Here is a 194,390-nt window from a genome sequence, read left to right as displayed (position 1 = left end):
GCGGAGCTGCTCTTGGAGAAGCAGCTCGCTCCGGACAACCAGCGCGGGTAACGGACGATATTCATTTCGCGGGAGGCAATATTACGCTCGGATATATGTACAACCTGAAGAGGACCGGAGGCAACGCCTCCGGTTTTTCTTAATCAAGGCAGTTAAAATAGATGAACGATTCTAAAGGCCATCCTTTTGCAGGATGGTCTTTAAAACTTGCCGTTGCAAACAGCGGGAAAGCGTATCATAAAGACGGCTGTTCTTTTTTCTTTCCCGAAATGCCGCCTGGTTCGAGATCGTGGTACATTAGATCCGTAAAAAGAATTAAACGTTTAAACAAAAACGAAAGGAGGGGACCTCCGTGGATCAAGAACTGGCGGCTGCTATCGCCATCGAATTTAAGAACAATCAGAAGGTGTTGAACGCGATCGGAGACGAAACCCGACAAGCCATTCTCATGACCTCTTGAGGTCAGTCGGATTGTCGAGAATTTGCCGGTTCTCCTTCTTATCCGGCCGCAATCGGAAAAATGAGGAGGGTTCCTAGCAGCCTGAGCCGCTACACAAGCGGCTTTTTTTGAGTGATTGGAGAGGGCGATGATTTTGTTCGGTACCAGGCAAGGGACTCCCTTATGATATTGAGGAGTGCAAACAACACGATGGCGTTTATGAGCCATTCTTTCACCCTGGGCCAGGTCGACACTAGGGTTTTGAAGTTATTTCCTTCGGCGGGCATAAGGTTCGAGGCGGTCAAATCCTGGACGAAATGGGGATTCCATAGAGTTTGATCCGAAAGCATGATGCACACAAGCATCGTTGTAATAATCGTCATCACGATATGGAAAGCCAGCAGCTTGCTCGATCTATAACGCACAATAATTCGGGCGATTTGCTTCGTAATGGAAAAGGCGGCGACGATCCACAGAAGCGGCCAATAGCGTCGGAATACATCGTTGTCCAGAAAAGGAACGCTCACGAGCACGCCATCGTGGTACCTCCAGATCCCGAGCAGATCGGTCAAATAGAGACAAATCACCATGACCGCAATGGTAAAAAAGATGCTTAAGATTGGCCTGATTCTTTTGATTTTCAACTTTGCGTCCGGAATCAGCGGTAAATCGGAGGGCCTCCACGCTTTATTCCTGCTGCCGTTACCGGCGATATTTATTCGCTGCCTATACTCCATCCAAGCGAATACAACGGTAACCCAAGCGAATCCTTGTGCAGCACCCGTAACTAGGGAGCCCAGGTAGCTTGTAACCGGGTCTAGCTTCCCCGAATGTGAAAGGAATGTGTCGATGATGAAAACAGCGGTTAGTCCTATGACAATCGAGGCCAACACAATCTTTAGCGTAGTCAAGTAAGCGTCGATCAGCATCGGACCGATCAGGTAACGCTCGTACCCGCGATACTTCGCGGCCAGCTCATTCGGAGGGCCCAGCTCAAGCAGCACGCTTTCGACATCCTCTTTAGATGCTTGGCCAGTTGGTATGCGCTCCTCCAGCATATCTTCAATGAGGCTTTGCAATTCCCGTTTAATATCCTCTCTTTGCTGCTCAGGCAGACGCTGCGTCGCCGCATAAATATAACGGTCAATTACTTCCATGCTGCTCTCCTCCTCCAAGATCAGTCAAAATGCCTTCCATGCTGGCGACTAGCTTGCGCCACTCCTGGCACAGACCCGCATATACTTTCTTCCCGAACGGGCTGAGCAGATAGTATTTACGGGGGCGCGATTCATTCGTATCCCATCTGCTCTCCAACAGCTCTTGCTTCTCCAGTCTGCGAAGCAGGGGGTACAAGGTGCCGGGATCGACAGCGATTCCTTTTTCCTCCAATAAGGGTACGAGAGAATAGCCATACCGCGGTTCGGATAATTGACTGAGCACGCCAATGACAATCGTGCCCCGTCGCAGCTCACTTAATAACCCCATTATCGTTTCATTTACATCCGCCATATGATCAGCTCCTGGAAAATATTATACTGTATGACACACACTATTGTAAATGGAACAATATTATTATTTTTTGGGTGTTGATTTTGCTAGCCGTGGGCGTGAGTGAATGGAGGAACATGGTTTGGGGGAGTAACTCTTTTTTATTAGCCCCGTGCCGTGCAGAACAACCCTCCAAAGATGTTTATTTTTCACGTTTGACTTGCATCTCCTTTGATTTTTTGATATTTTTGTTACTAACAGATTATTATTATCAAAATGATACTAAGAATATGCGAGCGATTATTGGACCGATCAAATATCTGAACGGCAATGAAATAACATAGAGCAAAGAAGGAGGCGAGTACATTGGGTTTGTTGGATCGCGATGGCCTTACGGAACGCGAGTTTTTGGAACAGTATCGGGTGGAGGATTTCGAGCGGCCCTCGGTGGCTGCAGATATGGTCATCTTCACCGTCACGAACACGGAGGCGGCCAGCTACCGCAAGCTTCCGGAGAAGGAGCTGCGCGTCTTGCTTATCCGACGGGGAGGGCATCCGTACATAGGCAAATGGGCGCTTCCGGGCGGCTTCGTCCGGTTAGGCGAGACGACGGAGCAGGCAGCAACGAGGGAACTGCGCGAAGAGACCGGCGTGGATGATGTCTATCTGGAGCAGTTGTACACATTCAGCGATATTGGGCGTGATCCCCGAACTTGGGTGATGAGCTGCAGCTATATGGCTCTGATCGACAGCGATCAGGTACAGTTGAAGGCAGGGGATGACGCTGCCGAGGCTACCTGGTTCAAGGTAACCTACCGGCTGCTGCGGGAACGGAAAGAACTGCTCGAGAACGGGTATGTAAAGACGTATGAATATGAGCTCAAGCTTAGCAGTGAAGAGGAGGAGCTTACGGCCGTTGTGGATCGGACAGTGACGGTAAAGCCTACCTCGGCGTCTACCGTATACTCCATCGTATCGAATAATGGACTGGCTTTCGATCATGCGAAAATTATTGCCTGTGCCTTCGAGCGACTAAGGGGAAAAGTGAATTATACGGATATTGCCCTGCATTTGATGCCGTCCTTGTTTACGCTGACGGAGCTGCAGCAGGTCTACGAGGTTATTTTAGACAAAGAGCTGTTGAAAGCTGCCTTTCGGCGTAAAGTGGCCGATCTTGTGGTAGAGACCGACCACTACACTGAAAATGCGGGACATCGCCCTTCCCGCTTATATCGAAGAAGATTGGAGGATTAGAGATGATATACACGATCGAAGAGTTAAGGAAGGCTTATAACGAGGGAAACAAATTCAAATTTGTGTTCTTCTGGGGCCATACACCGTCAAAGGACGGCAGCGTCGACAAAAGTTGTTTTAGCCAATGGTGGAAGAGCCCGTTTGTGGTAGAGGGGACTGCGTATTCCTGCACGGAGCAGTTTATGATGGCTGAGAAAGCAAGGCTGTTCGGTGATGACGAAATGCTGGATGCGATCCTCAAGGCCCATCATCCCAAGGAGATGAAAGCTTATGGGCGCGCGGTTAGAAACTTCGACAAGGACGTATGGGACCAAGAATGCTATGGCATCGTTAGAAGAGGCAGTCTGGCCAAGTTTACGCAAAATCCGGATCTTGGCGGATACCTCAAGTCGACGAAAAACCGTATTCTCGTCGAGGCGAGCCCGCGGGACCGCATCTGGGGAATTGGCATGGGCCAGTCCAACCCGGACGCGGAGAACCCCATCAAATGGAGAGGCAGGAATCTGCTTGGATTCGTGCTAACCGATGTGCGGGACGAATTATTGCGCGATTAACTTCAGGCGGAATCGGTACGGATGCAAGAAGGGGCAAAAATGAACCGAAAAGAAATTGCAGAATGTCATGAACCTCTTCGACGGCGAAAAATCATTGATTTGCTTTTTTGTTTTTCTCTAACTCGGCATTTAATTTAGCATTCTCTCTCAATAAACTTGCATTCTCTTCCAATAAATTTTGTACGTCTGAGGCATCCTTGCCGGAAATCCAGCCATACAAATCGTCTCTTGCTGCATACTCCCGCAATTGATCACGAAGTACCATTTTAATGTGCCGTACATCTTCAACATAAAATGTAGGTACTGTTTCGAATACGGATTGCCTAAATTCTTGGAACTTCTGATAGTATTCAATTGCTGCGAAGTCGTATGGCTTTTGTCTTAATGCTTCATCTGTGACAACAAAAGCAAATCTAGGTTTGCCCGCTTCTCCGGCATACTCATATTCCCAATGTGTATAGCTCTTAGATTCATCAGGAAGAGTTAAACCATAGAATCCTCCGAGAATCAGGATATATACATCGGACTCGTCGATCCATCTCTTCCTAATTTTCATTGGACTTTCCTTGAAAAATTGCTCGATTCCAGCAGGGATATGACCGGCTTGAAGTACGGCTTCAACAGCGGTATGTCTTTCCTCAATAAGATCGTTGAAAGTAGACGATATGTAGACTTGTAATTTTTTTCTCATAGGCCACCTATATTAAGTGAAATTATTATAAATTGTACCATCGCCTTGCTTTATTTATCAATATTTGCCGAAGTAGCCGAGGTAATGCGTGATCCGTATTACAGGCGACAAAGCCGACTTTTCGAAGTGCCTTGGCACCGAATCGTCAATCTGTCGTGCAGATCATGAAAATAAAAATCCATAAGAACATCAACGAAGGAGCGTGCCGCGGCAGCTCCTTTCACATTTTTCGCGGGCGGACACCGAGCAACATGTTTACATTGTAACGGAAGCGGGCGGCAATGGAATCCGCATAAAAAATTCATAGTACGGTCCGGTTCGCCGCAGCCAGATATCTCCTTCATGCAGCTGCATGATGCTCTGTGCAATCGAAAGGCCAAGACCCGACCCGTGCGGCATCCGGTGGTCGTTCCTCGATTCGTCGGCTTTATAGAATCGGTCGAACAGCCTTTTTTCCTGCTCAGGCGTAATGGCCAAACCCGTGTTGGCGATAGACAGTACGACCCATGGGTGCTCTGCATTCATTACGATATCGATGCTGCCCGGTTTTACGCTGAATTTGAGCGCATTGGTTAACAAGTTATCGATGGCCCGGACGATTTTGTCTGCGTCGATACATACATCCACTTTCCGATCGGGCAGCGTACTGTTCACTCTGATCTGATGCTGCTCAGCGAGCGGAAGGAATTCCATGATGATCTGATTCAGCATTCCGACCAGATCGACCCGGCTTTTGTCCAGAGCCACCTGATTGTTTGTCAGCCGTGTGTACTCGAATAAATCGTCAATTAATTTTTTGAGCTGGTTGGATTTGTTCAGCGCATTATTAACGTAATTCTTCAGCACGCCGCTTGTCTCCGGATGTTCGATCAGGACGGTTAAATAGCCGATAATACTCGTCAGAGGAGTTCTCAAATCATGAGATATGTTCGTTATAAGCTCACTCTTGGCTTGCTCGGCCAACCGCTCTTTGGCGATCATCTCCTCTAGCTGTCCCGCCATCTCGTTGATGCTTGCGGTGAGGGTTCCGAGTTCATCCTTGCTTTTGACCGGCAGTCGTATGGATAGCTTGCCCTCGGCAATTTGCTGGACTCCTCTGCTCATGGTCCGGATTTCTTTCATTTTGCTGTAGGTGAGCAAATAAAACAGCAGCAGGAATAACAGCAGAAACACAAGCGAGCTGTACAGGGGAGGATTCTCATATACATAACCTCGTTCTGCAAAGAGCGGACCCGATACGACAAGAAACAGCTTCTGACCCTGATATTGGATGGGTGTAATCGCCGTATACATAGTGCCGGACTCGGGCTGATTCTCCGTCTCCCTCTGCTCATAGATAATTTGGTATAAATCGATCTTATCCTCTGTAACCGATGGGGAATGATAGACGATAGTCCCTTGCATATCGGAAAGCAGAATGCGCAGCCGGCTTGCTTCGCTCTCGCGCTTTAGCAGCGGATCGATCCCCTCCGGACCGGAGAGCACGGGTATCTGCCGCTCCATGTCGCTCAAGTGCTGTTTGACGTTCTGTTTGCTTGTTTCAAAACTGGTGAAGTAGACCTTACGCGATTCCCGCGTCACATAGTCGAAGAGCAGGCTCAAAATCGTCGTGAGCACGAGGGTCGCTCCGAAAGCCAGCATTAGCTTTACCCGCAGACTCTTGATCCAATCCGGTCTTTTGAGTCTAATCAATTTTATAGCCCACTCCCCAGACGGTTTTGATATATTTGGGCTCCCGGGGATTGTCCTTGAGTTTTTCGCGAAGATTCCGGATATGCACCATTACCGTTTTGTCGGATTGCAACGCGGGGTCCTTCCAGATCGTTTCGTAAATTCTGTCCACGCTGAATACATGCCCCCGGTGAGTGGCGAGCAGCTCCAGAATATCGAACTCCAGCGGAGTAAGAGAGATATCCTTGCCTTTGACCGTTACCTGGTGGCGGGGGATATTCAAGACCAAATCTCCAATGCTAAGCTCTAGTGGCTGCCGCTTATCCTGCGTCTCGCTCATCCGGACCCGCCGCAGCTGCGATTTGACCCGGGCGACAAGCTCCAGAGGATTAAACGGCTTGGATAAATAATCGTCCGCACCGCTCGTTAAGCCTAATATTTTGTCCATGTCTTCGTTCTTGGCGGAGAGCATAATAATGGGGGTATTCCGGGTTTGCCGAATTTGAATGCAGGCCTTGATCCCGTCGAGCCTCGGCATCATCACGTCCAAAATGACCAGATCGAACTCCTTCTTCCGAAGCAGCTCCAAACCCGCGGCCCCATCTTCGGCTTCCATGACCTCGTACCCTTCATTTTTGAGAAAAATCTGGACAATGTCGCGGATTTCCGGCTCATCGTCAATGATTAGTACGGAGGCCCCTTTCTCGTTCTTCATTCGGAACACACCTTCTTCTTTTTACGAATGGCTTTGATAACGGCGGCACTGATTATGAAAATAACGGCTGCAGCCAGGCCATAATACCCGTATTTATACACATTATTTCCTATCCGCTCGATGTTGCCTCCAAAATAATAACCGATAATAAAATAAATCGTCGTCCACAGCAGTCCGGTCGAGTAGGAAATCATCGCGTATTTAGGGAACGGCATTTTATTGACTCCCACCAAGTAAGGCAGAACATGACGAACTACCGGAAAACAGTAGCTGATCACCAGCGCGAACGACCCGTATTTCTCGAGCAACCGATCGGATTTTTGAATGTAGGGCGCGATTTTTTTCTTCTCGCGCAAACGCTCGACGACGTGCGGTCCCATCACCCTGCCTAAAATATAACCTAATGATAACCCGGACACTACTCCCAGGTAGGTCATAACATAAGCCGGAACCGTCTGCAGCAAGCGCAGCGAACCGACCATTCCCCCCGTCATGACAACCACTTCGTCCGGTATCGGCATCCCGACTATACCCAGCCATAGCGAGAAAAAGAGCGCGAAATAACCGAAGTGATGAATGCCATCGAGTATGGAATCAATGCTCATGATGTCTCCTCCAATTCTAATTTAATAATGAACAAAAGGAAAATCAGGAAATTTTTAGGCTAATGGCATTTATTTGCATGTATAGACGAAGGCCGGAGGGAGGTTCCACGGAACAAGTGAGATGCTTACCTCGTCGAAGACAGCCTGCAGCATGGTTTTCATCTGCAGCGAATATTGGAATGTAATGAACAATCCGTCTTCCCTTAACGTCTCGCGAACTTGCCGGATGATCTTCTCCCGATCCGCTTGCGAAAAGTTGGCGAAAGGCAGCCCCGAGACGATACAGTCCACTCGGCCCGCCCCGATGCTGCTCAAGCTGTCTTTAAGCTCCAGCGCATTGGGGAACATATGGAATCCGACGAACTCTCGCTTGAGTAAATCCCTCATCTCCTCTTCCTTCTCAAAGACGGCGACTTGGCAATCCGGACGAACTAGGTCATAAATCATTTGGGTGAATACCCCTGTTCCCGCTCCCAATTCGACTAACGTGTGCACATGATTCCAGGGCACAGGCTCCAACATTTTTTGCGTCAATCTGTTCGAGCTTGGGGCAATACTCCCGACGTCGTGGGGATTTTGAATAAATTTTTTGAGGAAGCGCCATCTATCGGTGATCTTGGTTTTTATAAAGGTGTTAGCCAGCATATGTTCATTTCAACTCCTTAATGTACTTTATCGATTACTGGCCTTATCTTATCGAAAATTTATTAGCATTTACGTCAGTAAACAATAAAGATTTTCTTAAGATCTATTGAAAAAAAGACATGCCCTTACTTCAAGGACATGTCCTCGCCATGCGAATTTGCCGCCACATACAATACAAAAAAGGAGCCTTAAAAGGCTCCCATGCGGGGCAGTCGCATCATTATGAGGGGATCGAGTGTGGAGAGACTCACTCCATGACAAGCCCGCCGGTAACGGGCGTGTATGTTCCCGTCAGGAATCGCGCGCCGTCTCCGGCGAGAAAAGAGATAACCCCCGCCACATCTTCCGGCTCGGCAATCCGGCCCAGTGGTGTGAAGCTGCCTATCACGCGAGCCTCTTCCTCAGAGATCATAAGAGTCTCATCGGCTCTAACGAAGCCGGGAGCTACGACATTTGCCGAGATCCCGCAGGGGCCGAATTCTTGTGCAATATATCGCGCAAACGTATCGAGCCCGCCCTTCGCCGTACCGAATGCGATATATTGAGGGGTAGGATCTTTGCCCTCCGTGCTGGACAGATAGATGATCCGGCCGAATTGCTGTGCCGTCATCGTCGGGATAACTGCCTTCGTCGGCTCGAATGCCGCCTTCAATTCATCGGTCAGCTGCCGTTCGAATGACTCCCAAGAGAGCTCGGCAAAGGTCGCGGCTGTAGCGCCGTTACTGGCATTGCATACGAGAACATCAATACGCCCGAATGCGTGCTTCACGGCTTTCACGAGCTGTTCCATTTGTCCCGCACTGCGGGCATCCGCCGGAATCGACACGGCCTCGCCGCCATCCGCAACAATCTCGGACACGACGGATTCGGCGGTCAACTCATTTCCGAAGTCGTTGACAACAATCTTCGCTCCCTGTTTAGCCAACTGAATGCACGTCGCTCGCCCGACCCCCCGAGCGCCCCCGGTAACAATCGCTACTTTTCCATCTAAGGACATCATGAGCCAACCTCCCTCTCTGAACTTATTTCGTATCCGACACGCCATACTGTCCCGCAATATCCAGAGCAGTCTGCCTCACTTTTGCGGCAATAGAAGCGGGTTCAAGCACAATAACATCCGTCATATAATGGAACACAGTACGGATCAGCCAATGTTCACTCGAGTAGGTCATGCGCACAATAAGCTGTCCATCCGACAACCGTTCAATATCCTTTTCATCAAAATGGTCCATCACGGACACGGCAGCCGATGCTTTAAATTGAAGGACAACTGCAATCGCCTCATTTGCCTCGTTTATCTCAGGTTTCTTCCACCTGTCATTCAACTGCGCAAGCGACTCCGCTCGACGAATGAAGGTGCCGGCTTGTATGCCCAATTCCCGAATACGCGTCAGCTTGAAGATGCGATAATCGCCGCGCAAGCGACAATAGCCGTGAAGGTACCACGCGTAGTTCTTGAGCACGAGCGCCATCGGTTCTACCTCGCGCTTTTGTTCATCGCCCGTTCTGCTCGTGTATCTGAATCGGATGAGCTTCCGATCATTCACGGCTTGGCGAAGCGAATTATACCGACTTTGGTCCTCTTCGCTATTTTTCCAAGGGGTAAAATCTATATGAATACGGTCTCCTTCTCCTGCCCGGCCCTGCTCGGCTTGCGCCACCATTGCGCCGACTTTGCTGAGGAGGAGATCCATATTCGAGCGATCGTAGGCCTTCGTAGACTCAAGACCGCGAAGCGCAGTGGAGAGAGCGGTCAGCTCATCGAAGGACAGCAACTGCCGATCCAGGCGGAAGCTGTCCATAATCTCATAACCGCCTTCCATGCCGGTATAGGAGACGATGGGAATGCCGGCTTGACCGAGCGAATCGAGATCGCGATAAATGGTGCGCAGAGACACTTCAAGCTGGTCCGCCAATTCCTGCGCTTGTACCCGCTTTCGATTGAGCAGCAAAATCGTAATGGTCATTAACCGTTCAAGCTTCATTGTCATCTCTCCTAAGTCGGCCTGCTGCAGCTCGCCGATAGATGAATTAGTGTGCGGTGGCGAATTCTTCGCCTTCGGCAGCGGGATCCATTTTATCCTTCGTCATCAGGAATGCCGCAATCAGCGCCAAAACAGCGGGAATGAGGCTCCAGGCAAAGGTTGCTCCGATGGAGCCCGACAGCCCGGCGGTAATGGTATCAAGAAGCTGAGGATCGACGGATTGCCGGAGCGCCGGATTCAGCAGCGAATGGGGATCGCTTAAGTTCAAGTCAACCGGGACCGCTATGTCGCCCTTGCCAAGCGATTCGGTGAGCTTCGAGAGCAAGCTGTGGCTTTGTACCATCCCAAAAATGGTAATGCCAAGCGCCATGCCGAGCGAACGATTGAAATTCAAAGTCGCGTTTGCCGCCCCGCGTTGCGCCGCAGGGAACGAATGAAGCACAGAAGTGCTTAATACCGAGAAGGAAGCGCCAATCCCGAGACCGATCAGAATCATAATCCCTGTAATGGCAAGTCGAGAAGATTCTACCGTAATTTGTGAGAGGAGGGCAAGGCCTGTCAGCAGCATCGCCAGCGTCCCTATCATGATTGTCCGGTATTGCAGTTTCGTCATCAGAAATCCGCCAAGCGTTGCGGTGACAACCGAACCCAGCATCATCGGCAATAAGGTCAACCCCGAATTGGAGGCGGAACCGCCAAGCACGCCTTGCACGTAGATCGGAATAAAAATCGCCGCGGTCATGTATGCTGCGCCGCTGAGCATGGCGACCAGATTGCTCGTCGTGTACAGTCTGCTGCGGAACAAGCCGAACGAGATGATCGGTTCTGCGGCTTTTTTCTCGACTATGACAAGCATGAAAGCAAGAACCGCGAATCCAGTGAACAACCCGATAATTTGCGGGGAATCCCAGGCATATGTTTTGCCGCCCAGCTCAAGCCCGAAAATAAAGCAGACGACAGTCCCTATGAGAAGAATAGAACCCGCCCAATCGATTTTTTGCTGCGAATGCTCTGCCGATTCTTTGTAGAACAAGGCAATCATCAGCAAGGCAATGAAGCCCAGCGGCAGATTGATGTAGAAAATCCACGACCAATTGATGTGATCCGTGATGTACCCGCCGAGCAGCGGACCAACCACACTGGACAAACCGAATACCGCTCCGAATGCTCCCATCATCTTCCCGCGATCCTTGGGTGACACGACATCGAACAAAATCGTGAACGCAATGGATACCATCGCCCCGGCTCCGACCCCTTGCACAGCCCGATAGATACTTAACTCTACGATAGATTGCGCTATTCCGCACAACGCGGAACCGATCATAAACACGATGATCCCAAAGATGAAAAAACGTTTGCGCCCATACATATCGGACAGCTTGCCGAAGATCGGCATGCAGGCCATCTCTGTAACCATATATGCTGTGGTGACCCATACGAACTTGTCGAGTCCTCCCATCTCTCCGACGATCGTGCCGATCGCCGTGGATACAATCGTATTGTCCATGGACGCCATCAGAATTGCAAGCAGCAGTCCTCCAACGATTGCGGACAGTTTGTTTCTCATATACTCCCATTCCTTTCATGTACCTGAATTGATTGCTGAACAATCATCTGAGATCATCATAAGCTACCCTTGTTGACATCTGTATGTCAGGGAAGAAATGCTCCATTGGCGTTTTTCGAAATAAGGTTCCAAGAGGGCTAAGGCTGGGCCCGTAGCGGCAGACCACCGGGTGTGCGGGACTAGTTCAATCCGACGGCTTATGTAAAGCACCATATGGAAGGGGCGAAGTTGCAGAAGCCGGTATTTGTGGAAAGCGCGGTACGGATGCTCTATGCGGTTAGCCGAGGGATTCCCGGGGGTGTCCTTTTGGTTAAAGCTTTGAGATTTCCAGAAAATTGTAATATGATAGACTTGTTTCCATTATTTTCGTAGAAGGCGTTGCTCTTACGCGATTTAGAGAACCGTAACCTAAGGAGTGATAGAAATGGCACGGGTTTTATTTATTAATGCCGGCTCGGAGGGACATATCAATCCGACGATCGGCGTTGTGCAGGAGCTTATTTCGCGTGGAGAAGAGGTGGTGTACTTCTGTATAGGGGCTTATCGGGACCGCATAGAGAAGACGGGGGCTTCGGTACGAATTATTGACGATCAACAATTTATAGAAGCCTTTACTTCCGGTGGAAAAGACTATGTACTCGAAAGAGCCATCGGTCTTTTGCTTACGGCGGATGTAGTCATCCCGGCCGTCCTCGAGCAGATTCGGGGAGAACATTTTGATTACATGATCCATGATTCCATGTTCGGATGCGGGCGTATGCTCGCTCAGATTCTTAAGCTTCCCGCCATCAGTTCTTGTACTTCTTTTGCGCATATCGAAGAAACGTTCGATGCCCTCCTGGAACCGCCTCCCGTAAAAACCCCCGAAGAAATCGTTGAACGGTTTCATAGCCTGACGAAAAAGGTGGGCGAAAAATACGGTGTAGAGGTCCGTACTCCTTATGAGGTGTTTTGTAATCCGGCTCCGTTTACCATCGTATATACAACAAGGGACTTTCAAACGAATGAGGAGAAATTCGACCAAACGTATAAATTTGTCGGTCCGTCCCTCTCGTCGCGGCCAGCTCAAAAAAATTTCGATTTGACCGCAATCAAGGGGAAAAATCCGATCTACATTTCGCTGGGGACGGTTTTTAACCAGGCGATTGAATTCTACAAGCTCTGTTTCGAGGCGTTCGGGAACACGGAGCATACGATTGTCATGTCTGTAGGGAATAACACCCTAATTTCCGATTTGGGGGAGATACCTGATAATTTCATCGTCAAAAATTACGTTCCGCAAACGGAAGTTTTGCAACACACGAAGTTATTTATCACACACGGCGGAATGAACAGTACCCATGAAGGTCTTTATAACGGGGTCCCACTCGTTGTCATCCCTCAAAACGCCGATCAACCGATGGTTGCGGGGCAAGTCGCCAAAATCGGAGCAGGCCTTGCCCTACAAATGCAAGGGTTGACTGCACATCAACTGCGTGAAGCCGCCGATCAAGTGTTAAGCCTCCCATCTTTCAAAGAAGCTGTTGCAAATATCGGCGAATCTTTTCGGAAATCAGGCGGGTATCGTCAAGCCGTTGATGAGATTTTCGAGTTTAAAAATCGATCTTATATTTACCAGTGAATTTGATCCGATGGCAGGTCATAGAGATAAGCTCCCCCGATTAATTTCGGCGGGAGCTTATTTTTTTGCGACAGCATAATTAACTAACGGTGAGTCTATCTCATTGTTTAGTCGTTGAGGCGGCATACGAACTGAACTTCGCTATGTCAGGTACAACCGGGTTAATTTATGTTAGTGATGTGCAGGTCTATGGGGACAGCGCGGTGAACCTTATCATAACGGCAAATTTTTTCGAAATAATGAAATAAAAGGAGAGATTCAAATGTCGTATATCGTTGATTTTAAAGATGTGTCTACGGTTGGTTTAGAGTCTTCACCTGTAGCAGAAGCGCTTGCTGGATTACGTGCTAATGAAGCCCGTTATTTTATGAACAAATACAAGCATGAATTTACGGTTGTACCCGCTAGCGAAAGTCAGGAGACCCTTGATTAGTTAGATTGGAGGAATTACTATGCTGCTGAAAGATACAGATCAAATGGACGATCTTAAGGAGTTTCTAATCGATTGGTATGGAAAGCATGAAAGCTCCTACGGTGTGCCGGTGGGCGAGCTTCCAGCCTATCTTCCAAAGGCGCTGCATGAATTGTATGCGTTTGCGGGTCGCTGGAAAGATGGTTCGGACGATCACCTGGAGAACTCTCCAGAGATATTTCAACAGCAGGATTGTCTCTATTCGGTGGAGCGAGTGAAGAGGGAGGGGGATAAGATTACGTTTCTTGAGGAAAATCAAGCAAACTGGACTTGCCAGGTAGAGGCAGGCAACAACAATTCTCCTGTCTATTGCGACGAACGTTTGCTTTGGGATGACCATGCAGAGGGACATATCATCGTAAATGACTCTCTATATCATTTTCTGAAAAGTTTTTGTTTACAGGAGGTTGTTTTCGGCTGCAAACACCTTTATATAGTAGAAGGAAAATTAGATCCTATACAGATGTTGTTTGATAAGCCGATTGAAGATGTGTGGCTTAATGGGTACTATATTAGCCCCAAAGAAGAGAAATCTACGCATTCCTTTTACCGATGTGGGGACGTGCTGGTTATGGAGCGCTATGGTGACTTTTGGTTAGGATCTAACCGTGATTTGCCTGCAGCCTTGAATGATGAAGCCCTGTCTTCAATTAAACTGAGAAAGATTAAACCTGATTGAGTCGGTTGCAAAAGTCGTAAGTCCATTGGGGTTATAGGTGTCTCTTACGAAAGCATCCGGAATAGCAATTTTACCTGGGAGGGATTTTGTTGCAGCAGCTCTTTAACGATCTGATTAAGCAGGATGTAAAGCCGTTCCTTTCTAAGCACGGCTTCGCAAAGAAGAGTTTGAATTTCAGTAAAACAACAGATGGCCTCATCTACCTATTCAATTTTCAAAAATCCTCCGGTAATTCGGCGGACAATGTCATGTTTTATGTGAACTGCGGCATTTATTCGGCGGAGCTAGCGCAGATCCAATCGAAAGAGATATTGACGGCGCCTCAGGAAGTGGAATGTCACTTCAGAGCAAGAATCAAGGAAATTGCCCGGGCTGTTCCGGATCGATTCGCAATCACTCCCGATACGAATAGGGATGATTTGAGAAAAACGCTGCTAAGCGGATTGGAAGAAGTTATTCATTTCTATGAGACGATGACCAGTGCCAGATCCATTGTGGATTATTACATTTCGGGTCCATTTTTGCATCTGGGCGAAGAGAGCTTTCATTTGTTGTTGCAGTCCAACGATGCAGCAGCGGCTAAACGTTATTTGAAGGCTTTGCACGAAAAATACGGAGCAGAAAATCGATGGACCCTATTCGAAAATAAGTACAAGGCCATCTTCGATAAATATGGAGTCGAATTTGATACGATTCGTTCATGAGATGTGACAGTTCCGCTCAACGGTATTGAAAGAATTCGCATGCTGAACTACTGATAAAAGAAACGGAACTTTAATTCTTGTAGACATTTTTAAAAAAGAAAGCAGCCTGCATAGTTCACTGCAGGAGCTGCTTTCTTTGGCATATCGGCAATTATTTTTTCAACATATGGAATACTTGTTCGACGTCCTTATCTCCGCGTCCGGACAAATTAATGATAATAATTTGATCCTTGCTCATCGTTGGCGCGAGATTCTTAGCGTAGGCTACCGCATGTGCGCTTTCGAGCGCAGGGATAATACCTTCCGTACGGGACAACTCTTGGAATGCCGCTAACACTTCCTCATTGCTAATTGTCACGTATTCAGCACGCCCAGTTACCTTCAGATGGCTGTGCTCCGGTCCGATTCCAGGGTAATCAAGGCCTGCGGCAATCGAATAGGTCGGCTTGGGATTCCCTTGCTCGTCAAGCAGCACTAAACATTTGAAGCCGTGGATCAGGCTTGGAACACCTTGAGTTAACGTTGCCGCTTGATCCGGTTCTACGCCGATTAACCGCACTGAAGGCTCGTCCAAATAGTGCGCGAAAGCGCCGATCGCATTGCTTCCTCCGCCGACGCAGGCAAGTACCGCATCGGGAAGACGCCCCTCTTTCTCTAGGATTTGTCGTTTCGATTCCTCGCTGACGATGGATTGAAAGTGTTTGACCATTGTCGGGAAAGGATGCGGACCCACAGCTGAACCGAGTAAATAGAACGTGTTTTGATAGTTTTGGACCAAATCGCTCAGTGCCTCGTCTACCGCGTCTTTTAATCGGCCTTGTCCTTTATTAACTGGTACGACAGTAGCCCCGAGCAGCTCCATCCGGAATACGTTTAAAGCTTGACGGCGCGTATCTTCCGCTCCCATGTAGATCACGCAGTCCATGTTAAACATGGCGCATGCCGTCGCAGTTGCAACACCATGCTGTCCTGCTCCGGTTTCGGCAATCACTCGTTTGGCGCCCATCCGTTTGGCAAGCAGAATTTGTCCGATCACGTTATTGATTTTGTGTGCACCGGTATGATTAAGATCTTCGCGTTTTAAGTAAATTTTAGCTCCGCCCCACGCATCCGTTAATTGTTTGACGTAGGTTAGCGGATTTTCACGACCCACATATTCTCTTAAATAGTATCGGAACTCTTCATTAAATTCGGGATCATCCTTGTACTTGTTGAATTGAGTGCTCAAATAATCCAGCACTTCCTGCAATTCTGGCGGTACAAAGCTGCCTCCGAACTCACCAAAGTATCCTTCATTCAAGTGCTCTTGAATCATTGTGAAACCGCCTCCATTTAGCTGGATAATGAACAATTCGTTTCTATGCTATCATAGAAAGCGGCAAAAATCTTGTCAACAGTAAATCCTTTGAATTAACGGCGCGGCTTCAACCGCTCGATGGCTCAAAGCGGCAGCACAGGCCCTGTCATTCAGACGGTCGTGCCGTCGCCGGAAAGTATGTTTTTGCGATAGGGAAGAGGTGAGGCTGTCCCGAAGAGGGCGGCCTTTTTGCTTTTTTCCGTTGAGGCCTTGAATGCCGGTGTCCTTCACTCCAAGTGGAGTTCGCCAAGTGTCAAATTCACAATTCGTCACCGCGTGATGTGGTGGTTGTTTGGGGAGGTAGTTCTTTCCTTGATAGCTCTTGTATATACTTTTCTCCCCAATCGCACATAAAGGTTAGTAGCGGTTTAAGTGACCACCCCAACTCACTAAGTTCATAAACCACCTTCGGAGGCACTTGATTGTACACGGTCCTGATTACTATCCCATTTTCTTCTAATTCTCTAAGCTGTTGAGTTAACATTTTATGAGTAATAGCGGGCATATTCTTGCTAAGTTCGTTCGTTCTTTTAGGTCCATAAGTCAGGTGACAGATAATCAGTGTCTTCCATTTTCCTCCGATTACGTCCAGTGTGGCTTCGACGGGAATGTTATAAGTCCGATTTGCAATATCTTTCATAGCATTTTTCCTCTCTTGATAAATATCCGTCTACAGTTATACGTACTTTTTAGTGCGTATCATACTTTTTGGTATCAATACAACAAAAAAGTGTGTACTTCTATATTTTTATTCTATCCTCCATAATAACGTTATTACAGTATACAACAAAAACCGGAGGGGTTTTCATATGAGCTCAGATAAAATAGGAGTCGGTATTATAGGTGCAAGCGGTTGGGGGAAGATGGCACATATCCCTGCTCTTCAAGCATTGTCAGAATTCGAAATTATTGCAGTATGTACCACACGACAAAAAAGCGCCGAAGAGATTGCTCAAAGTTTTGGAATAAACCACTTTTATACAAACCCGTATGACTTGGTGGCAAATCCTGATGTCGATTTGGTGGTTATTACCGTCAAAGTACCAGACCATAATGAGTTGGTACGTGCAGCTTTAGATGCCGGGAAACATGTATATTGCGAGTGGCCGCTGGCACTGAATACAGCAGAAGCATCCGATATTTTCCGATTGGCCACAGCAAAAGGTGTTCGTCATATCACAGGTCTACAGGCTCGTGCCAATCCGGCTATTAATTATGTGAAGGATCTTCTTAGTGAGGATTACCTAGGGAAGGTTTTATCCATAAATGTAAGCTACTCCATGCCAGGATTCCCTACTAAAGGGAGCACGATTGATCAAGCCCATGCTTATCTTCTCGATAAAAAAAATGGAGCTGACCAGTTGACCATTACCACTGGACATCTTTTAGATGGAATCACTTACTCGATGGGTAGCCCCTTTACTAAGATATCAGCCTCATTAGAGACACAATACAAAGAAATAAGTGTTATGGAAACAGGTGAAGTTATTCAAGCTAATGCACCTGATTATGTTGCAATTAATGGGGTGTTAAAAAGCGGCGCACTCCTGTCCGGGCAAATTCGTAATTCAAAGATAGCAGGATTATCTATAGAAATAATCGGTGCCAAAGGTGAAATCTCTATGAAATCAAAAGACGGGTTAATGTTTCAATGGGATGCGTTCAACTTACAGGCTGTTCTTGGAGAAAATCAAGCTTTTCAATCTTTAATTGTTCCGTCACATTATTATTACATCAACCCGCAGGAAGTTAATCCCATATCTTATAATATCGCTCAGCTTTATACCCAGTTTGCTAACGACTTGCGAAAAAACACTTACACCACTCCTGATTTCCAAACAGGGTGTAGGCTTCATTATTTATTGGATCAAATAATCAAATCCGCCGAAACAGGTACAGTTCAGTATTTGACGGTCGAGGAATAAGGATAGTCCGAAATGTTGTTGAGACCCAATTGCGCATCTCCGGCAAAGGATGGTCCTTAACAAACTTGTCGTTACATAAAGCTCCATGAACCGTACCATAATAGCGATAAAACAGAAAATTGAAGTTCTAATCGGATCTAGTATAATTAGGGGGATGAATTCCTAGTTAAGAGAATAGCTATCAAGTTCTCTCTTCAGAGGGAGACCGCTGCGAAAGCAGCGAGGTAGGAAGGTTTCAAAGTTACGCGCTGGGAGGCGATCCAAGGCTATGCAGGAAACAGAGAAAACCTACAACACTGCGGTGGAAGCCACTCTCGAAGTGATCGGAGGCAAGTGGAAGCCGGTCATTTTGTTTCACCTCACGTTCGGTAAAAAGCGCAATGGCGAGCTGATGCACCTGATGCCTGCGGTAACGCAAAAAGTGCTGACCCAGCAGTTAAAGGAACTGGTGGAGGACGGGATAGTGTCCCGTATTTCTTATAACCAAATGCCGCCGAGAGTCGAGTATGAGTTGACGGACTATGGCTGGGGCCTGAAGGGTATCCTTCATCTCATGTGCAGATGGGGCGATATGCATATTGAAAAGGTGTACGGGGATAGGGGAAGGGTGTTATTCGAACCGCCGCAATCTGACGAGTGAGGTAGATTAGGTAGAAAAAAACCGGTTCCTGGACATGAGGAACCGGTTTCGTGCGTTTATCCCTATATTACGGGATTACCTTACGCTTACGGAAGTCTTCAAAGATGTCCATAAACATCTGTTCCGTATCGATGAAGTCATGGAAGCCGAAACGACGCGCTTTGGTCCCGTCGGCAAAAAAGTCATAATCCCAGGAGAATACAAAGTCCCCGAACCGCCAGGAGGAAACGTCTTGGAAGCTGTTTTTCGCCAAATCATATTTCTCCACCATGGTGTTCCACAACGTCTCCTTGTCAGCCATGACCACATCCAAAGACATCGGTAATGGGGGGGCTGTCTCAAGCTCGAAAAATGCCGCAATCTTCGGCCAAAGCTCATTCCAGCGGAACAGGTCTCCGTTCGTGATGTTAAAGGCCTGATTCGCGCAGCGTTCATCTGTTGCCGCCCACACAGTCGCCCGAGCCAGCAAGCCTGCATCGGTCATTTCCAGCAGGCTGTGGTAGGCGCCCGGCTTCCCTGGAAAACGGAGCGGCAGACCGAGTTCTTTAGACATGGAAGCATAAATCGCGATAACCATGGCCAGGTTCATCGGATTGCCCAATGCAAACCCGCAAACGACCGATGGACGAAGGGCCGACCAAGTCCACTTGCTGCCAGGCTGTCGTTGTTCGAGGAATTGCTGTTGGTCAACGTTGAACTCCGGCGGCATATGATGGGCATCCGTTTCCTTCGCAGGTGTCTTAAAGGGACCGAGATGCGCACCGTACACCTTATAACCTTGCATCAGACTGATATGCTGCAGTTTAGGGGCGATCGGTTCGATCGCATTGACCGTGTTCACGAGCATGGCCAAGTTGGGTGGAACCAGTTCGGCCCAAGTAGGGCGATCTTGATAAGCTGCGTAGAAGATATGAGTGACTTCGGTTAGATTGCCGAGCTTATCTCGGGTATCCTCCTCGTTTAGCAGATCAACCGCCACATACCGTACCTGGGGAGTGTCCTCTCCGCCGCGTCGAGAAACTCCAATAATATCCCACTCGGGAAGCGTCATCAAATGCTGGATGAGATTCCCTCCGATTACTCCGTTAGCTCCAATGACAAGAGCGGTTTTACGTGATACGGTTTCTTCTGGTTTCATAGGGCTCTCCTCCTTCTTATAGGGTCTATTATGAGAGGGAAGAAGGAACTTGAGAAGTACGCACTTTGGACTCACCTAAGCACTTGAAAGTAACATAAGGGCCCGGAAGCCAATGAAAGCACTTAGGTCACGACTGGGCAGGGCGAAAATCTGTGCCGTACAGAATGAACCGTATCATGATCATAAGCAACGGCAAGTTTTACTACGACTAAACATAAAAACAGCTCCTCCATCTTGCTTGGAAGAGCTGTTGATTGCACTTATAAATGCGACCCGCCGGTGGCATCGACCATCTGTCCGGTAACCCAACGGGCGTCCGATGAAGAGAGGAAAGCCACGATGTCCGCAATATCCGAAGGCTCGCCGACTCTGCCGAGGGCAGACATTTCGGCCGCATGTTGCTGTCCTTCCGGTGTATGCAGCCATTCTGCGTTCACGTCCGTATCGACGATGCCGGGGAGCACGGCATTAACGGTAATCCCACGAGGCCCTAATAGCTTCGCAAGATGCAGGGTAAACGTGTTGATGGCACCTTTCGTCAAGTTGTACGCCATAATATGAGGATATGCAATTCGCGTAACGCCTGAAGAGGTATTGATAATTCGCCCTCCGTCACGCAGAAGCTGCAAGGACTGCTGGACGAGGAAAAACGGCGCTTTTACATTCACGGCAAATATCGCGTCGAAATCCTCCTCTGTGGTTTCCTCCAATGTTTTGGAAGTTCCTATGCCGGCGTTATTAACGAGGATATCGATCCGGTTCTGACCTGTTAGGCGAAGGAGCGTTTGCTCCATGGTTTGAACCAAATCCGTTACCCCGGCAAAGGTTTCGAGATTTGCTCCTAGGGCCAAAGCCCTTCCGCCTTGGGCTTCAATGGCCCGGACAACTTCCTCTCCCGCAGCACGGCGGCTGCCATAGTGAACGATAACCAGAGCACCCTCTTGCGCCAGTCGCAGCGAAATTGCTTTTCCGATACCGCGGCTTCCGCCTGTGACTAATGCAATTTTTCCTTCCAATCGTTTCATAGCTCTCACTCCTTTATGATGTGTAGTGCTACTGTACACCTTCCCGTAAAGGGGAGAGTCAAGACGAGTTTATCCAAGCTCAAGGGGAATGAGCAATTCAGCCAATCTCATTTTTCCGTAAATATCTTTGTCCGAAGTTAAATAAGTTTCACGGATCGGCTCTTTAGAGGATCGGACATAGCCTTGAGATGAGATCCACGAAACTAGCTGATCGGCGGCAAGGCAAAAGTTGTCGTAAGGATTGCAGAGGTGCACAAGGGAAGCGGCCGCTTTTAACTCGGGCATAAGGCGGACGTTCACTCTTCCGTTGCTTGGAATAGCCTTTGTTAACGGTACGGCAACCTCAAGATCGGCTTGTTCCGTATCTGAGTTGTTAGGATCGTGCCATAAAATCGTCAAATCTCGTCCTTCGTCCTCCCCATAGGAATTGACGTACCGGGTGAGCTCGTCAAGCAGAAGGCATAGGTGCGTACGTGGAACAATATCACGAATAGAAGCCATAAGTTGAGGTTGTACGTTACGAACGGTTATCGGCGTTTCCTGCCGGCGGTTATCCGCTTCTTCAACACGGGTAATCCTGTTATTGATTTCGTTCAACTGCTGCTGTGCTTCCAGGATGGAACGCTCAAGTTCTTTCTTTTTATCGACTAACTTTAGTTTTACGTCGGGTATTGCGTCCTCATCCAGGAAGTGTTTGATTTGATCCAGCGTAAATCCATGTTCTTTAAAGGCGGTAATGCGCTTAACGGTTAGAAGCTGCTTTTGAGCATAGTACCGATAGCCGTTAGCAGGGTCTATGGCAGCCGGCTCAAGCAGTTTTAAACGATTGTAAAATCTTAGTGCTTTGACAGAAACACCGCTCAACTTGGAGAAATCACTGATCTTTAGCATTCTATAATGGCCTCCTTTCTTATCCTCAAATGTTCTATAGGGTATTCGGATTATCGTGCAGATCAGTAAGGCTAAGCCAGTCTCTCCCCGTTGACTTTGACGCCATCCAGTATCGTATTTCCCCAAACTGGAAGCAAGTCGGTCTCTCCCGTAAAACGGCTTCCGGCTAACGAGCCGTTATGAAAAACAGCCCCTTCAAAGCTGCATTCCTCAAACCGGCAATACATAAACATAGCGCCGCGAAAATTAACATCGGAAAAACGGCATCGTATGAACGATACGTCGTTTGCTATGGCTTTGCTTAAATTACTTCCCGTAAAGTCGCAATCCTCAAATCGTTCGCTGATCCTGGCATTATTAAGCTTGGCTCCCCGAAACGAGCAGCGGCTGAATTCACGTGTCACATACCGGCTGTCCAGTTTTATCATGTTAAAGCCGCAATTCGTAAATGTTGAGGTGTTTAAACTTGCAGCTTCCGCGAAACGGGCATAAGACAGATCGACTCCCTGTACGGTCAGGTACTGAATCGTCTCTGTCAATTCGACTCCCCGAAAATCCTCTAACCCGGCAGCTGTCTGCCCGAAAGGGGAGGAAGGGAAAAGGCGTTCCTTTTTATGCAGGTTTGATTTGCCTGTAACAGCGGCCAATGCCCGGTTCGCTTCAGCGATTTGAGCGTCGTTCCATCTTGCAATGAATTGCTTTTTGCTCAAATTGACAACCTCCTCGTTTCACCGGTGAAGTGCGGCTTCGTAAGAATCTCTTTTTTATAAGTTCAGTTAATAGTAACATAAGGAGAAGCCTTGAGAACATGTGGGGAAAATAAAGGGTTCTGATCACTAGTATTGCATAGGGCGGCCGTTCTAACAGAAGAGCAATGTGTATAAAAAAGGGACTTATTGAAGTAAGTTATAGGTAGAGATCATTAAATGACTTTCAGAGAGCAGGATCGATTAAATGACAAAGAATAAACAACGTTACCGCTTCAGTGAAGCGCCTATATGGAATATCCAGCGAAAATATTATGAAGAAGCGGGAACGAAGGCTTGGAACAACGACCAAGTCCCTCAATATATAACGAGCAATCCGATGATCGCCGCTGCCTATGCGGAAATGATTTTCGGGTTTCTTCAAGACCGGGCGAATAAGGAATCTGGTTCCGAGCCTGTTTTGATTGTGGAGCTTGGAGCTGGAGCGGGACGTTTTGCTTACCATGTGCTGCATGAGTTGTGTCAGTTGAGAGACTACGCGGGGATATCGCTTCCTCCGTTCCGCTATATCATGACGGATTTGGCGATGAACAACGTTATGGCTTGGAAGGAACATCCGGCTCTACAATCTTTTATTACCGAGGGATTGCTGGATTTTGCGCAATTTGATGCTGTCCATGACACGGTACTGAACCTCGTTGTATCAGGTACAACCATTAGCGAAGGAGCTTTAAAACAACCGGTAATCATTGTGGCCAATTACTTTTTCGATGGCATTCCACAAGAGTTGATTTATGTGAGTGAGGGGCAAATTTATGAAGCGGATGTTGACGTCGAATATCCCGAAAATCAGGATTCCCTTAAACCATCGGAGTGGTTAGATCAAATCACTTTACACTATGAGCATCGACGGGCGCCTGAGTACGAACAGGATACCTATCCTTACCGTGATGTCATTTCCATTTATCAGGAACAGCTGGAAGACTCGCATATTTTATTTCCTGCCGCGGGAATAACTTGTTTACAGCGTTTGAATTCGTTATCTCAGAAGGGGTTCCTGCTCATAACAGCAGACAAAGGAGATCACTTACTGGAAAATTGGAAATTCGCGGAACCGCCGGAGTTGGTCTTACATGGAAGTTTTTCTTTAACGGCCAACTACCATGCGCTTCTACATTTCTTCGAACAAAGAGGAGCCGAGGCGTTATTTCCCCCCCACCATTATAAAAATATAAATGTCGGCTGTATCCTCCATTTGGACAAACCAATAGACTATCCCAATATGAGATTGGCTTATCGTCGATGCATCGAACGCTTTGGTCCGGATGAATTTTTTAGTATGAAGGGGTGGGTAGATCGCAATCTGGACAGAATGCGGCTGGAGCAGATCTTAAGCTTTTGGCGATTGGGCGGATATGATGCGGAATTTTTCATTCAGAGCACGAAACAGATCTCCAGTCTGTTACAGGATGCAAGCGATGAAGAAAAGCAGGATTTGTTGAGAGGCATAGAGCTGATGTGGTCCTCCTACTACGTCATGGAGCAGCGTTACGATCTGGCGCTCGATGCCGGATTGATCCTGTTTGAGATGGACATGTACGAGCACTCCAAACGATATTTGGAAATTTCGGTAGAAGAAGAGCAAGACGAGGTCGTATCAACCGTGTTTTATTGTCTGGCCATATGCTGTTTCGAGCTGGAGTTAGTTGAAGATGCCTTGGGGTACATGCGAAAATTATTAGAACTTGAGCCTGACCATGAAGAGGCATTGGCGTTGATCAGCCATTTTGATAAACCCTAATCAAGCAGCAGTAGTTGAAAAAAGTTCTGCACACGATTTGTGCTATAGCTGACTTGGGGAAAACAAAGTTGGCTATAGCAGAAAGGGGCTGTCTCCCGGTCATCTGAGATGACGGGTGGGGACAGCCCCTTTCTATATATACATAAGAGTCAATTTTGCATATGTTAGATTATGAAAATATTGGTTCCATTGATATAGGAATCGTCGATTTATCAAGAAATTTTGATGAAAAATGCTTTATTTACACATTTTTAATACGTATGTCATTGAATATGTCAGTGACATTAAGTAAGCTCATTTTAGATCACCTAAAGCGGTGACATTTACAGTAAGCAGCAAGGAACAAGGAAGACAAGTAAAGTGACGCCCAATAACCCAGGAAGGGGAAAGTCCGACACCTATGGATAAATATGCCGACAGATATACCATCAATCACGAGAGATCACTGGCCCGGGAAAACCTTAGATGAAAAATGTACAGGCGTCAAAGAAACCGAATCTGCTGTATCTGCAAATTGCCGATAAGGTCATAGAGATTATCCGGAGCCGCAGGCTTCAGCCGCATGACCCCGTTCCTTCAGAAGGAGAGCTTGCGAAGCTGTTCGGCGTAAGCCGGATGACGAGTAAGCTGGCGCTGGAACAATTGGCTGAGCAGGGTCTGGTGTACCGTTTGCCGAGAAGAGGGACCTTCCTTTCCGGAAACCAGGACGGAGTGCTTGAAAGCGGACTGCTCTCGGCAGATAAGAAAGCGCTTCCAATCGCAACAAAAGAGAAGCAGTGTAATCAGATAGCTCTCATCGTGCCCCATCTATCTGATTACACTTCAAGAATTATTGCGGCGGCCGAGATCGAAGCGCGTAAGCACGATTGCGATCTTATTCTGAAGATCAGCCAGAATAAAGAGGATGAGGATCGCTGCCTGCAGAGGCTTGTCGATGGGGGAATAAGCGGCATCATTTTATTTCCCCAGGGACGCAAGACATGCAGTGACCAAGTGCTGAGGTTGAAATTGCAGCAGTTTCCAATTGTTATTATTGACCGAATTTTTCGTGAGGTTCAGATTGATTGCGTGTATCACGATCATTACCTGGGCTCTTACCAGATGACCCGGTATTTGATCGAGAAGGGACACAGGGAAATCGGATACACGTCGAACTCGATCGATAATATCACTAGCAGGGAGGAGCGGTATCAAGGTTATATCCAGGCGCTGCTTGATCATGCGATTCCTGTCAAAAACCAATCTATTCTTTTTAAAAGCGTGCCTTGCAATCCAAGTCATATTAACGAGGGCGACCCGGAACAGGAACGGTTTATTCATGAAAATCCGCAGATGACAGCTCTTATGTGCGGGGATGATCATGTTGCCATTTCAACCTTATATACAGCTTTGCGTATGGGGATTCCTGTCCCTGACAAGCTTTCTATTGTCGGGTTCTCTGACATCCAATTATCCGCGTTAGCTCCGATTCCTCTTACAACGGTCAGACAGGATACGGAGCAGCTTGCCCAATCGGCATTTAATCTTCTTATGAAGAGGGTTAAACATTCTCTTGAGAAACAGATTACCATCAAAATTCAAACGACGATCGTAGAGAGGAAATCCGTTCTTTAGGATTGACCGAAGGAGTTTATATGAAAATTCATTTTCTGGGAACCGCGGCTGCAGAGGGCTTTCCGAATGCATTTTGCCGCTGTGAGTACTGCCTCAAAGCACGAGAGCTTGGGGGAAAAAATATTCGTACGCGAAGCTCGGCCATCATTGACGATGTAATCAAGTTCGACTACGGTCCCGATTCTTATATGCAGGCGCTTCGGGACAACATTGATTTGGGCGCAATCCAGCACCTGCTCGTCACCCATACGCACTCGGATCATTATAACGCTTATGATTTGGAATGCCGAAGAGCGGGAATTGCTCATGACCTTCCGTATCCGCTGCATATTTACGGAAACGATGCCGTGATGCATCATACGCGCGCTGCCATCGGCCGATTTGAGGGAGAGCGGTTTGCATTTCATCTCCTTCGCCCATTTGAGACGATAACGGTAGGCGATGCAAGGGTTACACCCCTGCTGGCGGACCATGACAGGATGGAAACATGCTTGTTGTACGTGATCGAAAAGGAGGGCAAAAGCCTGCTGTACGGACATGATTCGGGCTGGTTTCCGGAAGCGACGTGGGCATGGTTAAAGGGAAGAAATTTGGATGGTGCCATACTCGACTGCACGCACGGGTACACCGGGAAATCTCGTGATCGCAATCATATGTGCATCGAGACGGTGCTGGAGGCTCAGCGTGAGTTTCGGAATGAACATATTTTAAAAGAGGAAGGGCACATCATCGTCACGCACTTTAGTCATAATTCCAAACTGCTTCACGATGAATTTGAAGACATATTCAAACCCGCGGGGATCGTGGTGGCCCATGACGGAATGATCTTTCACATCTAGCCATACAGAGGCGGAACAAAGGATTCCTTCGAGTCATGCTCCGTTGCGAATTACCATGGTTTATAAAAAATCCACCTACATGAATAGGGAGTGTGACAAAGAATGTTTAAAAAAATGGTAAGCGCATCTTTACTAACGATCCTATGTCTGGCGGTAACGGCTTGCGGTGGCACCAATAACAACGGGAATGCGGATGGGACTACCCCTTCGACCAATGCGCCGTCTGCATCTGCACCGGTTAAGAATGAGAAGCTGATTGTTTATACAAATGCGAATTCGGATGGCCGCGGCGAATGGTTAGTCGAGAAAGCGAAAAGCTCCGGCTTCGAGATTGAGCTTGTCGGCGCAGGCGGTGCCAACTTAACCAACCGGTTGATTGCCGAGAAGAACAATCCGATTGCAGACGTTGTGTTCGGCTTGAACAACATGCTTTATGAAAATTTGAAGAAAGAAAATGTCCTGTCCAAGTATGTTCCGAAATGGGCCGGAGATGTAGAGCCGGGCTTAAACGACCCGGACGGCTTTTATCACGGTCTAGTGAAGCAGGCTATTCTGCTTAGCTACAATCCGAGTAAATTTACAGCCGAAACCGCACCGAAGGATTGGACGGAGCTCTACAAAAATCCAGCGTTTAAGGGCAAATATGAAGCCCCTACCCTGCTTGGACAAATTACGCCGCAGCTCGTAGTCGCGGGAATTCTGACCCGGTATCAGGATCCGAACGGTGAACTCGGCATTTCCAAGGAAGGCTGGAATGAAGTTAAGCAATTGTTTGACAACGGGGTAAGAGCGGTAGAAGGGGAAGACTTCTACGCCAATTTGGCAAGCGGAAAAACGCCCCTTGGAGCGGTGGTTTCCGGCACACTGAGCAAGAAGGAAGAACAGTATAAAGTGAAAGCAAGCATCGTAAGTCCGCAAATCGGCGTGCCTATGATTGTGGAGCATGCGGCTATTATTAACGGTACGAAGAAGAAAGCAACGGCAGAACGGTTCGTCGAGTGGATAGGGACCGCTGAAGTCCAAGGGGAATTTGCCTCTAAATTTAATTCTATGCCTGCGAATACCCAAGCTGCCGCAAAGGCTAATGAGTCCGTAAAGGCCTTATATGCCAATTTAAAAGCACAGCCTATGGACTGGGGCTTTGTTGCCGGCAACATTGGAAAATGGGTAGAGAAAATTGAATTACAGATCATGAAATAAACAAAGCGAGATGAACGACAGACTGCATATTGGGGGGCCAATATGCAGTTATTCTTTAAGAACATAAGGATAGGGGTAACTATGATAACATTTAATGAAATTCAAATTAAATTCGGTCATTTCCACGCCATCAAAAACCTCAATCTGCAAATAAAAGAAGGGGAGTTTTTTACCTTTCTCGGTCCGTCGGGGTGTGGAAAAACAACGATTCTTCGCAGCCTGGTCGGATTTATTAAACCTACGAGCGGACAAATTATGCTGAACGGCAGAGATATTACCCATGTGCCTATTGAAAAAAGAGAGATCAGCATGGTGTTCCAGAGTTATGCCCTGTTTCCGACGATGAATGTTTATGACAATCTCGCTTTTGGCATGCGTGTCAAAAAGGCTTCGAAGGCCGATATAGACCGGGAAGTGAGGGACATTGCACAGAAGGTGGATCTGAAGGAGGACCAGCTTTTTAAGAAAGTGTCGGAATTGTCCGGTGGTCAGCAGCAGCGCGTAGCTATTGCCAGAGCGCTGGTCCTAAAGCCGAGTATTCTGGCGCTGGATGAGCCTTTATCCAATTTGGACGCCAAGCTAAGGGTGCAATTGCGGAATGAGTTGAAAAATCTTCAGAAGAAGTTCGGGATCACAACGATCTATGTCACTCACGATCAAGAAGAAGCGTTAACATTGTCTGATCGCATTGCGGTCTTCAATAATGGAATCGTCGAGCAAGTCGGCAGTCCTCAAGAAGTCTACAATCAGTCCAAAACGGAATTTGTGTGTAATTTTATAGGCGATATCAATAGGATCGACCCGTTGATTATCCAAAATAGCCGGTTGAAGGATTGCATCGACGCTAACAAAATAGCCTATATCCGCAACGAAAAAGTGAGCTTACTGCCCCTGCCGAGTACAGATGCCGTACAAATAAAAGGCAAAATTGTAGATCAGGAGTTTTATGGGCTGTACAGCAAATATTTAATAGAGATTGCCGGAGGGGGACTCATAAAGACCATCGAGAAAGAAAGCGGGTTTGCTCCCAATAAAGTCGGTGACGATATTGATATTTATATCCGTATCAGCGATATTCTGCAGTACTAAGGGAAGGAGGAAGTGTGTTGAACGCAGACAAAATTAAAAAAAGGCTGGCATCCATCAATCCGACCGCATTCGTTTTTTACGCTCTGATAGCCTGGTTTGTCACAGCCTTTCTGATTTATCCTAACCTGAATACCTATTATGAGATCTTTTTTAAAGGCGGCAAATTTTCGTTCGAGGCGGCGGAGAAGCTTATGTCATCCGAACGTGCGATGAGAAGCTTGTATAACAGTTTTATTCTGGCCGTATCCCTTGTTTTTACGGTAAACATTGTTGGCGTTACTCTGGTTCTGATCTCGGAGTATTTTGATATCAAGGGTGCGAAAATTCTAAGGCTTGGCTATTTTACAACTCTGATCTATAGCGGCGTCGTATTAGTGTCCGGTTATAAATTCGTATACGGTGAAACGGGTTTCATGACCAAGCTGCTGGTCAATCTGTTTCCTTCCTTTGATACGACATGGTTTCACGGCTACTGGGCCGTTCTATTCGTAATGACGTTCGCCTGCACTTCCAACCACGTCCTATTTCTAAGCAATGCTGTTCGTAAAATTGATTTTCAAACCGTAGAAGCGGCAAGAAATATGGGGGCATCCACCTTTTATATCCTGTGGAGGGTTGTCCTTCCGGTCTTGAAGCCTACGATGTTTGCGCTGACCATTCTGATCTTTCTGACGGGTCTCGCTGCAACATCCGCTCCTCTGATCTTAGGCGGAGTAGAGTTTCAAACGATCACACCGATGATTTTAACCTTCTCGAACAGCTCGTCCTCCAAAGATCTAGCTGCGCTGCTGGCGCTCATTCTCGGTCTGGCTACTTTAATTCTGCTGACCCTTATGATCAGATTTGAACGAAAAGGCAACTTCATGTCCGTTTCCAAAGTGAAGTCGGAGCTGGTTAAGCAAAAGATCAACAATAAGTTCGGAAATATTGCCGCCCATATTCTGGCGTACTTCCTGTTTCTCCTTTATATCATTCCGGTCGTTCTTATTATTGTCTTTTCGTTTACGGATGCACACAGCATATCTACGGCAACGCTGAGTTCTCACAGCTTCTCCTTAAGCAATTATATGAACGTGTTCTCCAACATGTCCGCGTTCAAGCCTTACCTTGTAAGCATTGTGTATGCCGCTGCAGCATCGGTAACCGTTGTGGCCCTGGCTTTGGCGGCATCGCGGATTTTGCATAAGTTCAAGAACAAGTGGACGATGGCCCTGGAGTATGCGCTTCTGATCCCGTGGATGCTGCCGTCGACATTAATCGCAATCGGGCTCATCGTAACTTTTAACACGCCGAGATTGATTATCGGGAATTCGATATTAGTGGGATCGGTCTGGATGCTATTTATTGCCTATGTTATCGTGCACATACCATTCACTCTCCGGATGGTAAAAGCGTCCTTCTTCAGCCTGGACAGTAACCTTGAGGATGCGGCGAAAAACTTGGGCGCCAAGTCTTTTTATACATTCACTAAAGTGTTGTTACCCATTATACTCCCGTCAACGCTAGCCATTCTTGCTTTGAATTTCAATGGTATTTTGGCGGATTACGATCTTACCGTATTCCTCTATCATCCTTTGTATCAGCCTCTTGGTATCGTCATTAAGAACAGTACGGATGCACAAGCTTTGGCTGACACGAAAGCGTTAACCTTGGTATATTCCGTCATATTGATGATCATGTCCGCTATTACGTTATACTTTGTTTATGGAAGGAAAAGTAAGGCGTGAAAGGCCGCTTGATAAAGAAGATCTAGAATATGGGAACCCCCTGCCTTAGCAAGGGGTTCTAGTTAATATCATGCCGCTACAGACAGAGGGGGAATCGTACCATACATAACGGCGAAAATAATGTTCCGGGGAAAACAGGAAGACATGGGGAGTTGTGGAATAGGTAGTATCAGACTATTAGATGTGAGGATTGCCAAACAGATAGCGTATCACAAGTCTACATTTGGCGGTGAGATAAATGGATCGATTGAAGCACAGCGGATTTTATAAACTTAAATTCTTTGTAACACCTGAGGAATTTAAGGGTGTCTGGGAACTCTTTGAGCCCAAACATGCACAATTCCATCTTACTAATCATGCCCGGACAAAACATGATCAACATCAGGTGGTCGAGGCTTATACAACGTTTTATCAGTATTTTACAGCACAAGAAAAGCCGAATTACTATCCTTTCTTCGTATACTCTATTTCTTTTGCCGCGGGCAATGAAAGCTCCGGATTCTTTGTAAGAAATGAAGGGATCAGCTTTCCCTATCACGGACAGTGGGCAGAAGATGAATTACCGTATGTCATGCTATCCCTTCCCAAAGGCTTTCAAATTAATTTAGAGGATGAAAAAGGAAAATATTATATATACGAGGATATCCGGGAACATCAGCCATTAACTTATGCATTTTTTGATGAAATAGCGAACGACATGAAAAAAATCACAAAGCCGCTTCGTTTCTCGGCCTACGCGGCAGATGCTTTGCAAGAGCAGAAACCGCCTGTTCGTATAAGCGCAAATGCGGCGAATGATATGATGAACTCTTGGATGTTCAAGAAATATAAGCTCGTTATGAAGGGCAAGCAGTAGACATCTTCCATGAAAGCCTTTCTAAAAAAAGCCGCGCTACGCGGCTTTGAATAGGATGCCGTCGGCCGTTTTAAGCGTCGGCATCCGGCGTTTATTTTCCGGCATTTACAGCCGCTCCGACAAAATCCGGATCACATTTTCCATATGTTTAGTCCAGTCCGAATCTCCATCCCTCAGTTCATACAGTTCGCGATCTCCGCCTTTATTATCGAGCACCTGCCGAACCAATTGCTTCAACTCGCTCAGATCCTCTGTCTCCCAGACAATTTCCGCCAGTCTTCTCAGCTTTAGGCTTATGACGTTGTCATTGGCAAGGTCCGAACGATTTCTGCATGGCAGACATCTCGCTTCCTTCCCTGATATAGGCAGCTCCTTTTTACTGTACTTTTACCTTCTCTTTGGTATTCTAAAGTTAAGATTCTGTGCTCGGCGGTGAAACGGGATGAATATTCTGCTTGCTGAAGATGATAAAAAACTGGGGAAATTGGTCAAGTATGTGCTGGAGAAGAAAGGCGGCTATCATGTCGATTGGGTAGAAAACGGCGAAGATGCGCTCGATTATGCCAGAGCGTCCTTCTATGATGTGCTGATTCTGGATTGGATGATGCCACGTACGGATGGTATCGAAGTTTGCAAGGGCTTACGCGCTGCGAATTACGGCCAGGCCATCGTCCTGTTAACGGCCAAAGACGCCTTACAGGATAAAATACTGGGATTAGACGCCGGGGCCGATGATTATCTGACAAAGCCGTTTGAGATGGACGAGCTGTTGGCCCGTCTTCGTACGCTCACTCGGAGAAATTTTGCCCCGATTCAAGCAAATATTGTAGCGTTCGGGGTGTTTACGTTAAACCGGACGTCCCGCCGATTATTCAAAAGCGGGGATGAGATATTCCTCAGCCAAAGGGAATACCAGCTGCTCGATTTGTTCCTTCAGAATATCGGCCATGTGCTTACGAGGGAAGTCATTCTGGATCGCGTATGGGGAATAGGCAGTGAAGTATCTTACAAAAATGTGGACGTCACGGTTAAAATGCTCCGGGACAAATTAGAGGCTGCGCAAGAAGAGCCGATGATCCACAGCGTCAGAGGGGTAGGCTACCGGTTTGAAAGATAAACGCATGAAAAAGGCAGACTTGTTTGTTCAAACGCAAAAGAAGCTGACCTTCACCTATACTTGGCTGATCCTTCTTTTCTTGGTGCTGTTTTCTTTCATTGTTGCTGTGTTCTTTCTGGGTATGGCGTACCGGGAGCAGCGCCAAACTCTTCTGTCATCCATGTACGCGACGGAGAATGGAAGGGTGGCGGTTCCCGACTTGTCCGACTCGCGCGGTGAAGATCTGTATTTTTTCTACGTCTTGGATGGACGCGGGAAGGTGCTGGCGGGCAGCGAAGCTTTCCCGCAGAACGGAAGCGCCAATCTGGAGAAGATCGGCCGCTGGCAGCCGCATCGGGACGAATTCCGTTTGGAGTGGATCCCGGCGTCCGATGACCGCCATGATGCTCGGAAATCCAGGGAAAGGGACCGGCTGCTTTTTGTAGGCGCGCGTCCGCTGATGGCGGATGACGGAAGATCAGGCGCCATCTATGCGGCGAAAGATGTGACCTTTTACTTCGAGGTGTCTAAAAACCTTCTCCTGGTGTTTCTGATCATCCTCGTCCTTTTTATTATCGTTGCCATGCGGTTAAGCTATTCCATGTCCAAGAAAGCGATGATTCCGATTCAGCAGGCATATAGGCAGCAGCAGCAGTTTTTGGCCGATGCCTCGCATGAGCTCAGGACTCCCCTGAGTATTATGAATACGTCTTTGGATGTCATCGAGCTGGAGAACGGGGAAGACTTTACTTCCTATACCCAAGAAGTCGTGTCGGATATGAAGGAAGAAGTCGGACGGATGAGCCGAATGGTCCAGCATCTGCTGTTGTTGGCACGCTCCGACTCCGGCTCGGTTGAATTTGAGATGGTTTCTTCCGACTTGGTGCCGAAAGTCCGCCAATGGATGCTTGCTTTTGAAGCCGTCGCACATCAGAAACAGATCGAGCTTAAGGCCGAGCTGCCTGAACGGTTGACGGTTACCGGAGATGTCGAGCGCGTCAAGCAGCTGGTGTACATCCTCCTGGACAACGCCATCAAGTACACGCCGGAGAACGGAACGGTTGACGTTGCCATGGGAAGCCATTCTAAACACTGGTATCTATCCGTTCGGGATACGGGTGTCGGAATTCCGGAAGAAGAACACCAGCGGATTTTCGACCGGTTTTATCGGGCGGAAAAGCATCGTTCGCGGGAGGAAGGAAGCGCCGGGCTTGGTTTATCGATTGCGAAGTGGATAGCCGAATCGCACCGCGGATCAATCGAAGTGGAGAGCACGGCCGGTGGAGGAAGTACCTTTGTTGTGAAGTTTCCCCTTGTATAAAATGCGATGTCCTCTTTTCAAGTAGAAAAGGGGGCATTTTTTTGTGTGCATTTACCGTACTTTTACTTTTCGGGACTATATTGATCTATGTAGAGAAGATACTCGTAACGAAAGGACGGATAAGCATGAAACCCGGTAAACCATGGATTAAGAAACTATTACTCACAGCCGGCATAATCGCCATTATTGGAGTCGGAGTGAGTTGGGCGGCAGGAATGAACAAGTCCAATTATAAGCAGGCATTTGAACATGGGAAGCAAATTGCCGAACCGTATTTTTACAAAGGCGGCGGCAAGGATTTGGCCGGACCGGCCGATCGTCACGAAAGAGGGATGCGCGGAGGGCAGCATCACCGTGGAGGAGATGCCGCGGCAGCCGTAGGCGGAACGATCCTTGCAGGCGGGCTGCTGTACTGGGTCATCCAAAGAAGGAAGAAAACAGGCGCAATGTCGGCCGCTCAGACGGCTCCCGTGATCCCGGCCACTTCCGACTTCTTGGATCAATGGGAAAAAAATCAGACCAACAAAAAGGAGACGAATTAACATGGGAATCTTGAAACGGGTAAAGGATGTATTTTTAGCGGAAACGAATGGGCTCTTGGATAAGTATGAACAACCCCTGAACATGGTCAATCAATACATTCGGGAGTTCGAACAAGAGCTTGCGAAAGGACAGAAGGCTCTAGCCAATCAATTGTTTATTGAAAAAAGGCAAGCCGCTCTGATCGCCGAGACCGAAGCAGCCATAGAAAAAAGAGAACGCCAGGCTAAGCTTGCCGTGAAGCAGGATGAGGACCATATCGCAAAGCTGGCGCTGCAGGAAAAATTGCTGCAAGAGAAAAAACTGGCCGCCTACCGTACGCAGTACGCCACGATTCAGGAGCAAACCAAAGTGTTGGAAGAAAGAATCGGCCAACTGCTTGTACAGTCGGAAGAATTCAATCACCGCCGGCTTCTGCTCGCCTCCCGGGCAAACGTCGCCAGTTCCCTCAAAGAGATCAACGGGAGTGTGGTTTCCTTCCAAACGGAGAATGTAACCAAAGGGTTTGCGCGTGTGGAAGAAAAAGTGCTGATGATGGAAGCGGAGGTGGAGGCGACGGCTCATTTCACCTCACCGGCCAAGCGTTCCGCGCCTCAATATTTGGATCCGAGTCTGACTGTTGATATCGAGAAAGCCTTGGAGGAATTGAAGCGGCAAGACCAGAAGTAGACGATGCTTAAATATTCATCTCCTGCTAGCTTTATAAAGTAGACATGCAGACATTTTGTTGAGATTCCGGGGCGCCCTTTACGGGGGCCCTGTTTCCCTGCTAGAACCGTTACCCTAATTCCTGCCCTAAACTACAGCGGAAACTAGAAGAACTCACAAAAAACAGCAACCAAACTCCTTAATTCTGCATAAACTGAGTTAAGGACTTGGTTTTTTTTGTTTTTATGGCTTTTGGAAGTACTTAATGGTAGATATTTTAGTGTAAAAATAATTATAATAGAGTAGATAGGGTTATAGTGGAGACAGAATCGGTTTGTTCCTAGGTGAGGCCTTGCTTTTTTTTACTATTTAAGCAGGCGTGCCTGCTCTTTTTTTATAAATATAGAGGATAAGGAAGGTTATCATGAAAACAGACGTTATCTTAATCGGTGCCGGGGTCATGAGCGCGACTTTGGGATCGTTACTGAAAGAGCTAGTGCCGGAATGGGAAATCAAAGTGTTCGAAAAACTCGCAAAGGCAGGAGAAGAAAGCTCTAACGAATGGAACAATGCGGGTACGGGGCATTCTGCCTTGTGCGAGCTTAACTATACTTCCGAAAAACCGGACGGGTCTGTAGATATCAGCAAAGCGATACAAATTAACGAACAGTTTCAGCTTTCCAGACAGTTCTGGTCTTATCTTGTAAACAGCCAGCTGATTAGCAATCCGCAGGACTTTATTATGCCGATCCCTCATATGAGTATGGTGCAGGGGCAAGAAAATGTAACGTTTTTGAAAAAACGGTTTGAAGCGATGTCTAATAACCCCTTGTTCCAAGGGATGGAATTTTCCGATGATCCGGAGAAATTGAAGGAATGGATTCCGCTCATCATGGAAGGCCGTACCTCGAGTGAACCGATCGCGGCTACAAAAATCGACTCTGGGACGGACGTCAACTTTGGCGCTTTAACGCGCATGCTTTTTGACTACCTGCAGACCCAGAATGTGGAGATGCATTACAAACATAGCGTGGACAATATTAAACGTGCCGCCGACGGATCGTGGGAATTGAAGGTGCGCAACCTCGATAACGGCAGCGTCGAGCTCCATACGGCGAAATTCGTCTTTATCGGCGGCGGCGGCGGAAGCCTGCATTTGCTGCAAAAGTCCGGTATTCCCGAAGGAAAGCATATTGGCGGATTCCCGGTAAGCGGGCTCTTTATGGTATGCAACAATCCGGAAGTGATCGAACAGCACCATGCCAAAGTATACGGCAAAGCCAAAGTCGGAGCTCCGCCTATGTCGGTTCCGCATCTGGATACACGCTATATCGACAACAAAAAATCGCTGCTGTTCGGGCCTTTTGCCGGCTTCTCGCCTAAGTTCTTAAAAACGGGTTCCATGTTTGACTTAATCACGTCGGTGAAACCGGATAATGTCTTGACGATGTTAGCGGCCGGCGTCAAAGAGATGTCCTTGACCAAATACCTGATCCAGCAGGTCCTGTTATCGAATGAAAAGCGCGTGGAAGAATTGCGCGAGTTTATCCCGAACGCCAAAGGCGAAGACTGGGATATCGTCGTAGCGGGCCAGCGTGTGCAGGTGATCAAGGATACGGAAGCCGGCGGCAAAGGCACCCTTCAATTCGGTACGGAAGTTATTACGGCCGCTGACGGCTCGATTGCCGCGCTGCTCGGCGCTTCTCCGGGGGCTTCTACTGCCGTTCACGTGATGCTGGAGATCTTGGCAAGATGCTTCCCGCAGCATATGAAAGAGTGGGAACCGAAAATCAAAGAAATGATTCCTTCTTATGGCTTGTCACTCTTGAACAATCCCGAGCTTTTCCAAGAAATTCTCACGTCAACGGCTCAGACGCTTGGTCTGGTCGAAAAAGAACTGGTTTATAGCTGATTGCTTATAAGGAACCTTTGATCCGTTCATGGATCGAAGGTTTTTTTGCATTTGCGGCAGGAGAAATAGGAATCGGACGGACGGGCCTTTTCAAGTCGTATACGTAAGGGGGATGATAGAATCGTTCCCAAATATAGTATAATGGAGCCAGACTGCATGGAATCTAAATTGAAAAGTTGTGACACAGGGGGGAAGATGCATGTATCTGGTATCTCGGCCAAAGCCGCTGTCTGACGACAACAACCAAGCGCTTGCGAAAGCAGAGGCCGTTTCTTTTCCACCGGGCTATCTCCGGTTTTTGCGGTCCTTCGGCGAAGGGACCTATAGTGGATGGATGAATGTGCAGCTTCCGGACCCGGAGGTGCTTAAGCCTTTTGCCGAGTACGGGTTATGGGAGCATGACGCGGACAGCCCGATTACCGAGCGGCAGATCGGAGAGTGTGTCGCTATAGGCACGACGGTGGACGGCGATTTTCTGGCGATGCATCCCCGGACGGCTCAGCTGCTCTGGCTGCCTCGTCACGCGGTACAAGTGACGGCGATTCCCCTTCAGGCGCGGGAGCGGGAAGATGAAGCGACGTACGCTTCGGTGCTGGACGAAATCTATCGTCAGGTGTACGGATGCGGCCGGGAGGGAGCCGTTTATTACGAACCGTGGACGGGGTCCCGGGGCCATCTCTTTTTGCGGCTGCCGCCGGGTCAGGATCAGCTTTCGCTGCCGGATCTGGCCGGAATGTGCCGAACGGCTTTTTCGCCGGATCTGTCCATTGAAACCGACTATTCTTGTTACCTCTTCTATCAGACACTGGGCGGTTATGTGAGATTTAATTACGCCAATAAGCAAGAGGTGGCTGTCATGTATGAACAGGAGGAAATACAGGCGTTCGCCGCTATAAAGCAGTGGCTCGTATCGAAAGGATGCGAACCGTATCCGGAAAATAAATGAAATTTGCAAACCGCAGCAAAGGAGCTAGGAATGGAACTATCTTTTTATTTAGATACACATGGAACGTGTGTGAGTCAATTGAGAGATGAACTGTTGCCGTTAGAAGAAGCGGCGAAAACATGGGAATTTCCGTATGCCATCGTTGTTGTATTTCGTGTTTTACCCGAAAGTTATGAACGAAGGACATTCAGACGTTTTGATAGCGGAGACAACTTTCTGGGGTTAGACATCAGCCTAATTTATGAGCAGTATCTGCGAATGTCTAAAAACGAGCAGCGTGAGGCTTTGGGTATTTATTTCTATAACTATCTGTCGGAGTCTGTTGCTAAATATAAGAAGCATGCGGATAAGGACACTCAGAATCGCTTCTTGGCCCATGTGAAGAGTTGGATGCTGGAGAACAACTGGCTCCATGGAAAAATAAATAAAGCGCGGGAGCTTCTTGCACAGGACAGGGGACTTTATGAAGTCAGCCAAGAATTGAAAATGCCCTTAGAAGAAATCGAGTATATCTTGCTGCGTATGAATGAAAATAGGGGGATTTAAAAAGGTATGGTTGAGAAAAAAGTCACCTGGTTGGAGCTTTTTTATGATCTTCTTTTTGTCGCGGCAGTCTCAAAAGCCACTCATGTCTTATTGCATGCAGATCACGGAGTCATTCCCATTGAGTATTTAGTTAAATTTGTACTGATTTTTATCCCGATCTGGTGGGGATGGGTAGGACAAACCCTCTTTGTAAACAGATTCGGTCAAGATATCTTTATACATAGAATATTAAGCATCCTCCAGCTCTTTTTTATTTTAATTATGACAGCGAGCTTATCTCCTGATTTTGATCAATACTATATTCCCTTCTTTATAGGATATATAGGTTCGAGAGCGCTGACTGCCATTCAATATCTGTTGGTGCATAAGTCCAAAGCCGCTCATCAACAATCGACCGCTTCTTATTTGGGGACCCACTTTGTGATCGGAATATTGATATCCGCTTGTTCACTCTTCTTTGACTCGTGGATCCGGTATGCCGTTCTGTATATGGGAATTGCCGTCGATATTGTACTTCCCCTAATCGGGCGAAAACACCTGGTAAAAACACCTATACATACCCCTCACTTATTTGAACGGTTTGCCTTATTTACGCTCATTCTATTAGGCGAATCCGTGGTCAGTATTCTGGCCGTGCTGCAGTTCAGCAGCTGGGATCTGTCATCCGTTTTGTTTGTCGCGTTTACAAGCGCGTTAGTGATCGCCATATGGTGGCAGTACTTTGATAATGTTGAAACCAAAGTGAGTAAGGAAATACAAACGGCCGGCCAAACGATTATTTATGGACACTTATTCATTTATTTGTCCATGAGCATGATCGCCGCTGCCATCCAGTTATTATATCAAGAGAAGCTAAATTATTCTTTCATGTTGGTATTTGTATTCGGGTCCGTTCTTCTTTATTTTTTCTCCACCTCTTTGGTGTTCCACCTGTACAGACCCAAACATCTGCGTTTGAGGCCCAATCATTTGGCCGTATTATTGGGAATATTGGGCTGCTGTATGGCATTTGACTTGATTTATCAAGTACCTAATTATGCGATCGTCGGGGAGATTATGGTCTTCTTTATCGCTTATGCGAAACTGACAACTTGATTTATGGAACTATCAGGAATCCCCAAAAAGGTAAACCATCCCGGAATAGTTAAATTCGCGGGATGGTTTTGTTTTTACAGCAGAGATCAACTTTCTTGCGCGTGTAGTGCACCCAGGCTCTCCCGACTGCATTTAATGAAGGCTGCTCATAGAACCTGTTTCTTTTCCGTGGCAAAATAAAGCAGGGCAACGATCGGGAAAGCTATTCCGATCCATAACGCGGCACTCCAGCCCCCCGTGGCGTATAACCACCCCCCGATTGCGGATCCGATGGCACCGCCAAAAAAGAAAATAGCCATAAAAAGCATTTGAAGGAATCCGTTCTACCTGAGTCGTATTATCGCGGAATTTCGCCCGGCACGCTCGTCGATCCATAGACCGGCATGCGGCTATCCCTTTGGACCGAATATAAGAGCAACATTTCAAAATTTATCCTGTGCTATATTCTTCTTGAATTCGGACAAGGAGATGAGAGCATGAGGAAACTAGAAGGTAAAGTCGCTTTGGTAACCGGAGCAAGCAGGGGAATCGGCCGCGGCATCGCACTGCGTCTGGCCCAAGAGGGCGCGTTCGTCGCCGTGCACTATGGACAAAGACGGAACGAAGCGGAGGCGGTGGTTCAGCAGATCGGCCAAAGCGGAGGGAATGCGTGCGCAATCGGTGCCGACCTGAGCACTCTCGGGGGCATCGAGCACTTATTTGTGGCGCTGGATGAGGCGATCCGGGAACATACGGGCGGCAACGGGTTCGATATTCTGGTCAATAATGCCGGGATCGGTCAAATTCTCGGCCTGGAAGAGACGACGGAAGAGTCTTTTGACGAAGTGATGAAGATTAACGTCAAAGCTCCGCTTTTTGTTACCCAGCATGCTTTGCCGCGTATGAAAGACAACGGGCGCATTATTAACGTTTCTTCCTTCGTAACGCGCGTAGCCTCTCCAAGTGTGTTTACCTACAGCATGTCGAAGGGGGCTATCGACACCTTTACCCTTCTTCTGGCCAAACAGTTGGGGAGCCGTAAGATTACGGTAAACGCCATTCAGCCGGGCATCATTAACACGGAGATGAATGCCGGAACGCTGCAGGATCCGAACGGGCAAAAAAATGCGGCCGGCCTTTCCGTCTTCGACAGATGGGGAGAACCCGACGACATAGCGGATGTGGCCGCTTTTCTCGCTTCGCCGGACAGCCGCTGGGTTACCGGCCAGTTGATCGACGCAAGCGGCGGATCGCACCTGTAGTAAAGTATCCCGGTTAAGCTCGCCTTTCGGCTGCTCCCGGACAAAGGGGATAGCGGGTCCGCCGATCCCGAGCAACTGCTCGTACGCTTTGTAGTCGGTTTTCCGGAAGCTATAAAGGCTGCCCTCGCCGCTGAAGGCGTACGCAGCAGGCGATTCCAACGGATAAGCCTCTTCCTTCCCGGACTAATGGCCGCAACCGTGCCCCTGGCAGAGTCCCTGTTGTTTTTTGCCAAGTGCTTTTCTATATTTAACATAAGACTTTGGGTAGGAGGGTAACGGATGATCCAACTGAAAGATATCGGGAAATTCGAGAAGCTGCCGGAAATCGCGCTGCACATTTACCAAGGAAATATCCCGGCTTTGCGGGAGGCCATTGCGGCAGGCTGGGATATCGAAGAGGGCATCGAACTGAGCAAGTATACCACGCTGAGTCCGCTCGACTTGGCGCTTATATCGGAGAGACTGGACGTTGTAAAGCTGCTGGTTGAGAACGGCGTCAACCTGAATGTCCCTCATAATCCGGCCTTTCTGCGGGCTGTCCGCTATTGCAAGGAAGACATCGTCCGCTACATTGCAGGGCAAGGCGCTAAGCCGGACAAGCTAAATCATATCAAGTCAGGTGCATATTCACAGGCCTATTATGGAAATAAAAACAATATTCCGCTCCTCCATGAGCTGGGATTGGATCTAAAGAAGCACGGCAGCGCCGTATTGCGCCAGGCCGTGTCGGACCATGATCATAAGACACTCGCGTATTTACTCGATCATGGGGCGGACATTAATTACAATAAGCCGGACCAAGTTTATCCTTATCAAGCGACTCCTTTAACCGTTGCGACGAGAATGGGCAATGCGGCGATGGTCAAGTATTTGATTGAACGCGGCGCGGACGTTACGATAACGGAAAAGGACGGCGACCGGGCGTATACGATTGCGGTCGGAAATAAGAATGCCGCTTTGGCCGACTATTTGAAATCCCTGGAGCCGGCAGAGCTTCATGATAGAGAGAACAAGAAATATGAGCTGACAAAGTATAAGCTGACCGATGAACTGGTCACCTTTCTAACCGGGGATAAGCTGCGTCTGGAGTTGGCGCCAAATGATTATAAAATCGGGTATATCGACTTTTTCACCTTAACCGATACGATTGAGATGAAAGCCGGCCGGCAAAAGCTGCTTCGTCTGTCGGCCGACATCGACAACTACTCGGATCTGCAGCTTGTGTGGAATCCGAAGAAAAAAGGCCTGATAGGCTGTTATGACGTGGAGCATCAGGAGTATGCGGATTTATGCGGCTTTACAGAATTCCTCGCGCAGCCTGAAACCTACCTCATCAAATTTCTTGAGGGAGAGCTGCAATAATGGACCGCTATTTGTCACACATGCAGGGGAGCATGTGTATGTAGGGAGCTATTTTTGTGCCATGCTCGCGGACATTATCCGCCGGAAAACCTCACCAATCAAGCGACTGACGCGCCCTGCGGACGTCGCTTTTTTTATATCCGAATAGCGCTCGCGTTGTTTATCTTTTCCAAAGTCGTAATACTTTCGCCCTGTTGGCATGCCGGGAAGTATGGGAAGATGGATTCAACAAAGGTTTGGAGTCACGGACTGTGAACCTTGAACTTCAGGCTATTGCGATCCTTCCTTCTACTTCATTGGGCGAATTAGGGTCGCAGCTTTCCTGAAGGATTTCTATACGCGAGAGGAGGCGTCCAGGCTATCATATTCCTTCCTTCTAAGGATTCTTCCAAGACAGTAGGGATATGGCTTTCCTGGACTCTTTTTTATGAACATAAACACGATTTATTTACGCAGAGCGGGCAAAGTGATTGTGGAGCAGGGAGAAGGCGAGGACCGTCTTTCTAAGGCTTATCTGGCTGCTGCCTTGAAAAATATCGAAGCTCTTGGATTTACGTTCTCCCATCGCTTGATACGTGCCGTGTGTACCTTATCCAAGGAGCAATTTGAAGCGTTCTATCGTGAGCTGATCGGCGATCTGAAACGGCTGGTCGGCGCCCATGTGGAGTATAAGCCGATGTATCCCGGCTTTCCGGCGCAGGTGATGGAAGGGCATGATGCGGAGCTTTATTTGAATGCCGTTTATCATTATCTAACGCTGGATTTGCCTGAGTATGAGACGGCGCAAAGACTTCCGCTGCGGGATGCGGCAGACCTGAAAGTAATTGATCTTGGCAGCAAAGCGGAGTTTCATGTCAGGATAAGCCGGCTGATTCAAGCCAAGACATCCATCTCCGAGACGGACAAGGAAGATATTGACGCGGCTGTTGAGTACGCGGACCCGGATGAACTGGACGCGATTCTTCCGTCCGAGATCCCTTTCAAGGAGAATGCGGCCTTCGTGGCGGCTTCCTTATTAAAGCATGATAAAGCCGGCTTGGAGCGGGTCGGGCGATACTTTAAAACCGCAACGGATATCCTTCGTCTGGCCGCAGCCTGGTCGGATGGCGATGTCAGTCTCGCCGAGCCCGCGCGTTTCCGCAAATTTAAGCGCAGCGAGAGACGGCTGCTGCTAGGATTGCTGGAACGCTGTCACTCCATTACGGAGGATATGCTGAGATACAAGGATCGCTGGATCCGGCTGGGAGAAATCCTGCATCCCTCCGAGTACAAGAACCGTTTTACACGTTGTCAGGAGGCTTTCGGAATATTACGCAACAATAAGCCCTTTACGACCTTCGGCGGAAGCGTGGAACTTGCATTCCAGTTTCAGCAAGTCTGGACTTTGATCGATCTGTTGATGCAGCGCCCGGGTGAATTTGCAAGAAGGCTGGATCAACTGCTGCGGTCCACCGAACACACGGAGTATGTCGTGCTGGCATTCGGCGAAGTGGCGGATCAGGTATCGACGCCTGTGCTGCTGCAGGTGAAGAATCATTTTGCCCGCCGCCATGAGCGTCCCGAGCTGCGCGTCTTCTTCCCGAAAGGCAATGCGGCCAAAGCGTTTGCGATTCCCCATACGCTCCCGGAAATCAACGAAACGGCATGCCGAGACATCGTGGAGGTATGCGAGAAGACGTTGGTTCAGCGATTTTCCGATCTGCCTCCCTTGGGGAAGACCCATGTCGATAAACGTTTGAAGGACTATCATGTCCCGTTTTCCCAACGATCCGCAAGCAAAGCGCTGCGTACGCTTGTACGGGGAAGCCGTGTGCCGATGACGAAGGGGGACACGATCCGTTTCTTCAGTTGGTGGAAAGAAGGAACCGTTGACGGTAAGCCTACGGGCCGGGTGGATATTGACTTGTCGGCAGTCATGTATGACCGCGACTGGCAGTACGTGGAGCATATTTCTTACACGAATCTGCGATCCTCCAAGTACCAAGCCGTCCACAGCGGAGATATCGTGTCGGCTCCTCAAGGAGCCTGCGAGTTCATTGATCTGCACATTCCTTCTATCGTTGATTACGGCGGGCGTTATATTGTGGCTTCCCTTCATTCCTTTACGGAACAGCCGTATTGCGATCTGCCGGAGTGCTTCGCAGGCTGGATGATGCGCAAGAAACCCGGGTCCGGGGAAATATTCGAGCCTTCGACGGTGGTCAACAAAATCGATGTCACCGCCGATACGCGGATTGCCATTCCCGTCATCCTGGATTTGGTGGAACGTGCGGTCATCTGGACGGATCTGTCCCTAACGAGAGATCCTCAATACTTTAACAATGTGGAGGGAAATCAGAAGGGAATGGTGTTGATAGGCAAAGCCATGACAACTTTGCGGAAGCCGGATCTGTACGATTTATTCACCCTCCATGCGAAAGCAAGAGGGGAAGCAGTGGATACTGCGGACCAGGCAGAGGCACTATTTTCGGTGGATAGCGGGGTCACTCCATACGATATCGAGCAGATAATGGCGGAATATATGGGTTGAGCCGGAGCGCTAACGCCGGGAAGCCACATGATGGATTAGAAAAAGGATAGACTTAACTTATTAGCCTTATAATCAGGGATGTAAAAGGGGAGCAAGCGCTCCTCTTTTTGCGTTATCTTGAATTTTTAATGAACTTTTCCATTGTTCTCCGTTGCAGGCGGGAAAATATTTTGTTACTATTTAGACATATAATATTTCGATATCTAAATATTATATCGCGCGCATATCATGATTGTTCCTCCAGGAAAGGAGCCTGGCGAGCATCGGGAGAATGAACGGCATGATAGGCTTCGCCATTTGTGAGAATGGCATAAGGCAACATCATCTTATGTTGGAACGGATATTAGAAACGGGGAGCGAAGAAACTTTATGAGCCAAAACAAGAGGAAAATTCACTATGCTTGGTGGATTTTGCTGGGGCTTTGTATGATGGTCGGCTTGGGCAAAGGCAGTTTAAATAACTCCGCGGGTCTATTCTTAAAGCAAGTTTCCAATGATCTCGGAGTCGGAATGGGGAGCTTGTCTTTATATTTCAGCGTCTCCGCTATTATTACCATGTTCTTTTTGCCGATTGGCGGGAAATTAATGGCGAAGTACGATACCCGGCTCATTTTGAGTGCCGCAATCATTTTGCAGGCCGGAGCATTTGCCATGTTCGGTTTAATGAATTCGGTATGGGGCTGGTACATCCTTGCTGTTCCGCTCGCGGTTGGCGGAGTCTTTATTACCGTTATAGCAGGCCCGGTATTAATTAACCAATGGTTTAAAAAGAGTAAGGGACTGGCGCTCGGAATCATGGGAGCCGCGGGTGGAGCAATCGGCGCCATTTCCCAGCCGATTGTCGGCAATCTGATCGCTAACCAGGGCTGGAGGACCTCCTATATCATCGTCGGGATTGCGGTCATCGTTCTCGTTGTTCCCATTGTGCTCTTACTGATAAGGAAGTCACCTCTCGAAAAGAAAACGCTTCCTTATGGAGCGGAAGCCGCGGGTAACACGAGCGCCGGTGCAGGCGCAGGGGCGGAAAACAAAGGAGTGACGCTGGCTGCCGCCAAAAAATCGTCGGCCTTTTATGCACTGCTTACGTTTTTCTTCCTGATCACGTCGGTGGCAAGCTTCTCGGTACACATTCCATCGTATCTGATGAACAAAGGATTCGATGTATCCTTCGCGGGTAATGTGATGGCGACCAACATGATCGGCGTGCTGATCGGCTCCCTGGTCATCGGATTTGCCAGCGATAAAATCGGCACCAGGAATACCGCGATGCTGGCCATGATTCTGGGCGTGCTGGCCATCGGGCTGTTGTTATTCGCGGCTTCCAGCACGCTTGTCATCTCGCTGGCTGTGGGACTCTTCGGTCTTGTCTCCGCCTCTATCGGAACATTGGGGCCTGCTCTTACATCAAGCTTGTTCGGGAACAAGGAGTACAGCCAGATCTATTCTAATGCCTCCCTGGGCCTCGCGATCTCTTCGATCATCGCTCTGCCTGCTTACGGGTTTGTGTTCGATTTTACGGGAAGCTACACTCCTGTTTTGTATGCCATCGGCATCATGCTGATCCTTAACATCGTTTGCATAAGCATTGCTTTTGGCGGGAAGAAGAAACTGGAGCAGGCGGGCTTGTGGAATTAATCAGCCAGTGAATTCATCATCCGGAGAAATGAGGGACCTACACATGAAATTACAAGGCAAAGTCGCCATCATCACAGGCAGCGCTTCGGGAATCGGCCGCGGTATTGCGCTTGCGATGGCTAAAGAAGGCGCACATGTCGCCATTGTCGACGTGAACGAGCAGAAGGGGCAAGAAACCCTTGCGGAAGTCAATCAATACACGGAAGGATGCCTGTTTATCAAGGATATTTCCGTCAAAGAAAACGCCAATGCAATTGTGGAAGAAGTGGTCACAAAATTCGGCAAGCTGGACATTCTCGTGAATAATGCGCATGCTTCCAGACAGGCTTCTTTCGTAGAGACGACGCAGGAGCTATTGGATCTATCTTTCGGAACCGGCTTCTACCCGACGTTTCATTTCATGCAGGCCGCTTACCCTGAGTTGAAAAAAACGAAGGGCAAGGTCATCAACTTCGCTTCGGGCGCGGGTCTTGACGGACAAGTGACGCAAACCTCGTACGCGGCCGCCAAGGAAGCGATTCGCGCCATTTCCCGCGTTGCCGCGAACGAATGGGGTCCGGACGGCATCAACGTCAACCTGATCTCGCCGATCGCACTGACGCCGGGCGTGGAGCAATGGCGTGAGAGCGCCCCGCACCTGTACGAGGCGATGATCGAGCGTATTCCGCTTCGCCGTCTCGGCGATCCGGAGCAGGATATCGGCCGTGTCGCCCTATTCCTGGCAAGCGACGACTCGAATTATATTACCGGCCAAACCATTATGGTGGACGGCGGTTCAATCAAACTACGTTAGGAGCATGTAAAATGGGACAATTGGATAACAAAGTAGCGATCATTACCGGCGGAGCTTCCGGTATCGGCGAACGTATGGTAGATCTTTTCGCACAGGAAGGCGCCATCGTTATCGCAGCGGATATCAATGAGGAGGCGCTTGAGAGAGCCAGCCGGAAGCAGAATGTACACGGGATGAAATTGAACGTGGCTTCCGATGAAGATTGGGCGGCGCTTGCGAAGGAAGTAAACGACCGCTTCGGCAAAATCGACATCCTCGTGAACAACGCGGGCATCTCTTCGGAAAAACCTTTCCAAGAAATCGACGCGCAGGATTGGCAGAAAATGCTTTCCATTAACGGCTTCGGTCCGTTTGCCGGTATAAAGCAAGTTACTCCGTATATGGCTGAACAGAAGCAAGGCGCCATCGTAAACATTTCTTCTTATACGGCTCTGATCGGACAAGGCTTCAACCACTACTCCGCATCCAAGGGTGCGGTACGCGCTCTATCCAAAGCGGCTGCCGCGGCATTCGGCCGTCAAGGCATCCGCGTGAACGCTCTGTTCCCGGGGATCATCGAAACTCCGATGACTCAAGCTCTGAGCACTTCCAAGGATTTGTTGGGCCGCTTGATTCAAATGACGCCTCTGCAGCGCCTGGGACAACCGGACGATATTGCCAAAGCGGCCCTGTTCCTGGCTTCCGACGCTTCTTCGTATATTACAGGTTCCGAGTTAGTGATTGATGGTGGATACTCTGCGCAATAGCGTGTAAGATTATGACAGTCCTTAATTTTCATTAAGGGCTGTCGTTTCTTTTATCAAGGAGGATTTTATGGAAGAGCAAACGGTTTTCGAACTTATACATAACATGGACAAATTCACCAACGGTCTGATTATCCAGTGGAACAAAACATTCAATGAGGATCTCGGGGTTTCTCATGTTCTTGTGCTCGGTCATCTCAAGCAAAACGGGAAAAGCCGGCCTTCGGACATTGCGAAAATATTGGGCCTTACTCCGCCCACGCTCAGTTATTTATCGGAAAAGCTCGTCGCGAAGAAATTAGCCGTCCGAATGGTGGATGAGTCCGATCGCCGCATTATTTATTTGGGCATTACCGACCAAGGCGCCGAAGTCCTTAGACGGGCCACTTTGGAGGGAGAAAGACTGCGCAGAAATTTATTCGAAAAATTAACCGACGAGGAGAGGGCGGAACTGGCGAATCTATTTAAAAAGCTGAACAGCTAAGATTACATCGCGGTGAGCCTTAGCATAAGCAGGGTAAGAAGCGCGGGGAAATTGTCCGCTGCGTGGCCCGGAAGCATAAGTTCGCTAGGCAATGGAGCTCTATGACTAGTCTTGGATGGTGACAGAACAGCAGCTATGAAACAACTATTGCTCAAGTATTTAACCCGATATACGTCGCTTAACGAAGCAGAAAAACAGGCTGTCCTTGATGAGATCCTTATTAAGGAATATAAAAAAGGAACCGTGCTCCTTAGACAAGGAGATGTTCCCACGGCCTGTTATTTCTTGTTGAAGGGATGCGTAAGGCAGTAGCATTACCCCGGAATCCTTAAGCAGAATTAAGAGGCGGGTTCATCAAGATAAGATTTAAGAAGAGCCCGCACCTCACACAGAGCTTTGTCCTCCTCTTGCCAGAAGCCATACTCCAAAGCCCAATTCCCCTGCAATCATAGGGATCCTAAAACCAACATTAAGCAGCATCGTAAGCGTCTCGTTGTCCGGAAGTAACAGGTTACACAGATGAATGGCCATATAGCCTAGGGAAGCAATCAACAATAAGATGCCAATGACTTTAGGTATCCGGTCAGATTTTAAAGCCAGAACGCCTATAATCAGCAGATGCACGCCGAAAATAATCAAACCCATAGACCAGATCAGCTCGAACGCTTCCAAGTACATCATCACATAGGCTTGAAGCTGCTGGGTATTAACGAAGGATAAATAGCCGGCACGGCCGGAAAGAAGCAGCACAACGATTAAATTCAGCAGGGCGGTCCCCAAAACAGCCGTTTTCCGCTTTGAAAAGGTTTCTCGATGATGTGACGGCTTGAAAGGTGAGGCTAGCATCGCCTTGCACCAGAAGACTTTCATGGACAAAGCCATAGGAAAAAATGCGGCAAGCGTCATAACGATCAGTGCGATGCCGGCAGTCAGAGCGGCTGTTCGCTGCTGCTTTAGCTCTATTCTTGAAAGAACCATCCCCTAACCTCCTTTAGTTTACATGGATTTCATTGTAATAGGCCGGATGGGAAGGTTCATTGACTTAAATCAAGGATTCTGCTCCTTTCGCCCAAAAAATCTTGCGGTTGAACGATTATTTCGCTTGCAGCTTACGTTACGTAAGCTTTTATAATACAGTTACCGGTATATAGCTAGCGCTAATGAAGCGGAGATGATGCATGAAGAGGCATTGGAAAGTAGGAGACCTCGCCAAGTTGACGGGTCTTACCGTACGTACGCTGCGTTATTACGATCAAATCGGTTTATTCTCTCCATCCGCCCAGACGGAATCCGGCCACAGGCTGTACAGCGAATCGGACTTGTCGCGCCTGCACCAGATCTTATCGCTTAAGGAGATGGGCTTATCTCTGGAGGAGATTAAGTCGGTCCTAACCGGCGGGCAAATCGGCCCGCTTGAGATCGTCCATCTGCAGATGGACCGAATCAAAGAGCAGATCAGGCGGCAGCAGAAGCTATTGGAGCAGCTCGGGCATGTATCCAAGCTTATGCAGGGAAAGGCGCAAGTAACGGTAGAGGATTTCACAGACCTTCTGCAAGCGATGCAAATGGGATTTGAAAAGCCTGTCATTGAGCGGCAAACGAGCTGGGAACGACATTTGGACCGGTTGGGAGACTTCCTTGCCGGGGAGAGCGGAATGCCGAAACTTGAGGAGGACAAACAATGAACGAACAATTCGTTAAACATGCGACCTTCGTCGTCGAGAGAGTTTATGCCGCTTCGCCGAAGCGGGTTTATCACGCCTGGTCCGACCCGGACGCCAAAGCGAAATGGTTTTCGAAGCCGGACGTCTTCGATTTTCGGATCGGCGGACGCGAGTACAGCAGCGGCGGACCGCCGGAAGGCCCGGTCTTCACCTTCGATGCGAACTACCAGGAGCTTGTTCCGGACCGGCGCATTGTCTATACGTACACCCTGGATTCGGGGGACACGCGCATCTCCGTCTCGATCACAACGATCGAGCTGATCGCGGTGGAGGACGGCACCAAGCTTATTTTCACGGAGCAGGCCGCGTTCTTTGACGGACACGATACGCCGGAGGTGCGGGAACACGGTACAAATGCGATGCTGGACGCACTGGGCAAGGTACTGGAAGGGGAGGAATGAGCATGGCGATCGGCGAAAATGAACTTGTTACCACGCGCGAGTTTGATGTTCCGCGGGAGCTTGTTTTCCGGGCATGGACAACCCCCGAACTGTTAGCCCGGTGGTGGGGACCGAAGGGCTTCACGAATACGTTTCACGAGTGCGACATCAGGCCGGGCGGCACGTGGACCCTCATCATGCACGGACCGGATGGCACGGATTACCCCAACCACAGCGTCTTTGTTGAGGTTGTAGCGCCGGAGCGGGTCGTGCTGGATCATTTATCCGGCCACGAATTCCGGTTAACGGGAACCTTCGAGGATCTGGACGGACGCACCAAGGTTACCTTCCGCCAGCGTTTCAAGCTAAAAGAGGACTTCGAACAGGCCAAGCCTTATTGTGTGGAAGCCAATGAACAGAACCTCGACAGAATGGGCGAGGTTCTGGCGGAATTGGCCGGAAGCTGAGTAAGCTTGCAGCGGGCATTGCCCGGTAACGGTAACCTTTAATCCGAAAAGTAATCCGAAAAGCCGGTGAAAGAAAGGAAGCTTCGCGCTATGCGAAGCTTCCTTTTGTATGTTCCGCGCGCAATAGCGCAAAATCATGGACAAGGACTGGTTAACCAACGTCCTGTGACGCCAAGCACCGCGCGCTGGGAGCTTCGCGCCGATGCGGCATCGCTTTAGGCAAAGCACGGATTAAGCTTAACTCGCGGGGCTTTCGGAGCTTTCCGTTTGCCGGTCTATCCGTTTGGTTTATATAAAAGAGAGAATGCGCAAAATTAGGGAACCGGCAGATGGTTCCATCTTTATACCGACAAACTCGTGAAGGAGATGTTACAATGAGCGCGTATGAAAAAAATCAGGAAGCTATCGAGAAGGTCCGGGATTTAATCAAAGGCATCGACGTCGCCATGCTCACGACCATAAGCAGCGAAGGATTGGTATCCCGGCCGATGAGCACTCAGGAAGTGGAATTCGACGGGGACCTGTGGTTTATGACCATGAAGGATAAGAGCGTTTATCGGGAGCTTCTTGAGAATAAGAGCGTCAATCTGGCTTACGTGGACAAATCGTATGTATCGGTTCGCGGTGAAGCTGAACTGATTGAAGACAGGGCCAAATTGAAAGAGCTTTGGAGTCCTATGTACGAGAAGTTTTTCGGGGTTTCGAGCGATGATCCGGGTCTCGTCTTGATTAAAGTCAAAGCGGAAACCGCCGAGTACTGGGAAGCCGGCAACAGAATGAAGCTGGTGAAGAATATGTTCAAGAAACTGACGGGAAAAGAGAATGACGAATCCGATCTAAATAAAACCGTCGAATTGGATTAGGGTTATACAGAACGGGCTCCTCACAATACGGATAGCATCCCTTTTAAGTAAAAAGTGCTTAACTAGCACTTTACCGTTTACTTAGAGGGGATTTTTTTATGGGGAAATTAAGAGGACCTATTACAGAAACAACGGTTGAATCTCCAGTTACAGGAGGATTTATACTTTGAGCTGCAAGCAGCCAAAACTGTAAATGGAGGGTTTTCTCTTATGAGGTCTTTTGAAATGCTGGTTACCGTCTTTAATATCTTATTGCTCGGTTGGTCAATAATGGCCAAGAACAAGCCGCGGCGCGTGCTGCTTATTGGTTCCGGAATTTCCGCCCTATTGGCGCTGACGCAGGGGCTTACCGAGGGCATGCGTTGGCAAATGATCCCGGTCTATGCGATGACCTTAATCCCAGTCGCGATTTTTGCGGTAAGGTACAGGATCAAACCAAAGGAAGAGGAAAAGAAGGCAGCCCGAACCCGGAGGATCATCCTGATCACGGCGCTTGCCGCGCTTTATTCTGCCGCAGCCGTGGCACTGCCCGTCCTGCTCCCGGTATTCACGTTCGAGAAACCGTCCGGCCCGTACCAAATCGGAACCGTCTCCTATCATTGGAAGGACGATCGGCGAGAGGAGACTCATACTCCCGATTCCGGCGATAAGAGAGAATTGATGGTACAGATTTGGTATCCGGCGAACATGAACGCAAAGGGAAAAACGGCTTCTTATGTGTCTCATGCGGATATTTTTGCAGATGGATACGGCAAAGCGCTTCATCTGCCTAAGCTGTTATTTACGAGCATCGGATTGGTTAAAACTCATGCGATTGAAAAAGCGGAACTATCCGATAAGGAACCGGCCTATCCCGTGCTCGTGTTTTCGCATTCCTTAAACGGAACCAAAAATCAAAACACGTTCGAGGTCGAACAATTGGCCAGTCAGGGTTATATCGTGGTAGGCATTGATCATACTTACCGTAGTACAACATCGGTCTTCCCCGATGGCCGCGTTGTAAATTTTGTCCCTCAAGAAGGGAATACGGTCGCCTATTTAGATAAAATAAACGGGGAATGGGTGGAGGACGCAAAGTTTGTGGTCGATCAAATCGAGCGGCTTGCCAAGAACGATCCGGACAATCGTTTTACAAACCGAATGGATCTGGAGAACATGGGCATGTTCGGTCATTCCTTCGGCGGAGCGACAGCCGTCCAAATGCTGATGGCGGATTCCCGGATTAAAGCGGCGATCAATATGGACGGCGGATTATACGGCGAGCTGCGGATTCCGGCGGAAGGACTGAGAAAGCCGTTTCTGATGTTTAGCGCAGACGACACGCTTTCCGGTACGAAGAATATGAGCGATGAGAATATCACTTCTCAGGGCACGACAAGAGAGGAACTGACTAAGTTTTTTGACGAAACATTAGCGCGATATAAATATATAACCACTGGCGGAAATTACTGGATCAAAATGAATGCCATGAAACATATGGGCTTCTCCGATATGTATCTGATTTCACCCGTGTTTGAAAAGATGGAAGGGGTGGAGGTACGAAAGGCGCACCGGCTGATCAACGAATACTCGCTTGATTTCTTTAACCATTATTTAAAGCAAAAGCCGTTTAATCTATTGGAACAGACTATCGGCGAACATCCGGGGTTCACGCTGGAGAAAGGCTGATCCTGAATTTCCGCCGTAGTTAGCGAACGGATGAGGGCGAATAACCCTCGTCTTCTCGTTAAAGGGCTACATCTGTTCAAGCCTCCACTTTATACCTTGAAGCAATAAGAGATTTCCTTGAGAAAACAAGCGGAATTTAGGGCTCAAGAGGGAGCACAGCGTATTGAAGCGTTCGATGCGCTCCGATCGGGTTCTCTGTGAATATTCGGCAAAGTAGCGAAAAAACTCTTCTTGATCAACCGATTGCTCCGAGTTCGCATACAGCATGGCCGTATCCTCTACAATGGCCTGTACAAAAGGACTTTCGGCACATAATTTGCGCTTCAAAGCCGTATTTAACCGGGTGTGTATTCCCTCAAGGCTCTTGATCCATGCGTCCGCACCCAATCGAGGTTGATGGACCATATTAAAAAACAGAAACTCATCTTGTCTAAGGTCCGAAATAAACTCAGGATCGTTAATAAGCTCCTGTAACTCGTTCCAAGCAACGGTTTGTTTGGCTGATGTTTTCGTCTGATTTACAATGTACTTGTTAAAGTTATAAAGAAGCGAACTTCTCCATTCCGCAGGAATGCCCTCTAAAAATTTGGATTCTTCCACTCTTTTTGCGATGAAACGGCTTCGCTTCTCGTTATTGATGGCCCGTTCATGGACCAGATCATAGACATACTGTAGGGAATCCCCTTCATTCTCCTTCGCCAAGCGCAAAATCGAAATCATATTCGACAGCGTGCTTACCTGTAACTCCAAGGACTCGATCTGCCAGTCCAGCGCTTTATCAACGGGTGTTTCCCGGGAGATGATTTGCCTTATTTCATCAATTCCAAAATCCAAGTAACGCAGAGTTATCGTCAGCTCTAAACGCCATATATCTTGCGTCGTGTATAACCGGTGCCCTCCTTCTGTGTAGGTAGCGGGCTTTACTAATCCGACCTCATCGTAGTAACGCACGGTTTTGATTGTGGATCCGATTATTTTGGCCACGTCCCCGATCGAATAAGTCCGCTCTTGGTCTGTAGAATCAGAAGCTTGTTGCTTCTGCGAATCCGTGCCGCTTTTGGAATGCAAACCACTCACCTCCGAAAAGTTAGTTTACTATCTCCTGTAACTGGAGATTCAATGGGAGTATACGGGTCTTGTTAAAATAAACCGTTCCTTAAGATTATAACCGAACAGAAGGTTGTTGCTCTGCTGAGGGGAATGCAGCTCCTCGCCATTAGGTCCCTTATTGGGACGCGCGCTGTTTTGTGGTTTAATGGAGGTGACGCCAAGGCGTTTGCACAATAGGGAGGGATTTTCCCGGATGAACAAAATTATGATCGTCGAAGACGATCCCAAAATAGCGGAATTGTTGAAGTCGCACATTGAAAAATACGGGGACGAAGCGATCGTGGTGGATGATTTCCAGCGCGTGATGGAATCGTTCGAGGAGCAGCTCCCGCAGGTCGTACTGCTGGACGTCAACCTGCCGAGCTACGACGGTTACTATTGGTGCCGCCAAATCCGGACAGTGTCCACGTGTCCGATTATTTTCATTTCCGCCCGGAACGGGGAAATGGATCAGGTGATGGCGCTGGAGAGCGGGGCGGACGATTATATCACGAAGCCGTTCCATTACGAAATCGTGATGGCCAAGATCCGCAGCCAGATCAGGCGCGTCTACGGCGATTATGCGACGAAGGAACGCATTGTGGAACGGGACGGGCTGATGTTGTATCCCGAGCGGATGGAGCTGCGGCTGAAGGAGCAGTCCACGCTTTTGACGCGCAAGGAATCGCTGCTAATGGAGACGCTGATGCATCATTGTCCCCGGATTGCCAGCCGGGAGACTATTCTCGACAAGCTGTGGGACGATTACAGCTATGTCGACGATAACGCGCTCAGCGTCAACATCACGCGGCTGCGCAAGAAGCTGGCGGAACTCGGCATGGACGATGCCATCGAAACGCTGCGCGGCGTCGGGTACCGGCTGCACCTCACATGGAAGGGCGAAACGAAGCGATGAGGTTGTTTGTACGGGACCATGTGCCGCTTATCGGGTTCAGTCTGGTGCAGATGCTGGTCATTCTGCTTATTTGCTGGCTGGACGGGTACAACCATCTAGGGACCGCTTTGTACGCGCTGTTTCTCGGCCTTTGCGTGCTGCTTGTTTATCTGATGTACCGCTACGTCCGGCTTCGGGCGTTTTACCGGTACATCTCCGACCCGAGCGACGTCCTGCCGCGGGAGCTCAAGGTAAGCCGTGCGCCGCTTGCAGCGTCTTTAACGAAGATTCTGGACGCCCAGTACCGCGCGAATAAACAGCGGGAGCACGTGTGGGAGGAAAAACAGCGGCAGCACCTGACGTTCATGAATCAATGGGTTCACCAAATGAAGACCCCGCTATCGGTCATCCAGCTCATCACGCAGAACGGCGACGACGAGCGGTTTGCCAGTATCGCGGAGGAGTCCGACCGGCTGCGTCACGGGCTCGAAATGGTGCTTTATATGGCACGGAGGGAGACGTTCGCTCAGGACTTCCATATTTACCGAGTGCAGCTGAGAGAGCTTGTGAACGAGGTCATTCAGGATAACCGGCGGTCGTTCATTCGGCATTATGTGCATCCGGAGCTTCTGATTGACGAGAGCGTCACGGTCGAGAGCGACGCCAAATGGCTCCGGTTCATCGTCCAGCAGCTGATCTCGAACGCCATTACTTATTCGGCCGGCAGCAGGACGAAGGTTGCCTTCAAGGCGCATGCGCAGGATAAAGCCGTCATTCTAAGCGTCACGGACCGCGGCGTCGGCATACCCCCATCCGATTTGAAGCGGGTGTTCGATCCGTTTTTTACAGGCGAAAACGGGCGGAAGTTTAAAGAATCGACAGGCATGGGCCTGTATCTGGTGAAGGAAGTGGCGGACCGCTTGCATCACCGGGTGGAGATCGAGTCCGAGCCCGGCAAAGGGACGACCGTCCGCATCATTTTTCCGTATGCGACCGAACAGGGCGAATAGTGAGCGATCACTCTTCGCCTTTTTGTGTACAGACCGGTGTGTATACTTCGCGGAGACTTACATCCCTGTAAGATTGGCGCAAGATAGCGATATAGGAGCGGCGGATCGCTTGGGGTATGCTAGAAGCAAGAAGGGACGTGTTTTGCTTGGCTATTTTGAAGGTCACGAACTTATGCAAAATTTACAATGAAAAGATGCCGTTTGAGGCGCTGTCCGATATTAACCTGACGATTGAGAAGGGGGAGTTCATCGGCATCATGGGACCTTCCGGAAGCGGCAAAACGACGCTGCTCAATCTGGTGTCGACCATCGACGAACCGACGTCCGGGGAGGTTTGCGTGGACGGCAACTATCCGCACCGGATGAACGCGGACGAGCTGGCGCTGTTTCGCAGACGCAAGCTGGGCTTTATTTTTCAATCGTTCAATTTGCTGCCTACACTGACCGTGAAGGAAAATATTTTACTGCCGCTTACGCTTGAAGGAGTCGCGCTGGATCAAATGAAAAGCCTGCTGGAGCCGATCGCGGAGCAGCTTGGCATTACGTCGGTCCTGGACAAGCGGACCTATGAGATTTCCGGCGGACAGGCCCAGCGGACGGCCATCGCGCGCGCGTTGATTCATTCGCCGAAGCTGGTGCTTGCCGACGAACCGACAGGCAATCTGGACTCCAAATCGGCCCGCGATGTCATGGAACTGCTGACGACGATGAACAAGCGGCAGGAAGCGACGATGATGCTGGTCACGCACGATGCGATGGCGGCAAGCTACTGCGACCGCGTGGTATTTATCAAGGACGGCAGGTTTCATAATGAGATCACGCAGGGAGGAAACCGTGAAGTCTTTTACCAGAAGATCATCAACGCCCTTTCGCTGCTAGGAGGTTACAGACATGACTTTCCGACAGTTCGCGTTTAATAACGTCATCCGCAACAAACGGGTCTATCTGGCGCACTTCTTAAGCAGCTCGTTTTCCGTCCTTGTTTTTTTCGTCTATGCCCTGCTGCTGTTTCACCCCGATTTGCAGGGAGAGCTGAAATCGACGAGCAGAACGATCAGTGCACTCGCGACCAACGGCATGCGCCTCTCGCAAGTGATCATCTTCATTTTTTCGTTTTTCTTCTGCCTGTATTCGGCCGGCACTTTTCTGCAAACCCGCAAGCGGGAATTCGGCATTCTGATGATGCACGGCATGTCCCCGCGGCAGCTGCGCCGGCTCGTTTTCATCGAGAACTTGTTTATCGGCGGAGCCTCGATTGTAACGGGTATTGCCGTGGGGCTTATTTTCACAAAGATGATCCTGCTCGCCATTGCCAAGCTGCTCGTCATCAAGGTGGGCTTGACCTTCTACATGCCGGTGCTGGCCATTGTTACGACCGCTGCCGCATTCGTTCTGCTGTTTGGCGTTGTCGCGCTGGTCACCTCCCGGATCGTGAAAGCCGGCCGGCTCGCGGATTTGTTCCAGTCGGATGAAAAGCCGAAGCCCGAGCCTGCGCCTTCACGGCTGCTGTCGGTCTTGGCGATTGTCCTGATCCTGGCCGGATACGGCGTTGTGATGTTTTACGTCTACAGATACTTTCACTCGTTCTGGCTGCTCTTTGCCGGCGTCGGCTTGGTGGTCGCAGGCACGTACTTCCTGTTTACGCAGCTCAGCGTGTACGCGCTCAAGAGCTTGAAGCGGAGGGACCGCGTGTTCTTCAAACGGACGAACCTGCTGGTTTTATCGCAGCTGGCGTATCGCATGAAGGATAACGCGACGATGTTTTTCATGATCACGATCGTTTCGGCGATTGCCTTTACCGGAATCGGCACAGTGCTCGCGATGAATCATCCGGGACTGAAAGAGATGGAGAATCCCTATGCCTTCACGTACAAAACGGACCTAAGCGTTCAAAAGGAAAAAGAAGTTGTTTCACGGATCAAAAAACAACTGGATGACCACGGCTTCGCTTACGACTTAAACGTTGTCCATGCAAAGCGGCTGTGGGGACGTCTTGTCCTCGTCAAGCAGAGCGAATTCAACGCTCTGGCCAAAACCTTGGGATTGCACGATACGGAAGAACTGGCGGACGGGGAAAGCCTGCTGCTGCCCGGCAGCCTCTTTCTGGCTACTCAAATTAAAGAGAAGAAGGAAATCGTGCCTGACTCCATTGACCTCGGAATAAGTGAAACCTGGCAAAAGAACGTAACGGTAAAGCAGTATGTGCCGACCGTCATCCTGCCGGACGGCCACTATACCGTTGTCGTTTCCGATCGAATGTTTGAAACCGTGCCGGAGATTGAAGACACGCAGCTGCATTTTAACTTTTTCTACGTGGCCGATTGGCAGAATACCCGGGATGTCGCGAGTGTGCTGACAGAAGAAATCGGCAGGGATGAATTCGGCCGATTCGATGCGTTAGTGCTGGACTGGCTGTCCGATAAGCAGACCAATGGACTGCTGTTCATTATCAGCACGATGGTAGGCGTCGTATTTTTCACCTTTGCCGCCAGTTTCCTGTACTTCCGGCTGTACGCTGATATGGAGCGGGACCGGGAGCAATACCGGATGATCGCGAAAATGGGCTTGCTGAACAAGGAGCTGCGGCGGATTGTGACGAGGCAGCTGCTGCTCATGTTTTTCCTGCCGATCGTCATGGCGCTTGTACACAGCGGGGTAGCGTTTATCGCTCTGCAGCATCTGGTGGATTTCTCCGTCTGGACGAATTCGGTGCTCATTTTCTTGTCCTTCATCGGGATTCAGGTTGTTTATTTCTTGCTTATCCGCTGGCGTTATTTGCAGCATATGTATCCGAAAAACGGATGAAAATCAGGCAGCTCCGCATCATGCGGGGCTGTTTTTTGTAGGAAAGATCTCTTTGCCGGAGATGGAAGGGGAAGGGCGATCCGGTTAAAGCAGAAAATAAGCTGGAAAAAGGAAGCCTTGGACAGCGCCAAATTTTTTGCCATCGTAACGGTACTCTTATGCGGCCAGCCTGATCGAAGCGAACTTGACGCCGGTCATGATGAACTGGGCACGCTGATTCTCCAAGACAGCTAAATAGACTAAACAGGGCTTATTGCCGGATTTGCTAGAGTCAATAAGCTCTTCTCGTTTAAAAAAGATTTGAAATTTTGTCCCGGATGAGAGAATAATGAAGTAAGCCTCTCCCAGCTTGAGGCGGAAACAGAGACAAGCACAACGTTCACACCCGCAAGGTACACGTGGTTACATAAAGACAGCTCGCTTCATCCCATAGGCGGCAGGGAGTGATTCGGGTATAGAAAGGGTAATATACGTTTATAAAAGGACAGGACTTTACGAGGAGACGCAGCTGTGTAGAGGCGCACTCCTATCTGCAAACCCGTTAAGCGATCCAACTAAATGATCGAGAACAGAAGGAGATAAGATGACGGATAAAAAAGCAGGACCGGAAACCGGTTGGAATTTTGACAATAGTTATGCCCGTCTGCCGGAAATATTTTTTACCAAGACGAATCCGACTCCCGCAGCTTCGCCGGATTTAGTTATTTTTAACGATGCCCTGGCGGCATCTCTGGGGTTGAACGGTCAAGCGCTTAAAAGTAACGAGGGGACCGAAGTGTTTGCCGGCAACCGGATTCCCGAAGGCGCGGAACCGCTGGCCCAAGCTTACGCAGGACATCAATTCGGTCACTTTACGATGCTGGGCGACGGCCGTGCCGTGCTGCTCGGAGAGCAGATCACTCCCGACGGCGAGAGGGTGGACATCCAGCTCAAGGGGCCGGGCCGGACGCCGTATTCCCGCCGGGGCGACGGCCGGGCCGCTCTCGGGCCGATGCTGCGCGAGTACATCATCAGCGAGGCCATGCACGGGCTCGGCATTCCCACTACGCGCAGCTTGGCTGTGGCGACCACCGGCGAGCCGGTCTACCGCGAAACGGAGCTGCCCGGTGCGGTTCTGACCCGCGTGGCCGCGAGTCATCTGCGCGTCGGGACCTTCCAGTTCGCCGCAAAATGGGGCTCTGCCGAAGATCTGCGGGCGCTGGCCGATTACACCCTGCAGAGACACTACCCGGAAGCCGCCGCCGCAGGCAGCGGGAACCGCTGCCTGTCGCTGCTTCAAGCCGTCATCCAGCGCCAAGCGGCGCTGATTGCCAAGTGGCAGCTTGTCGGCTTTATCCACGGAGTGATGAACACCGACAACATGGCCCTCAGCGGGGAGACCATTGATTACGGTCCCTGCGCCTTCATGGACGCCTATGACCCCGAGACGGTGTTCAGCTCCATCGACACCTACGGGCGCTACGCTTACGGCAATCAGCCGCACATAGCGGCCTGGAACCTTGCCCGTTTCGCCGAAACGCTTCTGCCGCTGATTCATGCCGATCAGGAGCAGGCCATCAAGCTGGCCGAGGAGGCAATCGCGCAGTTTGGCGTGCTGCATAACCGGAGCTACCTGGCCGGCATGAGGGCGAAGCTCGGCCTCTTTAACGAGGAGGAGGGAGATGAGTCCCTCATAGAGGATCTCCTCGGTTTGATGAGGAAGCAGGGGGCCGACTACACCAACACGTTCCTTGCCTTAACGTTCGGCAAGCTTGAAGACACGGCTTTGTCCGGGGATGAAGAGTTCACCCGTTGGCACGAGTCGTGGCAGGCGAGACGGGGCAGGCAGCCGGAATCGGCAGCCGCCTCGCATGAGCTGATGCGCAGCAGCAACCCTGCCGTAATCCCCCGCAACCACCGGGTGGAAGAGGCGCTGGAAGCCGCGGTGGAACAGGGGGATTACAGCGTAATGGAGCGGCTGCTGGGCGTTCTGGCGAACCCCTTCGCGCATTCGCCCGAACAGGCCGCATACTCCACGCTGCCGGAGGCTTGCGACAGCCCTTACCGGACGTTTTGCGGCACGTGACCGCAGACGGGGTAAGGCTTGTGCGGCCCGTTGTTTAAACAATCGGGCCATAAAAGGCCGCAAAAAGCACCGTTCGAAAGAACGGTGCTTTTTTTGTATGCCGCCTTGCGGATGGAGGCGCCACCGGGAAACTCTCGGCTGCCGTCTTCCTATCGCCGTAAGCTTAAGTATCCAAACTCCGGCGGCTTACGAATTCCCGCGCGTTCTTCGCTCTCACCAGCTTGGCATTCCTCTCCAAAAGCTGCCGGTCGCTTACGATCCACGTGTGATCTTTGGAATTTTTTCTGCGGATCGCCAGAAAGTTATAGGGGCTGCCTGAATAAATGGTAAAACCTTTTGCCGCGCTGTCGGAACAAAATTTCACGCATTCGCTCCGGTTCTGATCGGGGAATCCGACTTTGTCGAACACGTGCCGCTTCACGAGAAGGGTCGCCCCTTGCACCAGGGAGACATATTGATTTTCCCGGGCGGGATAACGAAGAAGGAGGGTCTTTGTCCCGTTCAGATACATATAATGGGCCCGCTTCCCTACGATGTCGGCGCCGGTTTTCGCCATAATCCGCATACTGTCCGTCAAATAGTCGGGAGCATAGTAATCGTCGTCGTCAAATTTGGCGATCCGGTTGTATTTCGATAAACGGACGCCGAAATTGAGGCAGGTTCCGAGAGACATATGCTCCGGCAAGCTGTATATCCGGACATGTTTATAGGCTTTTGCGGCTTGCATATACTCGTTCACCTTGAGGTCGTCCTGATTGAGGATTACGATCAGCTCTTTGTTTCTGAAATTTTGCCTGCTGTAGTTTTGGAAAAGAGCCTCCAGGCAGTCCCGCCGTTTGGTGCAAGTGATAACGGAAACGGCATGTTCCGGCCGAACGGCATCCGGGTTCGCCATTAGAGAACGCCACCCTTAGGTTTTCTTTGCACAAACTTCTTGTAATTGCTCACGTTGGGGATTTTCTTGTGATGGGTGATTAGCTCCTTATCGCTGATGATCCAGGTGTGGTTGCTGGAGTTTTTTCGGCGTATGGCGACGAAGTTGTCTTTTCCCGCGGAGTAGACTTTGAACCCCTTTTTCTTGCTTCTTAGGCAAAAAAGATCGTCTTCCCCCACGTTCCGGTCCGGAAACGGCACCTTCTTCAAAACGTCGCGTCTAATGACGAGAGTAGCCCCGGGCAATCGGGTGACGGGGCGGTTTTCATCCTGCGAAAAACGAAGGATAAGCGTCTTCGATCCGCGGAGATACATGTAGTGGGCCCGTTTTCCTATAACATCGGCTTTTGTTTGCCGGAAGGTCTGCAAGCTTTCGGTGAGATAATAGGGGGCGTAATAATCGTCGTCATCGAACTTGGCAATGTAGCCGTGTTTGGCTTTCTTGACTGCGTAATTCAAGCAAGCGCCGAGAGAGGTTTGTTCCGAAACGCGGAAAATGCGGATATTCCGAAGTTTTTTGGCTGATTCCCGGTAGGGGGCAAGCGGTATCTTATCGTTGTTCACAATGATGATAAGCTCTTTAGTCGGGTGGTCTTGTCTCTTGTAATTATCCAACAGATTTTTTAAATAACTGCGGCGATTGGTGCATGTGACAACGGAAACTCCCAGCTTTTTTACAGATTCTATTGAGCCGTCTTTCATTTTTCGTTCCTCCTATCCGTAGACTTCCAAACGATCTCAATTTACGATATGTAAAATGCTAGTAATAGGAACGGCACAGCAGGAAAATAGAGCAAAAGCACAACCTTGCCGGTATCTGTTAAGAGAAAATCAACGTGCCGCGAAAAACGGTAGGGATGCACATATAAAAGAAGACGCCGGGCAGCCGGCGTCTTCTTCCTGATTTATCTTCTCGAAATTATCATCAGCCGGACTCAATGCGCTTTCTCGGAAGCCTGCTTGGCCTTGCTCTGGTCGATCGTGAACTGCGCTTTCCAGCTGCCTTTGGTGGCGCCGATACGGTCGATATTCACGTTCAGGCGGATAGATTCAGGCAGCTTGGCTCCGCTCGTGACGAAAGCAAGCACGCCTTCCGGCTGGTCTTTCTCGGCGATGCCCGTGTGGATCACGTTTCCGGCCGCGTCCGTCAAGGTGAACGGAAGCCGGTCCTTTTTACCTGTGCCGATAAAGCTGAGGACCGAAAAACCGTCCAATCCGTTCTCCTGGTAGGTCGGATTCTCGACCTGCTTGCCGTTCTTCTTGCCGTCATAGAGGACATTCAGGCCGCGGGTATCGAATTCGTAAGGAACGAGCTTCCCGTCTTCTCCGGTGATCTTATAGTGCACGAGCACTTTGCTATCCTCTACGTATACTTCGGAGAACTGGACGGTTAGGCCGTGATCGGTAATTTTCTCGTTCAGCGGAACGGATAAGCCTTCGGAAAGGGCACGCTTGGTGCCTTCGTTGACCAGCCCGTTGATGTTGGCGGATTCTTTGAAGAAGTAAGATGATCCGCCCAAGGAGGCGAATACACTCGTAGGAATAAGGATAGCGGCGGCGATACTGAAAGCGATAAGTCTTTTTTTCATGGGTTTGGACTCCTTTTTCTTATGAAATTCGAGGAAAGACTGGCGGACGCGCCGATCCACTTCTTGCGGAACCTCGGCGTTTTCGATCTGATCTTTCAGCGCTTCTTTAATGTTTTCTGGAATAGACATTCGGATAAGCCTCCCCGTCCAATTGAGTGTCGAATTTGGCGCGCAGTCGCTTTAAGGCCAGATGAACTCTGGATTTTACCGTGCCAGGCGGAATCGCCAGCAGTTCGGCAATCTCATCGTACGTATACTCGTAGAAGTAGCGGTATATAATGACCACCCTGAGTTTATAAGGCAGCCTGTTAATGGCATCCCGCACATCCTGCCGGAGTTCGTTACCGGCCAGAGCTTCATCCGGTGTTTCCACATGCGGCTCTTCGCTCAGACGGGAAGTTTTGTCGGTCAGACGGAATCGTCTCCAGAGCTGACGGCGCCAAGCTGCTGACCTGCCGGATGACAATTCCGTTCAGCCAGAAATGAAAAGGACGGCTGCGGTCATAGCCGGGCAATGCGCGCCACAGCTGGCAGTAAATTTCACTGACGATATCGTTAACGTCTTCTTTATTGGAAACGAGCACGGCGACGGTTCCATAAACTTTGCGCCGGGTCATGCGATAGATCTCTTCCATCGCTTCCTGATCCCCGCCCGCCAGCCGGTCGAGCCAATGTTCGAGCTGTTCGTCATTCATTCGAGGGCCCCCTGAACTTGTATACATGAGAGATTGGCTCTCTGGACTGAAAAGGTTCACTAGTTTCCCAAAAATTTTGCGAAAGGGTGAAAAGGTGAGCCGGATGCGCCCTGCGGCGGATTTGCTTCCACGGATAGTAGGACGAATAGGGGCGGAAAAGGTTAGGGGAAAGCCAGGGGAGGAAAGATATGCCGGATATTAAGTACCGAGTCCGCATAAGCATGCAGAAAATACCCCGAGCGATTTGTCGGCCCTTCCGGGAGGAACGCCTTCATACGCAGAGGGTACAGTCATCCGGGTTCTATAAAAAGCGTGAAGAAACTATTGTCGGGTTTCGGAGTAAATTCTAAAGGTAGCTCCGTACTCATCCGTCACCATTGCGTAAGCGGGGCTGAAAGGAGTTTTTTGCAGCGGCGTATTCACTTGACCGCCCTGCTGCAAAGCTTCATACAAAAGGTATTATACCGATCAGAGGAGGATGAACGATGAAACAATGGCTTTTCGCGGCCCTTCTGCTAGGTTCACTTGCCGCATGTTCCGAAAAGACGATAGAGGACAAAGTTACGAAGGAGTCCATTGCAGAAGTATCCGCCGGAAATCATACAGTCGTTAATCCGCTAAGTGACGCAATGGATCGCGGCCAGCATGAACTAGAGAAGAATGTGGCGGTAGATACCTCTTATTACAAATCCCGGGACATGGCAAGAGGGGACATCGTGTACTATGGGGATCATGACGTGTCCAGGATCGTCGCGCTTCCGAATGAAACAATAAACATAACGAACGGACAGGTTTATATTAACGGGGCCAAACTTACCGCATTCTACGGGGCTGCCCATATTCGGGGATATGATTACAAAGCGTTCCAAACGAGTGACATGGAGGAGCTGGCTAAACAAAATCTGATCGAAGAAATCTATAAGAAACAGGTACGAGAAATCACTTTGAGCGGTAATGAAGTCTTCGTCATCGGTGATGATTGGTCCAGGAGCAATACCTCGACATTCCGCAGCTTGTCGTTACAAGAATTAAAGGGCAAGGTTATGGGAGTTTGCAAGAAATGCAGCAACCCGTAGCGAGTATTCGGTCTGGAACACCTCCGCTATGAATTCGTGGAACCAATAGCCGTTTATCTCCGTTTGTATTTTCTTTCCCTGAGCATACTACTCCTTAGAATTTTTGTTCCGAATGGGAGGAAGTATGAGAATAAAAAGGTTTATATGGATGACTTTGTGGCTCCTCATGGTATCCGCGCAAATCGGGGCGGCAGAAGGAACAACGAGAACGAATCCGGTTAACTCGTCGTTACTGGATTCACTTCGTCAGGGAGGATACATTCTGTTCGTCAGGCACGGAGAAGCAACGATCGGAGAGGATCAGCCGAATCTCATCTTCCGCGATTGCTCCACGCAAAGAAATTTGTCCGAGGCCGGCAGAGCTCAGGCCTTGCTTTTTGGGAAGACGCTCAGGAGTTTGCAAATTCCCGTTCAATCTCCGGTTGCCGCCAGTCCCTTTTGCCGGACACGGGAATCCGCAGAGGTAGCTTTCGGTAAGGAACAGGTTGAATTAGATCCGTTCTGGGTCCGTATTTACAAGCTGAGCAGTCCGGTATCCGCGACCGAGAAGGAGAATACACTAGCTGCCCTGACTTCCGTTTTGGAAAAAGTGCCGCTTCCCGGAACCAACAGGGTTATCCTTGCTCACAGTTTCCCTAAAGGGATCGGTTTGGGAGAGATTCCTTACATGGGAACCGTTGTTGTGAAACCGAAAGGAGAAGGCAATGGATATGAAATTGTAGGTAAGTTTTCTTTAAACGAGCTTGAAAATTCACTGCGGGAACAGTAACTGGTACAGACCGGCCGGTGAAGAAATTCTTGGAAAATCCGGCCTTATCCGGTTCGTCCCTAGCAAGAGACTGATGGAAAAGCAGAACCTGCCTCCGACATAGTCAATCAAGCCAGGGCCATCCGCACAGGATGGCCTTATTTTGTCTTTAAGCCGTGCGGTATTCCTACATTTGAGTGAGGAAGCTCCGTGAGGCAGGCCGCTTCTTCCATCCTGGAGAAAACTGCTTTCCTGCCCTGACCCATCCCGCACTACCCATGACGCCTGCGGAAAGTTATAATTGCTTTATTGGGGAAAGGCAGGGTGGAAAGGCATGAACATTAAAGGGAAGGTGTGGTTGGGAACCGCCGTTTCGATCCTGGTTATAGGCGGCTTAACCGCGATGGCTTGCATATTTTTAGACGGAGTGTTTTTGGCTCTTTCTTTGATTTTAGGGTTGATCGGTCTTGCTACGGGCGTTTATCTTATTACCGGTATTCACCGGGGGATTAATAAAGGCATGCACAGAGTCTCGCAGATCGTCGGAGACATAGCGCAGGGCACGGTAAATCCTTCCGACCGTTCCGCCGAGGCGGGAGACGAATTCGGACAACTGGCGCAGTCCTTCCGCTCTCTCGCGGTGGATTTGTATACCAAAACCGAAGAAGAGCGCATTCTGCGCTTGGAAGCGGAGGAGCAGGCGTGGATTAACGTCCATGTCACGGAGATGGCGATTCTGCTGCAGGGGTCCGTTCAGATCGCGACGGCCTCGCGGATCTTCATCGGCAAGCTGGCTTCATGCGTACAAGCGGCCTACGGGGCTCTTTATGTACAAAAAGACGGCCTGCTGCAATTCGCGGCCGGCTACGCTTACGATGATACGGCGGCGGAACGGCGGCAGCCGATCGCTTTGGGCAGCGGGCTTGTAGGCCAGAGCGCCCTGGATAAGAAGACGATCCTGCTGCATGATCTTCCGGACGGTTATGTGAAAGTTCATTCGGCGCTGGGCGATACGAAGCCCGCGGCGTTAATAATCGTCCCCGTTTGCTATGAGGATGAAGTCGTCGCTGTTATCGAACTGGCTTCGCTGCGCGATTTTACGCCCAAAGAACGACAGTTAATTGATCTGACCACCGCCAACATGGGCATTCTGCTGAATACACTGGCGGATGTGGTGCGGATCGGCGAGCTCCTGAAAGAAACCCAACTGCAGAAGGAAGAGCTGGAGGCCCAAACCGAGGAGCTTCAATCCCAGACCGAGGAGCTGCAGGCTCAGACCGAGGAATTGCAGATGCAGGCGGAGGAGCTCGAGAGCCAGACGGAAGAGCTGCAGGCTCAAACCGAAGAACTCCAGATGCAGGCGGACAGTCTGCACACGTCCAACGAGCGGCTCCAGGAGGAGATGAAGCTTACGGAGCTTCAGAAAGAGGAAATCAAGCAGCAGGCGGACGAGCTGAAAGCACAGGCGGAGGAATTGTTCGAGTCCAACAAGCAGCTTCAGGAGCAGATGGAACTGACCGAACTGCAGAAGACCGAGATCTCCGAGCAGGCCGACGAGCTCAAAGAGCAGGCGGAGGAACTGCTGGCTTCCAATGAGAATCTAAAGCAGCAGGTTGAGCTGACCGAGCGGCAGAAAATCGAAATTAAAGAGCAGGCCGATGAAATTTTCATGGCGGCTCAATATAAATCCGAATTCCTGGCGAACGTTTCGCACGAGCTGCGGACGCCGCTTAACAGCCTGCTGATTCTGTCCCAGATCCTTGCGGAAAATAAAGAAGGAAATCTTCATTCCAGGCAGCTTGAATATATCCATACCATTTTTTCGGCAGGGAAGGACCTGCTTACGCTGATTGACGAGATTCTGGATCTGGCGAAGCTGGAAGTCGGCAAAATGACGGCGGTCGTCGAGCCGACCTACCTGAAGGATGTCAGCAGTCACTTGTACCGTCATTTCGAACAGCAGGCGAAGGAGAAAAATATCCATTTCGACATACACAGCGATAGACGGCTTCCCGAAAGCATCCTGACGGACGGGCACAGACTTCAACAAATTTTGAACAACCTGCTGTCCAATGCGCTTAAATTTACGGAAAAAGGGGCCGTCACGCTTTCCATTCACGGCGCATCCGCTCCAACCGGCCGAGAGGGACAGGCCGCCGCCGAGGAAATCGTCTTCTCCGTCACCGACACGGGGATCGGCATCCCCGCCTCGAAGCTTGAGAGCATCTTCGAGGCGTTCCAGCAGGCGGACGGCACGACCAGCCGCAAATACGGCGGCACGGGCCTCGGCTTGACCATCTGCCGGGAGCTGGCGGCGCTGCTGGGCGGCCGGATCGAAGTCAGCTCGGCGGAAGGGGAAGGCAGCACCTTCTCCCTGCATCTGCCGGCTGCGCAGCCCGGCACCGCCGTTTCCCAAGCCGCCGCGGCAAGCGACACCATGTCCGCCGCATCTGAGCAGGCCAAGCGGGGGAAAAGCAGCTTTCAGGAATCCTTCGTGCCGGATATCTCCATCTCGAATCCGAAGCTGCTCCAGCTCGCGGAGATGGAAGACGACCGCGACAACCTGCAGCCGGGCGATACGCTGCTGCTGATCATTGAAGAGGACGCCGAATTTGCGTCCACACTCCTGAATCTGGCACGGCAGAGAAATTTCAAGGCCATTGTCGCCTCCCAGGGAGACCAGGGACTGGCTCTGGCTCACGCGTACAAGCCGGATGCGATTCTGCTCGACATCCAGCTTCCCGTACTGGACGGCTGGTCCATTATCAGCCGCTTGAAAGGCCGGCCGGAGCTCCGCCATATTCCGATTCATGTCATTTCGACGGCCGAAGAGAACCAGCAGGGGCTGGCCATGGGGGCGCTCGCCTTCTGGAAGAAGCCGAACGACGTTCACGAGCTGGAAGCGGCCTTCCTGCAGATCGAATCGTACATCCGCAGGCGTACCAAAAGCCTGCTCATTGTGGAAGACAATCCTGTTCTGCGCAGCAGCGTAGTCGCTTTTATCGCCCATCCGGACGTGAACATCGTCGCGGTCGCAACGGGCCGGGAGGCGCTGGAACAGCTGGCCTCCCATCATTTTGACTGCATGGTGCTCGATCTGGGTCTGTCCGATATTTCCGGCTTCGATCTGCTTGAGCAGGTGAAGACCAACCGCAAGCTCCAGACGCTGCCGGTCATTATTTTTACGGGCAAGGAATTAAGCAAGCAGGACGAGCAGCGCCTCCATCATTACGCGGAAAGCATCGTGATCAAGAATGTAAGGTCCATGGAGAGGTTGTACGATGAAACGGCTCTATACCTCCACCGTAAACATGCGGATCTGCCTGCGGACAAGCAGGAGCTGATCGAGAAGCTCCATAATCCGGAAGCGGCGTTCCAAGACAAGAACATTTTGCTGGTTGACGACGATATGCGGAATATTTTTGCTTTGTCCAGTGTGCTGGAAGGGTATAACATGAATATACAGTTTGCCCAGAACGGCAAAGAGGCTTTGATCATTCTCCGGAATCATCCCGAAGTCGACCTGGTATTCATGGATATCATGATGCCTGAGATGGACGGCTACGAGACCATGAGGGAGATCCGCAAAATGCCGGAGTTCGAGAAGCTTGTCATCATCGCGCTGACAGCGAGAGCTATGGACGAGGACCGGGTTAAATGCCTGCAGGCGGGCGCCTCCGATTACATCTCGAAACCGATTAATACCACACAGTTAGTCAGTATGCTCAAGACCTGGTTGATCACTTAGATCACTTGAAGGATCTGTGCGAGCTTGTTACGGGGGATTAGAATGGAGTATCCGATTCGCATTTTATTGGTCGATGACCGGCCGGAAGATTTTCTCACGATACAAGCGCTGCTGGTTGATACGCCTTACCAGTTAATCCGGGCATCCTCGGGTATGGAGGCTTTGAAATTTTTGCTGGAGAGCGAATATGCCCTCATCATTATGGATGTCCTCATGCCCGATATGAACGGGTTCGAAACGGCGGAACGAATCAAGAGACGTAAAAAGTCGGAGGACATTCCGATCATTTTCCTCACCGCCCTTACTCCGGAAGTCGAGGATTATATGAAAGCTTATACGGCGGGCGGAATCGACTATTTGACGAAGCCTTTCCATTCCGGCGTTTTAAGAAGTAAAATCGAAGGTTTTGTACGGTTATACAAAGCGCGCAAAGAGCTTCAAATCAAAACAAGCGAGCTTCAGAAACAAACCTTGGAGCTGGAAGACGCGAACCGCGTGCTTACCCAGCTTAAGGAAACGGCGGAGGTTGCTTCGAGGATCAAATCGGGCTTTCTGGCGATGATGAGCCATGAGATCCGCACCCCGCTGAACGGCATCATTGCCTTGTCGGATATTTTGATGGCTTCGGATTTGAAGCGGGACGACGCGGAAATGGCCGAGATTATTCACACGAGCGGACACGCTCTGCTCTCCGTCATCAATCATATCCTCGATTTCACCAAAATCGAATCGGGCAAGATGGAGCTTGACTACGAGCCGTTCAATCTGACAGTCTGTTTGAAAGAAACGATGGATCTGTTCCGCGCTCTTGCACGCGAGCGAAATCTGCTTCTGGAGACGCACATAGAGCCCGGAATTCCCGAGATCCTTATCGGAGACTCCAACCGGCTGAGACAGGTGCTGAACAACCTGATCGGCAACGCGGTCAAATTTACGGAAACCGGCAGCGTTAAGGTAAAGGTGAGTCAAAAAAGCGTGGACGATAAGCTGATCACCCTTGAATTTATCGTGGAAGACACCGGAATCGGCATTCCCGCCGACAAAATGAATCACTTATTCCAGCCCTTTACTCAGATTGATGCCACCATTAGCCGGAAATTCGGCGGCACGGGCCTTGGCTTGTCGATCTGCAAAACACTGGTCAATTTGATGGGCGGAACTATTTATGCCCGGTCGAACGTCGAAAAAGGAGCGGTCTTCGTGTTCACCATCCAGACCGGCATCCCTGTGGGCACGTTAAACAGCCCGCAGCATTAAAAGCACCCCTTACAAGTTCACGGTTTTTCCCGGAAAGGGAACGGTCCGTGATCGGGTAAGGGGTGCTGTCTTTTTCGGAGAGTAATCGGGGCAAGTCAGTTCCGGACGGGATTACTCCTGCCGGAATGCGCCTGGAGACACGGGGTCCGGAATCCGGGCCTGCTCCAGGAATTGAAGCAGTTCCTCGTTGAATTTCTCCGGCTCATCGAACATCATGGCATGCCCGCTGCCCTCGAAATGCACGATGCGGGATTGCGGAATACCCTGGCGGGTAACGTGTGAAGGGCGTTTACCACATTCAAAACGACAACAGCTATCACTGCCGCCTAAAAAGATGGATTGACCGCTTTAACGGTGTCGCAACCAAGTATTTGCAACATTATCTGGCTTGGTTTCGTTATTTAGACAGCAACGAGCATGAGAACACTGCTTCGAAAAAGAAAAATATGCTTATCACGTCTTGCTTGTTTACTGTAAAGGCGACAAATACCAAGCTTCGGCGTCCGTCTTTTGCTTGCCGAAAGGGCAGCATAGTGGAATGACTTACTGACTATTTATTATGAATTGAAACAAGTAACCCTTCATAAAATGAAATTGGTCATTTGACTAATTTATCAAAATGTGGAGGTCAAAAAATGTTAAGTTTTCATACAGAGCGACAGATGATTCCTCATCCAATTCTTTTGGAGGCAAGACAAAGTGCTTCGAATCAAATTTTATTGACATATGATAAGCGAACTGATTTAGCGTCAGCAACAAATGTTTCGAATTATTGGATTAGAAGTAATATGAGTCCTGTTGGTATCGCGAGCGTAGGAATGAAGGATGCACTAACAGCAGAGAATGCAATACGCCCCGATATGGCAATGATAACACCTGCTGACAATTCCATGATGAGATACGTCATGGCATTTAGGGTAAATGCTATGTCTGGTATAATGTATACTGTACTCCCTTGTTTTGTTAACTTAGAAGGCATGACTGGGTTTAGAGGAGAAAACTGGGCTCCTTTCAGCAGAAATATGTTTATTGGCATGTAATTTAGATGTTTGAACCGATATTTAAATTATCCGCCCTTTCATTCAATGGGCCGCTTTTATTTGGTTCTAAATCAACATTAAGATTAAACACAGCTTATTTTTAAGGCCTTCCTTAAAGGTCCCCGGCGCCATTTTGTGCGCATACATACCCCGCAATCAACCCTTCAACCGCTTCTCCAAGCTCATCTTCATGCCCGGGAATCAGCCAATGCTCGGGAACGATCAGATAGCTGCGGGCGCTTCCTTGCAGAAAACTGTACAGAATCTGCGCTTCGTCAATATCGTGCCGACTGATTTTGGGGCGGGGGGACAGCGGTTCTTCCAGGCGGAAGGTATCCAGAATCGCGGAGCGTATCCGCCTGTGGAGCGTATGCGGGGCTGCCGGCCCGTTCCGGTCCGTGTCCGGAGCCTCCACTTTGGTATCTCGCACAATCCGGTTCCCTTTAACGAGAATGAGTTTAGCCTCACGGCCGTTAACGGGTTCCAGAATGACGATGTTCCGGCCTTCTTCGGCGAATCCGATCACTTTCTCTTTGTGGATCAGGGAACCGAGGGTTTTCATCAGGTCCCGGTATTTGGCTGCGGCTTCGAAGTTATGCTTCTCCGCCGCTTCTATCATCCGCTGTTCGAGATCTTCCAGTACAGCCGGATGGTTCCCGTTCAGGGCAGTGATGATTTTATCGAGCACGGAGTTGTAGGCGCTTAGAGCGTCTTCGCTGCCGGTACACATTCCCAGACACAAGCCGAGAGAATGATTGAGGCAGGGCGAGTGCTTGGCATAAGGACTGCTGCAAAGGATCCGATAGCTTTCTTGGAGCCCTTGGACGGCTTTTTCCACCGTGCTTCTGCTCGTATAGGGCCCGAAAAAGAGGTCCCCCTCCTGTCCGGCGGGGTCATTCGTAATATCGATCCGACGGCGGCCTTCACGGCTGCAGCGGATGACGAGATACGTATACGCGAGCGGATTTTTCATTTTTTTATTATACAGAGGCTTCAACTGCTTGATTAACCGGCATTCCAGCATAAAGGCCTCGAATTCCGTATCGGTCAGACGAACCTCGAAATCGCGGATATTGCTTATGAGTCGTTTGACTTTGGGAGAGTGGGCTTTTGACTGCTGAAAATAAGTTTGGACTCTTTTTTTGAGAGATTTGGCTTTGCCCACATATATAATATGGCCCAGACGGTCTTTCATCAGGTAGACGCCGGGAGTTAAGGGAAGGGCTTTTACTTTTTCCGCGAGATTCATAGAGATTCCTCCATTGCTCTTGCTCGGCCCTGTCATTATATCAAATGGCTGTATGGACAGAAAGCGAGGCGGACACGGGAGAGCGAACTTCAAGCTGCAAGACGGAAGGAAATTAATCTGCCCCAAATAAACTGTTAATATTTACCAAACATTTCTTTGCTAGGATGAAGTGATTTCATTCTTGTTTGAAGGGGTGTGTATGATGTACAAATTCAGCAAGTCCAAGTGGCTCGTCGTGCCGATGGCTGTTTTCATGGCGGTGTCCGTCGTTTTGCCGGGAGCGGGCGCCGGAGCTCTAGGAAGCTCCGCAGCGGCAGCGGCAGGCTCCAAGGCTCCAACGGCTTTGGCGCTGACGTTCAACGGGGATGCCAAAACCTCGCAGGGCTTCGCGTGGTACACCGATCCCGCCGTTACCGGCACGAAGCTGCAGGTGGTGGAATCGTCTCTCGTTACCGGCGGCGTCTGGCCGTCGAGCGGCGTCATCTCCTTCGAGGGGAGCTCCGCGCCGATCCAGGTTTATCAGTCGAGCTCGGACAAGAGCGCGGGCAAGAAGACCGCTTACGCCGATCATAAGGTTACGGCGACGGGCCTGAAACCGGGCACCGAGTACACATACCGGGCCGGAGACGGCCAGGAGGGGAACTGGAGCGAGACCGGCACGTTCAAGACCGAGGAGCAGAGCGGCGGAGCGTTCACGTTCCTCTATACGACGGACCCGCAGGGTACGACCGAGCGGGAGTACGCGACCTGGAACCACACGCTGGAGGAAGCGGTCAAGAAGTTTCCCGCGTCCCGTTTTATCACTGTCACCGGGGATCTGGTAGACAACGGGGACATCGAGAATCAATGGTTTTGGCTGCTGGGCAAGCCGCAGGCCATTCTGAAGAAGATGCCTCTCGTGCCTGCGCTCGGCAACCATGAGAGCAAGTCCAACAACAACTTCTGGTACCACTTCAACCTGCCGAACACCTCCAATACGGGAGCGAAACCGGACGGGTCGGTGTACGCCTTCGATTACGGCTCAGCCCGTTTCCTGGTCATCAATACCGAGTACAACGAGGCGAAAGGAACCGACGCCGTGTACCGGAAGCAGGAAGAGTGGCTGAGAGCGGAAGCGGCCAAGACGGACAAGAAGTGGAAGATCGTCTTGTTCCACAAGTCGCCTTATTCCGTAGCGAATCATTCCTCCGACAGCGATGTTCTCTTCTTCCGCAAGAAGCTTGCGGCTCTGTTCGATGAAATCGGCGTTGACGTCGTGCTGAGCGGTCACGATCATACGTATACGCGCACCTATCCGATGTACAATAATGTGCCGCAGAAGGACACGGCGGTGGACAAAGACGGCAACCTGATTAATCCGAAGGGAACCCTTTATCTGGTCAGCAACGCCGCCGGAGACAAAAGGTACACGCCGAAGTCCGGGCCGTTCCCTTATGCGTTTAAATACGGCCAGCCGGGCAAGGAAATGTTTACGGGCGTTACCGTGGCGAACGATAAAATCACGTTCCAGGTCTATACGACCACGGAAACGGGCGCGACCGCTCTGTACGACCAGTTCGGCATCGCCAAATCGGATACGAAACCGAGTCCGGTCCGGTAAGCGAAGCTTAGTCCGATTCGGCAGGGGAGGCCGTGTTAGCCTGGCGGGCGCCGGAAGAGCGCAGCAGACCATGTCAACGGCAGGATGTCGTAAAATAGAGACTGGAAATAGCGATAACGCCTCGTCGAATCCGATTCGAACGGGGCTTTTTCTTTATCGCGCTTTATTCCCGAAGACGCTTGTTCCCTCCGGGTAACGGCCGCCGCTATCCTTGAATCGGTTAAAGGATCGAAATGTGAGGGCCGTTTATACAGCGGTTATTTTGCTCTGCTTCAAAAAATTAGCGGTTCCCCGGCTCCCCTTTAATCACTTTGAGGCGGGCGAACCGTGGAATGGTTTGTCAGGACGATGAGAGTGTGGCAGAATATAGGGATAGAAGGTACCGACCAGCGAATGGAGAACACGAACCTATGTCGAATTTGCCAAACTGTCCGGCATGCAATTCCGAATATACCTATGAGGATGGAAACCTTCTGGTTTGCCCGGAATGTGCCCATGAATGGAATGTAGATGCCGAACCCGGGAACGGGGAAGAAGAAAAAGTCGTCAAAGACGCCAACGGCAACATCTTAAAGGATGGCGATTCCGTATCCGTCATCAAAGATTTGAAGGTTAAAGGAAGCTCTTTTGTTCTGAAAATAGGCACCAAGGTAAAGAACATCCGTCTCGTTGACGGAGACCATGATATCGATTGTAAAATCGACGGCTTTGGAGCCATGAAATTAAAGTCGGAATTCGTCAAGAAAATTTAATGCGGGATAGAATAAAAACGAACCTGTATCAGGAAGCCCTCTGACTTGGAGGGCTTTATTTTTGCATCGTCGTATGGGCAGGCCTCCGTTGGGACAGGCGAGGCTCGGTAACTATAGAAAAAATCTTAATTTTAAGATACAAGGGACATATCGAAAGGAAGGATACGTATGAACAAGGAGCAGTTTGATGAAGTATTTGAATTAATGGAGGCCTCTTTTCCCGATACGGAAATAAGGACTTGCGAAGGGCAGCGGGCGCTGCTCGCTCATCCCGCTTACCGGCTTAACGTGAGCCGGAACGAGGACGGGGAAATCCTGGCTTTTATGGGGGTCTGGGAATTCAAAGCGTTTCGTTTCGTGGAACATATCGCGGTCAATCCGAAACAGCGGGGCGGAGGAATAGGCAAAAAGTTGATGACGGCTTATACGAGCGGTTCTTCGACTCCCGTCATACTGGAGGTAGAGCCCGCGAACGATACCGATTCCAAGCGGAGAATCGAGTTTTACGAGCGCCTCGGCTTTCATTTGAACGCCTTCGACTACTTTCAGCCGCCCCTCAGGGAAGGGCAGCCGGAGCTTGCTCTGCAAATCATGAGTTATCCCGATCCGATAAGCGAAGAAGAATTTCAGCCGTACAAAAAACTACTGATGGCCGAGGTCTATAAACAGGCCTGACCCCGGCCGCCAAAGCCAACTTCGTAAAGACCAATTTAATCAGGAGGCTGCAAAATGGAGATAGGGATAAGCACGTTTGTGGAAACGACGCCGGACGTTCATACCGGCGAGGTGATCAGCCACGCGCAAAGGCTGCGTGAGGTTGTGGAAGAGATCGTACTCGCCGATCGTGTGGGGCTGGACGTGTACGGGGTAGGGGAGCATCACCGCAAGGATTATGCGGCGTCTTCTCCCGCCATCGTACTCGCCGCGGCTGCGCCGCAGACGAGCCGTATCCGGCTGACCAGCGCGGTCACGGTGCTCTCTTCGGCGGACCCTGTGCGCGTGTTCCAGGATTTCGCCACGCTCGACGGCATATCGGGCGGCCGCGCGGAAATCATGGCGGGCCGGGGCTCTTTCATCGAGTCATTCCCGCTGTTCGGCTACGATCTGGACCATTACAACGAGCTGTTCGACGAGAAGCTGGAACTGCTTCTGAAGATCCGGGCGTCCGAGCAGGTGACCTGGCAGGGCGGCCACCGGCCCGCTATCGACAACCTTGGCGTGTATCCGCGTCCGGTTCAGAATCCCCTGCCGGTCTGGATCGGCAGCGGAGGCAACCAGGAATCCGTGGTACGCGCGGGACTGCTTGGCTTGCCCCTTGTTCTGGCCATCATCGGGGGCAGCCCGGTGCAGTTCGCGCCGCTCGTGCAGCTGTACAAGAAAGCGGCCGCCCACGCAGGGCATGACGCCTCGAAGCTGCCGGTCGCCTCGCATTCGCACGGCTTCATCGCCGAGACTACGGAGCTTGCGGCCGACAAGTTCTTCCCGTCCACGCAGGCCGTCATGAACGTGCTGGGACGGGAGCGGGGCTGGGGGCCTTACGACCGATCCAGCTTCGATTCCGCGCGGAGCTTTAACGGAGCCCTGTACGTTGGGGACCCGGACACGGTCGCTCGCAAGATCGTTCATCTCCGCAAGAACGTAGGCATCACCCGGTTTCTGCTGCACGTGCCGGTCGGCACGATGCCTCATGACGAAGTCATGCGAGCCATCGAGCTGCTGGGGACCGAAGTGGCTCCGCGGGTACGCGAGGAAGTTGCCGCATGGGAAGCGGAAGGCGCAGAGAGAGCTTAGCCGGCCGCACGGCTGTATAGTAGCGTAAGAAGACTGCTTCTGCATGGGACAGACCCGCAAGCCTGTTTGGCTGCCGGTCGCAAAGCTCTAATTGGAATAGAAAAGGCCCGGTTAGCTGGTTATAGAAGCTAAGACGGGCCTTTTTTTGTTCGGCATCCGACAACTAGCCGGGATGCTTGGGCTGCATTCGCCTTTACCAACCGCTTCTCGCCTAACAATACGCTTTAGGGTCGGTTTCATGTAACGAAGCCGGGACGAACGCCTATATACAGGGGAGTCGAGCGGGAGTATGATACTAGTGTGGAAACTTATGGAAAAAGGGGTTGAACATCTTTATGGGCAGTTGGAAGTCGGTAGAACCGGAACCGGATAGTAGCATGGAGGAAGTCATGTCCAGACCTCGTGCGATGAAGATTTGGCTGCCTCGGGTATTCGACTCTTCCCAAACATAGGTTTTCATGTGACTTTCTCGCATTTGTGAGGAGGTTGGAGGCATGGAGAAGAAGCCTTATTTTCAATGGAAAAAAGAGCCTGAAGACGCTTCGAAAATTCAAGGGTTCGATATCGAACTTAACCGGGAAAGCACCAAACGGATCGATCGGCTGGTGGATCATTACGAAAAGAGCATTCTTTCTCATTTAGATGAGGAGTATGTCAAGAAGACGAGATGGTCGGACCGCATTGCGGACCGGATCGCGTTCTTCGGCGGCAGCTGGAAATTTATCATTTATTTCGCTCTATTTCTGGCGGTTTGGATTACCTGGAACACGCTTCCGTTTACGCCTTTGCATTTTGACCAGGCTCCGTATATTTTACTGAATTTATGCTTGTCCTTTGTTGCCGCTTTTCAAGCCCCGGTCATTATGATGAGTCAGAACCGGCAGGCCGCAAGAGACAAGCATGAATCCGTCATTGATTTTGCCATCAATTATAAAGCGGAGCAGGAAATCGACGCCATGCAGAGCCACCTGCACCGGATTGAAAACGAGCTGATCGAAGTCAAACAACTTCTGACCGCCCTTGCCTCGCAGATAGATAACGGGGATGGCATAGAATAACCGCAAGCAAGGAGCCGCTGTCAGCGGCTCCTTGCTGCGTCTTCCTGTTTACTCTCTCCAGCCTCTATTTGACCTGAACCCAGGCATCCCCTAACCACGTACGGATGTGGTACCAGTCCTCCATCTGCTCAAAAGCCGTTACCGTCTGGGGGGAAAGCTCCGACAGAATGCCGGAAGATTGACGGGGTTCACGGTACATGCGGGTGTCTTCGGTCAATTCGATCTTCGATTCTTTGACTTCGATCTTCCCCAGCAAGGGCTTGTTCACATGAACCCACGATTTGCCGAGCCAGGTATTGACGCGGAACCAGTTGCCGAGGCGCGCATCCGCTTTTAACGGCTGCGCTGTCAGGGAAGCGCCGGTTTTATTCCGGCTGTCCGCTTCCGAATAAAGGGGAAGGGGCTCCGTCAGAATAAGATCGAAGGTTTTGTACTCGACGGGAATCCGTTCCTTCCAAAGCTCGAATCCTTGCTGGGCGACAAACAAGCCCAAATCCCTGTTTTCGTTCCAAATGCGCGGGAATTCCGACAGGGGCAGGCTTCCTTCCCCGGCATATCTGCCGATTTCGGGTGTCAATCCGGGACGGCCGAGGGATTGGATAAACCAGTCGGTAAAGCCTCCGCCTGACGGGTTGGACTCCGGTTTTACCGGTGTATACCCGGTCATTGCGGCAACCTGGGACATGATTTTACGGTCTCTTTCCAAATTTTTGTCCAGGGTATGGAAATTCCAGTACAGGATGCTTCCGGAGGAGTGGTAAGACAGCTCCATATCCGGATCGACTTCTTTGGTGAAGGCGACCATTGCTTTCGTTTCCGCGGTCTGGAGCGGCTCGTCCCCTTTGAAATTCTTATAGTACGGCCGGCCGGAATCGTTGCGGATGGATTTCCATTCCGCCGGATATTGGCGGTTCAGGTCAATGCCCTCGGCATTTGCCTTCCACCGCGAGAAGTCGGAGCTCTTCTCGTTCATGGCGAGAAGGCCTGCCCGGGCTTCGCTCGGAAAAGCGGATACGCCCTTCTGCTGGAGTGTGACGCCATCGGGGTTGACCATGGGCACGAACCAGATGGACGTGTTGTTCAGAACGGATTGAAGAGCCCGTCCGTTCATAGCTCCGTTGCGGACATAAAGCTGGGCGTACTGGTCGATCATGTTCATGACCAGGTTGGTGGTCATCCATTCCCTGGCATGATGCGAAGCGTTAATCAGCACTTTCGCGTCGCCCGTTCCGAGCCGGACGGCCCAGATATCGCGTCCGTAGCGCGTTTTGCCGATGGATTTATATTCGATAAGTTCGGGATAAGACTTGGCAAGCTGCCGGATATCTTCTGTCATTTGTTCATAAGTATACGTCTGATTGGGGTTTACGATATCCGTCGTTTCCGCCGCATGGGCGGCTGCTGCGAATAGGAACGGAACAAGGGCAAAGACAACTAGCAGCATTCCCCGCATTTTTTTAGGCATGGCACGGCACTTCCCTTTGGATAGATTCAGGTGGTAAAAAGCAACGATCAGACTTCGGGGAGCAGGCTGATGGCCTGACGGCCCATTTGTTCCCAAGCCTCTTTAAAAGGCTGCTTGGCCACGCGGCCTGTTTTGTTATGCGGGTCGCGGATGTAGATGTAATTTTCGTCGTATCCGACTATAACGACGGAATGTTCCTTCTTCGTCAGCCAGATCGGCCCGTCCGGAGTCATCCACGTCTGGAAGTGATAAGGTTCCAGCTTACGGAACGTTACGTTGGAAATGATCCATACCGGAGTGCCCGTTCCCACGAAATGCAAAACATCTTCGAACTCCGTGCCGGTAAGGTCGACAACCCGCTCGGGCAAGTAGTGTTCCGCCAGCTCGTACACCGGACCGTGATAAACCCCGAAGCCGGGATTGTTAAACGAGTACATATCACCGACGAATCCACGGTGCGGGCTTCCGAAGGAAATGACGCCGTTTTTCTCGCTGTAGGGAGTCGGGTCCTTGCGGATTTCAGCCGCCAGCGTCATTTTGTCGACCGGCACCCCGGCGAACTGGAGCAGCGAAGCGAGCGCTGTCACTTCGCAACCGCGGGGCAGCTCCGGGAGTTGACGGATAAGCGGGACGTTGATATAGACGGGCTGCTTGGAAGGACCGCCGAATGTCCAGACGGGCTTCGCGGCCGTTTTGTAGGCGACGAAGCTGTTTGCATATTTCTTGGCGTGGCTGATCGCATCGGCATAGCTGTCATAGTAGGCCAGAAACTTATCGCTCTGGTAGATCCGGTAAGGAGGGAAACTGTCCCATACGACGGCATCCTTACGATTTTTGACGGTTGCGTTCGCGTACTGCTTCGCAAAGGATACGGCTTCCTGCCGGGTAGCGAAACCGTCCAGGAAGTTGGCATGCTGATAAACCCGGTAAGACATGCCCTCCTTCAACGCGGTATTCTTGTCGATAGGAGCATCCGGGACCGGGCCGGAGCTTGATGCGGTCGTCCGTCTGCCGGAGATCCGGATGAATCCGTCTTCATAGTCGACATGGCTGCCGAGAGATTCGGCGATGCTGCGCAGCGGCACGAACGTCACGTTGTTCCGCAGAATGGGATGAACGGAAAGCGGATGATCCTTCCCGTTGACGGTTATTTGCCTGCTGCCTACGGCGAACAGGATCTGGCGGTCGTAGGTGGCCATCGTCACCGTCTGTGTCGCCTGTTCCCACTCCACCTTGGCGCCCAGCGCTTCCGATACGAAGCGGAGGGGGACGAAAGTCGTGTCCTGCTCCAGAAACGGCACGGCTGTGGCGTCCTCCGGACTGATAGGAACAAGCTCCCGGTCTATGGAGGCCAGGCTGCTGTCTATTCTCAGCACGATTTCTTTTTCACTTTTGGCGGCAAAAAGCGGTTGAATAGGCAATAAGACCTGCACGGAAACCGATAAGAGCAGGACCCATCCAATACGCTTGCTGCCTTTTCGGGGGCGGGTATGTTTTCTCATCGCAGTCGTCCTTTTTCGTTGAAATTGCTTGGGTTTACAGCGCTTAGCGCCTGATAATTCTCGTAAAATACAGGTATTCCACTCGTAAACAGCATGGATAAAGGCACAAAAACTCCCTTTATGGTAACAAAGTGAGGGTTACAGCAAGGTTACAAAAAACCGGAAATATTCGACAAAAACCGGAAAATTTTCTTGCCCGGAAGGAGGCACAGCCTTTAAAATAGGAAAAAAGACCTGCGTTACGAGTTTGGGGGAATAAGATGCAGATGCATGTTGAAGACGGGGCAACCGTTCATGACAACAAATATCCGCCGGAAGAAGGGAACGGCCAGACCCTCGTTTTCCTGCATGGGCTCGGCTTGGACAGGACGATATGGAACGGGCTGATTCCTTATTTCGCCGCTCATTACCGCATTGTGCTTTATGACCTTCCGGGACATGGGCTCAACACGGAGTTAGAGGAAAACAGCTTAGACTGGGATTTTGTGACCGCCGATTTGCGAAGAGTTTTGAAAGCGCTTGAAATTACGTCAGTTCATCTCGTAGGACACGGGATAGGGGCAAACGCAGCGGTCCAGTTCTGCCGTTCCTATCCTGAATGCGTGGATCGTCTTGTGCTGATTTCACTTCCTGTTAAAATACCGGCGGATCTTATCCGCAGAAAGATATCGGAGCGTAAACGGCTGATAAAAGAGGGGGTAGATGGTTTAGCGGCTGAACTGGCTGCCTTTAAAACTTCGCTCCCTGTTCATACCTCCGCATTTCAGGTAGTCAGGGAGGCTTACCGGCGGATGAATCCGGATGTGTATGTTGGCTTTATGGAGCTTTTTATGGAAGGAGACGGCTGGAAGGAATTAAAATTCATCGCCCACCGTACCCTCGTTCTGGCGGGGGAGTACGATCCTATTTATGTAACGGCGGCTTCGCTGGCGGTCGGGGTTCTGCCCAGCGCGTCCTTTCTGATCGTGCCCGGTGCGGCGAATATGCCCTTTGTGGAACAGCCGGGTACGACGGCGCTCTGGATCGAACGATTTTTGCATCGAAAAGACAGCCGGCCTTTAGTGGATGAGCCGCTCGTCAGGGAACTGCGGGATACGCTTCAGCTTTTCCTGGACGAAGGAGAGAAGCAGGCGGCGATTGCTCAGGTGCTTAAGATCGACCTGCTCGGGTCTTTCCGGGTGTTTTTGAACGGAAGGGAAATGGTGGACGGGTGGAACCGGCGCTATGCGAAGAGTCTGCTGGTGTACATGATCTTCCATCCGACTGCAACGCGGGAGGAGCTGTGCGACGCTCTGTTCCCGCAAATTTCCGGCAAAGCGGCTCTGCGGAATCTTAAGGTCTATCTGAATCATTTCAAAAATATGCTGCAAAGTTTCGAAGGAGGATCTTCCATTGTTTCCGTCGATCGGGAATATGTCAGACTGCTGTGTTTCCTGCGCTGCGATTTGCTGGACTTTTTAAAGGAACTGGAAGAGATCCGCACTATCGACGAAAATCGCCGGTATGAACCGGCCGGCCGCCTGCTCGCCAGGCTGCCGGACCCGTTGATGCCGGGTCTGTACGATGAGTGGTTTGTCGAGAAGAAGAATTGGCTGGAGATGGAGGTTGCCGACCTGGCCTCCTGGATGGCGGAGAAAGAGGAGCTGCGCGGCAGCCGCCAGCGTGCGGAGGCATACCGGCAAATGGCGGCAAGGTTCCTCTTTGATCGGGAACCTGAATACAGAGAGGGTGCGGCGGTGAACGGGAGACGGGGAAAAGCAGCACAGGAGCGCAGACGGAAGAACGGTTAAACAGCCGGTTCTATGGGTGCGTTTTCGGTTGAGCGCTCCGCACCGGATCAGGCTGGACGCAGCGGCGCCTTTCCAGATAAAAGCTGAGGCCCAGCAGGACTATGGCGCCCGCGCACAGCCAGACGTTGATTTCAAAAACCGAACTCAACGCGCCGAGAAGCCGGTCCGGTTCCGAAGAAGCGGACTGAGCCGCCCCTTGGACGACTCCGAGCCCCAAAGCCGCTCCGACGACCATGCCCAAGTTGCGGGTTAACGCGATCATGCCGCCTATAGAACCTACGTGCTCTTTTGGCGCATGATGGAGAATGGTGCTGTTGTTCGGCGAAGTAATCAGGCCCATGCCCAGGCCGACCAGTGCCAGAAGGGCAACCAATCCCGCCATAGGCAGCACACCGAGGCCGAGGGAGAAAACAGCCGCGCCGCCGCCCATGGCAAGCAGTCCGAGAAGGACGAGCAAACCCGAACCGAAGCGGTCCGATAAATGACCCGCGAACGGACCGGTAACGGCGAGCAGAATCGGATAGGCCGTCATGACTGCTCCGGCGGCTGACGGGGACATCCCGGATACGCCGGACAAGTAGAACGGGAGAGTCACCAGAAAGCTGTTGGCGAGCACGAATGCCACGCAGCTGATGACCAGGCCGGCGGACAGCGCGGGAATCCGGAAAGCCCGTACGGGGATAAACGGATTCGCCTGCCTCCGCTCCCATATCAGGAAGCCGGCCAGCAGGAGCGCCGCCGAAGCCAGCACGGCCGCCGTTACCGGAGACAGCCATCCCCGTGAGGAGCCGCCGGATATCGTCCATATGACGGAGCTGATGATCGCCATGAACATCAAGCCTCCCATGGTATCGAAAGGAGCGGATGGCTGCTTGTCCACAGCGGGAGCGGGCGGAATGAAGCGGAAGGCCAGCAGGGTAGCGAGGGCCGCCACGGGCACGTGGATCAGGAACAGCCAGTGCCAATTGAGCCACTCCGCAACCACTCCGCCGGCGATAGGTCCGCTCATGGCGCCGAGAGCGACGGCGGTATTGACCGTGCCCAGCGCACGCCCCCTATTTTGCTTGGGCAGGTGCTGGGTGATCAGGGCCATATTGGTCGCCTGGAACATGGCCGCGCCGACCGCCTGCACGATTCTGAAACCGAGCAGCGACCCGATGTTGGGGGAGAAGGCCACCAGTACCGAGCTGATGCCGAACAGGATATACCCTAGGTTATGGATGAGGCGGAAGCCGTAGCGGTCTCCAAGCTTGCCCATGACAGGCAGCAAAGAGGCGATAACGAGCAGATATCCGGTTGTGATCCACTGGGCCGTACCGAGCGTAGTGCCGAAGATAGCGGCGAATTGGGGCAGAGAGACATTCACGATCCCGGCCGTAAAATGCGAAATAAAAGCGCCTAGGCAAATAGCCGTTACCATGAGCGAAGGACGCAGTTCCTTTGTCCGTGATCCTACTGCTTGCATAATCGGTCACCTCCGATAATTGGTATAGTTACTAAACTAATTGGACAAAAAAATAATGCTCCGTCCTGAAGATTCTTTAAATTTTTATTTTTTTAAAAAAGTGATCAATTTCTCGATACAGGTATCGAATACTTCGATTTCCTGCTCGGTCAGCTGCTCCTGGAGCTGATTGTAGAAGGCGCGATGCACTTCTTCGTGGGCCGCATGCGCGTCCTTCCCTTTACCGGTAAGCGAAATCAGCGTTCCCCGGGAATCTTCCGGATGCGGTGAACGCGCCACCAGGTCCTTGGCCTCCAGACGCACAATAAGCTGAGTCACCGCTCCCTTTGTGATTTCCAGCCTCCCGGCCAGTTCGCTCATAAGAATGCCGCCCTCGGTTCCGATCGCCTCGATCGTGTGGATTTCACTGGGAGTGAGCGGGCCTGCGCTTCCGAAAGTCTGAGGCCGCCGTTCAAGCCGGTGGAGCTGCAGGATCAGACGGCCGAGGCTGCGGCCGCCGCTATTGTCGCCCGTTCTGTTGTTAGTCTGAGAAGTTCTATTCTTTTCCATAAAATTAGTATAGTTACTAAACCATCTGCTGTCAAAGATAATCTGCTATAATAGGTGAGAAGGGCTTACGCTTCTTCCATATAACCGGCAAGGAGAACTGCGGACCATGATCATCCAATTCATTCGCTATCGTTAATGAAAGGTACAGCTAAGCCAAACTCTCCCGTTTTTTTGCGAACGGTCCAGGGTTTGTTTATCTGTGCCTTTTTCATTCAACTATTCGAATGAACGGGGTGTTTTTGGCATGTCCACTCAAAGAAACAGAAACGAGGCTGCTCAGCTCTTGGCGGCCCATGAAACGATATTCAGTTGTCCGGTCTGCGGCGGGCAGATGACGATACTGGAGGGAAAAAGCCTGCGCTGCGGCGTGGGGCACAATTTCGATCTCGCGAGAGAAGGATACCTGAATTTGCTGCCGCAAGCCGTTAAGACCAAATACGGCAAAAATCTTTTCGCGGCCCGGAAAACCGTCAACGAAAACGGACTTTTCGATCCGGTACGCGATTATATCGGCGAACGGATAACGGAAGCCGTGTTACCGGATAAACGGCACCGTAAAATCCGGCTATTGGATGCCGGCTGCGGGGAGGGGTCGCTTTTATCCGGCATAAGAAAGCGGCTGAGCGGCCGGACGGGCGCCGATTTATTGGCGGTCGGCATGGATTTGGCGAAGGAGGGGGTACGGCTTGCGTCCAAAGGAGATGCGGGTGCGCTGTGGTGCGCCGCAGATCTTGCGAACGCGCCGTTTAAGACGGCCGGATTCGACGTGATTCTGAACATCCTGTCGCCTTCCAATTATGCGGAGTTCCGCAGAGTACTGGACGAAGACGGGCTGCTGATCAAGGTCGTCCCGGAAGAAAACTATCTGCGTGAAATCCGCCAAATGTTATACGCCGGCACGGACCGGGAGTTTTTCACGAGCGGCCCCGCCGTTGAACGGTTCCGCGAGCGCTTCAGGATACTGGACAGCCGGCGCCTCCGGTATTCCTGGCGGTTTGGCCCCGAACTGCTGGAGCCTCTGCTGAGCATGACGCCTTTAGCCTGGGGAGCCCGGGATGAACGGCTGCGGGAAGCTTCGGCCATGGCGATGGATGAAGTCACGGTGGACGTCACCGTTCTCTGGGGCAAACCCTTATAACCCGGATTAATTCCGCCGGAATCCGGTAAAATACAAGCGGCTCTGCGATCTGGCAGGGCTGCTTTTTTTTGCAGAGAAGGGAATAATACGGACACCCCAATCACATTCGGATACCGGAGGTTTTTATGAGAAAAATGGTGTTGACCTGGCTGCTGTTTACGCTATTTCTGGCCGCCGAATCGGCGGAAGCGAAGATGAACGTCTACTCGCCTCGGCAGGTATGCAATGATTCGGATACACGTTCAAGCAAATAACGCCTTTGTACCCACGCTTGTGTCCATGCAGCCGCTAATTTCCAATATCTGAAACTGACCCTAAGAGCCTACCTCCACGGGCGAAAACTTGATATACTTAAAAAGTTTTTTATCATATCTGTGCAAAAAATAACCGACAAGCGAGGTACTCCATGATTGATTTTTTACAAGGTATGATTAATCTGTTGAACGACCTTCTGTGGTCCAAATTGTTGATTGTCCTGTTGATCGGCATCGGTCTTTATTTTACGTACCGATCGAAATTTATGCAGTTTCGCATGATCCGGGAAATGCTGCGGGTGCTGTTCGAGTCCAAAAGCGGCTCCGGCGACAACATTTCGCCTTTCCAAGCGTTCTGTATCAGTATGGCGGCCCGCGTAGGAACCGGGAACATTACCGGGGTGGCCATCGCCGTCGCTTTGGGGGGACCCGGCGCGGTATTCTGGATGTGGGTCATCGCGCTTATCGGTTCGGCTTCCAGCTTCGTCGAAAGCACGCTGGCGCAGGTCTACAAAATCAAGGATAAGAACGGCTTCCGCGGAGGACCGGCGTATTATATGCAGACGGGGTTGAAGAAGCGCTGGATGGGAGCGTTGTTCGCCGTCCTGATTACGATTTCTTTCGGTCTGGTGTTTAATGCGGTCCAGTCCAATACGATTACGATCGCGTTCGAAAATTCCTTCGGCACGGACCGTCTGACGGTCGGCATCATTATGACGCTGATTCTCGGAGCGATTATTTTCGGCGGTGTCAAACGGATTGCAAAAATGTCCGAGTACATCGTTATTGTGCTGGCGGTCCTGTATATCGGGGTCGCCGTGTTCGTGGTGCTGATGAATATAACGAAAATGCCCGAAGTCCTCGCTTTGATCGTGAAAAACGCCTTCGGTATCGAGCAGATAGCGGGCGGCTCGCTCGGAGCCGCGCTGCTCCAGGGAGTGAAGCGCGGCCTGTTCTCCAACGAAGCGGGGATGGGAAGCGCGCCGAACGCCGCGGCGACGGCAACGACGTCCCATCCGGCGAAGCAGGGGCTGATCCAGTCTTTCGGCGTGTTGACCGATACGCTGATCATCTGTACGAGCACGGCTTTTATCGTGCTGCTTTCCGGAGCGTACACCGATCCGAGCCTCAACGGCATCGAGCTTACGCAGGCCGCCTTGAGCGTCCATATCGGGTCGTGGGCGTCCGGCTTCCTCGCGATCATGGTGTTTCTTTTCGCGTTCAGCACACTGCTGGGCAACTATTACTACGGGGAAACGAACATCGAATTCCTCCATTCCAATAAAGCTTGGGTCCGGCTTTACCGGATCGCGGTTTTGGCCATGGTTATTTTCGGCTCCGTCGCCAAGGTCCAGGTCGTCTGGGATCTGGCCGACTTGTTTATGGGCCTGATGGTCGTGGTCAATCTGATTGCGATCACTTGGCTATCCAAAATCGCTTTTGCGGTATTAAACGACTATGTGAAACAGAAAAAAGCGGGCAAAGATCCGGTCTTCACGAAAGACCGCGTACCCGGTCTGGAAGAGATCGAATGCTGGGAATCGGCCCCGGCTGCGTCCGGTTCGGATCAAGCGCGTCCGTAAAAGCGTCCGACAGGCTCCGGCTCTGTTAATCCAAGCATCCTAGTAAGGCGTCTGGCATTTATGCCCGGCGTCTTTCTTGCGTTAAAAAGGTGCGCCGCCCCATTGACTGTTTCGTTCGAGAGGTTCTTTAACTAGATACTATTTACTAATAAATTATTAGATGTTAAAATATATGCATGGGAGATGAATATTATCGTGTCTGAAAAATTACAAGGCAAAATCGCCATAATAACAGGCGGAGCTTCCGGAATCGGCAAAGGTATGGCTCGCGATGCCAATCAGAGAAGCGATCCGGGCGATTTCCCGCGTGGCGGCTGTCCGAAATCCCGATGAGAAGACTCGGCGAACTTGAAAACGACATCGGCCGTGTGGCCGTATTCCTGGCCAGCGAAGATTCGGCTTATATTACGGGACAGACCATCATGGTTGACGGTGGGGCGACGAAGCTGAGATAATCGGCGGAGCCATCCTAACCTGACCCGATGAAGCAGCCCTGCTTGTATGACTACCCTCTATCAAGGAGGCTACTTTGGATAAAAACGATATTTTCAAGCTGATTCATACAGTCGAGCTGTTCACGAACGAAGCGATCATCCGCTGGACCAAATCTTTTGAGCCGAACATTGGGATTTCTCCCATTATCACTCTGTCCGAGCTCAAGCAGAACGGCCCTCAGAAGCAGAGCGTGCTGGCAAGCAAGCTGGGATACACGCCAGGAGCCATGACCAACATTGCGGGCAGGCTCACAAAGCTGGGACTCGCGGAGCGGCGCTATAACGAGAATGACCGGCGCAACGTGTTCCTGGCGATTACGGACCAGGGAATTACCGTCCTCCGGGAAGCTCAGCAGAAAGGCAAGGAACTCCGAATCGAGTTGTTCCAAGTGCTGAACGAGGAAGAGATTCAACAGTTCCTATCCATTTACGAGAAGCTGCTTAAGAACATCAAGGAGCAAGAATAACTAACTGCAGGGGGTCAACAAGATGGGAAGAGTACAAGGTAAAGTGGCTTTAGTGACAGGCGGGGCATCCGGCATTGGTCTATCCGCGGCGGCACTGCTTGCGCGAGAAGGGGCTAAAGTCGTCATCGGTGATTTTAACGCCGAAGGCGCGAGAGAAGCGGCCGAGAAGATCAAGAGCGAGGGCGGCGAAGCGGCAGGCGTCTTCCTGGATGCTTCCAACGAACAGTCGATCCGCGATGCCGTTGATTTTACCGTCGAGCAGTACGGGGCTCTGAACGTTCTTTTTAACAACGTGGGCCTGACCAATTTAAAAAAAGACGTCGACGTCGTAAACATGGATCTCGAAGAGTGGGACCGGCTTATGAACGTGAATACAAAAAGCGTCCTGCTGGGCAGCCGGTTCGCGATTCCGCATATGATCAAAGCCGGAGGCGGCTCGATCATCAATACGGCTTCGATGGCCGCTTTCGCCTCGGATGCCGTACGTTCGGCGTACGGAGCCTCCAAGGCGGCCGTAGTGAATCTGACCCGGTATATCGCGACCCAGTACGGCAAGGACAACATCCGCTGCAACGGAGTCGCGCCGGGTCTGATTTTGACGCCTGCCGCGAAGAACAACATGCCGCAGCCGGTGCTGGACATTTTCGCCAAGTACAATGCCCTGCCGTACCACGGTGAAGCGGACGATATCGGCTACACTGTGCTGTTCCTGGCCTCGGACGAGTCGAAGTTTATCACCGGCCAGACGATCCAGGTAGAGGGCGGGCACTATTTGGCGAATCCGACCGTTCCGGATTTTAAAGCGTTTATGGCCCAGGCCGCAGGAGCTCCTCAGTCCTAAGCGGCCGCAGACGGCATCGTGCCGGGGCCATGCGGCCGGTGCCGTTTTAGCGGGGCTGAGCGTGTTGATGTAATGCGTTGGCGCTGAGTAAAAAAGAAAAAAGCTGACACTGCTGAATTAGCGGCGTCAGCTTTTTTTCTTTGGAAAACTAAAGAATCTTTAATTAAATAATAGATAAAATGCGATCTCTTACCTAAAGTTGCTCCTTTGGTTAAACCAGAACACCAAGATGCTGCTTCGCGTCGTATTCCTCCAGCGGTTCCCCGTTCTTCAAGCGGTGAATAAAGTCCGGATTGGAAAGGAGGGGACGGCCGAAAGCGGCCAGATCAATCGTTCCCTCGGCTAAAGCCTGCTCCGCCGTTTGGGAGTCCAGCGTTCCGACTCCGACGATAACGCCGTCCCAATATTTGCGCACGAGCTGGTGCATCGTCTTTCCGTCCGCAAGTACCCGGGTGAACTGCATGGTGGAAGGATGGATCATGGTCGCGCCCGCTTCCCGGAACGCCTCTGTGAAGGTACGGATGGCGCTGTCCGGATCCGGCCACATATAATTCGGGTCATCGACTTTGAGAGCGGAAAAGCGGATCAGCGTTCTGTCCGAACCGATCGCGTCGATAACCGCCTTCAGCACTTCTTTCGTCAGCGTTAATCGCTGCGCAAGGTCGCCGCCGTACCGGTCTGTCCGGCGGTTGCTTGCATCCGAATTGAACTGGTCGATGAGATATCCGTGCGCACCGTGGATTTCGACGCCATCGAAGCCGGCTTCAATCGCGTTTCGGGCCGCCTGTGCGAATTGGCCTACCAGCTCTTGAATGTCCGTGAGGGTCATCTCTTCGGGAGTGTCATAAGGCTTGCGCAGCCGGGCTACATTTCCTTCCGCCCGAATGGCGGACGGGGCCTGCGGCGGCAAATCGCCGGCAAGCTCATGATGAGACAAGCGGCCCACGTGCCAAATCTGGGCGATAATCGTGCCGCCCTCCGCATGTACGCCCTCGGTTACTTTCTTCCACCCTTCGATCTGCTCCCGGGTGTAGAGGCCGGGTACCCCGGGATTCCCTTTGCCGCGGGGGCTGACCACAATGCCTTCGGAAATGATCAGACCGACTCCGTCCGCCGCCCGTTTCCGGTAATACCGCGCCACGTCTTCTCCGACGACGCCTGTCTTGTCATTCGCGAAACAGCGGGTCATCGGGGCCATGGCCGTGCGGGTTTGAAGGCTCCAGGCTCCGACTTTCGCCGGTTCGAACAGCTTGCTCTCCGGACCGTCCTGCAATTTCCCCCAAGTGCTTATGCCGGTTGCTTCAAAGATTTCTTTGTCTTCAGCCATCGTAACTCTCCTCCGTTTTTTTAATAATTTTATATTTTTGCAAATACCGAAGTAAAAAGTAAAACGGTTTACTCGTGGAGCAGATAAGGCGCGTACCGTTCAAGAACGTGCTTCTGTACGTGGTAGTAACGGAACGTTCCCTCCTTACGGACGGCAATCACGCCGCATTCGAGCAGCGGCTTCAAGTGATGCGTCAATGTGGAGGCGGCCGTGATCCTTAACTGCGCGGCCATCTCCTGACACGCGAGCTCGCGCCGCTTAACCAGCGTCTTGACGATCTGCAGACGCGTGATTTCACCGAGAGCTTTGTAGACTTTAACCGCACAATCATCGGTCACTGCGTAAAACCCGCTTTCAGGAAGTCGTTGTATTTTAGTATTTCTGGAAATAGCGTAATCCAATAGGGATTAAATGTAAATAGTTCTTCGATACTGGTAAATGGAAGATTGCAGGAAAAATTGGTTAAACGATTGCGGTTAATGCGGCGGGACAAAGTGAGTTTGGGGAGGATTCCGGACTGGCGCTTATCATCTCCGAAAAAATAAAAAAACCTCCGGTTTGGGCCGGAGGTTCGCCGCAAAATCTTATTTTACACCCTTCATGTAGCCTTGAATTTTCGGAGACAGCACGTAGAGCAGCAGGCTGAGCACAATGGCGGCTCCGCCGATGACGCCGAAATAAAGCATCTCCGTCTCGGGCGTATAGAACTTGACGATCTGCGCGTTGATCGCCTGGGCCGCCGCGTTGGACAGGAACCACAGGCTCATCGTCTGGGCCGTAAAGGCCGCAGGCGCAAGCTTCGTCGTAGCGGACAGGCCGACCGGCGACAAGCACAGTTCGCCGACTACGACGATGAAGTAGCTGAGCACCAGCCACAGCGGGTTCACCAGAGCGTCACCGCCGAAATAGGCCGGCAGCAGGATGACGAGGAAGGACAAGCCGGCGAACAGCAGGCCGAGCGAGAACTTCTTCGGAATTGTCGGCTGGCGGTCGCCGAGCCGCATCCAGAGCCACGCGAAGACAGGCGCGAACACGATAATGAACAGCGGGTTGAGCGACTGGAACCAGGCCGGCGAAATGTTCAGGCCCATGAAGTCCAGCTGGGTCCGTTTATCCGCGTAGTTGGCCAGAATCGTGGAGCCCTGCTCCTGAATGGCCCAGAACATGATCGACGCGATAAACAGCGGGATATAAGCCACGAGCCGCGAGCGTTCTACGGCAGTGGTTTTGGGGCTTCTGTACATAACGATGAAGTATATCGTCGGAATCAGAAGACCGAGCACCCCGATCAGCTTGATAAACGTGGAGAAGGTCAGCAGGCCCGCCGGGATGGCGATGGCAACCAGGATGGCCACGACGACGATTCCGATTCCCATAATCGTGAAGACTTTCTTCTTCTCGGCCGGCGACATCGGGTTGGCCACAATGGTTCCGGCAAGCCCGAGGTTCTTTTTCTTGGTCAGAACGAACAAGACCAGCCCGAGGAACATCCCTATAGCCGCCAGGCCGAATCCGAGGTGGAAGTTCTTCATTCCCACCGTTCCCACGATAAGCGGAGAGAGGAAGCCGCCGAGATTAATTCCCATATAGAAAATACTGAAGCCGGAATCGCGGCGGGTATCCTGTTCGCTGTAGATTTCACCTACGACACTGGATACGTTAGGCTTGAGCAGCCCGGTGCCGAGCACGATCAGCACCATCGAAACGAAGAAGAGAGCGACGTTCCCCGGCACGGCCAGCACGAGATGCCCGAACATGATCAGAATCCCGCCGTAGAACACGGCCCGTGAAGTCCCGAGCAGCCGGTCGGCGAGCCAGCCTCCTATAATCCCCGACATATACACGAGGGAACCGTAAATGGACACAATGGCCAGTGCGGTTCCTTCCGGGAAGCCGAGACCGCCGCGGGTCACTTCGTAATACATGTAGAAAACAAGGATGGCTTTCATTCCGTAATAGGAAAACCGCTCCCAAAACTCGGTAAAAAATAAGGTGAACAGTCCCTTGGGATGTCCGAAAAACCCCTTTTGGGGTACACTTTCTACGATTTTTTGCTTGTCGATAGCCGGCATATACCAATCTCCCCTGTTTAAACGATTCTCTTTTTGGGCGGAGCCAAGTAAGTTTTTCCCACAAGATATAATACCCAGGTGTCATAAGTTACAATCTCGGAGGGCAAAGAATGCTTATAATGACGTGATGGGTGCAAGAGGGCACTCTATCAGATTACTAGAAAAATGCTATTCAAGTCAAAAATGTAAATTATGGAAGTAAAAATTAGACCAATAAAAGTAAAAATCTTGCACGTGTAAGGATGTATAATCCCGTATGATGGAAAAGATAACGCTTTCATTAAGTTTTGATAAAATGGTGGAGGTATGCCCATGTACCGTCGGACAAAAACATCTTATCTTGCCGTGATCCTCTGTTTTTCCCTTGTATTGACGCTGCTCGGCGCAGGCGCGCGCCAGGCCCGGGCGGAGGACCCTTATGACGGCATGCGTTTGAAGCTGCTGCATTTGATTCTGGGGGACGATCAATACTCCCTTCCCGTTTCGGACCCCGTGCTCCGCAGCAAGCTCGCCAAAATGGACAGCGCCGTTTCTTCGTGTGCGGCGGCTTCGGCTCCCTGTTCCAGCGGTAAAGGAGTTTGGGATATCCTGAACCGCGGTGCGGACCGGACTTATTTGTGGGTCGACCTCCCTTTTACCAGCACGGACAGTTATACAAAATCGGGCGACATCACCAATTCGTACAACCGCCTGCTTTCCATGATTACGGTTTACTACACGCCTGGTTCTTCCTTTTACGGAAATCCGGCTCTGAAAAATGACGTTCTGAGCGCTCTCGACTGGCTTTATGCGCAGAAGTACAACACGACCGTGGCTCCTTACGGCAACTGGTACCACTGGCAGATCGGCGTGCCCCAGGCGCTGACCAAGATCGGCCTCCTGATGCGGGACGATTTAACCGCTGCCCAGCTAACGAATTATATGAGTGCGGTGAACCGGTTTATTCCTGACTCGGCGGCAAGAACGGTGAGCGGAAGTCCGGTTATGACCGGAGCCAATCTGCTCGACCAGGCCATTTCGGTCGCATACCGGGGGATTCTGGTGAAGGATGCCGCGAAAATAACGAACGCGAGGGACGCACTCGGCAGCGTCTTTGCGTACGTGAATCCGGCTTCGGCTCCGAACACGACGGCCCGCGACGGCTTTTACCAGGACGGTTCCTTTATCCAGCATGCGGCTATGCCTTACATCGGCGGTTACGGAACCGCTCTGCTCAACGATATCGGAATCCTGTTTTACGCGCTGGAGGGTACCCAGTGGGACGTGACTGATGCCGGCAAATGGAACGCCTACAAGTGGGTGTTCGATTCCGTGGAGCCGTTTATTTATGACGGCAATGTGATGGATATGGTGCGGGGAAGGAACATTGCCTTCGGGCCTGCACCGGGAAATGCGGACACCGGGCCGGTCTTGACCGGCAAAGGCCTTATCGCCTCCATAGGTTACCTTCTGCTCACGGCTCCGTCCACGAATGAACAGATGGGGGAGAAGTACCCGGACAACCCGAAACAGGCCATTCAGGGCATGCTGAAATACTGGTTAAGCAAGGATACCTCCAATCAGATTCTGGACGCTTCCTCGATGTACCAGTATTTGCAGCTCAAGCAGATTGTGAATTCGGCGGTTCCGTCCAGAGGGGAGAAGACGGGAACCTCGATCTACGCGAACCAGGACCGAGCCGTGCACCTGCGCCCGGGCTTCGGCTTCGGGCTCAGCCTGTCGTCCAACCGGGTCGATAAATACGAATCCGGCAATAAAAACAACGTACAGGGCTGGTATACCGGGGATGGGATGACTTACCTGTATAACGCCGACAGCGGCCAGTACGACAACTTCTGGCCGACGGTAAACCGGTACCGGCTCCCGGGGACCACCGTCGATACGCAGAAACGCACGAACAGCAGCAACTGGACAAGCTACTTGAGCCCTAACCGGTGGGCGGGCGGAGCGGAGCTGCTGGGAACCTTCGGCGCCGCCGGAATGGACCTGAAATCGCCGGGCGATATCGGAAGCGGAGGAGCCATTCTGACTCCGTCCAATCTGACGGCGAAGAAATCGTGGTTCATGTTCGATGACGAGATCGTATCGCTCGGGGCGGGCATCACGAATTCCGGCCAGACCGGCAGCGGCTGGGACGGCTCTCCCCGTAAGGTGGAGACGATCGTGGAGAACCGCCGAATCACCGGCGGCAACGAGTTTACCGTGAACGGAACGGCCCAGCCTGCGGCTTCCGGTTGGACGGCGGCCCTGCCCGGAACGAACTGGGCGTATCTGCAGGGCAACACGGACGGGGAATCGTCCAGCGTAGGGTACTATTTCCCGGGATCGGCCGCCTTGAAGGCTTCCCGTGAAACTAGAACCGGCTCCTGGAACGAAATTAACGAAGCGACCCCAGACGTGTACAACGTGATGGGGACGGAAGATTCCTACGTCCGTTCCAATGAAGGGAATCATGGCGCAGAGCCGACGCTAGTTGTCAAAAACGACGCCAACGGCTACGCCAGAGAAACTTACCTGAAATTCGATTTAACGAATTTCGTGCCCGGGCAGGTCCAGTTCGACAGCGCGAAAGTTACGCTTGTCCCTACTGTGATCGGACCTACGGCTAAAGCGGTCCAGCATACGGCGGAATGGGTTCCAGGCAACTCCTGGACGGAAACCGGCCTGCTCTGGACGAACAAACCGTCTTCGAATCCGTTTAGTCCGGTCCGGCAGTGGTCGGGCATGCAGGCGGGAACTCCCGTCACGATCGACGTGTCCCAGCCGCTGCAGAACGCCCTGGCGAACAACCAGAAGGTATTCTCCCTGCGCATCTATGCCTCGTCGCCTGCGGATCCGGACGGAACAGTTGCCTACGCAAGCCGTGAGAATCCGAATTCGAGCTACCGCCCCAAGCTGGTCTTGAGCGGCTACAAGGAAATAAAAAGCGCCGATTACCTGGCACTTTGGCTGGACCACGGCGTGAATCCGTCGAATGCTTCCTACAGCTATGTCACACTGCCGAATCGCGGCCGGGCGCAGGTACAGAGCTATGCCGCCAATCCGGACATTGCTATTCTGGAAAACACGACGGCGGCGCAGGCGGTTAAAGAGAAGACCTTAAACCTGGTCGCCGCGAATTTCTGGCAGGACGGCATGAAGACGGTCAAGGCGGACGGAGCCGATTTCCTGACCGTGGATAAAAAGGCCTCTGTTCTGGTCAAAGAAAGCGCCGACGGACTGGATGTCTCCGTATCAGATCCGACTCAGCAGAACAGCAGCAAGATCCAGGTCGAAATCAACCGGAGCTACAGCGGCGCGGTCTTCATGGATCCGGGGATTCAGGTTACGCAGTACAGCCCGACGCTGAAGCTTTCGGTGGACGTGAGCGGTTCTTACGGCAGAACGTTTCACGCGAAGTTTTCGAACGCCGCCGCCACCCTGCTTTCGTCCAAAGGAGACGCGACCGTACGGGACGGCAGCTATGCCGGCACGAACTACGGAACCTCCGGCTTCATGGAAGTGAAGAACGAAGCGGCGAGCTACAACCGCAGCGCGCTCGTGCAGTTTGACCTTTCGTCTTATACGGGAACGGCCGGTCGCGCAGCGATTGTCCTGACGCCCATTGACGCACCGGCCAAGGCCGTCACCCATCAGGCGAGACTCGTTTCCGCTCAGTGGGACGAGAATACGCTGACATGGAGCACCAAACCTGTGCCGGGTCTGCCTCTGGCCGAATGGAAAGTGCCTGCCGCCGGGAGCCCCGTCATGATCGACGTTTCGGAGGCGGTGCGGCGTGCCCTGGCCTCCGGGGACAAGAGGATTGCCGTTGAAATCCGTTCTCTCACCAACGGCTCCGATACGTACGCCAGCTATGCGAGCAAGGAAAATGCGGCCGCCGCCAGCCGGCCTGTTTTGAAAATCACGGCTCCATAGCCATAGAAACCAAACTTCTGTGTATACCGTCCAAGTCTCTCTTTTGAATAAAAGAAGAGCTGCCCCGTGGTCATCGGACCTATCGGGGCAGCTTTTTATTTTAGGGGCCTGCCGTTTCTTCTAGTCATTTGAGCACACAAGAATGTTGAAACGATTGCGGCCTGCCCCTACGGTCCCGAGGACTGCACCGGTTACTTGGAATCGAGCTTAATTTCTTGGACAGCCCCTCTAGCCTCTGTACCGCCGTCCACTGACGAGATGATCGTGCTGAAGAGGGAAGCCTTCTCGGCGGCCGCAAACAATCCGTTCTTTTTCACAAATTCGATGGCTTCTTCGACGGATTGTCCGTTTGCCTTGGCGATGGCGCCCAGGGTTCCGTCCTCTTTCAATCGGGCGATCAGTTCGTCGACGGTCAAGCCTTGCGCCTTGGCGAATTCCTCGAAGCTCAAGCTTGGAGGGATCGTGATATCCTCGACGGTCTCGGCTGTTGGGCCGTTGCCGTTCGTCACGTTTTTTTCTAAAAGCACGGCTTTGATGGTGTTCCTTACAGTGCCGTCCGTTTTTCCGTCTCCCTGCTCCGCAGGGGAAAAAGTACTGATGGCCAGAGCGTTATGGCTTGCGGCGAATAGTCCGTTTTTCTTTAAAAACTCGGCGGCCTCTTCAACGGTTTGTCCCTTTGCTTCGGCCAAATGGTCAAGCGTGCCGTCCTTTTTCAATTTTTCGATGAGCTGTTCGGCGGTCAGGCCTTGCTTTTTGGCAAATTCCTCGAAGCTGACGCCCTGAGGTAATTTAACCTCCTTGAAGACAGCTGTGCCGCCCTTTACTGCGGAGATCGAAGTGGTCGCTTTCGTGAATGCAGGGGTAGAAGCCTCAGGCTGCGCCGCATAAGCGGAGCCCGCCATTGCAAAAACCGCCAAAGCCATCGTTCCCATTGCCAACTTCTTTTTCATAGTGATTCCTCCCGAGTTTGGATCGCATCGCGATCGGATTGACCGGCTCTCTATCTGTGAATGTCGACTGTCGGGGCCGGCTACAGGTAAGACTATACAGGCCCATTGTGTTGGGAATATGGCAGCGGAGAAAGATTGCGGCAACGAAGAGAACGCCCGGAAATGGGCCGGAGCCTCAGGGCTTTAAAACTTCCAAGGCAAAAGCCGTTCCGGCTTCGGGAAGCGGAACGGCTTGGTCGGGACGGGTATGAGAAGGAGGATCAGACGGCAGGCAGGGTGAGCTTGAAAACCGTTCCTTTGGGCGATGTCTCCTGAAGGGCCAGCTCCCCGCCGTTGGCCTGGGCGAGCAGCCTGCTGAGGGGGAGGCCCAGACCGAGCCCCTGCTTCTTCTTCCTCCGGCTGTCGCCCCGGTAATATCTCTCGAAAATATGCGGCACTTCGGATTCCCTGATTCCGCTGCCGTTGTCTTTCACATCCACGTGAATCATGGAACCGAGGGGATAGGCGTGCACGGTGATCGAGGTTGAACCCGCCGCCGTACTGTTCATAATCAAATTCATGAGCATTTGTTTAAGCTGCCCTTGATCCGCAAGCAGCCGGATTGTCTGCGCAGGGAGGACCGTCTCGACGCGAACATTGGCGCAGACGGGCAGGGAGCTTAGCTGCTGCGTAAGATGAGTCACGAGCCGGGAGAGATCCACCGTTGTCCTCTCGGAGTGGACAGCTCCCGCTTCCAGAGACGAGAACTCCAGCATATCGTCGATCATTTTCTGCATCCGCTTAGTTTCTTCGAGAGAGATCTCCAGAAATTCGTTCGCTTCGCCTCCGGTGACCACCTTGCCGTGGACGGCCTGGACCATCCCGCGAATGGAAGTGAGCGGGGTGCGCAGCTCGTGCGACACTCCGGCGAGGAGATCGGTCCTCATCTGTTCCAACTGCCGGAGCCGGGAGGTCATTTCGTTAAAGGAAGTAAACAACTGCATAAGCTCCCTTTCTTTCATGGGGGCGACCGGCAGGACAGGAGCATAGTGCCCGTCGGCTACCTGCAGAGCGGCATTGGCTAGCTGCCGGAGCGGCCTCGTGAGCTTGCGGAGCAGCAGGTAAATGGCGGTCCAGCCGCCCAGCGCAAGACCCAGCGTAATCAGAACGGCGATCACGTAAGTCTGCCGGGTCTGTTCCGCATTGTCGGGTGTGGGCGTGCTCAGATACAGAGCGCCTATTACACTGCCGCGATCCATTAACGGCACGCCTACCCGCAGCCAGGTCCGGTCGTTCAGGGAGAAGCTTTCGCGGTCGGTCTGCCCTTTCAGCACCGCAGCGTATCCGCCGGGGCGCTCCGCGTTGTTGTACTGGGCACCGCTGCTGCTGTACGTATCGAGGTTACCCTGCCTGTTAACGATCTGCATCATTTCATCGCCCAGAGGCCGTGCCACTTCAATCGGGCTGATGCTACTAACGGAAGTGGTGGAGGGGGAGACTTTGGCGGCCGGGTCCGCGCGCACTTCGGTGCGAATGCTTCCCTGAGTCTGAGCAGGGGAGCTTAATTGATAAAGCGTCATCACCCGGGCGTAGGAGTCGGCGAGCTGCTCCGCTCTGGCCTGGAGCACCTCGTAACTTTGCCGGTTCGCGTTGCTTGTGATCCAGACGCCCACAATAAGACTGACGATGAGCAGGGTGATAAACAGAATCAGCGCATAGCGCCAGGTCCAGAAACGCAGCATGGGCATCGTTTGCGGTTGTGTTTGCGGTTTAGTGAACATGCAGCGTGTACCCCAATCCCCGTATGGTAAGAATTTCCCCTTCGGAAGGAGGCCAGTCCTGCAGGCACTGACGAAGCCGTTTGATCGTCGTGTCCACGGCGCGGTCGCCCCCTTCGTAGTCCATGCCCCACACCCGGTCGAGCAGCTGCTCGCGGCTGAAGCATTGGTTGGGATGCTTGATCAGAAAGGCGAGAAGGCTCCAGTCGCGCGGATACAGCGGCAGCAGCTTGTCATGCAAATGAACCGTGCACGCCGTAAAATCGATGACCAAGCTGCCCAGCCGGACAGTCCGGCTGTCCGCCATATAGGCGGAGCGTCGGAGCACCGCCTGCACCCGGGCAATCACCTCGTCGGGATCGAACGGCTTGGGGATGTAATCGTCCGCTCCCTGCTGGAGCCCTTGAAGCCGGTCCGGTACGGAACCGCGGGCTGTCAGAATAATGACCGGACAGCTTCCGTGCTGCCGGATCTGTTTCAGGACGTCCAGTCCGTCGAGGTCGGGCAGCATCAAATCCAGGAGAACCAGGTCCGGCTTCCAGGTCAGGAACAAGTCCAGCATGCCGCCGTCTCCGGGATTCCATTTTACGCTATAGGGTTCACGCTCCAGATAAGCCTGCAAAATGCGGGCAATCGGCGCTTCATCTTCGATAATCAGCACTTTTTTCATAGTCGGTCCGCTTCCTTTCTATCACCGTTAGTATATCAGCGGGAGAAGGCGGACGCCCTGGTAATAACTATACGGCGCTTCCTGCTCTCTAAACCCCCAGTTTAAAGATCTATTGTGTCAGAAAGATGGCAGATGGTCCGCTCAATATTTTTGCGATTTGTATACTTTTCTTCATTTCGATAGTTTAATAAGTGCAAATTCAATTGGTTTTTCTGGTAGGGCAGGTGAACTATGGAAGATGAACTGGTACGGATGTTTTACGTCAAAGGAAGAGTGATTTTAAAGATTTTAATTAAAATGGGCGCAGGAAAGGAGGATGCGGAAGACATTTTGCAAGATACGGTGCTCAAAGCTTTCACCTATATCGATTCTATTCCGGAAGAGCAGATGACGGCTTGGTTATACCGCGTGGCCGTTAACAGTTACTATACGTTGCATACCAAAAATAAGCGGCATATGACCTTTGCTGCACAGCAGTTTACCGAATGTTTGGCAGGAGAGGAGAAGGTGGAGCAGCATATTCTGCGGAATGAACACCGGCAGGAAATTATAAGCATATTAGATTCCCTCAAAGAGACGCACCGAACTCTCCTCGTTATGAAATATGGAATGGAACTGACGTACCGGGAGATTTCCGAGCTTTTGTTTTTATCCGAGCACCAGGTAAGAACCTACATGTATAGAGCCAGAAATCAATTTAAAGCAAGATGGGAGCTGAACCATGAATACGACGGAGAAAGATGAAAACGAGACTTCGGTTGAAAAACGATTAAGTGAAGGGTTTAAACACACTTTAAGGAAAGCAAAAAAACGGACCTTGCTGAGAACCGTTCTCGTCAGTTTTTGTACAGCTCTTGTCCTATTGGTTTCTACGGTATTTTTTGTCGTCCCGTATGCTAAAGAGCAGGTCGACAGGAACGGCCGAAAGCTGCTTGACCAATTAAAAGCACGGTATCTGGTCAAAGGGGCAAATCAGTTTATGGATTCATTCAGATGGCAGAATGGAGTATTTAACGGGGAAATGGAATTCTATACCTTCAAATACGTGAACGGCAAAAGGGTATATACCGGTACTTGGCATTATATGTACGGTATGCAGACGCCCGACGATACGTCGGGAGAAATAGCGGGACAAAAATTTTCTTCGGGAGGAGGCAACTCGTTAGAGTACACTGCAATGACTCAAGAGCAAGAAGATTATCTGCCCAGGTATAATCATGCGGGAGTAAAACAAATGGAATTTTACGATCCTTTTGTGGATTACAACAATCATTATAAGGATGACCTCAAGCTTCTGGATCAGATAGGGAAGGACAAATATGTGGAGATGGCACTCTCGTTTGATAAATCTTATTCCTTGGACGAAGTCCGAACGATGATGTCTGCAGGGCCTAATCCTGTCTGGTATTGGGCAAATTCCCAGAAGGAAGAGGCCAGAAAAGCGAATAGCTATCAGCGGTACACAGAGAAGGGGAAAAATGGAGAGGACGTTGTTACTGAGAACTTCCCGTCTCCTATTTACGAGGATAACGCGATCGGCTTCCATGCGGTTAATCATTACGGGGAGCAGCTCCCCGACCCTGAACAATTTTTTATTCCGGCCTTAAAGAAAGCCAGAATGCAGTCCGATTACGATATAATGGCCGGTTCGGACAAAATACTGAGCAAGGACGATATCCGTATTTTGGGGGTTGTGGTGACGGGAGAGCCGGAAACTTTAAAGCTTCTTCGGAACCGGTCCTATATTAAAGCGTCTTCTCTTGGTGTGGTAACCGATAAATACTAGATGCCGATACTAGCAAGCTGCAGGCCGAAATATTCCGGCACTCCCGAGCCGGGATGTTTTTGTGCCGCCTTGAAAACATTTTCTTTTAACCTAATCAATTATTTGAATACGGCTGGAGAAGGACAATGCGGCGGCTTGTAGAACGTAGTATCTGGGTAAAAAAACGGTTCCACGCTTTTCCCGGAGTTCATGAAGCTGCTGACTCGATGAAACGGTGTAAAGAGCTTTCAGTCATCGGAAGATTCGGTCTTTATGCCCATACAAAAAGAGAAACCGGCCAAGCCGGGAACAGGAAAACAATTGGGGAGGAAACCGCTAATGAAATTGCGTTTCGAAGGAGATTTGACAGGTCTCCAGCCGGGTCTTCAGGTATTGCTGCAGGAGCTTTCCGTCACGGAAGCGGAAGACGGGTTGAAAGTTGCCGTCGGGCCGTCTTCCGGCGATTTGGAAGTGGGCCTGGAGCCGGGATCGGCTTACATCCGTTACGGACAAAAGCATCAGTTTTACCGCGCGCTCGGTCTTCTTGTACAGCACGGAAGCGGCGGAGAGTCGTTCAGCATCCGGGAGAAGCAGCATCTGGACGTTGTCGGGCCTATGTTCGACTTGTCCCGCAACGGAGTACTGACGCTCGAAAGCTTTAAATTCATGATTCGCAAAATGGCGCTGATGGGCATGAATACGGTCATGCTGTATCTTGAGGATACGTATGAGATCGAAGGACAGCCTTATTTCGGATATATGCGCGGTCGCTACACGCAAGCGGAGCTGAAAGAGATCGACGATTACGCGGATCAATTCGGTATCGAAGCGTTCCCTAGCATCCAGACGCTTGCCCACCTGGAAGAGTTCCTGAAGTGGGAGCCCGTCAAGGAATATAAAGACACGAAGGGCGCCCTGCTTGTCGGCTACGACAAAACGGACGAGCTTGTCGAGAAGATGATCGAAGCGGCCAGCGCACCGTTCCGCAGCCGTAAAATCCACATCGGCATGGACGAAGCGGAAGAGCTGGGCCGCGGCAAATATTTGGACAAGAACGGATTTGCGAGCCGTTTTGACATTATGGTCACGCACCTGGATAAGGTGCTGGAAATAACGCGCCGCCGCGGGCTGAAAGCGATGATGTGGAGCGATATGTTCCTCAAGCTGGCTTCCGGCACGGGCAGCGAGCATTACAACAAAGACACGCAAATTCCGGCTGAGATGGCCGCCCGTATTCCCAAAGACGTCGACCTGGTGTATTGGGATTACGTGCATACCGAAGAAGCAGACTACGAAAGCCAGATTGCCCAGCACGCTCCGCTCGGCTGCAATCTCGTATACGCAGGCGGCGTTTGGGTGTTCAATACGTTCGGCGTGAACTACGGCTTGTCGCTGAAGGCGACCGATGCCGCGCTGCGCGTGAACAAGAAGCACGGCATCCGCGAAGCCTACGCGACCATGTGGGGCGACGACGGGATGGAGAGCAACCCGTACATCGCGCTGCTCGGCCTGCAGTTTTACGCGGAGCACGCGTATACGGAGGGCTCCCCGGACTGGGCCGTGCTCGCCGAGCGTGTGAAATTCTGCACCGGCCTTGAGGCGGACGCCTATCTCCAGATGAAGTACCTGGACGAAACGCCGGGTTCGGAGCCGGACAACCGCAAACAGAGTAACCCGTCGAAGTTCCTGCTGTACCAGGACGTGCTGCTCGGCTTGTTCGACAAGCAGATCGAAGGGCTGGAGATGTCCGCCCACTACGCGAAGGTGGAGCAGGACATCCGCAGCAGGCGCGACCCGGCCGCGGCGCTCGACTACATCTTCGACGTGCCGGAGAAGCTGGCCGGCGTGCTGAAGCGCAAGAGCGAAATTGGCATCGAGCTGAAGAGCGCTTATGATGCGGGCGATAAAAGCACGCTGAAGCGTATCGCGGAAGACGTGCTTCCGGAGATTGCGGAAGCGGTACGCGCCTTGCGGGCGGCCCACAGGAGCCAGTGGCTGAGCATGTTCAAGCCGTTCGGATGGGAAATCATCGACATCCGGTACGGCGGGGTGCTGAGCCGTCTGGATACGGCGTCCGTGCGGTTGCTGGACTACGCGGAAGGCCGGATCGGTCGGATCGAGGAGCTGGAGCAGGAGCGCCTGCTGTACAGCACGTCGAACCGGTTCACGAACAAAGGCGTCGGCTGGTGCAGCTTCTACTACCGGATGGCGTCGCCAAACGTCTTTTTCCACGTCATGAATCCGTTCTAAGCCAAGTCGGAATCTGGAATGGCCAAGATGTAAGGAAGTAACGGAAGACCCGTTCTCGTCAGGAGAGGGGTCTTCTTTTTTTTGCGGGAGACCGTGTTTGCGGCTTTTCTTAATGTCGCCTTATGTCAAATTTAATGGAACGGGCATTGCTTTGATTTGTGACTTTGTGGCAGTATTAAGAAAGTAGAATATTTTGGCAGGGAAAGCGGATTTTAAGCTTAAACATAGATAACGGTGATTTAATGAGATTCGGAATAAAGGAAGTGACGGCTTGAAGAAAGGAACCGTGATCATGCTCGGTGTCGTTCTGTGTCTGATTCTGTTCCTGACGGTCAACCGGAAAACAGAAGACGCTTCTCCGATGCCGGCCCCTTCCGGGGAACCGGCCGGGCAGAATGGAAAAATCATCAACGTGCAGAATGAACGGCAGGCGTTGTATGCTTTTATAAAGACCCGCATGACGGGTCCATTCGGCGTGTTTACGAACCTCAAAGAAACGGATGAAGCCAAGGAGACGGCTACGGGCCACGAAGTGCTCAGCGAATCCGCCTCGCTTCAAATGAGGGAAGACGCACGATCCAAGCGAAAAGAAGAATTCGCTCAGCACTGGGCGCTTGCCAGACAGACGTTTGACCTGAAGCAGGGCTTTAGCTACCGGTACAGCCCCAAACAGCAGAAGAAATACCCGCTCAACGCGGCGGTGGACGATCTGCGGGTGATCCGGGCTCTGGCCGAGGCGGCCAAAGCCTTCGACGAACCGGCTTACGCCAAGGAAGCGGAAAAATACGGCAAGCGGTTCTACGAAACGAACGTGAAGGACGGCAGGCTTTACGACTTTTACGATGAAACGTACGGGATCACGAACAAGTTCGTGACGCTTTGTTATATCGACCTGCGGACGCTCGGCATGCTGCCTGTGCCCGATGCTTCCAAGCAAGCGCTTTTGGATAATATGAAAAGCCTTATCGCAAAGGGATATTTGTCGGACGCGTTCCCTTTTTACGAGACACGGTTCGATTACGAGAAGAACGCCTACACCTCAGAGGGGATCAATATGGTGGAATCCCTGCTCACGGTGCTGCATTTGGCGGAAGCGGGTGAACCGGCTCCGGCCAGCATCCGTTACATCAAGGAACATGTCAAAGCGGGGACCTTGTACGGCCGCTATACGAAAGAAGGCACACCCGCCACTCAGGTGCAATCTACGGCAATCTACGCGATTACGGCGATGATCGGCTCGGAGATCGGCGATGCATCGCTCTATCAGGACAGCATTCAGAGAATGAACGCCTATCAGGTGAAAGACGAAGGCAGCCCGCTTAACGGAGGCTTCGGCGATGCCGCATCCGGCCAGGCGTATTCCTTCGATAATCTCATGGCCCTGTTGGCTTATACCTACTAACTTACACAAAGGAAGGTGATCCGGATGACGACGGAAAAATCCATCAAAGAGCGGCTCCGTCTAGGTTTTATGCTGGCGGGACGTTATATTTCCCCGGCTCTGCTGGCCGCTTTGGGTGTTCTGCTGATCACCGGCTTCGCCTTGTTTGTTCCTCCTTATATCGGAGTAGCCGATAACGGGGACTTTTTCCGCAGCATCTACAGTGAGGGCCTTTATTTCAATCTGCCGGATTACGACAGCCAGCGCTTCGGCTATTTCGTCAAGCAGTACGGCATTTACCAGTACTTTAACGAAAACGGCACGACCATAGTGTCATCCCAATCGCTCTTCATCAAAGCGGCGCTCCTGCTAAACCAGCTTCTGTTCAGCTCGGTTGTATTCGACATCCGCTTTCAGGCGCTGCTCTTTACGCTGCTGCTGACGGCTGCCGTGTATTTGCTGGTGGAAGCTCTGACCTGGAAAATAGCCAGGAAACACGGCTATCTCATCGCGCTCCTGGCCATTTTTATGTTCGGAGACACGGGGTACACCGCCTACTTCAGTTCCTTCTTCGGGGAAAGCATCGTGTACGTCATGATGCTGTTCGTCTTCGCGTCCTGGCTGCTTTTGTACCGCAAAAGATACAACGATTATGCGCTGCTGGCTCTGTTCGTAATAAGCACGCTTATCCTGACGACGTCCAAGCAGCAGAACGCCCCGGTCGGCATTATCGTCGCCTGCATGGCCGTGGTTCTCCTGTGGGTCCGCAAAGAGAAGCTCTTCCGGCTGCTTACGGCGGGCTCGCTGGTGCTGCTATTCGTATCGGGGGTGGCGACTTACGCCATGATTTCCAAGGAATTCGTGAACATCAACCAGTATCACGCCATGACTCGCGGGGTTCTGATGCAGTCCGCGAATCCCGAGGACACGCTGAAATCGTTTGAGATCGACAAGCAGTACGCGATCCTGAAAGGCAGCATTTTTTACGAACCTTACGCTACCGTGGACGTGAATTCACCCATGCTGGAAAAAGATTTTTACAGCCGCTACGGATTCGCTTCCATCCTGACGTACTATGTCACTCACCCGGACAAGCTGAGTTCCATGCTGAATGTCGCGGCCAAGGACGCTTTTACGATCCGGCCTAACGCGATGGGGAACTATGAAGCCTCCGCCGGAAAACCGTTCGGGACGCATGCGGGTTTCTTCTCCGGCTACAGTGTGATGAAGAAAGGATTGTCGCCGAAGACTTACGGATTCATCGTGATCTGGATTGTCGTGCTCGTGGGTCTGTACATGCCTTCGTTTCTCGCCGCTTTCCGCGCCCGCGATCCCCGTCTCGCCCAGCGCCTGATTCTGATCGTCACGATGATTTTTATCGGCTTGGCGGGGATTCTCGTCTCGATCATCGGGGCGGGGGACGCGGATCTCGCGAAGCACGAATTTCTGTTCACGGTCGCGTTCGATCTCGTCACCTTTATGGCGGTATCGGATATTTTAAGCCGCCGCCTGATGCGTAATCACGAGTACGCGGCGGATGAAGCGGATAAGATCCGCACCGGAACCGGGAAAGGTGGGAACGCGCTTGCGCAGCATCCAAGCCTATAAAATCAGCCTGCCGCTTCTGCTCCTGCTCGTTCTGCTGCTGATTCCGTGGCCTCACGCGTCCGCTGCCGGGTCCCAGCCCGTCAAGGTGCTGCTGCTCTACGACAGCCTGGCCAAAGGGACGCCGCGCGAGGGTAATGTGACGGTACTCCAGCAGCTGCTGGCCTCCTACCGTACGCAGGTTACCTTGTCGAGTATCGACCGGTACAAGCAGGGGACGATGCAGGCTTACGCCAATGTCATTACCGTCGTCAACGACGGGGATCTCCGGATAAGCAACCAGGCGTATCTCGACGATTTGTCCGCATATCCGGGAGCTTACCTTCATGTGGGGTATCAACTGCCGGCCCAAACGCGCGACAAGCTCTCCGCCGCAACGGAAAAAATCAGCCGCGACACCGCCGAGATCGCCGCGGACAAGCGGACGCAGGCGAACATCCCGGTCCGCGATATCGAGGTGCTGACGCAGACGGGCGGAAGCGCGTATGGCACGATTACGCTCAGCGGAAGCGGGCGCAAGGCGCCCTTTAGCGCCGAGGCGGGCGGAACGGCGTATGTCCCTTATTTTCAGAAAGGGAATTTGAGCGAGCTTGCCATGGCCTCCGTGTTGAAGAAGTGGCTAGGTATAGAGGAGGACGGCCATGCCTATGTGGTCCTCAAAGAAATATATCCCTTCTCCGATCTGGATCTGCTGGAGGAGACGGCGGACAGGCTGTACGGAGCGGGAATTCCCTTTACGATCAGCATCCGGCCCGTATTCGGCAACACCGACTTCCCGGCTATGCAGCGGTATGCGGAAGCGCTGAAATACGTGCAGACCCGCAACGGAAGCATTCTGATCAACGCTCCGGTCGTCCTGGACGGAGTGAGCCGGGAGGGCGGTACCCTGCGGGAGAAGATGAACGGGTTTATCTCCGTTCTGGCGAAGGACGGGGTGGCTCCGCTCGGCGTCGGCACGGAGATGTACTGGGCGTACGACAAGGAGTACGCGAAGTCGGGTCTCGGCTTCTTCGATTCCGCGGTTCTTTTCCCGGACGTAAAGACGCTGTACATCGATCCGTCCGATACGTCGAAACCTTTCGCGTCCGCTCCGTACAGTATGCCGATGAGCTTTCTCCGGCAGTTTGGCGCCGCGGACCGGTCGGTACCTGCCTTCCCGATGGATACCGCCGTCGTTTACGACTTTTTCGGGAGCAAAGAAGAGATGGAAGAGGCTGTCGGAACGCTGGGGTCCTCCGGGATCCCGTTCGCGGATTATAAATCCGGAAGCCATGAGGTGAAGGCGGGAGATACCGTAGTCGCTTCGTCCCGCGGGACCGTTACGATCAACGGCAATCCGGTCAATACGGAATACACACCCCAAAAAATCAGCGCCGATTATGAATACGAGAAGAAACAGCAGCAGAGCCTGGCAGGGGCATTCAGCGTTCAGAACCGCATTTTTATCATCATTATTATGGTGTCCCTGGTTGTCTTCGGAGGTTTGATCGTGGTCGGATATCGTCTGTACCGCAAAAAATATTTGAAATAAGGAGCTCTCCATGACTATCTCAGACTACCTGATGGTGATAGCGGTCTTGTGCATCTGGTCCCTTCTTCTTGTTAACGTTCTGCTCATTATCGCGGGCTACTTCTATTACGTGCAAACCGAGAGAGAGCCTATGCCGGACATTCCGGCGGGAGAAGAGCCTTTCGTCACGATCATGGTCCCCGCTCACAACGAGGGCAAAGTGATCAGCCAGACGGTGGAAGCGCTGCTGGCGTTCGATTACCCCCACGACCGGTATGAAATTATCGTGATCAACGACAATTCCTCGGACAACAGCGCGGAATTGCTGGCAGGCATCCAGGCGAGGAATCCCCGGCGCAATCTCATCATTATCAATACCGATTCCGTAACGGGAGGCAAGGGGAAATCCAACGCGCTCAACCTGGGATTCGCGCAGAGCAAGGGCGAGCTGATCGCCATTTACGACGCCGACAACACGCCGGAAAGAAAAGCGCTGCGGTACCTGGTGGCGGAAATCACGAACGACGCTTCCCTCGGGGCCGTCATCGGCAAGTTCCGCACCCGCAACCGGGACGTGAATCTGCTTACGCGCTTCATCAACATCGAGACGCTGTCGTTCCAGTGGATGGCGCAAGCTGGCAGGTGGAAGCTGTTCAAGCTGTGCACCATACCCGGCACCAACTTTATTATGCGGCGGCATATCGTGGAGAGCATCGGGGGCTGGGATGTGAAGGCGATCGCCGAGGATACCGAGATCAGCTTCCGGATCTACATGATGGGCTACCGGATCAAGTTCCAGCCGAAGGCCGTCACTTGGGAACAGGAGCCGCAGACCGTCAAGGTGTGGTTCAAACAGCGGACCCGCTGGGCCAAGGGCAACATTTACGTGATCGTGAAGAACTGCAAGCTGCTCTTTCACCCCGAAGCGAAGAGGATCCGGTTCGATATCCTCTACCTGCTGTCGATCTATTTCCTCCTGGTGACGGCGCTCGTGACCTCCGACGTTCTGCTTGTGCTCAATGCGCTGGGTTATGTACATACGACCATCGCAAGCTTCAGTACGTTTTTATGGCTGCTGGCGGTCACGCTCTTTGTAGTAGGCACTTATGTTACGTTAACTACCGAAAAAGGTGAGATGAACCTCTCCAATGTCTGGATCATCATGCTCATGTACGTATCCTATTGCCAGATGTGGATGGCGGTCGCCGCTTACGGCCTTTATAACTATTTCAAGGATCAACTTTTCGGCCGGGAAGTAAAATGGTATAAAACCGAACGCTATTAAGGCGCTTAGGAAGATTTCAACGAAAAATCGAGTACAGGAGAATTTCATGATGACTATGAAAAAATGGCTGCTGTTCATCTGCCTCTTATCGATATTCGCGGCCCAGTTCGGCCAGGGCGCCGCGGCTGCTCCCGCGAATGGGGAAGCGCGCACTTATCAGACTGCGTTCACCGAAAGCGAAGCATCCTTGTCGGGTGCCGTAAGCTCCAAGCAGAAATATTTTGAACTGATGGATTACTGGAATGTGGAGACTGTCAAAATCAATCTGGACTATCAGGCCACGCAGCTGGCTAAAGAACTGATATCCAGTGTCACTTTATCCGTAAACGGTCACGCGTTTCATTCCTTCCGCCCTGTGGCCGCCGATAACGGGCGCCAGCGGTTGTCGGTATCCGTGCCGAAAGAATGGCTCAAGAAGGGCAGCAACATGCTGGAGATAACCGGCTACATCCGTACGGTCGATAACGAGGTGTGCGCGCCGGACGATGCGCCCGATCACTGGCTCAGTCTGTTTACGACATCGAGCATCGATGTGGCCTACACGAACGCCGAGTTGAAAGCGGCCATCAACGATTTCAGTCACCGTTTCGCGGGACTGGATACGGTCGGCGCCGGACAGAGCGTCCTGACGGTACCGGATAACAGCGATCCCGTCGAGCTGGAGACGGCCGTATACGCGCTCTCCGGCTTCGCCAAGGCCAAGAAAAACGCGGACAAGGATATTCCGCTGCTGCCTTACCGGGCCGATGTGCTGGGGAACAAGCAGGCGGTTGTCCTCGTCGGGCTGTATGACCGGCTTCCGGAAGGAATCAAGGGGCTGCTGAGCAAGCAGGATTACAACACGAAGGCCGTCGTCCAACTGGTGAACAAGGACACGCAGCCGACGTTGGTCGTGACCTCCCAGAATCCGAAGCTGCTCGTTCAGGCCGGCCGCTTCGTCGCCAATCCGTCCCTGATGGAGCAGATGGACAGCGACCTGAAGGTCGTCGAGGAGAGCACCGATGTGGCGACTCCTCCCGTTGCTTACAGCACCCAGGTGACGTTTACCGAGACGGGTGACGAAGTGAGAGGGCCGGGCCATCAGGAGAAGACTTATTTCGTATCTCTGCCGACGAATCGGTCCATCGCGGATGCCGGGCAGATCACGCTCGATTTCCGGTATGCCCAGAATCTCGACTTTAACCGTTCCCTGGTAACGGTCTCCATTAACGGAATTCCGATCGGCAGCAAAAAGCTGACGAAAGAAATGGCGAACGGAGACAAAGCGGTTTTCGCGATTCCGTCCAACGCGGCGGTATCCGGCAACTTCTCCGTGACGGCCGCTTTTGACCTGCAGATGGTCAGTGCCGCCTGTACGCAGAACGGCAATCAGACGCCATGGGCCTTCCTTACGAAGGATTCCATGATCAATTTCAAAACCAAGGACCGGACGGATATGCTGTTCAACAACTATCCGTATCCGTTCCTGCGTGACGGAGTGTACAACCGCGTAGCGGTCGTGCTTCCCGAGGCGAAGGATGACTACACGTACCGTTCCGTCTCGAATGTGTTTAACCTGCTGGGCCAATATGCCAGCGGCAACACGGGGGACGTCCGTTTTTACAAGGATACGGCAGGCTCGGACCAGCTGAAAGATTCCAACATTATCGCCATCGGCACGTTTATCGACAACAAGCTCATTCAGGAAAACAACAAGAATCTATACTTTAAGTACGATCCCAAGGGCGAAGGCATTCTGTCCAACGAAAAAATTAGCATAGAAACCGAGTACGGAAAGCGGCTGGGAACGCTCCAGCTTCTTGCCTCGCCTTTCCAGGCGGGCAACGGTTTTCTGGCCGTAACGGGAGCTCGTGCCGAAAACTATTACTTGGCTTCCAAGCTGATCGCTAACGAGAAGGCCAAGTGGAAAGTATACGGAGACGGCGTCATCACCGATAAGGACGGCAGTGTCAGCGCCTACCGCTTCAAGAAAGAAGCGGGCGAGGGAGACCAGTCCCTGGTGAAGGACGTGCTGCAGCGCGGCGACGTCCTCGGCTTCCTGGTCGCTTTCGTGCTGGTCGCCGCTCTTGCGGTTCTCTCGCTGATCCTGCTGATCCGCAAACACTTGAAGAAGAGAGGTGGCCGCGATGAAAGTTAATCGTAGTTCGCTTCTATCCGATATCGCTTTTCTGGCGCTGCTGGTGCTGTGCAACGTTTGCGTCGCTTTCACCGCCGGGGACCCGAACAGGTACGTGGAAAATCTGATTTTCCTCAATCTCGCTTTCTTCTTTGTGGTAGTCACTTACTTCACCACGGTTACAGCCGGGCTCATCCTGAACATCGTGTTCATTTTCGGGTACGGGACCTACATTCTGTATGAGACCGTAACCCGCGGAGAGACCATCGGCATATCGACTTACTTCTGGCTGATCATGACGCCGGTCCTGACGGTGGTTATCTGGCTCTTTACGACGGCGACAAGGCAGCTCCAGGCCGAGAATGACGATCTACAGAAGCAGAAGGCCCGGCTGGCGACGCTGGACGAGCGGACGGACCTCAAGAACAGCATCGCGTTCCGGAAGGATGCGAGTGTGTTCGCGGGGATCTCGACCCGGTATAACATTCCGCTGACGCTGCTCGTCATCAAGGTGAAATACTGGAACGAAATCCGCCCGCTCATCGGCGATGAGCAGCTTGCGGAAGCCATTATCGACGTCTCCAAAATCAGCCAGGCCAGCATCCGGACCAACGATGCCCTGTACTTGCTGGACAAGGAAGACGCCACATGGGGGCTGCTGCTGTTCACGGACCGTGACGGGGTCAAAGTCGTAATGGAACGGATCAAGCAGAGCCTGGAAGAGTTCAACACCCGGGATTTTGCCCAGAAATACAAGGTCGACCTCAGTTTGAAAATGGGCGCGGTCCAGTATCAGGCGGAAACGATCGACTCGCCGATCGACTTTATCGTCCAGGCGAAGAAACAGCTGGAGTATGACGTTTAGGGGATTGGTAATAAAAACACGGCACGCTGAACGACTCAGCGTGCCGTGTTTTTGTATAGAGGCCGGGCTTCGGGGAGAGATTGACTCTAATCGCCTGGAGCCTGGAGTGGGGAAGTATTTAACTCAAAGCATTTTCCCGAAGAGCATTCCTGCCTTCAAGCAGCAAGCTCCAGCCGGTCAGAACAACGGCGGCCACGACCATGATGCCGCCCACCCAGGTGGTATGGATCAAGCCCATCCGTTCGGTGACGATCCCGCCCAGGTAAGCGCCGATGGCGATCCCGGCATTGAACGCCGCGATATTGATCGCGGATGCGACATCAACTGCTGCGGGAACATAGCGTTTGGCGAGCGTCAGCACGAAGACTTGAAGCCCGGCCACGCTCATAAAGGCGAACAGCCCCATCAGAATGACGGTGATCAGTCCGGCTGCCTTGTACGGGGCCGTGAAAGCAAGCGCGAACAGGACAACCGCCTGCAGAAGGAACGTGACAAGCAGGGCAGGCAGAGGCTTGCGGTTCGCGGCTTTGCCGCCGATCACGTTGCCTACGGCAATGGCGACTCCGTAAACGAGGAGCAGCAGGGTGACGGTATTCTCCGCGAAGCCGGTGACGGTATGAAGCAGCGGAGACAGGAACGTGAACACGACGAAGGTGCCGCCGTAGCCCAGCGCCGTAATGACGAACATCAGGAGCAGCCTGCCGTTCGTCACGAGCTTCAGCTGATCGCGGAACGTGGTGCGGACTCCCTTCGGCAGTGTGGAAGGGATGAGCACGCTGTTCGCGATGAAGGCGACGACGCCCACAACGACGATGGCCGCAAAAGCGAGCCGCCATCCCCACTGCTGGCCGATGAAGGTGCCGATCGGCACGCCGGTGATGGTCGCCACGGTCAGCCCCGTGAACATGATGGAAATCGCGCTGGCGCGGCGGTGTTGGGGGACGAGATCGGCCGCAATCGTCGAGCCGATAGACATGAAAACCCCGTGGGCCAGCGAAGAGACAATGCGGGCGGCGAGCAGGACGCCTATGGTCGTCGCGCCGGCCGCCAGGCTGTTGCCGATGATGAAGACGACCATAATCCACAGGAGCAGCGTTTTCCGCGTCATCGTGGAGGTCAGGGAAGTCAGTATCGGGGCGCCGAGCGTGACTCCGAGCGCATACATGGAGACGGTAAGTCCCGCTGTCGTTAAGGAGGTCTGCAAGTCCTCCGCAATCAGAGGCAGCAGCCCTACGCTGATAAACTCGGTGGTGCCTATGGCAAATGCGCTAATGGCCAGGGCCAGTAGAGCGAGCGTGCTTTTATGTGAATCGGCAATCATGGTTCCCTCTCCTATCGGTTCAGAATTCCGGGTATAATTGGAAGTCTGTGATTTGAACGAACGGTATGGTGCATACCGGCCGGTGAATGCTATTATGGGGGATAGAGTCTTGCATGAAAAGAACGTACTTTTAAGTATCATAGGTACCTCGGAGTACCGTAGTATCTTTGGGGAAACCTATAAAGGGAGGTCCGTAACATGACGACAAAGAAGAAATACAATATACCGGTTGAAGCGACTTTGGAGATTATCGGGGGAAAATGGAAGTGTGTGATCCTTTGCCATCTGACGCACGGGAAAAAGCGAACCAGCGAGCTGAAGCGCCTTATGCCGGCGATTACGCAAAAAATGCTCACCCAGCAGCTGCGAGAGCTGGAGGAAGACGGAGTTATCAAAAGAACGATCCACCAGGAAATTCCGCCTCGCGTGGATTACGAGCTTAGCGAATACGGGTGGGGGCTGCAAAAAATCCTTGATTCTCTATGCGCGTGGGGCGAGAAACATATTATTAAAGTATACGGGGACAAGTCCGCCGTCCTGGAAGACAGCTTTTTAAACGAGAAAACCTTTGATAAGGAAGAAGAGTCGCCGGCAAGTTGACATAACATAGGAGGAAGTCTAAAATAGTTCTATGACTATCGAACAATTAACTGTGGAAGACGAGCGGCGGGTCAAGATTTTTAAGGCGTTGGCCGAAGTGAAGCGAATCGAAATGATCCGGTATCTTCATCGTCATGACCGCAGCAATACGTGCGGGGAAATTGGCGAGTCCGTAGGCATGGACAAATCGAACGTATCGTATCATCTGAAGATTTTGTACGAAGCCGGCCTCATAAAAGTGATCCGCAGCGGCCAGAATAAAACGAGCGAACTGCGGAGAGACGTGTTTCATCAGTTTTTGCCGGGTTTCTTGGACAGTTTATAAATTGTCGGGAAGCCTGTATTTTTTGGCCCAATAGTTTTAAAGTTTTAAAACTATCAAAATCGGGTAAAAAGCAGGTCACGCCCGATTTGGTGCAGCTAGTTTGTGCGATAGTCTTATTTTTTATTAACCATTGTTCAATAAAACTAATGAGAAATGAGTGAATTCATGTGCCGATGAATAAACAAATCGTACTCCGTTCGCGTCCCGAGGGGATGCCGACCGTTGATCATTTCGAATTCAGGGAAGTTCCCGTATCCGATCCTGCCGAGGGCCAGGTTGTCGTGCGTTCGCTGTACTTGTCCGTGGACCCGTATATGAGAGGCAGAATGAACGACTCCAAATCTTATGTGCCGCCTTACAAGCTGAACGAGCCGATTAGCGGCGGGATTGTCGGAGAGGTCGTATCGTCCCGTTCGGAGCAGTTCGAAACCGGGGACAAAGTGCTGGGGATGCTGGGCTGGCAGCTGTACAACACGGTAGACGCTTCCGCCGTCCGCAAAGTGGACGAAAACCTCGCCCCGCTGTCCGCTTATTTGAGCGTACTCGGACTAACGGGTATGACGGCCTACTTCGGTCTGCTGGATATCGGCAAGCCGAAAGAAGGCGAGACTGTCGTCGTGTCCGGCGCGGCCGGAGCCGTGGGCATGATGGTCGGGCAGATCGCGAAGCTGAAAGGAGCGCGCGTCGTCGGTATCGCGGGCTCGGACGAGAAAACCGCCTACCTGGAGAAGGAGCTCGGCTTCGATGCCGCGGTTAACTATAAAACGGCGGATAACCTGGATGAAGCGATCGCAAAAGCTTGTCCAGACGGAGTCGACGTTTACTACGACAACGTGGGCGGACGAATTTCGGATGCCGTGATGAAACAGCTGAACGACCATGCTCGCATCCCGCTTTGCGGCGCTATCTCCTCCTACAACAGCACGGACGGCGACCTGGGTCCCCGGATTCAGCCTCAACTGATCAAGACCCGCTCTCTGATCCAGGGCTTTGTTCTGAGCGATTACGCCGCCCGTTTTCATGAAGCCGGAGCTGATCTGGGCAAGTGGCTGTCGGAAGGCAAGCTGAAGTACGAAGAAACGATTGTGGAAGGCTTCGACAACGTTCCTAAAGCGTTCCTGGAACTTTTTAAAGGAACCAATCTGGGAAAAATGCTTGTAAAAGTAAGCGAGGCGGACGGAGAGTAACCGAGATCGGCGGCCGCGCAGCGAGATGGAAGCAGAGCTAACGAACATGTTGCATGAAATAAAGGTTAAGTGACGGATGGAGGGGGACTATGTGTCCTCCTTCTCTCGTTAGACGGAAATATAGAAAAGGAAGTGTTCAAGATGGCAGCATACGAGGAATTGGTCACACGACAGCGGACGTTTTTCCATACCGGACAATCCTGGGAGTCCACGACCTAGCTTGATCTACAGAAAGTACTTATGGTTCTCTAAATCCTAAAAAAGCCATACTTAAAAAAACTACTAGTAATCCTACAACCATAACAAAAACAATTAAGATTCCAGTGAATATTAAGAATCCTCTCTCACCTGTTAAAATTCCTATAAAACCTAAAACAATGCTAATAACCAAAGAACCTAGTGCTGAAAAAAATAATGATTTAATTATAACTAATTCACTGGAAGTAGGATTAGTTGAAATGGAGTAACTGATAATAAGCATCAATGTTCCTGCAATACTAAGAATGGTTGACAACACTCCGAAGATCCTCTTTTTAGAAGTCAATATGTCCCTCCTCATTAGACGGCTTGAAATTTTAAAATTATCAAAACCCACCTTTTTATTCCATTTTATATTAACACAAATTGAATAGGACTCTTTTAATTTTTTTGATTAATTTCCCGCCAAAACTAGACATTTTATATAGCCCTCCCCTATCACGGACAAGGGAACTTCGATACGTTTTCTCCTAACAAAAGTGTCCTAAAGCGCAAGGCGTAAACGGATAAAGGAAAAACCTCCAGTCCCGCAAGCTGCGGTTCCGGAGGTTTTGAGTTTTTGTGGGCTTACAGCCGCTCGTTAGGGAACGGATTGCTCGTTTTGGACGTGATGATTTCACGCTGTGAGCCGTCTTTCTTAACACGGCCGAGAGAAAAAACGATATCTGCGTAACGGTGCGTTTCGGAACTCTTTGTTTCATAAGTCATGAAATAGATCCAATCTCCGATAACATTTAGCTGAACAAGAGTGTTGTCTATCCGGAGCTTTTCCCCGCCGCCTTGCAGATCGGTCAGGTAGACTTTCCGGTTCAGGAAGCTCAGCGCCTTTTCCAGAACGAGATAGTCGGGCCCTACATAATAACGGCTTAAGGGCACGTTGTCCACGGCCACAGACTCCTCGCCGGTCTGTACGGACATTTTCAGCAGCTGGTTAGCGTCCTTATGGTAGTAGATAAAGCCGTTGGCCGCGCGCAGTTCATGGACGAATTCCTTGGTGTAGGTTTTGCGGTTTCGGCCGTTAAGGTCAATGGAATAAAGACCTCCGATGCTTCGCTTGTAATAAATGTGTCCTTGATAAGGGACGAAATCCATCACATCTTCATCTTTTTGCGAAAGCTCTTGTTTGCCGCTTCCGTCAAGCTTCATCTTGAAAAGAGGGCCTGAGCCGAAACCCGCCGTAACGTTATAGTAAATCCAGTCCCCGGTTACATAGACTTGTCCGGCTTTTTCTTTGCTGAGCTTCGTGCGTTCGCTGCCGTCGGGCCGAATCCGGTACACTTCTCCCGCGTCGGTCCGTTCTCCCTGAGTAAGAAGCCGATAGTATACCCAGCCCCCGGTCACTTGGATCTGAGCGGCGGGGTCGTCCGAAATTTTTACAGACTCGGACCCGTCTTCTTTCATCCGGTACAGCTTGCTTTCATCGCCCACATTCTGATAATACACCCACCCGTTCGATTGGGTGACGAATGCTTGATTCAGAATGTTCTGGACGTCGTTTCCTTCCCCTGGAGCAAACACGGAGGCAGGTGCCGGCGTATCGCCCAGGGTTACCGTATGTGTATCGGCATTCCAAGCGATCGCAATGCCGAGTGCCTCGGCAATGAAACGGACAGGCACCATGACCCGGCCGTTTTCTTGCTCCGCGGAGGACTCCAGCACGGCCTCGCGCCCGTCAATGTGCGCCAGAGTGCTCCCGACCGTCAGGTCGATAAGGGTGGCGCCTTTGCGCACGGTGGCGGTCTTCGTCGATTGGGACCACTCGACTTCCGTGCCAAACGCCTCTGACAGCGACCTCAGCGGGACGTAAGTCAAGCCGGACTCCGTTTGAATATAGGCGCGGGAATCCGGGAACAGTTCCGCGCCGTTGACGACGATCGACACATCCTGTCCCGGCGATGCCGATGCGGAGGAAACCCCTGTGAAGCAGTCGAACAGAGTAAGCCCGATCAGCGCGGGAACAAGGCGCAAGAGCCGTCCTGTTTTACTTTTGAAGCGTGAAGAATTACCGTTTTTGCTGTTCCTGGTATGTAAGCCTGAAGAGAAGAATACGTTCATTCTGGATGCAACCGACCTTTCCAAAGAAGATAGTTCTTATATCGGACGATGGGGGCGATTCTTGCAGACCTGTTCTCTAGGCCCGGATATACAGGGTAAACTCCTGGCCGTCTCTAACCGGCTCCTGAGCCATCGTATAGCCGTGCTTCACCACTTCTTCCGGTACGTTGCGGAAAGCGGCCGGGCAGTCTGCAATCACCTGCAGGAGCTGTCCTTTTTTCATATCGCGAAGGGTTTCCAGCGTATAAATAACGGGATATGGGCAGGATTCGCCTCTGATATCGAGTGTGTAATCAACGGACATGAGTCGTGTCCCCTTTCTTGAATCCGGTTCCGAACCGGTAGTTTTTCTGCCAATAAGCCGCCACGGCAAATCCGGCGGCCAGCAGCGCGAGCGTAGCGAACAGGGCGCCGTAAGGGCCCATCAGCGGGATGAGGTTAATCTTCGAGCCGCTCTTGGCGAGCAGGTTGAAGACGCCGAGATGATCCCAAGCGTAAGCGAGTGCGGTCGCTCCGATAATGTTGCCGATAAAGACCGGCAGAAAGACGACCTGGCCTTCCATCAGCCGGTACATCATGCCGGTTTCGCAGCCCCCCGCAAGCACGATGCCGAGGCCGAACAAAATTCCGCCGACCAGTGTGCTGGGTGCGGCGATTTTGGTGATGGGCTCCAGCCCGTACACGAGGATGATGATCAGCGTGGCCACGGAGCTTATCGCCATGCCTGCGGTAATGGCCTTGGTCATGGCGGCGCGGCCGCTGATCCAGAGATCCCGGAACGCCGAGGTGAAGCAGATCTGCCCGCGCTCGATCAGAATGCCGAAGGCTGCGCCGAAAATCGCGGCGGCGCCCAGCATGGTTTTGCCCGAGGCGAAGAAATAAACGATCAGCGCCGCGTAAGCGAGGGCAATCCCCGCCCCCACGTAGGGCTGTACGATCCGTTTCTTCACGGCTGAAGGAGAAGCGGCCGTATTGCCCTTGCTCAGCACGGGCTTGCCTTTCCACCAGGCCGTGTTCACGACCTTCACGCCGAGATAAGTGCCGATCGCGGTAGCCGCGATGAAGATCCAGGAGTGCAGCGAGAATTGCGGCACGCCCGTGAAGAAGGCGGCCAGGTTGCACCCCAGGGCCAGTCTTGCGCCGAATCCGGCGATAATCCCTCCGGCGAACCCCTGCACAAGCCGGCGTTTTTGCTTCGGAATGCGGATTTTAAAATTGTTGCTGAGCAGAATCATAACGAGGGCGCCGATAAACATCCCCCAGACGATCCATCCGTCGGTGCGGGTCAGCGTAGTGCCGTTCATGCCGACCAGTTTGAAATAAGCCCAGTCTGACACATCCACGCCGAAGAGCTGGAGAATGTGCCCGCCCAGACGGGTGAATTCCCCGGTTACCGCCCAGACGGTTTTCGTGATGCCGAAGTACAGAGCGCTTAACACGCCGGCCAAACCCATGGCGATATAAGGACTCCAGTAGTGAGTGAAAATTTTCTTGATGGTCCCCTGCATACTTCTTCTAGCCCCTAACTCTAAGTAGTCAATCTTATCCATTCTTCATTCTACTCCACCCATTCTACTACAACCTCCGAAACAATGGGGGAACCCGCTTTATAAAAAATTCCAGACAAAACAAAAAATCAGGGCAAAAGTTTCTTTTGCACCTGATCCGAATTGTGACTTTATCCGTTCCATGAGGGGAACCCGTTATAGGCTTCCGTTTTTAACGAAGTCAAGCAGCTTCACAAGCCATTCCGACTCCAGCTTCATCCGGTTATGGATATAGTCCTGAATGAGATGAACGCTCGGCGGCGTTTTGTTCTTGAAGGACTCCCACTCCTGATTCTGCTGCTCGCTTCGGTTCCTCATCTTGTCTATAACTTCCTCGATCAGAAAAATAAGCTTGTTCTTATCGGCATGCCGCAGAAAAAGGGTAGACGAATAGAGCGATTCGACTCCGGTGAAATTCCGGAAGCTCGCATAGATTTCCTGCTCCAGAAACTCGCGGCCTTTCGGTGTAATTCCGTAGGTCGTTTTTTCGGGGCGGTTGTCCTCACGGATAACTTCGCGTTTTTCGATATAGCCCTTTTTTAACAGGACGTCAAAATTGTAATAGAGGGTTCCGTCGTTGATCTTGTGAACGTCCTCTATGTTGTTCTTCTTGAACATTTTCTTTATATCGTAAGGGTGGTGATTGCCTTCGCATAAGATTCCCAGAATAAAAATCTGCAGTGACATCGGAAAGTCTCCCCTTTGAACCATCATGTTGAAAAACCGGGGGTCCATCGGACCCCCAAGCCTTCTTATTGTACACGAAGAGGGCTCAAGAAGCATCCGCCAGCGCTTTTTTCTTGAATCCGGGAGAAACGAACAGGTAGGCCAACTGTCCGACCACAAGCGACGCAATGGCCATACCGGCGAGACCGAGAAGATTTTCCCCGATCTTGCCTCCGCCGAAGAGCAGGCTGAAATCGGTTTGTACGGTGTAGTACATGATGGAGATGTGGCTTATCCATCTGAACAGAGCCGGCATCATATCCTGCGTCATGATGGCGCCGCTGCTGATGGTCTGGAACAGCATAAGCGTCAGGTTCGCGAAAATCGCGGCGTCTTTGAGCAGGTAGCAGAAAATAGACATAAATTCGATCGCCGCGAACAGCTCCAGCGCATGAACGAGCCACACCTGAAAGAAGACGCTGGCTTCGTAACCGCCTTGAACCAGGAAGTAAATCGTCAGGCCGATCAGCGGAGAGAAGAAGGCGACAAGCGCGTTTACTCCCTGTGCGTACCAGAAAGCTTTGGCGCGGCCGAGGATAGGGGTATAGGCCCGGGTTGCGCCCGTAACCATCATGGAGAAAACCATGGCTCCCACATAGCTGACCATCGACAGGAAGAAAGGCGCCATCTGGTTATGCATCCCTGCAGGCACTTTATTGATATTGATCATGTTAGGCGCAAGCTTAGTCGGGATTTCAGCCGCGAGCTGCTTGGCCTGCTCTTCCGGCATGTTCAGTTTTTGCAAAATGCCCTGGGTGTTTTGTACGGCGAACTGCTGGTTCAGACTGCCGGTAATTTGCGTAACGACCGACTGCATCGTACTGGTAACCGTCGCCGGGTTAGACTGGTTGATCATAAAATCCATCGGAGCTTTCTCGTTCTGTTGGGAAAGCTTCTCCGTAAAGTTCGCGGGGATATGGATGACCATATGCACGTCGCGGTCGTTCAGCTCTTCCCGGGCCTGCTCCAAAGAAGCGCCCGTAGTAATGTGGAAGGGCAGCTCTTTCTGCAAGCTGGCGGCGATTTCCTTGCCGGCCTGCGTATCTTCGTTGACGATCGCGATCTTAAGCTCGTCGATATTCTTGGGAATCGCGCTGTATCCGGACATAAAAATGGCGATAAACGCGACCTGGTAAAACAGGATCATCGTTAACCCGCCGATCACGGCTTTGCTTTTCATAAAATTTAAAAATCCGTTCACGTGCTCTCACTCCTAGAGAAATTATATTCTAATCAAAGTACTCTAATTAGAGTAATTTATTTTTGTAATTCTACGCTTGGCAGTCCGGCTTGTCAAATGAATAAATGATGAACGGATTCTAATCGTGAAACTAAGTCAGAAGACTCAAAATTTATGAAAAATTTATCAAAGAAAGTCGAAAACCCCATGTTTTAAAACCTCGATTTCAGGTTTAATAGGAGTTAAGACCTAAATACTACATAAAAATGAGGAATCTTATGAAGTTCAAACAAAAGCTTGCGCTCAGCTTTGCAGCGGTATTGCTGCTGACCTTCGTAGTTGGGGCCATTGGTTTATACCAACTTACTTCGGTGAACAAGGTTTATCAGAGTCTCATTAACGACCGGGTAGAGAAAATTCTGATTATCAAGGACTTGGGAACAACCGCGGCCGAAGAAACCAAAAACGTGCGGGGCTACCTTCTGACGGGCAATGATGAACATTTTAAAAGTTACGAGCAGGACAGACAGACATTTAAAGCGGATTTGAGCAAGCTGCAGGCTAACATACATCAGGACAAGTCGAAAGAACTGGCCGCTCGTTTAAGCAGTCTGGAAGAACAGTATGCGGGCATCGTGGCCGAAATAGCGGCATACAAAAAGGTGGAAGATATCAAGAACTACACCCGGCTGGTAGAAGAAAAGTGCGTGCCCATGGCCCGCCAACTGGCGGATACGGCCGCGGAGCTGGAAGAATTTCAGCAGTCGCAGCTGAACCAGTCCGTGCAGGAGACTTCACAGAAGGTAAGTGACATCAAGACGCTTCTACGGGCCACGCTTCTTGCGGCGCTTGTCGCGGGCGTCGTGCTCGCTTATCTGATCACCCGGATGATCGCACGCCCTGTAACGCTAGTGGCCCAAGCGGCCAAGCGGATCGCGGAAGGCGATTTGACGGGCGACGATGTGCGGCTCAAGCAGAAGGACGAAATCGGTCAAATGGCGGGGGCTTTTAATGAGATGAAAGCGAACCTGAGGGCGCTGCTCGCCAAAATCAACCGGAACGCCGTTGAAGTGGCTGCCGCTTCCAAGGAGTTGTCGGACGGCTCCGAACAGGCGGTCACGGGCGCGCAGCAGGTGGCCGAATCGATGCAGGATATTTCCGGGACGGCCGACCGGCAGGTGAACCAGCTGCGTGAAAACAAACAGGCGATCGAAGAAAGCGCTCAGAGTATCCAGCGCATTGCCGAGTCGGCTTCGATCACGGTGGAGTCATCGGAACAGGCGGCGCTTCAGGCGGAAGAGGGAAGAAAGCTTCTCGGGGAAACCGTCGTCCAGATGAAACAGATCCGGACCACGATAGAAGAATCCGCCGCGGTTATTCATGACCTGGGCGAACAGTCCAGAAACATTGAGAAGATCACGGCCTTCATCAAAGATATCGCCCAGCAGACGAATCTCTTGTCGCTTAATGCGAGTATCGAGGCCGCGAGGGCCGGAGAACACGGCAAAGGTTTCGCTGTCGTGGCGGGAGAAGTGAAGAAGCTGGCGGAGCAGACAGGGGAAGCTTCGGAGCAAATCGCGAAGGGGATTCAGCGGATGGTGCAGACGGTTGCCCAATCGGTAACCGCCATGAACAGGGGATCTGCCGAGGTGGAGGCCGGAACGCGTGTTATGAACCGCACGGGTGAAGCGTTCAACGGCATTTACCGGGCGATCGGGACCGTAACCGGACAGGTGCAGGAAGTCTCGGCCGCAACCGAAGAATTGTCGGCCGCTACGGAGCAGCTGCTTAAGGCGGAGGAACAGCTTGCCGGCTTGTCTGGGGATATTTCCGGCCATTCCCAGAGCGTAGCGGCTGTCTGTGAGGAGCAGCTCGCTTCCATGGAGGAGATTTCCGCGTCTTCCGACGCGCTCAGCCACATGGCGAAGGAGCTGCAGGACGAAATTCAGAAATTCAAATTCGAGGGCGATGAACCGGGGGCGGCAAGCCAGCCGAACGTTCATTACCGAGGACACGGGGAGCAGGCTGCAGCGGCTTCCTAAAGCGTTCCGGCCTGCCCGCAATAAGAACAGCCGTCAGCCTCGGAAGAAATCTCCGCGGCCGGCGGCTTTTTGGCGTACCGGCAGAAGCTAGGGAAGAGCGGCAGCCCATCGTTCACGGCATCAGCGTAAGATGTACCCGCCGTCCGGGAAAAGAGTGCTTCCGGTCGTGTAGCCGTTCGTCATCAAGTACACGACCGTGTGCGCCACTTCGTCCGCGTTTCCGGTTCGGCCGAGCAGGCACATGTCGTTGTACGCGTTGTACGACTCTTCCCGTTTCTCCCGAGAGGCGCCCTCCCAATTGAAATGGGTCACAATTGTGCCCGGTGAGACCACGTTGACGCGTACGGGAGCCAGCTCGACCGCAAGCGCTTTGCCGAGGCTTTCGATGGCTCCGTTGCAGGCGGCATAGGAAGCCCCGTCGCCAAGCGGCCGCTGGCTGAAAGCCCCTGACATCAGCACGACGGAGCCGCTGCGGGACAGATAAGGCAGCGCATATTTGACGGCGTTATACTGCGGCCAAAATTTTCCCTCGAAGCAGCTGTGCGCGGTCTCCGCGTCCGAGGTGATCGGTCCCCGTACATAAGAAGCGCCAGGGGTGAACAGATGATCGAAAGCTCCGACCCGTTCGAAGAACGATTGCAGCTCGTCTTCGTTCCGGTTGTTCAGCCGGAAGGTCCGCACACGCCCGGCCGGTTGAATAGCCTCATGCGACGACACGCCGCGCGCTGGAAGCTTGAGCGCTTCTTCGGCCTGTTTCAGCCTTTCCGCGGAACGTCCCGCGATAATCACTTCCGCTCCCTGTTCGGCAGCCTGACGGGCTGCCGCCAGCCCGATTCCGGAGCTTCCTCCGATAATCACGACACGCTGGTCTTTTAACGTTGACATCGCATCCATCTCCTCGTTTCGTAGTTAAAGCTGAGGGCAAACGCGCTTGATTTTCCGGGATTGTCCGTAGCGGATCGCCAGATCCAACCGGAACCGGATGTCCGGATCATGGATATCCGTCCGCAGCAGCTCCCGGATTCTCTCCAGCCGGTACAAGACGGAATTGCGGTGGATGAACAGCTCTTCGGCCACCTGTTTCGTGCTGCCCGACTTCAGGTAAGCTTCGAGCGTCGGCAGCAGCTCCGTCCCGGCTTCGCCGTCGTAATCCAGCAGCGGCTGTATGAGCTCTCCGTGAAGCTGTTCCAGGAGCGGGTGGCCGGCGACGTCCATGAGCAGATGCTCTACCAGCCTGTCATGGAAATGGAGCACTTCCGGCTGATCCGCCGCCTGCTCTCCGAAAGCCAGCGCCTGCCGGGCTTCCAGGCAGCTCGCGTGCAGGTCCGCGTATTGGCCGCGGACAGCGCCGATGCCGCACCGGACGATCATGGCGGCTGCGTCCGTCCCAACGATCCGGGAAGCTCTGGCCTCCAGCTCCGCCTTGTACTTGCGGGCGGTTTCCAGCTGCTTCCCGGTCTCCGGCCGGTCTGCCGCACAGATAAGGAGCAGGCGGTCGTTGATCTCGACGGCCAGCCGTCTATGCCCGCCGCTGTCGCGGTTCACTTCTTCGGCCAGGCGGGAGTGGAGGGTCTTAACCGTCTCGGGATCCGTATCCGCAGGACAGGAGGCCCGGAGCGCCATGACGTAAACGAAGCCGCCGTAAGGGATACCCAGATGCTTGGCCCTGTGCCGGAGCAGGTCTTCCTGGCGGGAAACCCCGCCAGAGAGAAGCTCCGCCGCAAAAAGCTCCTGCTCCCGCGACCGGTGAAGCTGCTGGGCCTGCCGGATCGTAAATTCGATGGCGAGAGCCATCACGGCATGATCCAGGCACATTTTTTCGAAATGGTCCCCGTCTTCCAACTTCCGCGTAAGCGAAAGCGTTCCGAATATCCGGTTCCCCGTAAAAACGGGACGGTTTTCCACACCGGCTGCCGCGTTATAGTCCGCTGTGCTGCTCTCCACTTCGCCTTCCCGGTTGAGAATGGCCACTTCACAGCGCAGCAGCTTCCCGATAAGAATCACGAGCTCCGAAAATTTGCGGTTCAGGACCATGCCGGTGAACTGCTGGTTCACTTCGTGGACTTCTTTAAGCAGATAAGCCTGCCGCTGCAAAATCTGGTCCATAATGGAGCGCGTCATGTCCATGAAAGGCACGTCCAGCGGAATATCGAACAGCGGAATGCCGTAGCGGTTGCTCAGCTCGATCGCTTCGGGATGCACTTCCTGCAAATACCGCTTCGTTTTGATGCCGACGGCAGAGCCTCCGACCCGGTGCATTTCATCGAGAAGCCTGCACAGCATGGACGGTTCGAACCGGAAGGAGTAGCCCGTGGTCAGGATAAGCTCATTGGGCCGCAGCCAGCCTGTGAGATCCGGCGTCTCCATGCAGTCTACATAAAAAATTTCGTTGGACAGCCCTTGTGCCCCCGCCAAAACCTCGGCTCCCCGGAAGAGCGGCATATCGAGCAAATTTTTAACCGTAAAAGACGTCGTCATCGACTCACCTCGCAGATAGATCATGGCTTGATCGTACCACAATCTTCCGGAATGCAGGCAAGAAGTCCGCCCTCTTGCGATTAACTATACCAGAGGCTTTTCACGCTTCGTATGGGCCGCAAACTAAAAAAAGTCCGGGGTGTTAGGGCGGCGGCACAAAGGAAAAAACGTTTTTTCGCTGCATGATGGCCTGTGAGGGTGTATGCGCCGGAAGCTCGCTGCTTGCTTCGCCATCCGGCGGCGATGCGGAATGGAAGGGATTCGGGAGGTTAGCAGCGAACGTAATTTCATAAAAAGCTTTGGAACCCAGATAGATTTTATAAAGCCTTGGTGTCTGTATAAAGGAAAGGAAGAAGTGCTCCGGGGAGCGGGAAAAGGAGAAGGACATGGAGATAACGGAACACGGGGGAAGCAAAAGGGGAACCGGACAGCCGGACAAGGGGGAGATTCGGGAGATGTCCCCTGTATACGCCGTACCGGGTTTGTTTGTCCGGCGCAGGGAGATGACGCCGGTACCGGATCAAGGACCGCCGGAACCGGAGGCGCCGGAAGAGCACGAGCTGATTGACCGTGCCCGCCGGGGCGACCAGGAGGCGTTCAACGAGCTTGTCCGCAGGCACAGGGCCCAGGCGCTCGGACTAGCTAACCGCCTCGTGGAAGACCACTCTCTCGCAGAGGATGTCGTGCAGGATGCGCTTATCCGCGCTTTCCTGCACTTGGGCACGCTCGCCGATGCGGGCAAGTTCGGCCCCTGGCTGCGCCGGATCGTGCGCAATCAGGCGCTGTTGAAGCTGCGCCGGGGCGGACCCTTCGGCCGGGAGCGGCCTTTCTCCAGCTTGCCGGAACCGTCCGCCGTCCGCCATTCGTCCGCCTCGGCCGGTGCCGGCTGGGACGATGTCGACGCGATCCTGTTCCGGCTGGAGAATGCGGCCGCTGTGGAAGCGCGGCACCGCGCCGATCCGGCCGAGAGCCTGATGCGCAAGGCGATGCTGGAAGGCCTGCGGTCGCTGCTGCACGGCCTGAGCCCGCGGGAGCGCGGCATCTTCGAAGCGCATTTCTTCGGCGAGCTGCCGCCTGCGGAAATAGCCCGGCTGCTCGGCACAGCGACGGCGAACGTGTATAACTCGCTGTCCCGTTCCCGCGCCAAGGTGCGCAGGGAGCGCATCCGTGTCTCGCTCCAGGACTACGTGCGGAAGCGTGCGCAGCTTGGATTGCCCGCCCGCCATATACTGGCTCCCCCTCCCTGAGAGAGTATCGGTTAACGAATAGCAGGAGGCGTTGGGAATGACGAAAACATTCGAGAAGGATTGGTCGAAAACGTTGACCTCGGCCGCGAAGGCCGTTCATGGAGCCGTGAGCTATACGGATAAGAAACATCTTACTCTTGTAGACGTCATGGGATTGACGGGGCACGCGTTTCGTATGAACATGGACCCTGTTAAAGTCGGGATCGAGTCGCCCACTTCATTTCCCGGAGGGTACATTCTCCGCCGGAATTTGTGCAATTTAGGGTTTATCAGCTCCATGGGAGAGGCTGCGGCTCCGATTACTCCGGAGAAACTGGAACAAACCATTGCCCTCGTTCAGGAATCCGTGGATAAAGGGTATCCTGCCATCGCATTTGATTTGTTTGTCCCTGAGTTCGGACTTATTTACGGTTATGACGACGAAAAACAACTTTTTTACGCCAAAGATGCGGAGCGGGAAGGAACCGTTACCTACGCCAAGTTCGGGGAGCCTAAAATCGGTCTTCTGTTCCTCGTGACCATCAGCGAGAGCCTGCCCCATTCCAAGTACGAAATGCTGCGGATGGCACTGGATATGATTGTCGATCATACCCGCGGCCGGGAATGGAATCATATTTTCAAAGACCGCTTTGTGACGGGGCTGGCGGGTTACGACTGCTGGATCGACGCGATCAAGGAAAGGAGAGCCGATGAGCTGGGCCATGCTTATAATACGGCCGTCATCGCCGATGCGCGAGAATATGCGGCCCGGTTTCTGAGAGAGCTGACGGTTAAATGGAATGCGGGTAATTCCGTCGAACGGTATGTGCGCGAAGCCGCTGCCGAAGCCGCAGCGCACTACGGGGCGGTAGCGGACGCGTTCTCCTCCCTCCGGGAGATGTTTCCGTTTCCGCAGGGAGGCGCGCTCAGGGACGGCGATACGGCCGGACGTGCCGTGACTTTACTGCTGAAAGCGAAGGAGGAGGAAACGAAAGGCATTGCCGTACTGGAAAAGCTGCTGAGTTTCATGAAAGCTTATCATTCGGAGAAGTGGGTGCACTGAGCGGGTCCCCGTGTGAAAACCGTCCTTGGGAAAGGACGGTTTTTTGCCGTTCCGGCTGAGATGGATTATTTTCAAAAAGATATTTCCCGATTCCAAAGAAAAAGCATTGACGCCATATACTTATCGTTATAATATTTATCGTAATAAATAAATGCAGGAAAGGAATGCCATGAAACTTACCGATTATTGCGTCAAGGTGGGCGAGCTGCTGCGGGTGATCGATACGAAACACACTAAAATCGTCAACCAGCACTATTCTCCGCATAATCTTACGGCTCCGTCGATCAACATTTTGCTTCTTCTCGATAAGGAAGGGGCCATGCGGGTCAGCGATATCGGGTCGGCGCTCAATATGGTCGACAGCAATGTTTCGGCCATTTGTTCGCGGTTGGAGAATATGCACCTGATCGAGCGCTTCAGGACGAAGGAAGATCAGCGTGTGGTGAAGATTCAACTGTCCCCGGAAGCGGAGGACAAGATGAAGGATATTATCGCCAACGTGCATGAGTTTCAGGAGCTTTTCGTTAAAAACTCGTCGCAGGAGGAGCTTGAAGCTATCGTCCGGGGACTTTCCCTGCTGGAACGGCTGCTGGATAACGTTTTGAAAGAAAAGATGAAATAAGATGCCCAAGCTTCCGAAGATGTCCTGGTGGACATCAAAGATGCGGCATGGGTTGCGGATTGGGGCAATGGCTCGGCAAGCGTCATGAAGGCCAAGGAAGACATCGAAGGCGCTGGAGACCTGCTCGATTAACCTAGGCCGGGTGTTCCGCTATCGTTTATCCGACTAAACAGATGGGTTTAGATGTGAACAAAAAGTTCGCCGGAATTCCGGGATTTCATTCTTTATCAGGAGGGATTTTTATGAAATGGTCCAAAAGTTTAACCGCTGTCCTCATGTCCGTCGTTCTTCTATCGGCAAGCGCGTGCAGCGGAACGGGAAGCCCGGAAGGGGCGGAGAGCTCGTCCGCTTCGAAAACCGGCGGCAGCCTTATCGTGGCGATCAAGGACGATCCGAAAACATTCAATCCGCTCTACGCCGGGGACCGCATGTCCCTTACGATCGGCAAGTCGCTGTTTGCGCCGCTTTTCAGCATCAATGACGGCAAGAAAACGTTCGTGCTTGCGGAGAGCCTGACGCCGTCCGCGGACCTCAAGTCATACGTGCTGAAGCTGCGCAGCGGCCTGACGTGGCATGACGGGCAGAAGCTGACGGCCGACGACGTCGTGTTCTCCTTCGAGCAGGTGCTGGACGAAAAGCAGCACAGCTATTTCCGCAGCCTGTTCGTGCTGGACGGCAAGCCTATCCAGGCGAAGAAAATCGACGACCTGACAGTGGAGTTCACGCTTCCGCAGACAACGGCCGCATTCGAGGGCGCGCTGGTACAACTGATCCCCGTTCCGAAGCATATTTTCGCCGGAGAAAGCGATCTGGAAAAAAGCTCCAAGAACAACCAGCCGGTCGGCTCCGGGCCTTTCAAATTCAAGGAGTACCGTCCGGGAGAATATGTGACGCTGGAACGGTCCGACTCTTATTTTGCCGGGAAAGCGAAGCTGGACAGCATCACTTACCGCGTGGCCAAGGACAGCAGTGCGGCAGTACTTGCCCTCCAAAACGGGGAAATCAATATGATGCTGATCGAGCCCCAGGACTACAACAAAGTGAAGGGCACCGGGCAGGCGAACGTCATTACGTTCCCTTCGGGCGGAGTCACGACGATGGTGTTCAATACGAACATCGAGATTATGAATAAGAAGGAAGTCCGTCAGGCTATCGTGCACGGCCTCGATAAGAAGGAACTGATTACGACAGGTTTTTCGTCACAAGAGTTTGCGGAGCCGGCTTCTTCCATTTTTTCGCCGGATACTTTGTACCAGCAGAAAGATCTGAAGGGGTATGACTATAACCCTGAAAAAGCGAAGGAACTGCTTAAAGCGGCCGGAGCCGAAGGGCTGAAAATCCGCTTCGCGTACTTCAACGGCAGCAAGGCGGAGGAGAACATGTCGCTTTACTTGCAGCAGAAGCTGAAAGCCATCGGCGTCACGGTAGAGCTGATTCCCCTGGACGGAGCGGCGCTCGGCAAGAAAGCCCTGAACAAAGACAACAAGGAATACGATATGTCCTTCGGCGGCTACAGCATGGGCTTCGAACCCGATGCCTACAAACCGCTCTATCTCAGCAGCGGATCGTACAATTATTCGCATTACAAAAATAGCGACTTCGACGCGCTGTGGACGAAAGCCGCCGTGGAGACGGATCCCGCCAAACGCGCGAAGCTCTACCAGTCGATCCAAGAGCTTTCCGCCGAGGAAGTCACGACGTATCCGATCGCTTACGGCAAGTCGATCGTGGCGGTAGACGCGAGATTCAGCGGTCTCGAAGAGGCTGTGCCGAAACAGGTTGTGCTGTTTGACGATTACTCGAAAATCTACATGAAATGAAGCCGGTAGTCCGGACGGAATCGACGACAACCAGGCGTCATTGACGGAGGAATTTCTTTTGGGAAAATACGTGCTGCACCGCATCCTGCAGTTGATACCTATCCTGCTCTTTATTTCGATTGTCTCGTTCGCGCTGATCCGGCTGGCGCCCGGAGATCCCGTTCTTTCTTTTGTAACGCCGAATATGAGCCCGGAAGATGTGGAACGGATCCGGCAGAACATGGGGCTTGATCAGCCCCTCTATATTCAGTACTTGCTCTGGCTGAAAAATGTGCTGGCGGGCAATTTCGGGTACTCGCTGAACAATCACAGGCCCGTGCTGACCCTGATCGTGGAACGCCTTCCCGCAACAATCGGGCTGATGGGCTCCGCATTCCTGCTCTCGCTGCTTGTCGCGGTTGTGCTGGGACTGATCTCGGCCGTGTATAAAAACAAGCTGGTGGACCGTGTGCTCAGCCTTCTGTCGTACATCGGCATATCCCTGCCGGGACTATGGTTCGCGCTGATTCTGATCTATGTCTTCACCGTTAAGCTGCACTGGCTTCCGAGTATGGGGATGCGGACGATCGGTGTCCAATCCGCCTGGGATGTCATCAAGCACGGCATCATGCCTTGTCTGGTCCTGTGCATCACGCATGTCTCCGTGTTTATGCGCTATATCCGGTCGAGTACGATCAGCCAGTTGGAGGAGGATTACGTCCAGATCCAGTACGCCTACGGCTCGACCAGACGTACGGTCCTTTTCCGCCATATTCTGAGGAATGTGCTGCTGCCCGTGATCACGCTGTTCGGCTTGTCCTTTGCGGAGATTATCACCGGCGCTTTTATTGTGGAAAGTATTTTCTCATGGCCCGGCATGGGCTCGCTCGGCATCAACGCGGTCTTCGGTCTGGATTATCCGCTCATTATGGGCATGACGATGATGTCGTCTTTCCTGCTCATTTTCGGTAATTTGCTGGCCGACGTGCTGTACGGCCTGGTAGATCCCCGAATAAAAACGATGAGGTGAGGACGAAATGAACTCCATGAGATGGCGCCTGCTTAAGGCGCAGCTGCTCCGGCAGAAGTCGGGCCTCGCGGCGCTGATCCTGCTCGCGCTGTACGCGCTGGCGGCGGTATTCGCTTTCGCCGTTCCGCATGACCCCAATGCCATTCATCTGACGGAGCGCTTGCAGCCTCCGAGCGCCGAGCATTGGTTCGGGACGGATGACAACGGCCGCGATTATTTCGCGCGGGCCTTGTACGGCGGCCGGGTTTCGCTCAGCGTCGGCTTCCTGTCAATGATCTTGTCCGTCATTATCGGGACGGCCGTAGGCACGATCAGCGGGTATTTCGGCGGCAAAACGGACAGTTTGATTATGCGCGGCGTCGATATTCTGCTGTCCATACCGTCCTTTTTCCTGATGCTTATTCTGAACGCCTATTTAAAGCCGAGTATTCTGACCATCATTCTGATTATCGGCCTGCTCAGCTGGATGTACATCTCCCGGATTGTGCGTGCGGAGACCATTTCCGTCAAGGAAAGGGAATATGTGCTGTATGCCCGTGTGTCCGGGCAGAGCACCTTCCGGATTATCGCCCGGCATATTATTCCGAGCATTGTCCCGACCATTATCGTGGCCGCCACGATTTCAATAGCGGGTACGATTATGATGGAGTCCGCTTTGAGCTTTCTCGGGCTCGGCGTAAGACCGCCGTATGCCTCCTGGGGCAGCATGCTAAACAACGCCAAGGGCTATTTGGGTGAAAATCCCTATCTGGCCTTGTTTCCCGGTTTATTCATTCTGACGACAGTTCTTAGCTTCAATTACCTGGGTGATGTGTTCCGTTCGGCGTTCGAACCGAAGGTGAACCGGCGCTAATTTTTCAGCAACGGAGTGGAGATGAATGGCTTCCTTATTATCGGTTCGTGATTTAAAAACCTCGTTCTTCACCCGGGAAGGCGAGGTACAGTCTGTCCGGGGCGTAAGCTTTACGGTAGAGAAAGGCGAGATGGTCGGCATTGTAGGCGAATCGGGAAGCGGCAAAAGCGTGGCGGCCAAGTCCCTGATCCGTCTGATTCAGCCCCCGGGCAAGATCGTGGGCGGCGAGGTGACGCTTCAGGGGACGGATACGCTGCGGCTGCCGGAAGAAGAGCTGAGGAAGCTCCGCGGCAACCGGGTGGCGATGATTTTCCAGGACCCGATGACCTCGCTCAATCCCGTTGTCAAAGTCGGGGCGCAGCTCACCGAAGTGATCCGCCGCCATCAGAAGCTCGGCCGCAAGGCGGCCCGCCTACGGGCGATAGAACTGCTCCGGGAGGTCGGCATTCCGTCGCCGGAGAAGAGAATCGACCAGTACCCGCACGAATTCAGCGGGGGGATGCGGCAGCGTGTGATGATCGCGATGGCGATTTCCTGCCGGCCCGAGCTGCTGATCGCCGATGAGCCGACCACTGCGCTGGACGTCACAATCCAGGCTCAGATTCTGGATTTAATGAAGAACCTGTGCGATACGACAGGGACGTCCGTTCTGCTCATTACTCACGATCTGGGCGTGGTCGCGCAGGTCTGCACCCGGGTCGTTGTCATGTATGGCGGGCTCGTGATGGAAGAGGGACCTGTGGAAGCTATTTTCGAGACTCCACGGCATCCGTACACGCAGGGTTTGCTGCGGTCCATCCCGAAGACGGGCGGCGGTTCCCGGGAGAAGCTCGTGCCTATCGAGGGCACGCCGCCGAATCTGCTCGATCCGCCCCCGGGCTGCCCGTTTATGGAGCGCTGTCCCCATGCGATGGAGAAGTGTCTGCGGCTCCCGCCGTATTACGAAGCGCAGCCGGGACACCGATCGCTGTGCTGGCTGGCGGAAATGCCCGGCAGCCGCGATAGCGGGAGCGCGCCGCAGGCGGCCGACACGAAGCGAAAGGAGGGAGACTCGTGAGCCAAGAGCGCCATACAACGGCCCCTGATGCGAGTCTTGCTGCGTTAAAGGGCAAGGACCGGGGGGCGACCGGAGCGGCAGTGAAGGATGAGGTGCCCGGTTCCCCGGACAAAAACCGGGACGTGTTGATCGACGTCCAGGGGCTCAAGAAATATTTCCCGGCGTCCCGATCTTTGTTCGGGCGTACCACCCGGGAACTGAGAGCGGTCGACGACGTCAGCTTCCGCATTCACCGCGGCGAAACGTTCGGACTTGTCGGAGAATCCGGCTGCGGCAAGTCCACGACAGGCCGCTGCATCATCCGGCTGCACGACGTCACTTCCGGCGAGATCCGCTACGACGGCCGCGATATGGCCGCTATGACCGAGAAGGAGCTAAAGCCTTACCGGAAGCGGATGCAGGCCATTTTCCAGGACCCGTATTCCTCGCTGAATCCGGGGATGAACGTCCTCCAGCTGATTTCCGAGCCGCTGGAGATCCACAGCGCCTTTTCACGCGCGGAGCGGCGTGAGCGTGTGCTTGAGCTGCTGGCCAAGGTCGGCCTGAAGAGCGAGCATGCCGACCGCTACCCTCACGAATTCAGCGGAGGCCAGCGGCAGCGGATCAGCATCGCCAGATCGCTGGCGGCCAGCCCGGAATTTGTGCTGTGCGATGAGCCGATTTCGGCGCTTGACGTGTCGGTGCAGGCACAGGTGGTCAATATGCTGGAAGAGCTTCAGGATGAGTTCGGGCTGACCTACTTGTTCATCGCCCATGATTTATCGATGGTGCGGCATATTTCCACCCGCATCGGCGTGATGTACCTGGGCAAGCTGGTGGAGGTCGCCCCGAGCGAGGAACTGTACACGAGCCCGGCCCATCCTTATACGAAGGCGCTGCTCTCCGCGATACCGGTTCCCGATCCGAAGGCCGCGCCGGCAGGCGGCCGTATTCTTCAGGGGGACCTGCCGAGTCCGCTGGAGTCGATAACGGGATGCAAATTCCGCTCCCGCTGTCCGTTTGCGATAGGCCGCTGCGCGGTGCAGGAGCCGGAGCTGCGGGAGATCGCCCCCGGGCATTACGCGGCCTGCCACTTGCATGAGTAGCGGAGTTTTCTATAAACTGAGATAAGAATAGACGATGATGCGGCAGGCAGAAACAGCGACAGCTTACGAATAGAGGTGTTTCTTATGGAGAAAGAGGCAAGATTTTCGCAAAAAACGGCTGTATTACTGGAGCGTGTGCGCCGGTTAGGCCTTTCCGACGAGGTGCTGCTGGCCAGTGCGGCGTCCGGAGATGTAAAGCCTTTACAGGAAGTATCCGGCAGCGATTCCGATTACGAAGATTTTTTCGTTTACGGGGAGGCGCACGGAGAACAGATTGCCGAAGGCATCCGAAACGGCTACCGGATGAAATTCAATACCCTCGGCGGGCTCCATGCGTGGCTCAAAGAACGGCTCGGCCGGGAAGCCGAAACGGATTTCACCGCGTCCGTAGGCCGGATCGACGGACTCTCGCTGACGGTGGACGAGGCGGAGCTGCTCCGCGGTTCTCTGGCTTCAAACTGGCTCCTGCGGGAGGTGCCGCTACAGGCGGAAGGGCAGGCGGACCAGGCATCGGCGAGTGGGGATGCTCCGGCACTCTCCGCACCGGGACAAAACGGCACTTATTCGCTTCTTCTTAAATTTTTGCTCGAGAGGGACTGACACACAAGTAAAGGCTGGAACCGTGCTTTACGCGGGGTTCCAGCCTTTTATTGATGCGAGCGGGCGCAAAAGAGTAAAGCATACGGAGAAGGCAGAAGCGTTACATTGCTTATCCGAAACAAGCGGCTTGAACCTATCCCTCTTAGAGTCACAGGTTCTCCTTGGCATAAACTAGCAATACCCGTAGCAAACCGTGCGTAAAGCCGAAATAACGTAACGGGCCGATCGGGCCGATTCACCGTAAAGGGTGGATCACGTAAAGTCCGGATCACTGAAAAGGGGAATCGCGTAACATTTGGTTCACCCCCAATAGAAAGGAGGCCAGCCTGACATGCTGCCGACAAGTGAGTTCCATACGTACAAGCCCGCTATTCTTTCACTGCCGGCGGACCCGCTTACCAAAGAAGACCTGCTCACGGACGACTTTCTGATGAAGAGAAGCGGCCGGCTGGCCATGTATTACGCGCCTCACAACGAATTTGTCCGCCCGGCCGCCCAAGTCGTGATCGTGGGGATTACGCCGGGCTGGACCCAAATGAAAACGGCCTTCGAAACGGCAAGGGCCGGTCTGCTCCAAGGACTGCCGGACGACGAAATCGTCCGAAAGGCGAAGGAAGCGGCAAGGTTCTCGGGAAGCATGCGGCGCAACCTGATTTCGATGCTGGACGGGCTTGAGCTGCACCGCTATCTGGGATTGGCTTCGAGCGAGGAGCTGTTCACGCAAGGCATCGGCTCCGTGCTGCATACGACTTCTCTGCTGCGGTACCCCGTTTTCGTACAGGGAAAAAACTACACGGGCGCGCAGCCGCCTCTTCTATCCAATGAATTTCTGCGGGAAACGGCCTTCGCCTTCACGAAGGAAGAAGTGGAGCGGCAGCCCGGGGCGCTGATTATTCCGCTTGGAAAGACGGTAGAAGGCCTGCTGCAGCGGATGGAAGAGGAAGGATTGCTCGGGGAGTGCGGTATTTTGCACGGGTTTCCGCATCCTTCCGGGGCGAACGGTCACCGCCGCAAGCAGTTCGCCGAACACCGGGAAGCCATGAAGCGGCGGCTGGAGGAGAAGTTCGGACGCGCGTAGATTACCAGTTCCGGTAAGCGTCGATAAACGACCGGGACGCCCGCGAAAGCCACCCGTCCCTCAGGCCGATCAAGGCCGATTGCGCCGGAAGGATGTCGCCTTCGAGGGGAATATACCGAAGGAGCGGGCCCGGATGCAGCTTCGGCACAGTTTCCGGCACGATTCCGGCTCCGAGTCCCGAAGAAACGAGCTGGAGCAGGGTGGACATGTCGGAACATTCGCACACGATGTCGGGTTCGAGCCGCCTTTTCGCGAATTCTTCGTGGATCATATGATGAAGCCCCAGCCCCTCCGTACTCGGAATAATCAGCGGATACTCGCGGATCTGCTCGAACGTGATGGGGCTCTGCGCCCGCATGTCGTCGGCCGCCGTTACGAAGCAGTAACGCTCCGAACGCACATAATGCACCGTAAAATCCTGCAGCGGCAGGGGAAGCGGCATGCGAACAATGGCCAAATCGATGGCCTGTTCTTTGAGCAGCCGGCAGAGGAGCGACGATTCGTTCTGATGGATTTTGAACGTAAACCGGGGATAGTTCTGCCTGAATTCGCCCAATATACGGGGGAGCAGATCGTCGGACAGTGTATTGACCCCGATGCAGAGCTTGCCCGACCAGCCGCTCCGGACGGCATGAATCTCTTCTTGCGCTTCTTCCATGGAAGAGATGATTTTGACCGCATGTTTGTACAAGGTCCGGCCTTCTTCGGTGAGCAGCATTCTTCGGCCCTCTCTGCGGAATAAAGCGGCGCCGAGCGTTTCTTCCATCGCTTTCAGCTGCTGGCTGAGCGGAGGCTGGGCGATATGAAGTTTTTTGGCGGCGGCCGTAATCTGTCCTTCTTCCGCGATGGCTTTGAAATAATGAAGTTGTTTCAGATCCAACCTAATCGTCTCCTTTTTCCATATGAAAATCATATAGGAAACAAATTTTATTGATATTATTTATATACTTCCCATCATGATACCATGGAAATGCCGCGTTAAATCCGAATCATGGAAAGAGGGAACTATCCGATGGATTCTACTGATGTTTTTATAAAGCGGGCCGTAGAGCTTGCATGCACGAATACCCGTGAAAAAAAGGGCAAGCCGTTCGGGGCCGTTATTGTAAAAGACGGCCGGATTATCGCCGAAGGCGTGAACGATGTGCTGGAAACGCACGATCCTACCGCACATGCCGAAATCCAGGCCATACGGGAAGCAAGCCGTGTGCTCCGGCAGCCGGATTTATCCGACTGTGAGCTGTATGCCAGCGGCGAGCCCTGCCCGATGTGCCTGTCCGCCGTCTACTGGGCCAAATTCAAGGCCGTGTATTATGCGTATACGGAAGAGGAAGCTTCGCGAATCGGAATGAGTACGAAATTCGTTTACGATCAACTGGCGCTTGCTCCCGAGAAAAGAGTCGTCCAGCTTGTCCGCGTGGAGCCGGATTGTCCGGATCATCCCTACGCGGTCTGGAAAGAAAGCCAGGCCTGAACATGCGAGTGACATTAACGCCCAAGATCGGTCTGGCGGGTCTCCAATGGATGTTTTTCATTCTGATGAACACGATTGTGGTACCGCTCACACTGGGGCACGTCTTCCAGCTGCCGCCAGGTCAGATCGCCTTCTCTCTGCAGGTGTCCTTTGTGCTGACCGGTGCCGCCTGCATGCTCCAAGCGTACTGGGGCCACCGGTTCGCCCTGATGGACGGTCCGGCCGGCGTCTGGTGGGGCTTCACGCTCAGCATCGCCACAGCGGCTGCCGCAAGCGGCGCGGATATGAAGGCGGTCGGCGGGGGACTTGCCGCCGGGTACCTCCTGTCCGGCCTGATGATGGCCGTCCTCGGGCTGCTCGGTTTCGCGCGTATTATGCGCAGGCTGTTTAACCCGGTCGTCATCAGCGTCTCTCTGTTCCTTCTGTCCGCCCAGCTTATGGCCAGCTTCTTCACAGGCATGCTCGGCGTCGGGGAGGACGGGCGGATGAATCCGCCGGTAGCCCTTCTGTCGGTGCTGATCGCGCTATTTGTCGCGGTGCTTTATTTGAAGGGGCGCGGATGGGTAAGCAACTTTGCCATGCTCTTCGGCATTCTGCTGGGCTGGGCCGCTTACGGGCTCACCTTCCAGGCTCCCGGCAGTATGCCGGACCACGCTGCGGCCGTACAGGGGCTTTTTCCATGGGGGAGCCTCCGGGTGGATGCCGGGATCATGGCGGCTTCTTTCATCGTCGGTTTCATCAATATGTCCAACACAGTGACGTCTTTAAAAGCCGCGGAAAAGCTGTACGGCGAAGCCGCCACGGAGAGCCAGTACCGCCGCTCGTTCCTGATCACCGGCCTGATGACCCTGTTGACGCCGGTATTCGGCCTGATCCCGTTCGGCACCTTCACCTCTTCGATGGGGCTGCTGGAGAGCATGAAGATCCTGCACCGCCAGGCTCTCGCTATCGGCGGCGGGCTTTTTCTCGTGCTGGGGCTTATCCCGCCTCTCGGAGGATGGTTTTCCGGTCTGCCGGTCAGTGTCGGTAGCGCGGTTCTTTTCGTCGCTTATCTGCAAATGTTCGGTACGGCCGTCCGTTCGGTGGAGGGAACAAGATTCAATTCCAAAACCATTTACCGGCTGGCCTTGCCTATTCTGCTCGGTGTCAGCATCATGAACACGCCCTCCGTTGTATTCTCGGCGCTGCCCGTTTATATCCGTCCGCTTGCGGGCAACGGTCTGGTGGTGGGGATCTTGATGTCTCTGTTCCTGGAAACTTGCATAAACTGGACAAAGCTGGATATCGCGAAGGAAAAGGGTTACGATTAAAAGATCCTGCATAAGCTGGAGATCAAACGGCCGCAATCGGGTAATAGATAACAAACCGGACAGGGCGGTCTTATAATTGAAAGACACGGCAGGGAGTGAGAATATGGTTCAATTCGATTACTTGTTGAGGGTGCTTGTCGCCGGGATATGCGGAGCGCTTATCGGCTACGAGCGGAAAAGCCGCTCCAAGGAAGCGGGGATCCGGACTCATTTTGTTGTGGCCGTGGGTGCGGCGCTTATGATGACGATTTCCAAATACGGCTTCCAGGACCAGCTGGACTGGCCCAATCTCGGGTTAGACCCTTCCCGTGTGGCTGCGCAGGTGGTCAGCGGAGTCGGCTTCCTGGGTGCCGGCATGATCTTCATGCAGAAGCAGACGGTGAAGGGGCTTACGACCGCTGCCGGCATCTGGGCTACGGCCGGGGTGGGGATGGCCGTCGGTTCTGGCATGTACGGGCTCGGAATCGGCGTCACGCTGCTGATCCTGGCTGCGCAGAAGGTGCTGCACGGCCGGTTCAACTGGCTTGCGGCTCCGAAAAGCGAGCACTTGTTTATGCGTCTGGCCAACGAGCCGGATGCTTTGGAGAACATGCTGGCGGCCATCCGAGGCAGAGGCATCAAGGTGCTCAGCTTCACGATGGACAATGCAACCAAGGAAACGGACGAAATAGTTCTGGAGATCACCGTAAGGCTGCCCGAATCGTACCGCATGGAGGAACTGCTGAGCCTGACTCGCGAGGTTCCGGGCCTTCTTACCATCGAGGTTCAGTAAGAACGCATTACCGAATACCGTCCTCCTTCATGGAGGGCGGTATTTCGCTTGAACGCGGAAAGCCCGCACTGCATATACTGTATAACCGGAGCAGCAGCACCGGAAAGTTTTGCAACCGTTCGCAGAGTGGATATCCAAACTTTTTCGCCGAGGTGAGGCTGGTGGGAACCCGATTATTAGCCGAGCAGTTGATTCAGCAGCGCTATCCTCATTTGAGATATGTCCGTGTTCATACAGACGGTAAAAATACGGCGGTCATCTACGCGTGGAACGAAGAACTGCTTCTGACTGCCGAAGATATGGCCAATCTAAAAGAATTCGCTTCGAGTTATTTGCTTCCTCATGTTTGTTTTAAAGTAAAACCTTACGACCAGCTCAAGACGGACAGTATTCCCCAGGCCCGCATCCAGGAACTGCCGGAGAGGATCTGGAAAGCGGCGGTAGCCCGGGAATCCAACCAGTACCGCATTGCGGCGGCGCTGAACGATTTGTTCACGATGAGCATCCGCTTTACGTTCAGCCGGTACGACTCCGTCACGGGCACCGTCCATTTTGTGGCCCGGGCTTCGATTCCCGTCACCGATGCGGTCAAAGAGAGGGTTCAGCGCTACCTCTATGAAATGATTCCGCTCGGGACCCGGAGCGAGGTTACTTACTATTGAGAGGCCTTCGGTAAAAACAAATCACCCCTGTACGGAGCGTTAGCGCTTCGGCACAGGGGTGATTTGTTTCCGGATCAGCCCCCTATTCCGGGCGCAAACGGGCTTGCTGGACGGATGAACGGGCCGGCTTTATCCGGTTACATAAAGCGGGATGGCTCCGGTTAGCTGTCCGGCTCCAGCTTGAACCTCTTGGTCTCGCCGATTAGATGCTGGGCCGTCGCTTTAAGCTGATCGGACATGTCGGTCAGGGCGACGACGGCCGTCCGCTGCTCTTCCATCGTGGCGGCAACCTCCTCGGTTCCGGCCGCAGTCTGCTGGCTGATCGCGGAAAGGTTGGAGATGGAATTCAGCATGCCGTCCTTTATCGCCGTAATCTTATCGATGCTCCGGGACATCACTTGTATCCGGGAAGTGGTTCTTTCGACCGCGTCCGAGATGCCGGCAAAAGCAACCTTCGTATATTCCAGGGACTGATTCTGCTGGCTCATCAGCTCGTTATATTGGGAGAAAGAAGAGAGCGTGCTGCCGATTTCCTGCTGAATGTCCATGACGATGGAATTGATAATGTCGGCGGACTGCTCCGACTGCTGGGCCAGCTTCTTCACCTCGTGGGCGACCACCGCAAAGCCTGAGCCGTGTTCGCCGGCCCGGGCAGCCTCGATGGAGGCATTCAGCGCAAGCAGGTTGGTTTGCGAAGCGATTTCCCGGATAATCCGGATGATATGGCCGATTTCCTCGGACTTCGTTTTAAGCGCGTGAACGATGGCGTAGGTATGCTCGTTCTTCCGGGTTCCTTCCGCCGCAAGATCCTGCAGAGAATCGAGCTGCCGGAGCCCGGCCGCGCTCAGTTCTTCCGTATCCTGCGCAATGGCTACCGTCTCTCCGGTATCTTCCCGGAGCCGGAGCATCAGCGAGTCGATGTCGTTCACCATCTGGCTGTTCTGCTCGGCTACGGCCGCCTGCTCGCCCGCCCCGGTGGCGATTTCCTCGACGGACCGGGTGACCTCCAGCGAAGAGCCGGAGAACGACTTCGTCTGCTGGAACACTTCACCGGCAACCTCCGTCACGGTGTGCGCCGAAACCGATACCTGCCGGATCAGCCCGGCCAGGGAAAGGGCCATGTCGTTGAAGCTTCTGGCGAGATCGGCGATCTCGTCTTGTCCCTTCAGTTTCACCTTATGCGTGAAATCGCCGGCCTCCAGTTTGTGCATCCCGCTGCGCAGCGCCTTAATCCGGGCGGCAAACTGGCGTACAAACAGGTAGAGGCCCGTCATGCCGATAACAAAAGTGATGCCGAGAATCCAGAGGGTCTGGATCTTGATATTGTCGCGCATCACGCCGGCCATGGCGTTCAAGCCGAAATCAAGCCCGATGACGCCGATGACGTTGCCGCTTGCGTCCTTGACGGCTTTGGACAGCGTCATGGTCGAGATGCTGGTGTTCACGGCGTCCAGGTAAGGTTCGGTCCAGTTTACCTTATCGGGGTTGGCGATGGCCGCTTTGTACCAGCCGCGCTCCCTCGTGTCGAAATTGGTAAGATCCACTTCAAGGGGGACCTTGGGGTAGATGTAGGACTGGCCTTTGACCGTCGAGTAGAACATGCTCAAATAATAGCTCTGATCGAGCAGGGTAGGGAAAAAGTTCACGTAAAAGTCGTTTTGACGGACATCGTTCACTTTCTGCATATTCTGGTAGTCGGTCCGCTTGGGTTCAGGGAAGGCGTATTTATCAAGCTGCATTTCGGGCTTGGCGGCTGCTTCCAGTACAAGCTTCTCCGCTTCGGAGAACATTTTGGCGAAGCGGGGAGACAGTTTTTCCAACTCTTCTTTTTTGCCGGTTACTGCCGTGTAGTTGACGAATTCGGTCTGTTTGTACGTGAGATAACCGAGCAGAGACGCGGGCAGCAGCAGAGCCGCGGCTATAATGATAAACAATTTTCCCTGCACGCTGCGCAGCCGGTTTAAACCCTTCATAGATGTGCCTCCCTTAACGATATCCTTTTAAATTTCCCTGTATAGTGCGAAATAAAATTGCAAGCAGGCGCTGCCTGAAAAGAAAGCCGGAATTTTCAGCATTCCGTTGCTGCTCATAACTTGAAATTCAGCTAGAGTTCCTGGAGATTATGAGACAACTGTAAGCGTATACATTACTGCCTCGACTTCTTTCATCGCGGCCAGTTGTTCCTCGGCTGCTGCGGCATTCCGTGTTTTGGAGAAGGCGCCGATCTCCTTCGAGCGTTCGGCAAGCTGGCAGCCGACTCGGCCGACTCTTTTGCGGGTTAATGGGTGGCTCGGCAGTAAAAGGTCAGGTCTTTTTTTGCATCGCTCCTTTGAAGAGACTCATGTATGGCCATTACATGAAATGTAATCTTTTAAAATGCAGTTTACATTTTGTTTTCGTATTTCGACAAAAAATTACACCATCCTCTCAATTTCGATATGAAAAGAAGGATTTCATAAAAAATTTCGTCAGTGGAAAGAAATGTCCAGCTTTAAAGGCATACTGGCGCAAAAATCATGTGTGGTATCTATAGAAAGGTCTTGGGAGAGGGACGGCTTGTCCGGAAGAGGTGAAACTGAGAACCGTGTGGGCTACAAAAAGATCAAGTTGGAGCCGCCTTATGGTATACTATTGTTAAATTATCCCTGTCAGTTCTGGAACGAGGAGATTTACCATGAGCAATAAGCCAGACCGCATCACGTTTCAAACCCGGTTCGAGGAAATGGTCGGAACCCTCCGCAAAGAGATTTTATCTTCTATCCGGCCTGCGGGCGATTACCTGCCTTCTGAACTGGCTTTGGCCGATCAGTATCTGCTGAGCAAAAAATCCGTCCGCAAGGCGCTGGATATCCTGGTGTCCGAAGGGCTGATCGAGAAGGTGCCCCGGGTGGGCAACCGGATTATTAAGCCGGACGCGGAGCACGCCGTCACCGTCAGGATCGGCTGCTATCCCTCGCTGGACAGCGAAACCGGGCTGCAGGAGCTTTTGCGGCAGTTTCAGCTCCAGCACCCGCATATTCAGGTAGAGACGGCGGCGCTGCCCTATACGAATTATCCCGATTCGGTCCGGGGCTATCTGAGCAGCGGCTGGCTGGATGTCATGTCCCTCAATAATTGGAACTTTCTTGAGATGGCGGACCGTGATGCGCTCGACCTGTTCGAGCCCCGGCCGCCGAATCCGGCTCATTATTCTTTTCTGCCGGACGTATTTGTCCGCAGCGGAAAGCAGGCTGCCCAGCCCATGCTGTTCTCGCCGGTCATCCTCTGCTATAACAAAACGCTGTTCCGGCGGCTCCGGCTTCCCGAGCCGGACAGCAGCTGGTCTTGGGACCGGCTTTCGGAAGTTTCTGTGCGGATCAAGGAGGAGCGGGGCATTTCCGGCTTCTACGCGCATATCGCATCCACCAACCGGTTTCCGGTCTTCCTGCTGCAGAACGGGTTTAAGTTCCGGCGCACGGAAAACGGCTGCCGGTTCGACGATCCGCTGCTGTGGGAGAGCCTGGAGACTTTCCGGGATCTCATCCATACTCAGGGGCCGGTTCCCTCCTTCTTGTCCGAAGGCGACGCCGATGCGGAGAAGCTGTTCGCCCAGCAGAAAACGGCGATGATCATGACGACCTACTACGGATTGAAGTATTTAAATGACCTGCCGTTCGAGTACGATCTCGCCCCTTTGCCCTACACGGACAGGGCTAAGACGCTGCTGCTTGTGACGGGACTTGCCGTTAACCGGGCGTCCAGGCAGAAAGAAGCGGCGGGCATGCTGGTCGACTTCCTCTGTTCGGAGGCGGCGCAGCTGTCTGTCCGGCGGAATACGCTTAGCATCCCGGCTTCCAAGTCCGCGGCGGAATGGGAAGGGGCGGAGGCGTTATACAGGCCCTCACGTTACCATATGTACCGTGAAATCGTTCCGACGTTCGGCGGCTATGAAGAGCTGAACATCACGATTGAAGAGCTGGACAGACTGCGCAGCGAATTGAAGCTGTTCTGGTCCAATCTGGAGCAGCCCGAATCAGTGATTCAACGTCTCGGCAAGTAAGCCGGGCGACTCCGTGCGGATTTCCGGCAACACGCAGGGGAAGGTTGTACCCGCAAGTCTTTTAAGGTGTAGTAGAATGAAATTGCCTCTGAAGTACGGGGTCTCCTGGTTGACAACCTCTACCGGATTACGGAATTCGGGATGAAAAAGGCAGAGAGCGAACCGGAAGAAAACGGAGCGCTCTCCGGAGCCCGCAGGATCCCGTCAGTGCCGCCGAAACAGGCGAAACAGCCGGGAAGATGCTGCAGGGGGGAGGCGGGCCGCCAGAGGCCCCTGCAGCCCCTCTGGCGGCCGATTCCGGCGCGCCGCTCGCCGGCAGCCGGACGGGGAGGCGGTTCTGCCGCTGGGGAAACCCGTTTTCCCGGAAAATCAACAAGACGTTGAAAAGCATACTGACGATGGTGGTCCTATTCGCGGCGACGGCGGGACTGCTGTGGCTGTTGAGGTAGTAGCTTCCCGTCTCTTTGCCGGTTTAGGGCTGCAAGGCGCTCGCTGATACGATGGGCGGCCAGATTGTTTTGTAAGAAAAAAAAGCCCCACCGGCCTTAAAGGCGGTGAGGCTTTTCGTGTATATGTCCGGGCGTATGGAAGATTAAATGATGCCTTGGGCGATCATGGCGTCGGCCACTTTCTTGAAGCCCGCGATATTCGCGCCCACGACAAGGTTGTCCGCGTGGTCGTACTCGGCGGCCGCCTGAATCGAAGCCTGGTAAATGTTCTTCATAATCTGATGGAGCTTCGCATCCACCTCTTCGAACGTCCAGGATTGGCGCATGCTGTTCTGCGACATTTCCAGCGCGGAAACCGCCACGCCTCCGGCGTTGGCCGCTTTGGCCGGGCCGAAGAGAACGCCTGCCTGCAGGAACGCGTCGATGGCGTCAAGCGTCGTCGGCATATTCGCGCCTTCCCCGATAGCTTTTACCCCGTTGCCGATAAGAGTTTTAGCGGACGTGATGTTGATTTCGTTCTGCGTCGCGCATGGGAGGGCGATATCGCACGGAATCGTCCAGATCTTGTCGCAGCCTTCATGATAGAAGGAGCCGGGATGGAGAAGGGTGTACTCGCTGATCCGTTTTCTTTCGACTTCCTTCAGCTGACGGACCGTCTCCACATTGATTCCGTTCGGATCATAGATATAGCCGCCGGAATCGCTGCAGGCCACCACTTTCGCACCGAACTGCTGGGCTTTCTGCATGGCGTAGATCGCCACGTTGCCGGAGCCGGATACGACGACGGTGCTTCCCTCAAAGCTCAGGCCCTTGGCCTGCAGCATCTCGTGCACGAAGTAGACGGTGCCGTAGCCGGTCGCTTCCGGACGGGCCAAGCTGCCGCCGTAAACGACGCCTTTGCCGGTCAGGACGCCCGCTTCGAAGCCGCCGCGGATCCGCTTGTACTGTCCGAACATGTACCCGATTTCGCGGGCTCCGACACCGATATCTCCGGCCGGAACGTCCGTATCCTGACCGATATATCTAGAAAGCTCCGTCATGAAGCTTTGCGTGAAGCGCATGACTTCCCCGTCGGATTTGCCTTTGGGATCGAAATCCGATCCGCCTTTACCGCCGCCGATCGGCAGACCGGTCAGGGAATTTTTGAAAATTTGCTCGAAGCCGAGAAATTTGATGATGCTCTCGTTTACGGAAGGATGGAACCGGAGTCCGCCTTTGTAAGGCCCGATGGCGCTGTTGAACTGGACGCGGAAACCGCGGTTTACCCGAACATTGCCTTGATCGTCCACCCAGGGAACACGGAACGAAACGAGCCTCTCCGGCTCGACGAGTCTTTCGAGAATGCCGGCTTTCATGTAATGCGGGTTTTTAGCAAAAACGGGAACGAGCGATTCCACGATTTCCTTAACGGCTTGCTGGAATTCATATTGATTCGAATTACGCTGTAAAACAGTCTGATAAACTTCTTCAATATACGTTTTTGCCGCCACTTCGTTTACGGCCTTGCCTCCAAGCGATACTCCCATTCACTTCACCAGCCTTGTTAGGTGTAATTTTCTAATACTATTACATGTTTTTAATGGGAGAGCAACCATATTTCCATAAAAAATGCTTTATAGGGCGATAAAAAAGGTCGATAGCAAAATCCGAATTTTAATTGACCACTGGATGTTTAATGTACGATTTTAGCGTCGGATATGCTCTGTCGAGGGCTGCGGAAGGGCCGGAACAGGGGGCGGATTCTGCGCGGGCCGAGCTTTTGGGGACTGTTCTTTTTGGACAAGCGAGCGTCTTTTTCCGGTCAGTGCCTTACCGAAGGAGGCCAGCGGCATAATGATGCCGAGCACGAGTAAAATTGTGAACAAATTTTGATAAGCTCCGAGAAGCGCCGATTTTTTCACCTCCGCGAGAAGAGTGGAAGCCGCTGATTTTTTCGCTTCCGCGGGGGAAAAACGGTCCCCCGACCAGAGGAACGGCCGGACAAGCCTGATTGAAATTACTCCCCGCGGCAGGGAAGTTTTCAGAAAAGTCCCTAAAGCGGGCATCGGGGCGAATTCGGAAATTTTGGGGAGCTGGCCCGAAGGGGAGCTTTCCCGGCTGGAAGAAACATTGGAGAAACTGAATCATTCTCTCGCGGACTGGGAAAAGAAGTGATTCAAAAGGCTTCCTGTCCGCTAAACCTGCTATAATAGAGCCGGAAGAAACTGCCCGCCCGCGAACAAACGGCGAGATCGATAAACGAATAGATCCGATGAGTCCCTTCTTAAGACATGGTGCTGACCGGAAGGTTGCATACGCGCCGTCAGGAGGGATTTTTTTGTGCTGTATTCATCGGATTTGAACCCGGAGCCGTTCGCTTGCGACTATAGTGTAGCGCGCTTAATACGGAGTATGAGAGGTTAGCATAGGAATGAAAAATATAGTTTTGGCAGCCTGCGGCATTTTTTTCGGGGTTCTTCTGATTTTTACGCTTGGATGGGACCCGAATGGACGGGAGAATGCGGCAGGGCCGGTTTATTACGAAAATAAAGCCATCGTTCTGCTGTACCATGATATCCGCAAAACGGCCGGTAACCGTAAGGATCTGCCTTCAACCGTAACTCCCGAGCAATTTGAGGAGCATATGGAGATGCTGAGGGACCGGGGATTTCATATCGTTCCGATGGAACAGTTTGTACAGTTTATGCGGGAAGGCGGGAAATTGCCGCCCAATGCCGTTGTTCTGACCTTCGACGACGGGTACGAATCCTTCTATACCGAGGCGCTGCCGATTTTGAAAAAACACGGCGTGACGGCTTCCAATTTTATCGTTGGAATTTCCTCGGACCTGTTTAATCCCAACGCCGATCCGCATTTGAACTGGAATCAGATCCGCGAGCTGAAAGAAGCGGGCATGGGCATCTATAATCACACCTACGATCTTCACCGGAAAATTCCGGAAGATGAAACGGACCTGATGACCCCGGCGCTCACCGCCCGGATGTTCTTGGAGCAGAAGAAGCGTAACGAGATTGACGGAGAATATCGGAAAAGGATTCGAAGCGACATCGCTTTTCTGGAAAAGAGACTGGATGACGAAACGGGCAAGCACCGCCGTCTGCTGGCCTTCCCTTACGGGGCTTATACGGACGCTGTCGCGGTAGAGGGCCGGCGGGCGGGGATCGAGCTCTTTTTCTCGATTGAGGACGGGATTAATCAGCCGGGCAGCGAGATTGTCCGCCGAATAAACGCCGGAGAGCCTTATATAACGGCAGACGCCTTGTGGAGCATGCTGAAAAAAGTTTTTTGAGCTTTTTTTGAACCGCAGCCGGACTTCTTACGCCAGTAGATAGAGAGAGTGTGGAAGGAGTGTCAGCATGGAACTGGAAACCGAGCAGCAGCAGCTGGAAGCCATCCGGCAGGGAGACAAGGACGCATTCCGTGCCTTGGTCAATCCCCTGATCGCGAAGTCATACCGGTCCGCTTTAGCCATTCTGGGCTCTAAACAGCTGGCGGAAGAGGCCGTACAAAATACATTGATAGAAGCGTATTCGACGATTATGAGCGGCAGGGAGATCCGGCGTTTTCAAGGATGGTTCAGCCGGGTGGTAGCCAACCGCTCGATCGATGTCGCCCGGAAAGAACAAAATTACAGGCAAAGCCTGGACATTGACGACCTGATGATCCCCGATCAGGGTTCATCCCCTCTGGAAGACTTGCTCCGCAAGGAAAATTCGCAGCGGGTGATCGAAGCGGTTCTGGCTCTAAAGCTCCAGCAGCGGATGGTCATCGTGCTGTATTACTTTCAGGAGCTGAGTATCGAAGAAATCGCCGAAATGCTGGGATTGAAGGCGGGAACGGTGAAATCCAGACTTTATCATGCCCGTTTGAAGCTCAGCCGGGATCTCCATCTTACGAGACCGCAAACAAAGGAGATAATGATATGAAGAGCGATCATGGTTTGAAGCAGGCTTTGGACAAGTCGTTTGACAATATCGCCGTGCCCGAATCGCTCTATCAGTTTGCGGGCGAGCTGCCGGAAAAATTCGACGCCGGGGAGCTGGAGCACACGCCCGCCCCCGGGCAGGTTCCTTCCGTAAGGCCCCGCCGATACCGGCGTGTCGCTGCGGGAAGCGCCGCGGCTGCGGTGCTGGTGCTTGTTTTCTCCTTCGGCGTGAAAATGTCCCCCGCGTTCGCTTCCTTCGTCAAAGGAGTACCCGGTTTCCAGATCGCGGTGGACTGGCTAACGGATGTGCGGAAGAAGGACGGCGTCCAGAACGCGATCGACAACGGCTATTCGCCTATCGAGCCCGTGACGAAGCAGTTCGGAGGCACGACGATTACGATCGGCGATATTTATTTGACGGAAGAAGAGCTGATCTACAAAGTGTTCGTCCGCACCGATGAGTTCGATGTATCCGACGAAGACCGGAACATGGATATTTGGGTAACTCCCCGCGATTTGCCTGCCGGAGGTTCGAGGACATCCGCCTCCGTTACGACGGAAGGAAACAAGCCGGTTCGGCAGGAGACGTACAAGTTTCAGCTTTCGCCTGGGGAAGATTCGGCAGGAGGGCTTCTTGATTACGGCAGCGAGCTTCAATTCACTGTGCAAAAACATACGTCCGACCCGGCGCTCCGTAAAACGGATATAGACGAAATCGGGAAAATCGGGGTTCCCTTCGATTCCAGTAAAATTTTGCACAACAAAGTGTTCCGGCCGGAAATAGCCGCAGCCGTGAAAGATAGGGATTGGAAGGAGCTGAAAGTGGATAAACTCACCATTCAGCCGACCACCATGAATGTTATTCTTAAAGGCCGTGAAGGCTGGGGATACGATTTCCCGAGGGAGGATGAAGAGGGAGCGCCTTATCTCAAAGACGATAAGGGCAGCGTGTACCCCTACGATCCCTCCGGTCCGGGACTTGTGCTGAAGGACGGCTACCTGCAGCTTCCGTTCTCCACCTCGGTGTTCTTCGACAAGGACGTGCGGAAATTGGTTCTGCACATCGGCAAAGTCACGGTGACGGAGCAGAAGCCCGAAGTGGCATTTAAGCTCTCTATGAACGAGAAGTTCCCGAAAACAGTTACTTTCAAAAATCAGGATATCGTCATAGAGGGTGCGGAGTACCACAAAGAGGGCTACCTTCAACTGAAAGTCAGAAAAGGCACACTGGACAAAAAGTTGGAAAAAGAAACCCGCTTTATCGGGGAAAAACTGCCGGAGAAGTCGGTTGATGAGTATGACGAGTTTATGCGGCAGGAGGAGTCTATCCGCGAAGGCTTGGGTATTCCCGGCTACGGAAAATTGGAGGACAACGAGCAAAGCTCCTCGTTCAACGTGTACCTGCTGGCGGAGAAAAAAGACAGCTACGGGCTCTCGCTTGTCCGCTCCAACGCGGAAGTGATCGTGAATCAGGATCTGCCGATCGACTTGCAGCCGTAAGAGCGGGTTCTCCGCAGAGATGCGATGCGCCAGCGGTGAGAAGGAGCCGAGGTGCCGGTGGGACGAACCGTGTTCCCGCGTCTAGGAGACCGCATTGCAAAAGAAAGCCTTCGGAACCGCTTGGAGAAGCGGCTCCGAAGGCTTTTTTGGCGTTAAATGCTACAAAGCGGCATACTTGGCGATACCGCCGATAATGGCCGGCCAGTCGGCTCGCGGAAGCTCGTGCCCGGTACCCTGGAGCGTTAACAGCTCCGCGCCCGGAATGGAGTCGCTCAGCGCTTTTCCGTGTCCGTAAGGGATGATGGGGTCTTCTGTCCCGTGAATCACAAGGGTGGGCGCCTGGATCTCGGCACTCCGGCCCAGATAGGCTTCTCCGCCTGTCACATAGCTGTGATTGAAAGAGCTCGCGTAGTGAAGGGCCCTCGCAATGTCTCTCTCGGCCAGGGCGGTTACCCTTTCCTCGTCAAACAGATGCTTGGACCCGGCAAGGATGCGCCATTTGTCAACGGCGTTCCGAAGGAGCGTTTGCGGATCGGACCCGTCCATCTCTCCCATGGAATTGAAGAAAGCTCCACTTTCGCTTCCATCGGGGGCAGTTCTTCCCATCCCGGACCGAAATACATCGTGCTCAGAAGCGAGATGCCCTGTACGCGATGAGGATGCCTGAGGGCAATGATCTGGATGAGCATGCCTCCCATGGACATACCCGCGAAATGGGCTTTTTCCACCTCGTAGGCGTCCAGAACGGCGATGGCATCGTCCGCCATGTCCTCGAACGTATACCCGGGCTGGCCGGGTTCATAGCTTACGGAGCGCCCGGTGTCGCGGTTATCGTAGCGGATCACTAAGAAGCCTTTCTCAGCCAGCAGCCTGCAGAAATCTTCTTCCCACCAGAGCATGGAAGCCGTTGCCCCCATAATGAGCAGGACTGCCGGGTGTGCGGGATTGCCGAAACTTTCCGTGCACAATTCCATATCTTTGACGCGTATCATTCGTTCACTCATGTTATACACCCTCCGATTCATATAAAAAAATAAAAACACAGGCGCTGCCTGTGTTCGGGTGACCGGAAAGGAATGCGAGTGCCCCGCATGTCCATGCGCGTGTATGCGTAAATTCCCCCTCGCTATAGAACAGCTTGTCACGCCGCAGGAGACTTCCGCTCCACCCGGTCAAAATACCGGGAGGCAGAAGCGGGTCTTGCAGTGAAAGCGTTCAGCGAACGAACGATGCGAGGGCAAGAAACATGCGGCGGATAAGCCGTTCCGTTACCGGAGCATCGAAGGGGGCCTAATGCAAGCCATGACGGGCTTGCATTAGGCGGAGGGCATAGAAAAAGAGGGCGGAGAAGTCCCGCCCTCTTTAGCCTATGGCTAATTGGGTTATGAAGCAGGCAGACCAATCCCGATCACCCTGCACAGGGCAGGGCCTTTAAGCGCTATTTAGTTAGCTGCGTAAAGTCGATCGAAATTAACTGTTCCCACACATAACCCTCCGTTCTTTATAAGATAAGCATATTTTACCAGAACTTCAGGGCGAGAGCAATAAGAGCGGCACACCGGGCGGGCAAGAAGGGCGGGCGGTATACAAAGCTGAAAAGCTGTAAGGAGCCTATCACTCCCACCATTTACGCAAGCCGGACAAGTCGCCGTCCCTCCGGCTGCTTACTCTTCGACAACGACAGGCAGCGAATTCAGATTATGGTTGTTCGGAGGCAAATGGTCCTGCGGCCGGAAGTCGTCCGGTATCGAGTAATCCGAGAACCGTTCCACGAATGTTTCCAGCGCCTTTACCGCTTCCATCCTTGCGAGCGGAGCCCCCAGGCAGAAATGCTGGCCGCTGCCGAACGTAAGGTGCTTGATGTCCTTACGCCGCACGTCGAACGACTCGCCGTCCGGAAACCGGTTCTCGTCCCGGTTGGCGGACGAAACCCAGGCGATGATCAACTGGTCCTTCTTCATCTTCGGACCGAATACGTCCGTGTCTTCCCCGATTCTCCGGTCCAGAGAAGCCGCAAACCGGTAGCGCAGCGTTTCTTCAACCGCCTGCGGCACCAGACTGCGGTCTTCGCGCAGCTGCCCGTAAGCACCGGGCTGGTCTTTGGCCAGGCTGTAGAACATGTTCGTCAGCAGCGTGGTCGTGGTCTCGTTCCCGGCGCCGAGCAGGCCCATCGCGGTTTGAGCGACCTCGGCGTCCGTGAAAGAGGCCCCTTCGTATTCCGCAAGAATCAGATCCGAGATGATATCGTCTTGGAGCTGCGTGCGTTTTTGCCCGACAATGGGAAGCAGATATTCGACGAACTCTTTGCTGGCGCGGGCTTTGGCGGCCTGCATCTCCTCGATACGCTGAAAATCGTGGGGCATGAACAAAATGTCCGACCAGTTTTTAATCTGCCGCCAATCTTTCGAAGGCACTCCCAGCAGGTCGGCGATGACCGTGACGGGCAGAGGAACAGCCAGCTCTTTAACAAGATCGACCGATCTCTTCTCCGCCACGTTGGCTACAAGCTCGTTCACGATGTTCTGAATCCGCGGTTTCCAGTCTTCCAGACTGTGTGGAGTAAAGGCTTTGGAGAGAAGCCCTCTGCGTTTGCGGTGATCCGGCGGATCGGAAAAAATCAGATTCACCTTATTGTCGCTAAGGGGAACCGGAATCAGGCTCCGGTCTCTTTTGCTGGGAAAAAGTTTGTAGTCGCTCAGAACTTGCTTGGCATGGTCATAAAGAAAGACATTCCACGTATCCTGCCGCTCGTCGTAAAATACCGGTGATTCTTCACGCATCTTCTTGTACCAGGGATAGGGATTCCAGAACTCGTCCTTCGTTCTAAAACCGGTAATTTCATGAATGAACAGCTGTTCTTTAACCGCCATAAAAAAGCCTCCCTCATAAGAATGAAAGTATGGTGTACAGGCCATCTGGATTTTTACCCTTTTTTGGTTAAAAGGAAACAAATGTTAATTAATATGAGAGAGACAAGCGGATTATCCTTGTTCCACGTGAAAAAAAACCGCCGGCCCGGAAAGGGCACAGCGGTTTGGGTGATGCAGCTGCGTAACGCCGCAAGCGGCGGGTATTGTTTGACCGGCAGCCCGAAAAAGTGCCGACCGGGTGCGTTAGTCGGTGCCTATGCGGCGCACAAAGCTGGGGATGGCCGGTTTATTGTTCCCCGGCCGCCTCGGCCAGAAGCTCATAGGAGCGCAGACGCGCCCCGTGATCGTAGATCTGCGAGGTGACGATGAGCTCGTCCGCCTGCGTCTCCGACAGCAGGTAGTCTAGTCTCTCCCGCACGGTTTCTTTCGTTCCGGCGGCCGTGATGCTGAGCTGCTTCCGGACGATGGCTTTCTCGTGCGGGCTCCACAGCTCATCCATGTTGTCCACCGGCGGATTGAGCAGGCCGGTCTGTCCGCGGATGAGCTTCAGGAACTGCTGCTCGTGGGAGGTCGCCAGCCTGCGCGCCTCCTCCTCGGTATCGGCGGCGAAGACGTTGACGCCGATCATGACATAAGGCTCCTTCAGCGCCTCGGACGGGCGGAAGGAGCTGCGGTACAGCTCCAGCGCCGCGATCAGGTAATCCGGCGCGAAGTGGCTGGCGAAGGCGAACGGAAGGCCGAGCTGGCCGGCCAGCTGCGCGCTAAAGCCGCTGGAACCGAGTAGCCAGACCGGGATGTTCAGCCCTTCGCCGGGCACGGCTCTTACACGGCCCGGGGAAGCGCCGGGTCCGGGGTTCAAATAGCCCCGCAGCTCTTCGAGCTGCTGCGGGAAGTGCTGGCCGTCGCTCTCGGGACCGCGGCGCAAAGCCCGGGCCGTCAGCTGGTCGGAGCCGGGCGCCCGTCCGAGGCCCATGTCGATGCGGCCCGGATAGAGCGACTCCAGCGTGCCGAACTGCTCGGCGATGATCAGAGGCGCGTGGTTCGGCAGCATGATGCCGCCCGAACCGACGCGGATTTTCTTCGTACCGCCGGCGACGTGGCCGATCACGATCGAGGTCGCCGAGCTTGCGATGCCCGGCATATTGTGGTGCTCGGCCAGCCAGTAGCGGTGATACCCCCACTGTTCGGCGTGCTGGGCAAGGTCGAGTGTATTTTTTAACGAATCCGCCGGTGTTGCCCCGAGGACGACCGGGGCCAGATCCAGAATGGAGAGCGGGATACGGGTGATGCTTTTTGCCGGTTGGTTGGTGTCAGCCATAGGAATCAGCCTCCTGTTTAAATGGTGTCGGAACGAGTGATCTTATCGGGCCGGATAAGGAAACCCCGCCTTTGGTCCAAGGTAGGGGTTAACGTCGATATCCGGTTTTTGCGAAAGTCATCTATTTCTGCTGCCCGGTTTCCGGATCGGGATGGAGAAAATGAAATTGTTAAAGAATAAACCGACTGTACCTGTTATTATGAAAGAGCATATAACCCGATGCAAGTACCTACTTTTAAGTGATATAGGTGCTTTAAGGATACTAAAGGAGCCAGGCCAATGGGAGATCAGCTTTTTAAACAGTCTGTGGAATTGACGCTGAAAGTAGTCGGGGGCAAATGGAAGCCGGTCATTCTCTGTCATTTGACGGAAGGCACACACCGTTTCGGGGAGTTAAAGCGGGAAATGCCGGACATTACCCAGAAAATGCTTACCCAGCAGCTGCGTGAGCTCGAACAGGACGAGATTATTCACCGCAAGGTGTACAAACAGGTTCCGCCCAAAGTGGAGTATTCACTCACACCCTACGGGCTGACCATCAAGCAAGTATTGAACGTGATGTCGGAGTGGGGAGCGAATCATCAGAAGAAGATGCACACGGCTCCGGCCGGGCCGCCGCATACCGAAGCGACCGAGTCTTGACTCTTATTCGGTTTAGGCCGCCGATGCCGGACTGGAACGAGCGCGTCGGAAATCCGATTTTTCAACTGTCCCGAACGATTTATACGGCGGATCAGCCTATTGACGGCGGACGGCTCCTCTTCGGAGGGGCTTTTTTTGCGTTCCGCGGAAACGAATCATGGCGGGTTTTGCTGCGCATTAGTATCCTTTTGGTTACTACGTTCCCTAATAGTGCGTACTTTCTTTTCCGCTGCCGAAGACCTAGAATAAGCGCATGGCAATCAACAAGTTCTAACTGACATCCTAGGAGGAATCATACATGGAATTGCAATTGGCGCTGGATCTCGTAAACATCCCGGAAGGGATTGAGCTGGTTAAAGAATTGGAACCTTACATCGATATCGTTGAGATCGGAACACCGGTTATCATCAATGAAGGCTTAAGAGCCGTCAAGGAAATGAAACAGGCTTTCCCTAATCTGAAAGTTCTTGCCGATCTCAAAATCATGGACGCGGCGGGCTATGAGGTCATGAAAGCATCCGAAGCGGGCGCCGACATCATTACGATTCTGGGCGCGGCGGAAGATATGAGCATCAAAGGGGCCGTTGAGGAAGCAAGAAAGCAGAACAAAAAAGTTCTGGTCGATATGATCAGCGTGAAAAACCTGGAAGAACGCGCGAAAGAAGTCGATGCGTTTGGTGTCGATTACATCTGCGTTCATACCGGATATGATCTGCAGGCTGTCGGTAAAAATTCGTTCGAAGATCTTCAAACGATCAAACGGGCCGTTAAGCGGGCAAAAACGGCAATCGCCGGCGGCATCAAGCTCAGCACACTGCCGGAAGTGATTAAGGCGCAGCCGGATCTCGTTATCGTGGGCGGGGGCATTACCGGACAGGACGACCGCAAAGCGGCCGCGGCCGAAATGCAGCAGCTGATCAAGCAGGGGTAACCTCTTATGCAGACGACTCAATATTTGGCGGAGATCCGGGAGGAGCTCCACCGTACAGCCGAAGCTGTCGTGAGCCGCGAAGCGGAGGAACTGGCGGATGCCATTCTGAATGCCGGCAAAATTTTCGCGGCCGGAGCGGGCCGCTCCGGACTGATGATGAAAGCTTTTGCCATGCGCATGATGCACCTCGGTTTCGACGCATACGTCGTCGGCGAAACCGTCACCCCGAATCTGACCAAGGACGATGTGTTCATCGTCGGCTCGGGTTCAGGCGAGACGAAGAGCCTCGTCTCGATGGCGGAGAAAGCGAAAAATCTGGGCGCTTCCGTCGCCGCCATCACGATTTATCCGGAATCGGCTCTCGGCCGGGTGTCGGATATCGCGGTTAAGCTCCCGGGCTCGCCGAAAGACAAGTCGGACAACCCGTATCCGACGATTCAGCCGATGGGTTCCCTTTTCGAGCAGACGCTGCTGTTGTTCTGCGATGCGATTATTCTCCGGCTGATGGAGAAGAAGGGGTATACGTCCGAGACGATGTTCGGGCGCCATGCCAATCTGGAATAGGCTGAAACGAAGCGGACCTGTTCCTGAAGCGGCTAAACTTTAAAACGGAAAGCCGTTACGTTTCCTCCGGGAAGCGCAGCGGCTTTTTTGCTTGTCTGGGAGGGGGTCTGTCCGCCGGAGACAGTTCTTGCCGGGCGCCCTATTCTCCGGCTGACGAGAACGCCGTCTTACACGTAAGCGCAGCGTCTTTTCCTTCTCCGGCATTGTAGAATACAATGATTGTATTACCCTCTTTAAGCACAACAAATAGAATGGGGCAGCGTACGGCGCAATTCCGGAAAGGATGACCTTAGTGAAGATAGACCGACTGCTTGCGATGACGGTGCTGATGCTCAACCGGGGGCGGATAAGCGCCAAGGAGCTGGCCGAACGGTTCGAAGTGACGACGAAAACGATCTACCGCGACATGGAGACGCTCAGCCGGGCGGGAATTCCGGTTGTCGCCCACCAGGGCGTGTCCGGCGGATTTGAAATTATGGAGCCGTATACGCTGGCCAGGCAGCTCGTCTCCCTCAAAGAGATTTCGTCCCTGCTTGCGGCCGTCAAAGGAGTAAGCACGGCTCTCGACGATCAGACCTACGCTAATCTGGCGGAAAAGGTGCAGGGACTGCTTTTACGGACGGATACCGCGGACTGGGAGCGGCGCAAGGACGAGATCGTTTTCGATTTTCATCCGTGGGGGCAGGGGGAGGCGGCGAAAAACAAAGTCTCTCTCTTGAAGCATGCGATTGAGGAAAGCCGGCGGGCGGCTATCGCCTATGTCAACACGAACGGGACCGAGACCGAAAGAGTCGTTGAACCCGCCGCCCTGATCCTGAAGGGTTCCGTCTGGTACCTGCACGCTTACTGCACGATGAGAAAAGAGTTCCGCGTCTTCCGGCTCTCCCGGATCGCGGATTTGACCGTCCTTTCCCAAGCTTCGGAGCCTCGTGAAGTTCCTCCTCTGGAGGGTTACGGCTGGAACCGGCAGTGGCTCGCTCACAAGGAAGTGGAGATGACGCTGCACTTTCGTCCGGAGGTGCGGCACCGCGTGGGAGATGCTTTTCCACCCGGTCTGGTGAGTCTGCTGCCGGACGGAAGCCTGTGCGTCCAAGGGGTTTTTGCGCTGGACGAGTGGTTTTACGGGATGCTGCTGAGCTTCGGTGACAGCCTCAAGATCGAGCATCCGTCCAGCCTGGCCGGCGAAATCCGGGAGCGGGCCCGCAAAATTTTGCTCCGCTATGAGAACTAGGACATACAGCTGTCCACTTTTCCCGGCTACACTGCTCTTAAACAGGGAAAAGAGGAGAATGAACCTATGAATATGAAATCCGTTTTTGCAAACAAACCATCCTTGCGACTGGCGGGCGTGAGTGTCCGAACCACGAACGCCGCGGAGGCGGGACCGGAAGGAAAGCTGCCGCAGCTCTGGCAGCAGTTTTTCGGCAGCGATATTGCGTCCAGGCCGGGCATTGAGAACCCTCATCTGATTTACGGATTGTACACGGATTACGAAAGCGACGCGTCGGGAGAATATACGGCGCTCCTTGGACATGAAATCAGTGAAGAAACGACCGGCAGCGCATTTTCCGGTCTTCAGTTTGCGGATGTTCCCGCAGCCCGATACATGATTTTCGAAACGCGCAAAGGCCCGGTGAAAGACGTGGTGCCGCAGCTGTGGCACGAAATCTGGGCGTATTTCCAAAACGCTGCGGAACAGCGGACTTACACGGGAGACTTCGAGGTGTACGACGGACGCGGGTTTGACCCCGAGAACTGTGTCGTCCAGGTTTATATCGCCATCCGATAAAACGGAGACGCCGGCGCACCAGCCGGCGTTTTTCTTTACCTTGACATGCAACCGTAAGGTTTCCTATAATCTAATAGGTAACCAAAACGTTTCCTAAATTAACGGAGGGAATCCATCCATGTCAGAAGAATTGCTCAAAAAACTTCGTTATAAAGAAGGACCGGCCCTCGTCCTGAATGCGCCTGAAGGGTACCGTCTCGGCATCGAAACGGAGGCTGCCGACCGGGAGGAGGATAAGGCTGCATTTCTCCAGCTGTTTGTGAATCACGGGCAGGAGGTAGACGAATGGGTATCGAAGGTGATCCCCATGCTCCGGGAGGACGCCGTTTTCTGGATCACGTACCCCAAGCAGAGCTCCAAGGTCAAGACGGACATTAACCGGGATACTTTAGCCGCGAAGGTACAAAATAACACGGAATACCGGCCCGTCAGCAATGTGGCCGTCGACGACAAGTGGTCGGCTTTGCGTTTTCGCCGTTCGGATCTGGTAAAATCCAAAAAATAAGCACCTGCATACAGGAGGAACTATAGATGACTAACACGCCGAATACTCTGCCGGATATCCGCCAGACTCAGCTTTTCAATGCCCCGATCCAGAAGGTATGGAACGCCGTGGCGACGTCCGAAGGAATTGCCGCATGGTTTATGCCCAATGATTTTCAGCCCGAACTCGGATATGAATTCCATCTTGAAGCGGGGCCCTTCGGGAAGTCTCCCTGCAAGGTGACCGAGCTGGACCCGCCGAACCGGCTTTCCTTCCGGTGGGGCAAAGACTGGACGCTGACGTTCGAGCTGGCCGACCTGGACGGTAAAACCGAATTCACCCTGATTCACGCGGGATGGGACCCGGAGAAGGTGACCGAATTCGGACAGTCTCATGCGGAAGTCCGCGAGCGGATGTCCGGCGGCTGGGTAGGGCTGGTCGAGGCGCTCCGCAAGCAAGTCGAGGCCTGATATGGGCGCGGCCGAACCGAATCAGGACGTATTTCAGGCCATTGCGGACCCGACCCGCCGCAAGGTCCTGAATCTGCTTGCCGGGCAGGAGATGCCCGTCAACGCGATCAGCGGCCACTTTCCGATGAGCCGGACGGCCGTTTCGAAGCATCTGCGCATTCTCGCCGATGCGGGCCTTGTCCAGGAGCGGAAAGTCGGCCGCGAGAAGCGGTACCGGCTTCAGCCGGAGCCTTTGCTGGAGCTGAAGCGGTGGCTGGCGTACTACGAGCGGTTCTGGGAGAACCGGCTCTCCGTGCTCAAGCACCTCGTGGAAGCGGACGAACCCGGCGAAAGCGGCGGAGAGCCTTCCGGGCTCAAGGCGGCGAAGCCGGGAAGCCGGCCTTAGCCGTCCATGCTTGCCCGCCCCCGCGGCGGACGGTGAATCCCGTGTCCCTCTTTGTACCGAGGGGCACGGGATTTTTTGGTTCGGCAGCCGTATGGACCGAAGCGAGGGCATCGCCAGGGCCGTTCAGCGCCATGCCCCTGACCGGTTAAAGGCAGCTCTGAGGAAATGACGGTAAAATGTTCCACGGGAAACATGTCGAATTAGCGGGAGGAAGAGCGAACCGGATCGGGCAGACTGCCGGCTAAGCGGTTCCCCACAAAAAAAGTAAAGCTGCTAAAAGTTAAATAAACTAAGATTAATTAAGAGGATATTAGGTCAATATTGGAAGCATCTCAAAACACTTTTTTAAATTGGCCAATAAGGATATTAAAAGATTTTGTTGCGAATACGATGAATTTTGAATCGGATGCGTGAGTTGAATAACAAAGGACATAACGGATTAGATGACTAATCCGTTATGTCCTTTAATTTATAAATCTTTTTTCGTCCGGTGCCCGCGCGTCGCATCAGCCCTCGTCCGGCTGCGCCCAGACGGACACGCTTCCCCCGTTCACCGGGAAGTCGGCAAAACCGTCCTCGCCGATGGTGATTTCATCTTCCCGCGTGCCGGTCATATCGAGCCACACCTGGCCGGCTCGTTCTTCGCCGACGAACATGCGCTTCTCGCCGTCCTCGCCGTTGGAGATGACGACCGCACAGCCGGAGCCCTCGATCTCGGCATCGCCGCGGCGGACCCAGCCGATCGTGTTCGGATGATCGAAGTAGTCCTCCTGCTCGCCGTAGGCTTTGCGCTGGCGGGCATAGAGCAGCGGATCGATGGCCGCCGCCTTGCCCTCCGCCGGCTCCTCTCCGCCTATGCCGAAGTAATCCCCGTAGAAGACACACGGGTACCCGTCCTTGCGGAGCAGGACAAGGGCGTACGCGCTCTGCTTGAACCAGTCTTCGATCCACGATTCCAGCGATTCGTTCGGCTGGGAGTCGTGATTGTCTACGAAGGTGACGGCGTGCAGCGGATGGGTTTGAACGAGCGTGTCCTCGAACACGGTCGTAAGGTCAAAATCTTTGCCGGCCTGCGAGGCGGCATGGAGCTTGTAATGGAGGGCGACGTCGAACAGGTCGATTTTGTAATCGACTTTATCGAGAAATTCGCGGCAGGCCGCCACCTCGGGGTTCCAGAACTCTCCCACGATGTAGAAGTTTTCCCCGCGTTCCTTGATCATTTCGCTTGCGAATTCCCGGATGAAATCGTGATTGATATGCTTGATGGCATCCAGCCGGTACCCGTCGCACTGCAAAGTGTCGACAAGCCATTTGCCCCAGGTGATCATCTCTTTTCTCACGCCGGGATGGCTGTAGTCGATGTTGGCGAACATGAGATAGTCGTAGTTGCCGAATTCGTCGTCCACATTGTCGTTCCAGCTCTTATTCTCCCCAAGGATGCGGAAAATGCCGGTTTTATCTTCCTTGGCATCGTAATCGGTGCCGTTAAAATGCCCGAAATCCCATTTGAAAGCGGAGTATTTGTCGCCCCGTCCCGGAAAAGTGAATTTCGTCCAGCCTTCGATATCGAAAGGCTCGGAAATCACCTCGTTGCGGTTCTGGTCGTTCACTTGGACCACCTTGAACAGTTCTTTCTCGTCCGCACCCGCTTTATGATTCATCACGAGATCCACGTATACGCAAATCTCGTTGTCCTGACACGCTTTGATGGCTTCCAGCAGTTCTTCCTTCGTTCCGTACTTGGTCCGGACCGTTCCTTTCTGGTCGAATTCGCCCAGATCGTACAGGTCGTACACGCCGTAGCCCGTATCCTGGTCGGACTGTCCCTTGGTAACTGGGGGAATCCAGACGGAGTCGAACCCTTTCTTTTTCAGCTCGGGAGCCAGCTCCTTAAGCCGTTTCCAGTGAGAGCCGTCCGCGGGGACGTGCCACTCGAAAAACTGCATCATCGTATGATTCCTTGTCATTCCTTTTCCTCCTAATCGACTATGGGCCTTTTGTAGCAAAGGGTCGCTCATCTCTTTTGGTCTAAGGAATGGTTACCCAAGTGGACGTCCTGTCTAAACCTGGGTGTTTTAAATAGGCTGCTGACGGGATTGACCGTCGGTTAAATACAGGACTTAAGAACCATTTTAAGCGTTTTCAATAAATTTATTAAATATTTTACACACGGTTAATTCCGAACCTGCTAAAATCGGTAAGTAACTATTTACAGGAAGGTGGAATTCTCGTAATGGGATCCAGGAAGTTCAAAAGAATGAAGCAGCTCGCGACCGCTTCTCTAGCATTCGGCATCATTTCATCCCAGTCTTTAGGAGGCATTGTGCAAGCGCAAACATCCGCTTCCCCAACCGTTAATCTTCGTATCATGGAAACGACGGATTTGCATACGAATCTTGTAGACTACGATTATTACAAAGACGCTGCCGCGGCAAGCGTAGGTTTGGCCAAAACCGCCACGCTGATCAAGGAAGCGCGTAAAGAAAACCCCAACACTTTCCTGGTCGACAACGGAGACTTGATCCAAGGCACTCCGCTGGGAACGTACGTGGCCCAGATTAACCAGCTCAAAGAATCCGGCGCTATCCATCCTGTATATAAAGCTATGAATCTTCTGGATTACGATGCGGCTACCTTCGGCAATCATGAATTCAATTACGGCCTTGATTTTCTAGACAAATCGATCAAAGGGGCCAAATTCCCATACATTAACGCGAACGTCTACATAGACGACAAAGATAACAATCCGGACAACGACGTCAACAAATTCACGCCTTATCTGATTATGGACAAGACGTTCAAAGACGAGAACGGCAACGACCAGAAAATCAAAATCGGCGTAATCGGACTTGTAACTCCGCAAATCATGGAGTGGGATAAAGTGAACCTTGCCGGCAAAGTCGTGGCCAAAGATATCGTCGCGACCGCCAAGAAATTCGTGCCTGAAATGAGAGCCAAAGGCGCGGACATCGTGATCGCGATGGCGCACTCCGGTTTTGACGGCACGGCCGCTGCGAATGATCAGCTCGCCGAGAACGCGGTTCTGCCTCTCAGCAAGGTGCCAGGCATCGACGCGATTACGTTCTCGCACTCCCACAAGGTGTTCCCTACACCTGACGTAAAGAAGCTTGACGCGCTGTTTAAAGACGCGAACGGAAACCCGGTTGCCGGCGTAGATAACGCGAAAGGCACGATCAACGGCGTTGCGGCCGTGCAATCCGGCTACGGCGGTTCGAACCTGGGTCTGATCGACCTGAAGCTCGTGCAGGAGGGCGGCAAGTGGAAAGTTTCCAACTCCCAGTCCTCGACTCGGTATATCTATGACAGCACGACGAAAAAAGCGCTTGTGGATACCGATCCGGCTATCGTACAAGCGGTTGCGGCCGAGCACGAAGGCACGAAAAAATACGCGAACCAGCCGATCGGCGAAACGACCGCTCCGATTCACAGCTATTTCGCGCTGGTGCAGGACGACCCTTCGGTCCAAATCGTCACGAATGCTCAGAAGGAATATGTGAGCAAGTATATTTCGACGACTCTGCCGCAGTATAAAGATCTTCCGATTCTCTCCGTGGGCGCTCCGTTCAAAGCCGGACGCAACGGCCCGTCGGAGTACACGGATATCGCCAAAGGTCCTATCGCGATCAAGAGCGCGAGCGATCTCTATCTGTACGACAACACGCTGAAAGCCGTCAAAGTCAAAGGCTCCGGCGTGAAAGAATGGCTGGAAATGTCCGCGGGCATGTTCAACCAGATCGACCCGGCCAAAACGGACGAGCAGCAGCTGCTGAACTCTTCCTTCCAGGTGTTTAACTTCGACGTGATCGACGGAGTGACTTACCAGGTGGACGTGACCAAACCGGCGAAATACAAAGTGGACGGAGCCGTTAACGACGCTTCCTCCAGCCGGATCGTGAATCTTCAGTTCAACGGCAAGCCGATCGACCCGAACCAGGAGTTCATCGTGGTCACGAACAACTACCGCGCAAGCGGCGGCGGCAACTTCCCTGGCCTCAAGAACGCGGAGCTGATCGTAGATTCCGCCGACGAGAACCGTCAGGCTCTGATGGATTACATTTCCGAACAGAAAACGATCAACCCGGCCGCGGACAAAAACTGGTCCATCGCACCGGTTGCCGGCAATGTGAAAGTCACGTTCACCAGCTCCCCGAGCGCGGTTACGTATCTGCCGGAGAACCCGCATATCAAGAGCACGGGCGCAACGACGGACAAAGGCTTCAGCGTCTACTCCATCGATCTGAGCGGAAAAGGCCAGCCTCAGCCGGACAACAAGAACGTAAAAGTCCAGCTGCTGGGCATCAACGATTTCCACGGTCAGCTCGATACGACGACTGAAACCGCGTCCGGCAAAGTGGGCAGCGCCCCTTACCTGGCGACTTACTTGAAAGAAAGAAAGAAAACGAACCCGAACACACTGCTTGTTCATGCAGGTGATTCCGTAGGCGCGACCGCGCCGGTTTCCTCGATGGAGCGCGACAAACCGACCCTGGAATTCATGAACATGCTGAAATTCGACGTAGGTACGCTGGGCAACCACGAGTTTGACCAGGGCGTAGGCGCTATGCTCGCTCAGATCAACGGCGGCACCGATACGAAGAACAAAGACGTGACCTTCGATAAATTGAACTTCCCGTACGTGAACGCCAACGTGGTGGACGAGAAAACGGGCGAGAACATCCTGCCTTCTTATGTCATCAAAGAAGTGGGCGGCCAGAAAATCGGATTTATCGGCGTGGCTACGAACTCCACTCCGTCCAAAGTATCTCCGGACGGCCTGAAAGGCGTTAAATTCGTTGAGCAGGCTCCTGTCGTCAACAAAGCCGTACAAGAGCTGAAAGCCAAAGGCGTAAAAGCTATCGTCGTTCTGGCGCACGATCCGGCAAGCGTGAAAGACAACGTGGCTTCCGGCGAGGCGATTGATCTGGCTAACGCGATCGACGATGAAGTCGACGTTATTTTCGCCGGTGACAACCATGCCAAAGTCAATACGGTCGTAGACAACAAGCTGATCGTTCAAGCGTATTCCTACGGCACCGCTTTTGCCGACGTTGACCTCGAAATCGATCCGGCTACCGGCGATATCGTGAAGAAAACGGCGGAAATCGTAGACGTGAAACAGGAAGGCGTAACACCTGACGCGGATACGGTCGCTCTGATCAACAAATATCTGGACAAATATCCGGTTCTGAAGCAGCCTGTCGGAACGACCGACTCCGTGATTTCCCGAAACAACGCCTACAACGAAGAAGCTCCGCTGGGCAACCTGATTGCGGACGCTATGCGTGACGGTATGAACACGGACTTCGCTTTCATGAACCCGGGCGGTATCCGTGCCGACCTGCCTAAAGGAGATATCAAATTCTCCGATCTCGCTAAAATTCAGCCGTTCGGCAATACGCTGGTTAAAATGACGCTGACAGGCGCACAGGTCAAAACGCTTCTGCAGCAGCAGTGGGGCAAGAAATCGGACGGTTCCGCAGATACCAAAACGCTGCAAATTTCCGGTCTGAAGTACACGGCCGACTTTAGCAAACCGGCAGCCGAGCGCATCGTGAAGCTGACGAAGGCGGACGGCACTCCGATTGAGGATGCCGCCGAGTACACCGTAACCGTGAATAACTTCATGGCTGCGGGCGGAGACAACTATAAAGTGCTGGTTGAAGGTAAAAACTCTCAAGCCGGCCTGATCGATCTCGATGTGTTCTACAACTACATCACGAAAACGTTCAAAGGCGGCAAAATCACGGCGTCTCTCGACGGCCGTATCGTGAACCTGAAGTCGTTCGCGGATGTTCCGCAGGCGCACTGGGCTTATAAAGTCATCCAGGAGCTTTCCGGCAAGCAAATCATTGACGGCATAGCCGACAACCGTTTCGAGCCGGAGCAGGATGTAACCCGCGCCCAGTTCGTGAACATGATCGTGAAGCAAATGAAGCTCGTTTCTTCCAAGCCGTCCGCGTTCAAGGACGTTCCGGCCGGAAGCTGGTATGCGGAAGCCGTTGCCGCCGCATCCGAGAAGGGCATCGTGGAAGGCAACTCCGCAGATACCTTCGCGCCGGATCAGAAGATTACGCGTGAAGAGATGGCGGTTATGATTACCCGCATGTACGCGCAGCTTCAAGGCACTACAGGTACGCCTAAAGCTATCTTTACGGATGGCGGGGAAATCAGCGCTTGGGCCAAAACGGCTGTGGAAACAGCGGCCGAGAAGGGCCTGATGACCGGCCGTGCCGATGGCGTATTCGCACCGCGTGCGAAAGCGACACGTGCGGAAGCGGCGCAAGTGATCTACAACGGAATTACGAAGTAATCGGACGGCGTTCGCATCCTTGCGTTAAGCTATCCGGAAGAGCCGCCGGGGGATTTTTTCCCTCGGCGGTTTTTGTTTGATAATTGGCATTTTTATTATCGTTAATATGTATAAAAAATCAGTGAATTTAATAGCTAGATAGAGAATTATCCCCTTCCAGTGGATAAAAACATCCCTGTTAACCTTTTGTAAAACCATTATAATTATTAGTAACTTACATAATAACTTCCACATTTTACCCTCAGTTTTCCCCCACTTTCAGCTTGTCGTCATTCATAATTCATGATTCAAGAAGCACTCATTTTACGTCGTTAGGTCCTTTCCTGTCTCCGTGCAGTAGCACGTATTTGTCTTTCATCGGCTTTATGTAACCGTTTACCAAGTTTTCTGATGAGCTTTATAAGGCTTCACGAGTTTGTTTTAAGTTCAAGCCAAGCGGCTGAATTTAGAAGCAGTGCCTGCGAAGAGAACGCACTGGAGGTGAGAAGGATTCCTCTTTGGAATGGCATTGTATAAATTTGATGAAATTGGGGTGTAGTATGAAAGCGCTTAAGCAATCTTTTGTTTGGAGATGGCTTGTTTTACTTTTATGTACAAGCATGGTCTTTTCAACTTATCTGACTGTTGTTTCGGGACAAGCAAGCGCCCAACCGGCCGATATCAAGGGGCATTGGGCAGAGAAAGAGCTTGGCGAATGGCACGATAAAGGCCTGATTCAGGGCTACTCGGACGGTTCTCTTCAGCCGGACAATGCCATTACGCGCGCAGAGCTTATGGCGCTTATTAACCGGTACTATAAATTAACGGCTTCCGCTCCGATCCAATTCACGGACGTTACGGCGGAGCAGTGGCAGTATGAACAAATCAGCAAAGCGGTGGCAGCCGGGTACGTGGACGGCTACAGCGACGGAAGCATCCGTCCGGACCAGCCGGTGAGCAGACAGGAGTCCGCGGTCATGCTTTCCAAGCTGCTCAAGCTGGGCGAGGCTTCCGAAGACGCGCTGAAGAACATCAAAGACGCGGCGTCGATTGCCGATTGGAGCAAAGGCGCGGTAAGCGCCATGGTAGCCAAGGGAGTCATCGAAGGCTACGAAGACGGCACTTTCCGTCCCGCAGGCAAGCTGACCCGCGCAGAAACGGTCGTTCTGCTGGGCCGCGCGCCATCGCTACAAACCGTTTCCTATGACAAGGCCGGCACGTTCGGACCTGCATCGGGAACCGAAACGGTTAACGGGGACGTTGCCGTAAATGTTTCGGGCGTTACCCTGCAAAACACCGTCATTCAAGGCAATCTCCTTCTGGGTAAAGGCATCGGAAACGGGGATGTTACCTTGAAGAACGTGAAAGTAGCGGGAACCGTTACGGTCAACGGCGGCGGAGAAAATTCCATCCACCTCGTAGATACGATCCTGGTGAAGGTGATTGTCCACAAGGAAACCGGCGTGGTCCGCCTTGTGGCTCAAGGAAACACCTCCGTTCAGCAAACGATAGTCCAGTCTTCCGTTAAATTAGAGGAAAGTTCTCTGACGGGAGCCGGTTTTATCGACGTGATCTTTCCGAAAGAACTGCCTGCCGGTTCTACGGCACAGCTGATCGGCGCGTTTAATTCCCTTCATGTGCTGGCTTCTGGCATTAAAATCGAGATTTCCAAAGGCTCCATCGGCAAAGTAACCGTGGACGGAAGCGACACGACACTGGCCGTTGGCAATGACGCCAGCATTGTGTCTCTCGTGCTGAATGCCCTGGCCAAAATTACCGGCTACGGCTCGGTCGAAAGCGTGACGGTAAACGAAGGCGGAAAAGGCTCCTCCTTCGAGAAAGCTCCCGTCAAAGTGGATGGCCCGCAGAAAGGCTCCATCATAATCGGATTGCCGATCGGCGGCGGCTGGGGCGGTTCTGGCGGCAGCTCCGGCGGCGGTTCCACGGAAACGGCCAAGAAAGTCATCGCGTATGTGCCCGGCTGGAAAAACTGGTCGGCCTCCAACCCGATCGACGCGGCCAAGCTGACGCACATCAACTATGCGTTCACGCATGTGAAAGACAATAAAATCGTCTCCCTACCGGCACAGAACGACGATGCCAACTATGCCTATCTGCAAAGCTTGAAGAAAGACAATCCGAAGTTGAAAATTCTTCCTTCCGTCGGCGGCTGGGGAGCGGACGGTTTCTCGGATGCGGCATTAACGGAAAGCGCGCGCAACACATTTGCGGACAGCATCATCGAGTACGTCAAGAAGTACAAGCTGGACGGGGTCGACCTGGATTGGGAGTATCCAACACAAAGCGCTGACGGTGTTATGAAGGCGCGGCCGGAGGATAAACAGAATTTCACGTTGATGCTGCAAACGATTCGTGAGAAGCTGAATGCTCTGGGAAGCCAGGACGGCAAATATTATGAGCTGACGATTGCTGTCGGCGCTACGCAAAAATACCTCGACGGGGTTGAAATCGAGAAGATTACCCCGCTGCTCGACAATATTAATTTGATGACCTATGACTTTGCCGGTCAGTGGGTCCAAAATACGGAGCACCATACGAATTTGTATGCCGGTAATCTGAGCGTAGATGCATCCGTTAAGCTGTATCTGGCCAATAAAGTTCCGGCAAGCAAAATCGTAATCGGCGGCGCCTTTTATGGCCACCTGTGGACGGATGTAGAAGCGGTAGGCGGTAAAATTTTGGGTCAAAAGGCGGTCGGTAACGGTGCGACACCGACCTACAATGAAATCATTTCGAATTATAATGAAGCTGGCGGCTACAAGCGCTATTGGGATAATGAGGCCAAAGCACCTTACTTGTATAGCGAGCAAACGAAAGTATTCCTTTCTTATGACGACCCACAATCCCTCCACGAAAAAGGGGGCTATGTGCTGAACCAGAAACTCGGCGGTGCGATGTTCTGGGAATACAGCCAAGATCAGACGGGAGCTTTGCTGGACGCACTGGTGAAAGGTGTTCAAGGAAAGACACTGAACCCTGATACGACAACGGTTCCGGCGGCACCTGCAGTTACAGGCGTAAGCGAAGGACAAACTTACAAGACAGGCGTACTGCCCAACTGGAAGGATGCGGCGGGTACCGCAAGCGGCGCTACGCTGAACGGAGCCGCCTACACCAAGGGAACCGGAATTACGGAAGCGGGCGAGTACACGCTCGTCGTTACCGCAGCTCACGGCAAAAGCGGCAAAACGGCTTCCACGACCGTGAAGTTCAAAGTTGACCCGCAAACGAAGGTGATCGCTTACGTGGGCGGCTGGAAAAACTGGTCCGAAGCGAAACCGGTGGACGCATCCAAACTGACGCACATCAACTATGCGTTTACGCATGTCAAAGACAACAAGATCGTGCCGATCGAAGTGCAGAACGATGATGCGAATTACGCGTATCTGCACAGTCTGAAAGCTCAGAACGCCGATCTTAAAACTCTTATCTCCGTAGGGGGATGGGGGGCGGACGGTTTCTCGGACGCGGCATTAACAGAAGCTTCCCGTCAAACATTTACCGACAGCATCATCGACTATGTGAAGAAATACAACCTGGACGGCGTCGATCTGGACTGGGAATATCCGACGCAAAGCGCCGACGGCGTAATGAAGGCACGGCCGGAGGATAAACAGAACTTTACTTCCCTGCTGCAATTAATGCGCGATAAGCTGAACGCGCTGGGTCTTGAGACCAATCGCTATTACGAGCTGACCATCGCGGTCGGTGCGGGAAGCGGTTATCTGAAGGGCGTTGAAATCGATAAAATTACTCCGCTGCTGGATAATATGAACCTGATGACCTATGATTTGTCGGGCGGATGGGTTCCGAAAACGGAGCACCATACCAATCTTTACGGATCCGGCAACAACAGTGTCGATCAATCCGTGCAGCTTTATAAGAAGAACGGTGTACCTGCAAACAAAATCGTCATCGGCGCCGCGTTCTACAGCCACTTGTGGACGAACGTGGAATCCTCCGCCAACAACGGACTCGGACAAAAGGCCGTAGGCACCGGCGCAACCCCGACCTACAGCGTAACTCTCGCGACTTACAGCGAAGCCAACGGATATACCCGTTATTGGGATCAGGATTCTAAAGCTCCATACCTGTATAACGCTCAGACAGGAATCTTCATCTCGTTCGACGATCCTGAGTCCATGGCTGAGAAAGCGGCTTATACGCTGAAAGAGAAGCTCGGCGGCGCTATGTTCTGGGAGTACAGCCAGGACGAAACGGGCGCCCTGCTGGATGCGCTCGTTAACGGTCTGAAAGGCAACCCTTACACGCCGGACACGACTTCCGTGCCTGCCGCACCGCAGATTGCCAACGTAACGGACGGACAGACCTACACGACAGGCGTACTGCCGAACTGGACGGATGCCCCGGGTACGGTGGGTGTCGCTACGCTGAACGGAGAGGAATACATCAAAGGAACAGGGATTACAGAAGCAGGCGACTATACCCTGGTGGTCACGGCTGTTCACGGCAAAAGCGGGAAAACGGCTTCTACGACCGTGAAGTTCAAAGTAGACCCTAGAAAGAAAGTGATCGCCTACATCGCGGGCTGGGAAGACTGGTCCGTCACGAATTCGGTTTACGCCAACAAACTGACGCACCTGAACTACTCCTTTACGCTGGTAAAAGACAACAAAATCATCACACGTCCGGAGCAAAAGGACGACCAGAACTACCAGTACATTCACAGCCTGAAAGCACAGAATCCGAACCTTAAAGTGCTGTTTGCCGTAGGCGGCTGGGGAGCGGACGGCTTCTCGGATGCGGTTCTGACTAACGAAGCCCGCGACACCTTCTCGAACAGCATTATCGACTACATCAAGAAGTACAAGCTGGACGGCGTGGATATCGACTGGGAATATCCGACGATCAGCGCGGACGGCGTAATGAAAGCAAGACCGGAAGACAAGCATAACTACACCCTGTTCCTGCAAATGCTCCGGGACAAACTGAATCAGCTGGGGCTTGCCGACAACAAGTATTATGAATTGTCCATGGCGGCAGGCGCCGGACCAAGTCATCTGAAAGCTCTCGAAGCCGCTGAAATTTCCAAGTACCTGGATAATTTCAACATCATGACCTATGATTACTCAGGCGGATGGGTTCAGAAGACGGAGCATCACACGAACGTTTACGGACCGGGACTCAGCATGGAAACCGTGGTTAAACGGTTCATAGACGCGAAAGTGCCGGCTAACAAAATAGTCGTCGGCATCGCTTTCTACAGCCATCTCTGGACCGATGTGCAGTCGACTGCCAACAACGGTCTGGGACAGGCTGCAACAGGCAGCGGCAATACTCCGACCTACAACGAAATTTTGGAGAAATATAACGCGGCTAACGGCTACGTCCGTTACTGGGACGATGCTGCCAAGGCACCGTACCTCTTTAACGGCAGCACATGGCTTTCCTACGACGATCCTGAATCCATAAAGGCGAAAGCCCAGTTTGTACAGGATCAGGGATTGGGCGGAGCGATGTTCTGGGAATACAGCATGGATAAATCGGGCGCACTTCTCGACGCGCTGATCAACGTAATTCCCGTTAAATAATCGCGGCTCGCAAGGCATGCAGGATTAACGGATAGGCGTATATCAAAAAAAGAAACCGGCGGAGGCTCAGCCCTCCGCCGGTTTTTCTTGTTTCCGAACCGTTATTTAAAGTCCCTTGCCTGACCCAGACTCGCGCAAGGGGGGATATCTTTGGACTTTTTTGCCTTGGCGGCAAGAAAAGACCGGGGCGGCACGTTCACGAGCACGATGCTGACCACGATGAGGATCAGTCCCGCCAGCAAGTTGATCGTAATCGCTTCGTTCATGAAAATAGCGCTGACGGTAATGGAGATCAGCGGAATCAGGAAGGTGAACGAGGCGACTTTACTCGCTTCGCCCGAACCGACCAGCGTGAAGAAAGCCAGCCACCCCATCGCAATGACGAATACCGAAATGAAGAGCAGGCTGAAGATGAAAGGGCCGGTCCATGCGATGTCCGAGACGCTTTCTGTGGAGAGGCCTGTGCCCGTCAGGACGACTCCGCCCATCAGCAGCTGCAGCGTGACCATCCAGATGGAGTCGACGCGGTCGCCTGTTTTTTTCATAAAAACGGTACCGAAAGCCCAGCTTACCGCAGATCCGAGCGCCAGCAGAATGCCGATAAAGGAGATATGCCCGCTCAGTCCGGCCGAAGTAATGGTCGCCACCCCGGCGAAACCGAGGAGCAGGCCGAACATTTTCAGCCCGTACATGGATTCGCCCAGCCACAGCCAGGAGAGGATTCCAAGCAGCACCGGCTGGAAGAAAACGATAGCGGAGAACAGCCCCGAAGGCAGGTAACCGAGTCCGACGGTCTGCAATCCGTAGAACAAAATGATGTTCAGCACGGCGGAAATCAAATAAATGTGCCACGTTTGCTTGAAGTTGAGCTTCTTGTATCTCGGAATTGCGACGAACAGCAGCAGGAAGCCGCCGATCAATGTACGAATACCCGCGAATAGCAGGGGCGGTGTATAAATGAGCGCGTGCTTGGTCAGAGGCCAGTTGATCCCCCACATCAAGACCAGAAACGCGAGCAGGAAAGCCGTTCGTTTACGGGAAGAACGTTCCATCTAAATCACTCCTTGGTTAGAACTGCTTTCTTATGATACGATGGGCTATAAGATAAATAAAATGAATAATTTTTATGAGGAGCATAAGTGAAAGGTTATGACCATTACTCAATTTCAGGTTTTTGTGAAGATAGCGGAGACGGGAAGCTTCACCAAAGCGGGCTTGGAGCTCAACATGACGCAGCCTGCCGTGAGCCACGCCATCTCCAGTCTTGAGGCTGATCTCGGCATCCATTTAATGATCCGGGACCGGAAGAACGGCATTACCCTGACGCATATCGGGAAAAGGGTGCTCATCCAAATGCGCGAGATTTTGCAGCGCGTCGAGAACATCGAGCAGGAAATCGCGGCGGAGAAAGGGCTGGAGGTCGGAACCGTCCGCATCGGCGCGTTTCCTACCGCCGCCGCTCATTTTTTGCCGAAGATCATGAGCACGTTCAAGCAGAAATATCCGAATCTCCAGCTGGTGCTTCATGAAGGCACGATTGCCGAAGTGAAGGAGTGGCTGTCGACGCGGTTTATCGACGTGGGCCTCGTTATTTTTCCCGATGCGGATATGGAGATCGTTCCTCTTTTTAGAGACAAGATGGTGGCTGTTCTTCCGGAGAACCACGTGCTGGGGAGCCGAAGTTCTCTTACAATCTCCGATTTGAGCGGAGAACCGATGATTTTGTGCAGAGGAGGGTACGAAGCCCCGATTATCGATTTGTTTCAGAAGTCGGGCGCGGATCTCCGGTTGGCTTTTGCGGCGTCCAACGTCGCGACGGTGCTGAATATGATCCGGGAAGGGCTGGGACTCGCTATCTTGTCCCGCTTGTCCTTATCCTCCCTGCCTCCGGGGCTCGTTACGCTCGACCTGGAGCCTCGCGTCTGCCGGGATATATCCGTAGCCGTGCCTTCTTTGAAAGAAGCATCGCTGGCGGTACATTTATTTATTCAAACGGCCAGAGAGCTTTTTCCCCGGGAATGAAGGGAAGATTGACGTCAGAGGCGTTTAAAACGGAAAAGAAGCGAAACCGGTATTTTCGGGTAAAGAGCATGTAAAAGGTCATTGGAGCGAAAGGGGAACAAAATGAAGAGAATCCGTGTGATAGGGCTCGCCCTACTCCTGACATTTCTTACCTGTACGGCTGTGTTTGCCGCGGCGGTGCCCCGGAATAACGGAATCGTTACCGATCCCGTCGGTTTGCTTACGCAAACCCAGGCCCGTCAGGTGGAAAGCGGACTGAAGAACAAAGATTACGAATTGTTTGTGCTTACCGCCAAAGGCTTAACCGAAAGCGAGGGAGAGCGCCTCGCGAATGAAGCTTACGATCAATGGGGGCTGAACCGGAATCAGCTGATGCTGGTCATCACGACTCAGCCGAATTTTGTCCATCTGGTTTATGAGAACGAGCAGCTGTCCGCGGCCGTTTCGCGAAGCAAGGCGAAGGATGCGAAGGGGATTGTCGATCTTAAGTTTGTGCCTGCTGCCGGAGAAGGCAAGATTGGAGAAGGTATTCTGGCGGTCAGCGGTTACGTGAACTCGCTTGCCGGAGCGGGAGCATCGGGAGCCGGTGACTCTTCGGGCAGCATGGCCTCGATTATTCTGGTTGTGCTGGGGCTCGCCGTGATTGGAGCGGGAATTTGGGCTTTCTGGCAGTACAAAAGAAGAGCCGCGGCCCGGAAACGGCTGGCGGAAGCGAAACAGCTGCTCGACGGGACGCAGCCGGTGCTGAACGGAATGCTGTTTTCGGAAGTTTTTCAGGACCTGGAGAAACAATTTTTGCAAGGGGAAACAAAACAAAAAGCCGCCGAGCTGGAGAATGCGGTAGTGCGGCTGCAGGGAGAAGCCGAAGAGCTGAGGGGACGCCTGGCGGCTCAGAAAATTCCTTTTCTCCTTAACGCCAAGGGAGAGGCCGAGACGAGAAACCTTCTCCAATCCGTGCAGGAATTTGTCAAAAAGCTGGAGCCGTCCAGGACGCAGCTCGCGGAGATCGAAAAGCAATCCACGGAAGTCAGAAAATCCGTGAACCGGGCCAAGACCGGCATCGCCGAAGCGGAGGAAGTTGTCGAAGCGCTTGCCCGCCGGACAGGTTACCCGCTGACTGCCCTGAGGAAGCATGCGGAACAGGCCAAGACGGCTTACGCCAAGGCCGACGAGCTGGACGAATTCGATTTTATACAGGCCGCAACGTCGGTCGAAGCCGCTCTGAAGGAGCTGGATTTCATCAAGAAGTCGGTTAAGGACTTCGAAGCGCTGGAGGCGCGGCAGCCCGGATTTTTACCGGGGATTCAAGCCATGGAACAAGAACTCAGGGAAAAAGCGCGGCGGGAAAGTCTGCTGCTTACCGATGGCGACCCATATGCTCTGCTTGAGCAGGCAAGGGAGGAGACTGCCCGTCTCGGTACGCTGCTGGAAGCGGGCGATACCGAAGAGGGCGGCCGGAGCGCGGCCGCCATAGAGGAGAGCGTGGGGGCCGCCCGCAGCCTGGTGGAGGCGATGATTGCCGACCGGGAGTCTGCGCGGAAGACGGCTCATGAGATCGAGGAGCTGACGGGGGACCTCGGCTCATTCGACCGCGTCTATCCGGAGGAATCCCTTAAAGTCGCCCGCGATTACGCGGAAACGCACCGGCGGGAGCAGCAGGCCGACTACACCCGCATGACGCGGGCGCGCGAAGAGCTTGGCCGGCGGCTGACGGAGATCCGGTCCGGACTCGCTCCGGACGTCCAGGAGTACCGCTCGGCCCGGGAGGCCGGTACGGAGGCCCAAGCGCTGATGACCGAGATCCGGGAGCTCCGCACGCGGATTCTCGGGTATCACGACAGCTTGGACGCGCGGGTCCGGACCGTCCGGCATGCGCTGGACGAAGAACGAAGCCGGCTGCGGCAGGCGGCTTCCGCTTTCGGGGAGCTGCAGGTGGAATCACCGGAGCTGTCCGCGATGATCGGCGACGGCGAAAGCAGGCTGGCCCAGCTGGAGGAGCTGGCGCAGGCACCGGTGCTCGACGTGGACGTGCTGGAAGAGCGCCGGCGGGGGCTGGCCGTTCAGGCCGGGCAGGCCGCGGAGCGTGTGCAGCAGCTGCTGCGGGAGAAAGAAGAGACGCTGCGCACGATCAGGCAGCTCGAAGGAGAGTACCGGAGCCGGCATGCCCGGTACGGCGGCAGCATAAGCCTGTCGCCCTATTCCTCCGGCTACGAGACGCTGATGGAGGAAAGCCGGCGGCTTATCGCCCGGGGGCTTTTCGCGGAAGCGATGCAGCGCATCTCGTCCGGCCAGCAGCTGCTGGAGCAGATGGACCGGGACTATCAGCGCCGGATGCATGAGGAGCAGCTTCGCCGCAGAGGCCCCGGCGGGCCCGGGGGCGGCGGCAACTCCTCGGGGGGCTCGAGCTGGGGCGGAAGCGGAGGGCGTTCCTCCGGCAGCTCGAGTTGGGGCGGCGGCTCTTCCGGAGGACGATCCTCGGGATCGTCCAAGTGGTAAGGCGCCGCGCGGCACGGTAAGCGCGGACCGGTTGGGAAAATGAACGAAAAGAAGGAGGGACCAGATTCCTCCTTCTTTTTTTGCATGCTAACGAAGGGGGGAGGTTCGCTATCCCCGACTTTTCGGGTAAGAACTGACCCGGGGAGATATCCTGCTCAATCTGAAACGTTCTCCTTGCCTTCGCCGTATAGTACACCCAAAAGGAGGTATGGCCATGCTAAAAAAATTGCTGACTAAACTTCTTGGTGCCGACAAGCACAAAGGTTCCCACTACCGCTCCCACAGCAGTAGTGACGATTTCCACAGACATTCTCACAAGAACTACAACGGGCACAATCACTACGGTCACAATCACTACAAGAAAAAACGCTCTTCCAGCTCCTACAGCAGCTGACCCTCATCCTTCAAGTTCCGCCAGAATTCCATCGATATCGTTTTGTATCTCGCTCGCTCGTTCATAAGGCTGTTCCGTCAAAAGCAACCGGCGGAGCAGTTTTTTCGTTCCGGGATGCAGAAGCAGCTCCTTTTCCCAGCTCAGTCCGGCGCCTTTGGCCGCGCTTTCGTCTTCCGTAGAATAGGTGCTGTACAGCAAAAATAAGAGCAGATGACCGGCCGCGTAAAAATCGCCGGTCACATGAACGGCCCGCCGGAATTTTTTCTCCGAGGGATCGTCGTCGTCCACATCCGCGTCCCAGCGGGGAAGATGTTCTCCGGCAGGGCTGTCCGAAGCGCTGCCGCCGGAACTTAGGGCCCGGGCGAGCCCGAAGTCGATCAGCTTCACCGTGTCCCCATCCAAAAGCACGTTGGCGATTGAAATGTCTCGGTGGACGACTCCCTGTCCGTGAAGCATCCCGGCAAGCTCCAGCAGCCCCCGGACAAGCAGTAAAGCCTCCTTCTCGGAGAAAGCCCTGTCCTCACGGAAAAGCAGCACATCCAGCGAGCTTCCACGTACATACTCCATCGCAAAGCAGAACTCGCCCCTCCATCGGAAAGCCTTGTAGAATGCCGGAATATCCGGATGCCGCAGCTGCCGGAGCATGGCGGTTTCCTGCCCGAAGATGTATTCCGCCCGCTTTTTGCCGCCTCTTACGGGCGATACCCTTTTCAGCACCACCTGCTGTCCGTTATCCGTTTTCAGCGCCAGATAGGCGACGCCGAAGCTGCCGGCTCCGAGTTTTTCCACGATTTTATAAGTGCCCGCTATCACCGCACCCTTTCGAAAAGGCAAGCCGCGTATAGACCGGAGGCTTTTGCCGAAGCATTTATGCAGATAGGTGTACAGGTGTTTGAAACGCTTGGGCATCCTCATGGCAAGGCCTCCTTTTCCGGCCGGTTTAATGGCCGCAGATCAGAATCCAGACAGGTAGAGTAACGATCACCAGGCGGGGTGCGGCATTTTCCTATCTACCGGTCCCCTCCGCATATTCATAAGCATGTTATACGTTAAAAGGCGGTTTGAAGTAACGGTTCCCTTTTGACAATCCGGCGAATGTCTTTGTAAAGTAACGGTAGCGAGACTGGAAGGAGTTAGTATCATGGCCGTTAAACAAATTTTGTACATTGAGGACGATCCCGAAATCGGCAAATGGGTCAACAGCCACTTGATTGAACGGGGCTACGAAGTGAATTGGCTGAAATCCGGAGAGAAGGCGGCGGAATTCTGGGAGAAAAGCGACCTGGTCATCCTGGACGTGATGCTCCCTGGTCTGGACGGCTTTTCGATCGGGCAGCGGATGAAAAAGAATTACCCGGATACGCCCGTTCTGATGCTCTCCGCGCGGACCTCCATCGACGATAAATTGCAGGGTCTGCAATTCGCGGACGATTACGTGACGAAGCCGTTTCATCCGGATGAGCTGGCGGCCCGTGTCGAAGTGCTGCTGCGGCGTACGGGTAAACTGGCGCAGGCGGAGCTCACGCTGCATCATTTGCAGGTGAATATGGAGGAGAACCGGATCGTGGACACGCGGACCGGAGAAGAAATTATTTTGACGGGGAAACAATTTCAGATTTTCATGTATTTCCTGCGTCATCCGAATCAGATTCTTACAAAAGAGCAGCTGTACGAAGGGGTCTGGGGAGACCCTTACATCGACGGGGACAAAACGCTGATGGTTCATATCCGCTATCTCCGCGAAAAGATTGAGCGCGACCCCAGCCAGCCCGAAATCGTGGAGACGATCCGGGGCATCGGTTACCGGGTGAGAGCATGAAGTGGCGTCACTCGCTGCTCGTAAAATATTTGTGCATCGTGGTGTTCGCGATGCTGATTTGGCCGGTTATTTTTCCGATGGCCGCTGTTCTGTATTATTTGCCGCATTCGTTCAAGACCCAGGAAGAGAACCGGAAGACCAATCCCTATGCGAGGGGAAATGACATCGAGAAGTTCTGGCACGGGGAGGCTAAGAAGCTGCAGGGCGCCGGAGATGAGGGAATCGACAAGCGGATACGGGAACTGAAGGAGAAATATCCGAAGGCGGATCTGTTCTGGGTCGACGGCAGCGGGAAAACGCGCTTAACCCTGCCTGAACGATCGGACCTTCCTACCGTATGGGAAGCGGCCGATACGATCGCTTTTATGAAAAAAAGCTATGACGGCGATCCTTATACAACGGTCGCTTTCGTGGGAGAAGACGCGTCTCAGGGATTTATGGTGATGCAGATTCCGCGGGTGCTGATGAAGGAGGAACGGCCTATCTACAGCGACCGGTATGTCATCGGCATTGTTCTGCTGGCCTTCGGCTTGTTCCTGTTCACGTCGTGGCTGTTTTTCTACCGCATCCGCAAGCGTCTCGTTCATCTGGAGGAGGCGATGGGGCTGCCGGACGGCCGGGACATCCCCCATCCGATAGCCGTCAGCAAGAAGGACGAAATCGGACAACTGGAGCTGGCCTTCAACCGGATGATCGAGGAGCTGACGACGAGCCGCCAGCGGGAACGCAAAGAGGAAGGGCTCCGAAAGCAGCTGATCGCGAACCTGTCCCACGATCTGCGCACGCCGCTGACGATTATCCGCAGCCACGCCTACTCGCTGCAGAAGGAGCCGATCTCCGCGTCAGGCAAGTCTTCGCTGGCTCTGATCGAGACGAAGTCCGACGATCTCAACCGGCTCATCGACAACCTGCTGTCGTATACGCTGCTTTCCGCCGGAAAGTACCCGCTCCAGCGGACCGAGATCGACGTGGCCCGGCTCGTCCGGGCATCCGCCGCCGCCTGGTACCCGGTATTCGAGGAGGAAGGCATGGTTATGGACGTCGGTGTGCCGGAGCATCCCGTCTACTGGAAAGCCGATCCCCAGTGGATGAACCGGATTCTGGACAACCTGTTCCAGAATGTGCTCCGCCACGCCAAGTCCGGCGGATATATCGGCCTCCGCACCGAGGAAAGGGAAGGCGGGACTGCTCTCGTGATTGAGGACAAAGGCCCTGGCATGAAGGCTCCGTCGGCGGAGAAGGGGGCGGGGATCGGTCTCACGATCGTCGCGCTGATGGTGAAAGAAATGCATCTGGGCTGGGATGTCGTCAGCTCGCGGGAAGGAACGGCGATCTATTTGTTCCCGCGCGACCGGTGATTTTAAACGAATTTTAAACAAGCCGCACCCTGGGATTAACCTTCGCTCTTTAACATAAGGGGCGAGGTGATTTTCCATGAACGAAATGATTATTCAGACCTTCGGGTTGTCCAAACAATACAAACTGAGATCTGCCGTGGACAACGTGAATCTCCAAATTCGCAAAGGAGATATTTACGGCTTTCTGGGGCCCAACGGCGCCGGGAAAACGACAACCATACGGATGCTGCTCGGCTTGATCCGCCCGACGAAAGGAACGGTGCAGCTGTTCGGCAAAGATCTGCGCAAGGAAAAGCTGGCGATTCTGCGCAAGGTCGGCTCTTTGGTGGAGTACCCTTCCTACTACGGTCATCTGACCGCTTACGAAAATCTGGAGGCTATCCGCCGCATTCTCGATGTGCCGAAACAACGGATCGACGAAGTGCTGGCGATTGTCCGCCTGACGAAGGAAGCGAAGCGCCCGGTGAAGGGCTACTCGCTCGGCATGAAGCAGCGTCTGGGCATCGCCGCCGCGCTGCTCGGCAGCCCGGAGCTGCTCGTGCTCGACGAGCCTACGAACGGGCTCGACCCGTCCGGCATCCTGGAGATCCGGGAGCTGATTAAGAGCATGCCGCAGCAGTACGGGGTGACGGTTCTGGTATCGAGCCACCTGCTGAGCGAGGTGGATCAGATGGCCAGCCGCGTCGGCATTATCCGCGGCGGCTCGATGATCTTCGAAGACACGATCGAGAGTCTTCGAAGAAAGGCGGGCGGCCAGATCCGCATTGCGGTGGACGCGCCGCAGCAGGCGCTGCGTACCGCCGCCTCGGCCGGCTGCTTCGCGGTGGCCGACGAGTCTTCGCTTCTTCTCGAGGAAGCTCCCGATGAGAAGATCGCGCAGGTTGTAACCGGCCTGGTCCAGGCGGGGCACTCCGTCTACCGGGTGGAAGAGAAGAAGAAATCGCTGGAAGATTTCTTCCTGGACCTGGTAGGGGAGGGAGACAGCTTATGACCGGCAGAGTACTGGCCGCGGATTTCCTCAAAATCCGCCGGACGCTCGTATGGTTCCTCGTGCTGCTGGGTCCCGTGGGCGTGGTCGGCCTCCAGGCCGTCAACTTCGGCCTGCGTTACGACTATCTGACCAAGCAGTACGCGAATGATCTCTGGTACGCGCTGCTCTCAAACATCCAGTTTCTCGCGGCCCCGGCCCTGCTGCTCGGCATGACGCTGCTGACGTCGATGATCGCGGGCTACGAGCATCAGAGGAATTCCTGGAAGCAGCTGCTGGCCCTGCCGGTTTCCCGCTTCAGCGTCTTCACGTCGAAGCTGCTGCTCGTATTCATCCTGCTGCTCGTGTCGTGCCTCTTGCTGGCGGCGGGGTCCGTGCTGCTCGGCTTCCTGCTCGGCTTCGGAATGAACGTTCCCGTTATGCACGTCATCCGCATCAGCCTGTTCCCGCTTCTTGCCGGAATCCCGATCCTGTCTGTTCAGCTGTGGTTGTCCGTAGCGGTCCGAAATCAGGCCATTCCGCTGACGGCCGGAATTTTGGGAACCGTGCTGAGCCTCTTTTCCATCCGGCTGCCGGACTGGTTCCTGTGGAAATGGCCGCTGCTCGTGAACGAGGTCGGACGGCCCGAGCTTAACGTATGGCTTGGAATCGGCACGGGTATCGTCGTGTTCCTGATCGGGCTGACTCACTTTACAAGACAGGATGTGAACTGAGATGGCCGCTTTCTTTAACATACTGGGTGCCGAATGGCTGAAGCTGCGCAAAACGAACATCTGGCTGCTGATTTTCATCTCCCCGCTGCTCGCTTTTGCGACCGGTCTGGCCCTGCCGGTGCCGGCGAATGAACCCTTGATCGCATGGACGCTTCTGCTGAGCACGATGGCCCTCATTCATGCGATGCTGTTCCTCCCGCTGCTGACCGGCGTGTTCGCGGCGTACGTGTGCCGCTACGAGCATACGGGCGGGGGCTGGAAGCAGGTGCTTGCCCTGCCGGTGTCGCGCTCCCACCTGTTCATCGCCAAGTTCCTGCTCGTCACCGGGCTGCTCGCCGTCACTCAGCTGCTGTTCCTCGGCGGCTTGATCGGAGCGGGCTTCATCAAGGGGCTTGGAGCAAGCATCCCTTGGAGTCAGCTGCTGTGGCCCGTCTTCGGAGGCTGGCTCGCTACCTTGCCGCTGGCGGCTCTGCAGCTCTGGGTATCCATCGCCTGGGTGAGCTTTGCGGCTCCGCTCGCGCTCAACGTTATCTTCACGCTGCCGAACATTCTGGTAGCCAATTCCGAGACGTATGGTCCGTTTTATCCGTGGGCGCAGCCGTTCCTGGCCATGCTTCCGGCGAGCGAAACCAGCTTGGGAGGGCTTCATGTTTCTTTCGAAACGCTGATCTATGTCATTCTGGGAGGCTTCGTCGTTTTCTTCCTCTCCGGTCTGGGTTATTTTCAAAGAAAAGAAATTTGATGAGATTTTACGGATTTCTCCCAATTTTCTGGATAAATGATAGAATGAGAGAAGGTGCCTGAAAGGTGCATCTTCTCTTTTTTTTCGTTAAGGAAAGGCGGAGGTGCACGGGGCGAAAATTTTCGGAAAAGCTCCGCAAGGTGTGATTCGATTAAAGAGGTGTTGGCAGTTGAACGGGTTAATCGGACTTTTATGCCTCATTTGGGGTTACAACTGGGTTATCATGAAGCTCGCTAACGGCGTATTTCCTCCGGTGTTGTTCGCCGGGTACCGCTTCGGGGTGGGGGCGGCCGCTCTGCTGCTGTTCTGTCTGTTCAAGAAGGTTCCGCTTCCGTCACGGAAAGATTTGAAATGGTTTATCCTGTGCGGAATTCTCCAGACGGCCTATTTCAATCTGGCGATTCAGATTTCGCTGGAGGATATAAGCGCGGGGCTTACCTCCGTGCTGACGTACAGTATGCCGCTCTGGCTGACGCTGATGGCGCACTTTCTCATTCCGGGCGAAAAGCTTACGACCCGCAAAACGATCGGGCTGATCGCGGGAATCATCGGGATGTTCTTCGCTTTGGATGTGCGTCTCGGAGGAAGCTTCTGGGCCATGCTGCTGGCTTTGTCGTCAGGGCTTGCCTGGGCCGTCTCCAACGTGATCATCAAGCGCAAGCTGGCCCACTGCGACAATCTCCAGTTTACGACCTGGCAGATGGTAGCGGGAGCGGCGGGGCTGTTTCTGTATTCGGCTGTTTTTGAACACGGGGAGAGCCATTGGGGACTTATGCCCGCGGTTTATGTCGGCTTTGCGGGGATTGTCGCTTCCGCGTTCGCTTTCGTCCTGTGGTTTCATATTTTATCGCGCGCCGAGGCGGGCAAAGCTTCCGTATCTCTGCTGCTGGTACCGGTCATCGGCGTTCTGTCGGGCGTTCTTTTCCTGGGTGAGACGTTGAGGGCGGGCACTGTGACGGGAATCGTCTTCGTACTGATCGGCATCTGGTTCGTCAATTCGAAAAAGCCGGTCCGCAAGGAAGAGCGTGCGGCTGGATAGCGGGATAGGAGCAAACGGGATCTCGAACCCGGATTCCTTTTTTTAGAAAAGGTGGTCCGAATTTCTGGATCGGGGTAAGTACAGGCTAGAGATGGAAATTGGCGTAAGCGGAGGAGGCGGGGATCATGTTCGGAAAAGCGATTCTGATTCATAACGGCAGCGCCGGTCAGGCGGAAACGGGCAGCAGGCTAGGAGCGGTCATCGGCCCGCTTGCGGCGGGAATTGGAGAGCTCACGCTGGTGCAGACGGAAGAGCCCGGAGATGCGGAGCGGATCTGCCGGGAACGGGGGGAAGAGACGGATCTTCTCCTCGTGCTGGGCGGCGACGGGACCGTCCATGAATGCGTGAACGGGCTGGCACCGCTGGCCGATCCGCCCGTTGTCGGTATTCTTCCCGGCGGGACATGCAACGATTTCTCCCGGGCGCTCTATATTCCCCAGGAGCTGGATCGGGCCGCGGAGACTCTTATGCGGGGGAAGACACAGCCGGTAGATATCGGACGGGCGAACGACCGGTACTTCTCGAACTTCTTTGGTATCGGCCTCATTACCGACGCCTCGGTCAATATCAATCCGCAGCTGAAAGGGACGATCGGCAAGCTGAGTTATTTTATCAGCACGCTCCAGACGGTAACGTCCGCAGATCCGTTCCGCTTTACCCTGGAGCACGACAGTGGGCGGACAGACGGCGAAGCGGTGATGTTATTCGTCGCCAACGGCCGGTTTCTCGGTACGAGGCCGCTGCCCCTGACGCCCGATGCTCTGTATGACGGCGTTCTGGATGTGGCGATTATCCGCGAGGCCGGGCTGCCGCTGCTGAAGGAACTGTTCAAGATCAAAAATTTTGAGGAATGGGATTCCGAGAAGAGCAGCTTCGAGTTCATCCGCACCACTTCCTTAAAGCTAACCACGGATCAGCCTATGCAGGCGGACATGGACGGGGAAATTTATGTGCATACCCCGGCGAGTATCTCGGTTCTGGGGAAAAAACTGACTTTCCTCGTGGGGGAAGAACAGCCGTGAAAACAAGCGGCAGCTGCCTGTAAACAGACTGCCGTCTTACTGTGTGCGGACACCGCTGCGCAACGCCGTACCGCGCACCGGGAGCCCTGCAGCGCAGTATGAATAATCGGTGCATGAAATTGTAGAGCGAATGCCTCTGAGATCGAACCGCTGCTTTACCAGGCATTCTCTCCCGGTTCCCGCGTTATTGAATTGTACGCAAGCTCTTATTCGGCAGATAAAAACGCCCGGATCTCCTCAAAAGAGACGGGCGTTTCTCCATTTTTCAACCCGAATCCGGAAACTTCTATGACCCGCTTCGTATGAATGGAGTATAAGGAAGAAATCTCATGATTACGGAGGCTGCCATGGAATCGAAAAAAAAGTTCGGAACCGGTTCTACGCTGTTAAGCAGTCTGGGCGTTCTGATGCTTGTCGGGAGCTACCTGATCTCGGAAAATCCTGCCGGAGGCGAGTCGGCGGGCATTCGGCTGCTTTTTTATACCGCCATCGGTTCGCTCGGCGCAAGCCTTGTGCTGGGTTATGCAGGCATGCTGAAAGAGGAGCGAGGCTTTCTGAAATTTGCCGGAATGGGGAGCGTCTTTCTGATTGCCGCGGCTTTGATTGCGGCCCTGCTGATGATGGTTTTAGCCGGGTTCCGGGAGCCTTAGTTTAGCTCGCTATTCCTGGAAGTTCCGTGCTTTTCCGTTGCCGCGAGCTTCTTTCCAACCCAAAACGCGCCTCTTTCTCATCCTCCGTTTGGTTGTGAGGCCCTCAAGACGGGGAAGGGGCCGTTTTTGTGACAGAGCGGCGGCGCGAATTGCATCCGATTATGGTACAATACAGGCATATAAATCGGTGGGGACTCACAACCTAACAGGCAAAAGAAGGGGATAGCAGCTTCATGCGGATCAATAAATTTATTAGCGAAACGGGTATTTGCTCCCGACGAAAAGCGGATGAGCTCGTTCAAGCCGGGCGAGTGACCATTAACGGGGCTCTGGCGGAACTAGGCAGTACGGCCGAGCCGGGAGACGATGTGAGAATCGACGGCAAGCCGCTGGGGACCAAGAAGAAGTCCGTCTATATAGCGTTGAATAAACCGGTTGGCATCACGTGCACGACGGAGCGCCATATTCCGGGCAATATCGTCGATTTCGTGCGGCACCCGGAGAGAATCTTCCCGATCGGCCGGCTCGATAAAGACTCGGAAGGCCTTATCCTCATGACCAATGACGGGGATATCGTCAATAAAATTTTGCGCGCGGAAAATAACCACGAGAAAGAATATATCGTCACCGTGAATCAGCCGATCACGAACTCCTTTGTGCAGGGCATGTCCACGGGCGTCCGCATTCTGGGGACGAAGACGAAACCGTGCAAGGTGACCCGCATCAACGACCATACCTTCCGCATCATCCTGACGCAGGGACTGAACCGGCAAATCCGGCGTATGTGCCAGGCATTCGGGTATCAGGTGCATCGGCTGCAGCGGGTGCGCATCATGAATATCAAGCTGGACGGACTTCCCAAAGGAAAATGGAGAGACCTGAGCGAATCCGAGTTTAGCCGGCTGACGGAGCTGCTGGATTGAAAACGGCGGCAGTGAAGGGCAGCATCTTATCTACATCCACAGGAAGAGGTGCGCGATGGAACAGGCGTCCAGTCCCGGTCAGACTTATAAAATCGTAGATGTATGCCTGCTGGCGGGAAAAATCATGCTCCAGAACGGAGCGGAAACGTATCGGGTGGAAGATACGATGACCCGCATCGCGGCCTCTTACGGCCTTCATCATACCCACAGCTTCGTGACCCCGACGGGCATTATCTTCTCCGTGGACGGCAGCGATCCGACCAAGCTGGTCCGGATCTCCACGCGGTCAACCGATTTGCACAAGGTGACGCTGGTCAACGGGCTCTCCCGCAAAATAAGCGACGGACAGCTTGACCTTCAGGAAGCGCACCGGCTGCTTCTCAAGGTGGATAAGGCCAATCTGGCCTACCCCGTGGCTATCCAGATCGCGGCGGCGGCCGTGTCCAGCGGCTGTTTTACGATCATGTTCAACGGCGGGTGGCCCGATTTTCTTCCGGCCGTCGTCACAGGCGGTCTGGGTTTTATCGGGTTCCTTATTTTTCACCAGTATGTGCTGATCAAGTTCGTAGCCGAGTTTCTGGCTTCCTTCATTATCGGCATGCTGGCCTCTCTGTTTATATGGACCGGGCTCGGACAGGAGCTGGACAAAATCATCATCGGCTCCGTCATGCCGCTTGTTCCGGGCCTGCTGATCACGAACGCCGTGAGGGATTTGATGGCGGGCCATCTCGTGTCCGGCTTGTCCAAGGGCGCGGAGGCTTTCTTGACGGCGTTTGCCATCGGAGCCGGTATCGCGGTCGTCTTTTCATTTTATTAACGGAGGAATCCCTCAATGATTGCACAACTCGTGACGAGTTATATCGCCTCCGCCGCCTTCGGCATTATTTTTAACGTTCCCCGGAATACCTTGATCCAGTGCGGTTTCGTCGGGATGATGGGCTGGCTCGTATACGTCGCTCTTGTGCGGAGCGATACCAATGCCATTGTGGCCACCTTGGCCGCGGCGTTCTTCGTGACGGTGATATCCCGGGTTTTCGCCCGTCTCTACAAGACCCCCATTATCGTTTTCAGCGTGGCGGGGATCATTCCCCTCGTTCCGGGAGGCATGGCCTATGACGCGATGCGTTCTTTCGTGGAAAACGATTATAATCTTGCCGTTCAGCTCGCCGCCAAAGCGTTTATGATTTCCGGTTCGATTGCCGCCGGTCTTATTTTTTCCGAGGTGATGAACCAGCTTTTTAAAAGGCCGAAGGCCTAGCTCGGGCAAGAAAATGAAGGATTGCCGCTTTTGCTGCCGCAACCGAGACCATCCGTTGAGTTCACGCGGGTGGTTTTTTCATCTGAAGGGGCGGCTGGCTTACGGTATGGGGCCTGCCCGCAGCTTTTACCTATCACCCTCTCGCGGTCCGGCAGAGGCCGGTTTTGATAAAATTCTTTCTCGAAGACCTGTCCCTTCTGGCAATAAAATCCGAGGAATTATTGGAATAAACAAGCATGTATACCTGCTTAAGGAGCGGGGGTGCAGAAAGAAGTGATTTTTGTCACAAATTATTCACATGTGTAAAAAATTGTTTTTCTCTTGTCAGCAAGACGGAGGTATAATAGGAGTACATAGGGTTCCGTTTCGACCTGTTCGACATTTTTCCCGATCTTGCAAGTAATGGACTCGCAGCCAAGAAAAACCTTCTTCCTTTTATGTGAAAAATGTTACAATCTTATCAGGCCGCGTGGGTTCATTTATCACGAATAGGGAAACTTATGCGAAGACAGAAGACGTCTCGATGGCTAGGCAGGGATCGAAAAATAAACGGGCTTCTATTTCAAAGCAAAGGAGGACGTTAGCTTATGTCAGAAACATCCAATCAAACCCCAAGCACTACCGAAAAAAGGGAAACGCAGGATGTCCTTGATCAGTTGATGAAGCCAGAGGTTCAGGAGTCTTTAACCGTTCTCGTGGAGAATCTGCCGAAATTGGCGGAAATGGTTACGATTCTTACCAAAGCTTACGATTTGGCTCAAAGCGTTGCGAGCGACCAAGTTCTGATCGACGACCTCAAAGGCGGTATGAACGAGTTTGTTAAGCCGATCACCGAGAAAGCCAAAGGCGTAGCTGCCGCCGCAATCGAAGCAAGCGACCGCGCTCAAGCGGAACATTCCTCGATCGGTCTGTTCGGACTTCTCAAAATGCTGAAGGACCCGCAAGTACAAAAGACATTCCGTTTCGTACAGGCATTCTTGGATGTTCAAGCCGAACGGCAGCAACAGCGTTAAATCATAAGGTAAGCTGAAACAAGAATGGAGGATGAGTATGTCCAAGCATATTTTGATCTTAGGTGGCGGTTACGGCGGCTTGCTCAGCGCACTGACAGCCCGTCAACACTTGACTGCGGAAGAAGCTACGATTACGGTTGTTAACCGTTTTCCTACGCATCAAATCATTACCGAGCTGCACCGCCTGGCTGTAGGTAATCTGCATGAGAAAGCAGTTGCCCTGCCTCTGGAAAAGCTCCTGCGCGGCAAAGACATCAACCTGGAAATCGGCACGGTCGAAACGATTTCCGCGGACAGCAAGCGCGTCATCCTGTCGAACGGCAAATCGTTCGATTACGATAAGCTCGTCGTTGCCCTGGGCAGCGAAACGGCGTTCTTCGGCATTCCTGGCCTACAGGAATACAGCTTCACGCTGAAATCGGTTAACGACGCCAACCGCATCCGCGAGCACGTGGAAGCACGCATCGAAGCTTACAGCCAGACCAAAAACAAAGCGGACGCGACATTCGTAGTCGGCGGCGGCGGTCTGACCGGTATCGAGCTTGTGGGCGAACTCGCCGACATGCTGCCTGGCCTGTGCCGCAGCAAAGGCGTCGATTTCAACGACATCTCCCTGTACTGCGTAGAGGCGGCTCCTTCCATCCTGATGGGCTTCCATCCGGAACTGATCGAGCGCGCTACGACAAGCCTGCAGAAGCGCGGCGTTACGTTCCTGACGGGCGTTGCGATCACCGAAATGCAGGAATCCGTCGTTTCTCTGAAAGACGGAAGCACAATCGAAACCAGCACGCTCGTCTGGACAGGCGGCGTACAAGGCACTCCGGTTGTCGCTAACTCCGGCATCGAAGTGAACCGCGGCCGCGCGACGGTCAACGAGTTCATGCAGTCCACGTCCCACCCGGACGTATTCCTTGCAGGCGACTGCGCCGTGGTCTTCCCGGCCGGCGCCGAGCGTCCTTATCCGCCAACCGCACAGCTGGCTTGGCAGATGGGCGAAGTGGTCGGTTACAACCTCTTCGCAGCACAGAAAGGCGCACCGATGGACGTCTTCACGCCTGTATTCTCCGGTACACTCGGAAGTCTGGGCCGCAAGGACGCAATCGGTTCGATCGGCGGCAACCAAACCCGCCTGAAAGGCCTGCCTGCATCGCTCATGAAGGAAGCAAGTAACATCCGTTACCTGTCTCACATTCATGGCCTGTTTGCACTGGCTTACTAAGAGCGGTCTGGAATCTTTCCGGAATCAACCGGTCTGACATAAGTCCCGGCATTCTCCTTCGGGGGAGTGGCGGGGCTTTTTTTCATGCTTATTTGAGGGAAGAAGACTTGTGGGGTTCAGCAAAAAAAGCCCGCTTAAAGAGCGGAGACGCTTCTTTAAACGGGTTATATAAGGGGGATAGTCCGGCGCCTGTAAAGGCCTGTTTTTATTTAATCACGAGCTGATCACCGGTTACGGTGACGTCGGCCTTCAGCACCTTGGAGAAGAAGGCGGCGGGCACATACATATTGCCGTCTTCTTTAATGACGGCCGCTTCGCCAAGGGAGAACGGAGCCATCTTGTTGATGGTGTACGCATCTTTTCCCTTGTAAACGCTTGTCCATACCGCGCCTTTGGACAGCTCGGCGGCCCATTGCTCCTGGTTCCATTTAAGCTGGAAGCCCAGCTTCTCGGCCGTAACCCGCAGGGGAACCATGGTGGTGCCTGCCGTTGTGGTGTAGATAGAGCCCTGCTTCTCCGACAGTGCTTCACCGCCCACTACGAGACGTGAGGGTGCGGAGGCATTTCCTCCCTGAGCGATGGGGACGGAGAACTCCTGGATGCCTGCCGCATAAGGGGCAATCTCGTAAGGCGAGAACACGATCACCGCTTTACCGTCCTTGATCTGGAAGGACTGCGTGTCGGTAATGCCGGAGAACGCGTCCTCGAAGAAATCATCCGGATGCTTGGCGATTTCCTGACTGATCTGCTTGTCGATAATCGCTTTATAATTCTCCCCGAATAAATCTTTCAGCTCAATCTTCTGAGCTTCCTCCGCATTCAGGACGTTATAGGTGTCCACACGAGGCATTCCGTGAGCGCCCCCCGTATAAACGGAGGTTACCACTCGCATCGACAGACGGTTCGCATCTTCCTGACCGCCCGATGCGCTTACTTCAACTACCGAATCGACCGAATAAGGCATTGCCAGCTCGCTTGCGGAACCGTTGGCGGCAGCCAAATCACCTTGAGCCTGTTTGCGCACTGCCTCCACATCTTTCATGGCATGACGGTAAATAATATCGTTAAGCTCGTCCTGATATTGCGTATCTTTCATTCCCTGTATAACGGGAATCTGAAGATTTACGCTCAGTTCGGGGGATTCTTCCTTTATTTCTTTGGTTGTCACCTGTACAGCTCCATTTTTAACTGAAGCTGGTGCGGAAACGGGTTCCGCCGCAGCGGACACGGAAGCGGCCGCAGGCGCCTGTACCGCGCTGTCCGCGTAAGAAGTTCCGGCTGATGCCGCTAGCAGACAGGAGCCTGCCAGACCGAGTGTCAGAAGCTTGAATGATTTTTTCATAATAAGTATCCCTCCTAGGTTGTCCGGTTTTATTATAGGCACCCCTTGCATCAAGGTGGGTTACAGAGAGGTAACATTACCCATCTGGGGCCAAACTGTAACCGGATTTTAACTTTTTGAGGATACGGACGAAGGGTTCCGGGATGGTCGGTCGTTAGATGATTTCCGGTGTCTTTCTCCTGAAAGTTTCAACATTCGGAAACAAAAGTTCAATGGAGCAATCTGGAAAGGACATGCTATAATCGGTTTTATGGACTTTGAATAACGGTGGATTTTTAAGACCACGGCGCAGCTTCCCGAAAGGGGGTGAGGCCGATGGTCGCACTTGTGGCGTTTTATGACGTACTGCGCTGGATCGTAACGTTACTGAGCCTTGTGCTCGGTATCCGTAAGCTCTATCGCTGGGTACGACGTAAATTCCGGAACAAGCGAAAAAACCACCGCTAGTAGGTTAGGCGCCTAAACGGTGGTTTTCGCTTGCATTACATTTAGTTGTGCTTGCGCGCCGTGGTGTTCCACAGCCTTTCGGGTCCTAAAGAGTTTTCACCGTTGGCGCGGTGAAGGCTCTTTTTTAGTATAGATAGCAAGAAGAAACTTCATACGTTAATTGAATCCTACGTTAAACGCAGTGTTACACACAGTATAGCATAATTTTTGGAAAGAGAAAAGTTGGTTGAATGTGCAGTTCATATAAAAGATCACCTTTGTTACGGGCATGAATGGACTTGAACGAGATGTATAATATCCCCCGTCATTGTCGATTTTGAAAAATAGGCTATTCAAGCCGGAGTTGACAAAACCGATAACCTGTAACTATAATAGTTACATGTAAGAGGCAATGTACTACGAAATCATTATTCGGGAGGAATCCGTTATGAAAATAGCTATTATCGGCGCAAGCGGCAAAGCCGGCAGCCGTATTTTGAAAGAAGCGCAGGACAGAGGGCATGAGGTTACCGCAATCGTAAGAGACGCGGCTAAAGTAAGCGCGGAAGGCGCAGCCCTTCTGGAAAAGGACGTGTTCGATCTGACCGCGTCCGATCTGAAAGCATTCGATATCGTCGTTAACGCTTTCGGAGCGGCGCCGGGCCAGGAGCATCTCCATGTTGACGCGGGCAACGTGCTGATCGAAGCACTGAAAGGCGCGCCGGAGACGAAATTGATCGTCGTCGGGGGAGCGGGCAGCCTGTTCGTGGACGAAGCGAAAACGACGCGCGTGCTGGAAACGCCGGATTTCCCGTCCGCTTATTTTGCGACGGCTTCGAATCAGGGCAAAAACCTGGAGATTCTGCAAAACACCAAGGGAATCAAATGGACGTTCGTCAGCCCGTCCGCTATCTTCGCACTTGGCAAGAGAACAGGGCAGTACCGTACGGGCAAGGATAACCTGCTCGTTAACTCCAAAGGCGAAAGCTATGTGAGTTATGAAGATTATGCGGCCGCTGTTTTGGATGAGATTGAACAGCCGAAGCATGAAAATGAGC

Annotated in this window: 169 protein-coding genes and 7 pseudogenes (1 of these 176 running past the window's edge); 120 read left to right on the top strand and 56 right to left on the bottom strand. The window is 52.8% G+C overall.

Features of this window, described 5'->3' with window-relative positions:
• Nucleotides 1–352: 352 nt before the first annotated feature.
• Nucleotides 353–451, top strand: a pseudogene (locus HMPREF1207_RS30780) (ArsR/SmtB family transcription factor); the annotation flags it as partial.
• Nucleotides 452–549: 98 nt separating this feature from the next.
• Here HMPREF1207_RS30780 and HMPREF1207_RS12905 read toward each other — a convergent pair.
• Nucleotides 550–1,596 carry an HAAS signaling domain-containing protein gene (locus HMPREF1207_RS12905; protein WP_009672930.1) on the bottom strand — a complete coding sequence of 349 codons (1,047 nt, stop codon included), beginning with the start codon at nucleotides 1,594–1,596 and terminating at the stop codon, nucleotides 550–552.
• Nucleotides 1,583–1,948, bottom strand: a complete 366-nt coding sequence (locus HMPREF1207_RS12900) for a PadR family transcriptional regulator (RefSeq protein ID WP_009672933.1) — start codon at nucleotides 1,946–1,948, stop codon at nucleotides 1,583–1,585. The genes HMPREF1207_RS12905 and HMPREF1207_RS12900 overlap by 14 nt, the downstream gene beginning before the upstream one ends.
• Before the next feature lie 345 nt (nucleotides 1,949–2,293).
• Here HMPREF1207_RS12900 and HMPREF1207_RS12895 point away from each other — a divergent pair, with 345 nt between their 5' ends.
• Together HMPREF1207_RS12895 and HMPREF1207_RS12890 are read left to right on the top strand one after the other, a co-directional pair.
• The gene (locus tag HMPREF1207_RS12895; RefSeq protein WP_009672925.1) at nucleotides 2,294–3,181 is read left to right on the top strand and encodes an NUDIX hydrolase; all 888 of its coding nucleotides are present in this window, start codon (nucleotides 2,294–2,296) and stop codon (nucleotides 3,179–3,181) included.
• 2 nt (nucleotides 3,182–3,183) lie between these two features.
• Nucleotides 3,184–3,735 (top strand): NADAR family protein, encoded by a 552-nt coding sequence (locus tag HMPREF1207_RS12890; protein WP_009672922.1) that lies wholly within the window; start codon nucleotides 3,184–3,186, stop codon nucleotides 3,733–3,735.
• Nucleotides 3,736–3,826: 91 nt separating this feature from the next.
• Here HMPREF1207_RS12890 and HMPREF1207_RS12885 read toward each other — a convergent pair whose 3' ends face one another.
• The 8 genes from HMPREF1207_RS12885 to HMPREF1207_RS12850 all read right to left on the bottom strand — a co-directional run bounded on the left by HMPREF1207_RS12885 (nucleotide 3,827) and on the right by HMPREF1207_RS12850 (nucleotide 11,614).
• Nucleotides 3,827–4,426 (bottom strand): DUF4062 domain-containing protein, encoded by a 600-nt coding sequence (locus HMPREF1207_RS12885; RefSeq protein ID WP_009672934.1) that lies wholly within the window; start codon nucleotides 4,424–4,426, stop codon nucleotides 3,827–3,829.
• Between the two features lie 255 nt (nucleotides 4,427–4,681).
• On the bottom strand, nucleotides 4,682–6,118 hold the full coding sequence (locus HMPREF1207_RS12880) for a sensor histidine kinase (protein ID WP_009672931.1): 1,437 nt from the start codon (nucleotides 6,116–6,118) through the stop codon (nucleotides 4,682–4,684).
• Entirely contained in the window at nucleotides 6,111–6,812 is a 702-nt protein-coding gene (locus HMPREF1207_RS12875) for a response regulator transcription factor (RefSeq protein ID WP_009672927.1), read from the bottom strand. Before HMPREF1207_RS12875 ends, HMPREF1207_RS12880 begins: the two co-directional genes overlap by 8 nt.
• The gene (locus HMPREF1207_RS12870) at nucleotides 6,809–7,417 is read right to left on the bottom strand and encodes a DedA family protein (protein WP_009672924.1); all 609 of its coding nucleotides are present in this window, start codon (nucleotides 7,415–7,417) and stop codon (nucleotides 6,809–6,811) included. The genes HMPREF1207_RS12875 and HMPREF1207_RS12870 overlap by 4 nt, the downstream gene beginning before the upstream one ends.
• Before the next feature lie 69 nt (nucleotides 7,418–7,486).
• Nucleotides 7,487–8,062: a class I SAM-dependent methyltransferase gene (locus tag HMPREF1207_RS12865; RefSeq protein WP_009672932.1), complete on the bottom strand. Its 576-nt coding sequence runs from the start codon at nucleotides 8,060–8,062 to the stop codon at nucleotides 7,487–7,489.
• 247 nt (nucleotides 8,063–8,309) lie between these two features.
• On the bottom strand, nucleotides 8,310–9,062 hold the full coding sequence (locus tag HMPREF1207_RS12860) for an SDR family NAD(P)-dependent oxidoreductase (RefSeq protein ID WP_016423716.1): 753 nt from the start codon (nucleotides 9,060–9,062) through the stop codon (nucleotides 8,310–8,312).
• A gap of 22 nt (nucleotides 9,063–9,084) precedes the next feature.
• Complete coding sequence (locus HMPREF1207_RS12855; RefSeq protein WP_016423715.1) at nucleotides 9,085–10,047, bottom strand: helix-turn-helix transcriptional regulator; 963 nt, start codon at nucleotides 10,045–10,047, stop codon at nucleotides 9,085–9,087.
• A 46-nt stretch (nucleotides 10,048–10,093) separates the two neighbouring features.
• Entirely contained in the window at nucleotides 10,094–11,614 is a 1,521-nt protein-coding gene (locus HMPREF1207_RS12850) for an MDR family MFS transporter (protein WP_009672929.1), read from the bottom strand.
• 424 nt (nucleotides 11,615–12,038) lie between these two features.
• On the opposite strand from HMPREF1207_RS12850, the gene HMPREF1207_RS12845 reads away from it, so the two are divergent.
• From HMPREF1207_RS12845 to HMPREF1207_RS12830, 4 genes and pseudogenes are all read left to right on the top strand, one after another.
• Nucleotides 12,039–13,235: a macrolide family glycosyltransferase gene (locus tag HMPREF1207_RS12845; protein ID WP_009672926.1), complete on the top strand. Its 1,197-nt coding sequence runs from the start codon at nucleotides 12,039–12,041 to the stop codon at nucleotides 13,233–13,235.
• Between the two features lie 262 nt (nucleotides 13,236–13,497).
• Nucleotides 13,498–13,665: pseudogene (locus tag HMPREF1207_RS29825) on the top strand (phage tail protein); the annotation flags it as partial.
• A 22-nt stretch (nucleotides 13,666–13,687) separates the two neighbouring features.
• On the top strand, nucleotides 13,688–14,386 hold the full coding sequence (locus HMPREF1207_RS12835) for a hypothetical protein (protein ID WP_009675816.1): 699 nt from the start codon (nucleotides 13,688–13,690) through the stop codon (nucleotides 14,384–14,386).
• Between the two features lie 86 nt (nucleotides 14,387–14,472).
• Nucleotides 14,473–15,090, top strand: a complete 618-nt coding sequence (locus tag HMPREF1207_RS12830) for a DUF4304 domain-containing protein (RefSeq protein WP_009675936.1) — start codon at nucleotides 14,473–14,475, stop codon at nucleotides 15,088–15,090.
• 151 nt (nucleotides 15,091–15,241) lie between these two features.
• Here the strand turns inward: HMPREF1207_RS12830 and trpB are convergent, their stop codons facing one another.
• Together trpB and HMPREF1207_RS12820 are read right to left on the bottom strand one after the other, a co-directional pair.
• Nucleotides 15,242–16,405, bottom strand: a complete 1,164-nt coding sequence (gene trpB, locus HMPREF1207_RS12825) for a tryptophan synthase subunit beta (RefSeq protein ID WP_009675869.1) — start codon at nucleotides 16,403–16,405, stop codon at nucleotides 15,242–15,244.
• Between the two features lie 301 nt (nucleotides 16,406–16,706).
• A complete protein-coding gene (locus HMPREF1207_RS12820) occupies nucleotides 16,707–17,087 on the bottom strand; it encodes a winged helix-turn-helix transcriptional regulator (RefSeq protein ID WP_016423713.1) in 381 nt (126 codons plus the stop codon).
• 169 nt (nucleotides 17,088–17,256) lie between these two features.
• On the opposite strand from HMPREF1207_RS12820, the gene HMPREF1207_RS12815 reads away from it, so the two are divergent.
• A complete protein-coding gene (locus tag HMPREF1207_RS12815; RefSeq protein WP_009675915.1) occupies nucleotides 17,257–18,372 on the top strand; it encodes a Gfo/Idh/MocA family protein in 1,116 nt (371 codons plus the stop codon).
• A 268-nt stretch (nucleotides 18,373–18,640) separates the two neighbouring features.
• Nucleotides 18,641–19,012, top strand: coding sequence for a winged helix-turn-helix transcriptional regulator (locus HMPREF1207_RS12810; protein WP_009675773.1), 372 nt, complete (start codon nucleotides 18,641–18,643; stop codon nucleotides 19,010–19,012).
• Nucleotides 19,013–19,079: 67 nt separating this feature from the next.
• Here HMPREF1207_RS12810 and HMPREF1207_RS12805 read toward each other — a convergent pair whose 3' ends face one another.
• The 4 genes from HMPREF1207_RS12805 to HMPREF1207_RS12790 form a co-directional block, all read right to left on the bottom strand.
• The gene (locus HMPREF1207_RS12805) at nucleotides 19,080–20,150 is read right to left on the bottom strand and encodes an SDR family oxidoreductase (protein WP_009675891.1); all 1,071 of its coding nucleotides are present in this window, start codon (nucleotides 20,148–20,150) and stop codon (nucleotides 19,080–19,082) included.
• Between the two features lie 260 nt (nucleotides 20,151–20,410).
• The gene (locus HMPREF1207_RS12800) at nucleotides 20,411–21,175 is read right to left on the bottom strand and encodes an SDR family oxidoreductase (RefSeq protein ID WP_009675902.1); all 765 of its coding nucleotides are present in this window, start codon (nucleotides 21,173–21,175) and stop codon (nucleotides 20,411–20,413) included.
• Nucleotides 21,176–21,244: 69 nt separating this feature from the next.
• A complete protein-coding gene (locus HMPREF1207_RS12795; protein ID WP_009675823.1) occupies nucleotides 21,245–22,066 on the bottom strand; it encodes a MerR family transcriptional regulator in 822 nt (273 codons plus the stop codon).
• 71 nt (nucleotides 22,067–22,137) lie between these two features.
• On the bottom strand, nucleotides 22,138–22,776 hold the full coding sequence (locus HMPREF1207_RS12790; protein ID WP_009676025.1) for a pentapeptide repeat-containing protein: 639 nt from the start codon (nucleotides 22,774–22,776) through the stop codon (nucleotides 22,138–22,140).
• A gap of 244 nt (nucleotides 22,777–23,020) precedes the next feature.
• Between HMPREF1207_RS12790 and HMPREF1207_RS12785 the strand changes: the two genes are divergently transcribed.
• The 7 genes from HMPREF1207_RS12785 (at nucleotide 23,021) to HMPREF1207_RS12755 (ending at nucleotide 31,899) form a co-directional block, all read left to right on the top strand.
• Nucleotides 23,021–24,574 (top strand): SAM-dependent methyltransferase, encoded by a 1,554-nt coding sequence (locus HMPREF1207_RS12785; protein ID WP_009675957.1) that lies wholly within the window; start codon nucleotides 23,021–23,023, stop codon nucleotides 24,572–24,574.
• Between the two features lie 465 nt (nucleotides 24,575–25,039).
• Complete coding sequence (locus HMPREF1207_RS12780) at nucleotides 25,040–26,188, top strand: GntR family transcriptional regulator (RefSeq protein ID WP_009676007.1); 1,149 nt, start codon at nucleotides 25,040–25,042, stop codon at nucleotides 26,186–26,188.
• 20 nt (nucleotides 26,189–26,208) lie between these two features.
• Nucleotides 26,209–27,027, top strand: a complete 819-nt coding sequence (locus tag HMPREF1207_RS12775) for an MBL fold metallo-hydrolase (RefSeq protein ID WP_009675998.1) — start codon at nucleotides 26,209–26,211, stop codon at nucleotides 27,025–27,027.
• A 102-nt stretch (nucleotides 27,028–27,129) separates the two neighbouring features.
• Nucleotides 27,130–28,227 (top strand): extracellular solute-binding protein, encoded by a 1,098-nt coding sequence (locus HMPREF1207_RS12770; RefSeq protein WP_009675791.1) that lies wholly within the window; start codon nucleotides 27,130–27,132, stop codon nucleotides 28,225–28,227.
• A gap of 81 nt (nucleotides 28,228–28,308) precedes the next feature.
• On the top strand, nucleotides 28,309–29,316 hold the full coding sequence (locus HMPREF1207_RS12765; protein ID WP_009675917.1) for an ABC transporter ATP-binding protein: 1,008 nt from the start codon (nucleotides 28,309–28,311) through the stop codon (nucleotides 29,314–29,316).
• A gap of 17 nt (nucleotides 29,317–29,333) precedes the next feature.
• Nucleotides 29,334–31,043 (top strand): ABC transporter permease, encoded by a 1,710-nt coding sequence (locus HMPREF1207_RS12760; protein WP_016423711.1) that lies wholly within the window; start codon nucleotides 29,334–29,336, stop codon nucleotides 31,041–31,043.
• Nucleotides 31,044–31,281: 238 nt separating this feature from the next.
• The gene (locus HMPREF1207_RS12755; protein ID WP_009675987.1) at nucleotides 31,282–31,899 is read left to right on the top strand and encodes a hypothetical protein; all 618 of its coding nucleotides are present in this window, start codon (nucleotides 31,282–31,284) and stop codon (nucleotides 31,897–31,899) included.
• A 105-nt stretch (nucleotides 31,900–32,004) separates the two neighbouring features.
• On the opposite strand, the gene HMPREF1207_RS30570 is transcribed toward HMPREF1207_RS12755, so the two are convergent.
• A complete protein-coding gene (locus HMPREF1207_RS30570) occupies nucleotides 32,005–32,136 on the bottom strand; it encodes a hypothetical protein (RefSeq protein ID WP_009675960.1) in 132 nt (43 codons plus the stop codon).
• A gap of 205 nt (nucleotides 32,137–32,341) precedes the next feature.
• On the opposite strand from HMPREF1207_RS30570, the gene HMPREF1207_RS12750 reads away from it, so the two are divergent.
• The 8 genes from HMPREF1207_RS12750 to HMPREF1207_RS12715 all read left to right on the top strand — a co-directional run bounded on the left by HMPREF1207_RS12750 (nucleotide 32,342) and on the right by HMPREF1207_RS12715 (nucleotide 40,003).
• Nucleotides 32,342–33,016: a response regulator transcription factor gene (locus tag HMPREF1207_RS12750; RefSeq protein ID WP_009675903.1), complete on the top strand. Its 675-nt coding sequence runs from the start codon at nucleotides 32,342–32,344 to the stop codon at nucleotides 33,014–33,016.
• The gene (locus HMPREF1207_RS12745) at nucleotides 33,006–34,316 is read left to right on the top strand and encodes a sensor histidine kinase (protein ID WP_016423710.1); all 1,311 of its coding nucleotides are present in this window, start codon (nucleotides 33,006–33,008) and stop codon (nucleotides 34,314–34,316) included. The genes HMPREF1207_RS12750 and HMPREF1207_RS12745 overlap by 11 nt, the downstream gene beginning before the upstream one ends.
• 125 nt (nucleotides 34,317–34,441) lie before the next feature.
• Nucleotides 34,442–34,858: a hypothetical protein gene (locus HMPREF1207_RS12740; RefSeq protein ID WP_009675991.1), complete on the top strand. Its 417-nt coding sequence runs from the start codon at nucleotides 34,442–34,444 to the stop codon at nucleotides 34,856–34,858.
• A 1-nt stretch (nucleotide 34,859) separates the two neighbouring features.
• A complete protein-coding gene (locus tag HMPREF1207_RS12735; protein ID WP_009675968.1) occupies nucleotides 34,860–35,525 on the top strand; it encodes a PspA/IM30 family protein in 666 nt (221 codons plus the stop codon).
• 403 nt (nucleotides 35,526–35,928) lie between these two features.
• Nucleotides 35,929–37,416, top strand: coding sequence for a malate:quinone oxidoreductase (locus HMPREF1207_RS12730; RefSeq protein WP_009675910.1), 1,488 nt, complete (start codon nucleotides 35,929–35,931; stop codon nucleotides 37,414–37,416).
• 199 nt (nucleotides 37,417–37,615) lie between these two features.
• Nucleotides 37,616–38,362 (top strand): SMI1/KNR4 family protein, encoded by a 747-nt coding sequence (locus HMPREF1207_RS12725; RefSeq protein ID WP_009675770.1) that lies wholly within the window; start codon nucleotides 37,616–37,618, stop codon nucleotides 38,360–38,362.
• Between the two features lie 30 nt (nucleotides 38,363–38,392).
• Entirely contained in the window at nucleotides 38,393–38,908 is a 516-nt protein-coding gene (locus HMPREF1207_RS12720) for a hypothetical protein (RefSeq protein ID WP_009675817.1), read from the top strand.
• A gap of 6 nt (nucleotides 38,909–38,914) precedes the next feature.
• The gene (locus tag HMPREF1207_RS12715; protein ID WP_009675866.1) at nucleotides 38,915–40,003 is read left to right on the top strand and encodes a low temperature requirement protein A; all 1,089 of its coding nucleotides are present in this window, start codon (nucleotides 38,915–38,917) and stop codon (nucleotides 40,001–40,003) included.
• Nucleotides 40,004–40,149: 146 nt separating this feature from the next.
• Here HMPREF1207_RS12715 and HMPREF1207_RS30260 read toward each other — a convergent pair.
• A pseudogene (locus HMPREF1207_RS30260) lies at nucleotides 40,150–40,317 on the bottom strand (MFS transporter); the annotation flags it as partial.
• A gap of 162 nt (nucleotides 40,318–40,479) precedes the next feature.
• On the opposite strand from HMPREF1207_RS30260, the gene HMPREF1207_RS12710 reads away from it, so the two are divergent.
• From HMPREF1207_RS12710 to HMPREF1207_RS30255, 8 genes and pseudogenes are all read left to right on the top strand, one after another.
• Entirely contained in the window at nucleotides 40,480–41,244 is a 765-nt protein-coding gene (locus tag HMPREF1207_RS12710; RefSeq protein WP_009675780.1) for an SDR family oxidoreductase, read from the top strand.
• Nucleotides 41,245–41,523: 279 nt separating this feature from the next.
• Nucleotides 41,524–42,606, top strand: coding sequence for an ankyrin repeat domain-containing protein (locus HMPREF1207_RS12705; RefSeq protein WP_009675892.1), 1,083 nt, complete (start codon nucleotides 41,524–41,526; stop codon nucleotides 42,604–42,606).
• Between the two features lie 427 nt (nucleotides 42,607–43,033).
• Entirely contained in the window at nucleotides 43,034–45,136 is a 2,103-nt protein-coding gene (locus HMPREF1207_RS12700; RefSeq protein ID WP_009675934.1) for a TerD family protein, read from the top strand.
• A gap of 369 nt (nucleotides 45,137–45,505) precedes the next feature.
• Nucleotides 45,506–46,771, top strand: coding sequence for an MFS transporter (locus HMPREF1207_RS12695; RefSeq protein ID WP_009675901.1), 1,266 nt, complete (start codon nucleotides 45,506–45,508; stop codon nucleotides 46,769–46,771).
• A 43-nt stretch (nucleotides 46,772–46,814) separates the two neighbouring features.
• Nucleotides 46,815–47,564 (top strand): SDR family NAD(P)-dependent oxidoreductase, encoded by a 750-nt coding sequence (locus HMPREF1207_RS12690; RefSeq protein WP_009675876.1) that lies wholly within the window; start codon nucleotides 46,815–46,817, stop codon nucleotides 47,562–47,564.
• Nucleotides 47,565–47,575: 11 nt separating this feature from the next.
• Nucleotides 47,576–48,310 (top strand): SDR family NAD(P)-dependent oxidoreductase, encoded by a 735-nt coding sequence (locus HMPREF1207_RS12685; protein ID WP_009675949.1) that lies wholly within the window; start codon nucleotides 47,576–47,578, stop codon nucleotides 48,308–48,310.
• Nucleotides 48,311–48,377: 67 nt separating this feature from the next.
• Nucleotides 48,378–48,791 carry a MarR family winged helix-turn-helix transcriptional regulator gene (locus tag HMPREF1207_RS12680; protein WP_009675999.1) on the top strand — a complete coding sequence of 138 codons (414 nt, stop codon included), beginning with the start codon at nucleotides 48,378–48,380 and terminating at the stop codon, nucleotides 48,789–48,791.
• A gap of 135 nt (nucleotides 48,792–48,926) precedes the next feature.
• A pseudogene (locus HMPREF1207_RS30255) lies at nucleotides 48,927–49,100 on the top strand (cyclic nucleotide-binding domain-containing protein); the annotation flags it as partial.
• Between the two features lie 75 nt (nucleotides 49,101–49,175).
• Here the strand turns inward: HMPREF1207_RS30255 and HMPREF1207_RS12670 are convergent.
• Nucleotides 49,176–49,769, bottom strand: a pseudogene (locus HMPREF1207_RS12670) (DUF4386 domain-containing protein).
• Nucleotides 49,770–49,969: 200 nt separating this feature from the next.
• On the opposite strand from HMPREF1207_RS12670, the gene HMPREF1207_RS12665 reads away from it, so the two are divergent.
• The 5 genes from HMPREF1207_RS12665 to HMPREF1207_RS12645 all read left to right on the top strand — a co-directional run bounded on the left by HMPREF1207_RS12665 (nucleotide 49,970) and on the right by HMPREF1207_RS12645 (nucleotide 53,893).
• Nucleotides 49,970–50,476, top strand: a complete 507-nt coding sequence (locus HMPREF1207_RS12665; protein WP_009675986.1) for a MerR family transcriptional regulator — start codon at nucleotides 49,970–49,972, stop codon at nucleotides 50,474–50,476.
• Entirely contained in the window at nucleotides 50,473–50,916 is a 444-nt protein-coding gene (locus tag HMPREF1207_RS12660) for an SRPBCC family protein (RefSeq protein ID WP_009676031.1), read from the top strand. The genes HMPREF1207_RS12665 and HMPREF1207_RS12660 overlap by 4 nt, the downstream gene beginning before the upstream one ends.
• 2 nt (nucleotides 50,917–50,918) lie before the next feature.
• Nucleotides 50,919–51,362 carry an SRPBCC family protein gene (locus tag HMPREF1207_RS12655; protein WP_009675839.1) on the top strand — a complete coding sequence of 148 codons (444 nt, stop codon included), beginning with the start codon at nucleotides 50,919–50,921 and terminating at the stop codon, nucleotides 51,360–51,362.
• Between the two features lie 374 nt (nucleotides 51,363–51,736).
• Nucleotides 51,737–52,225: a pyridoxamine 5'-phosphate oxidase family protein gene (locus HMPREF1207_RS12650; RefSeq protein ID WP_009675845.1), complete on the top strand. Its 489-nt coding sequence runs from the start codon at nucleotides 51,737–51,739 to the stop codon at nucleotides 52,223–52,225.
• 210 nt (nucleotides 52,226–52,435) lie between these two features.
• Nucleotides 52,436–53,893 carry an alpha/beta hydrolase family protein gene (locus tag HMPREF1207_RS12645; RefSeq protein WP_009676039.1) on the top strand — a complete coding sequence of 486 codons (1,458 nt, stop codon included), beginning with the start codon at nucleotides 52,436–52,438 and terminating at the stop codon, nucleotides 53,891–53,893.
• A 66-nt stretch (nucleotides 53,894–53,959) separates the two neighbouring features.
• On the opposite strand, the gene HMPREF1207_RS12640 is transcribed toward HMPREF1207_RS12645, so the two are convergent.
• The gene (locus HMPREF1207_RS12640; protein ID WP_231392039.1) at nucleotides 53,960–54,970 is read right to left on the bottom strand and encodes a MerR family transcriptional regulator; all 1,011 of its coding nucleotides are present in this window, start codon (nucleotides 54,968–54,970) and stop codon (nucleotides 53,960–53,962) included.
• A 226-nt stretch (nucleotides 54,971–55,196) separates the two neighbouring features.
• Here HMPREF1207_RS12640 and HMPREF1207_RS12635 point away from each other — a divergent pair, with 226 nt between their 5' ends.
• From HMPREF1207_RS12635 to HMPREF1207_RS12615, 5 genes are all read left to right on the top strand, one after another.
• Nucleotides 55,197–55,898, top strand: a complete 702-nt coding sequence (locus HMPREF1207_RS12635) for a response regulator transcription factor (RefSeq protein WP_009675774.1) — start codon at nucleotides 55,197–55,199, stop codon at nucleotides 55,896–55,898.
• Nucleotides 55,895–56,887, top strand: coding sequence for a sensor histidine kinase (locus HMPREF1207_RS12630; protein WP_016423708.1), 993 nt, complete (start codon nucleotides 55,895–55,897; stop codon nucleotides 56,885–56,887). The genes HMPREF1207_RS12635 and HMPREF1207_RS12630 overlap by 4 nt, the downstream gene beginning before the upstream one ends.
• Nucleotides 56,888–57,033: 146 nt before the next feature.
• A complete protein-coding gene (locus tag HMPREF1207_RS12625; protein ID WP_016423707.1) occupies nucleotides 57,034–57,804 on the top strand; it encodes an ABC transporter ATP-binding protein in 771 nt (256 codons plus the stop codon).
• On the top strand, nucleotides 57,779–59,692 hold the full coding sequence (locus tag HMPREF1207_RS12620) for an FtsX-like permease family protein (RefSeq protein ID WP_016423706.1): 1,914 nt from the start codon (nucleotides 57,779–57,781) through the stop codon (nucleotides 59,690–59,692). Before HMPREF1207_RS12625 ends, HMPREF1207_RS12620 begins: the two co-directional genes overlap by 26 nt.
• A gap of 583 nt (nucleotides 59,693–60,275) precedes the next feature.
• Nucleotides 60,276–61,757, top strand: coding sequence for a protein adenylyltransferase SelO (locus HMPREF1207_RS12615; RefSeq protein WP_009675878.1), 1,482 nt, complete (start codon nucleotides 60,276–60,278; stop codon nucleotides 61,755–61,757).
• Nucleotides 61,758–61,920: 163 nt separating this feature from the next.
• On the opposite strand, the gene HMPREF1207_RS12610 is transcribed toward HMPREF1207_RS12615, so the two are convergent.
• The 5 genes from HMPREF1207_RS12610 to HMPREF1207_RS12590 form a co-directional block, all read right to left on the bottom strand.
• Nucleotides 61,921–62,652 carry a glycosyltransferase gene (locus HMPREF1207_RS12610; RefSeq protein WP_009675804.1) on the bottom strand — a complete coding sequence of 244 codons (732 nt, stop codon included), beginning with the start codon at nucleotides 62,650–62,652 and terminating at the stop codon, nucleotides 61,921–61,923.
• Entirely contained in the window at nucleotides 62,652–63,392 is a 741-nt protein-coding gene (locus HMPREF1207_RS12605) for a glycosyltransferase (RefSeq protein WP_009676011.1), read from the bottom strand. Before HMPREF1207_RS12605 ends, HMPREF1207_RS12610 begins: the two co-directional genes overlap by 1 nt.
• 233 nt (nucleotides 63,393–63,625) lie before the next feature.
• Entirely contained in the window at nucleotides 63,626–64,408 is a 783-nt protein-coding gene (locus tag HMPREF1207_RS12600) for a DUF4179 domain-containing protein (RefSeq protein WP_009675807.1), read from the bottom strand.
• On the bottom strand, nucleotides 64,386–64,652 hold the full coding sequence (locus HMPREF1207_RS12595; RefSeq protein ID WP_009675923.1) for a sigma-70 family RNA polymerase sigma factor: 267 nt from the start codon (nucleotides 64,650–64,652) through the stop codon (nucleotides 64,386–64,388). The genes HMPREF1207_RS12600 and HMPREF1207_RS12595 overlap by 23 nt, the downstream gene beginning before the upstream one ends.
• A complete protein-coding gene (locus HMPREF1207_RS12590; RefSeq protein ID WP_009675882.1) occupies nucleotides 64,636–64,974 on the bottom strand; it encodes a sigma factor in 339 nt (112 codons plus the stop codon). The genes HMPREF1207_RS12595 and HMPREF1207_RS12590 overlap by 17 nt, the downstream gene beginning before the upstream one ends.
• 485 nt (nucleotides 64,975–65,459) lie before the next feature.
• On the opposite strand from HMPREF1207_RS12590, the gene HMPREF1207_RS12585 reads away from it, so the two are divergent.
• The 6 genes and pseudogenes from HMPREF1207_RS12585 to HMPREF1207_RS12565 all read left to right on the top strand — a co-directional run bounded on the left by HMPREF1207_RS12585 (nucleotide 65,460) and on the right by HMPREF1207_RS12565 (nucleotide 72,843).
• Nucleotides 65,460–66,050, top strand: a complete 591-nt coding sequence (locus HMPREF1207_RS12585; RefSeq protein WP_009675777.1) for a S26 family signal peptidase — start codon at nucleotides 65,460–65,462, stop codon at nucleotides 66,048–66,050.
• Between the two features lie 124 nt (nucleotides 66,051–66,174).
• Nucleotides 66,175–66,819 carry a histidine phosphatase family protein gene (locus HMPREF1207_RS12580; protein ID WP_009675941.1) on the top strand — a complete coding sequence of 215 codons (645 nt, stop codon included), beginning with the start codon at nucleotides 66,175–66,177 and terminating at the stop codon, nucleotides 66,817–66,819.
• A 313-nt stretch (nucleotides 66,820–67,132) separates the two neighbouring features.
• Nucleotides 67,133–70,546: a response regulator gene (locus tag HMPREF1207_RS12575; protein WP_009675879.1), complete on the top strand. Its 3,414-nt coding sequence runs from the start codon at nucleotides 67,133–67,135 to the stop codon at nucleotides 70,544–70,546.
• Between the two features lie 42 nt (nucleotides 70,547–70,588).
• Nucleotides 70,589–71,803 carry an ATP-binding protein gene (locus tag HMPREF1207_RS12570; protein WP_009675792.1) on the top strand — a complete coding sequence of 405 codons (1,215 nt, stop codon included), beginning with the start codon at nucleotides 70,589–70,591 and terminating at the stop codon, nucleotides 71,801–71,803.
• A gap of 275 nt (nucleotides 71,804–72,078) precedes the next feature.
• Nucleotides 72,079–72,345 (top strand): annotated as a pseudogene (locus tag HMPREF1207_RS29815) (IS1595 family transposase); the annotation flags it as partial.
• Nucleotides 72,346–72,438: 93 nt separating this feature from the next.
• Nucleotides 72,439–72,843, top strand: a complete 405-nt coding sequence (locus HMPREF1207_RS12565; protein WP_036739680.1) for a hypothetical protein — start codon at nucleotides 72,439–72,441, stop codon at nucleotides 72,841–72,843.
• Between the two features lie 112 nt (nucleotides 72,844–72,955).
• On the opposite strand, the gene HMPREF1207_RS12560 is transcribed toward HMPREF1207_RS12565, so the two are convergent.
• The gene (locus tag HMPREF1207_RS12560; protein ID WP_009675945.1) at nucleotides 72,956–74,092 is read right to left on the bottom strand and encodes a GIY-YIG nuclease family protein; all 1,137 of its coding nucleotides are present in this window, start codon (nucleotides 74,090–74,092) and stop codon (nucleotides 72,956–72,958) included.
• Nucleotides 74,093–74,291: 199 nt separating this feature from the next.
• Between HMPREF1207_RS12560 and HMPREF1207_RS12555 the strand changes: the two genes are divergently transcribed.
• From HMPREF1207_RS12555 to HMPREF1207_RS12535, 5 genes are all read left to right on the top strand, one after another.
• The gene (locus tag HMPREF1207_RS12555; RefSeq protein WP_009675855.1) at nucleotides 74,292–75,692 is read left to right on the top strand and encodes a metallophosphoesterase; all 1,401 of its coding nucleotides are present in this window, start codon (nucleotides 74,292–74,294) and stop codon (nucleotides 75,690–75,692) included.
• A gap of 410 nt (nucleotides 75,693–76,102) precedes the next feature.
• Complete coding sequence (locus HMPREF1207_RS12550; protein WP_009676029.1) at nucleotides 76,103–76,444, top strand: zinc ribbon domain-containing protein YjdM; 342 nt, start codon at nucleotides 76,103–76,105, stop codon at nucleotides 76,442–76,444.
• 168 nt (nucleotides 76,445–76,612) lie between these two features.
• A complete protein-coding gene (locus HMPREF1207_RS12545) occupies nucleotides 76,613–77,119 on the top strand; it encodes a GNAT family N-acetyltransferase (RefSeq protein ID WP_009675920.1) in 507 nt (168 codons plus the stop codon).
• A 54-nt stretch (nucleotides 77,120–77,173) separates the two neighbouring features.
• Complete coding sequence (locus HMPREF1207_RS12540) at nucleotides 77,174–78,235, top strand: LLM class flavin-dependent oxidoreductase (protein ID WP_009675831.1); 1,062 nt, start codon at nucleotides 77,174–77,176, stop codon at nucleotides 78,233–78,235.
• A gap of 494 nt (nucleotides 78,236–78,729) precedes the next feature.
• A complete protein-coding gene (locus HMPREF1207_RS12535) occupies nucleotides 78,730–79,293 on the top strand; it encodes a DUF1003 domain-containing protein (RefSeq protein ID WP_009675797.1) in 564 nt (187 codons plus the stop codon).
• 64 nt (nucleotides 79,294–79,357) lie between these two features.
• Here the strand turns inward: HMPREF1207_RS12535 and HMPREF1207_RS12530 are convergent, their stop codons facing one another.
• Together HMPREF1207_RS12530 and HMPREF1207_RS28485 are read right to left on the bottom strand one after the other, a co-directional pair.
• Nucleotides 79,358–80,758 (bottom strand): M14 family metallopeptidase, encoded by a 1,401-nt coding sequence (locus HMPREF1207_RS12530; protein WP_009675864.1) that lies wholly within the window; start codon nucleotides 80,756–80,758, stop codon nucleotides 79,358–79,360.
• A 47-nt stretch (nucleotides 80,759–80,805) separates the two neighbouring features.
• A complete protein-coding gene (locus HMPREF1207_RS28485; protein WP_009676003.1) occupies nucleotides 80,806–82,260 on the bottom strand; it encodes a C39 family peptidase in 1,455 nt (484 codons plus the stop codon).
• A gap of 260 nt (nucleotides 82,261–82,520) precedes the next feature.
• Between HMPREF1207_RS28485 and HMPREF1207_RS12520 the strand changes: the two genes are divergently transcribed.
• Complete coding sequence (locus HMPREF1207_RS12520) at nucleotides 82,521–84,050, top strand: alpha/beta fold hydrolase (RefSeq protein ID WP_009675883.1); 1,530 nt, start codon at nucleotides 82,521–82,523, stop codon at nucleotides 84,048–84,050.
• Between the two features lie 10 nt (nucleotides 84,051–84,060).
• Here HMPREF1207_RS12520 and HMPREF1207_RS12515 read toward each other — a convergent pair whose 3' ends face one another.
• Together HMPREF1207_RS12515 and HMPREF1207_RS12510 are read right to left on the bottom strand one after the other, a co-directional pair.
• On the bottom strand, nucleotides 84,061–85,515 hold the full coding sequence (locus HMPREF1207_RS12515) for an MFS transporter (protein WP_009676019.1): 1,455 nt from the start codon (nucleotides 85,513–85,515) through the stop codon (nucleotides 84,061–84,063).
• A gap of 84 nt (nucleotides 85,516–85,599) precedes the next feature.
• Complete coding sequence (locus HMPREF1207_RS12510) at nucleotides 85,600–86,064, bottom strand: MarR family winged helix-turn-helix transcriptional regulator (protein ID WP_009675996.1); 465 nt, start codon at nucleotides 86,062–86,064, stop codon at nucleotides 85,600–85,602.
• 244 nt (nucleotides 86,065–86,308) lie between these two features.
• Here HMPREF1207_RS12510 and HMPREF1207_RS12505 point away from each other — a divergent pair, with 244 nt between their 5' ends.
• The 6 genes and pseudogenes from HMPREF1207_RS12505 (at nucleotide 86,309) to HMPREF1207_RS12490 (ending at nucleotide 90,841) form a co-directional block, all read left to right on the top strand.
• Complete coding sequence (locus tag HMPREF1207_RS12505) at nucleotides 86,309–87,202, top strand: putative RNA methyltransferase (RefSeq protein ID WP_231392038.1); 894 nt, start codon at nucleotides 86,309–86,311, stop codon at nucleotides 87,200–87,202.
• Between the two features lie 125 nt (nucleotides 87,203–87,327).
• Nucleotides 87,328–87,456: a hypothetical protein gene (locus HMPREF1207_RS30565; protein WP_009675885.1), complete on the top strand. Its 129-nt coding sequence runs from the start codon at nucleotides 87,328–87,330 to the stop codon at nucleotides 87,454–87,456.
• 152 nt (nucleotides 87,457–87,608) lie between these two features.
• A complete protein-coding gene (locus HMPREF1207_RS12500) occupies nucleotides 87,609–89,039 on the top strand; it encodes an alanine/glycine:cation symporter family protein (RefSeq protein WP_009675983.1) in 1,431 nt (476 codons plus the stop codon).
• A gap of 314 nt (nucleotides 89,040–89,353) precedes the next feature.
• Nucleotides 89,354–89,494: pseudogene (locus tag HMPREF1207_RS28765) on the top strand (SDR family oxidoreductase); the annotation flags it as partial.
• Between the two features lie 74 nt (nucleotides 89,495–89,568).
• Nucleotides 89,569–90,000 carry a MarR family winged helix-turn-helix transcriptional regulator gene (locus HMPREF1207_RS12495; protein WP_009675904.1) on the top strand — a complete coding sequence of 144 codons (432 nt, stop codon included), beginning with the start codon at nucleotides 89,569–89,571 and terminating at the stop codon, nucleotides 89,998–90,000.
• A gap of 22 nt (nucleotides 90,001–90,022) precedes the next feature.
• Entirely contained in the window at nucleotides 90,023–90,841 is an 819-nt protein-coding gene (locus tag HMPREF1207_RS12490; RefSeq protein ID WP_009675799.1) for an SDR family NAD(P)-dependent oxidoreductase, read from the top strand.
• 211 nt (nucleotides 90,842–91,052) lie between these two features.
• Here the strand turns inward: HMPREF1207_RS12490 and HMPREF1207_RS12485 are convergent, their stop codons facing one another.
• The 3 genes from HMPREF1207_RS12485 to HMPREF1207_RS12475 all read right to left on the bottom strand — a co-directional run bounded on the left by HMPREF1207_RS12485 (nucleotide 91,053) and on the right by HMPREF1207_RS12475 (nucleotide 94,240).
• Nucleotides 91,053–92,168 carry an alkene reductase gene (locus HMPREF1207_RS12485; protein WP_009676008.1) on the bottom strand — a complete coding sequence of 372 codons (1,116 nt, stop codon included), beginning with the start codon at nucleotides 92,166–92,168 and terminating at the stop codon, nucleotides 91,053–91,055.
• A 68-nt stretch (nucleotides 92,169–92,236) separates the two neighbouring features.
• Nucleotides 92,237–92,506 (bottom strand): ArsR/SmtB family transcription factor, encoded by a 270-nt coding sequence (locus HMPREF1207_RS12480; protein WP_009675834.1) that lies wholly within the window; start codon nucleotides 92,504–92,506, stop codon nucleotides 92,237–92,239.
• Between the two features lie 246 nt (nucleotides 92,507–92,752).
• Complete coding sequence (locus HMPREF1207_RS12475) at nucleotides 92,753–94,240, bottom strand: peptide MFS transporter (RefSeq protein ID WP_009675956.1); 1,488 nt, start codon at nucleotides 94,238–94,240, stop codon at nucleotides 92,753–92,755.
• Nucleotides 94,241–94,552: 312 nt separating this feature from the next.
• Here HMPREF1207_RS12475 and HMPREF1207_RS12470 point away from each other — a divergent pair, with 312 nt between their 5' ends.
• Nucleotides 94,553–98,155, top strand: a complete 3,603-nt coding sequence (locus HMPREF1207_RS12470) for a polysaccharide lyase family 8 super-sandwich domain-containing protein (protein ID WP_009675857.1) — start codon at nucleotides 94,553–94,555, stop codon at nucleotides 98,153–98,155.
• Nucleotides 98,156–98,346: 191 nt separating this feature from the next.
• Here the strand turns inward: HMPREF1207_RS12470 and HMPREF1207_RS12465 are convergent, their stop codons facing one another.
• The 3 genes from HMPREF1207_RS12465 to HMPREF1207_RS12455 form a co-directional block, all read right to left on the bottom strand.
• Nucleotides 98,347–99,105 (bottom strand): hypothetical protein, encoded by a 759-nt coding sequence (locus HMPREF1207_RS12465; RefSeq protein ID WP_009675798.1) that lies wholly within the window; start codon nucleotides 99,103–99,105, stop codon nucleotides 98,347–98,349.
• A gap of 260 nt (nucleotides 99,106–99,365) precedes the next feature.
• Nucleotides 99,366–100,865: a sensor histidine kinase gene (locus tag HMPREF1207_RS12460; RefSeq protein WP_036739677.1), complete on the bottom strand. Its 1,500-nt coding sequence runs from the start codon at nucleotides 100,863–100,865 to the stop codon at nucleotides 99,366–99,368.
• A complete protein-coding gene (locus HMPREF1207_RS12455) occupies nucleotides 100,855–101,532 on the bottom strand; it encodes a response regulator transcription factor (protein ID WP_009675848.1) in 678 nt (225 codons plus the stop codon). The genes HMPREF1207_RS12460 and HMPREF1207_RS12455 overlap by 11 nt, the downstream gene beginning before the upstream one ends.
• Nucleotides 101,533–101,763: 231 nt before the next feature.
• Between HMPREF1207_RS12455 and HMPREF1207_RS12450 the strand changes: the two genes are divergently transcribed.
• From HMPREF1207_RS12450 to HMPREF1207_RS12410, 9 genes are all read left to right on the top strand, one after another.
• Complete coding sequence (locus tag HMPREF1207_RS12450) at nucleotides 101,764–102,276, top strand: RNA polymerase sigma factor (protein WP_009675985.1); 513 nt, start codon at nucleotides 101,764–101,766, stop codon at nucleotides 102,274–102,276.
• Complete coding sequence (locus HMPREF1207_RS12445; RefSeq protein ID WP_009675927.1) at nucleotides 102,254–103,318, top strand: anti sigma factor C-terminal domain-containing protein; 1,065 nt, start codon at nucleotides 102,254–102,256, stop codon at nucleotides 103,316–103,318. Before HMPREF1207_RS12450 ends, HMPREF1207_RS12445 begins: the two co-directional genes overlap by 23 nt.
• A gap of 318 nt (nucleotides 103,319–103,636) precedes the next feature.
• A complete protein-coding gene (locus HMPREF1207_RS12440; RefSeq protein WP_016423704.1) occupies nucleotides 103,637–105,547 on the top strand; it encodes a family 20 glycosylhydrolase in 1,911 nt (636 codons plus the stop codon).
• Between the two features lie 271 nt (nucleotides 105,548–105,818).
• Nucleotides 105,819–106,949 (top strand): hypothetical protein, encoded by a 1,131-nt coding sequence (locus HMPREF1207_RS12435; RefSeq protein ID WP_009675965.1) that lies wholly within the window; start codon nucleotides 105,819–105,821, stop codon nucleotides 106,947–106,949.
• Between the two features lie 24 nt (nucleotides 106,950–106,973).
• Nucleotides 106,974–108,536: a glycan biosynthesis hexose transferase WsfD gene (wsfD, locus tag HMPREF1207_RS12430; protein ID WP_009675781.1), complete on the top strand. Its 1,563-nt coding sequence runs from the start codon at nucleotides 106,974–106,976 to the stop codon at nucleotides 108,534–108,536.
• Nucleotides 108,514–110,064 (top strand): hypothetical protein, encoded by a 1,551-nt coding sequence (locus HMPREF1207_RS12425; protein WP_009675853.1) that lies wholly within the window; start codon nucleotides 108,514–108,516, stop codon nucleotides 110,062–110,064. The genes wsfD and HMPREF1207_RS12425 overlap by 23 nt, the downstream gene beginning before the upstream one ends.
• A 10-nt stretch (nucleotides 110,065–110,074) precedes the next feature.
• Nucleotides 110,075–111,328, top strand: coding sequence for a glycosyltransferase family 2 protein (locus tag HMPREF1207_RS12420; protein ID WP_009675935.1), 1,254 nt, complete (start codon nucleotides 110,075–110,077; stop codon nucleotides 111,326–111,328).
• Between the two features lie 46 nt (nucleotides 111,329–111,374).
• Nucleotides 111,375–113,465 (top strand): cellulose biosynthesis cyclic di-GMP-binding regulatory protein BcsB, encoded by a 2,091-nt coding sequence (locus HMPREF1207_RS12415; RefSeq protein WP_009676014.1) that lies wholly within the window; start codon nucleotides 111,375–111,377, stop codon nucleotides 113,463–113,465.
• On the top strand, nucleotides 113,455–114,309 hold the full coding sequence (locus HMPREF1207_RS12410) for a diguanylate cyclase domain-containing protein (protein ID WP_009675814.1): 855 nt from the start codon (nucleotides 113,455–113,457) through the stop codon (nucleotides 114,307–114,309). Before HMPREF1207_RS12415 ends, HMPREF1207_RS12410 begins: the two co-directional genes overlap by 11 nt.
• A 118-nt stretch (nucleotides 114,310–114,427) precedes the next feature.
• Here the strand turns inward: HMPREF1207_RS12410 and HMPREF1207_RS12405 are convergent, their stop codons facing one another.
• On the bottom strand, nucleotides 114,428–115,630 hold the full coding sequence (locus HMPREF1207_RS12405; protein ID WP_009675933.1) for an MFS transporter: 1,203 nt from the start codon (nucleotides 115,628–115,630) through the stop codon (nucleotides 114,428–114,430).
• Nucleotides 115,631–115,828: 198 nt separating this feature from the next.
• Here HMPREF1207_RS12405 and HMPREF1207_RS12400 point away from each other — a divergent pair, with 198 nt between their 5' ends.
• The 3 genes from HMPREF1207_RS12400 to HMPREF1207_RS12390 all read left to right on the top strand — a co-directional run bounded on the left by HMPREF1207_RS12400 (nucleotide 115,829) and on the right by HMPREF1207_RS12390 (nucleotide 117,742).
• Complete coding sequence (locus HMPREF1207_RS12400) at nucleotides 115,829–116,230, top strand: winged helix-turn-helix transcriptional regulator (RefSeq protein ID WP_009676002.1); 402 nt, start codon at nucleotides 115,829–115,831, stop codon at nucleotides 116,228–116,230.
• 31 nt (nucleotides 116,231–116,261) lie between these two features.
• Nucleotides 116,262–116,555, top strand: a complete 294-nt coding sequence (locus HMPREF1207_RS12395; protein WP_009675772.1) for an ArsR/SmtB family transcription factor — start codon at nucleotides 116,262–116,264, stop codon at nucleotides 116,553–116,555.
• A 167-nt stretch (nucleotides 116,556–116,722) separates the two neighbouring features.
• Entirely contained in the window at nucleotides 116,723–117,742 is a 1,020-nt protein-coding gene (locus HMPREF1207_RS12390; protein WP_009675974.1) for an NADP-dependent oxidoreductase, read from the top strand.
• 238 nt (nucleotides 117,743–117,980) lie between these two features.
• Here the strand turns inward: HMPREF1207_RS12390 and HMPREF1207_RS28760 are convergent, their stop codons facing one another.
• The 6 genes from HMPREF1207_RS28760 to HMPREF1207_RS12365 form a co-directional block, all read right to left on the bottom strand.
• A complete protein-coding gene (locus HMPREF1207_RS28760) occupies nucleotides 117,981–118,286 on the bottom strand; it encodes a hypothetical protein (RefSeq protein ID WP_016423702.1) in 306 nt (101 codons plus the stop codon).
• A gap of 281 nt (nucleotides 118,287–118,567) precedes the next feature.
• Entirely contained in the window at nucleotides 118,568–119,968 is a 1,401-nt protein-coding gene (locus HMPREF1207_RS12385; protein WP_009675930.1) for a DUF5050 domain-containing protein, read from the bottom strand.
• Between the two features lie 163 nt (nucleotides 119,969–120,131).
• Entirely contained in the window at nucleotides 120,132–120,359 is a 228-nt protein-coding gene (gene yedF / locus HMPREF1207_RS12380) for a sulfurtransferase-like selenium metabolism protein YedF (protein ID WP_009675875.1), read from the bottom strand.
• Complete coding sequence (gene yedE, locus HMPREF1207_RS12375; RefSeq protein WP_009675846.1) at nucleotides 120,349–121,563, bottom strand: selenium metabolism membrane protein YedE/FdhT; 1,215 nt, start codon at nucleotides 121,561–121,563, stop codon at nucleotides 120,349–120,351. Before yedE ends, yedF begins: the two co-directional genes overlap by 11 nt.
• Nucleotides 121,564–121,758: 195 nt before the next feature.
• A complete protein-coding gene (locus tag HMPREF1207_RS12370; RefSeq protein ID WP_009676037.1) occupies nucleotides 121,759–122,289 on the bottom strand; it encodes a PadR family transcriptional regulator in 531 nt (176 codons plus the stop codon).
• An 85-nt stretch (nucleotides 122,290–122,374) separates the two neighbouring features.
• Entirely contained in the window at nucleotides 122,375–123,529 is a 1,155-nt protein-coding gene (locus HMPREF1207_RS12365; RefSeq protein WP_009675938.1) for a YhgE/Pip domain-containing protein, read from the bottom strand.
• A gap of 257 nt (nucleotides 123,530–123,786) precedes the next feature.
• Here HMPREF1207_RS12365 and HMPREF1207_RS12360 point away from each other — a divergent pair, with 257 nt between their 5' ends.
• Nucleotides 123,787–125,550 carry a methyl-accepting chemotaxis protein gene (locus tag HMPREF1207_RS12360; protein ID WP_009675913.1) on the top strand — a complete coding sequence of 588 codons (1,764 nt, stop codon included), beginning with the start codon at nucleotides 123,787–123,789 and terminating at the stop codon, nucleotides 125,548–125,550.
• 120 nt (nucleotides 125,551–125,670) lie between these two features.
• On the opposite strand, the gene HMPREF1207_RS12355 is transcribed toward HMPREF1207_RS12360, so the two are convergent.
• Together HMPREF1207_RS12355 and HMPREF1207_RS12350 are read right to left on the bottom strand one after the other, a co-directional pair.
• Nucleotides 125,671–126,444, bottom strand: coding sequence for an SDR family oxidoreductase (locus tag HMPREF1207_RS12355; protein WP_170318704.1), 774 nt, complete (start codon nucleotides 126,442–126,444; stop codon nucleotides 125,671–125,673).
• A 15-nt stretch (nucleotides 126,445–126,459) separates the two neighbouring features.
• On the bottom strand, nucleotides 126,460–128,028 hold the full coding sequence (locus tag HMPREF1207_RS12350) for a PucR family transcriptional regulator (protein ID WP_009675984.1): 1,569 nt from the start codon (nucleotides 128,026–128,028) through the stop codon (nucleotides 126,460–126,462).
• Between the two features lie 386 nt (nucleotides 128,029–128,414).
• On the opposite strand from HMPREF1207_RS12350, the gene HMPREF1207_RS12345 reads away from it, so the two are divergent.
• The 10 genes from HMPREF1207_RS12345 to HMPREF1207_RS12300 all read left to right on the top strand — a co-directional run bounded on the left by HMPREF1207_RS12345 (nucleotide 128,415) and on the right by HMPREF1207_RS12300 (nucleotide 138,441).
• Nucleotides 128,415–129,275, top strand: a complete 861-nt coding sequence (locus HMPREF1207_RS12345) for an RNA polymerase sigma factor (protein WP_009675953.1) — start codon at nucleotides 128,415–128,417, stop codon at nucleotides 129,273–129,275.
• A 37-nt stretch (nucleotides 129,276–129,312) separates the two neighbouring features.
• Entirely contained in the window at nucleotides 129,313–130,317 is a 1,005-nt protein-coding gene (locus HMPREF1207_RS12340) for a hypothetical protein (RefSeq protein WP_009675802.1), read from the top strand.
• A 169-nt stretch (nucleotides 130,318–130,486) separates the two neighbouring features.
• Entirely contained in the window at nucleotides 130,487–130,939 is a 453-nt protein-coding gene (locus HMPREF1207_RS12335) for a MarR family winged helix-turn-helix transcriptional regulator (RefSeq protein WP_009675939.1), read from the top strand.
• A gap of 242 nt (nucleotides 130,940–131,181) precedes the next feature.
• Complete coding sequence (locus HMPREF1207_RS12330; RefSeq protein ID WP_016423699.1) at nucleotides 131,182–132,759, top strand: ABC transporter substrate-binding protein; 1,578 nt, start codon at nucleotides 131,182–131,184, stop codon at nucleotides 132,757–132,759.
• Nucleotides 132,760–132,817: 58 nt separating this feature from the next.
• Nucleotides 132,818–133,768: an ABC transporter permease gene (locus HMPREF1207_RS12325; RefSeq protein ID WP_009675800.1), complete on the top strand. Its 951-nt coding sequence runs from the start codon at nucleotides 132,818–132,820 to the stop codon at nucleotides 133,766–133,768.
• A 7-nt stretch (nucleotides 133,769–133,775) separates the two neighbouring features.
• Complete coding sequence (locus HMPREF1207_RS12320; protein WP_009675862.1) at nucleotides 133,776–134,621, top strand: ABC transporter permease; 846 nt, start codon at nucleotides 133,776–133,778, stop codon at nucleotides 134,619–134,621.
• A 25-nt stretch (nucleotides 134,622–134,646) separates the two neighbouring features.
• Nucleotides 134,647–135,678, top strand: a complete 1,032-nt coding sequence (locus HMPREF1207_RS12315; protein ID WP_009675928.1) for an ABC transporter ATP-binding protein — start codon at nucleotides 134,647–134,649, stop codon at nucleotides 135,676–135,678.
• Between the two features lie 92 nt (nucleotides 135,679–135,770).
• On the top strand, nucleotides 135,771–136,763 hold the full coding sequence (locus HMPREF1207_RS12310; RefSeq protein WP_170318707.1) for an ABC transporter ATP-binding protein: 993 nt from the start codon (nucleotides 135,771–135,773) through the stop codon (nucleotides 136,761–136,763).
• A gap of 84 nt (nucleotides 136,764–136,847) precedes the next feature.
• Nucleotides 136,848–137,363: a hypothetical protein gene (locus HMPREF1207_RS12305; RefSeq protein WP_009675954.1), complete on the top strand. Its 516-nt coding sequence runs from the start codon at nucleotides 136,848–136,850 to the stop codon at nucleotides 137,361–137,363.
• Between the two features lie 331 nt (nucleotides 137,364–137,694).
• Nucleotides 137,695–138,441 carry a hypothetical protein gene (locus HMPREF1207_RS12300; protein WP_009676016.1) on the top strand — a complete coding sequence of 249 codons (747 nt, stop codon included), beginning with the start codon at nucleotides 137,695–137,697 and terminating at the stop codon, nucleotides 138,439–138,441.
• Nucleotide 138,442: 1 nt separating this feature from the next.
• Here the strand turns inward: HMPREF1207_RS12300 and HMPREF1207_RS12295 are convergent, their stop codons facing one another.
• Nucleotides 138,443–139,321 carry a LysR family transcriptional regulator gene (locus HMPREF1207_RS12295; RefSeq protein WP_009676040.1) on the bottom strand — a complete coding sequence of 293 codons (879 nt, stop codon included), beginning with the start codon at nucleotides 139,319–139,321 and terminating at the stop codon, nucleotides 138,443–138,445.
• 132 nt (nucleotides 139,322–139,453) lie between these two features.
• Here HMPREF1207_RS12295 and HMPREF1207_RS12290 point away from each other — a divergent pair, with 132 nt between their 5' ends.
• The 4 genes from HMPREF1207_RS12290 to HMPREF1207_RS12275 all read left to right on the top strand — a co-directional run bounded on the left by HMPREF1207_RS12290 (nucleotide 139,454) and on the right by HMPREF1207_RS12275 (nucleotide 142,659).
• Complete coding sequence (locus HMPREF1207_RS12290; protein WP_009675820.1) at nucleotides 139,454–139,915, top strand: nucleoside deaminase; 462 nt, start codon at nucleotides 139,454–139,456, stop codon at nucleotides 139,913–139,915.
• Between the two features lie 2 nt (nucleotides 139,916–139,917).
• Complete coding sequence (locus tag HMPREF1207_RS12285; RefSeq protein ID WP_009675793.1) at nucleotides 139,918–141,225, top strand: uracil/xanthine transporter; 1,308 nt, start codon at nucleotides 139,918–139,920, stop codon at nucleotides 141,223–141,225.
• A gap of 103 nt (nucleotides 141,226–141,328) precedes the next feature.
• Nucleotides 141,329–141,997: an MgtC/SapB family protein gene (locus tag HMPREF1207_RS12280; protein WP_009675958.1), complete on the top strand. Its 669-nt coding sequence runs from the start codon at nucleotides 141,329–141,331 to the stop codon at nucleotides 141,995–141,997.
• Nucleotides 141,998–142,158: 161 nt separating this feature from the next.
• Entirely contained in the window at nucleotides 142,159–142,659 is a 501-nt protein-coding gene (locus tag HMPREF1207_RS12275) for a hypothetical protein (protein WP_009675870.1), read from the top strand.
• Nucleotides 142,660–142,820: 161 nt separating this feature from the next.
• Here HMPREF1207_RS12275 and HMPREF1207_RS12270 read toward each other — a convergent pair whose 3' ends face one another.
• Nucleotides 142,821–144,632 carry a methyl-accepting chemotaxis protein gene (locus HMPREF1207_RS12270; protein ID WP_009675775.1) on the bottom strand — a complete coding sequence of 604 codons (1,812 nt, stop codon included), beginning with the start codon at nucleotides 144,630–144,632 and terminating at the stop codon, nucleotides 142,821–142,823.
• A gap of 701 nt (nucleotides 144,633–145,333) precedes the next feature.
• On the opposite strand from HMPREF1207_RS12270, the gene HMPREF1207_RS12260 reads away from it, so the two are divergent.
• Nucleotides 145,334–146,698: an extracellular solute-binding protein gene (locus tag HMPREF1207_RS12260; protein WP_009675966.1), complete on the top strand. Its 1,365-nt coding sequence runs from the start codon at nucleotides 145,334–145,336 to the stop codon at nucleotides 146,696–146,698.
• Nucleotides 146,699–147,290: 592 nt separating this feature from the next.
• Here HMPREF1207_RS12260 and gdhA read toward each other — a convergent pair.
• Complete coding sequence (gdhA, locus tag HMPREF1207_RS12250; protein ID WP_009675836.1) at nucleotides 147,291–148,673, bottom strand: NADP-specific glutamate dehydrogenase; 1,383 nt, start codon at nucleotides 148,671–148,673, stop codon at nucleotides 147,291–147,293.
• Between the two features lie 388 nt (nucleotides 148,674–149,061).
• Between gdhA and HMPREF1207_RS12245 the strand changes: the two genes are divergently transcribed.
• The 4 genes from HMPREF1207_RS12245 (at nucleotide 149,062) to HMPREF1207_RS12230 (ending at nucleotide 152,572) form a co-directional block, all read left to right on the top strand.
• Nucleotides 149,062–149,301: a MarR family winged helix-turn-helix transcriptional regulator gene (locus tag HMPREF1207_RS12245; RefSeq protein WP_009675861.1), complete on the top strand. Its 240-nt coding sequence runs from the start codon at nucleotides 149,062–149,064 to the stop codon at nucleotides 149,299–149,301.
• Between the two features lie 256 nt (nucleotides 149,302–149,557).
• Complete coding sequence (locus tag HMPREF1207_RS12240; RefSeq protein ID WP_009675888.1) at nucleotides 149,558–150,436, top strand: polysaccharide deacetylase family protein; 879 nt, start codon at nucleotides 149,558–149,560, stop codon at nucleotides 150,434–150,436.
• 67 nt (nucleotides 150,437–150,503) lie between these two features.
• Complete coding sequence (locus HMPREF1207_RS12235) at nucleotides 150,504–151,073, top strand: RNA polymerase sigma factor (protein WP_009675827.1); 570 nt, start codon at nucleotides 150,504–150,506, stop codon at nucleotides 151,071–151,073.
• Nucleotides 151,070–152,572, top strand: coding sequence for a DUF4179 domain-containing protein (locus HMPREF1207_RS12230; RefSeq protein ID WP_009675948.1), 1,503 nt, complete (start codon nucleotides 151,070–151,072; stop codon nucleotides 152,570–152,572). The genes HMPREF1207_RS12235 and HMPREF1207_RS12230 overlap by 4 nt, the downstream gene beginning before the upstream one ends.
• 159 nt (nucleotides 152,573–152,731) lie before the next feature.
• On the opposite strand, the gene HMPREF1207_RS30775 is transcribed toward HMPREF1207_RS12230, so the two are convergent.
• The 4 genes from HMPREF1207_RS30775 to HMPREF1207_RS12215 form a co-directional block, all read right to left on the bottom strand.
• The gene (locus HMPREF1207_RS30775) at nucleotides 152,732–153,118 is read right to left on the bottom strand and encodes an alpha/beta fold hydrolase (RefSeq protein ID WP_442950129.1); all 387 of its coding nucleotides are present in this window, start codon (nucleotides 153,116–153,118) and stop codon (nucleotides 152,732–152,734) included.
• Nucleotides 153,022–153,576: an alpha/beta fold hydrolase gene (locus tag HMPREF1207_RS12225; RefSeq protein ID WP_009675947.1), complete on the bottom strand. Its 555-nt coding sequence runs from the start codon at nucleotides 153,574–153,576 to the stop codon at nucleotides 153,022–153,024. Before HMPREF1207_RS12225 ends, HMPREF1207_RS30775 begins: the two co-directional genes overlap by 97 nt.
• A 660-nt stretch (nucleotides 153,577–154,236) precedes the next feature.
• Nucleotides 154,237–155,442, bottom strand: a complete 1,206-nt coding sequence (locus HMPREF1207_RS12220; protein ID WP_009676013.1) for a cytochrome P450 — start codon at nucleotides 155,440–155,442, stop codon at nucleotides 154,237–154,239.
• Between the two features lie 286 nt (nucleotides 155,443–155,728).
• The gene (locus tag HMPREF1207_RS12215) at nucleotides 155,729–156,760 is read right to left on the bottom strand and encodes an LLM class flavin-dependent oxidoreductase (RefSeq protein WP_009675981.1); all 1,032 of its coding nucleotides are present in this window, start codon (nucleotides 156,758–156,760) and stop codon (nucleotides 155,729–155,731) included.
• 279 nt (nucleotides 156,761–157,039) lie between these two features.
• Between HMPREF1207_RS12215 and HMPREF1207_RS12210 the strand changes: the two genes are divergently transcribed.
• The 8 genes from HMPREF1207_RS12210 to HMPREF1207_RS12175 all read left to right on the top strand — a co-directional run bounded on the left by HMPREF1207_RS12210 (nucleotide 157,040) and on the right by HMPREF1207_RS12175 (nucleotide 162,025).
• Complete coding sequence (locus tag HMPREF1207_RS12210) at nucleotides 157,040–157,402, top strand: winged helix-turn-helix transcriptional regulator (RefSeq protein ID WP_009675795.1); 363 nt, start codon at nucleotides 157,040–157,042, stop codon at nucleotides 157,400–157,402.
• 298 nt (nucleotides 157,403–157,700) lie between these two features.
• A complete protein-coding gene (hxlA, locus tag HMPREF1207_RS12205; protein ID WP_009675963.1) occupies nucleotides 157,701–158,333 on the top strand; it encodes a 3-hexulose-6-phosphate synthase in 633 nt (210 codons plus the stop codon).
• A 6-nt stretch (nucleotides 158,334–158,339) separates the two neighbouring features.
• Nucleotides 158,340–158,897: a 6-phospho-3-hexuloisomerase gene (hxlB, locus tag HMPREF1207_RS12200; RefSeq protein ID WP_009675908.1), complete on the top strand. Its 558-nt coding sequence runs from the start codon at nucleotides 158,340–158,342 to the stop codon at nucleotides 158,895–158,897.
• 292 nt (nucleotides 158,898–159,189) lie between these two features.
• Entirely contained in the window at nucleotides 159,190–160,128 is a 939-nt protein-coding gene (locus HMPREF1207_RS12195; protein WP_009675808.1) for a helix-turn-helix transcriptional regulator, read from the top strand.
• 66 nt (nucleotides 160,129–160,194) lie between these two features.
• Nucleotides 160,195–160,686, top strand: a complete 492-nt coding sequence (locus HMPREF1207_RS12190) for a GyrI-like domain-containing protein (RefSeq protein ID WP_009676036.1) — start codon at nucleotides 160,195–160,197, stop codon at nucleotides 160,684–160,686.
• A 118-nt stretch (nucleotides 160,687–160,804) separates the two neighbouring features.
• Nucleotides 160,805–161,191 (top strand): hypothetical protein, encoded by a 387-nt coding sequence (locus HMPREF1207_RS12185; RefSeq protein ID WP_009675970.1) that lies wholly within the window; start codon nucleotides 160,805–160,807, stop codon nucleotides 161,189–161,191.
• Nucleotides 161,192–161,217: 26 nt separating this feature from the next.
• A complete protein-coding gene (locus tag HMPREF1207_RS12180) occupies nucleotides 161,218–161,640 on the top strand; it encodes an SRPBCC family protein (protein WP_009675860.1) in 423 nt (140 codons plus the stop codon).
• Between the two features lies 1 nt (nucleotide 161,641).
• Entirely contained in the window at nucleotides 161,642–162,025 is a 384-nt protein-coding gene (locus HMPREF1207_RS12175; RefSeq protein ID WP_009676032.1) for an ArsR/SmtB family transcription factor, read from the top strand.
• A 506-nt stretch (nucleotides 162,026–162,531) separates the two neighbouring features.
• Here the strand turns inward: HMPREF1207_RS12175 and HMPREF1207_RS12170 are convergent.
• Entirely contained in the window at nucleotides 162,532–163,992 is a 1,461-nt protein-coding gene (locus HMPREF1207_RS12170) for an alpha-amylase (protein ID WP_009675980.1), read from the bottom strand.
• Nucleotides 163,993–164,282: 290 nt separating this feature from the next.
• On the opposite strand from HMPREF1207_RS12170, the gene HMPREF1207_RS12165 reads away from it, so the two are divergent.
• Nucleotides 164,283–168,356 carry a bifunctional 2',3'-cyclic-nucleotide 2'-phosphodiesterase/3'-nucleotidase gene (locus HMPREF1207_RS12165; RefSeq protein WP_009676026.1) on the top strand — a complete coding sequence of 1,358 codons (4,074 nt, stop codon included), beginning with the start codon at nucleotides 164,283–164,285 and terminating at the stop codon, nucleotides 168,354–168,356.
• Between the two features lie 539 nt (nucleotides 168,357–168,895).
• Nucleotides 168,896–173,908: a glycosyl hydrolase family 18 protein gene (locus tag HMPREF1207_RS12155; RefSeq protein WP_009675809.1), complete on the top strand. Its 5,013-nt coding sequence runs from the start codon at nucleotides 168,896–168,898 to the stop codon at nucleotides 173,906–173,908.
• A gap of 101 nt (nucleotides 173,909–174,009) precedes the next feature.
• On the opposite strand, the gene HMPREF1207_RS12150 is transcribed toward HMPREF1207_RS12155, so the two are convergent.
• Nucleotides 174,010–174,960 carry a DMT family transporter gene (locus HMPREF1207_RS12150; RefSeq protein WP_009675886.1) on the bottom strand — a complete coding sequence of 317 codons (951 nt, stop codon included), beginning with the start codon at nucleotides 174,958–174,960 and terminating at the stop codon, nucleotides 174,010–174,012.
• 97 nt (nucleotides 174,961–175,057) lie between these two features.
• Between HMPREF1207_RS12150 and HMPREF1207_RS12145 the strand changes: the two genes are divergently transcribed.
• The 3 genes from HMPREF1207_RS12145 (at nucleotide 175,058) to HMPREF1207_RS12135 (ending at nucleotide 178,820) form a co-directional block, all read left to right on the top strand.
• Nucleotides 175,058–175,930: a LysR family transcriptional regulator gene (locus tag HMPREF1207_RS12145; protein WP_009675918.1), complete on the top strand. Its 873-nt coding sequence runs from the start codon at nucleotides 175,058–175,060 to the stop codon at nucleotides 175,928–175,930.
• 102 nt (nucleotides 175,931–176,032) lie between these two features.
• Nucleotides 176,033–178,426 carry a TPM domain-containing protein gene (locus HMPREF1207_RS12140; RefSeq protein ID WP_016423694.1) on the top strand — a complete coding sequence of 798 codons (2,394 nt, stop codon included), beginning with the start codon at nucleotides 176,033–176,035 and terminating at the stop codon, nucleotides 178,424–178,426.
• Between the two features lie 214 nt (nucleotides 178,427–178,640).
• The gene (locus HMPREF1207_RS12135; protein ID WP_016423693.1) at nucleotides 178,641–178,820 is read left to right on the top strand and encodes a hypothetical protein; all 180 of its coding nucleotides are present in this window, start codon (nucleotides 178,641–178,643) and stop codon (nucleotides 178,818–178,820) included.
• A gap of 3 nt (nucleotides 178,821–178,823) precedes the next feature.
• Here HMPREF1207_RS12135 and HMPREF1207_RS12130 read toward each other — a convergent pair whose 3' ends face one another.
• On the bottom strand, nucleotides 178,824–179,735 hold the full coding sequence (locus HMPREF1207_RS12130) for a serine/threonine-protein kinase (protein WP_009676028.1): 912 nt from the start codon (nucleotides 179,733–179,735) through the stop codon (nucleotides 178,824–178,826).
• A gap of 226 nt (nucleotides 179,736–179,961) precedes the next feature.
• Between HMPREF1207_RS12130 and HMPREF1207_RS12125 the strand changes: the two genes are divergently transcribed.
• The 13 genes from HMPREF1207_RS12125 (at nucleotide 179,962) to HMPREF1207_RS12065 (ending at nucleotide 191,564) form a co-directional block, all read left to right on the top strand.
• Nucleotides 179,962–180,639, top strand: coding sequence for a response regulator transcription factor (locus HMPREF1207_RS12125; RefSeq protein WP_009675837.1), 678 nt, complete (start codon nucleotides 179,962–179,964; stop codon nucleotides 180,637–180,639).
• Nucleotides 180,636–181,997, top strand: coding sequence for a sensor histidine kinase (locus HMPREF1207_RS12120; protein ID WP_009675897.1), 1,362 nt, complete (start codon nucleotides 180,636–180,638; stop codon nucleotides 181,995–181,997). The genes HMPREF1207_RS12125 and HMPREF1207_RS12120 overlap by 4 nt, the downstream gene beginning before the upstream one ends.
• Before the next feature lie 76 nt (nucleotides 181,998–182,073).
• Nucleotides 182,074–182,988 (top strand): ABC transporter ATP-binding protein, encoded by a 915-nt coding sequence (locus HMPREF1207_RS12115; protein WP_009675873.1) that lies wholly within the window; start codon nucleotides 182,074–182,076, stop codon nucleotides 182,986–182,988.
• Nucleotides 182,985–183,698, top strand: a complete 714-nt coding sequence (locus tag HMPREF1207_RS12110; protein ID WP_009675946.1) for an ABC transporter permease — start codon at nucleotides 182,985–182,987, stop codon at nucleotides 183,696–183,698. Before HMPREF1207_RS12115 ends, HMPREF1207_RS12110 begins: the two co-directional genes overlap by 4 nt.
• 1 nt (nucleotide 183,699) lies before the next feature.
• Nucleotides 183,700–184,440 carry an ABC transporter permease gene (locus HMPREF1207_RS12105; RefSeq protein WP_009676005.1) on the top strand — a complete coding sequence of 247 codons (741 nt, stop codon included), beginning with the start codon at nucleotides 183,700–183,702 and terminating at the stop codon, nucleotides 184,438–184,440.
• Between the two features lie 169 nt (nucleotides 184,441–184,609).
• On the top strand, nucleotides 184,610–185,479 hold the full coding sequence (locus HMPREF1207_RS12100) for a DMT family transporter (RefSeq protein WP_009675967.1): 870 nt from the start codon (nucleotides 184,610–184,612) through the stop codon (nucleotides 185,477–185,479).
• Between the two features lie 125 nt (nucleotides 185,480–185,604).
• Nucleotides 185,605–186,501, top strand: coding sequence for a diacylglycerol/lipid kinase family protein (locus HMPREF1207_RS12095; RefSeq protein WP_009675944.1), 897 nt, complete (start codon nucleotides 185,605–185,607; stop codon nucleotides 186,499–186,501).
• Nucleotides 186,502–186,848: 347 nt separating this feature from the next.
• Nucleotides 186,849–187,151: a hypothetical protein gene (locus HMPREF1207_RS12090; RefSeq protein ID WP_016423692.1), complete on the top strand. Its 303-nt coding sequence runs from the start codon at nucleotides 186,849–186,851 to the stop codon at nucleotides 187,149–187,151.
• Between the two features lie 233 nt (nucleotides 187,152–187,384).
• A complete protein-coding gene (gene rluF, locus HMPREF1207_RS12085) occupies nucleotides 187,385–188,074 on the top strand; it encodes a 23S rRNA pseudouridine(2604) synthase RluF (protein WP_009675815.1) in 690 nt (229 codons plus the stop codon).
• 55 nt (nucleotides 188,075–188,129) lie between these two features.
• Nucleotides 188,130–188,891: a threonine/serine exporter family protein gene (locus HMPREF1207_RS12080; protein WP_009675925.1), complete on the top strand. Its 762-nt coding sequence runs from the start codon at nucleotides 188,130–188,132 to the stop codon at nucleotides 188,889–188,891.
• Between the two features lie 15 nt (nucleotides 188,892–188,906).
• The gene (locus HMPREF1207_RS12075; RefSeq protein ID WP_009675955.1) at nucleotides 188,907–189,332 is read left to right on the top strand and encodes a threonine/serine exporter family protein; all 426 of its coding nucleotides are present in this window, start codon (nucleotides 188,907–188,909) and stop codon (nucleotides 189,330–189,332) included.
• 587 nt (nucleotides 189,333–189,919) lie between these two features.
• Entirely contained in the window at nucleotides 189,920–190,345 is a 426-nt protein-coding gene (locus HMPREF1207_RS12070; protein WP_009676027.1) for a DUF1641 domain-containing protein, read from the top strand.
• A gap of 37 nt (nucleotides 190,346–190,382) precedes the next feature.
• Complete coding sequence (locus HMPREF1207_RS12065) at nucleotides 190,383–191,564, top strand: NAD(P)/FAD-dependent oxidoreductase (RefSeq protein ID WP_009675790.1); 1,182 nt, start codon at nucleotides 190,383–190,385, stop codon at nucleotides 191,562–191,564.
• A 205-nt stretch (nucleotides 191,565–191,769) separates the two neighbouring features.
• Here HMPREF1207_RS12065 and HMPREF1207_RS12060 read toward each other — a convergent pair whose 3' ends face one another.
• On the bottom strand, nucleotides 191,770–192,906 hold the full coding sequence (locus HMPREF1207_RS12060; RefSeq protein ID WP_009675872.1) for a stalk domain-containing protein: 1,137 nt from the start codon (nucleotides 192,904–192,906) through the stop codon (nucleotides 191,770–191,772).
• Between the two features lie 874 nt (nucleotides 192,907–193,780).
• Here HMPREF1207_RS12060 and HMPREF1207_RS12055 point away from each other — a divergent pair.
• Nucleotides 193,781–194,390, top strand: the 5' portion of a protein-coding gene (locus HMPREF1207_RS12055) for an NAD(P)-dependent oxidoreductase (RefSeq protein ID WP_016423691.1). 26 nt of this gene lie beyond the right edge of the window; the window shows 610 of its 636 coding nt (coding positions 1–610); the start codon lies at nucleotides 193,781–193,783; its stop codon lies off the right edge, out of view.

This window comes from Paenibacillus sp. HGH0039 (assembly GCF_000411255.1).
Classification (GTDB): domain Bacteria; phylum Bacillota; class Bacilli; order Paenibacillales; family NBRC-103111; genus Paenibacillus_F.
This window is presented reverse-complemented; position numbering and strand designations above follow the sequence as displayed.

Excerpts from the sequence above, each read along its gene's own strand:
- HMPREF1207_RS12905 (WP_009672930.1), bottom strand. The coding sequence starts at position 1,596 with ATGGAAGTAATTGACCGTTATATTTATGCGGCGACGCAGCGTCTGCCT.
- HMPREF1207_RS12900 (WP_009672933.1), bottom strand. The coding sequence starts at position 1,948 with ATGGCGGATGTAAATGAAACGATAATGGGGTTATTAAGTGAGCTGCGA.
- HMPREF1207_RS12890 (WP_009672922.1), top strand. The coding sequence starts at position 3,184 with ATGATATACACGATCGAAGAGTTAAGGAAGGCTTATAACGAGGGAAAC.
- HMPREF1207_RS12885 (WP_009672934.1), bottom strand. The coding sequence starts at position 4,426 with ATGAGAAAAAAATTACAAGTCTACATATCGTCTACTTTCAACGATCTT.
- HMPREF1207_RS12875 (WP_009672927.1), bottom strand. The coding sequence starts at position 6,812 with ATGAAGAACGAGAAAGGGGCCTCCGTACTAATCATTGACGATGAGCCG.
- HMPREF1207_RS12870 (WP_009672924.1), bottom strand. The coding sequence starts at position 7,417 with ATGAGCATTGATTCCATACTCGATGGCATTCATCACTTCGGTTATTTC.
- HMPREF1207_RS12865 (WP_009672932.1), bottom strand. The coding sequence starts at position 8,062 with ATGCTGGCTAACACCTTTATAAAAACCAAGATCACCGATAGATGGCGC.
- HMPREF1207_RS12860 (WP_016423716.1), bottom strand. The coding sequence starts at position 9,062 with ATGATGTCCTTAGATGGAAAAGTAGCGATTGTTACCGGGGGCGCTCGG.
- HMPREF1207_RS12855 (WP_016423715.1), bottom strand. The coding sequence starts at position 10,047 with ATGAAGCTTGAACGGTTAATGACCATTACGATTTTGCTGCTCAATCGA.
- HMPREF1207_RS12850 (WP_009672929.1), bottom strand. The coding sequence starts at position 11,614 with ATGAGAAACAAACTGTCCGCAATCGTTGGAGGACTGCTGCTTGCAATT.
- HMPREF1207_RS12845 (WP_009672926.1), top strand. The coding sequence starts at position 12,039 with ATGGCACGGGTTTTATTTATTAATGCCGGCTCGGAGGGACATATCAAT.
- HMPREF1207_RS12835 (WP_009675816.1), top strand. The coding sequence starts at position 13,688 with ATGCTGCTGAAAGATACAGATCAAATGGACGATCTTAAGGAGTTTCTA.
- trpB (WP_009675869.1), bottom strand. The coding sequence starts at position 16,405 with ATGATTCAAGAGCACTTGAATGAAGGATACTTTGGTGAGTTCGGAGGC.
- HMPREF1207_RS12820 (WP_016423713.1), bottom strand. The coding sequence starts at position 17,087 with ATGAAAGATATTGCAAATCGGACTTATAACATTCCCGTCGAAGCCACA.
- HMPREF1207_RS12815 (WP_009675915.1), top strand. The coding sequence starts at position 17,257 with ATGAGCTCAGATAAAATAGGAGTCGGTATTATAGGTGCAAGCGGTTGG.
- HMPREF1207_RS12810 (WP_009675773.1), top strand. The coding sequence starts at position 18,641 with ATGCAGGAAACAGAGAAAACCTACAACACTGCGGTGGAAGCCACTCTC.
- HMPREF1207_RS12805 (WP_009675891.1), bottom strand. The coding sequence starts at position 20,150 with ATGAAACCAGAAGAAACCGTATCACGTAAAACCGCTCTTGTCATTGGA.
- HMPREF1207_RS12800 (WP_009675902.1), bottom strand. The coding sequence starts at position 21,175 with ATGAAACGATTGGAAGGAAAAATTGCATTAGTCACAGGCGGAAGCCGC.
- HMPREF1207_RS12795 (WP_009675823.1), bottom strand. The coding sequence starts at position 22,066 with ATGCTAAAGATCAGTGATTTCTCCAAGTTGAGCGGTGTTTCTGTCAAA.
- HMPREF1207_RS12785 (WP_009675957.1), top strand. The coding sequence starts at position 23,021 with ATGACAAAGAATAAACAACGTTACCGCTTCAGTGAAGCGCCTATATGG.
- HMPREF1207_RS12780 (WP_009676007.1), top strand. The coding sequence starts at position 25,040 with ATGAAAAATGTACAGGCGTCAAAGAAACCGAATCTGCTGTATCTGCAA.
- HMPREF1207_RS12775 (WP_009675998.1), top strand. The coding sequence starts at position 26,209 with ATGAAAATTCATTTTCTGGGAACCGCGGCTGCAGAGGGCTTTCCGAAT.
- HMPREF1207_RS12770 (WP_009675791.1), top strand. The coding sequence starts at position 27,130 with ATGTTTAAAAAAATGGTAAGCGCATCTTTACTAACGATCCTATGTCTG.
- HMPREF1207_RS12765 (WP_009675917.1), top strand. The coding sequence starts at position 28,309 with ATGATAACATTTAATGAAATTCAAATTAAATTCGGTCATTTCCACGCC.
- HMPREF1207_RS12755 (WP_009675987.1), top strand. The coding sequence starts at position 31,282 with ATGGATCGATTGAAGCACAGCGGATTTTATAAACTTAAATTCTTTGTA.
- HMPREF1207_RS12750 (WP_009675903.1), top strand. The coding sequence starts at position 32,342 with ATGAATATTCTGCTTGCTGAAGATGATAAAAAACTGGGGAAATTGGTC.
- HMPREF1207_RS12740 (WP_009675991.1), top strand. The coding sequence starts at position 34,442 with ATGAAACCCGGTAAACCATGGATTAAGAAACTATTACTCACAGCCGGC.
- HMPREF1207_RS12735 (WP_009675968.1), top strand. The coding sequence starts at position 34,860 with ATGGGAATCTTGAAACGGGTAAAGGATGTATTTTTAGCGGAAACGAAT.
- HMPREF1207_RS12730 (WP_009675910.1), top strand. The coding sequence starts at position 35,929 with ATGAAAACAGACGTTATCTTAATCGGTGCCGGGGTCATGAGCGCGACT.
- HMPREF1207_RS12725 (WP_009675770.1), top strand. The coding sequence starts at position 37,616 with ATGTATCTGGTATCTCGGCCAAAGCCGCTGTCTGACGACAACAACCAA.
- HMPREF1207_RS12720 (WP_009675817.1), top strand. The coding sequence starts at position 38,393 with ATGGAACTATCTTTTTATTTAGATACACATGGAACGTGTGTGAGTCAA.
- HMPREF1207_RS12715 (WP_009675866.1), top strand. The coding sequence starts at position 38,915 with ATGGTTGAGAAAAAAGTCACCTGGTTGGAGCTTTTTTATGATCTTCTT.
- HMPREF1207_RS12710 (WP_009675780.1), top strand. The coding sequence starts at position 40,480 with ATGAGGAAACTAGAAGGTAAAGTCGCTTTGGTAACCGGAGCAAGCAGG.
- HMPREF1207_RS12705 (WP_009675892.1), top strand. The coding sequence starts at position 41,524 with ATGATCCAACTGAAAGATATCGGGAAATTCGAGAAGCTGCCGGAAATC.
- HMPREF1207_RS12700 (WP_009675934.1), top strand. The coding sequence starts at position 43,034 with ATGAACATAAACACGATTTATTTACGCAGAGCGGGCAAAGTGATTGTG.
- HMPREF1207_RS12695 (WP_009675901.1), top strand. The coding sequence starts at position 45,506 with ATGAGCCAAAACAAGAGGAAAATTCACTATGCTTGGTGGATTTTGCTG.
- HMPREF1207_RS12690 (WP_009675876.1), top strand. The coding sequence starts at position 46,815 with ATGAAATTACAAGGCAAAGTCGCCATCATCACAGGCAGCGCTTCGGGA.
- HMPREF1207_RS12685 (WP_009675949.1), top strand. The coding sequence starts at position 47,576 with ATGGGACAATTGGATAACAAAGTAGCGATCATTACCGGCGGAGCTTCC.
- HMPREF1207_RS12680 (WP_009675999.1), top strand. The coding sequence starts at position 48,378 with ATGGAAGAGCAAACGGTTTTCGAACTTATACATAACATGGACAAATTC.
- HMPREF1207_RS12665 (WP_009675986.1), top strand. The coding sequence starts at position 49,970 with ATGAAGAGGCATTGGAAAGTAGGAGACCTCGCCAAGTTGACGGGTCTT.
- HMPREF1207_RS12660 (WP_009676031.1), top strand. The coding sequence starts at position 50,473 with ATGAACGAACAATTCGTTAAACATGCGACCTTCGTCGTCGAGAGAGTT.
- HMPREF1207_RS12655 (WP_009675839.1), top strand. The coding sequence starts at position 50,919 with ATGGCGATCGGCGAAAATGAACTTGTTACCACGCGCGAGTTTGATGTT.
- HMPREF1207_RS12650 (WP_009675845.1), top strand. The coding sequence starts at position 51,737 with ATGAGCGCGTATGAAAAAAATCAGGAAGCTATCGAGAAGGTCCGGGAT.
- HMPREF1207_RS12645 (WP_009676039.1), top strand. The coding sequence starts at position 52,436 with ATGAGGTCTTTTGAAATGCTGGTTACCGTCTTTAATATCTTATTGCTC.
- HMPREF1207_RS12635 (WP_009675774.1), top strand. The coding sequence starts at position 55,197 with ATGAACAAAATTATGATCGTCGAAGACGATCCCAAAATAGCGGAATTG.
- HMPREF1207_RS12630 (WP_016423708.1), top strand. The coding sequence starts at position 55,895 with ATGAGGTTGTTTGTACGGGACCATGTGCCGCTTATCGGGTTCAGTCTG.
- HMPREF1207_RS12620 (WP_016423706.1), top strand. The coding sequence starts at position 57,779 with ATGACTTTCCGACAGTTCGCGTTTAATAACGTCATCCGCAACAAACGG.
- HMPREF1207_RS12615 (WP_009675878.1), top strand. The coding sequence starts at position 60,276 with ATGACGGATAAAAAAGCAGGACCGGAAACCGGTTGGAATTTTGACAAT.
- HMPREF1207_RS12610 (WP_009675804.1), bottom strand. The coding sequence starts at position 62,652 with ATGGCGAACCCGGATGCCGTTCGGCCGGAACATGCCGTTTCCGTTATC.
- HMPREF1207_RS12605 (WP_009676011.1), bottom strand. The coding sequence starts at position 63,392 with ATGAAAGACGGCTCAATAGAATCTGTAAAAAAGCTGGGAGTTTCCGTT.
- HMPREF1207_RS12600 (WP_009675807.1), bottom strand. The coding sequence starts at position 64,408 with ATGTCTATTCCAGAAAACATTAAAGAAGCGCTGAAAGATCAGATCGAA.
- HMPREF1207_RS12590 (WP_009675882.1), bottom strand. The coding sequence starts at position 64,974 with ATGAATGACGAACAGCTCGAACATTGGCTCGACCGGCTGGCGGGCGGG.
- HMPREF1207_RS12585 (WP_009675777.1), top strand. The coding sequence starts at position 65,460 with ATGAAACAATGGCTTTTCGCGGCCCTTCTGCTAGGTTCACTTGCCGCA.
- HMPREF1207_RS12580 (WP_009675941.1), top strand. The coding sequence starts at position 66,175 with ATGAGAATAAAAAGGTTTATATGGATGACTTTGTGGCTCCTCATGGTA.
- HMPREF1207_RS12575 (WP_009675879.1), top strand. The coding sequence starts at position 67,133 with ATGAACATTAAAGGGAAGGTGTGGTTGGGAACCGCCGTTTCGATCCTG.
- HMPREF1207_RS12570 (WP_009675792.1), top strand. The coding sequence starts at position 70,589 with ATGGAGTATCCGATTCGCATTTTATTGGTCGATGACCGGCCGGAAGAT.
- HMPREF1207_RS12565 (WP_036739680.1), top strand. The coding sequence starts at position 72,439 with ATGTTAAGTTTTCATACAGAGCGACAGATGATTCCTCATCCAATTCTT.
- HMPREF1207_RS12560 (WP_009675945.1), bottom strand. The coding sequence starts at position 74,092 with ATGAATCTCGCGGAAAAAGTAAAAGCCCTTCCCTTAACTCCCGGCGTC.
- HMPREF1207_RS12555 (WP_009675855.1), top strand. The coding sequence starts at position 74,292 with ATGATGTACAAATTCAGCAAGTCCAAGTGGCTCGTCGTGCCGATGGCT.
- HMPREF1207_RS12550 (WP_009676029.1), top strand. The coding sequence starts at position 76,103 with ATGTCGAATTTGCCAAACTGTCCGGCATGCAATTCCGAATATACCTAT.
- HMPREF1207_RS12545 (WP_009675920.1), top strand. The coding sequence starts at position 76,613 with ATGAACAAGGAGCAGTTTGATGAAGTATTTGAATTAATGGAGGCCTCT.
- HMPREF1207_RS12540 (WP_009675831.1), top strand. The coding sequence starts at position 77,174 with ATGGAGATAGGGATAAGCACGTTTGTGGAAACGACGCCGGACGTTCAT.
- HMPREF1207_RS12535 (WP_009675797.1), top strand. The coding sequence starts at position 78,730 with ATGGAGAAGAAGCCTTATTTTCAATGGAAAAAAGAGCCTGAAGACGCT.
- HMPREF1207_RS12530 (WP_009675864.1), bottom strand. The coding sequence starts at position 80,758 with ATGCCTAAAAAAATGCGGGGAATGCTGCTAGTTGTCTTTGCCCTTGTT.
- HMPREF1207_RS28485 (WP_009676003.1), bottom strand. The coding sequence starts at position 82,260 with ATGAGAAAACATACCCGCCCCCGAAAAGGCAGCAAGCGTATTGGATGG.
- HMPREF1207_RS12520 (WP_009675883.1), top strand. The coding sequence starts at position 82,521 with ATGCAGATGCATGTTGAAGACGGGGCAACCGTTCATGACAACAAATAT.
- HMPREF1207_RS12515 (WP_009676019.1), bottom strand. The coding sequence starts at position 85,515 with ATGCAAGCAGTAGGATCACGGACAAAGGAACTGCGTCCTTCGCTCATG.
- HMPREF1207_RS12510 (WP_009675996.1), bottom strand. The coding sequence starts at position 86,064 with ATGGAAAAGAATAGAACTTCTCAGACTAACAACAGAACGGGCGACAAT.
- HMPREF1207_RS12505 (WP_231392038.1), top strand. The coding sequence starts at position 86,309 with ATGTCCACTCAAAGAAACAGAAACGAGGCTGCTCAGCTCTTGGCGGCC.
- HMPREF1207_RS30565 (WP_009675885.1), top strand. The coding sequence starts at position 87,328 with ATGAGAAAAATGGTGTTGACCTGGCTGCTGTTTACGCTATTTCTGGCC.
- HMPREF1207_RS12500 (WP_009675983.1), top strand. The coding sequence starts at position 87,609 with ATGATTGATTTTTTACAAGGTATGATTAATCTGTTGAACGACCTTCTG.
- HMPREF1207_RS12490 (WP_009675799.1), top strand. The coding sequence starts at position 90,023 with ATGGGAAGAGTACAAGGTAAAGTGGCTTTAGTGACAGGCGGGGCATCC.
- HMPREF1207_RS12485 (WP_009676008.1), bottom strand. The coding sequence starts at position 92,168 with ATGGCTGAAGACAAAGAAATCTTTGAAGCAACCGGCATAAGCACTTGG.
- HMPREF1207_RS12475 (WP_009675956.1), bottom strand. The coding sequence starts at position 94,240 with ATGCCGGCTATCGACAAGCAAAAAATCGTAGAAAGTGTACCCCAAAAG.
- HMPREF1207_RS12470 (WP_009675857.1), top strand. The coding sequence starts at position 94,553 with ATGTACCGTCGGACAAAAACATCTTATCTTGCCGTGATCCTCTGTTTT.
- HMPREF1207_RS12465 (WP_009675798.1), bottom strand. The coding sequence starts at position 99,105 with ATGAAAAAGAAGTTGGCAATGGGAACGATGGCTTTGGCGGTTTTTGCA.
- HMPREF1207_RS12460 (WP_036739677.1), bottom strand. The coding sequence starts at position 100,865 with ATGTTCACTAAACCGCAAACACAACCGCAAACGATGCCCATGCTGCGT.
- HMPREF1207_RS12455 (WP_009675848.1), bottom strand. The coding sequence starts at position 101,532 with ATGAAAAAAGTGCTGATTATCGAAGATGAAGCGCCGATTGCCCGCATT.
- HMPREF1207_RS12450 (WP_009675985.1), top strand. The coding sequence starts at position 101,764 with ATGGAAGATGAACTGGTACGGATGTTTTACGTCAAAGGAAGAGTGATT.
- HMPREF1207_RS12445 (WP_009675927.1), top strand. The coding sequence starts at position 102,254 with ATGAATACGACGGAGAAAGATGAAAACGAGACTTCGGTTGAAAAACGA.
- HMPREF1207_RS12440 (WP_016423704.1), top strand. The coding sequence starts at position 103,637 with ATGAAATTGCGTTTCGAAGGAGATTTGACAGGTCTCCAGCCGGGTCTT.
- wsfD (WP_009675781.1), top strand. The coding sequence starts at position 106,974 with ATGACGACGGAAAAATCCATCAAAGAGCGGCTCCGTCTAGGTTTTATG.
- HMPREF1207_RS12420 (WP_009675935.1), top strand. The coding sequence starts at position 110,075 with ATGACTATCTCAGACTACCTGATGGTGATAGCGGTCTTGTGCATCTGG.
- HMPREF1207_RS12415 (WP_009676014.1), top strand. The coding sequence starts at position 111,375 with ATGATGACTATGAAAAAATGGCTGCTGTTCATCTGCCTCTTATCGATA.
- HMPREF1207_RS12410 (WP_009675814.1), top strand. The coding sequence starts at position 113,455 with ATGAAAGTTAATCGTAGTTCGCTTCTATCCGATATCGCTTTTCTGGCG.
- HMPREF1207_RS12405 (WP_009675933.1), bottom strand. The coding sequence starts at position 115,630 with ATGATTGCCGATTCACATAAAAGCACGCTCGCTCTACTGGCCCTGGCC.
- HMPREF1207_RS12400 (WP_009676002.1), top strand. The coding sequence starts at position 115,829 with ATGACGACAAAGAAGAAATACAATATACCGGTTGAAGCGACTTTGGAG.
- HMPREF1207_RS12395 (WP_009675772.1), top strand. The coding sequence starts at position 116,262 with ATGACTATCGAACAATTAACTGTGGAAGACGAGCGGCGGGTCAAGATT.
- yedF (WP_009675875.1), bottom strand. The coding sequence starts at position 120,359 with ATGTCCGTTGATTACACACTCGATATCAGAGGCGAATCCTGCCCATAT.
- yedE (WP_009675846.1), bottom strand. The coding sequence starts at position 121,563 with ATGCAGGGGACCATCAAGAAAATTTTCACTCACTACTGGAGTCCTTAT.
- HMPREF1207_RS12370 (WP_009676037.1), bottom strand. The coding sequence starts at position 122,289 with ATGTCACTGCAGATTTTTATTCTGGGAATCTTATGCGAAGGCAATCAC.
- HMPREF1207_RS12360 (WP_009675913.1), top strand. The coding sequence starts at position 123,787 with ATGAAGTTCAAACAAAAGCTTGCGCTCAGCTTTGCAGCGGTATTGCTG.
- HMPREF1207_RS12355 (WP_170318704.1), bottom strand. The coding sequence starts at position 126,444 with ATGGATGCGATGTCAACGTTAAAAGACCAGCGTGTCGTGATTATCGGA.
- HMPREF1207_RS12350 (WP_009675984.1), bottom strand. The coding sequence starts at position 128,028 with ATGACGACGTCTTTTACGGTTAAAAATTTGCTCGATATGCCGCTCTTC.
- HMPREF1207_RS12345 (WP_009675953.1), top strand. The coding sequence starts at position 128,415 with ATGGAGATAACGGAACACGGGGGAAGCAAAAGGGGAACCGGACAGCCG.
- HMPREF1207_RS12340 (WP_009675802.1), top strand. The coding sequence starts at position 129,313 with ATGACGAAAACATTCGAGAAGGATTGGTCGAAAACGTTGACCTCGGCC.
- HMPREF1207_RS12335 (WP_009675939.1), top strand. The coding sequence starts at position 130,487 with ATGAAACTTACCGATTATTGCGTCAAGGTGGGCGAGCTGCTGCGGGTG.
- HMPREF1207_RS12330 (WP_016423699.1), top strand. The coding sequence starts at position 131,182 with ATGAAATGGTCCAAAAGTTTAACCGCTGTCCTCATGTCCGTCGTTCTT.
- HMPREF1207_RS12320 (WP_009675862.1), top strand. The coding sequence starts at position 133,776 with ATGAACTCCATGAGATGGCGCCTGCTTAAGGCGCAGCTGCTCCGGCAG.
- HMPREF1207_RS12315 (WP_009675928.1), top strand. The coding sequence starts at position 134,647 with ATGGCTTCCTTATTATCGGTTCGTGATTTAAAAACCTCGTTCTTCACC.
- HMPREF1207_RS12305 (WP_009675954.1), top strand. The coding sequence starts at position 136,848 with ATGGAGAAAGAGGCAAGATTTTCGCAAAAAACGGCTGTATTACTGGAG.
- HMPREF1207_RS12300 (WP_009676016.1), top strand. The coding sequence starts at position 137,695 with ATGCTGCCGACAAGTGAGTTCCATACGTACAAGCCCGCTATTCTTTCA.
- HMPREF1207_RS12290 (WP_009675820.1), top strand. The coding sequence starts at position 139,454 with ATGGATTCTACTGATGTTTTTATAAAGCGGGCCGTAGAGCTTGCATGC.
- HMPREF1207_RS12285 (WP_009675793.1), top strand. The coding sequence starts at position 139,918 with ATGCGAGTGACATTAACGCCCAAGATCGGTCTGGCGGGTCTCCAATGG.
- HMPREF1207_RS12280 (WP_009675958.1), top strand. The coding sequence starts at position 141,329 with ATGGTTCAATTCGATTACTTGTTGAGGGTGCTTGTCGCCGGGATATGC.
- HMPREF1207_RS12270 (WP_009675775.1), bottom strand. The coding sequence starts at position 144,632 with ATGAAGGGTTTAAACCGGCTGCGCAGCGTGCAGGGAAAATTGTTTATC.
- HMPREF1207_RS12260 (WP_009675966.1), top strand. The coding sequence starts at position 145,334 with ATGAGCAATAAGCCAGACCGCATCACGTTTCAAACCCGGTTCGAGGAA.
- gdhA (WP_009675836.1), bottom strand. The coding sequence starts at position 148,673 with ATGGGAGTATCGCTTGGAGGCAAGGCCGTAAACGAAGTGGCGGCAAAA.
- HMPREF1207_RS12240 (WP_009675888.1), top strand. The coding sequence starts at position 149,558 with ATGAAAAATATAGTTTTGGCAGCCTGCGGCATTTTTTTCGGGGTTCTT.
- HMPREF1207_RS12235 (WP_009675827.1), top strand. The coding sequence starts at position 150,504 with ATGGAACTGGAAACCGAGCAGCAGCAGCTGGAAGCCATCCGGCAGGGA.
- HMPREF1207_RS12230 (WP_009675948.1), top strand. The coding sequence starts at position 151,070 with ATGAAGAGCGATCATGGTTTGAAGCAGGCTTTGGACAAGTCGTTTGAC.
- HMPREF1207_RS30775 (WP_442950129.1), bottom strand. The coding sequence starts at position 153,118 with ATGGACGGGTCCGATCCGCAAACGCTCCTTCGGAACGCCGTTGACAAA.
- HMPREF1207_RS12225 (WP_009675947.1), bottom strand. The coding sequence starts at position 153,576 with ATGAGTGAACGAATGATACGCGTCAAAGATATGGAATTGTGCACGGAA.
- HMPREF1207_RS12220 (WP_009676013.1), bottom strand. The coding sequence starts at position 155,442 with ATGGCGGTTAAAGAACAGCTGTTCATTCATGAAATTACCGGTTTTAGA.
- HMPREF1207_RS12215 (WP_009675981.1), bottom strand. The coding sequence starts at position 156,760 with ATGGCTGACACCAACCAACCGGCAAAAAGCATCACCCGTATCCCGCTC.
- HMPREF1207_RS12210 (WP_009675795.1), top strand. The coding sequence starts at position 157,040 with ATGGGAGATCAGCTTTTTAAACAGTCTGTGGAATTGACGCTGAAAGTA.
- hxlA (WP_009675963.1), top strand. The coding sequence starts at position 157,701 with ATGGAATTGCAATTGGCGCTGGATCTCGTAAACATCCCGGAAGGGATT.
- hxlB (WP_009675908.1), top strand. The coding sequence starts at position 158,340 with ATGCAGACGACTCAATATTTGGCGGAGATCCGGGAGGAGCTCCACCGT.
- HMPREF1207_RS12190 (WP_009676036.1), top strand. The coding sequence starts at position 160,195 with ATGAATATGAAATCCGTTTTTGCAAACAAACCATCCTTGCGACTGGCG.
- HMPREF1207_RS12185 (WP_009675970.1), top strand. The coding sequence starts at position 160,805 with ATGTCAGAAGAATTGCTCAAAAAACTTCGTTATAAAGAAGGACCGGCC.
- HMPREF1207_RS12180 (WP_009675860.1), top strand. The coding sequence starts at position 161,218 with ATGACTAACACGCCGAATACTCTGCCGGATATCCGCCAGACTCAGCTT.
- HMPREF1207_RS12175 (WP_009676032.1), top strand. The coding sequence starts at position 161,642 with ATGGGCGCGGCCGAACCGAATCAGGACGTATTTCAGGCCATTGCGGAC.
- HMPREF1207_RS12170 (WP_009675980.1), bottom strand. The coding sequence starts at position 163,992 with ATGACAAGGAATCATACGATGATGCAGTTTTTCGAGTGGCACGTCCCC.
- HMPREF1207_RS12165 (WP_009676026.1), top strand. The coding sequence starts at position 164,283 with ATGAAGCAGCTCGCGACCGCTTCTCTAGCATTCGGCATCATTTCATCC.
- HMPREF1207_RS12155 (WP_009675809.1), top strand. The coding sequence starts at position 168,896 with ATGAAAGCGCTTAAGCAATCTTTTGTTTGGAGATGGCTTGTTTTACTT.
- HMPREF1207_RS12150 (WP_009675886.1), bottom strand. The coding sequence starts at position 174,960 with ATGGAACGTTCTTCCCGTAAACGAACGGCTTTCCTGCTCGCGTTTCTG.
- HMPREF1207_RS12145 (WP_009675918.1), top strand. The coding sequence starts at position 175,058 with ATGACCATTACTCAATTTCAGGTTTTTGTGAAGATAGCGGAGACGGGA.
- HMPREF1207_RS12140 (WP_016423694.1), top strand. The coding sequence starts at position 176,033 with ATGAAGAGAATCCGTGTGATAGGGCTCGCCCTACTCCTGACATTTCTT.
- HMPREF1207_RS12135 (WP_016423693.1), top strand. The coding sequence starts at position 178,641 with ATGCTAAAAAAATTGCTGACTAAACTTCTTGGTGCCGACAAGCACAAA.
- HMPREF1207_RS12130 (WP_009676028.1), bottom strand. The coding sequence starts at position 179,735 with ATGAGGATGCCCAAGCGTTTCAAACACCTGTACACCTATCTGCATAAA.
- HMPREF1207_RS12125 (WP_009675837.1), top strand. The coding sequence starts at position 179,962 with ATGGCCGTTAAACAAATTTTGTACATTGAGGACGATCCCGAAATCGGC.
- HMPREF1207_RS12120 (WP_009675897.1), top strand. The coding sequence starts at position 180,636 with ATGAAGTGGCGTCACTCGCTGCTCGTAAAATATTTGTGCATCGTGGTG.
- HMPREF1207_RS12115 (WP_009675873.1), top strand. The coding sequence starts at position 182,074 with ATGAACGAAATGATTATTCAGACCTTCGGGTTGTCCAAACAATACAAA.
- HMPREF1207_RS12110 (WP_009675946.1), top strand. The coding sequence starts at position 182,985 with ATGACCGGCAGAGTACTGGCCGCGGATTTCCTCAAAATCCGCCGGACG.
- HMPREF1207_RS12105 (WP_009676005.1), top strand. The coding sequence starts at position 183,700 with ATGGCCGCTTTCTTTAACATACTGGGTGCCGAATGGCTGAAGCTGCGC.
- HMPREF1207_RS12095 (WP_009675944.1), top strand. The coding sequence starts at position 185,605 with ATGTTCGGAAAAGCGATTCTGATTCATAACGGCAGCGCCGGTCAGGCG.
- HMPREF1207_RS12090 (WP_016423692.1), top strand. The coding sequence starts at position 186,849 with ATGGAATCGAAAAAAAAGTTCGGAACCGGTTCTACGCTGTTAAGCAGT.
- rluF (WP_009675815.1), top strand. The coding sequence starts at position 187,385 with ATGCGGATCAATAAATTTATTAGCGAAACGGGTATTTGCTCCCGACGA.
- HMPREF1207_RS12080 (WP_009675925.1), top strand. The coding sequence starts at position 188,130 with ATGGAACAGGCGTCCAGTCCCGGTCAGACTTATAAAATCGTAGATGTA.
- HMPREF1207_RS12075 (WP_009675955.1), top strand. The coding sequence starts at position 188,907 with ATGATTGCACAACTCGTGACGAGTTATATCGCCTCCGCCGCCTTCGGC.
- HMPREF1207_RS12070 (WP_009676027.1), top strand. The coding sequence starts at position 189,920 with ATGTCAGAAACATCCAATCAAACCCCAAGCACTACCGAAAAAAGGGAA.
- HMPREF1207_RS12065 (WP_009675790.1), top strand. The coding sequence starts at position 190,383 with ATGTCCAAGCATATTTTGATCTTAGGTGGCGGTTACGGCGGCTTGCTC.
- HMPREF1207_RS12060 (WP_009675872.1), bottom strand. The coding sequence starts at position 192,906 with ATGAAAAAATCATTCAAGCTTCTGACACTCGGTCTGGCAGGCTCCTGT.